The 230,686-nt window shown below is 42.4% G+C and carries 195 protein-coding genes, 1 tRNA gene and 1 pseudogene (2 of these 197 running past the window's edge); 94 read left to right on the top strand and 103 right to left on the bottom strand.

The annotated features are described in order from the left end of the window. On the top strand, positions 1-1,184 hold the 3' portion of the coding sequence (locus QM738_RS09000; RefSeq protein ID WP_462276357.1) for a lytic transglycosylase domain-containing protein. 16 nt of this gene lie to the left of the window's left edge; 1,184 of the gene's 1,200 nt are visible here — the last part of the coding sequence; its start codon lies beyond the left edge, outside the window; the stop codon is at positions 1,182-1,184. Here QM738_RS09000 and QM738_RS08995 read toward each other — a convergent pair whose 3' ends face one another. From QM738_RS08995 to QM738_RS08960, 8 genes are all read right to left on the bottom strand, one after another. Further along, positions 1,185-2,468, bottom strand: coding sequence for an anthranilate synthase component I family protein (locus tag QM738_RS08995; protein ID WP_462276356.1), 1,284 nt, complete (start codon positions 2,466-2,468; stop codon positions 1,185-1,187). A 17-nt stretch (positions 2,469-2,485) separates the two neighbouring features. Beyond that, on the bottom strand, positions 2,486-2,917 hold the full coding sequence (locus QM738_RS08990; protein WP_462276355.1) for a hypothetical protein: 432 nt from the start codon (positions 2,915-2,917) through the stop codon (positions 2,486-2,488). Positions 2,918-2,997: 80 nt separating this feature from the next. Then, positions 2,998-4,260 carry an adenylosuccinate synthase gene (locus tag QM738_RS08985; RefSeq protein WP_462276354.1) on the bottom strand — a complete coding sequence of 421 codons (1,263 nt, stop codon included), beginning with the start codon at positions 4,258-4,260 and terminating at the stop codon, positions 2,998-3,000. A 234-nt stretch (positions 4,261-4,494) separates the two neighbouring features. After that, positions 4,495-5,736: an ATP-dependent Clp protease ATP-binding subunit ClpX gene (clpX, locus tag QM738_RS08980; RefSeq protein ID WP_462276353.1), complete on the bottom strand. Its 1,242-nt coding sequence runs from the start codon at positions 5,734-5,736 to the stop codon at positions 4,495-4,497. A gap of 201 nt (positions 5,737-5,937) precedes the next feature. Then, a complete protein-coding gene (locus QM738_RS08975) occupies positions 5,938-7,026 on the bottom strand; it encodes a hypothetical protein (protein WP_462276352.1) in 1,089 nt (362 codons plus the stop codon). A gap of 91 nt (positions 7,027-7,117) precedes the next feature. Next, positions 7,118-7,741, bottom strand: a complete 624-nt coding sequence (locus QM738_RS08970) for a ClpP family protease (RefSeq protein WP_462276351.1) — start codon at positions 7,739-7,741, stop codon at positions 7,118-7,120. 109 nt (positions 7,742-7,850) lie between these two features. Next, a complete protein-coding gene (locus QM738_RS08965; RefSeq protein WP_462276350.1) occupies positions 7,851-8,546 on the bottom strand; it encodes a ClpP family protease in 696 nt (231 codons plus the stop codon). A 172-nt stretch (positions 8,547-8,718) separates the two neighbouring features. Next, positions 8,719-15,684 (bottom strand): M36 family metallopeptidase, encoded by a 6,966-nt coding sequence (locus tag QM738_RS08960; RefSeq protein ID WP_462276349.1) that lies wholly within the window; start codon positions 15,682-15,684, stop codon positions 8,719-8,721. A 439-nt stretch (positions 15,685-16,123) separates the two neighbouring features. Between QM738_RS08960 and atpA the strand changes: the two genes are divergently transcribed. Further along, positions 16,124-17,701: a F0F1 ATP synthase subunit alpha gene (gene atpA, locus QM738_RS08955; RefSeq protein ID WP_462276348.1), complete on the top strand. Its 1,578-nt coding sequence runs from the start codon at positions 16,124-16,126 to the stop codon at positions 17,699-17,701. A 69-nt stretch (positions 17,702-17,770) separates the two neighbouring features. Here atpA and QM738_RS08950 read toward each other — a convergent pair whose 3' ends face one another. From QM738_RS08950 to QM738_RS08910, 9 genes are all read right to left on the bottom strand, one after another. After that, positions 17,771-20,392, bottom strand: a complete 2,622-nt coding sequence (locus QM738_RS08950) for a T9SS type A sorting domain-containing protein (protein ID WP_462276347.1) — start codon at positions 20,390-20,392, stop codon at positions 17,771-17,773. 205 nt (positions 20,393-20,597) lie between these two features. Then, a complete protein-coding gene (locus tag QM738_RS08945) occupies positions 20,598-21,014 on the bottom strand; it encodes a hypothetical protein (RefSeq protein WP_462276346.1) in 417 nt (138 codons plus the stop codon). A gap of 7 nt (positions 21,015-21,021) precedes the next feature. After that, a complete protein-coding gene (locus QM738_RS08940) occupies positions 21,022-22,020 on the bottom strand; it encodes a hypothetical protein (RefSeq protein WP_462276345.1) in 999 nt (332 codons plus the stop codon). A gap of 54 nt (positions 22,021-22,074) precedes the next feature. After that, positions 22,075-22,626, bottom strand: a complete 552-nt coding sequence (locus tag QM738_RS08935) for an RNA polymerase sigma factor (protein WP_462276344.1) — start codon at positions 22,624-22,626, stop codon at positions 22,075-22,077. Between the two features lie 70 nt (positions 22,627-22,696). Then, positions 22,697-23,650 carry a transketolase family protein gene (locus tag QM738_RS08930; protein ID WP_462276343.1) on the bottom strand — a complete coding sequence of 318 codons (954 nt, stop codon included), beginning with the start codon at positions 23,648-23,650 and terminating at the stop codon, positions 22,697-22,699. Between the two features lie 117 nt (positions 23,651-23,767). Beyond that, positions 23,768-24,526: a polysaccharide deacetylase family protein gene (locus QM738_RS08925; protein ID WP_462276342.1), complete on the bottom strand. Its 759-nt coding sequence runs from the start codon at positions 24,524-24,526 to the stop codon at positions 23,768-23,770. Positions 24,527-24,644: 118 nt separating this feature from the next. Continuing rightward, positions 24,645-25,670 carry a UDP-glucose 4-epimerase GalE gene (galE, locus tag QM738_RS08920; protein ID WP_462276341.1) on the bottom strand — a complete coding sequence of 342 codons (1,026 nt, stop codon included), beginning with the start codon at positions 25,668-25,670 and terminating at the stop codon, positions 24,645-24,647. 66 nt (positions 25,671-25,736) lie between these two features. Then, positions 25,737-26,888, bottom strand: a complete 1,152-nt coding sequence (locus QM738_RS08915; RefSeq protein WP_462276340.1) for an anion permease — start codon at positions 26,886-26,888, stop codon at positions 25,737-25,739. 35 nt (positions 26,889-26,923) lie between these two features. After that, a complete protein-coding gene (locus QM738_RS08910; RefSeq protein WP_462276339.1) occupies positions 26,924-27,574 on the bottom strand; it encodes a DUF47 domain-containing protein in 651 nt (216 codons plus the stop codon). Positions 27,575-27,701: 127 nt separating this feature from the next. Between QM738_RS08910 and QM738_RS08905 the strand changes: the two genes are divergently transcribed. The 6 genes from QM738_RS08905 to cydB all read left to right on the top strand — a co-directional run bounded on the left by QM738_RS08905 (position 27,702) and on the right by cydB (position 32,809). Then, entirely contained in the window at positions 27,702-29,009 is a 1,308-nt protein-coding gene (locus QM738_RS08905) for a porin (RefSeq protein WP_462276338.1), read from the top strand. A 330-nt stretch (positions 29,010-29,339) separates the two neighbouring features. After that, positions 29,340-29,600: a hypothetical protein gene (locus QM738_RS08900; protein ID WP_462276337.1), complete on the top strand. Its 261-nt coding sequence runs from the start codon at positions 29,340-29,342 to the stop codon at positions 29,598-29,600. Then, the gene (locus tag QM738_RS08895; protein WP_462276336.1) at positions 29,601-30,245 is read left to right on the top strand and encodes a zeta toxin family protein; all 645 of its coding nucleotides are present in this window, start codon (positions 29,601-29,603) and stop codon (positions 30,243-30,245) included. Positions 30,246-30,372: 127 nt separating this feature from the next. Continuing rightward, positions 30,373-30,921, top strand: a complete 549-nt coding sequence (locus QM738_RS08890) for a cytochrome ubiquinol oxidase subunit I (RefSeq protein ID WP_462276335.1) — start codon at positions 30,373-30,375, stop codon at positions 30,919-30,921. Next, a complete protein-coding gene (locus tag QM738_RS08885) occupies positions 30,803-31,756 on the top strand; it encodes a cytochrome ubiquinol oxidase subunit I (protein ID WP_462276709.1) in 954 nt (317 codons plus the stop codon). Before QM738_RS08890 ends, QM738_RS08885 begins: the two co-directional genes overlap by 119 nt. Positions 31,757-31,762: 6 nt before the next feature. After that, the gene (gene cydB, locus QM738_RS08880) at positions 31,763-32,809 is read left to right on the top strand and encodes a cytochrome d ubiquinol oxidase subunit II (RefSeq protein WP_462276334.1); all 1,047 of its coding nucleotides are present in this window, start codon (positions 31,763-31,765) and stop codon (positions 32,807-32,809) included. Between the two features lie 88 nt (positions 32,810-32,897). On the opposite strand, the gene QM738_RS08875 is transcribed toward cydB, so the two are convergent. Then, entirely contained in the window at positions 32,898-33,218 is a 321-nt protein-coding gene (locus tag QM738_RS08875) for a cupin domain-containing protein (protein WP_462276333.1), read from the bottom strand. Positions 33,219-33,354: 136 nt separating this feature from the next. On the opposite strand from QM738_RS08875, the gene QM738_RS08870 reads away from it, so the two are divergent. The 5 genes from QM738_RS08870 to QM738_RS08850 all read left to right on the top strand — a co-directional run bounded on the left by QM738_RS08870 (position 33,355) and on the right by QM738_RS08850 (position 40,202). Beyond that, positions 33,355-36,141, top strand: coding sequence for a TonB-dependent receptor (locus tag QM738_RS08870; protein ID WP_462276332.1), 2,787 nt, complete (start codon positions 33,355-33,357; stop codon positions 36,139-36,141). Positions 36,142-36,170: 29 nt separating this feature from the next. Beyond that, positions 36,171-37,640, top strand: coding sequence for a hypothetical protein (locus QM738_RS08865; protein ID WP_462276331.1), 1,470 nt, complete (start codon positions 36,171-36,173; stop codon positions 37,638-37,640). Positions 37,641-37,716: 76 nt separating this feature from the next. Further along, entirely contained in the window at positions 37,717-38,220 is a 504-nt protein-coding gene (locus QM738_RS08860; RefSeq protein WP_462276330.1) for a toxin-antitoxin system YwqK family antitoxin, read from the top strand. Between the two features lie 335 nt (positions 38,221-38,555). Then, on the top strand, positions 38,556-39,047 hold the full coding sequence (locus QM738_RS08855; protein ID WP_462276329.1) for a hypothetical protein: 492 nt from the start codon (positions 38,556-38,558) through the stop codon (positions 39,045-39,047). A gap of 246 nt (positions 39,048-39,293) precedes the next feature. Next, positions 39,294-40,202, top strand: coding sequence for a hypothetical protein (locus QM738_RS08850; RefSeq protein ID WP_462276328.1), 909 nt, complete (start codon positions 39,294-39,296; stop codon positions 40,200-40,202). Between the two features lie 14 nt (positions 40,203-40,216). Here the strand turns inward: QM738_RS08850 and QM738_RS08845 are convergent, their stop codons facing one another. Continuing rightward, the gene (locus QM738_RS08845) at positions 40,217-40,387 is read right to left on the bottom strand and encodes a hypothetical protein (RefSeq protein ID WP_462276327.1); all 171 of its coding nucleotides are present in this window, start codon (positions 40,385-40,387) and stop codon (positions 40,217-40,219) included. A 156-nt stretch (positions 40,388-40,543) separates the two neighbouring features. Here QM738_RS08845 and QM738_RS08840 point away from each other — a divergent pair, with 156 nt between their 5' ends. The 3 genes from QM738_RS08840 to QM738_RS08830 are packed head-to-tail and all read left to right on the top strand — an operon-like array spanning position 40,544 to position 43,181. After that, on the top strand, positions 40,544-41,239 hold the full coding sequence (locus tag QM738_RS08840) for a phosphatase PAP2 family protein (RefSeq protein ID WP_462276326.1): 696 nt from the start codon (positions 40,544-40,546) through the stop codon (positions 41,237-41,239). Beyond that, a complete protein-coding gene (locus QM738_RS08835; protein WP_462276325.1) occupies positions 41,236-41,619 on the top strand; it encodes a GtrA family protein in 384 nt (127 codons plus the stop codon). Before QM738_RS08840 ends, QM738_RS08835 begins: the two co-directional genes overlap by 4 nt. Before the next feature lie 5 nt (positions 41,620-41,624). Beyond that, positions 41,625-43,181, top strand: a complete 1,557-nt coding sequence (locus QM738_RS08830; RefSeq protein ID WP_462276324.1) for an ArnT family glycosyltransferase — start codon at positions 41,625-41,627, stop codon at positions 43,179-43,181. Between the two features lie 105 nt (positions 43,182-43,286). Here the strand turns inward: QM738_RS08830 and QM738_RS08825 are convergent, their stop codons facing one another. From QM738_RS08825 to QM738_RS08815, 3 genes are read right to left on the bottom strand one after another with little or no spacing between them, the layout of a single operon-like run. Continuing rightward, positions 43,287-44,678, bottom strand: coding sequence for a GH1 family beta-glucosidase (locus QM738_RS08825; protein ID WP_462276323.1), 1,392 nt, complete (start codon positions 44,676-44,678; stop codon positions 43,287-43,289). A gap of 3 nt (positions 44,679-44,681) precedes the next feature. Next, on the bottom strand, positions 44,682-45,770 hold the full coding sequence (locus QM738_RS08820; protein WP_462276322.1) for a glycosyltransferase family protein: 1,089 nt from the start codon (positions 45,768-45,770) through the stop codon (positions 44,682-44,684). Between the two features lie 42 nt (positions 45,771-45,812). Next, the gene (locus QM738_RS08815) at positions 45,813-46,664 is read right to left on the bottom strand and encodes a UDP-2,3-diacylglucosamine diphosphatase (RefSeq protein WP_462276321.1); all 852 of its coding nucleotides are present in this window, start codon (positions 46,662-46,664) and stop codon (positions 45,813-45,815) included. Between the two features lie 329 nt (positions 46,665-46,993). On the opposite strand from QM738_RS08815, the gene QM738_RS08810 reads away from it, so the two are divergent. From QM738_RS08810 to QM738_RS08795, 4 genes are all read left to right on the top strand, one after another. Continuing rightward, positions 46,994-49,843 (top strand): TonB-dependent receptor, encoded by a 2,850-nt coding sequence (locus tag QM738_RS08810; protein ID WP_462276320.1) that lies wholly within the window; start codon positions 46,994-46,996, stop codon positions 49,841-49,843. Positions 49,844-49,863: 20 nt separating this feature from the next. Then, a complete protein-coding gene (locus tag QM738_RS08805) occupies positions 49,864-51,291 on the top strand; it encodes a hypothetical protein (protein ID WP_462276319.1) in 1,428 nt (475 codons plus the stop codon). Between the two features lie 29 nt (positions 51,292-51,320). Continuing rightward, positions 51,321-52,631, top strand: a complete 1,311-nt coding sequence (locus QM738_RS08800; RefSeq protein ID WP_462276318.1) for a histidine-type phosphatase — start codon at positions 51,321-51,323, stop codon at positions 52,629-52,631. 159 nt (positions 52,632-52,790) lie between these two features. Next, complete coding sequence (locus QM738_RS08795) at positions 52,791-54,071, top strand: T9SS type A sorting domain-containing protein (RefSeq protein ID WP_462276317.1); 1,281 nt, start codon at positions 52,791-52,793, stop codon at positions 54,069-54,071. Here QM738_RS08795 and QM738_RS08790 read toward each other — a convergent pair. Both QM738_RS08790 and QM738_RS08785 read right to left on the bottom strand, forming a co-directional pair. Then, complete coding sequence (locus QM738_RS08790) at positions 54,068-55,144, bottom strand: sensor histidine kinase (RefSeq protein WP_462276316.1); 1,077 nt, start codon at positions 55,142-55,144, stop codon at positions 54,068-54,070. The genes QM738_RS08795 and QM738_RS08790 overlap by 4 nt on opposite strands. Before the next feature lie 92 nt (positions 55,145-55,236). Further along, positions 55,237-55,911 carry a response regulator transcription factor gene (locus QM738_RS08785; RefSeq protein WP_462276315.1) on the bottom strand — a complete coding sequence of 225 codons (675 nt, stop codon included), beginning with the start codon at positions 55,909-55,911 and terminating at the stop codon, positions 55,237-55,239. 142 nt (positions 55,912-56,053) lie between these two features. On the opposite strand from QM738_RS08785, the gene QM738_RS08780 reads away from it, so the two are divergent. The 8 genes from QM738_RS08780 to QM738_RS08745 all read left to right on the top strand — a co-directional run bounded on the left by QM738_RS08780 (position 56,054) and on the right by QM738_RS08745 (position 64,243). Next, positions 56,054-58,267 carry a hypothetical protein gene (locus tag QM738_RS08780; RefSeq protein ID WP_462276314.1) on the top strand — a complete coding sequence of 738 codons (2,214 nt, stop codon included), beginning with the start codon at positions 56,054-56,056 and terminating at the stop codon, positions 58,265-58,267. A gap of 58 nt (positions 58,268-58,325) precedes the next feature. Continuing rightward, complete coding sequence (locus QM738_RS08775; protein WP_462276313.1) at positions 58,326-60,134, top strand: ABC transporter ATP-binding protein; 1,809 nt, start codon at positions 58,326-58,328, stop codon at positions 60,132-60,134. 205 nt (positions 60,135-60,339) lie between these two features. After that, a complete protein-coding gene (gene atpB, locus QM738_RS08770) occupies positions 60,340-61,521 on the top strand; it encodes a F0F1 ATP synthase subunit A (RefSeq protein ID WP_462276312.1) in 1,182 nt (393 codons plus the stop codon). A gap of 33 nt (positions 61,522-61,554) precedes the next feature. Further along, on the top strand, positions 61,555-61,797 hold the full coding sequence (gene atpE / locus QM738_RS08765) for an ATP synthase F0 subunit C (RefSeq protein ID WP_462276311.1): 243 nt from the start codon (positions 61,555-61,557) through the stop codon (positions 61,795-61,797). A gap of 205 nt (positions 61,798-62,002) precedes the next feature. Then, positions 62,003-62,497: a F0F1 ATP synthase subunit B gene (gene atpF, locus QM738_RS08760; RefSeq protein WP_462276310.1), complete on the top strand. Its 495-nt coding sequence runs from the start codon at positions 62,003-62,005 to the stop codon at positions 62,495-62,497. A 114-nt stretch (positions 62,498-62,611) separates the two neighbouring features. Beyond that, the gene (gene atpH / locus QM738_RS08755) at positions 62,612-63,175 is read left to right on the top strand and encodes an ATP synthase F1 subunit delta (RefSeq protein WP_462276309.1); all 564 of its coding nucleotides are present in this window, start codon (positions 62,612-62,614) and stop codon (positions 63,173-63,175) included. Between the two features lie 140 nt (positions 63,176-63,315). After that, a complete protein-coding gene (locus QM738_RS08750) occupies positions 63,316-63,582 on the top strand; it encodes an autorepressor SdpR family transcription factor (RefSeq protein ID WP_462276308.1) in 267 nt (88 codons plus the stop codon). A gap of 4 nt (positions 63,583-63,586) precedes the next feature. Next, positions 63,587-64,243, top strand: a complete 657-nt coding sequence (locus tag QM738_RS08745; RefSeq protein WP_462276307.1) for an SdpI family protein — start codon at positions 63,587-63,589, stop codon at positions 64,241-64,243. Positions 64,244-64,248: 5 nt separating this feature from the next. Here the strand turns inward: QM738_RS08745 and QM738_RS08740 are convergent, their stop codons facing one another. From QM738_RS08740 to purD, 7 genes are all read right to left on the bottom strand, one after another. After that, entirely contained in the window at positions 64,249-64,992 is a 744-nt protein-coding gene (locus QM738_RS08740) for an MBL fold metallo-hydrolase (protein WP_462276306.1), read from the bottom strand. A 90-nt stretch (positions 64,993-65,082) separates the two neighbouring features. Further along, the gene (gene rodA, locus QM738_RS08735; RefSeq protein ID WP_462276305.1) at positions 65,083-66,507 is read right to left on the bottom strand and encodes a rod shape-determining protein RodA; all 1,425 of its coding nucleotides are present in this window, start codon (positions 66,505-66,507) and stop codon (positions 65,083-65,085) included. A 15-nt stretch (positions 66,508-66,522) separates the two neighbouring features. Further along, the gene (locus QM738_RS08730) at positions 66,523-68,622 is read right to left on the bottom strand and encodes a peptidoglycan D,D-transpeptidase FtsI family protein (RefSeq protein WP_462276304.1); all 2,100 of its coding nucleotides are present in this window, start codon (positions 68,620-68,622) and stop codon (positions 66,523-66,525) included. Between the two features lie 135 nt (positions 68,623-68,757). Further along, positions 68,758-69,291 carry a rod shape-determining protein MreD gene (gene mreD / locus QM738_RS08725; protein WP_462276303.1) on the bottom strand — a complete coding sequence of 178 codons (534 nt, stop codon included), beginning with the start codon at positions 69,289-69,291 and terminating at the stop codon, positions 68,758-68,760. A gap of 17 nt (positions 69,292-69,308) precedes the next feature. Further along, positions 69,309-70,166 (bottom strand): rod shape-determining protein MreC, encoded by an 858-nt coding sequence (gene mreC / locus QM738_RS08720; protein WP_462276302.1) that lies wholly within the window; start codon positions 70,164-70,166, stop codon positions 69,309-69,311. 124 nt (positions 70,167-70,290) lie between these two features. Continuing rightward, positions 70,291-71,316 (bottom strand): rod shape-determining protein, encoded by a 1,026-nt coding sequence (locus QM738_RS08715; RefSeq protein ID WP_462276301.1) that lies wholly within the window; start codon positions 71,314-71,316, stop codon positions 70,291-70,293. A gap of 222 nt (positions 71,317-71,538) precedes the next feature. Next, a complete protein-coding gene (gene purD / locus QM738_RS08710) occupies positions 71,539-72,819 on the bottom strand; it encodes a phosphoribosylamine--glycine ligase (protein WP_462276300.1) in 1,281 nt (426 codons plus the stop codon). Between the two features lie 240 nt (positions 72,820-73,059). Between purD and QM738_RS08705 the strand changes: the two genes are divergently transcribed. Further along, a complete protein-coding gene (locus tag QM738_RS08705; RefSeq protein WP_462276299.1) occupies positions 73,060-74,952 on the top strand; it encodes a peptide MFS transporter in 1,893 nt (630 codons plus the stop codon). A 75-nt stretch (positions 74,953-75,027) separates the two neighbouring features. Here the strand turns inward: QM738_RS08705 and QM738_RS08700 are convergent, their stop codons facing one another. The 4 genes from QM738_RS08700 to serS all read right to left on the bottom strand — a co-directional run bounded on the left by QM738_RS08700 (position 75,028) and on the right by serS (position 79,674). After that, positions 75,028-76,221 (bottom strand): DUF1501 domain-containing protein, encoded by a 1,194-nt coding sequence (locus tag QM738_RS08700; protein ID WP_462276298.1) that lies wholly within the window; start codon positions 76,219-76,221, stop codon positions 75,028-75,030. An 87-nt stretch (positions 76,222-76,308) separates the two neighbouring features. Further along, on the bottom strand, positions 76,309-77,760 hold the full coding sequence (locus QM738_RS08695) for a DUF1800 domain-containing protein (RefSeq protein WP_462276297.1): 1,452 nt from the start codon (positions 77,758-77,760) through the stop codon (positions 76,309-76,311). Between the two features lie 147 nt (positions 77,761-77,907). Then, the gene (locus QM738_RS08690) at positions 77,908-78,336 is read right to left on the bottom strand and encodes a hypothetical protein (RefSeq protein ID WP_462276296.1); all 429 of its coding nucleotides are present in this window, start codon (positions 78,334-78,336) and stop codon (positions 77,908-77,910) included. A gap of 69 nt (positions 78,337-78,405) precedes the next feature. Then, complete coding sequence (gene serS / locus QM738_RS08685) at positions 78,406-79,674, bottom strand: serine--tRNA ligase (RefSeq protein ID WP_462276295.1); 1,269 nt, start codon at positions 79,672-79,674, stop codon at positions 78,406-78,408. A 320-nt stretch (positions 79,675-79,994) separates the two neighbouring features. Here serS and QM738_RS08680 point away from each other — a divergent pair, with 320 nt between their 5' ends. From QM738_RS08680 to QM738_RS08575, 22 genes and pseudogenes are all read left to right on the top strand, one after another. Beyond that, positions 79,995-80,348 carry a hypothetical protein gene (locus tag QM738_RS08680; protein WP_462276294.1) on the top strand — a complete coding sequence of 118 codons (354 nt, stop codon included), beginning with the start codon at positions 79,995-79,997 and terminating at the stop codon, positions 80,346-80,348. A 6-nt stretch (positions 80,349-80,354) separates the two neighbouring features. Beyond that, the gene (locus tag QM738_RS08675) at positions 80,355-81,062 is read left to right on the top strand and encodes a peptidylprolyl isomerase (RefSeq protein ID WP_462276293.1); all 708 of its coding nucleotides are present in this window, start codon (positions 80,355-80,357) and stop codon (positions 81,060-81,062) included. 249 nt (positions 81,063-81,311) lie between these two features. Beyond that, positions 81,312-81,452, top strand: a pseudogene (locus QM738_RS08670) (glycine cleavage system protein H); the annotation flags it as partial. A gap of 58 nt (positions 81,453-81,510) precedes the next feature. Beyond that, positions 81,511-81,690 (top strand): glycine cleavage system protein H, encoded by a 180-nt coding sequence (locus QM738_RS08665; RefSeq protein WP_462276708.1) that lies wholly within the window; start codon positions 81,511-81,513, stop codon positions 81,688-81,690. 9 nt (positions 81,691-81,699) lie between these two features. Further along, entirely contained in the window at positions 81,700-82,128 is a 429-nt protein-coding gene (locus tag QM738_RS08660) for a VanZ family protein (protein WP_462276292.1), read from the top strand. Positions 82,129-82,191: 63 nt separating this feature from the next. After that, positions 82,192-82,908 carry a DUF4290 domain-containing protein gene (locus QM738_RS08655; RefSeq protein ID WP_462276291.1) on the top strand — a complete coding sequence of 239 codons (717 nt, stop codon included), beginning with the start codon at positions 82,192-82,194 and terminating at the stop codon, positions 82,906-82,908. 131 nt (positions 82,909-83,039) lie between these two features. Beyond that, positions 83,040-84,344: a UDP-N-acetylglucosamine 1-carboxyvinyltransferase gene (murA, locus tag QM738_RS08650; protein WP_462276290.1), complete on the top strand. Its 1,305-nt coding sequence runs from the start codon at positions 83,040-83,042 to the stop codon at positions 84,342-84,344. 6 nt (positions 84,345-84,350) lie between these two features. Then, on the top strand, positions 84,351-84,773 hold the full coding sequence (locus QM738_RS08645; RefSeq protein ID WP_462276289.1) for a DUF5004 domain-containing protein: 423 nt from the start codon (positions 84,351-84,353) through the stop codon (positions 84,771-84,773). A gap of 22 nt (positions 84,774-84,795) precedes the next feature. Next, positions 84,796-85,374, top strand: a complete 579-nt coding sequence (gene gmk / locus QM738_RS08640) for a guanylate kinase (RefSeq protein ID WP_462276288.1) — start codon at positions 84,796-84,798, stop codon at positions 85,372-85,374. 85 nt (positions 85,375-85,459) lie between these two features. Further along, a complete protein-coding gene (locus tag QM738_RS08635) occupies positions 85,460-86,746 on the top strand; it encodes a hemolysin family protein (RefSeq protein ID WP_462276287.1) in 1,287 nt (428 codons plus the stop codon). Between the two features lie 46 nt (positions 86,747-86,792). Then, complete coding sequence (locus QM738_RS08630; protein ID WP_462276286.1) at positions 86,793-87,911, top strand: glycosyltransferase family 4 protein; 1,119 nt, start codon at positions 86,793-86,795, stop codon at positions 87,909-87,911. 65 nt (positions 87,912-87,976) lie between these two features. After that, complete coding sequence (locus tag QM738_RS08625; protein ID WP_462276285.1) at positions 87,977-88,831, top strand: hypothetical protein; 855 nt, start codon at positions 87,977-87,979, stop codon at positions 88,829-88,831. Between the two features lie 131 nt (positions 88,832-88,962). Next, positions 88,963-89,307, top strand: coding sequence for a gliding motility protein GldC (gene gldC / locus QM738_RS08620; RefSeq protein ID WP_462276284.1), 345 nt, complete (start codon positions 88,963-88,965; stop codon positions 89,305-89,307). A gap of 274 nt (positions 89,308-89,581) precedes the next feature. Further along, positions 89,582-90,034, top strand: a complete 453-nt coding sequence (locus tag QM738_RS08615; RefSeq protein ID WP_462276283.1) for a GatB/YqeY domain-containing protein — start codon at positions 89,582-89,584, stop codon at positions 90,032-90,034. A gap of 95 nt (positions 90,035-90,129) precedes the next feature. Then, a complete protein-coding gene (locus QM738_RS08610; protein ID WP_462276282.1) occupies positions 90,130-90,666 on the top strand; it encodes a CvpA family protein in 537 nt (178 codons plus the stop codon). Between the two features lie 78 nt (positions 90,667-90,744). Next, complete coding sequence (locus QM738_RS08605) at positions 90,745-91,521, top strand: alpha/beta fold hydrolase (protein ID WP_462276281.1); 777 nt, start codon at positions 90,745-90,747, stop codon at positions 91,519-91,521. An 85-nt stretch (positions 91,522-91,606) separates the two neighbouring features. Next, positions 91,607-92,269 (top strand): CBS domain-containing protein, encoded by a 663-nt coding sequence (locus tag QM738_RS08600; RefSeq protein ID WP_462276280.1) that lies wholly within the window; start codon positions 91,607-91,609, stop codon positions 92,267-92,269. 69 nt (positions 92,270-92,338) lie between these two features. Next, positions 92,339-93,757 (top strand): POTRA domain-containing protein, encoded by a 1,419-nt coding sequence (locus QM738_RS08595; protein ID WP_462276279.1) that lies wholly within the window; start codon positions 92,339-92,341, stop codon positions 93,755-93,757. 67 nt (positions 93,758-93,824) lie between these two features. Next, entirely contained in the window at positions 93,825-94,703 is an 879-nt protein-coding gene (locus QM738_RS08590) for an NAD kinase (RefSeq protein ID WP_462276278.1), read from the top strand. 44 nt (positions 94,704-94,747) lie between these two features. Then, positions 94,748-95,734: a sensor histidine kinase gene (locus QM738_RS08585; RefSeq protein ID WP_462276277.1), complete on the top strand. Its 987-nt coding sequence runs from the start codon at positions 94,748-94,750 to the stop codon at positions 95,732-95,734. Between the two features lie 4 nt (positions 95,735-95,738). Beyond that, the gene (locus QM738_RS08580) at positions 95,739-96,440 is read left to right on the top strand and encodes a response regulator transcription factor (protein WP_462276276.1); all 702 of its coding nucleotides are present in this window, start codon (positions 95,739-95,741) and stop codon (positions 96,438-96,440) included. Positions 96,441-96,549: 109 nt separating this feature from the next. Then, the gene (locus QM738_RS08575) at positions 96,550-99,009 is read left to right on the top strand and encodes a T9SS type A sorting domain-containing protein (protein WP_462276275.1); all 2,460 of its coding nucleotides are present in this window, start codon (positions 96,550-96,552) and stop codon (positions 99,007-99,009) included. 38 nt (positions 99,010-99,047) lie between these two features. On the opposite strand, the gene QM738_RS08570 is transcribed toward QM738_RS08575, so the two are convergent. Next, positions 99,048-100,958 carry a BatD family protein gene (locus QM738_RS08570; RefSeq protein ID WP_462276274.1) on the bottom strand — a complete coding sequence of 637 codons (1,911 nt, stop codon included), beginning with the start codon at positions 100,956-100,958 and terminating at the stop codon, positions 99,048-99,050. 425 nt (positions 100,959-101,383) lie between these two features. Further along, complete coding sequence (locus tag QM738_RS08565) at positions 101,384-102,085, bottom strand: SDR family NAD(P)-dependent oxidoreductase (protein WP_462276273.1); 702 nt, start codon at positions 102,083-102,085, stop codon at positions 101,384-101,386. Positions 102,086-102,141: 56 nt separating this feature from the next. On the opposite strand from QM738_RS08565, the gene QM738_RS08560 reads away from it, so the two are divergent. After that, positions 102,142-102,837: a YjjG family noncanonical pyrimidine nucleotidase gene (locus tag QM738_RS08560; RefSeq protein ID WP_462276272.1), complete on the top strand. Its 696-nt coding sequence runs from the start codon at positions 102,142-102,144 to the stop codon at positions 102,835-102,837. Between the two features lie 51 nt (positions 102,838-102,888). On the opposite strand, the gene QM738_RS08555 is transcribed toward QM738_RS08560, so the two are convergent. The 4 genes from QM738_RS08555 to QM738_RS08540 all read right to left on the bottom strand — a co-directional run bounded on the left by QM738_RS08555 (position 102,889) and on the right by QM738_RS08540 (position 105,740). Next, positions 102,889-103,062 (bottom strand): hypothetical protein, encoded by a 174-nt coding sequence (locus QM738_RS08555; protein ID WP_462276271.1) that lies wholly within the window; start codon positions 103,060-103,062, stop codon positions 102,889-102,891. 71 nt (positions 103,063-103,133) lie between these two features. Then, complete coding sequence (locus QM738_RS08550) at positions 103,134-103,790, bottom strand: phosphatidylserine decarboxylase family protein (protein ID WP_462276270.1); 657 nt, start codon at positions 103,788-103,790, stop codon at positions 103,134-103,136. 36 nt (positions 103,791-103,826) lie between these two features. Next, a complete protein-coding gene (locus tag QM738_RS08545; RefSeq protein ID WP_462276707.1) occupies positions 103,827-104,666 on the bottom strand; it encodes a phosphatidate cytidylyltransferase in 840 nt (279 codons plus the stop codon). Positions 104,667-104,732: 66 nt separating this feature from the next. After that, a complete protein-coding gene (locus QM738_RS08540) occupies positions 104,733-105,740 on the bottom strand; it encodes a lysostaphin resistance A-like protein (RefSeq protein ID WP_462276269.1) in 1,008 nt (335 codons plus the stop codon). A 101-nt stretch (positions 105,741-105,841) separates the two neighbouring features. Between QM738_RS08540 and dusB the strand changes: the two genes are divergently transcribed. After that, positions 105,842-106,882, top strand: coding sequence for a tRNA dihydrouridine synthase DusB (gene dusB, locus QM738_RS08535; protein ID WP_462276268.1), 1,041 nt, complete (start codon positions 105,842-105,844; stop codon positions 106,880-106,882). A gap of 300 nt (positions 106,883-107,182) precedes the next feature. Further along, positions 107,183-107,785 carry a transposase gene (locus QM738_RS08530; protein WP_462276267.1) on the top strand — a complete coding sequence of 201 codons (603 nt, stop codon included), beginning with the start codon at positions 107,183-107,185 and terminating at the stop codon, positions 107,783-107,785. A 66-nt stretch (positions 107,786-107,851) separates the two neighbouring features. Here QM738_RS08530 and QM738_RS08525 read toward each other — a convergent pair whose 3' ends face one another. The 5 genes from QM738_RS08525 to QM738_RS08505 all read right to left on the bottom strand — a co-directional run bounded on the left by QM738_RS08525 (position 107,852) and on the right by QM738_RS08505 (position 111,446). After that, positions 107,852-108,085 carry a CBU_0592 family membrane protein gene (locus tag QM738_RS08525; protein ID WP_462276266.1) on the bottom strand — a complete coding sequence of 78 codons (234 nt, stop codon included), beginning with the start codon at positions 108,083-108,085 and terminating at the stop codon, positions 107,852-107,854. Beyond that, complete coding sequence (locus tag QM738_RS08520; RefSeq protein WP_462276265.1) at positions 108,085-108,603, bottom strand: hypothetical protein; 519 nt, start codon at positions 108,601-108,603, stop codon at positions 108,085-108,087. Before QM738_RS08520 ends, QM738_RS08525 begins: the two co-directional genes overlap by 1 nt. Positions 108,604-108,613: 10 nt before the next feature. Beyond that, complete coding sequence (locus QM738_RS08515) at positions 108,614-109,213, bottom strand: glutathione peroxidase (protein WP_462276264.1); 600 nt, start codon at positions 109,211-109,213, stop codon at positions 108,614-108,616. A gap of 88 nt (positions 109,214-109,301) precedes the next feature. Then, on the bottom strand, positions 109,302-110,045 hold the full coding sequence (locus QM738_RS08510) for a hypothetical protein (protein ID WP_462276263.1): 744 nt from the start codon (positions 110,043-110,045) through the stop codon (positions 109,302-109,304). 27 nt (positions 110,046-110,072) lie between these two features. Continuing rightward, positions 110,073-111,446, bottom strand: coding sequence for an aldehyde dehydrogenase (locus QM738_RS08505; protein ID WP_462276262.1), 1,374 nt, complete (start codon positions 111,444-111,446; stop codon positions 110,073-110,075). A gap of 38 nt (positions 111,447-111,484) precedes the next feature. Between QM738_RS08505 and QM738_RS08500 the strand changes: the two genes are divergently transcribed. Next, positions 111,485-111,922: a nucleoside deaminase gene (locus tag QM738_RS08500; RefSeq protein ID WP_462276261.1), complete on the top strand. Its 438-nt coding sequence runs from the start codon at positions 111,485-111,487 to the stop codon at positions 111,920-111,922. On the opposite strand, the gene QM738_RS08495 is transcribed toward QM738_RS08500, so the two are convergent. After that, positions 111,923-112,312: a T9SS type A sorting domain-containing protein gene (locus tag QM738_RS08495; RefSeq protein WP_462276260.1), complete on the bottom strand. Its 390-nt coding sequence runs from the start codon at positions 112,310-112,312 to the stop codon at positions 111,923-111,925. Between the two features lie 79 nt (positions 112,313-112,391). Here QM738_RS08495 and QM738_RS08490 point away from each other — a divergent pair, with 79 nt between their 5' ends. Further along, on the top strand, positions 112,392-112,994 hold the full coding sequence (locus QM738_RS08490) for a superoxide dismutase (protein ID WP_462276259.1): 603 nt from the start codon (positions 112,392-112,394) through the stop codon (positions 112,992-112,994). 84 nt (positions 112,995-113,078) lie between these two features. Further along, a complete protein-coding gene (locus tag QM738_RS08485; protein WP_462276258.1) occupies positions 113,079-113,657 on the top strand; it encodes an LPXTG cell wall anchor domain-containing protein in 579 nt (192 codons plus the stop codon). On the opposite strand, the gene yidD is transcribed toward QM738_RS08485, so the two are convergent. The 15 genes from yidD to QM738_RS08410 all read right to left on the bottom strand — a co-directional run bounded on the left by yidD (position 113,639) and on the right by QM738_RS08410 (position 127,028). Beyond that, the gene (gene yidD, locus QM738_RS08480) at positions 113,639-113,869 is read right to left on the bottom strand and encodes a membrane protein insertion efficiency factor YidD (RefSeq protein ID WP_462276257.1); all 231 of its coding nucleotides are present in this window, start codon (positions 113,867-113,869) and stop codon (positions 113,639-113,641) included. The two genes, QM738_RS08485 and yidD, sit on opposite strands and share 19 nt — an antisense overlap. Further along, on the bottom strand, positions 113,844-114,278 hold the full coding sequence (rnpA, locus tag QM738_RS08475) for a ribonuclease P protein component (RefSeq protein ID WP_462276256.1): 435 nt from the start codon (positions 114,276-114,278) through the stop codon (positions 113,844-113,846). The genes yidD and rnpA overlap by 26 nt, the downstream gene beginning before the upstream one ends. Before the next feature lie 81 nt (positions 114,279-114,359). Then, positions 114,360-114,527, bottom strand: a complete 168-nt coding sequence (rpmH, locus tag QM738_RS08470) for a 50S ribosomal protein L34 (protein ID WP_462276255.1) — start codon at positions 114,525-114,527, stop codon at positions 114,360-114,362. A 133-nt stretch (positions 114,528-114,660) separates the two neighbouring features. Next, on the bottom strand, positions 114,661-115,482 hold the full coding sequence (gene murI / locus QM738_RS08465; RefSeq protein ID WP_462276254.1) for a glutamate racemase: 822 nt from the start codon (positions 115,480-115,482) through the stop codon (positions 114,661-114,663). A 36-nt stretch (positions 115,483-115,518) separates the two neighbouring features. Next, positions 115,519-116,055 carry an OmpH/Skp family outer membrane protein gene (locus tag QM738_RS08460; protein WP_462276253.1) on the bottom strand — a complete coding sequence of 179 codons (537 nt, stop codon included), beginning with the start codon at positions 116,053-116,055 and terminating at the stop codon, positions 115,519-115,521. 76 nt (positions 116,056-116,131) lie between these two features. Beyond that, entirely contained in the window at positions 116,132-116,407 is a 276-nt protein-coding gene (locus QM738_RS08455; RefSeq protein ID WP_462276706.1) for an OmpH/Skp family outer membrane protein, read from the bottom strand. A gap of 4 nt (positions 116,408-116,411) precedes the next feature. Further along, on the bottom strand, positions 116,412-116,684 hold the full coding sequence (locus tag QM738_RS08450; RefSeq protein WP_462276252.1) for an OmpH/Skp family outer membrane protein: 273 nt from the start codon (positions 116,682-116,684) through the stop codon (positions 116,412-116,414). A 74-nt stretch (positions 116,685-116,758) separates the two neighbouring features. After that, on the bottom strand, positions 116,759-117,271 hold the full coding sequence (locus QM738_RS08445; RefSeq protein WP_462276251.1) for an OmpH/Skp family outer membrane protein: 513 nt from the start codon (positions 117,269-117,271) through the stop codon (positions 116,759-116,761). Positions 117,272-117,345: 74 nt separating this feature from the next. After that, on the bottom strand, positions 117,346-120,069 hold the full coding sequence (locus tag QM738_RS08440; protein WP_462276250.1) for a BamA/OMP85 family outer membrane protein: 2,724 nt from the start codon (positions 120,067-120,069) through the stop codon (positions 117,346-117,348). Positions 120,070-120,178: 109 nt separating this feature from the next. Further along, complete coding sequence (locus tag QM738_RS08435; RefSeq protein ID WP_462276249.1) at positions 120,179-120,940, bottom strand: isoprenyl transferase; 762 nt, start codon at positions 120,938-120,940, stop codon at positions 120,179-120,181. Between the two features lie 123 nt (positions 120,941-121,063). Beyond that, entirely contained in the window at positions 121,064-123,937 is a 2,874-nt protein-coding gene (locus QM738_RS08430; protein WP_462276248.1) for a T9SS type A sorting domain-containing protein, read from the bottom strand. 237 nt (positions 123,938-124,174) lie between these two features. Further along, on the bottom strand, positions 124,175-125,029 hold the full coding sequence (gene porG, locus QM738_RS08425; protein ID WP_462276247.1) for a type IX secretion system protein PorG: 855 nt from the start codon (positions 125,027-125,029) through the stop codon (positions 124,175-124,177). 79 nt (positions 125,030-125,108) lie between these two features. Then, positions 125,109-125,582 carry a gliding motility lipoprotein GldH gene (locus QM738_RS08420; protein ID WP_462276246.1) on the bottom strand — a complete coding sequence of 158 codons (474 nt, stop codon included), beginning with the start codon at positions 125,580-125,582 and terminating at the stop codon, positions 125,109-125,111. A gap of 57 nt (positions 125,583-125,639) precedes the next feature. Beyond that, positions 125,640-126,515, bottom strand: coding sequence for a YicC/YloC family endoribonuclease (locus QM738_RS08415; protein WP_462276245.1), 876 nt, complete (start codon positions 126,513-126,515; stop codon positions 125,640-125,642). A gap of 51 nt (positions 126,516-126,566) precedes the next feature. Next, entirely contained in the window at positions 126,567-127,028 is a 462-nt protein-coding gene (locus QM738_RS08410) for a GNAT family N-acetyltransferase (RefSeq protein ID WP_462276244.1), read from the bottom strand. Between the two features lie 548 nt (positions 127,029-127,576). Between QM738_RS08410 and QM738_RS08405 the strand changes: the two genes are divergently transcribed. Then, entirely contained in the window at positions 127,577-128,533 is a 957-nt protein-coding gene (locus QM738_RS08405; RefSeq protein ID WP_462276243.1) for a UDP-3-O-(3-hydroxymyristoyl)glucosamine N-acyltransferase, read from the top strand. Here QM738_RS08405 and QM738_RS08400 read toward each other — a convergent pair. The 11 genes from QM738_RS08400 to QM738_RS08350 all read right to left on the bottom strand — a co-directional run bounded on the left by QM738_RS08400 (position 128,526) and on the right by QM738_RS08350 (position 149,178). Further along, positions 128,526-129,275, bottom strand: coding sequence for a LytR/AlgR family response regulator transcription factor (locus QM738_RS08400; protein WP_462276242.1), 750 nt, complete (start codon positions 129,273-129,275; stop codon positions 128,526-128,528). The two genes, QM738_RS08405 and QM738_RS08400, sit on opposite strands and share 8 nt — an antisense overlap. 2 nt (positions 129,276-129,277) lie before the next feature. Then, entirely contained in the window at positions 129,278-132,100 is a 2,823-nt protein-coding gene (locus QM738_RS08395; protein WP_462276241.1) for a sensor histidine kinase, read from the bottom strand. 292 nt (positions 132,101-132,392) lie between these two features. Beyond that, entirely contained in the window at positions 132,393-133,490 is a 1,098-nt protein-coding gene (locus tag QM738_RS08390) for a carboxypeptidase-like regulatory domain-containing protein (RefSeq protein WP_462276240.1), read from the bottom strand. A gap of 65 nt (positions 133,491-133,555) precedes the next feature. Then, the gene (locus tag QM738_RS08385) at positions 133,556-134,530 is read right to left on the bottom strand and encodes an NAD-dependent epimerase/dehydratase family protein (RefSeq protein ID WP_462276239.1); all 975 of its coding nucleotides are present in this window, start codon (positions 134,528-134,530) and stop codon (positions 133,556-133,558) included. A 51-nt stretch (positions 134,531-134,581) separates the two neighbouring features. Further along, the gene (locus QM738_RS08380) at positions 134,582-135,430 is read right to left on the bottom strand and encodes a 3-hydroxyacyl-CoA dehydrogenase family protein (protein WP_462276238.1); all 849 of its coding nucleotides are present in this window, start codon (positions 135,428-135,430) and stop codon (positions 134,582-134,584) included. A 97-nt stretch (positions 135,431-135,527) separates the two neighbouring features. After that, entirely contained in the window at positions 135,528-136,022 is a 495-nt protein-coding gene (locus QM738_RS08375) for a hypothetical protein (RefSeq protein ID WP_462276237.1), read from the bottom strand. 220 nt (positions 136,023-136,242) lie between these two features. Continuing rightward, on the bottom strand, positions 136,243-137,976 hold the full coding sequence (locus QM738_RS08370) for a hypothetical protein (protein WP_462276236.1): 1,734 nt from the start codon (positions 137,974-137,976) through the stop codon (positions 136,243-136,245). Between the two features lie 28 nt (positions 137,977-138,004). Continuing rightward, the gene (gene pheS / locus QM738_RS08365) at positions 138,005-139,027 is read right to left on the bottom strand and encodes a phenylalanine--tRNA ligase subunit alpha (protein ID WP_462276235.1); all 1,023 of its coding nucleotides are present in this window, start codon (positions 139,025-139,027) and stop codon (positions 138,005-138,007) included. Positions 139,028-139,195: 168 nt separating this feature from the next. Further along, on the bottom strand, positions 139,196-141,238 hold the full coding sequence (locus tag QM738_RS08360) for a RagB/SusD family nutrient uptake outer membrane protein (RefSeq protein WP_462276234.1): 2,043 nt from the start codon (positions 141,236-141,238) through the stop codon (positions 139,196-139,198). Between the two features lie 22 nt (positions 141,239-141,260). After that, complete coding sequence (locus tag QM738_RS08355) at positions 141,261-144,434, bottom strand: SusC/RagA family TonB-linked outer membrane protein (RefSeq protein WP_462276233.1); 3,174 nt, start codon at positions 144,432-144,434, stop codon at positions 141,261-141,263. 325 nt (positions 144,435-144,759) lie between these two features. Continuing rightward, complete coding sequence (locus QM738_RS08350; protein WP_462276232.1) at positions 144,760-149,178, bottom strand: hybrid sensor histidine kinase/response regulator transcription factor; 4,419 nt, start codon at positions 149,176-149,178, stop codon at positions 144,760-144,762. A 373-nt stretch (positions 149,179-149,551) separates the two neighbouring features. On the opposite strand from QM738_RS08350, the gene QM738_RS08345 reads away from it, so the two are divergent. The 3 genes from QM738_RS08345 (at position 149,552) to QM738_RS08335 (ending at position 154,670) form a co-directional block, all read left to right on the top strand. Beyond that, positions 149,552-150,607 carry a T9SS type A sorting domain-containing protein gene (locus tag QM738_RS08345; RefSeq protein WP_462276231.1) on the top strand — a complete coding sequence of 352 codons (1,056 nt, stop codon included), beginning with the start codon at positions 149,552-149,554 and terminating at the stop codon, positions 150,605-150,607. 697 nt (positions 150,608-151,304) lie between these two features. After that, on the top strand, positions 151,305-152,771 hold the full coding sequence (locus QM738_RS08340) for a hypothetical protein (protein ID WP_462276230.1): 1,467 nt from the start codon (positions 151,305-151,307) through the stop codon (positions 152,769-152,771). Between the two features lie 3 nt (positions 152,772-152,774). Continuing rightward, positions 152,775-154,670, top strand: a complete 1,896-nt coding sequence (locus tag QM738_RS08335; protein WP_462276229.1) for a hypothetical protein — start codon at positions 152,775-152,777, stop codon at positions 154,668-154,670. Positions 154,671-155,026: 356 nt separating this feature from the next. Here the strand turns inward: QM738_RS08335 and QM738_RS08330 are convergent, their stop codons facing one another. The 5 genes from QM738_RS08330 to QM738_RS08310 form a co-directional block, all read right to left on the bottom strand. Next, positions 155,027-157,513, bottom strand: coding sequence for an ABC transporter permease (locus QM738_RS08330; protein WP_462276228.1), 2,487 nt, complete (start codon positions 157,511-157,513; stop codon positions 155,027-155,029). Between the two features lie 161 nt (positions 157,514-157,674). Next, entirely contained in the window at positions 157,675-158,490 is an 816-nt protein-coding gene (locus tag QM738_RS08325; RefSeq protein ID WP_462276227.1) for a helix-turn-helix domain-containing protein, read from the bottom strand. A 39-nt stretch (positions 158,491-158,529) separates the two neighbouring features. Then, positions 158,530-159,501: an aldo/keto reductase gene (locus QM738_RS08320; RefSeq protein WP_462276226.1), complete on the bottom strand. Its 972-nt coding sequence runs from the start codon at positions 159,499-159,501 to the stop codon at positions 158,530-158,532. A 165-nt stretch (positions 159,502-159,666) separates the two neighbouring features. Next, positions 159,667-160,962 (bottom strand): WG repeat-containing protein, encoded by a 1,296-nt coding sequence (locus tag QM738_RS08315; RefSeq protein ID WP_462276225.1) that lies wholly within the window; start codon positions 160,960-160,962, stop codon positions 159,667-159,669. A 227-nt stretch (positions 160,963-161,189) separates the two neighbouring features. Beyond that, positions 161,190-162,128: a hypothetical protein gene (locus QM738_RS08310; RefSeq protein WP_462276224.1), complete on the bottom strand. Its 939-nt coding sequence runs from the start codon at positions 162,126-162,128 to the stop codon at positions 161,190-161,192. 217 nt (positions 162,129-162,345) lie between these two features. Between QM738_RS08310 and QM738_RS08305 the strand changes: the two genes are divergently transcribed. From QM738_RS08305 to QM738_RS08295, 3 genes are all read left to right on the top strand, one after another. Next, positions 162,346-164,394 (top strand): alkaline phosphatase D family protein, encoded by a 2,049-nt coding sequence (locus QM738_RS08305; protein ID WP_462276223.1) that lies wholly within the window; start codon positions 162,346-162,348, stop codon positions 164,392-164,394. 277 nt (positions 164,395-164,671) lie between these two features. Continuing rightward, the gene (locus QM738_RS08300) at positions 164,672-166,042 is read left to right on the top strand and encodes a hypothetical protein (protein WP_462276222.1); all 1,371 of its coding nucleotides are present in this window, start codon (positions 164,672-164,674) and stop codon (positions 166,040-166,042) included. Between the two features lie 29 nt (positions 166,043-166,071). Continuing rightward, positions 166,072-167,394 (top strand): tudor domain-containing protein, encoded by a 1,323-nt coding sequence (locus QM738_RS08295; RefSeq protein ID WP_462276221.1) that lies wholly within the window; start codon positions 166,072-166,074, stop codon positions 167,392-167,394. Positions 167,395-167,396: 2 nt separating this feature from the next. On the opposite strand, the gene QM738_RS08290 is transcribed toward QM738_RS08295, so the two are convergent. The 4 genes from QM738_RS08290 to QM738_RS08275 form a co-directional block, all read right to left on the bottom strand. Beyond that, complete coding sequence (locus QM738_RS08290; protein ID WP_462276220.1) at positions 167,397-168,128, bottom strand: LytR/AlgR family response regulator transcription factor; 732 nt, start codon at positions 168,126-168,128, stop codon at positions 167,397-167,399. Beyond that, positions 168,125-170,119 carry a sensor histidine kinase gene (locus QM738_RS08285; protein WP_462276219.1) on the bottom strand — a complete coding sequence of 665 codons (1,995 nt, stop codon included), beginning with the start codon at positions 170,117-170,119 and terminating at the stop codon, positions 168,125-168,127. Before QM738_RS08285 ends, QM738_RS08290 begins: the two co-directional genes overlap by 4 nt. 184 nt (positions 170,120-170,303) lie before the next feature. Then, the gene (locus QM738_RS08280; protein ID WP_462276218.1) at positions 170,304-175,004 is read right to left on the bottom strand and encodes an Ig-like domain-containing protein; all 4,701 of its coding nucleotides are present in this window, start codon (positions 175,002-175,004) and stop codon (positions 170,304-170,306) included. Between the two features lie 424 nt (positions 175,005-175,428). Continuing rightward, on the bottom strand, positions 175,429-176,244 hold the full coding sequence (locus QM738_RS08275; RefSeq protein WP_462276217.1) for a DUF6597 domain-containing transcriptional factor: 816 nt from the start codon (positions 176,242-176,244) through the stop codon (positions 175,429-175,431). 173 nt (positions 176,245-176,417) lie between these two features. On the opposite strand from QM738_RS08275, the gene QM738_RS08270 reads away from it, so the two are divergent. Then, complete coding sequence (locus QM738_RS08270; RefSeq protein ID WP_462276216.1) at positions 176,418-177,185, top strand: isocitrate lyase/PEP mutase family protein; 768 nt, start codon at positions 176,418-176,420, stop codon at positions 177,183-177,185. 37 nt (positions 177,186-177,222) lie between these two features. Then, positions 177,223-177,603 (top strand): YybH family protein, encoded by a 381-nt coding sequence (locus QM738_RS08265; protein ID WP_462276215.1) that lies wholly within the window; start codon positions 177,223-177,225, stop codon positions 177,601-177,603. A 147-nt stretch (positions 177,604-177,750) separates the two neighbouring features. On the opposite strand, the gene QM738_RS08260 is transcribed toward QM738_RS08265, so the two are convergent. Both QM738_RS08260 and QM738_RS08255 read right to left on the bottom strand, forming a co-directional pair. Then, entirely contained in the window at positions 177,751-178,512 is a 762-nt protein-coding gene (locus QM738_RS08260; RefSeq protein WP_462276214.1) for a T9SS type A sorting domain-containing protein, read from the bottom strand. A gap of 21 nt (positions 178,513-178,533) precedes the next feature. Next, the gene (locus QM738_RS08255) at positions 178,534-179,970 is read right to left on the bottom strand and encodes a C1q-like domain-containing protein (protein ID WP_462276213.1); all 1,437 of its coding nucleotides are present in this window, start codon (positions 179,968-179,970) and stop codon (positions 178,534-178,536) included. A 358-nt stretch (positions 179,971-180,328) separates the two neighbouring features. On the opposite strand from QM738_RS08255, the gene QM738_RS08250 reads away from it, so the two are divergent. The 4 genes from QM738_RS08250 (at position 180,329) to QM738_RS08235 (ending at position 185,042) form a co-directional block, all read left to right on the top strand. Beyond that, positions 180,329-180,658: a hypothetical protein gene (locus QM738_RS08250; RefSeq protein ID WP_462276212.1), complete on the top strand. Its 330-nt coding sequence runs from the start codon at positions 180,329-180,331 to the stop codon at positions 180,656-180,658. A 162-nt stretch (positions 180,659-180,820) separates the two neighbouring features. Further along, positions 180,821-183,844, top strand: a complete 3,024-nt coding sequence (locus tag QM738_RS08245; protein WP_462276211.1) for a ligand-binding sensor domain-containing protein — start codon at positions 180,821-180,823, stop codon at positions 183,842-183,844. Beyond that, on the top strand, positions 183,841-184,611 hold the full coding sequence (locus QM738_RS08240; RefSeq protein WP_462276210.1) for a LytR/AlgR family response regulator transcription factor: 771 nt from the start codon (positions 183,841-183,843) through the stop codon (positions 184,609-184,611). The genes QM738_RS08245 and QM738_RS08240 overlap by 4 nt, the downstream gene beginning before the upstream one ends. A gap of 95 nt (positions 184,612-184,706) precedes the next feature. After that, complete coding sequence (locus tag QM738_RS08235; RefSeq protein WP_462276209.1) at positions 184,707-185,042, top strand: globin domain-containing protein; 336 nt, start codon at positions 184,707-184,709, stop codon at positions 185,040-185,042. Positions 185,043-185,173: 131 nt separating this feature from the next. On the opposite strand, the gene QM738_RS08230 is transcribed toward QM738_RS08235, so the two are convergent. Further along, positions 185,174-185,245 (bottom strand) — tRNA-Arg (locus QM738_RS08230). Positions 185,246-185,352: 107 nt separating this feature from the next. Here QM738_RS08230 and QM738_RS08225 point away from each other — a divergent pair. Together QM738_RS08225 and QM738_RS08220 are read left to right on the top strand one after the other, a co-directional pair. Further along, positions 185,353-185,805 carry a VOC family protein gene (locus QM738_RS08225; protein ID WP_462276208.1) on the top strand — a complete coding sequence of 151 codons (453 nt, stop codon included), beginning with the start codon at positions 185,353-185,355 and terminating at the stop codon, positions 185,803-185,805. 51 nt (positions 185,806-185,856) lie between these two features. Further along, positions 185,857-186,510 (top strand): tetratricopeptide repeat protein, encoded by a 654-nt coding sequence (locus QM738_RS08220; RefSeq protein WP_462276207.1) that lies wholly within the window; start codon positions 185,857-185,859, stop codon positions 186,508-186,510. Positions 186,511-186,519: 9 nt separating this feature from the next. Here QM738_RS08220 and QM738_RS08215 read toward each other — a convergent pair whose 3' ends face one another. Both QM738_RS08215 and QM738_RS08210 read right to left on the bottom strand, forming a co-directional pair. Continuing rightward, the gene (locus tag QM738_RS08215; protein WP_462276206.1) at positions 186,520-187,422 is read right to left on the bottom strand and encodes an OmpA family protein; all 903 of its coding nucleotides are present in this window, start codon (positions 187,420-187,422) and stop codon (positions 186,520-186,522) included. Between the two features lie 98 nt (positions 187,423-187,520). Further along, positions 187,521-187,982, bottom strand: a complete 462-nt coding sequence (locus QM738_RS08210) for an SRPBCC family protein (protein ID WP_462276205.1) — start codon at positions 187,980-187,982, stop codon at positions 187,521-187,523. A 53-nt stretch (positions 187,983-188,035) separates the two neighbouring features. Here QM738_RS08210 and QM738_RS08205 point away from each other — a divergent pair, with 53 nt between their 5' ends. The 9 genes from QM738_RS08205 (at position 188,036) to metH (ending at position 199,692) form a co-directional block, all read left to right on the top strand. After that, entirely contained in the window at positions 188,036-191,185 is a 3,150-nt protein-coding gene (locus QM738_RS08205; RefSeq protein ID WP_462276204.1) for an ATP-dependent helicase, read from the top strand. A 38-nt stretch (positions 191,186-191,223) separates the two neighbouring features. Continuing rightward, positions 191,224-191,466 carry a hypothetical protein gene (locus tag QM738_RS08200; protein ID WP_462276203.1) on the top strand — a complete coding sequence of 81 codons (243 nt, stop codon included), beginning with the start codon at positions 191,224-191,226 and terminating at the stop codon, positions 191,464-191,466. A 354-nt stretch (positions 191,467-191,820) separates the two neighbouring features. Continuing rightward, positions 191,821-193,227: an Ig-like domain-containing domain gene (locus QM738_RS08195; protein WP_462276202.1), complete on the top strand. Its 1,407-nt coding sequence runs from the start codon at positions 191,821-191,823 to the stop codon at positions 193,225-193,227. 102 nt (positions 193,228-193,329) lie between these two features. Next, positions 193,330-193,953, top strand: a complete 624-nt coding sequence (gene recR / locus QM738_RS08190; protein WP_462276201.1) for a recombination mediator RecR — start codon at positions 193,330-193,332, stop codon at positions 193,951-193,953. Positions 193,954-194,032: 79 nt separating this feature from the next. After that, positions 194,033-194,488, top strand: a complete 456-nt coding sequence (locus QM738_RS08185; protein ID WP_462276200.1) for an OB-fold protein — start codon at positions 194,033-194,035, stop codon at positions 194,486-194,488. Between the two features lie 17 nt (positions 194,489-194,505). Next, positions 194,506-195,054, top strand: coding sequence for a YceI family protein (locus QM738_RS08180; protein ID WP_462276199.1), 549 nt, complete (start codon positions 194,506-194,508; stop codon positions 195,052-195,054). Between the two features lie 276 nt (positions 195,055-195,330). Then, on the top strand, positions 195,331-196,329 hold the full coding sequence (locus QM738_RS08175) for a homocysteine S-methyltransferase family protein (protein ID WP_462276198.1): 999 nt from the start codon (positions 195,331-195,333) through the stop codon (positions 196,327-196,329). 94 nt (positions 196,330-196,423) lie between these two features. Beyond that, positions 196,424-196,969, top strand: a complete 546-nt coding sequence (locus QM738_RS08170) for an ORF6N domain-containing protein (RefSeq protein WP_462276197.1) — start codon at positions 196,424-196,426, stop codon at positions 196,967-196,969. A 2-nt stretch (positions 196,970-196,971) separates the two neighbouring features. Continuing rightward, positions 196,972-199,692 carry a methionine synthase gene (metH, locus tag QM738_RS08165; protein WP_462276196.1) on the top strand — a complete coding sequence of 907 codons (2,721 nt, stop codon included), beginning with the start codon at positions 196,972-196,974 and terminating at the stop codon, positions 199,690-199,692. Between the two features lies 1 nt (position 199,693). On the opposite strand, the gene QM738_RS08160 is transcribed toward metH, so the two are convergent. Together QM738_RS08160 and QM738_RS08155 are read right to left on the bottom strand one after the other, a co-directional pair. After that, positions 199,694-200,635: a DUF3137 domain-containing protein gene (locus QM738_RS08160; protein WP_462276195.1), complete on the bottom strand. Its 942-nt coding sequence runs from the start codon at positions 200,633-200,635 to the stop codon at positions 199,694-199,696. Between the two features lie 2 nt (positions 200,636-200,637). Beyond that, on the bottom strand, positions 200,638-201,678 hold the full coding sequence (locus QM738_RS08155) for a class I SAM-dependent methyltransferase (protein WP_462276194.1): 1,041 nt from the start codon (positions 201,676-201,678) through the stop codon (positions 200,638-200,640). A gap of 40 nt (positions 201,679-201,718) precedes the next feature. On the opposite strand from QM738_RS08155, the gene QM738_RS08150 reads away from it, so the two are divergent. The 6 genes from QM738_RS08150 (at position 201,719) to QM738_RS08125 (ending at position 207,420) form a co-directional block, all read left to right on the top strand. Further along, positions 201,719-202,495 carry an exodeoxyribonuclease III gene (locus tag QM738_RS08150; RefSeq protein WP_462276193.1) on the top strand — a complete coding sequence of 259 codons (777 nt, stop codon included), beginning with the start codon at positions 201,719-201,721 and terminating at the stop codon, positions 202,493-202,495. Positions 202,496-202,641: 146 nt separating this feature from the next. Further along, entirely contained in the window at positions 202,642-205,098 is a 2,457-nt protein-coding gene (locus QM738_RS08145; protein WP_462276192.1) for a DUF2339 domain-containing protein, read from the top strand. Positions 205,099-205,342: 244 nt separating this feature from the next. Continuing rightward, complete coding sequence (locus tag QM738_RS08140) at positions 205,343-206,335, top strand: hypothetical protein (protein WP_462276191.1); 993 nt, start codon at positions 205,343-205,345, stop codon at positions 206,333-206,335. Beyond that, entirely contained in the window at positions 206,322-206,627 is a 306-nt protein-coding gene (locus QM738_RS08135) for a DUF4286 family protein (RefSeq protein WP_462276190.1), read from the top strand. Before QM738_RS08140 ends, QM738_RS08135 begins: the two co-directional genes overlap by 14 nt. A 302-nt stretch (positions 206,628-206,929) precedes the next feature. Next, entirely contained in the window at positions 206,930-207,199 is a 270-nt protein-coding gene (locus QM738_RS08130) for an HU family DNA-binding protein (RefSeq protein WP_462276189.1), read from the top strand. A gap of 107 nt (positions 207,200-207,306) precedes the next feature. After that, positions 207,307-207,420, top strand: a complete 114-nt coding sequence (locus QM738_RS08125) for a 30S ribosomal protein THX (protein WP_462276188.1) — start codon at positions 207,307-207,309, stop codon at positions 207,418-207,420. Positions 207,421-207,505: 85 nt separating this feature from the next. Here QM738_RS08125 and pdxH read toward each other — a convergent pair whose 3' ends face one another. The 3 genes from pdxH to QM738_RS08110 form a co-directional block, all read right to left on the bottom strand. Continuing rightward, entirely contained in the window at positions 207,506-208,144 is a 639-nt protein-coding gene (gene pdxH, locus QM738_RS08120) for a pyridoxamine 5'-phosphate oxidase (RefSeq protein ID WP_462276187.1), read from the bottom strand. An 86-nt stretch (positions 208,145-208,230) separates the two neighbouring features. Further along, complete coding sequence (locus QM738_RS08115) at positions 208,231-208,707, bottom strand: hypothetical protein (protein WP_462276186.1); 477 nt, start codon at positions 208,705-208,707, stop codon at positions 208,231-208,233. A 122-nt stretch (positions 208,708-208,829) separates the two neighbouring features. Continuing rightward, entirely contained in the window at positions 208,830-209,327 is a 498-nt protein-coding gene (locus QM738_RS08110; protein ID WP_462276185.1) for a hypothetical protein, read from the bottom strand. A 149-nt stretch (positions 209,328-209,476) separates the two neighbouring features. Between QM738_RS08110 and QM738_RS08105 the strand changes: the two genes are divergently transcribed. The 3 genes from QM738_RS08105 to QM738_RS08095 are packed head-to-tail and all read left to right on the top strand — an operon-like array spanning position 209,477 to position 212,583. After that, complete coding sequence (locus QM738_RS08105; protein ID WP_462276184.1) at positions 209,477-210,019, top strand: RNA polymerase sigma factor; 543 nt, start codon at positions 209,477-209,479, stop codon at positions 210,017-210,019. Continuing rightward, complete coding sequence (locus QM738_RS08100; protein ID WP_462276183.1) at positions 210,016-211,536, top strand: hypothetical protein; 1,521 nt, start codon at positions 210,016-210,018, stop codon at positions 211,534-211,536. The genes QM738_RS08105 and QM738_RS08100 overlap by 4 nt, the downstream gene beginning before the upstream one ends. A 60-nt stretch (positions 211,537-211,596) precedes the next feature. Next, a complete protein-coding gene (locus QM738_RS08095) occupies positions 211,597-212,583 on the top strand; it encodes a hypothetical protein (protein WP_462276182.1) in 987 nt (328 codons plus the stop codon). An 83-nt stretch (positions 212,584-212,666) separates the two neighbouring features. On the opposite strand, the gene pyrH is transcribed toward QM738_RS08095, so the two are convergent. Both pyrH and QM738_RS08085 read right to left on the bottom strand, forming a co-directional pair. Further along, entirely contained in the window at positions 212,667-213,386 is a 720-nt protein-coding gene (gene pyrH / locus QM738_RS08090) for a UMP kinase (protein WP_462276181.1), read from the bottom strand. 94 nt (positions 213,387-213,480) lie between these two features. Continuing rightward, positions 213,481-214,101 carry a hypothetical protein gene (locus QM738_RS08085; RefSeq protein ID WP_462276180.1) on the bottom strand — a complete coding sequence of 207 codons (621 nt, stop codon included), beginning with the start codon at positions 214,099-214,101 and terminating at the stop codon, positions 213,481-213,483. 89 nt (positions 214,102-214,190) lie between these two features. Between QM738_RS08085 and QM738_RS08080 the strand changes: the two genes are divergently transcribed. Continuing rightward, positions 214,191-217,127, top strand: a complete 2,937-nt coding sequence (locus QM738_RS08080) for an FAD-binding and (Fe-S)-binding domain-containing protein (protein ID WP_462276179.1) — start codon at positions 214,191-214,193, stop codon at positions 217,125-217,127. Here the strand turns inward: QM738_RS08080 and QM738_RS08075 are convergent. The 4 genes from QM738_RS08075 to QM738_RS08060 form a co-directional block, all read right to left on the bottom strand. Further along, positions 217,119-218,252, bottom strand: a complete 1,134-nt coding sequence (locus QM738_RS08075; RefSeq protein WP_462276178.1) for a DnaJ-like cysteine-rich domain-containing protein — start codon at positions 218,250-218,252, stop codon at positions 217,119-217,121. The two genes, QM738_RS08080 and QM738_RS08075, sit on opposite strands and share 9 nt — an antisense overlap. A gap of 19 nt (positions 218,253-218,271) precedes the next feature. Continuing rightward, positions 218,272-220,812: a LamG-like jellyroll fold domain-containing protein gene (locus tag QM738_RS08070; protein ID WP_462276177.1), complete on the bottom strand. Its 2,541-nt coding sequence runs from the start codon at positions 220,810-220,812 to the stop codon at positions 218,272-218,274. 102 nt (positions 220,813-220,914) lie between these two features. Beyond that, the gene (locus QM738_RS08065; RefSeq protein WP_462276176.1) at positions 220,915-221,580 is read right to left on the bottom strand and encodes a response regulator transcription factor; all 666 of its coding nucleotides are present in this window, start codon (positions 221,578-221,580) and stop codon (positions 220,915-220,917) included. A gap of 59 nt (positions 221,581-221,639) precedes the next feature. Next, positions 221,640-223,472 carry a tetratricopeptide repeat-containing sensor histidine kinase gene (locus tag QM738_RS08060; RefSeq protein WP_462276175.1) on the bottom strand — a complete coding sequence of 611 codons (1,833 nt, stop codon included), beginning with the start codon at positions 223,470-223,472 and terminating at the stop codon, positions 221,640-221,642. A gap of 18 nt (positions 223,473-223,490) precedes the next feature. Between QM738_RS08060 and QM738_RS08055 the strand changes: the two genes are divergently transcribed. Both QM738_RS08055 and QM738_RS08050 read left to right on the top strand, forming a co-directional pair. After that, complete coding sequence (locus QM738_RS08055; protein ID WP_462276174.1) at positions 223,491-224,045, top strand: hypothetical protein; 555 nt, start codon at positions 223,491-223,493, stop codon at positions 224,043-224,045. Between the two features lie 136 nt (positions 224,046-224,181). Continuing rightward, positions 224,182-225,525 (top strand): S41 family peptidase, encoded by a 1,344-nt coding sequence (locus tag QM738_RS08050; protein WP_462276173.1) that lies wholly within the window; start codon positions 224,182-224,184, stop codon positions 225,523-225,525. 68 nt (positions 225,526-225,593) lie between these two features. Here the strand turns inward: QM738_RS08050 and tsf are convergent, their stop codons facing one another. The 4 genes from tsf to rplM all read right to left on the bottom strand — a co-directional run bounded on the left by tsf (position 225,594) and on the right by rplM (position 228,495). Continuing rightward, entirely contained in the window at positions 225,594-226,418 is an 825-nt protein-coding gene (tsf, locus tag QM738_RS08045; protein ID WP_462276172.1) for a translation elongation factor Ts, read from the bottom strand. Between the two features lie 149 nt (positions 226,419-226,567). After that, a complete protein-coding gene (gene rpsB, locus QM738_RS08040) occupies positions 226,568-227,467 on the bottom strand; it encodes a 30S ribosomal protein S2 (protein ID WP_462276171.1) in 900 nt (299 codons plus the stop codon). A 109-nt stretch (positions 227,468-227,576) separates the two neighbouring features. Continuing rightward, positions 227,577-227,966 carry a 30S ribosomal protein S9 gene (gene rpsI, locus QM738_RS08035; protein WP_462276170.1) on the bottom strand — a complete coding sequence of 130 codons (390 nt, stop codon included), beginning with the start codon at positions 227,964-227,966 and terminating at the stop codon, positions 227,577-227,579. A gap of 85 nt (positions 227,967-228,051) precedes the next feature. Beyond that, positions 228,052-228,495 (bottom strand): 50S ribosomal protein L13, encoded by a 444-nt coding sequence (rplM, locus tag QM738_RS08030; protein ID WP_462276169.1) that lies wholly within the window; start codon positions 228,493-228,495, stop codon positions 228,052-228,054. A gap of 438 nt (positions 228,496-228,933) precedes the next feature. On the opposite strand from rplM, the gene QM738_RS08025 reads away from it, so the two are divergent. Then, positions 228,934-229,794 (top strand): COG4315 family predicted lipoprotein, encoded by an 861-nt coding sequence (locus QM738_RS08025; protein ID WP_462276168.1) that lies wholly within the window; start codon positions 228,934-228,936, stop codon positions 229,792-229,794. Between the two features lie 84 nt (positions 229,795-229,878). Here QM738_RS08025 and QM738_RS08020 read toward each other — a convergent pair whose 3' ends face one another. Then, on the bottom strand, positions 229,879-230,686 hold the final stretch of the coding sequence (locus QM738_RS08020) for a M13 family metallopeptidase (RefSeq protein ID WP_462276167.1). 1,229 nt of this gene lie beyond the right edge of the window; the window shows 808 of its 2,037 coding nt (coding positions 1,230-2,037); its start codon lies beyond the right edge, outside the window; its stop codon occupies positions 229,879-229,881.

Here is a 230,686-nt window from a genome sequence, read left to right as displayed (position 1 = left end):
AAATACTGTTGATCTTATTGCTTGCTTTACCAAAAGTAAAAGCGGGCAATATTGATTTTTATCAACAGCAGGATCCGGCTTTAAACGATACCACCACCGAAGATAAAAAGAAGGAAGACGAGCTGATAGATGAAGTGATAAAGACTAAGGCTGCGCCTACAAAAGAAAAGGTGGAATACTTCAGCCAGGTTACCAAGTACGGTTTTAAGAACCTGTTCTCCAAATACAGTTACAATCCAACGCTTTCTTATTCATCGCAGGTAAACCCCAGCGCCAATCTTTTTATACAGGATTATATGAAGGCGCATGGTACTTATCTCACCAAAATGAAGGGATGGGGCCAGCCTTATTTCAACCTGATCGAAAATATCCTGGTACAATACGGCCTGCCCAGGGAATTGAAATACATTGCTGTAATTGAATCTAATTTAAGCACCGGCGCCACCAGCTATAAAGGCGCAGGCGGCCCCTGGCAGTTTATGCCTTATACTGCACGGGATTACGGCCTGGTGGTAAATGGTTACTACGATGAGCGGAGGGATTATTTTAAAAGTACGCATGCGGCATCCAGGTATTTGTTGACCTTATACCGCCAGTTACACGATTGGTTATTGGTAATGGCAGCCTATAACGGTGGCCCCGGCAGGGTGTACAGCGCTATTAAAAAAAGCGGCAGCAGGAATTTCTGGGAGCTGCAGTATTATTTGCCTGAAGAGTCCCGCACGTATGTAAAACGTTTTATTGCTACCCATTTTATCATGGAAGGCGGTGGAGGTGTTACTACTTCGGTTAACCCTAACAGTGGTAACGGCCTTGTTGATATCAACGGCGGCGCCAACCCTTTTGATAACAAACCACAGCTTACCGCTGAAGAGCTGGAAACAACTTCCACACAAACCATTTCGGGTAAATACAATTCATTGATCATTGCCAAGAACCTGGCAATGGATATCATACAGTTCAACCGCTTTAATCCTGAGTTTGATAATATGATGGTGAACAATGGTAACTACGACCTGCGTTTGCCACAGGATAAGATGCAGCTTTTTCTTACCAATAAATACAGCATTTTAAATGAATGTGTGCAGGTATTACTGGGCGATGCGGATATACAGAACAACCAGACCTTTTACCCCGAAGTAAAAAAAGAAAAAGCGCCTGCTCCCAAAAAGAAAAAGGGATAATTATTCCAGCACTTTCATCATTGCCGCTGCTTTAAGCAAACTTTCTTCGTATTCTTTTTCCGGCTCGCTGTAAAAGGTAATGCCACCACCCGCCTGGAAGGAAAGATATTTTGTGCCGGCGTTATAAAAAATACTGCGTATCACTACATTAAAATCAAAATCGCCCTGTGGGTTGATATAACCGATAGAACCGGCAAACAATCCTCTTTTAGTTTGCTCGTATTGTTCTATCAGCTCCATCACTCTTTTTTTAGGAGCACCTGTCATAGAACCCATCGGGAAAGTTGCTTTGATGATATCGATCCAGTGTACCTCCTCTTTTAATTCGCCGCTGATGGTGCTGATCATCTGGTGTACCTGCGGAAAGCTGTATACGCCAAACAGTTCATCTACTTTTACAGTACCTTCTTTACATACTTTGCTCAGGTCATTTCTTACAAGGTCCACCACCATTACGTTCTCACTTTTTTCCTTCTGGTTGCTGGTCAAATAATTTTTATTTGCAGCGTCTGCCTTTTCATCCTGCAGGTTTCTTTTGCTGGTACCTTTAATGGGCTGCGAAATGATCCTGCTACCTTCTTTCTTCAGGTATCTTTCGGGGCTGGCGCAAATACAATAGCGGTCGTTTACTTTATACAATGCCGCAAAGGGATTGGGAGAAAGGGTGGTGAGTTTATGATACAATGCTACAGCGTCAAGCGATATTGCTTCGGCATAAAATTCCTGGCAAAAATTGATCTCGTAGCAATCGCCCCTGAGTATATGACGGCGCAATTGTTCAATGATGTCAATATAAGTTTCTTTATTGATCCTGCTGTCGATAGCAGTGTGCAGGTTTTTATTTTCGTGTATATATGACTGTTGGTTTTCTATTTCGTTGAACACCTGCTGTGCATTCCCTTCACTACTGATCATTACTTTGTTCTCTGAAAGCTGTACAACTATTTCCGGTTCAAAAAAATGCAGGTCGTCAAATCCAATGCCGTCAAAATGTTTGGACTCTAATTGTTCTGTCTCGTTTTTAAGATCATAACCAAAGTGGCCAAAGAGCCAGCCTTTATTTTGTGCAGTGAATGCCCGGAGTGTTTCAAATGCATTGCCTGCCTGTGCGCTGATATTCCTCCTGCATCCCGCAGCCAGCAGGCATTCAAATGCAGGAGCAGAGAAGTTATAGTGCTGGTTATCCAGCAAACAAAAAATGTTGAACCGGTTGGCCCAGTTCAACATTTTTATTCTGAATTCGGTAAAATTACTTATCGAAAAAGTTATTGAATTTGTATTCACTACTTTTTTTGAATATCCTAAAAATCATCATCGTCATCAAAGCCGCCGCCGCCCAGGTCATCCAATCCGAGGTCTTTAAAATCATCATCTAATTTAAAGTCGTCATCATCTTTACCCGGTTTTTTACTACCGCCGCCGCCTTTTTTAGATTTGGATTTAGGAACATCAAACTCATCAAAATCAGGATCCCAGTTATCATCTTCTTCCGGTTTATCCCAATCATCTTCTACTTCCACATCATCATCGTCATCATCATCGTCATCATCGCTTGATTTTTTCTTTGATGCGCCTTTGCCTTTTGCAGGTTTTACATCTTCCTCATCATCAAAATCATCATCGTCATCATCATCTTCGTCTTTTTTCTTAGGAGCAGACTTTTTTGCAGATGTAATTTCTGTTACTGCGTTCTTAGCAGTTGTCTTTTTTTCTTTTTCGGATTTTATTGCCATAAATTGAACAGGTTGTTACTGTAAAATTTCCACGAGTTTTTTAAATTGCCAAAAATATTTACAACTTTTTTTTATTTTTTTTACGCTACAATGATCTGGTCTCTTCCCGGTCCGTTACTGATATATTTCACGGGTACTTTCAGGAATTTATTGAGGTAATCGATGTAGGTTTTCATTTGCTGCGGAAGTTGTTCAAAATCTGTCAGCTGGCTGATATTGGTCTTCCATCCCTCAAAGCTTTTGTACTTTGGTTCTATGTTCACCCTGTTCATCTGGAAAGGAACGAAGCTCTTTTCTTCGCCATTCACATTGTAGGCATTACATACTTTCAATTCGTCCAGGTTGTCCAGGATATCTGCTTTGGTCATGATTATCTGGGTTACACCATTTACCATGCAGGCAAACTGTAATGCCACCAGGTCTATCCATCCGCAACGCCTTGGCCTGCCGGTAGTGGCGCCAAATTCGCTACCCGTTTTGCGTATCAGCTCGCCCGTCTCGTCATTCAGTTCGGTAGGGAAAGGCCCGCTGCCCACCCTGGTACAATAGGCTTTGGATACACCAAAAACCTCCTTGATCTTTTGCGGCGCAATGCCCAAACCAGTACAGACACCAGCGGATATTGTATTGCTGCTTGTTACAAAAGGGAATGTACCAAAATCCACATCCAGCATGCTGCCCTGTGCGCCTTCGGCCAACACTTTCTGCCCTTGTTGTATCTTTTCGTTGATAAAATATTCGCCGTTCACAATTTTAAAATCACGCAGAAAATCGATGGCCTCAAAAAATTCTTCTTCCCATGCGCTGATGTCTTCCTGGAAATTAAAACTGTCCAGCAGCTTCTGGTGCTTTAAACGCAGTTTGATGTATTCTGTTGTAAAACTCTTGTCTAATAAATTACCCACCCTTAAACCGTTACGGCCGGTCTTGTCCATATAAGCCGGGCCAATACCTTTTAAAGTGCTGCCGATCTTTTCATTGCCTTTGCTCAGTTCGCTGGCTTTGTCAATGGCACGGTGCGTGGGCAGTATCAGGTGTGCACGTTCGCTGATGTACAGGTTCTTTTTATAATTCACGCCAAAAGCCGCTACATTATCGCATTCTCTTTTAAGCGTTACTGCATCCAATACCACGCCATTACCGATCAGGTTGGTCTTTTGTTCGTGAAAGATACCGCTGGGTATCTGGTGCAGTACAATTTTTTTACCATCTACATACAATGTATGCCCTGCATTGGGCCCACCCTGGAACCTGGCCACCACATCGTAGTTATGTGCAAAATAATCCACTATTTTTCCCTTGCCTTCGTCGCCCCACTGCAGGCCTAATATTACATCAACCATTATTGATTTGTGATTTTAGATTTATGATTTTAGATTTACCGGAAGTACAAGGCGTAAAAATAAATTGAAAATCAACAACCACCTAAAATGAATTGGTTTTGTTTGAAAGTTGGGGAGAAATGAATAGTTAAATGGTTTATTAGTTTAATTGTTGAATGGTTATGAGCATTAAAAAAACCCGAGGTTATACCCGGGCTTTCAATTATTAATTACTCATTATTAATTATTCATTTCTTATGCTACTTTCAGCATACTCAATTTACTGCTGCTGAATTTGCGTTCTGCATATTCCAGTGTTATCTCGAAAGTTTTTACTTTTTGAGAAGGCAGTTCGTACATAGCATCGGTGAGAATGCTTTCGCAGATGCTTCTTAGGCCACGGGCACCCAGTTTATATTCGAGTGCTTTTTCCACCATAAAGTCATATACAGCAGGCTCAAATTTCAATTCAATACCTTCTATATCAAACAGGCGGGTAAACTGTTTTATTAAAGCATTTTTAGGCTCTGTTAAAATGCTGCGCAGTGTTTTTGCATCCAGTGGATTTAAATAGGTAACCACAGGTAAACGGCCCAGCAATTCGGGTATCAATCCAAAATGCTTCAGGTCTACCGCGTTCACAAAATGCAGCAGGTTATCGTGCTGGTATTCCTGCAATTCTTTATTTACATTAAAACCTATCGCATTGGTATTTACCCTGCGGGCAATTATTTTATCCACCCCATCAAATGCGCCACCGCAAATGAACAGGATGTTCTGTGTATTTACTTTGATCAGTTTTTGTTCGGGATGTTTTCTTCCTCCCTGTGGCGGTACCAGTACTTCGGTACCTTCCAGCAGTTTTAAAAGGCCCTGCTGCACACCTTCGCCACTTACATCTCTTGTAATAGATGGATTATCGCTTTTGCGTGCTATCTTGTCTATTTCATCAATGAAAACAATTCCTTTTTCTGCTGCATTCACATCGTAATTACAGGCCTGTAATAAACGGCTGAGCATGCTTTCCACATCTTCTCCTACATAACCTGCTTCGGTGAACACCGTGGCATCTACAATGGCAAAAGGTACATTCAGCATGCGTGCGATGGATTTTGCCAGTAATGTTTTACCGGTACCGGTCTCTCCCACCATAATGATATTACTCTTTTCTATCTCAACATCATTCTCCACTTTCTGGTTCAGCCTTTTGTAGTGATTATATACTGCTACGGATAATATCTTCTTCGCATCATCCTGTCCTATTACATATTCATCCAGGAAGTTTTTTATTTCGATCGGCTTTTTTACGATCAGTTTATGTGTGGGGCTGTGTGGTTGTTTGCTGTCGTTGCTGCTGCCCAGTTCCTGTTCAATGATCTCTTCTGCATGTTCAACACAGTTTTCGCAAATATGGCCATCCTGGCCGGCAATTAATATCTTGACCTCATCGCGGCTGCGACCACAAAAGGAGCAATGTAATGTTTGTTGTTTTGCCATTATAAGCTGGTATTAGTTGCCCTGTTTATTACACGGTTGTGCAAAGATACAAAGCATTCATGAGAACGTTTATGAGAGGACAATATTATGCTGAAAAATGTTGCTTATGGCTGGTTAAAGCCCTGTTAGTGGCCGGTTTCATTTAGCAGGTGGCGATAACCGGTTGATAAAAAGCAGGTTGCCAAAAATTGCCGCAACCCTTTAAATACCCTGCACCTGTTTAAGATGTTTCTGCAGCATTTGTTTTAACTGCCTTTTTACAATTGCACCCATGGTTTTGCATTTGGAAAAATAGGTGGAATTAAAATGTGCATTCAGTTCTTCCCGCAATATTTTCACTTTATAATTTTCAGAAAGTTCATCCTGCATCATAATATTCAACAATTCCATTAATTGTTTGCGGCTGGCAATTACACGGTAGGCCATAGTGGTCCTTTCTTCGGTTTGATATTGCTCAATCACTTCGGGGCTCAGGCTTTTTAATACCAGGTCCACATACTCAAAATTCTCTTTGTAAAACTGGGGCAGGTACAGGTTCTTTTTTCCTTCGTAGCATTGCTGGTCAAAATCAATAGCTCTAATCCTGTACTGGTAATCTTCTATATCCGGTGTTATGTCCACCACAAAATTGTAACTACGCATATCGCCCAGTAATCGTGCAAAGCAACGTTCGTTGAACTTCACAAATTCTTTTGCTATGCGGATCTTGTTCGTTTCAGGCAGGTGCATATAATCTTGTAAAAAAAGATCGCCGGGTATACCGGGTATATGTTCTTCCACCAATGTGTTCTTGTGATGCAGGAATGTAATGCGGTTGGGCGACAATAGATGTTCCAACTCCAATCCATAAATGCGGGAAGCGTCTGCTGCCTTTACATAGTAGTGATCGTAGTTATCATTTACCTTATTTCTTATTCTTATACGGAAGGGAACGCTGTTGCCGAATTCGCAGAAATCTATTCTTTCTACATCCAGATGCTTAATGAAATTGAGATTGCCTTCTGTTTTAAGAATGGCGTATGTTTTTATCAATCCTTCTTTTAAAAACTCCATTTCCTTCAGGTCGTACACGGCATTTTCCCAATGGGTGAATTTGCCATTCTTATCTTTTAGGGAAGTGGCATAGCGGTAATTTAACAGGTCTTTATATACAATGGGTAGTTTAATATCCCTGCCATAATTGCGCAGGTATTTTTGCAGGCCTTCGCTTACAGGAAAAATATCTTTCTTCATTAAAGGCCGGTCCACTTCCTGGCTTAGTTTTGCATTGATGATATCATTGAACTGCATGCTGTAAAAATACAATTAAGCTGTTACTGTTTTGTAATTAAACGCAAACTGCCCCAATTAAGGAGCAGCCTGCTGTATCAATTTATTACTATTACAATTTGTCTATCGTGCCATCCACGATTCCGTATGCTACTGATTCTTTGGCATCCATCCAGTAATCCCTGTCAAAATCCTGCATGATCTTTTCTACTGTCTGGCCGCAATTCTTTGCCAATAATTCTGCACCCATCAGTTTTGTTTTTCTTATCTGTTCTGCCATTATCTCCAGGTCGGCGCTGGTACCCTGTCCGCCGCCGCTGGGCTGGTGTATCATTACTTCGCCATGCGGAAATATAAAGCGCCTGCCTTTGGCACCACCGCTTAATAAAATGCTTCCCATGCTGGCAGCCATTCCCATACATACGGTACTTACCGGCGAGCTGATCATCTGCATAGTATCATAGATCACCATACCACTGGTTACCACACCGCCCGGGCTGTTGATATAAAAAGTGATCTCTTTGCCCGGGTCAAGCGCTTCGAGGTACAGTAATCTTGCTGTAATGTCTTTTGCGCTTTTATCATCTACAACGCCCCATAAAAATATCTTGCGCTGCTCAATAAATTTCTTGTCAAACTGCCAGCCGCTCATCATCTTTTCCATGGCACTCTCCGGCAGATCCTTTGGGTTTTCTTCTTCGTCTTCGTTCCTGGTTGTTCTGTTGTATAAATTCATTTTAAGAAAGTTTAGATGTTTAGTGTTTATAGGTTTAGGAGTTTAGTGTTTAGAAGTTTAGTCTGTAACACATATAACACAGACTTTGTACTTACCACTTTGTACTGTTTTATTTATCCTTTTTTACTTTTCTTGGATTCATTACCAGTACTTCATCCACCATACCGTATTCTTTGGCTTCGGTACTTGTCATCCAGTAATCCCTGTTACTATCGATCGCTACTTTGTCAACCGGCTGGCCTGTATGAAAAGCAGTTATTTCGTATAGTTCCCTCTTTATTTTTTTTACTTCGTTCACAGTAATTTCTATATCTGTGGCTTGTCCGCCGGCACCGGCGCTGGGTTGGTGCATCATGATGCGGCTATGCTTTAGTGCGGTACGTTTTCCTTTTGCACCGGCACAAAGTAATACCTGGCCCATACTGGCTGCCATTCCTGTGCAGATGGTAGCAATATCCGGGGTGATGAACTGCATGGTGTCATACATTCCAAGGCCTGCATATACACTTCCGCCCGGGCTGTTGATGTACATCTGTATATCACGGGTTCTGTCGGTGCTTTCTAAAAACAGCAATTGCGCCGTTACAATGTTTGCCACTTCATCACTGATGGGATAACCCAGGAAAATGATCCTGTCCATCATCAGCCTGCTGTACACGTCCATTACCGCCACGTTCATGGGCCGCTCTTCGATGATATTGGGTGTAAGGTTAGTTACGTTGTGTTTGATATATCCATCCAGTGTATTGCTGCTGATGCCCTTGTGCTTAACAGCAAACTTTTCAAATTCTTTTCCAAAATTCATATGCTATAAGATTAATGTTGTTACAAATATAGTTGATAGTGATAAAGATGAAATCAACTTTCTGTTTACGGTAAGTGGCAAAAAGCATTCCTGTTTAAATAACTGCCAAAATTGCAAAAAAAGTCCCCTCCAGGTAATGGAGGGGACTTGCATTTATTGAAATCAATACTATTTATCTCAACACTTCGGTTCTGCCTACGGCTAACCTGTTTCCATTTATATCAACAACTTCCACCCAGTAAACACCCGATCCGTGTCTTCTCAGATCCACATCCATTCTTGCGTATGGTGCAGAGATCGAGTAGGTTTGAGTTTGCACCCTTTTACCCCTGGCATCGTATACATTGATACCGCGAGGCAGGCCGCCGTTGTTAATGATACTGTAGTATCTCACCTGGAATCTTCCGTCGTTAGGAGTAGGATAGATGAATACCTTTCCGCTTGCAGAATCTTTCAGTGATATCAGGTTGGATGTATTGGTACAACCGTTTACATCATTCACCCTGAGTGTGTAATCTCCTAATCCATCTACATCAACCAGCAGCGAGCTTCCGCTTGCATTTGGAACTACCGCACCATTCTTGAACCAGGTGTAGCTGGCTGCAGGAGGAGCAACAGTTGAGAAGATGGTGGTTTTTAATCCAGGGAACAGTTTGGTATAAGGCGATGCCGCAATTACCACTGTTGGTAATGGATTAACTGTTAATTTAACCACGTTAGATGCTTTAGGAGCACAAGGTGTAGTGCTTACAGAATCCCTGTACAGGTATCCGTTCATTGAAACCGGAGGAGCAGATATGGTCAGTGTGCCTGTATTTGCACCTGCATAGATACCGCCGTTGGCTACGTTGGTCCATGTGTTACCATTATTGATACTTACCTGCCAGTTGTGTGTTATTGAAGAACCGGTAGCCACAGCTGTAAAGCTTGCCACTTTGTCTGTACAAACAGCCACATCAGTTGGCTGAGTTGTGAATGCTATTGGTTGGTTAACAGTAACCACTACAGTTTTACCCGGAGAAGTACAAGCTGTTACCGCTGGTACCACACTTACACTTCCTATAAAGTAGTATGGAGTAAATGTAGGAGCGCCTGGTACTGCAGGACCTGCATAACCGATATTGGCACCAGTGATGATGTCCACACCGGCATTGGTTGCTATCAGCTGTGTACCTGCGTTGCTGAATACAAGGTTTGGAGTAGCTCCAAGCAATGCACTCACCAGGATACCATAGGTACCACCCGGAGGTATCACAATGTTCAGGTTAGACAGGAACGGCTGAACGTTAGGGAAACCAATGGATGTAATGGTTGCGTTTCCGGCCAGGGTCCATCCGTTTGCAGTGGTGATTGCACCCGGTAAACCGTTTACAGCACTTGTTTTGTAATAAGCCGCCACATCAGTAGCACCAGTAAGGTTACACATACTGGAGATATTGGTTAATGTAACAGCGTAGTTGTTATTGTTCCTTACATTGAATGTAAGGGTTGTAAAGAATGTAGTTGCTGTATTGGTCATTGTTACAGTAGAAGGTGTAGGCGGCAGACTTTTTACAGTTGCTACATAAGGATATACACCTGATGGCGTAGGCCTTGCCCATACTGAATCTACTGCTGTACCCGCTACATATGCGTTAAGAGCAGCTGCATCAGAGAATAATCCGGCAGCAGGAGTCCACACTGCTGGAGTAGCAGGAACACCCACTACATAGTCAATATCCAGTGACCAGCTATTCAAAGTACCACCGTCCGGAGCACCTGCATCATACATTGCGAGAGTCCATGTACCGTTTGGTACAGAGTACAGACCACCGATGGTTGGAGTGTTTGGAATATATCCAACAGGACCACCAGGGAATGTGAAGCCAAATGCTGCAAAAGTAGCACCGGCACCATCTGCTTTAAATGTTTCGCTGAACGGAGCAGTACCTGCACTCAACAGTTTAGTACCTGCAGAGCTGATGACAGTATTTGTAAAGTTAGCTCCAGGATTGTTGGTGTAAGAAAGCATCGCATCCAGGTTATATACATTACCGTTAGGCGCTTTCAATACCATTACCAGATCACCTACATACGCATGCGTAATGTTTGATTTAACCCTGATGTTAGTGATAGTACCATTGGTTGGGATACCAGATACAGTGATGTTAGAGCTGGTAGCTGGATAAGTTGTTGGAACCGGTGGAATAGTTGGACCATCCGGTATGGTGATATTCACAGCACCTGAGTTAAAGGTAGCAGTGTAAGACTGGGATGTTGAGCTCTTCAGTTTAACTGCAGCATCGCCTAAGCACATCAGCACTGAAGCCGGTGTAATAGTAGGCGCTGGTGGAGTATAATTTACAAGTGCTACTGCAGTACCGATACAACCAGTTGTGCTGTTGGTACCGGATACAGTGTAAGCTGTAAACGCTGTTGGAGCCGCATATACTGTTGCTGTCTGTGTACCTGCGATATATGGTGCAGTTGCAACTGCATCTGTGAACAGACCAGCTACAGGAGACCATGTATAAGTGTTGGCACCACTTGCAGTCAGCAATGTTCCGCTTACACCCTGGATACCACCGCAAGTTGAAGTTGGTGTAACTGTTACGGTTGGTAAACCGGTAATGGTCAGTATCGCTCCGTTTGACACTGCATTTGGAGGACATGTACCACTAACAACGCAACGGTAACGGTAGTTATTCATTGCAGCAGTTGTAGGACTAACTGTTAAAGTAGTTGTGGTTACACCAGTATATGGAGTACCATTGGTTAAGTTGGTCCAGGTAGTTCCACCGTTGGTGCTTACCTGCCATTGATATGAAATACCAGCACCGCTTGCACCTACAGTGAATGTTGCAGGTAAACCAGAACATACATTCAGGTTAGCTGGCTGTGAGGTGATAGCAGGACGAGGATTTACAGTTAATGTAATAGAAGCCTGCCTTACGCAACCTGCACCGTTATCTGCAAATACTGTGTAAGTAGTTGTAGTTGCAGGTGAAGCTGCAACAGGGTTACCTGTTGACTGGTTAAGACCAGTGGTTGGTGTCCAGGTATAAGTTAAACCCGGAACGATACCAGTTGAGCTGAATGTGATGCTGAAACCACCACTTAGTGTACCAACGTCTCCGCCGGCATCATCTACTATGTACAATCCCCAGTTACCATTCGGGTTACCGGTAAATGTAGACAGCGGGAATGAACCTACAGGAGTTGTAGGGCCACCAGGGAATGGATCTGCAACACCACCCAGGTCAGTTGGTTTATAAATACCGGTAGCATTCAGACCTGTGGTCATATTGCCACCAGCTGCGTCATCAAAAGTATAGTTTACACCACTAATAGCGTTACCACCACCTGCGTCAGACATCAGCATTACCACCTGGCCCGTTGGAGAAACCAGTGCAATATCCATATCTGCAGGGAAGGTGTGTGTAAGACCGGTTAAAGTAACCGATTTAACTGTTACACCTGTAGTTGGTAAACCGCTTACAGCAATTGTTGACGGATATGGGTTAGCAGGAGAACCTGTTCCGGCTCCTGTACCTGTACCTGGTATTGTAATGCTGGTGGTTGATGTAAATGAATTGGTAGTAACACCCACAACAGTCAGTAACGCAGGATCTCCTTGGCATAATGTTGTAGCTACATCAGAAATGATGGCCAATGGTGAACTTGCAGTAAATGTTACTGTACCCATTGAAGAATATACTGCTGTACAACCTGAAACCTGTACAAGCGCACGGTATAAAGTTGTAGTTGCAGCATTTGCAAATGTCAAAGTATTGGTTGTGTTGGCAATATTGGTCCATGTGGTACCGCCATCAGTTGATGATTCCCAACGAACGATAGCGCCGTTTTGACCTGATAAAGTGAATGTACCACCATTAGGTAATCCGCACACCGGAATATTAGCCGGAGATATGGTACCGCCAATTGTTGCAGCTGCAACAGTTAAAGTTGCAGAAAGACTGGTAGCCGTCGGGTTACAAGAACCTGTAACCACGCAATGGAACAGGTTACCATTTTGCGCCAGTGCAGCAGTAAATGAATACGTGCTGGCTGTTGCACCTGGTATATCTGTCCAGGTAGTACCGCCATTGGTACTTACCTGCCATTGGTAGGTAACACCGCCTGTAGCTGTTGCAACACAGGTAAAGCTTGCTGTAGAAGCGTTACAAACTGTAGTGCTGGTTGGCTGTGTAACAATATTTGGAGAACACAGGATCAAAGGAGTGATCAAGGTAACAGTATCTTTATAAGACACCCTTACGTTTGATGCATTGAATAAGCTGGTGCGCATGTTAACTGCAGCAGCATAATCAAGCACGATATCATCCACCCACCATCCTGTAGGTGAACCGGTACCGGCTGTATTATCATCAGATGCGAATCTGAATCTTATTTTAACTGACTGACCTGCATAAGCTGCCAGGCTGATCACGGTATTTACAGGTAAACCTGCACCGGTGCTCTGGCCGGTAAATGCTGCTCTTCCTGCAAGGTTGTTACCAACACCTGCGCCTAAGCCACCATTGTATCCACCAGTAGTCATGTTAGGACCAAGATCTGTCCATGATGCACCACCGTTAGTGCTGATCTCTACAACACCACCATCCCATCCGGCTTCAGTATTGTACCTGTGCCAGAAGCTTAATTTTGGATAAGAGTTCAATGGCAATGCAATTGCATTGGTCAGTTCTAATTTCTGATCAGCTGCAATAGTAAGGTTCTCTACAAAGAAAGCATTAGGAGCACTATGGCTTTGTGTTGATACCACCGACCATACGTTACCCGGTGTAGCAGTGGTTGTCCATGTTGATGGAATAGTTGCACCTGCCACCGTTTCGTTCAGTAAAGTAACCGGAGGGAAATAAGAACCGGCATTAACAGTAACACTGAATGGATAGTTAGTAGTACCACCGTTTTGAGAAACAGGGAAGCTAACTACTCTTGTAGCATTATTATAAGTACCTCCACTTGCCCATGTTACGTTGGTAGGCAATGTATCTGTTAAAGTGTAGCCTGTAATTGCAGAGCAGGTAGTTACTTTATTAGAGTAGAAGATAGTTTGACCTTCTGCAACACTTGTCATACCGTTCTGTGTTAAAGACAGGCTGATCGGAGGTGTAAAGTCAGGCGTCTGGTCAGTTACACTGTTGGTAGAACCTTCAGATGCAAATGCACCCATACCCCTTCTTCTGAATGCTTCCCAGATAGAGCAATAGTACTGACCACCGTACAGGTTCTGATCTGCCTGCAGGATCGCATTTCTACCGCTGATGAAACCCGGGCTACACTGCTGCAACCTTAAACCTTCTGTTACCAGCTTCATGGCAATGGTATTACCACCACCACCTGCAAGGTCGTAAAGGTTAGGGTTGATGGTACCTACCTGGTTAATGATATTCCAGGTCATGTCCCATAAGGTAGCACACCATATCTCACCCCTGTCATGTGGCAGGGCCGGGATAGTAGCTGCGTACACTTTATTGTTCACAGTAAAGTCTGTGCAATATTTTTGAGAACGTATACCTAAACCGGTGATTGGCTGGTTCAGTGCATAAGTTCCGATACCTCTTGGAGAGTTGAAACCGGTATTCAGGTTAGAAGTTGACCAGTCCTGTGTGAACATCAGGCAGTAGTAGTCACTCCATCCTTCACCCATTTGTTCAGCATTACCCAAACAGCTGGCGATACCACCACCGGTAAAACGGTTACTGATACCATGCCCATGTTCGTGGGTGATGATACCGTTATCCACGTCACCATCACGCTGAGGGCTTGATAAGGTCCACAGGTACATCTGCATTCTACCGCTACCACCATCTGCCGGTGTAGCAAAGTTGGCATTGTTGGTACCGCTACCATCCTGCGCTTCTGCATTTACGTGGTCATTACCAACACCACCCCTTCCAAGGTTATCATCCTGGAAGTTGGCACTTGGTTCGTTGAAACCATATATATACATAACGTCATGTACGATATTGTTCCAGTAAAACAGGTTGGTGATATTGAACTGCTGGTTCTGCACCGGCGTAGTTTGTGTTGGTGCTACCGTAAAGTTCGGTGCAAAGTTGAAAGTAAGATCCGGTAAAGCAGTGGTTGAGCTTGCTGAAGTTGCAATAGAACCAGCATTGGCATTACCCTGATCCTGGTATGCCCATACGTTGTTACCACGGGTATAGTTGTAATCAGTTGATCCGGCACCGGTATGCCATTTTAATGTAGTAGCGTTACCAGGTGCATTTGTCCATGGACTTGTCCTGGTTGCAGGCGTACCACCCGGGTGGATAGGACTTTCTGCAGGGAAAGGAATTACATTATAGATCGCAGAGTTCACAGCATTAGGGCTGGTCTCGTCGGTCAGTTTATTCAGTTGTTGAAAATCGAAAGGATTGTTGCCCGCAACATTTTTAGCTACCGGGTCTTTGGTGAATTCTGGGTAATTGATATTGGTTTCACCAGGCAATTCTGGTTTACCCCAGTTATCATATACCGTAAGGTTGCTGGAGTTGATGATACTGTTGTCAGTTGCATCCACCCTTACCAGCCAGTAATCGGAATTGGCTTTAGGTATAAAATATACCTGCCAGCCTAATGACATACCAACAACAGAAGTTACATTGTTGGTTGTTTTTTCAATGGGCACCCACATTAAGTTGGCCGTGATGTTCTCACGGGTTACACCCATGTTGCCAAATTCCACTTTATTACCATTGTCTTTTCTGCTGATGGCAATGGCCATTTGTGTTGGCACCAGTTTTTTGTCTGATAAAGCAGACTGTACCGCTGCTTCCGCTGTAACGGAGGGCAAGCCTGTTTTACTGTTGGCCAGTTTTTCCATGCTGTGGTTAAAAGTACCCGCATTGGAAAGCAGCCTGTTGTTTTTAAAAGCAAGAACCAGCATCTGGTTATAAACAGGTATACCCTTGTACGTCTGTTGCAGGTATACCATCCTTATACCGGAGGCATTGTCGAGATAGGTTCTTGAGACCATAACATTGTCCAGTTCTGTTTGCGACAAACCCAGCGTGGCTTTGTTTGCGCTAACCAACTGCAATGCTACGTTGTCGTCTGCATTGTTTGATTGTGCACTTGCGATAAATACACTAAACAATAACGGAAAAATCAAGAGGAGAATTCTTCTCATAAGTAATTGTGTTAGTTTGTAATTAGTGACCGTTTAGTTATAATAGTTATAGTTGTAAAAAAAGCCTGGTTTTGCAAAAAACGGATACTGGAGATTCTATAAAGTCTGTACTGATTGTAGTTAAACAATTGTTATCAAACAGAAATAGAGGTGGAAAATTACATCATTTTGCATATTGAACCAATATTTTTTAAGGGTTTTGAGATAAAAAAGCCCCAAAGCCTTTACAGGCCTGAAAAATATTTTTTTAACCCCAAAATCTTTTGGCTGGCAACCGCTACCGGCGCATTTGGAAAGGCTTTTATCACTGGCTTATAAATTATATAGCATCTTTTTATCAGGCATATATTTATTGTACCATTTTTTTTGACATTCCCAGTCCGTAACCCTACCTTTGCAGCCTGAAAAAATAAGCCTTTATAAAATTAATTGATATTTTATGGTAGAAATTAAACCGGATGAAATTTCGGCGATCCTTCGCCAGCAGTTGAGCAATTTTAATGCTTCTGCAAGCCTGGAAGAAGTAGGTACCGTATTACAGGTGGGTGATGGTATTGCCCGTGTATATGGCCTTAATAATGTACGCAGTGGTGAACTGGTGGAATTTGACAATGGTGTAAAAGCCATCGCTCTGAACCTGGAAGAAGATAATGTGGGTGTGGTATTGATGGGCGACAGCAGCGAGATCAAAGAAGGTGATAAAGTAAAACGTACCGGCCAGATCGCTTCTATTAAAGTGGGTGAAGGTATGAGCGGCAGGGTTATCAATACCCTGGGTGAACCGATCGACGGTAAAGGTCCTATCAAAGGTGAATTATACGAAATGCCGCTGGAGCGTAAAGCACCCGGTGTTATCTTCAGGGAGCCTGTAAAAGAACCCCTGCAAACAGGTATCAAGGCTATTGATGCGATGATCCCTATCGGCCGCGGACAGCGTGAGCTGATTATTGGTGACCGCCAGACCGGTAAAACGGCTATCGCTATTGATACCATCATCAACCAGAAAGAATTTTATGCAGCAGGCAAGCCTGTTTACTGTATATATGTTGCTATCGGGCAAAAAGCTTCTACCATTGCGGGTATCATGAAGACTTTGGAAGAGAACGGCGCTATAGCTTATACTACTATCGTAGCGGCTTCTGCTTCTGATCCTGCTCCTTTACAGTTCTACGCTCCGTTTGCGGGTGCTGCCATTGGTGAGTTCTTCCGTGATACCGGTCGTCCTGCATTGATCATTTATGATGATCTGTCAAAACAGGCGGTGGCTTACCGTGAAGTTTCTTTGTTACTGCGTCGTCCACCGGGCCGTGAGGCTTACCCAGGTGACGTATTCTATCTGCATAGCCGCTTACTGGAAAGGGCTGCAAAAGTTATTGCAAAAGATGATATCGCCAAACAGATGAACGATCTGCCGGAATCTATCAAGCACTTGGTAAAAGGTGGAGGTTCTTTAACAGCATTACCGATCATCGAAACACAGGCAGGTGACGTATCTGCTTATATTCCTACCAACGTTATCTCTATCACCGACGGACAGATCTTCCTGGAAGGTAACCTGTTCAACGCCGGTATACGCCCTGCTATCAACGTAGGTATCTCGGTAAGCCGTGTGGGTGGTAACGCTCAGATCAAATCCATGAAAAAAGTGGCTGGTACACTTAAACTGGACCAGGCGCAATACAGGGAACTGGAAGCCTTCTCTAAATTTGGTGGCGACCTGGATGCTGCTACCAAATACGTGATCGATAAAGGTGCCCGTAACGTGGAGATCCTGAAACAACCACAGTACAGCCCGTTCAGCGTGGAAAAACAGGTAGCGATCATTTACCTGGGTACACAAGGTTTACTGAGGGATGTGGCAGTTAAAAATGTAAAAGCATTTGAAGACCACTTCCTGATGGAAATGGAAAATAAATATCCTGAGATCCTGGCTGAATTTAAGAAAGGCAATCTTGCTGACGAGTCATTGAAGAAAATGACCGAACTGGCAAAAGGATTAACAGCGCAGTATAAATAACCTGCTTTGCAGTTAAAATAAATAAAAAAGCTTCCACTAAGTGGAAGCTTTTTTATTGGCTGTTATCTTTTACTTAACGATGATCTTGTGTGTTGTCTTTGTTCCGTCATTTAATATCTCCAGCAGGTACATACCAGCAGGTTGTTCTTTAACCAGGCCCAGCTGCAGCGATTGCCTGCCCGCACTCAATGTATATTTTTCCTCTGCTATCAATTTACCCGACATGTCCATCAGTTTAAACGATGTAACACCGGCAGCAGTTTTAAAGAAGGTAGCAGTTACCGCGCCAACTGTTGGATTAGGCGATACAATAATATCTGTTGTCTTCAGGTTTTGTTTCAGTATGATGATATTGGAATATTCAACAGCACCTGACCTGTTCACCACTTTAAGCCGGTAATATTTTACTGCAGCAATATCAATATCGTCATAGCTGCCATCCAGCGCGGCAAGATTGCTGTTTATTTTTTGTGTATTCAGTTCTGTAAATACGGTTCCGTCTGCACTGCCTTCTAAAATGATCTTCTCTACAGAAATGATATTCTCCAGGCGCCAGTTGATATAATTCTTTGTCGGGTACGCAGTACCGTTAAAGTTGGTAATTTTTACCGGCAGGGCTGCACCTGTAAATGTCATTGAAAAAAGAGCCCTTGTATTACTGATACCATCTACATGCAATAAATAAGTGGTATTGGCTGCAAGCCCGGTGAATGCAGAGAGCGGGCCGTTACCGTTAAATGTATTGCAGAATATGGGTGCAGGGAATGCCTGTGCTGTTGGGCAGGTGGATACCTGGTATAAAGCCAGCTCCACTCCTGCGCCAGAACAGGCTGCCTGTGCAGTGGGATTTGTTCTGTAGCTTGATATAGTTGCCACTACCGATCCTCCCGAAGCATTTGTTTTAAAAGCATAATAGGCATTATTGGTAATGCCGGCCCCGGTTGCGGTACAATTAATATCGTTGTATTGCGGATCAACTGTTTTATCGCTGGTGGCATGGTCCAGGTCAAATGCCACCGTTGTACCCGAACTGATAGATGTGGTAGGGAATGTGATCGGGCAATTATCTTTCGATTCTGTTGTGGTAGCTAAAGGCGTCATTTCTGCAATGGCACCGCAGGAAGCATAACTGAATGATTTTGGATTGATGCAATACAATGCACCTGTATAGCACGACCAGTCGGGGCTTCGTCTATCCACCCCGTTTACAATGGCGTAATTCATCAGCTTACCCGGGTCTACATTGGGCCATGGGCCAATATAACTATCATTGATATGCCCTAAGCCGAGCGAATGTCCCAGCTCGTGCAGCAATACCGATTCCATATCGTACTCCGCAATGGCAGTAGACGTTTTACAGGGACCGTTATTAAAATTTACAGAGCCGGTTGATACCCCTGCATTTCTTATAAGAATATCGAAACCGGGGCTGGGTGTGGTAAGGTTACCTGCGCAGCTGCTGCCGGTATAATAACAGGATGCCAATACGCCAGTGGGCAATACCGGTACGCCTGTTACTGTATTATCCAGCATGATCACATTAACTGCATTGCCCGGGCTAATGGTTTGCGAAGTAGTGGTACCCGCATAAGTATAATTCAAGCCGCAAACTTCTTTCCAGGTGGTGATGGCTCTTTCAAAAGGATCCTTTTGTGCAGAAGTGGTAAAATCTACACCACCACCATTGGTACCAGTGCTGTATAAATAATTGTATCCGCCGGCGCCGTTGTTGTTGATCAGCGTCAGCATTCTTTCAGTAGGTGAGCTGCCGAAGGTTAAATTTAAAATAGAGTAGTTTACCGTTAATGGTGTTGGAGATACCGCGGCCGTGCTGCCGATATTATCCTGCACGCTGAAATAACCTGTTCCGGCCCTTGATGGTACTCTTACCTGTATTTGTGTATTGGTCCAGCTTACAATAAGATCGCTGGTGGCTGATACAAACCAGGAGGTACCGCCGGTGCCGTTATTGGCATCATCAAAATTGATACCTGCCGGTGACGCCTGTACGCCGAAATCAGTTCCGTTAATGGTTAAAAGATTAGTGGCCGGATCGGCCAGTTTACCTGCATTTACCGAAGCCGGCGAAAAAGAGGTAACGCCTAATACAGAATTGGTGGTGGGTTCTTTAAAAAAGGTAGATACTTTAAACCCGGGTACTTTATTTTTTAATGGCCTGCCGGTTTTCTTTTCCAGTTCGGGATAGATCTCTTTTTCTATATTACCATATCTTACAAATGGTGCACTGGCTGTTTGATGCGGCAGATCATAACTAAAAAAACCCTGGCTGCTGCTGTACACATCAAATAATACGTTCTTGGTTACCGGTGATACAAGGTTAATGCTGTTGGGAAAACAAAAGAATACACCGATATATCCTTTGTCCAGTTCCAGCAGGTCGGTGGCGCCCATGGCCATATCGCCTATCGATCCCCCCTGTGTTAATACTTCAATATAATCCGGACTGGCATCTCCTTTAAAATTCTTATACACTTTTACTTTATTGGAAGTGAAGATCATGGTGTGACCGGGATTCCAGAATGCTGTTTGTTCCACCACTTCTCCTTCTACTATCAGGGAAGAAGCCTGTACTTTTTCATCGATGGAAACAGGATAAAGCGCCTGCGAAAAACATTGGTTGTGAATACAGATAACAGTAGCTAAAAGCAGTAGCCGGATGTTTTTTTTCATGGAGGGGGTTTTAAAACCAAATATAAACAATAATTGATGGAAGCAGCAATAAGTTAACTGCGGAGTTACTACGCTTTATCTCTGTATCTGCCACAGTATAAGTACAGTATAGTGGCAGTATAGTTTTCTGGTACTATTATCAATTATTCACTAATAAAAAAACTCCCGCATGCGAGAGTTCTAAAATTATAATTATAAAAAACTATCAGATACCTCTTCTTAATTTAGGCCTTTGTATATTGGGGTTTTGCTTGCGTATACGTTCGAGCAATTTCTTTTTAAAGTCCCGATCGATTGTATAAAACTGTTCGCAACGGTTTGACCCGAGTATTTTAGTAAAGCCGGCCTGGTATTTCTTTTTGATATTCAGTACCGCCTGTTGTTTATCCAGTTCCGGCTGATCCTGTTTTACAGCTTTCAGTTCGTTGGTGAACTGGGTATGCATTGGCCAGAACTCTTTTGCTTCATCGGGTGTCAGTTGCAGTTGCTGCGTTATATATGCCACATATAAAGCCTGTATCTTTTCCTGCCTTTGCGTTTCTTCGCCCGGCTGTGTATCCTGTGCCCTGGCGGCAAAAAAGCCACCTAAGCAAAGGGTTACTATGAGTATAAATTTTTTCATGATCGGTTTAGTTTTTTAGGTCCTTCAGGTCAATATTATCCAGGTATTTATCCAGTGCTTTATCATCGGTCAGGTAATCTTCCTGCGCTGGTAATTCTTTTTCGTCAACTGTATTAGCTACTTGTGCTACATCCACATCGGTACCGTTTACCTGCAGGTATTTAATGATATCGTCGTCCGAAACTTTTGCCAGTTCCGCATCCACATCTTTTATCTCCTGGTTGATCTTTTTATAATCTGGTATTGGGAGGTCAGCCACCTGAACTCCATCTGTAGTTTTATTACCCGCAAATTTATACACGCCCAATGCCATTGCACCGGTAAATACTGCCGCCACTGCATATTTTAATACTGCAGCAATACGCCTGCTGCCCATGCTTACAACCTTGGCCTGTTGTGGCTGTACTTTGTTGAGTATGGTATCTGCGAGTGATGCAAAGTATCCCTGTGGTACCGTAAATACATTTTCGTTCTGTACGCTGTACAACATAGGCGATAACTGCCTTAATTCTGTTGCCGCATTATCTTGTTCAGCAGCATTGAGCACATTGGTTACAAATGATTCAAAATATCCCTGCGGTACTGTAAACACATTTTGTTTTGATATACCATGCAACAATGGAGAAAGTTCTTTCAACTCTGCTGCTGAATTATCATTTGCTTTAGCCAGTATATTATCCGCCAGCGAGTCAAAATAACCTGCAGGCACTGTAAATGTTTCTTTATGCGCCAGGTTTTGCAATACCACTGGTAATGCTTCTTCCTCTGTATTGCTGCTTTCCTGTGCTTTTATTTTATTAAGGATGTTACCTGCCAGCGAATCGAAATATCCCTGCGGCACTTCCATAGAGGATGCAGGCATGCTTTCAGGAGCTGTACCTGCTTCTTCTTTTACACACATCAAAACCACTGCTGCAATGCTGTTAAAGTATCCATCAGGAACTGTAAAAACATTTGCATTGCCGATGCCTGCCAGCATTGGGCTGATGTCGTTTAATTCATTCAATATGTCGATTCTTTTTTTCCATCCGGCTTTAAGACCTTCTTATTTGTTAAAAGTTTAATTATTCAGTATAAATTCCTCTATTTTCTTTACCGCATGATGATAGCTTGCTTTCAAAGCGCCTTCGCTGGTTTCCAGTATGCGGCTCATTTCTTCGTAAGGCATTTCATCGTAGTATCTTAAATTAAATACAACTTTCTGTTTTTCAGGCAGTTGCTGTATTGCTAGCTGTAATTTCCACTCCAGTTTATTGGCATCAAAATTATCACTGGCCTTCAGTTTATTGCTCAGCCCGTTCTCTACATCGCCCAGCGAAACAGAAGATCTTTTTTTCTGCTGTTCTAAAAAAGTAAGCGATTCGTTGGTGGCTATGCGGTACAGCCAGGTGTACAGCTGGCTGTCTTCGCGGAAGTTTTCCAGCCCCTTCCATACTTTAATGAACATATTCTGCAATACGTCGTTGGCATCTTCGTGCTCCACCACCATACGGCGTATATGCCAGTACAGCTTTTCCTGGTATTTTTTTATAATAGCCGTAAATGCCCGCTCCCTGGTAGCCGGCTCGGCGAACTGCAACAGCAGTTCTTTATCATCTAAATGTGTTGCCATATAAGGTTTGAGGCAGTAAAAATAAAAAAACCAATCGTAAGATTGGTTTTAATTCAAAAAGTTTAATGTTTTACTTGCGTGACATGGCTTTTTCGGCTGCTGCCACTATGTGTGGTGTGTCCAGTCCGTACTTGGTAAGCAGTTCGGTTGGTTTACCGCTTTCGCCAAAAGTATCATTCGTTCCTACGTATTCGATCGGTATTGGCAAATGTTTGGATGCCACCTGTGCAATACTGTCGCCCAGGCCGCCAATGATATTATGTTCTTCGGCTGTTACAGCGCATTTTGTTTTTTGGATAGAGGCCAGCACTGCTTCTGTATCCAGCGGTTTGATAGTATGTATATTGATCACTTCCACACTGATGCCTTTTTCTTCGAGTATTTTACCGGCTTCCACTGCTTTCCACACCAGGTGGCCGCAGGCAAATATGCTCACATCTTTTCCGTCGGATAATTTTTGTGCTTTACCCAGTACAAAATCTTCTTCTTTTGTGAATATGGGCCAAACGGGGCGGCCAAAACGAAGATAAACGGGCCCTTCGTGATCGGCAATGGCTTTGGTGGCGGCCTTGGTTTGATTATAATCTGCTGGCACCACTACGGTCATGCCCGGCAGCATTTTCATCAGGCCGATATCTTCTAAGATCTGGTGTGTAGCGCCATCTTCACCAAGGGTAAGGCCGGCATGCGATGCACAGATCTTTACATTTTTACCGCTGTAAGCCACGCTCTGGCGTATCTGGTCGTACACCCTACCGGTAGAAAAGTTGGCAAAAGTGGTGGTATAAGGAATTTTGCCGCCGATGGTCAAGCCGGCTGCAATACCGATCATATTGGCTTCGGCAATACCGCACTGTACAAAGCGTTCAGGAAATTCTTTTATAAAACCATTCAGCTTCATCGATCCTAACAGATCGGCTGTTAATGCAATGATGTTGGGGTTGGTTCTTGCTGCTTCCAGGATACCATCTCCAAAACCACTGCGGGTATCCTTATTACCTGTTACCTGAATTTGACTGAGCATATAAGTTTGCCTTTTGTTTTTTTAACAATGAAGTGCAAAGTAAAGAAAGATTTGATTGAAAAAATGGGCAACTTAAAAAGTTGCCCACATTAGCTGTTAGTTCTAATAGAATAAATTTTATTCGGAGATCTCTGCGGCAGTGTAATATTTTAAATTATTTTCTTTTACAAATTTGAATATTTCCTGTAAGCGGTGCAGTGTTACACTGTATTTGCTGCCCGAATTGATATCGTGTGCCACAAATACCACGCAGCCGTTATTATTTTTTGCCGATTGCAGTATGCTGATCACATCCTGGTCGCGGCGGTTGCTGCTTTTATCTATACCCAGGCCATACAATACATCGTTGTGCTGGGTGGGTACCACACTTTTCGAAAAATCCTGTGTACCGTTCAACGCCCTTACGCTTTTAAAATAGCGCATCAGTATTTTATCAAACAGGCCATTGTGTGCACCGTAAGGATAAGCAAAGGTGGTGGGATAATACCCATCCTGGTTCATCATCTTTAACCCTGCTTCTATTTCGCAGCGCATCAGGTCGTCGATGGTATGTTTATTTTTATAAACATAGTCCTGCATATTATAATGATTCAGGCTATGGAAAGCAATTTCGTGACCGTGATTTTTGATCTCGTTCAGCTTTCTTTTTTGTTCGGGTGTAAACCGGTTGTATTTGCAGATATAAAAGGTAGCCCGTACGTTGGCGCTATCCAGCAAGGGCAGGTAATTGTACCAGTTATCGATCCTGTCATCGTCGAAGGTGAGTACTATCCCGGGGTCCTGCAAATGACCCACTTTTTCAAATTTTTTACAGCCTGAGAATAGGCAAGCAATAATTACGAGGGCAAATGATGCCACAACAACTTTTTTAGCCATGTTTAAGGTTTTATAGCTGCTCTTTTATAGGATATAGGCTTCTTCCTGGGTTAAGGACTTTGGGAGAGGAGGCGAAGATAAAGCAAAAAAAAGCTGGTTTTTGTAGTATTTTCTACAATTATATTTTTTCTGTTTTTAGTTTCAGTTCCCATTTCCAGGCAGAATCCATCATTTCGTCGAGGGTATAGCGGGGGTCCCAGCCCAGGCCTGTCCTGGCTTTGCTGTTATTGGCATATATGGCCACCACGTCGCCGGGCCTGCGGGGGCCCAGTTGATAGTTGAGTTTTACGCCGCTCACCTTTTCAAAAGAGGCTATTGCTTCCAGCACGGTGTAGCCATTCCCGCTGCCCAGGTTAAATACCTCGCATTTTGCAGTGTTTTTGGCTTCGACCAGGTAATTCAGGGCCAGGGTATGTGCATGGGCAATATCGCATACATGTATATAATCCCTTACGCAGCTGCCATCACGGGTATCGTAGTCGGTACCAAATACATTCATCATGGGGATTTTGCCTATAGCTGTCTGTGTAATGGCAGGCACCAGGTTGGCCGGTTTGCCCAATGGCAGTTCGCCGATATGGATGGAAGGGTGCGCCCCTACCGGGTTAAAATAGCGGAGCAATATGGCGCTGAGTGATATGTTCTTCACGGTTTCGTTCACTATCAGCTCGCCCATTTGTTTGGTGGCGCCGTAAGGTGATTCGGCAGGCTTTTGCGGGGTCTCTTCTGTTACAATTACCGTATCGGGGTTACCATATACCGTACACGAAGAAGAGAAAACAAAATGCGGTACTTTAAATTCTTCGGCGCATTTTAAAATATTAATGAGGGAATCGAGATTGTTCTGAAAATATAGCAGCGGCTTTTCTACCGATTCGCCTACTGCCTTATAAGCTGCAAAATGTATGATGCCTTTGATATCCGGGTTTTCCTGGAAGATGGCATAGGTATCATCATAGATACATAGATCTACTTTATAGTTCTTGATCTTTTTACTGATGATCTTTTCAACGCCGTTCAATATGGCTTCGTTGCTGCGGGAATTATTATCGGCACAGATCACTTCATAGCCGTTCTGTACAAGGTCAACGATGGTATGCGATCCTATATAGCCGCAACCGCCGGTTACTAATATTTTGTCCATGTTACAAAGAAAATAAAAAAATCACTCATTTGCGTGAGTGATTTTTAATATACAATGCTTTAAAAATTATTTAGTAAAGAAGGAGATGCCGTAATACACGATGGCTGCCAGCAGGCCGCTTACAGGTATGGTGAGTATCCATGCCCATATAAGGTTGATGGTGACGCCCCAGCGTACCGCACTGAGCCTTTTGGTTGCACCCACACCAATGATAGAACCGGTGATGGTATGCGTAGTACTAACGGGCGCCCCTAAGTTAGCCGCTGTAAACAAGGTAATGGCGCCGGCTGTTTCGGCACATACACCTTCCAGCGGGGTTACCTTGGTAATCTTGGTGCCCATGGTCTTTACGATCTTCCATCCACCACTCATGGTGCCTAATGCTATGGCAGAATAACATACCAGTGGTACCCAGTTGGGCATTTCTTCAAACTTATGGATGTAACCTGTTGCCACCAGCGCCGCGGTAATGATACCCATTACTTTTTGTGCATCCGATCCGCCATGGCCCAGGCTGAATGCGGCTGATGAAACGAGCTGCAGTTTTTTATACATATTCTGTGTGCGGAAGGCATTTTCCCCTTTGATATAATTGATGGTATAAGCAATGGAGAATACCACGCCCAAGCCGATCAGCATCCATCTTTCTATCTCTCCTTTTGCACCGGAGAACGGTACAAAGATGGCGCAGACTGATACCAGTATCACAATAATGCTCATCTTCATAAAGAAATTGCGCTGCACGGTTACCAGTGTAATGAATATGGCGATCACCATACCTATCAGTGGCGCCAACACGATAAAGAAAACTGTCTTTAATATCATAGCGCTGTCGATGCTGTTAAAGCCGGCATGCGCTATGGCCGCACCGGCAAAACCGCCGATCAATGTATGAGAAGAGGAAGAAGGGATACCGTACCACCAGGTTAAAAGGTTCCAGAAAATAGCTGCAATAAGTCCCGATAAAATGATGATAAGCCCTTTGCTGCCAACAATCACTTCGGGGTGTACTGTTTTAGCTACAGTATTGGCAATGGCATGTTCTTTAAAGATAAAAAAGGCCACAAAGTTGAAGAAGGCTGCCCAAACCACGGCCTGGTAGGGCGTTAATACTTTTGTGGAAACTATTGTAGCGATTGAATTGGCGGCGTCATGAAAGCCGTTAATAAAATCAAATACTATAGCAAGAAATATAATGGCTATAAGTAAAGTTGTCATAAATTAGTTTTGATAGATCACTGCTGCTGCCCGGCTTAGGCGTACTTCACAATGATTGATTCTATTACATTCGCAGCATCTTCGCATTTATCTGTTACGATCTCCATTACCTGGTAGATCTCTCTTTTCTTGATCACTTCTTTGGCGTCGTTTTCTTCGGCAAACAGTTTTTCAATGCTCATGTCGAATATATCATCACCCTGATTCTCGATACTGTTGATGGCCACCAGTGCATCCGTGATCTGGCGCATATTCTTCATATTGCGCAATTCTTTTACGGCATCATGTACTGCCACACAACCCTGTGCTATGATCTCGGACATTTTATGTATACCGGTATCATTGGGGTTTACCCTGTAAAAGTTGATCTTTTTGGCAGATGCCTGGATGTAATCCGCAATATCATCGAGTGCAGATGCGAGGTAGTGAATATCTTCCCTGTCGAATGGTGTAATGAAGTTCTTGCCCAGCTCGGTAAATATCTGGTGGGTATAGTCATCATTCACGTGCTCCATATCTTCAATCTGTTTGATCAGTTTTGCCCTTTCATCAAAGTCGGGTTCTTTTACCACTTCCTTTAATTTCTCGCCCATTTTTACCAACACATCCACAACATTTTCAAATAGTTGAAAGAAAACCCTGTCTTTTGGTAAAAAGATCTTTAACACTGAATTTAAGCCTGACATAATTATTTAAATTTTGTGGGCAAAGGTTATTTATTAGCGGAAAAAAATAAAGGGCTTTTCAAATGGTAATGATTTGTTAACACAGGGGTAACATTAAATTGTTATTCCTTTGCGCCAAATTTTGTATATGCTTAAGAAAAAGCTGCCTTTACTGGCTGTGGGAATGCTATTTTGTCAACTGTTGCAGGCCCAGTACCTGATGGACATGGTAGATACCACGAAGGATATGGGTAAGGGCATGCTGGCATTATTTAACCGGCTGGATAAAATAAGATTGAGCGGCTATATTCAGCCACAGTTCCAGGCAACACAAACCAAGGGGGCAAAGAATTTTTCAGGAGGAGATTTTGCTCCCAACAGCACCAATCGCTTTATGCTGCGCCGGGCCAGGGTACGTTTTGACTATGTGCATTATTCCGAAACGCCGCATGGTTTATCGCTGCAGTTTGCTTTTCAATACGATATTACGGAGCGGGGCGCCAATGTAAGGGATGTATGGGGCAGGCTTTTTGAGAATAAGTACGAACTTTTTGCTTTTACCATCGGGTTGTTTGCAAGGCCCATCAGTTACGACCTTAATTTATCCAGCGCCGACCGTGAAAGCCCCGAACGTGGCCGCATGAGCCAGGTATTGATGAAGACTGAAAGGGACCTGGGCGCCATGGTTAGTTTTGAGCCAAGAAAAAAAGACAGCAAGCTGAAATTTTTAAAAGTGGACCTGGGTGTTTTTAATGGCCCGGGACTTTCTTCGCTTACTGATTACGATAGTCATAAGGATCTTATCAGCAGGATCACCATTAAACCACGCCGGCTTACGCCAAAGATCAGTTTAGGGATGGCGGCTTCCATTTTATATGGCGGGCTTTCTCAAAACACCAAATATGTCTATAATATTCAGGATGTGGCCGGTGTTAAAAAATTTGTGGTGGACTCTTCTGTCAATAATATCAACCAGGTTGCTCCCCGGAAATATTATGGTGCTGATGCACAGCTGAAAATAAAAAACAAAGTGGGTTATACCGAACTGAGGGGCGAATTTATGATGGGTAAACAAACGGCTTCGGTTAACAGCAGCGAAACGCCGGGTGCACTGTTTACCGGCACGGAAGGTTATTATACCAGGAAATTCAATGGCGCTTATTTTTATTTTTTACAGCATCTTGGCAGTACGCATCACCAACTGGGTATCAAGTACGACTGGTACGACCCGAATACTTCCGTTAAGAAAGAAGAGATCGGCAAAACAGGCAACAACGATAATGTTGCCGATATTAAATTCAGCACATTGGGTTTTGGTTATATTTATTACATGACCGATAATGTTAAACTCACATTGTGGTACGATAAGATAACCAATGAAAAAACATCATTGACGGGCTATACCAGCGATGTAAAGGATGATGTGTTTACCTGCCGCTTACAGTTCCGCTTTTAATGAGCTGACTGTAATGTTTACTTAACAATTAGTTGCCGATTAGGTAACGCCCCTTTTTTCTTTTATCAGTTTACCCCTTACATCTTTGCAGTACAATATTTGAACATTGCATACCGGCTTTCACTTTCTCTGGCCCGTATTGCAGCAAGGCTTGCATTTGTTTTGGTAGTAGTACATAGCAACTCTTTCTCTTATTGCGTTTGGCAGGGCTTTTTTAAGCCCTGTTTTTTTGAAAAGGCAAAACAAGTGCAGAGTTACCGGCCCGTTTTTATTCGTACATTTTAAAACAGATTATTAGTGGAACCGCCGATTTTTTAGTAAATTTGTTTTATGTCTACCCTCGATATAACAAGTAAAAAAGGTACAGATGCTGTAAAAAAATTGCGTGAGCAAAAACTCAGGAACGGTTTGCCGTTCATGATCAATACCAGCGAATTGTCTACCAATCAATGTTATCTTGAATATCCTGACGGAAGTATCCAGTTGATCACTGTTGTTCGGTCTACAAGAGACCTCAATGTTGTGAGAGAATTAACTTCTGTAGAAGCTGATCGCTTAAGAAGAAGGTTCAATTTTTCATTAATCAAATAAATGCCGGTTTTATACATTGTAACCGGTTCAAATGGAGCAGGTAAATCATCTGTAGGGCCTGACTATATTCCAATCCACTTAAGGAATGTTGTTTTTGATGGTGATAAGTTGTTTATGCAGAAAAGAACAGAACTGTGGCTCAATGGTCTTAAATCTCATAAAGAGTGTAAAAAACTTGCCGGGGAATTTGTTGAAACAGCTTTTGATAATTTAGTAACTACCTCTTTGAGTTCCAATAAGGACTTTGCTTATGAGGGCCATTTTACAACAGACGCAACATGGAATATTCCCAAAAGATTTAAAGATGCAGGTTATAAAACGCACCTGATTTTTTTCGGCTTAACGGATACCGATCTGTCAGAGACACGGGTTGTTGCAAGAGCAAAAGAAGGAGGTCATTATGTAGATCCATTGTCATTGGTTACTAATTTTTATGGTAACCTTGAAAAACTCGATAAATACTTTTCAATTTTCAACTCAATCACAATTGTTGATACATCCGGTATAGAACATGTTGGCCTGGTCGAATTAAAGAATGGTCGATGTCATTCTGCGCTTTCTGTAAAGCAACTGCCTTATTGGTTCACAAACAACCTTCCTCAAATTACCGCGATAATAATGGATGCTGAAAACAAAGATGACTGATCCTGTTAAAAACAATTTCTTCGTTTATTATCGAGTTATTACAATAAAATATTCCTTCCATTCGAATATCTAATTGCAAGATGAACTAATTTTGCGGCGGAAACTACCCTTCAACAGTAGTAGTATCATGGAAACCGAAATATTAGCCCGGATACAATTTGCCTTCACTATCGCATTTCATTATATCTATCCTCCTTTAAGCATTGGCCTTGGTTTGATCCTGGTGATCATGGAAGGTATGTACCTGAAGACCGGCAACAAATTATACGAACAGATGACGCGGTTCTGGATCAAGATCTTTGCACTCATCTTTGGTATTGGTGTGGCTACCGGCATTATCATGGAATTTGAGTTTGGTACCAACTGGGCCACTTATTCTAAGTATGTGGGTGATATTTTTGGCAGTGCCCTTGCTGCCGAAGGCATTTTTGCTTTTGCATTAGAGAGCGGTTTCCTCGGCATTTTATTGTTTGGATGGAACCGTGTGGGCGCCGAAAGTGCATTTCTTTTCCACCATCATGGTTTTTTTAGGTTCGATGTTCAGCGCCGTGTGGATCGTGGTGGCCAACAGCTGGCAGCAAACACCGGCCGGTTATCATATTGTAGGCGAGGGCATGCATGCAAGAGCGGAGATCACGGATTTCTGGGCCATGGTATTCAATCCTTCCAGCGTTGAAAGATTGACGCATGTTTGGATCGGGGCATTTTTAGCCGGTGCATTTTTGGTGATCAGTGTGAATGCTTATTATATTTTAAAGAAGAAACACCTGGAGATCGCAAAGCCTGCTTTTAAAATTGCGTTGGTGGTAGCTACTTTTTTTTCGCTGGCGCAATTATTTACCGGCAGTAAAAGTGCAGATGGTGTTGCAAAAAACCAACCTGCAAAACTGGCTGCAATGGAGGGACATTATGATAGCAGCGCTGCAGCAGATATGTTTTTAGTGGGTTGGGTAAATAATAAAACACAAACGACTAATGGTATTAAAATCCCCGGCGGATTGAGCTTTTTAATTCACCAGGATATTAAAGCGCCAGTTACCGGCTTAAATGCTTTTAAAAAAGAAGACCGCCCTTCGCAGGTGAATACGGTCTTCCAGATGTACCATTTAATGATCGCTATTGGTATGGCTTTAATAGCGCTCACTTTATATTCCTGCTGGCAATGGAAAAAAGGAAAGCTGTTTGAGAAACGTTGGTTGCTCATCGTTTTAGCATGGTCGGTGCTGTTGCCCCAACTTGCCAACCAGGCGGGATGGTTCACTGCCGAAATGGGGCGACAGCCCTGGGTAGTATATGGTTTACTGAGAACTTCGGATGCTTTATCAAGGTCGGTGGCGGCCAACCAAGTGGTGTTTTCATTGATACTTTTTACTTTAGTGTACACGACACTGTTTGTTTTGTTCATTTACCTGATGAATAAAAAAATAAAGCATGGCCCTGTTTACGATGCACCGCAGGAGCTTATTGAAGAAGGCAGCAAAAGGGATAATCCCTTGCTGGATCATAAATGATCTTTTATGGAACATACTGCAGAATTGTTTTTAGGTATTGAATACAATGTATGGTGGTTCCTGATTTTTGGCGCCGTTATTACCGGTTACGCCATACTGGATGGTTTTGACCTGGGCGCCGGTGCCCTGCATTTATTCTTAAAAAAAGAAACCAGCAGAAGGATCGCACTCAATGCCATTGGCCCGGTATGGGATGGTAATGAAGTGTGGCTGGTAATTGGCGGTGGCGCTTTGTTTGCGGGCTTTCCTGTTGCTTATGCGGCAATCTTTTCTGCATTCTATATTCCCTTCATGATATTTATGGTGGGGTTGATATGGCGGGCTGTTGCCATTGAGTTCCGCAGTAAAGAACCCGGTACCACGTGGCGGCTGGTATGGGATTTTGTGTATTCTTTTGCCTGTATTGTTATTGCTTTATCGCTAGGATTGATGCTGGGCAATGTGGCCCTGGGCCTGCCTTTGAATGAGCAGCATGAATTTTCTGGGCACTGGTTATCTTTCTTTAATCCATTTAGTCTAATGGTTGCCGTTACCACGCTGGCTTTGTTCATGCTGCATGGCGCTATTTATTTAGCCATGAAAACAGAGAACAGGCTGTACACCAAATTATCTTTATTGGCTAAAAGTTTTACCGTATTCTTTTTAGTGGCTTTTGGTATCACCACTTTGTATACTTTATTATACATCCCTCACCTGAGTGATAAAATAAGAAGCAGCCCAGCGTATTTTATTTTGCCGCTGATCATGTTCCTGGCCATTGCCAATATTCCGCGTCAATTAAATAAAGGTAAATGGCGCTATGCTTTTATCAGTTCATCCGTTACCATTGCTTCGCTGCTGATAATGGTGGCGGTAGAAGTTTTTCCCAATCTTTTATTTGCCACCAATGATGTCCGCAACAGCATTACGGTCAGCAATGCGGCTTCTTCTGTAAAAACAATGAAGACGCTTTTAATAATCGCCCTCATCGGCACACCGCTGGTGGGTGTTTATACCGGTTTTGTTTTCTGGACGTTTAAGGGAAAGGTGAAACTGGATGAAATGAGCTATTAGAAAGCTGCAAGGGGGAAGTATACACTAAGAAAGGTATTCCATTTCATCATGCTTATCCCTTGCAGCTGCACCCCTGCTCCCCTTGTTACTATTTATAGTCTTCCCGCACTGGTGTAAACACATCAACCAGTTTACAATCGGTAATGGCGGTGGCGCTGTGTACCTGGTTGGGTGCAATGGTAATGACCATGCCTGCTTCCAGGATGAATTCTTTGCCTTCTATTATAAAAAGCAATTTGCCTTCCTGCACATAACTCACCTGTTCGTGTACATGCGAATGTAAGGGTACGGTATGACCGGCCACTGCATCCAGCCAGCCGATACTGATGCCTTCGGCATGGTAATAATGGCCGGTAAATCCTTTTACCACTTCTCTTAATTTAATGTCGTTGATATTAACTGGTTGCATGTTATAAGTTTTTGTATAGCAAGATAGTTTATTTGTGCGGTAACAATTTCGTAACATTAAAGACATAATTCGTTAATGCTGGGATAACATTGCAGTAATCTTAAAAGCATCACTTTGCGGCATGAAAATAACAGTTATGAGACGCTTAGTAGCCCTGATCGCATGTATCATTATATCTCTCTCATCAATAGCTCAAAAAGGAAAAATAGAAGGAAAAATAACCGATGCAAAAACAGGCACACCCATTTCCGGTGTTTCTGTGGTGGTGAAAGAAACCGGCAAAGGTGTTGCTTCTAATGTAGACGGAAACTTTGTACTGAATGCAGAACCCGGAAAAAAATATACACTCATCATCACCTCTACCAACTACGAAAATAAAGAAGTGACCGAAGTGGAAACCGGTGCGGATGGTATTGCCCATATTGATATTGCGTTGAATGCAAGAGCAAAAACAGGTGAAGAGGTGGTCGTTCGTTCCACCAGCACGGCCCGCAAGGAAAGTGTGAATGCGTTGATCAGTTTTCAAAAAAATACCAATACAGTTGCTTCTGTAATTTCTGCTGAAGCCATCCGCAGAAGTCCTGATAAAAATACCGGTGAAGTGTTGAAACGTACACCCGGCGCCAGTATACAGGAAGGTAGGTTTATCGTGATCAGGGGTTTGGCCGACCGTTACAACCAGGCCATGCTGAATGGTATCCTGTTAACCAGCACTGAGCCTGACCGTAAAACTTTTTCGTTTGATATGATCCCTGCTTCGATGATCGATAATATCATCATCAACAAAGCTTTTGTTCCGGAATATCCCGGCGAATGGGCGGGTGGTTTGATACAGGTGAATACCAAAGATATCCCTACAAAAAATTTCTTCAACATACAATTAGGTACCGGCTTTAATGCACAAACCATTGGTAAAGATTTTTACAAAGACGGTCAGGGCGGTAAAACAGATTGGTTAGGCATTGATGATGGCACCAGGGCTTTACCTGCTTCTTATACAAGAAAAGCGGAGTTTGATACTTTATCACCTGCTGCAAAAACAGCGATCGGCAAACAGATGCGTAATTCTTGGGCGCCTGTAAAAAGTTCTGCTCCTTTAAATGTTTCTTTTCAGGCCAATGGCGGTTTTACCACCAAAGTATTTGGTAAGAACCTGGGTGGTATACTGGGTGTAACGTATAGCAGGAGCAGCAAATACCAGCAACTACTGAACAGGTATAACAATATTGACGAGTTCACTTATAAAGTGGATACGATCAATAACTATAATGATGGTAAGTACCTGCAGGAAGTTTCGCTGGGCGCTTTGGGAAGTATTAGCCTGCAGCTGAACCCTCGCAATAAAATCTCTGTAAAAAGTATTGTGAATGTAAACAATTCCAATTCTGTTTTACAAAGGCAGGGTAACGATTTTTCAAGAGATGATAATACCATCAAAGGATCTGAATTTGTTTTTAAACAGAATACCTTCTTTACTGTACAGGCCAATGGCGAGCATAGCATCAGCACACCATTGAAGTTTAAATGGTATGGCGCTTTCAATATCCTGGATGGATTTGTACCTGATCAGCGTCGTTTATTGTATACAAAGAAACCAGCTGAAGTTAATTACCTCGCACTTATTTCTAACTCTTTATCTCAACAAAGCGGCAGCCGTATCTATCAAAGCCTGAGCGATTATATTTATACAGGCGGTGGTGATCTTACTTACAGCTTTAAATGGTTGGGTTTGAACCAGGCTGTTAAAGGTGGTTATATGCTGCAGATAAAGGACCGCTTGTATGATGCACAACTTTTTGCCAACTACCTGCCTTCTACCGGTGACCAGTCTTTAAGATTATTACCTGCCGACCAGATATTTGCTCCTGATAATTTTGGTAATGGCACCGATAATAAATTTGGCTTTGATGCCATCAAAGGAAATACTTTCCGCTACATGGCCAACACTATCCTGAATGCCGGTTATGTACAATTCGACAATCAATTCACCAGCTCATTAAGAGTGGTATGGGGTTTAAGGGTGGAAGATTATGATCAGCTGGTGGGTAGCGTTAAAAAGTGGGACAAACGTCATTTCAATTCAAAGGTTACCGACTTTTTACCTGGCTTGAACGCTACTTATAAACTCGATTCAAAAACCAACCTGCGTTTATCTGCTTCTCAAACGGTTATCCGTCCTGAGCTGCGTGAGTTGTCTTTCCTGAACCTGTACGATTTTGAATTGAATGCTTCTGTACAGGGCGACCCAACATTAAAAAGAACAAAAGTTACCAATGCCGACCTGAGGTATGAGATTTATCCAAGGGCTGGTGAAGTGATCAACGCCGGTATCTTTTATAAAGATTTCGTAAATCCTATCGAACAATATTTTAATGGTAGCGGTACAGGTTCCAGCACTATCAACTATATCAATGCTGCCAAAGCAGAATCGTATGGTATAGAAGTGGAAGCCCGTAAAAAACTGGATTTTGTACATGCGTTAAAGAATTTCACCTTCCAGGCCAACGCTGCGTATATCCATAGCCGTGTGAAAGACAATACTAAAAAGATCGATCGTTCTATGCAGGGTCAGTCGCCTTATATTCTTAACCTGGGTTTATTGTATGATATCGAAAAATATGGTTTGAATGCAACCTTGCTGTTCAACCAGATCGGTGAAAGGATCTACCTGGTGGGTGATATACAGGGTGGCGCTCCGGATATCTATGAAGCCCCAAGACCTGTACTGGATTTTCAGTTAGCTAAAAAATTGCTGGAAAAGAAAGCGGAACTGAGACTGAACATTGCAGACATCCTGAACCAGAAACAATATTTCTACCAGAACACCAGCAGCACCACCAGCTTCCAGAAAGGTTCTGATGCTTACAGGTTCACCAGGAAATACGGCACTACTTACAGCTTAACATTCAATTATTCATTCTAAAATAAAATTCTTAAAATAAAAAACAAGCAATGAAAAAGTACATTTTATACCTGGCTGCACTGGCGGGTTTAGCAATTACCAGCTGTCGTAAAATTGAGACAGACGGGGAAATACAGGTTGTTGTAGTAAATGGTGGCGGCAGTGGCGGTACCACTACAGGTCAAACCATTATCCTGCAGGGACGTATCAATGCAGATACGATGCTGCGTAAAGCAAATACTTATATCCTTAAAGGATTAGTTTATATGGTGGGCAACCACACTATGACCATTGAAGCAGGTACTACTGTTAAAGGTTCTTACAGTGGTTCGGATGTGGCAGCACTGGTTATTACCCGTGGTTCTAAACTGGTGGCTACCGGTACTGCAACCGATCCGATCGTGTTTACTTCTGCTGCTCCTAACCCGCAATCGGGCGACTGGGGTGGTATTGTATTGTGTGGTAAAGCTGGTTACAACCTCAGCTACAATGGTATCAATGGTTTGTACCAGGTAGAAGGTGGTATTGATAACGCCAATGGTGATGGCCTTGCAGGTTCCGGTGATGCAGTTGCTCCTACTCCTGTTGATAACGACAGCTCCGGTGTGTTGCAATACATGCGTATTGAATATGCAGGTTATGCTTACCAACCTGATAAAGAGATCAACAGTCTTACTTTAGCTGCTGTGGGAAGCCGCACTGTTATTGATCATATTGAAGTGACTTATGCAAAAGATGATGCTTATGAATGGTTTGGTGGCAGTGTGAACTGCAAATACCTGATCGCTTATAAAACACAGGATGATGATTTTGATACAGATAATGGTTTCAGTGGTAAAGTACAGTTCGGTTTGATCATGAGGGATTCTTTGATCGCTGATATCTCTACTTCTGAAGCTTTTGAAAGTGATAACAATGCCAGCGGTACTACTGCTACGCCTAAAACAAAAGCTATTTTCAGTAACGTAACTGCCATCGGTCCAAGGGCTACTTTAACCAACGTTGGTAACAGCCTGTTCCGTTGCGCTGCACAGATCAGGAGAAATTCTGCTATCTCTATCTTCAACTCTATCATCATTGGATGGCCACAGGGTTTATTGATCGATGCCAGCACCGGTACACCAACCGATCTTAACATCAACGATAGTTCTTTACGCATCCGCAACGTAACTTTTGCAGGTAACAATGTGAACTTTAAATATTCAGCAAGCGGCAGTGCTCCAACCGGTGCTACTGATGCCAGCATCACTACCTGGTTCACCAATTCTTACTACAACAATGATATATTGACCAATGTAAGCGATGCCAAACTGATACAGCCTTATAACTATGCTGCACCAGATCCTACACCTTTCGGCAGCCCTACAGCGGGTAACGTAAAAATTATTTCCGGTGGTGATTTTTCTGATCCTAAATTCACCGGTGATACTTTCTTTGATAAAACAGCTACTTTCCGTGGTGGTATTGCTCCTGCAGGTGCACTATCTACCTGGTGGAAAGGATGGACAAAATTTAATTAATATCATTATACCCTATCTAAAGGCATCCTGTTTAAAAGCAGGGTGCTTTTTTTTACTTTTGCATTTTACTGATCGTATGAAATTTTTTAGCTTTTTTATTGCAGCCTGTTTTTTTATTGCCGGTTGCACTCAACCCAAACAAACTTATACCAAACTGGATCATGCGTGGCTGGACTCCATTATCAAGCACAGCGACAGCAGTTATACCAAACCTTATTTCCGCACCGATTTTGTAACGGCTGCTTATTATCTCAACAGGAAAGATTCTGCTGTTTGCCAGCTGATGAAAGACTCTGCCGGTACTATTGTACAGGTGATAACCACGAAGAATGATACCCGTACTTTTTACGGACAATATTATACCAATGGCCAGTTAAAAGCGCTGCTGCCGCTGGATAAGGAAGGCAAATTTGATGGCGAGTCCGTTTCTTTTTATAAAGACAGCGTGGTGGAAAGCCGCGGCAAATATGTACACGGCCTGAAAAACGGCAGCTGGAAATATTATGACAGCACCGGTAAATTCCGTTCTGCAGAAGAATTTAATAACAATGGCCAGGTGATAAAAACCAGCACCAACTAATAACATTTAGATAATTATTGAGTAACCTTTAGGTAAGACAGCCTGCCGACCTTGCAGCCAGAATCATAGCATTAAAAAGTTTAGTTTAATTTTTCTTAAGCAATAAGCAAATATTCTCATGCTTGTAACCACCTGTTAGTCTTATCTGGGTGGCTTTTTTTCTACACTGTGTTAAGCCAATGTTACCAAATTGTTACTATGCACATTTAAATCACATTCTTGTTCACAGCTTTAAAATCAGCGATTTAGAAATTATATTCACATCCGTTTTGCCCCTCCCGAAAACAACGGCCTGTTTATTGCAGGCTACAATTAAACCACTTAAACTTAACACAATGAAATGGGTTAGCGTAAACAATGGTACTTCCGGAGAGAATTTTGAATTATGGAAAGATGATGCCACTAAACTGGCAGATATGTCCTTTAGCAAAGGCACCCGTATTGCAAGGTTTGTAAGCAATCTTACCAGGCGTTTGTTCTTTTTTGAAAAGAGAGGGCTTTTTTCCCGCAAGGCGGTGATCAAGAACGAATATGGTATTAAAATGGGTAATCTGGAAGAAGAAAAAGCCGGTGCCAATAAAGGGTTTGTGGAACTGGATGGCAGGAGATATTATTTTGTTTACAACCAGAATAACTCGGGCGAACTGGAATTGTATGATGAATCGATGGAGAAGAGTTTATTACGCTGCAGTTTTGATACGATCGCAAGCGGTTTCAATAAAACAAAATCATTACTGGATTCAAAGTTCCCCAGCCTGCTGATGGTACTTTGCTGGTATGCTTTTCAGCCACACAGCGCCAATACAGCGCCGGAACTGGCGGCCTAATTAATATTGTAATAATACCCCGTTAATATTCAGTTTATACTGCAGGTGTTTCTTTGTAAAACATCTGTAAAATGAAAAATTGTCTTCCTCTTAACCTTTTGTCTCCTTACCGGGCAGGTTTTTGCACAGCAGGACAGCACCCCCAACATTTTTATTATTACTACCGATGGCTTTCGCTGGCAGGAAATTTTTAATGGTGCCGATTCTGCTATTATCAATAATCCCGGTTATGTAAAAGATACCGGCTTGCTGAAACAGATCTACTGGGATACCAACCTGGAAGAGAGACGTAAGATGCTGTTGCCTTTTATCTGGAATACTTTGGCAAAGCAGGGCGCTATTTATGGCAACCGCAATTTTGATAATAAAGTAACTGTTGCCAACGCCTACCGTTTTTCGTATGCGGGGTATAATGAAATATTGACGGGTTATCCCGATCCTTCCGTGATCGCCAACCGCAAGCGGTACAATTACAATGAGAATGTGCTGGAGTTTTTAAATGGTCAACCGGCGTATAAAAATAAAGTGGCAGCTTTTGCAAGCTGGAATTTATTTGAATACATTCTGAACAGGCCTGCCAATAGTTTTTACCTCAACAGCGGTTATCAAAATATTGCACATGATTCGTTGACCGATACTGAATTACTGGCGAATGGTATTCAACAGAACGTAATGAACAATACGGATGCTACAAGAAACGACATGCTCACTTTTGTTGCAGCCAAAGAATATATACGCAATAAACATCCTAAAGTAGTATATATCGGTTTTGGTGAAACGGATGAATATGCACACAGCGGTAATTATGATGGTTACCTGCAAAGCGCTCATTTATTTGATGAATATGTAAAACAACTCTGGTGTCTTGTTAACCAGGATCCTTTTTATAAGAACAATACCAGTTTTATCATCACCACCGATCATGGCCGCGGGCAAAAAAATAATACATGGGTAAGGCACGATATGTTTACCGCAGGCAGCAAGAATACCTGGTTGATGACTTTGGGCAACGCTTTTGAAGCCAAAGGGGAAGTAAAAACAAAAGACGAAATATTCAATGAACAGATAGCGCAGACGGTTGCGCATTTGCTGGGTTTTGATTTTACAGCCGATCACCCGGTAGCGGATGCATTATCGCTTAACCAATTGCATTAATTGTGGTAGAAAGATCAATGTGCAGCGGCATCTCTTCCTTCATCCTTTACATCTTTATTTTCTTTGAGGTAATCGTTCTTGATCTTTTTCTCCAGGTCTTTTTCATCTTTCATATTTTTTTTTACCAGGAAAATAATTAATGCAACAAGCACCACAGCAATACTGATAATAATGGGCCAGTTCATAATGAATAGTTTTTACTAAAGTAAAAATATTTTCAGCCCTTGTATGTTAAGTTTTGTTTACACTGCTGTGCATAATTCATATAGTAACCTTGCCTTAATACTGCCGTAATAATTTGGTAAAACATCCACGGTAATTTGCCGTATAAAAATTTGCTGATGCAAACTAACCCATCTGTATTCCGCCAGAACAGGATCTATTTTTCCGGGCTGTTGTTTATTATTCTTGCTGGTATGTTGTACCTCGCTGTCAATGGAAAATCAGCCGCTTTTATTGCCCTGAATGCTTACCATCCCTTTGCATTAAATGTGTTCTTTATCAATTACACTTTTATGGGTGATGGTATTTTTGCCCTTTGCCTTATTGCTGCAATATTGTTCTATTACAAACGCAAACAACAGGGATTGGCTTTGTTATACTCCTTTTTAATTTCGGGACTTATAGTACAGCTTATAAAGAATCTGGTAAATGCACCAAGGCCTAAACTGTTTTTTGAAGCAGGACAATACCTTCATTTTATTGATGGGGTAAGCCTGGCCAACAATTCCAGTTTTCCATCGGGGCATACGGCGACTGCCTTTGCATTGGCTACTGTAATGGTAATGATGATGAAAGATAAATCATGGCAGCTGCTGATATTGATCGGCGCCATGCTGGTGGGTTATTCAAGAATTTACCTGGCGCAGCATTTTTTACTGGATGTAGTGATCGGTGCTGTTATCGGCAGCGCTTCGGCAGTGGTGGCGGTATATATTGCCACCAATATCAAAGGCATTAAAAGGTCTATCAAAAAAATGCACCGCTTGCCATCGGGCAATCCTGCTGCATCACCTTCAGCCATACAGCCGGTATGAGTAAATTATTCGATGCCCGTTTTTTTAAATTCGGCATTGTGGGCGTAAGCGGTATGCTGCTGGATTTTTCGGTTACCTGGCTTTGTAAAGAAAAACTGAGGCTCAATAAATACCTATCCAATTCACTGGGTGTAGCATGTGCGGTGGTCAGCAATTTTTTACTCAACCGTTACTGGACCTTTGATCAGCATGCCCAACCCTTTGCAGCACAGTTCTCAAAATTTGTATGCATTTCTTTACTGGGTATTGCCATCAACAACTTACTCCTGTACTTTTTAGTGAAAAATTTTAAAGCCAATTTTTATGTATTAAAACTGGTTGTCATCGGCCTTGTTTTTTTCTGGAACTATATACTCAATACGCTCTTTACTTTTAATTGACCCGGTTGAATTATAAAAAGAGAACAATATGGTTGATCATCATTGCTACTTTGATACGCTGCATTACTGCAGGCAGTATTGAACTGGGCAATGATGAAGTGTATTACCGCCTGTATGCCCAGCACCTGCAGTGGAATTATTTTGATCATCCACCCATGGTGGGCTGGCTGATAAGACTGACCACTTTTAATCTTTTTGCAGATAATGAATTCTTCATCCGGCTGGGCGCCATTATTGCTGCAGCCGGCAGCACCTGGTTTTTATTTCTTTCTGGTAAAAAGTTACAGGATGAACGCACCGGTTTTTTAGCGGCCTTTATTTATACCTGCACTATTTACGGCAGCATCATTGCCGGCACATTTATTTTACCCGATTCGCCACAAATGCTCTGCTGGACGGCCGGGCTTTACTTACTCATTGGCATCACTGCGAATAAAACTATTGATAAAACCGCCAAAAACAAGCTGCTGCTTTTTGGACTGGTGGCTGGTATTGGTATGCTGTGCAAGATCCATACGGTGTTTTTATGGCTGGCGTTTTTATTATACATCATCTTTTACAACCGTCAATGGTGGAAGACCTGGGCACTGTATGCAGCAGGTATTATAAGCCTGTTGCTGTTCTATCCTGTGATACAATGGAATATTGACAACCATTTTGTTACTTACCTGTATCACAGTAATCGGGTAACCGTTACTGATAGCGGATTCAATATCAATTCATTTTTAACTTTTGCCACTGGGCAATTCTTTTATTACAACCCGGTGATATTTGTATTGATGATACCCGCTGTAATGGCAGCCTTCAGCAATAAACTTTCTGTTTCCAATGCGCACAAAAGACTATTGTTATTAGGCGCCTTGCCATTGATATTACTGGCAACGGCTATTGCTTTTTTCAGGGATGTGCTACCGCACTGGACAGGACCGGGTTATTGCGGCCTGGTATTGCTAACCGCCTGTTATTTTTCCAGGAAAAATGTTTCTGCTGCAAAAAGCCCTTCTTTACCCAGGCCTTTAATATTCGCCGCTGCATTGATAACAACCATTACCATTGCCGGCATTTTTGTTGTTGATCTTTTACCCGGCAGGCTCGGTAAAAAAGATAAGGAAGTTTATGGAGAGGGTGATTTTACACTTGATATGTATGGATGGAAAGGTTTCAAAAAAATATTCAGTGAAATAGCACAGCAGGATGTAAAAAACGGTGTGATGAAGCGTGATGCAGTGATCGTTTGCAACAAATGGTTTCCCGCAGCGCATATTGACCAGTATATTGCGATGCCTTTAAAAAAAGATGTAGTGGCGATTGGTGACACGAATGATATTCATCAATACGCATGGATCAATTCCGAAAGAAAAAAACTGCAACCCGGCGATGATGCATATTGCATCGTGCCTTCCAATTATCCTGTTGATGTAAAAGCTGTATATAAAGATCATTTTGCCGTGATCGACAACCCGGTTATTATTGAACAGAAAAGAAATGGGAGCACCTGCCGTTACTTCAGTATATGGCGGCTTCATAATTACCTTTTAAAACAAAACCCTCCTGCTTATTGACAGGAGGGTTTTTCTTACTATCCCAATACACCAAAGAGAAAGATTGCGAGTAATAAAAGTAATGCAGTAAAAATAATAGCCTGTTAAGCTGTTATTAAGCAATTGTTATATCAGCCGGGCGGCTTCTTTCTGCCAGTCTTCCATAGAGGCGGCCACCGTATTTTTAAGGAACTGGCAATACCAGCGACCCGAATTCTTGATCACTCTTTTCTGTGTTTTAAAATCCACGTGCACCAGGCCGAACCTTGGATAGAAACCTTCGGCCCATTCAAAATTATCCATCAACGTCCAAACAAAATAGCCGTTCACTTTGGCGCCTTCTTTTTTGGCCAGCAATACCTGTGCAATATGGTCCTGTAAATACTTTACGCGGTGCCCGTCATCCACAATACCTTCTTCGCAATTGTCATCAAATGCGGCACCATTTTCTGTTACAATAATTTCCTTTACCTGTTTATAGCTGCTGTATCTTTTCAGTGCATTGTAAATGGAAGGCGGATGTACTTCCCAATCCATTTGTGTACGTTGTACATTGCGTGCACTGGCCTTTATGATCTTTGCTTTTACAAATGGCATTAAAGGCGCATAACTCACCAGCTCCCTTGTATAATTCTGCAGGCCTACAAAATCCATATCAAAGGCCAGTTTCTTTTCATCGTGTGGATACATAAAACGTTCTATGCGTTCCATGATCCTGATATCATTTACAGGATAACCCAGGCCCAGCAATGGTTCAATAAAAGTGCGGTTCAGCAGTGCATCTACTTTTACTGCAGCTCTTATATCCCGTTCGTCATTGGCACGATAGGGTTCTACATGCGAATAAGAAAAGGTGGTGCCTATTTTACAATCGCCTCTTAAAGAACGTATCAATCTCCCCCCTTCTGCCTGGCACAACGCTGCATGATGCGCCGCTGCCAAAAAACTACTCAGTCCTTTTTTACCGGGCGCATGCACACCCAAAAAATATCCTGCACCGGTAAATACCATTGGCTCGTTCAATACCATCCAGTGTTTTACCCGATCACCAAAATTTTTTATGCAGCAGTCTACAAAATAACTGAACCAGTGTATCACTTCCCGGTTGATCCAGCCACCTTTGCGCTGCAATTCTTCCGGCAGGTCCCAGTGATATAGAGTGATCCAGGGTTGTATACCCAGTTCCAAACAAAAATCAATCACCCTGTTATAAAAATCAATGCCTTTATGATTGATGGCTCCTACGCCATGCGGCAGTATACGGCTCCAGGAAATAGAAAAGCGGTAATGGGGAATATTTAATTTGTAGATGAGCGCAATATCATCGGCATAATGATGATAAAAATCACAGGCTATATTGCCGTTATCGTTGTTGAATATCTTTTTCTTTTTTTGCGAGAAACTATCCCATATTGATGGGCCTTTGCCATCAATATTATGAGCGCCTTCTATCTGGTAAGCTGCAGTAGAAACACCCCAGTTAAAATCATCTCCAAAATCATTCCTCGTAAACAGCATACCCTATCCTGTGATTTGATTTAAAATTTCTCCTAAGCTTTTATCCTTTAGTTTTTTTGCAGAATAAATACCCTCCCCCGGCTCCACTGTTTTTTTAGCAACTGCCGCACCATGTTTTTTTATGATCATGCTGATGATCCTTTCTGTGCTGTTGGGATAATTGACTGTTATTGCCTGCTTACTTTCCACCCATGCCTTTATTTTTTCCAGGTGCTTTTTCTTCAAACTTTTAATTACCGGCACCGACATTGTTTTTAATGCTGCTGCATTACACTGCTGCTCATATTGCCCCTTCATGGGTATGGCCATCAGCTTTTTTTTCATGTACAATGCTTCTGCCGGTGTTTCAAAACCTGCGCCGCACAAAATACCGGTGCAGCTGATAAAGCTTTCTATAAAATCGTCATTATTCACCGGTCTTATATGCACATTCTTTTCGCTGTATTCTTTTTTGGAATGCTTGCTGAATACCTGCCAGTTGATCTCTTTTATCTGCCCTAATATCTTGATGATCTTTTTATCGCTGTATGCCGGCAGATAAACGGTATAATGTTCCAGGCGCTGTTGCTTTGCCTCTCTTACCTGGCTTCTTATTACCGGTGTAAAAATATTTTTATCGTAAGCGCCAAAATGAAAACCATAAGCCGTGGTTACCGGTGCATAGTTGTGCAGTATGGCTTTACCAACAGGATCTTTCTTTTTTGGTTTGGGCGATTTTTTATTGATCACAGCAGCCTGGTGACTCAGCCCGATACATTCTTTATGTTTCATCCTGCAGGCCCAGGCGCTTACCGGTTCAAAATCATTTATCACCAGGTCATATTCTTCCACCGGCAGGCTTTTGATCTCTTTGTACAATTGTTTAAGATTACTTTTCTTATAAGTTGCAATGAGATCGACACCTCCGTTCTTTCCAAAAATAAAACTCAGCCCTTTGAATTTATACTTTACTTCATAAGGCAATTCCACATCAGCCTGTATACCACTCACCAGGATATCCAGTTCGCCTTTTTGCTGCAGCAGGGGAATAATATCCCTTGCCCTGCTTAAATGGCCATTACCTGTTCCCTGTATCGCATAAAGTATTTTCATTGATTCCGGCGGTTAGCCCGGCAACTATTGTTTGCTGGTTGGTTATTGTTTTAGCAGGTTAAATTCTTCCATCATGTTATCGAACAACTGCGAGTTATTCAGTTCTTCTTCTTCATGGTCGTCAATATGTTCCACATCTGCTTCATCAAATCGGTATATCTTCCACTCTTCGTTTACATATTCCAGTGATGTTAAATTTTCGATCCAGTCGCCACTGTTCAGGTACATGATCTTTCCATGCGGATTGCTGATCTCTCTCATTTCGGGCTGGTGAATATGCCCGCAAACCACGTAATCGTAATTATTACTGATGCCTATATCTGCCGCCGTTTGTTCAAAACTGTTGATGAATTTCACCGCACTCTTCACACTGTTCTTTATTTTTTTAGATAGTGACAACTTACCTTTTTTAAATATCCTCTCCGAAATAAAATTGGCCAGCCGGTTGATCAGTATCAGTGTGTCATACCCTACAGCACCGAGTTTTGCCAGCCATTTACTATGTTGCATGGTCACGTCAAACACATCACCGTGAAAGAACCATGCTTTTTTTCCGTTGTCCAGGTCCAGTATCACTTTATTCACTACTTTCAGCGATCCCATTTTAAAACCTACAAACTTCCGCAGCATTTCATCATGGTTACCGGTGATGTAATAGATCTTCACCCCCTTACTCATCCAGCCCATCAGGTGTTTGATCACCTTCATGTGCGCTTTGGGCCAGTAGCGTTTACTGAACTGCCAGATATCGATGATATCTCCATTAAGGATCACTGTTTTAGGCTTAACGGTTTTAAGGTAGCGCAGTAATTCTTTGGCATGGCAGCCATAAGTGCCCAGGTGCACATCCGACAAGACCAGGATATCCAGCTTTCTTCTTTTTATTTTATCCATCAATGGATCTTATAAAATTTTAGTGCCGGGTAAAATGCAGACAGCATTGGAAGAAATATCCTTACAGAAAGTTGCAGAAAAAAATATGGTACATTTTTCATAATGTAAGAAATTGGGATAAGTAATAAACAAAATAACCAAAAGCGTTTAACCAAATGTTTAAGCCAATGTTACCCCACTGTTAAATTATAGTGCATAAGTAGCCGCTGCATTACCAAATTGTTAAGAAAAGATTACCGCAGTTTTATAAAAATGTAAACTCTTTGCGGGCTGCATCCCGATAAAAATTACTGTGCAACATTTGCAGCAAATATCAAAACCTGCTTATTATGCACTATTTCTCTAAACTTATCCTAAGAAGTTTTTCTATTGTTCTATTCCTGTTATTTACGGCTGCGGCATCTGCACAAACCATTCGTGGTAAGGTTACCGACGCAGCAACCGGCGAACCGTTGGTAGGCGCCACCGTAACACTGGAAGACACCAAATTTGCCACGGTGGTAAACCTGGATGGCAGTTATGTTTTTAAAAATGTTCCTGCGGGTAAATACGATATCAAAGTAAAATACGTAGGCTATGAAAAAGAAGAAATAAAAAATGTGGAAGTAAAAGCGGGGCAGGATGTGAAGGGGATGGATGTAAAATTAAAAGCAGCCTCGAAAGAGCTGACCGGTGTTGTAATGACCTCTTCAAAAAATACAGAGTCTGATAAATATGCAAGAAGCCTGGAAAGAAAATCGGATGTGGTGCAAAACCTGCTTTCTGCAAAAGCGATCGAATTATCACCGGATGTAACCGTTGCTAACTCTTTACAAAGGGTAAGTGGTGTTACCGTACAGCGCAGCAGCAGCGGCGAAGGCCGTTATGCCATTATACGTGGTATGGACCAACGCTATAACAGCACCTTGGTAAATGGTATTAAAATACCCAGCCCCGATGATAAATTCAGGTATGTACCACTCGATATTTTTCCGAGTGATATATTAGAGCGCCTGGAAGTAATAAAAGCGCTTACACCCAATATGGAAGCAGATGCTATTGGCGGTGTAATGAACCTGGTAATGAAAAGTGCGCCTGCTAAACAAACATTCACTGTGTTTGCAGCTACTGGAGAAAATATGTTATTCAACGATCGCCCTTTTGCTACATTCGATCACAGTGTGATCAGCAAAAAAGATCCCGCTGAAATCAATGGCAATTCTTATATCGCTACCGACAAAGATTTTCCAAGGGCTAATTTAGATCAACATAAAAAATCAAACCCACTCAATCTTCAAACCGGTATCACTTACAGCAACAGGTTCTTAAAAAAGAAACTGGGCTTTTTGATCGCCGGAAGTTACCAGAACAATTACCGCGGTTCGGATGCGATATTTAATGTGCAGGATGCACAGCCAACTTATCGCCGTAATCTTACCGTAAATGGTGTACCGGGTCAGAACTATGATAACAATGCCAAGTTTGGCGATGCCAATATCCGCCAGTATTCAACACAAAATACAAGGATAGCTATCAATAACAAATGGGATTACGTATTTAACCAGAGCAACAAAATATCATTGTACAACTTGTACGTTAGAATGGATGAGTTCCAGGCAAGGTATACGGTTGATACGAACGTGGCTACCAATCCCGGTCAGATCACTTATAATACCCGCAGCAGGTGGCAGATACAAAGTATTTACAATTCCACTTTACAGGGCGATCATAGTTTAAGATCCAATTTTAAAATTAATTGGAGTGCTGTTTACTCACTGGCAAAGCAGCAGGTACCCGACCAGGCAGATTTTAATACCACCAATGTTGCCGTAAATGGTGTATTGCAACAGCAACAGAATTTAGTAAAAGGTATGAACAGGATATGGTCGCATAATACGGATAAGGATTATGCCGGTTACCTCAATTTTATCTACACTCCAAAAATTCATGAAACCAATGTAGAGTTCAGTGTTGGTGGATTGTACAGGCACAAGAACCGCGATAACTATTACAACTCTTATTCATTATCTGCCGATGGCGCCACACAAAACTATACAGACATCTACCACGCTGCTTATAGCTTTAATCCTTCCAGTGCAGGTGCTCCTAACTTAACTACACCCAATACTTATACTTTAAAGGAAGAAATAACTGCAGGTTATGGCCAGTTTAAATTTATGGCCAGTCCTAAACTGCAGATACTGGGCGGTGCAAGGATAGAATATACCAATGTGCATTATAATACTGCCGCGCCAAAAACCTATAATCTTAAAGACGGAAGGATCTGGTACACGGATGTATTACCCAGTCTGCATTTAAAATATGATATCAACAAAAAGCAAAGCATGCGGCTTTCTTACTTCAATAGTTTGGTAAGGCCGGGTTATTTTGAGATGACACCGTATTACCTGGATGCAACAGAAGATCAGTATGCGGCACAGGGTAATCCAACTTTAAAACACACTACTGCCGATAACTTTGATCTGCGTTACGAATTATTCCCCGGCGGATCTGACCAGGTATTAGCTGGCGTTTTTTATAAAAATATACACAACCCTATTGAGACTGCATTTTACAACAAGCTGATCACCGGTGGTAATTCCGGCACCAGCACGGCTATATTAACACCACAGAATTTTGGCGACGCTACTAACTATGGTTTTGAACTGGTGGCCACCAAATACTTTGGCAAGTTTGGTATCAATGCCAACTACACTTATACACACTCTGCAATCACTACCGATAAGAACTACTTCTACTATGATACTACTTTAGTGCCTGCAAGAGGTAACACCAAGGTATTATCACAAACAAGGCCGATGCAGGGACAGGCCAATCACGTAGCCAATGTATCACTGCTGGTAAAAGATCCTAAAATTGGTTTGGATGTACAGCTGGCATTTGTATACACCGGCGAAAGAATTGCATTGGTGTCCAGCTATTATCAATTGGATACCTGGCAGGCGCCTTACAGCCAGCTGGATTTTTCTTTCGAGAAAAGGATCGTGAAGCACCTTTCATTATATGGTAAAGTAAATAACCTTACCAATTCTAAAACCCGGTTCTTCATTAAGCAACCTTATGTTTTAGAAAACACATTGAACCGTATCCCCGGCCAGGATGACCCGATGAATTCCATTTTTGTACAAAGGGATATTTACAAATTATCATTCTTATTCGGCTTACGCTTTAAACTATAATCATCAAAATATTATTCGTTATGAAAAATTCTATCGTCTTAATAATTATTTGTACCAGCCTGGTGGCAATACTCAATGGCTGTAAAAAAAATCATCTCGATCAGTATGATCTTTACCAGTATGTACCGCCACCAGCAAAACCCATCAGCGATGCCACGCCTCTTTGCGGCAGCATATCAGGCACTATGTTATCTGGTAAAACCTATACCGTTAGTTGTGATGTATACGTAAATCCCGGCGACAGCCTTATAATTGAACCGGGTGTAAGAGTGAACTTTCAAAACCAGGCAGGCATTATTGTGCAGGGTAACCTGTTCTCGTTAGGTACTGCAGAAAAACCAATTTATTTAAGTGTGGATGGTCTTACCAAAACAGATGCACCGTCGGCTAATTACAACGCCGCTAAAGACTCTGCTTTTGCAGGCAGGTGGAAAGGTGTGATAGGAGATAAAACCTGTAAATACCTGGTATTAAAATGGACACATATTGAATACGCAGGTGCATTACTGGGCAACAGTGTAGCACCACTGTTAGGGCTAGCCGCAACTGACAATTCATATGGTGTTTTCTTTTCTAATGCAGATGGTTATTTTGTTTTTGAAGATTCCTGGATATATGGCACCGTGGACGATGCGATCCGTGTTGCAGGTTCAGGTGGTAAGTTTGCGATCTTCAGAAGCACTTTTGAAAAATGTGGTAAAAGCGGTGGTGATGTATTGAATGTAAAAGCAGGTGGTATTGGCGATATGGCTTATAATTTCTTTATGGGCAATGCCACTAACGCTTTAAAAGCATCCAATGCGGGTAGTGGCCCGGGCATTGCAAACTGCGAAGTGCATATTTATAACAATACATTGATCAATGGCGGCTGGAGGCAAACAAAATCCGGTCGTGGGGGTTCTATTAATTTTGAAAAACTTGCTTACGGACAGGCATTCAATAATTTAATGGTCAACTGCAGGTGGGGCTTGCGCTTAAGCAGCGATATCCCTGATACTACTTACATGTACAATAAAAATTACGGTTATAATTTTTACTGGGCAGACAGTTTATCGGTAGCCAACCAGATATTCCCTTATACACCCGGTGCAGTAACCAAACCAGTTTCTACCGATATTCCTAACCCGCTTACTTATTTACCTGCAAATTATCAATATGCCCCTTGCGTGGCTTATAACGGTGCAGCAGCGGTACAGGCAGTTGATCCGCAATTTTATAATTATACCTTGCCAGTTACCGGTGGTTACAGGATGCAGGACATTACTGCTATCGGTAATTTTAAATTCACCCTTAAATCAACATCGCCCTGCATTGGTAAAGGATATACCAATTTCAGCCCGATGAAAGTGGTACCGGTTGATCCTAAATATGGTGTAACCTATTATCCTGCTCCGGGTAAAGACATTGGCTGTTACCAATTTGACGGTTCCGGCAACCTTCATTATTAAATTTCATTGCCAAGTATTATTTTAGCCATATGAAAAGGATTCTTACAGCAAGCTGCTTTATTGTTTTGTCCCCGCTCTTTTCCAAAGCACAGACCTGTAAGGATCCTTTTTTAGGTTCTAAAGCTTTATATCAAAGCCAGCAATCAAAATATGCTCCTCCTCCACCCGGCTATCAACCGGTGTTCATCGATCATGCCGGCCGCCATGGCGCCAGGCATCTTACCAAAGATGTAAGCAGCTACCCCTTGTACACTTTACTTGCAGCAGCCGATAAGGCAAACGCATTAACAAAGGCAGGAAAAGTATTAAAAGAAAAAGTAGATAAGCTGCAGATCGTAGAAGCCCAGTATTTAAAAAGCATCAGCATTGAAGGACAGGATGAACAACATGCGCTGGCCGACCGCACTTTTACCAATTACGGCAATGTGTTTAGAACACCCCAACTGGTATTGCATATTGATTATACCAAAGAAATAAGAACACTGCAAACCTGCAATGCTTTTGTAGATGAACTGAAAGCAAAGATCAATAATAACGATACGCTCATCACCAAAAAGATCAATGATACCACGCTGCGTTTTTATGACCTGTCAGCTGCTTATACAGCATATAAAGACAGTGGTTACTGGCATAAATATTTAACCCAGCTAAAAGGTTTGGTGAATTATACAGCTATCGCCAATAAAATTGCCAACACTATTTTTACAGCTTCATTTTTAAAACCGGGCGATGCGGATAAAGTTGCATCAGACCTGTATGGTTTCATCACCATTTTTTATTCCATACAGGGCGAGATCATTAAGGCGGGTTATACTCCTGCACAGGTAGATATGCAGGAATTTGTGGATTGCAACAGCCTGCACATTTTATCGGTGATAGATGATGCAGAAGGATTTTACGAAAAAGGGCCCGGCGATAATGTGAACGGTATACAGGTAACTATTGCCACACCGTTGCTGGCAGATTTTATTAAAGCAGCAGATGAATATACCAGCACTCAATCAATGAATGCCAAACTGCGTTTTTGCCATGCAGAGACCATTGCACCTTTTGCAGCTTTACTGGGATTGGAAAATGCCAGCAAACCCACCAATAAAGTAAAAGATGTGTACGGTATATGGAGAGATGATAAAATTATTCCCCTCAGCGCCAATATTCAATGGATATTTTATAAAAAACAAGGATCAAACAATTACCTCGTAAAATTTTTACTGAACGAAAAAGAAGTAACCGTAAAAGGTATCCCCACCACAGCATACCGCAATTATTATAACTGGACTGATGTAAGAGCTTTTTATATAAAAAAATTGCAACGCTATACAGCGAATATCCATCCTTGATAGTCTTTCCCCCGTGTTTATCAGCCAGGCCAAATAAAAAACTGCATTACACTTTGTTGCTACACAAATGCTGAAAATTTACTATATTAGTAGATCGCCGGCTTCGTGTGCACAGATCAATTACCAATACAGCACTCATCACAACCAATAACTTAACTTATGAGAACAGTTTTCAGCATCCTGCTATGCTTTGTTATTACAGGCCCTTGTTTTGCTCAAACCGGGTGGAAGGTCTGCAACTCGCCAGCTTTTACAAGAAGGGTGGACGACCTTTTTATGGTGAATACACAGGTGGGTTATGCGGTATGTGGTGATGGCAAGATCGTTAAAACCACTGATGGTGGCGATAACTGGACGCTGGTAGCGGAAAACAAAATGTATTATCGTTCGGTAGAGTTTATCAATCCTTTAAAAGGATTTGTCGGTGGGTTTTCCAATATCAGCGATACCAATGTATTGAAGCGAACAACTGACGGCGGCGCCACCTGGACAGACCTGAGCCCTTTACTGCCCCGCAAAGCAAAACGGGGTATCTGCGGCCTTGCTGTAGCGGATGCCAATACAATTTACGGATGTGGAAATTGGTACCAGGATAGTGGGTATATCATAAAATCGGTGGATGGCGGAGATAGCTGGAGTCTTATTGATATGTCGCTCTACGCCACCTCTATTATTGATCTCTGTTTTATAAATAAAGATGTTGGTTTTGCAACCGGTCGCGGACCATTGCCATTGCGTTCCGGTGTTATACTGTATACCACCGACGGTGGTGCAACCTGGACCTATAAGTTTCAAAACAATGTAGCCAGCGAGTATTGCTGGAAGATACAGCGGCTGACAGACAAATTATATTTTGCATCGCTGGAAGACCTGTCCAGTGTATCGCCCAAGGTATTATCTTCCACCGATGGAGGGATGACGTGGCGTATCCACCAGGTAGCTAATACCACAAATTATGATATTGAAGGCATCGGCTTTATTGATGCAAACAAAGGATGGACCGGTGGAGGTGCCGCTTATTCGTTTCAAACAAATGACGGAGGTGTAACATGGGATACCATTCATGTATGTCCCTATATGAACCGGGTGTTCAAAGTAAATGATACCTTATTACTGGCCAGTGGCGACCGTATCTGGAAATATAAAAGCGGTGGCTACATCCCTGCCATTCCGGCTAATCATTACGCATGGATGAAATGCAACCCCAACCCTGTAAAAGATAAACTGAATATCAATATTGCGGTTTCGGTACCTACCCGTGTAATGCTGATGGTGCTCGATAATTCCGGTAAACAGGTAGCGCTTGTTGAGAATGCAGATAAATCAGCAGGTTCTTATCAATATAAATTTGATACCCGGCAATTGGCGGCAGGCATCTATTACGTGGTATTAAAAACACACGATGATAAAGTAACTGTAAAGGTGATGGTGAACCGTTAATCTTTTTTGCTTTGCAGTGTAAAACCAAATGTAGTGCCTACATCAATTTTACTGCGTACATGAATGGTTTGCCCGTGCGCTTCCACAATATGTTTGCAGATGGATAGGCCTAACCCGCTGCCACCTACTTTACGGCTTCTTGCCAGGTCGGTGCGGTAAAAACGTTCAAATATGCGGTGCAGGTGCTCTTCGGAAATACCGGAACCATCATCGCTTATCTCGATCAAAATGGTTTTACCATCTATCTTGTAAAAACTGCTTTCAATAGTACCATCCTGCTTGCCGTATTTAATACCATTATCCACCAGGTTGATCAACACCTGCCGTATCTTTTCCTTATCTGCGTATACGGTTAAGGGTTGTTCGCAACCTTTTTTAATAAAGCACCTGATCTCTTTCTGTTCGGCTTTAATGGCCAATGATTCGTATACTTCTTTTAACAGGTCCTGTATCACAAAGTTTTGCTGGTACAATAACTGCTCGCCGCTTTCCAGTCTCGATATCTCATCCAGGTCATCTACCAGGTTCACCAGGCGGTCAATATTGCGGGAAGTGCTGCTTAAAAATTTCCTGTTTACGTCAGGGTTTTCCAGCGCCCCGTTCAGTAATGTATCCACATAGCCCTGTATGGCAAAAATGGGGGTCTTTAATTCATGGCTCAGGTTCTGCAAAAATTCTTTGCGGTAGGTCTCATTCTGCTGCAGTACTTCTATCTCTGCTTTTCTTTGCTCTGCCCATTTTTCCACGTCTTCCCTTACTTCGTCAATACTTTTTTGCGGCAGTATATTCTTATAATAAAACTCCTCCCGTTTACTCGCCTTGGTTTGATAAATGAGTTTGTATATGAGTTTTATTTTACGGTAAATGAAAGTTTGAAGTGTATACGATATCAGCGCAAAGCTGCACAAAAAAATAACTGCCAGCCATATCAAAGCCAGCCACCACACAGGGTAGGAAATAAATATGCCCACTGCTATCGGTACCGATAATGCCAGTGCAGTAAGTGCAGATAACTGTTGCGGTGAAAAATTTTTTTGAGAAAGCATGTGAACAGGCCATTGGTCATTTGTCATTGGTCATTAAAGCCTGCTGACTGTAACCGTATTTTATACAAATGTAACAAATGCCTTGATGCCTCCAATGACTAATGACTTAATGACTGGAATTACATTTCAAACTTATACCCCACGCCCTTAACCGTGCTGATGCAGTCCAGGTTAAGCTTCTGGCGTATTTTGCGGATATGCACATCAATGGTGCGGTCGCCTACTATCACTTCGGTGCCCCAGATGGTATTCAGTATTTCGTTGCGTAAAAAAACCTTGCCCGGTTTACCGGCCAGTAATGCCAGTAGTTCAAATTCCTTGCGGGCCAGTACAATATCGCTTCCCTGGTAATTGATCAGGTATTTTTCGCGGTCAATTTCAAAATCACCCACTTTTAACACCTTGGGTTCGTCTTTGGATAAACGCCTGAAGAGTGCATTCACCTTGCTTACCAGCACTTTAGGGCTCACTGGTTTCGTCAAATAATCATCTGCGCCATTCTCTAGTCCTTTTACTTCCGTGGTCTCATCGCTCAGCGCTGTTAAAAATATGATGATGGTGTTTTTAAAGGCCGGTTGCTGCCGCAGCAGGTTGCACACTTCCATCCCTGTTTTGCCCGGCATCATAATATCCAGGATGATCAGGTCGGGCATGCTGCGTTTGGCTTTTTCAATAGCCTCGTTACCATTTTTTGCAGTGATCACCTCAAATCCTTCAGCCTGCAAATTGTATTGGATGATCTCCAGGATGTCTGGTTCATCATCGGCAATTAATATTTTTTTAACAGTGCTCATACGTAAAATGCTGTGCAAAAGTACTCTTAATCAAGTATCAATAAATCAGTTTTATCCTGCCGCTATATTATCAAATTGTTAACGCAAAAAGCATTGGCATACAACCCTAAACAAATTTTCAGCATCTTTGCAGTATAACAATATGATAAAGCACGTTTTTTTAATCCTGATACTGTTTGTTTGCACGGCTGATGCCTTTGCGCAATGCGATTCCGTTAAACCGCCTTTACAGCGGCAGCGTTTTCATGATAAGATAAATGAAGAACAGAAATTACTGGATAAGACCGATGGAAAAGCCGACGGTTTCATTAAAGCTTCGGCTAATGACGATATCAATATCGCGGTAACCGATGCTATGATAAGAAGGATCTACCAGTTGCGCAATTGCATTGAACAAAACGCCAAGCTGCCTACCAATAACGAAAAAGTGCGCTACCTCACCTATGTAGAAAACCTGGTAAGAAGCTTCCGGATAAACTGGAAACTGAATAAAATAAAGCCTGTATTTGCCCCCGTTTTACTGGATAATTTTGAAAAGATAATGGCTGCCACCATCGACAGTGCCAGCATGGTGCCTTATATACAGGCTGCGCCTTACGAAGTAGCCCTGATCAACGCCGATATTTTTGTAAATAATAAAGGATACAACGACAGTAAGAATATTGTTTACTTAAAATACTGCGCCCTTAACCCCGATAAGATACTGGCCACCATTGGCCCTTACGGCAAGGAAAGTTTTGTAGACAGCCTTTTGGGTCTTGCCTGCAAAAATGATCCGGCCCAGATGTACAAGTATGCACAGGATGTATACTCCCCTACCGGTAAGCTTATACATAACAGCGGCAATGCTGCTGTAAGAGCAGTTGCTACCTTGAGCAAAACGCCGGGAGCGCTGCTGTACTTCCCTTTCCTGGATGATATTGTGTCGGGCAGAAAGCAAACCGACAGCCTGAAAAAAATAATCGGCGATGGCGAAATTGGTTATGATAGTGTGGCCTATTACAAATTATTGGTACAAACAGAGATCGAGTACAGCAAAAGAATGAGCAAAGGCGATACTGCCATTGCATTTTTTGGCGCCAATGGTTTAAGGGATATGTTGCAGCGCAAAGCCATTGAACACTTCATTAAACCCATCAACGAGCTGCACGAAAAGCCTGAGAACATTAGGATGAAAGCCATTGATTCCTTAACGCCGAGGGAAATTTATTACATGCTTGTAATGGGTGAGTCGGATATTTTTACCAGCAGCTACAAACACAGTTTTAACCGCATGCTGCAACGCATGGGTAAAAAACCTGCCACCGATTCTTTATTGCTTACGGTAAACTTCGATTACTTTAAGAAGTTCATTAAAATGGCGGCCAACTTTAATAAGCTGGATACATTTTTAAACCTGATGCCCGGCAGCAGTTCCGAATCGCTGATGAAAGCATTCGTGGCAAGGCTGGAAGCTACCTCCACGCTGGAAGATGCGGTGGATGTGGCAGACAGTTACAGCAGCATCAATAATAAGAACCTGCAGGCAAATATTTTAAGCTATGTGAATGAGAATGAAAAACGCTGTATCAATAGCAATAATACAAGGGGCAAGATCATTTACGATCTTTTAAAGACCATTTTTCTTTCGGCCGACAGTACCAATAAGATAAACCTCAGCGAAGCCATTGGCATACCGCCTATTTATACGGTGGATAATAAATCGTTGATGGACGACAGCGGCCGCATTGTGCAGCAGGTTTTCTTTTATGGCGATGAAGATGGTAAAACATATTTTCCGCAATTCATCGGATCCTTTTCGCCAAAGGAATGGAGCATCAACAACAATAATAAAGAATGGGTGGAGATAAAATCCTTAAAGGGTCAAAAGATCTGGATATACGTTAACCGCCCATTGAACAGTGATAAAAATCTTGACGATACCGCACAGGTACACCTGAATAATTATCTTGAAAAGAACGGGCTTCGCCCATCCGTGGTCACCCACCGTGGGCACAGTTACTGGCTGCCCGGCACCATTAAAAGAATGGCGGGTGATGCAAAGATCATTGTACTGGGTAGCTGCGGCGGTTATAAAAACCTGAGCAAGCTCATCGAGATCAATCCTGATGCACATATCATTTCCACCAAAGAAATAGGCACCGGCAGTATCAACCAGGTGATCACCAATAATCTTAACCAGGTGCTGTTATCGGGCAAACAACTGGTATGGAAATCAATGTGGGAAAATATCAGTACCGCATTTGCAAAGCAGCCAAAAGATACCAAGGAAGCCTGGGATGATTATATACCACCCTACAAAAACCTGGGCGCTATTTTCATAAAAGCATACAATAAAAAAACAGAGACCGAGTAGTCCTCACCGCTTAACAAAAACCGGCAGCAAGAAACTTAAAAGCGGTTAACTTTGTTGCATGAGCGATACGGGTGCTAAAAAAAAGCTGTTCAATTTTTCCTTACTGCGCAGGATATTTTACTTTGCCAAACCATACAAGAACAAATTTTATGGTTCATTGTTCCTGTCCGTAGTGCTCGCCATCATGGCACCCATCCGGCCATTTTTGATACAGCTTACCATCAACGACGGTATTAAAGAAAGTACAGCGGGTCATTTTATGAAAGGCCCCGGCGGTTTTATCATAGAAATTACCATTATACAAATTGTATTGCTGTTGATTGAAACCATCTGCCGGTTTTATTTCACATTCAGCACAGCCTCCCTCGGGCAAAGCGTGGTAAAAGACCTGCGGGTAACCACTTACAATAAGATACTGCATTTAAATCTCGGGCAATTTGATAAAACGCCTATCGGTACATTGACCACCCGTACCATTAATGATATCGAATCCATCAACGATGTTTTCAGCGATGGGTTGATACCGATCATTGCCGATCTTTTATCTATCATTTCGGTGTTGGTATATATGTTCACCGTAAGCGTACCGCTCACCCTGGTTTGCCTGGCGCCCTTTCCATTGCTGATGGTGGCCACTTATTTTTTTAAAGAAAGTGTGAACAAGTCTTTTATAAGAGTGCGCAATGCAGTGGCCAGCCTCAATGCCTTTGTACAGGAACATATTACCGGCATGAGCGTGGTACAGGCATTTGCAGCAGAGAAAAGAGAATACGAAAAATTCAATGCCATTAATAAAGAACACCGCAATGCCAACATCAAAGCTATTTTTGCTTACTCGGTGTTTTTCCCGGTGGTGGAGCTGGTGATGGCGGTATCTATAGGGTTGCTGGTATGGTGGGCAGCCAAAGATTCCATTCACCTGGACGAGCAAAGCAGGAGTAAGATCGCAGGTATCATTACTTCGTTTATCATCTGTCTCAATTTATTGTTCCGCCCGTTACGGGTGATCGCCGATAAGTTCAACGTATTGCAGATGGGCATGATAGCCAGCGAAAGGGTATTTAAAGTACTGGATAATGAAGACAGTGCTGTGAATGATGGGAAATATGCACCCGCCGCCATGCAGGGCAAAGTGGAATTTAGCAAAGTATGGTTTGCTTACATTGAGGAGCAATATGTTTTAAAAGATATTTCCTTTACCATCAGCCCGGGGCAAACCCTTGCTATTGTGGGCCATACCGGTAGTGGCAAAACATCTATCATCAGTCTGCTTAATCGTTTATACCATATACAGAAAGGCAGCATAAAGATCGACGATACCAACATAGAAGATTATTCGCTGGACACTTTGCGCAGCAGGATCGGTGTGGTGCTGCAGGATGTTTTTTTATTCAGCGGATCGGTGATGGACAATGTAACACTGCGCAACCCTGCCATATCAAAAGAAGAAGTGATAAAAGCAGCCCAACTGATAGGCATACACGATTTTATTATGCAGCTGCCCGGCAATTACGATTATAATGTGATGGAAAGGGGTGCCACGCTGTCACTAGGTCAGCGCCAGCTATTATCTTTTGTAAGGGCATTATTATACGATCCTTCCATTTTGATACTGGATGAAGCCACTTCATCGGTAGATACTGAAAGTGAGAACCTGATACAGCATGCCATTGATACACTGATCACAGGGCGTACTTCCATCGTGATTGCCCACCGCCTCAGCACCATCCGCAAGGCCGATAAAATAATGGTGCTGGATAAGGGAGAGATCAAAGAGATCGGCAGTCACGACGAACTGCTGGCCAAAGAAGGGTTTTACTACCAGCTGCACAAGATGCAGTTTGAAAAAAAGGTAAAAATGGTGTAAATCCTCAAAAGCAGCCCTCTTCTTGGGTTAAAAGCTGGTAGCGCATAAAATGTACCCTAAAGTACTTTTTGGCTTGTTTTTTAATTGGTTACAGACAATTATTTGTAGTGTGGGCAATTACACCGGGTTTATCGCTAATTTCTCCCTCTTCAATTTTTAATTTCCCCCCTCCCGCCTTATCTTTGCGGCAAAATTAGGGATTTGTATGCTTGAAAAGTGTTTAAAATCGTTACTGGTACTGGCTTTCAGCCTTTTTTTGACTGTTTCTTCCACTTCAGTTTTTGCGCAGCATAAAGAAGAGGTTAAAACCGAAGAACAAGGTAAAGAGCCGAAAGAAGGTTTGAATATGAAGGAAGTGATCTTCGGCCATATCATGGACGGTCACGAATTCCACTTTTTTGGCTATTCCCTGCCTTTACCGGTACTATTATACTCCCCGGAAAGAGGTTTTTCCAGCTTCATGTCTTCTAACTTAAAGCACGGCCATGAAGAATATAATGGTTATTTACTACTGAACGAGCACAATATAAAGGAGTTAGGGCTGGATGCTAAAAAGTTTACTGCCGGTAAGATCGTTGCAGTTAAAGATGGTAAACTGGACGAAGCTACAAAAGTGTACGATTTTTCTTTGACCCGTAACGTAGTGCAGATGTTGCTGGCCCTCATTATTTTAGTATGGATAATGACCAGCATCGCTAAAAAATACAAAAGCGGACAGGGTGTTACTTCAGCCCCTAAAGGCATGCAGAGTTTGATTGAACCGGTGGTTGCATTTGTAAGAGATGAAGTAGCCAATCCCAACCTCGGTTATAAAGCCAATAAATACCTTCCCTACCTGCTTACAATTTTCTTTTTTATCCTGATCAACAACATTTTCGGGTTGATCCCGGGCTCGGCCAATGTAACCGGCAATATTGCCTTTACACTGGTGCTGGGTGTTATTTCATTTATTGTAACTATTGCCAGCAGTAACAAACATTACTGGGGCCATATCTTTAACCCGCCGGGCGTTCCATTGGGTGTAAAATTCATCCTGGTGCCGGTGGAATTTTTAAGTATGTTCTTAAAGCCATTCTCTTTGATCATACGTTTGTTCGCCAACATGGTGGCAGGCCACATCATCATTATCTGCCTGGTAGCATTGATATTTATTTTTGGAGAAAAAATGGGACCAGTTGCTGGTTGGGGCGCTTCTCCTTTGTCATTGGCATTTACCATTTTCATTTATTTTATAGAAGTATTGGTAGCGTTCTTACAGGCTTTCATCTTTACTACTTTAACAGCAGTTCTGGTGGGCAGCGCTATCGAAGGCGATCATCATCACGAAGGGCACAACAGCCACGACAACGAGAATGGTTTGTATGATGATGCAGTGATCGTTTTATAATCCGGAATTATTAATTAACATAAACCAAGTAACATGAACTTAGGAACAATTTTACTGGAAGGTATTGCAAACGCAGGTGGTGCTGTAGGTGCTGGTCTTGCTGCAATGGGTGCTGGTATCGGTATCGGTCAAATTGGTAAAGGCGCTGTTGAGGGTATTGCCCGTCAGCCAGAAGCTACCAACGATATCCGCGCTAACATGATCCTTTCTGCTGCGCTTGTAGAAGGTGCTGCACTGTTTGCGATCATCGTAGGCTTCCTTGCAATGGTTTTATAATCGTTGCCAACTTTTTACTGCATCTGATGCACAGGGCGGAGGATGCAGTATTTTTTCTCTTTGAATTTGAGTAGTTAGTTGCGGGTTACGGGTTAAAATTGTTTTTATCGTTTGCGAAGCAAATCTCCGCTAACAATAAATCAACTCGTAACTTTTCTAACCCGTAACCAATAAATAAGATTTTTAATTATCGAACTTTTATAACATGGAACTTTTATTACCGGAGATCGGTCTATTATTCTGGACGCTTTTAGCTTTCCTCGTAGTATTTTTTATTTTAAGAAAGTATGGCTGGCCTGCTATCATTAAAGGACTGCACGACAGGGAAAAGTCTATTGCTGATGCTTTGTCAACTGCCGAAAAAGTGAAACTGGAAATGGCACAGTTAAAGAATGACAACGAAGCTTTACTGGCCAAAGCCCGTGAAGAAAGAGCTGCATTGCTGAAAGAAGCTAAAGAAACTAAAGACAAGATCATCAACGATGCTAAAGATGAAGCAAAAGTACAGGCTGCAAAGATCATTGCAGATGCACAGGCTTCTATACAGCAACAGAAAATGGCTGCTTTAACGGATCTTAAGAACCAGATCGGTAACCTGGTAATCGAAACCAGCGAAAAAGTATTACGCAAAGAATTAAGCAATAAAGCAGAACAGGAAAATTACATTAAGACCCTGGCTGCAGAAGTAAAATTGAATTAAGACCCCCTAACCCCCTAAAGGGGGAATAGCGGAGATCGAATTAAATAACCATCAGCATTTTGATACCATTTTAAGTGCTGATACAAATCAAGTTCCCCTTTAGGGGACAGGGGTATGAATAATCCACGTTTAGCAGGCAGATACGCCAAAAGTTTACTGGACCTGGCTACCGAACAAAACCAGGTAGAAGCGGTATATGCTGATATGAAATGGTTAAGCGCCATCTGCAAAAGCAATCCTGATTTTGCAGCAGTACTGGGCAGCCCTGTTATTAAGGCTGATAAAAAACAGGTGATCTTAAAAGCAGTGACCGACGGAAAAGTTACACCTACCACTGCCGGCTTCATCGACCTGCTGGTAAAAAAGACCAGGGAAAGCAACCTGAATGAAATTGTGAATGCTTATATCGATCAGTACAATGCGTTGAATCATATTCAAAAGGTAAAGATCACTACTGCAGCGCCGTTAACGGATGACCTGAAAGATGCGATCATGACCAATGTAAAAGCAGCCGTTCCTACACAGAAATTTGAAATAGAAACCTCTGTTAAAGATGAACTGATCGGTGGTTTTATTGTAGAAACCGGTGGCCAACTGGTGGATGCAAGCATTTTAAGAGACCTGAAAGATATCCAGAAACAATTCATGGACAACGAGTTCATTCATAAGATCCGTTAATTTTTTCCAATAAAATATAATTGCAAAAGCTGTTACAGATGTAACAGCTTTTTTATTGCCGGTTTGCCGTTCATAGAAATAAATTTGCAAAGTTGTGCAAGTATTTAGATATTTGCCTAAATATTTAATTACAGGAGCCGGTGGACACTTTATTTAAAGCTTTGAACGACCCTACACGCAGGGCCATACTGGAAATGTTGCGGAAGAAAGATATGACCGCCGGGGAAATTGCCGACCAGTTCAATATCTCCAAGCCCAGCATATCGCATCACCTCGATCTGTTGAAGCAGGCCAAGCTGGTGGTGTCGGTAAAAGAAGGGCAGTTCATCTTTTACTCTATCAATACCACCGTAATGGATGAAATGCTGAAATGGTTAATGCAATTATCTTCTAAAAAGAAAAAATAAGCTCATGAAAAAAAATTGGGTAACCCTTGCTGTGTTTATAATATGGCTGTTACCGGCTCTTTACTTTATTAAAATATACAACAACCTGCCTCCGCAGGTGCCCCTGCATTTTGGATTAAATGGTAAACCCGACCGTTATGGCAGCAAGGATGAATTAATGGGTGTAATGGCATTGCTGAGCGTTATTTCGCTGGGTGTATATTTCCTGGTGAAATACCTTCCTAAAATAGATCCTAAAAAAACGGCCAGCTACTCTTCCAATACATTCAGCAGTATCGCATTGGTGGTGGTGGTATTCCTGGCGGCACTGCAGTTATTGATCATCAATGCATCGGTAAATGGCAGCTTTGCATTAAGCAAATTCCTCTTCCCTTTACTCGGTTTGTTCTTTACATTCCTGGGCAACCTCATGTTCAGCGTAAAGCCCAATTATTTTGTGGGTATCCGTACACCGTGGACGCTGGAAAATGCAAACACCTGGAGGGTTACGCATCAACTGGCAGGTAAAATGTGGTTTGCGGGGGGTATCGCAATTGCGGTGATTTGTTTATTGCTGCCCTTTACTGTGGCAACGATTGTTTTTATCAGCATAACGTTGATCATTACACTAATCCCGGTGATCTATTCTTATACCTATTATAAAAAACACCAGCATCAATAACCGTATCAAAACTCCATCACCGGTGTTTTAATATCGTGATAAAACAGGAAGGTCCATTTTTCCTGCTGACCCTGCTGCCACCATAGTTGCCGCAGTTCCATACATTTACGGCCATCGTAATCGTACTTGGCAACAAATTTATTTTTCATCTGCTGGAGTTGTGGTGCCACATCGCCACCAAAAAATACTTTCTTTCCTTCTTCTTCAATCCAGAACACCTGGTGAAAAGGTGAATGGGCGCCGGTTACTTCGTAACGGATATAATCATCAATAACACCATCGCCTTTTGTAAATATCACCCGGTCGTTGTGACCGAGTATCTCAAATTCATCGGGCGTATAGGATGGTTTGCCCTTTGCCATTGCGGAATCAAATTCATCCCGGTTCACATAATACTGTGCATTGGGAAAACTGATGAATTTCTGCCCGAGTATCTTATCCTCCTTACTTACACCGCCGCTATGATCTTTGTGTAAATGACTCATCAGTACCTTTGTTACATCGAGCGGGTTAATGCCATTATCCAATAGATTTTGATGTATCTGCAAACTGCCATCTTTATTAGTAAAACCAAGGCCGGTATCAATCACTAAAATATCTTTGGAAGTAATGATGGCAAAAGGTTGTACCTCCACCAGTAAGCTGCCTACGGGTCTTTTCTGCAGGTCATCTTTTTCTACATCAAAAGGAATGAATTGCTTGGTGGTATCTATTGTAAAAGCGCCTTCGCTTAAAGGAATTATTTTCAAATTAAAGCTATTATGATAAAAAGAATGGAATGCAAAAATAAATGAAAAGCTCTAAACCCTGCGTTAAGCCACTATAGGGCTTGAAGATTATTAACGCAGTATCATATGCCTGTCTGCATCCAGCTTAATGGAAATGAACAGCAATATGGTAAATGTTATCAGGGAGGAACCTCCATAGCTTAACAACGGCAGCGTGATACCGGGCGATGGGGCAAGCCCCAGCGTCATACAAACATTTAACGCCACATGAAAGAACAATATGCCCACCACGCAATACATGTATACGCGGCTGAAAGTACTTCGTTGCCGCTCCGCTAAAAATACCAGGCGCAGCATTAATCCAAAATAGAATAACATCAGCACGGCGCATCCCCAGAATCCAAAATTCTCTCCTACGGATGAAAAAATAAAATCGGTGTTTTGTGCCGGTACAAATTCACCCCGGGTTTGCGTACCCTGCAAAAAGCCCTTACCCCAGAAGCCACCGCTACCGATAGCTATTTTAGATTGCTTTACATTATAGCTTTCCACTTTTTCGCCTGGCTTCTTTTTGGTGGTACCCAGCTTGGCAAATTCTTTTTGTATCTCTGCTTCCCTTTCCGGGCTTTTAAATTTGTAATCATCAATACCAAAGGTGGAGAATATACGTACCACCTGGTGCGGTTTCAGCACACTGTTAAAGAGCGCCGGTACCACAAATAATTTTACGCCGATACACAGTACCCAGATACCAATGATAAAGAACAGCCGTATAAAATCTCTTTTTATTTTACGCCAGTGAAACAAAATGAACAACACCGCGATAATGGTAATGATGATAAAGAATACTTCCGATGCCAATACGATACTTGCAATAACCAAAATAGCGAATGAGAAGATGATGATGAGATACAATGTAGGTAAGCCTTCCCTGTAAAATGCAATTGCAAATGAAAAATAAACAACCGCTGCACCCGGTTCTTTCTGCAGTACGGATAAAATAGCGGGCGAAAAAGCAATGGCCGCCGCGATCAACTGTGTTTGTGTTTTATGAAAATTGGTTTCCGGCATGGAAAGATACTTAGCCAGCGCCAGCGAGGTAAATATCTTACATACTTCCACCGGTTGTATATTCATAAACCCGAGTGGTATCCAGCTTTTAGATCCTCCCACTTCCTTACCCACCACAAAAGTGGCCAGTATCAACAGTATGCCGCCGGCATAGGAGAGATTGGCAGTAGCTGTAAAGAATTTACTGTCGGTCAACAAAATGAATACGGCTACTATAATACTTGCACCAAAAAAGAACAACTGCTTGCTGTATTCTTTTTTAAAACCCAAAAAGGTTTGCACCACATTATCACCCGCTTTATATTCCACTGAAAAAATACACAGCAGCCCGATGATCACCAACGCGGTGTACAGGAATACTGTAAGCCAGTCGATACCTTTTGATATGGAGGGATTTTTTTGATACATTTTGTGAGTGGTGAGTGGTGAGTGGTGAGTGGTGAGTAGTGAGTAGGAGCTACTCACAATTCACGTCTCACGTTACCTGTTTACAGAGTCTTTTGTTTCCGGTTTCTTTTTTTGCTCGGGCAAAATAGCTTCGGTATTTATTTTAATTTTATTATCGTTGCTGTCTTTTTTTGGCTGCGGATTTTTGGGATCGTCTTTCCCTTTTTTAAGTTCATCCAGTTCTTCATCGTTTCCTTCATCCATACCAATAGTGTCTTTTATCACTTTGATATATCCTTTGGAAATAAGGTAAGCAGAATCTTTGGAATGCCTTAATGAATCCTGCCTTTTCATCTCCACATAGATCCTTGAAGGTATCAGGTTTAAATTGGATAACTGTTCCACTCTTGCTAACCTTGCTTTATCAGTAATAGAATCCTTTAAATATTTTTCTATCATAAACCCTACAATGGGCGCTGCATAAGTACCGCCAAAGCGTCCGCTGTTCTCCACCACGCACATAATAGCGATCTTGGGATCTTCCCTGGGAGCAAAGCCTGCAAAGAAAGCATGGTTGGGTTGTTTTACACCGCGGTAATAGTTTTCTACCGTACCGGTTTTACCGCAGATATTAATGCCTGCAATTTTAGCTGCAATACCCGTACCACGGTCCACCACACCCTGCATGCCATCATGCACCGCTTCAAACACACTGTCAGGAATATCGATGGTGCTGTGCTTTTCTTTAAAAGCCGACAGCATATCAAATTTATCGCCGCCTTCAATCGAGTCAACGAGATGTGGTATTTTATACCAGCCTTTATTGGCAATATAGGCCATTTCATTCGCCACCTGTATGGGTGTAACATCCACTTCACCCTGGCCGATACTCACCGAACGGAAGGAACAGTAATTCCATTTTCCCTTGCCATAAGCTTTATCATAAAATGCGGTGCTGGGTATCAGTCCTCTTTTCTCTGAGGGTACATCCACACCCAGCCTGTGCCCAAGCCCAAACGCCTGCATATACCTGTTCCATACATCCAGGCTGCTGTCAATGTTGGGATATTTAGGGTTGTTGATCACCCTTTGCATTACGGTAGCGAAATAGGTATTGTCCGAAATAGTGATGGCGCTGCGCAGATCGAATGTACCACGGTCCAGGCATTTCATGGGTTTGCCCGTTCCGCAACCGTAGAATGCACCGGAGCAGGAAACACGGAATCTCGTATCGATCACACCTTCGTGTAGCCCTACCAGTGCCTGTAGTGTTTTAAATGTAGAACCGGGTGAGTAGGTTGCGCCAACTGTTCGGTTCAGCAATGGAAGCGCAGGGTCTAACAACAGCTCGGCGATATGTTTTTTTCTTTCCGCACCAGTCAGTAATTTAGGTTTAAATGTAGGGCTGCTCACCATACATAATATACCACCGGTTTTAGGATCGATGGCAACAATTGAACCCAGCTTATTGGCCATTAATTTTTCACCCAGCATCTGTAATTCTATATCAATGGAGCTGTGCATGTTCTGCCCCGCAACAGCCATGGTATCAAAGCGCCCTTTTTCCAGCCTTTCGGTGAGTTTACCTACTTTATCTCTTTTCCAGAATTCAATACCCCGTTGCCCCAGCATCACATTCTCATAAGTTTTTTCCAGGCCCGTTTTACCAATATAATCCCCCATCACATAGCCCGTATATTTGGGGTTCTTCAAAATGCTGGAATCCACCTCACTTAAATAGCCGAGGATATTACCTGCCGCATCATAAGGATAATCCCTTACCGATCTTTCCTGTAAATAATAAGCCGGAGCAAACTTGCGCATATTCTCTGTAAGCTTGGCCATCTTTTCGTTGCTGAGCAAAGCTTCAAAAATAGAAGGGCGCTGGCTCTTGAATTTGAAAACAATATTCTCCATCCTTTTCCTGAACTCCGCTGTATCAATACCAAGAATATTACACAAGGCTGCAGTATCGGTACCCTTTATCTTACTGGGTATTACCATCAGGTCGAAGATGGTGGTGTTCTGTAAAATGGACCTGCCTTTGCGGTCGTATACAATTCCCCTGTCCGGGTAAACCACTTTACGAAAAATACCCTGGTCATCCGCCGCCAGTTTGTACTTGGAAGAGAACAACTGCAGGTTCATCAGCTGTACAATGATAATGAGCAGTACGCCGATAAACATCAGCATAATTACATTTTTCCGGGACTGATTGAAGACAGACAAGGGGATTTATGATTTTAGATTTGTGATTGCAGATTTGAGATTTTTATGAAGGACTGTCTATTAGCTTACATTATCCACTATTCATTATTCAATTATTCATTAAGCAGTATTCGTGCGGTATTTTTGTTTACGTACAAATAACAACTCTGTAATTATTATCAGCAATAAACTGATGGCAGTTGATAAAAGTGTTTTCACCAAAAAATACCAGATATTACCAAACTGCCATGCCTCTAATAAAAACAACCAACTGTGATGAATTATTGTGAGTACCAGCACATAAATAAAATACTGCATCGGGCCGCCCATACTTTTGATCGATGGCTCATCATAGTTGCCATCCGCACCTTCCTGCGGAATTAAAATATTGATCAGAAACGGGCGTACATAAGCGATCAATACGCAGGCTGCTGCGTGAAAACCCGGGTTGTGCCGGAAACTGTCGAGTATAAACCCGTAGGCAAAAGCCGTTAACAAAGCCCAGTTGCGGTTCATATTAAAAGGCAGCCACAATACAAATAAAAAATACAGGTAAGGTGTAACCATCTGGTGCAGGTGTATCTTATCCAGTACAAAAACCTGTATCAGTATAAAAAGCATGATGCGGATGATATTTTTTACAAAATTGCTCATGTTATCCCTGCATAATTTTATTTGTTCTGCTGTTTGGCTTTATCCAGTAATTGCTGAATAGCTTCCTGTTGTTTATTATCAATAGCAAATACATATTGCAGGCTGTAAAAGTCTGCTGCCGACCTGATCTTTATCAAAAAGTTATTGGTGCTTTTTTCAGGTATTACTTCAGTTACATATCCAATTACCATTCCTTTTGGAAAATAAGTACTGTTACCACTGGTAATGATAGTATCACCTTTTTCCACTTTGGCGCTCTTGGGTATCCTCGTCATAGTAAGTATGTTGGGTGTCACACCATCCCAGGCAACTGTACCTGTTTCGCCGCCTTTCAGCAGTTTACCATCTATTTTACTGTCTTTATGTAAAAGACTCATGGCTACAGAATAATCGCTGCTGGCGGCTGTAATTACACCTACCACTGCATTATTGATATCCACGAGGCCCATGTCTTCTTTCAGTTGCTGTGATCTGCCACGGTTCAGCACAATAAAATTGCTTTGTGTATTCACCGAATTCTCAATTACAGCAGCCTGCATATAAGTATACCGGCGGTACTCTGTCAGCGAATCTACTTTAATAGTATCCAGCACGGTTTTACTTACTGTATCTGGTATTTGAAAATCGGCCCTTAATTTATTGTACAATCTTTCGTTGGCCTTTACCAGGGAGTCGTTGGTTCTTTTAAGATGGAAATAGTCCTCTATCTTATTGTACTGTTCATTTACTTTACCCGTAAGCTGGTTGGCGGTATTGGAAAACACCGCATTGTGATAGGTATTGTAATGAACAATCAAATAGATACAAAACCCCTGCAGCAGCAGGAAGAAAATAAAAGTGAAATAACGGCGGACGAAAAGAAAAATATTACGCACCGAAGGGAGTGTTATTATTATTTGAAGTTCCTGAAAGGGCTTCAAGATGCAAGCTACAAGGGATAAGTATTCAATGCCAATTTACTTTGCTTCTCCCTTGCAACTCATGGCTTGTAGCTTATTTTTATCTCATCACAAACGGGTACCTGTCGTAATGCTTTAAGGCAATACCAGTACCACGCACCACGCTCTTCAGCGGATCGTCGGCAACATGCACCGGCAATTTGATCTTGGCCTGCAGCCTTTTATCAAGTCCCCTCAGCAAAGCACCGCCACCAGTAATGTACAGGCCCCTGCGGTAAATATCCGAAGCCAGTTCCGGCGGTGTTGTTTCCAGCGCTTTCAATATTGCTTCTTCAATTTTAAAGATGCTTTTATCCAGCGCTTCGGCTACTTCCTGGAAGCTTACCATTACCTGCTTAGGAATACCAGTCACAAGGTCACGGCCGTTAACAGGAATATCATCCGGTGGATTGTCCAGGTCTTTCATGGCAGCACCCACCTGTATCTTGATCTGCTCTGCAGTACGTTCGCCGATCAGTAAGCTATGATAACGGCGCAGGGCTTCCATGATATCTGCGGTAAATTCATCTCCCGCAATACGGATACTCTGGTCGCACACAATACCCGCCAAAGCAATTACGGTAATACCCGTGGTACCACCGCCTATATCAATGATCATGTTACCAACAGGTTCTTCTACGTCGATACCAATACCCAGCGCAGCAGCCATCGGTTCGTGTATCAGGTAAACTTCTTTGGCGCCTGCCTGCTCCGCACTGTCACGCACCGCCCTTTTTTCCACCTCGGTAATACTGCTCGGTATGCAGATCATCATTCTCCAGCTGGGTGCAAACAATGGTTTTTTGGGATAGATCATTTTGATCATTTCCCTTATCATCAACTCGGCAGCATTAAAGTCTGCTATCACACCATCCTTCAAAGGACGAACAGTGCGTATACTTTCGTGGGTCTTTTCATGCATCATCAATGCTTTTTTACCCACGGCTAAAATGTTCTTCGGATTATTTCGGTCCAGTGCAACAATAGAAGGCTCATTTACCACAACTTCATCGTTGTGAATGATGAGGGTATTGGCAGTACCCAGGTCAATCGCTATTTCCTGTGTAAAAAAATTAAAGAGGCCCATATTTTGTCAAGTGAAAACGTAATGTAAATTAATGCCAGCAAAGTTGAAGTAAATTATTTGAATTAACAACGCTAAATATTTTATTTTTCAAAGATTTATTTAAAAAATGCTTTGACCCCAAACAAGGCAAAATTTAAGCCAGAAAAGGGTTTGCTAAATATTTTAGTTGTTATTTTTTCTCCAAACTGCTTACTTCGTTTATGCGGCAGTGTTAGTTATCACTCAGGGAAATTCGTAACCGATATCACTGCGGCAATACATGCCTTCAAAATACAGTTGCTCCATCATGTAATTGGATTGTTCGGCAGCTTCAGAAATGCTGTCGCCAAATGATGTAACCACCAGCACCCGGCCGCCATTGGTAAATACCTCCCGGCCCTGCTGCTTGGTACCCGCCTGGAACACCAGGCTGTTCTCCAGCACTTCATTTTCCAGGCCCTGTATAGGTATGCCCGTCTTGTGTTCGCCGGGGTAACCGCCGCTTACCGCCACAACGGCTGCAGCACAGCGGTTGTCGGTCTCGATCGTTATTTCGTTCAAAGTTTGCCTGGCAGTAGCAGCCAGCAATTCCACCAGGTCGTTCTTGATACGGGGTATCACCACTTCCGTTTCAGGGTCGCCCATACGGCAATTGTATTCAATCACTTTGGGTTCGCCATCGTCATTCATCAAACCAAAAAAGATGAACCCTTTATAATCCAGCTGATCTTTCTGCAATCCTGCAACAGTTGGTTCAATGATCTTTTCTTTTACTTTCTGTAAAAACTCGTCTGTAACAAACGGCAACGGGCTTACTGCACCCATACCACCGGTGTTGAGCCCGGTATCTCCTTCTCCCACTCTTTTATAATCCTTTGCTTCGGGCAGTAATACATAGTTCTTGCCATCGGTCAAAACAAAAACGCTCAGTTCAATACCTTTTAAAAATTCTTCCACCACTACTTTCTTTCCGGCATCACCAAATTTAGAGCGGTGCAGCATCAATTCAAATTCCGAAAGCGCTTCCAGGCTGTTCTGGCATATCAACACACCTTTACCTGCTGCAAGTCCATCGGCCTTGAGCACTACCGGTAATGAATGTCCCTTGATATATTCCACACCAGCTGCATAGTTATCGGCTGTAAACTCCCCGTAAGCTGCAGTGGGAATATTGTGCCGCTGCATAAAAGCTTTGGCAAATGCCTTGCTGCCTTCCAGCTGTGAAGCAGCTTTTGAAGGGCCTATAACGGTGATATGCTTAGTGGCTGCATTATTTTTAAAATAGTCGTAAATACCTTTCACCAGCGGCTCTTCGGGGCCTACCAGCACCAGGTCCACCTCGTTGGAAACACAGGCCGAAGCCAGCAATTCAAAATCGTTGATGGCCACGGGCAGGTTGCTGCCGCACAAACCAGTACCGGCATTACCGGGCGCAATAAATAATTTGTTACATAATGTACTTTGGGTAAGCTTCCAGGCAAAAGCATGTTCTCTGCCGCCCGAACCAATTAAGAGAATATTCATGGATTTCAATGCAATTATTAAAAGGTTTATACTTTAAGCTTGCGAATTTAAAATTATAAGAGCGCATTTCCAGAATATTTTTACGAACGGGCATTTTATATGAAAATATCTTAATGCCGCGAAAACGGCACAAGCCGCCTTGTTTTAAAAATTGGCCTGTTTAAATTGATGGTTACTAAAAAGAAAATCACTATTTTGAGACACTAAACTAACTATACAAGCATAAAAAAACCACTTACTATGACTGATTCTATCATTAATGAACAAGAGGCGATAAAACAAACCGGCCACCCCAAGGGCCTATGGGTACTATTTGGTACCGAAATGTGGGAGCGCTTTAACTTTTACGGCATGCGGGCCCTGCTTTCGCTTTTTATTGCCCAGGCATTATTGATGGGAGAAACTGATGCCTCTATTATCTATGGTGGCTTTTTGGGTTTATGTTATCTCACGCCCATGCTCGGCGGTTATATATCCGATAAGTTTTTAGGCAACAGGAACTGTATCTTATTGGGCGGTACCATTATGGGTATTGGCCAGTTATTACTTTTCTTCAGTGGCAGCATATTCTCTACTAATTTAGGCCTGGCGCAAAATATTATGTGGCTGGCATTGCTGGCCATTATTTTTGGTAATGGCTTTTTTAAGCCCAATATCTCTTCCATGGTGGGCAGCCTTTATCCACCTGCACAAAAAAACAAACTCGATTCGGCCTTTACATTGTTTTACCTGGGTATCAACGTAGGTGCTACTTTGGGTCAGATACTTTGCCCGATCGTGGGTGATGTTACCAATAATGGTGTAAGAGACCTGAGCGCTTTTAAATGGGGCTTCCTGGTGGCGGCATTGGCCATGTTTACCGGAACGCTTACTTTTTTATTCCTGAAAAATAAATATGTTGTTACTCCCGAAGGAAAAGCGATCGGCGGCAAACCACAAAAATCGGATATTCCCGAAGGTGAATCTGCCAGTGCGCACTTTACCATGACGAGCATCATGATTTCCGTGGTATTGCTGGTAGCTGCTACATTTGGTTTGCACCTTGTATTCGACAGCCCGGGCGCTTCACTTATAAAAACATGGTTGTATCCTTTCATCTTTGCCGCCGGTATCAGCCTTGGCTATCTTATTCTTTCGGATAAGACCATTACCAAAGTAGAGCGTGACAGGATATGGGTACTGTATATTGTATGCTTTTTTGTGATGTTCTTCTGGGGTGCGTTTGAGCAGGCAGGTTCTTCATTAACTTTTATTGCGGATAACCAAACCGACACCAACTTCCTGGGATGGAAAATGCCTTCCAGCATGGTGCAAAGCTTCAATGGTATTTTTGTAATGGCATTTGCAATCCCTTTCAGTATTCTTTGGGTGTGGATGAGCAAACGAAAACTGGAACCTATATCTCCTGTAAAACAGGCCTGGGGTTTATTGCTGATAGCATTGGGCTATCTCATTATTGCCACGCAGGTAAAAGGGCTGGGCATGACCGGAAAGATCGGTATCATCTGGTTCATTGTTTTATACTTACTGCATACCTGGGGCGAATTGTGTTTATCACCGATCGGTTTATCACTGGTGGCAAAGCTGGCGCCAAAAAGATTTGCTTCGCTTTTGATGGGTGTATGGTTCCTGGGTAATGCCGGTGGTTATGTATTGACCGGTGTACTGGGTGCATTATTACCACCTTCGCCTGATAAATATGTAGCGATGGAAAAGGAACATGTAGACCTCAGATCTATTTTAGAAGGGCAGAAAGAAGCATCGGGAAGAGAATTATATATCCTGGGGCATGAAAAGATCGCAGCTGCTGTAGATACTAAAAAAGCGAAGGAAAATGGTATTGACCTGGATAAAGCTTTTGAAAAATCGAATGCCATGATCAAGAAAGCGCATGAATCAAAAGACAGTACTTATGGTTTAAGTAATACACTCGATGAGGTTTTAACACCGGCGCAGTTTGAAACCATCAAATCGCAGAAACTGGTTGCACCGGCCTATCCTTCCTTTGCAGGATTCAAATTAAAGGATGTGTATGATTTCTTTATGCTGTTCGTGGTATTGTGCGGCCTTGCAGGCATAGTGTTGTATGCTCTTTCGCCAATGATGAAGAAGATGATGCATGGTGTGCGGTAAAAGAAAATGATTCTTTTAAAATACAAAGGCTGCCCGTAACGGACAGCCTTTTTTATATAGCGGAATAAATATTACTCAAATAAAATTCAGGTAGTCAAATTTATTACCCAGTACCATTTTATCATCTGCGCCCAGCCATTTATTCAATACAGTGGCATATACATTTTTAAAATCCACTTTGTACTTCAGGTCGCCTTCATTCAGGTCGGCAAGGTCGGGCATGGCATTCAGCACACCCTTCTGTTTTAAACCACCGCCGATGAAGAACATATTATTGGCCGTGCCATGATCGGTACCACCACTTGCATTCTGCGATACCCTGCGGCCAAATTCGCTGAAGGTCATCATCAGCACATCATCAAAGCGGTTGTTCTTTTTAAGATCGCTGGTGAATGCTTTTACTGCGTCATTCAATTCGGTGAACAATCTTTTTTGTTGACCTTCCTGGTTCACATGCGTATCAAAACTGCCCAGCGAAACATAATACACTTTGGTATTGATATCAGAAAAGATCAACGACGCAATGGTTTTAAGGTCCCGGCCCAGTTCGGTGGCAGGATAAGTTTCACTGGTGGGGTGCACTTTGCTTTGCTGGTAAATATAATGAGCGCTGCTGATGGTCTCACTCATGGTCTTATACAGGTAGTCGATCGTTTCTTCTCCCTTCTGGTGATCGGCATTTACTTCTTTAAAATATTTTCCATTACTGGTATTGTATAATTTTCCCGGGTCTTTAAATGCCAGACCTTTACTTTCTTCTCCTTTTAATGCAAGGCTCAGCACATCATCCAGCTCCATGGCCTGTGTAGGTTTATCGCAGCCCTTGCACTGCGCATCCAGGTAGCGGCCTATCCATCCCGTATTTACATATTCGTTACTGGCGCTGGCGCTGTGCCATATATCCATGCTGCGGAAATGGCTCCTGTCCGGGTTCGGGTAGCCTACACTGTTCAATATACTCAAACTGCCATCATCATACAATCCTTTAAATGCTTCCAGCGCAGGGTTCAGGCCCACTTCATCGGTTATCAGCAATGATTTATCTTTTTCAATACCCAGCCTCGGCCTTTCTTTATAATAAATATCATTGCGTACCGGTATCACGGTATTCAGTCCATCATTGCCGCCGCTGAACTGGATGACCACCACCACTTTATTGCCTGCCGGCACCATGGCTGGTTTTTCAAATGCCTTTAAAAATTTAGGCAGCATAAAAGATGCTGTGGCGAGGGAACCTACCTGGAGAAATTCTTTTCTTTTAATAAGCATAGAAAATAAATTGATAATGATAAAATGAATAATGAATAATTTGTCTGGCTGGCGATTATTATTAATTATTCATTATTAAATTTTAAATTAACATAGCTGGTATTCCGGCGTGCTCATCAAATTCACAATGGCGCTTTTAATGAAGTTTTCCCTGCTGGCGCTGTTCAGGTATTTTTCCAGCAGGCTATCATTTACATGGCTTTTTGTTTGCAGCACCGTAGCAGTGATGTTGGGCAATAATTGCTCCCGCGGTACCTGTTCAAAAACCTTTGAAACCAGCGCCCAGTCTATCTTTGCGGTACCACCTTTAGTAACTTCTCTTACTTTTTTGGCGGTCATCTCCATCATGCCGCCCTGCAGATCATCATCTGCTTTGGGCAGAATATCCATGATATCGTTGGCCGTTAATATTTGTGGTATGCGTAAGCGCAGCATCAGGCTGCTGCTGTCTATCCAGCTTCTGCCACCGGGCCAGCCGGCAACGTTAGGCGGGTAAAATAATATCTGCCCCAGTGTTTTTTGAAATAATAATTGCGCCTGGTCATTTTCCATTTCCATGGGCATCAGGCGGCGGATGCCTGCCAGCAGTTCCACCGGCGATTTGATCTTGGTGCCCACATTCTTCTCTTCATAAAACCAATCGCTGGTAAAAATATCTTCCATCAGTTTTTTAATATCATAACCACTTTGATAAAAGCGGCCTGCCAGCCATTCCACTTTGGCATCATCCACCTGGTCGTTCACAAAATACCGGTATATTTTTTTCGTGATGTACTTCGCCGTTTGCTTTTGCTCCAGCAAAATATCCAGCACATCATCCCCATCAAACCTGCCGGTTTTACCCAATACCGTCTTACTATCATCATCATGCTGAAACTTCCTGAACTCAAACTCACCTTTTAAATTAAAGCCCCAGCCGGTAAATGCCCTTGCAGCTTCCTTTACATCTGTTTCCGTATAATTGCCACGGCCCATGGTAAACAGTTCCATCACTTCCCGTGCAAAATTTTCGTTGGGATGCTTTTTCTTATTCTGCTGGTTGTTTAAAAAAGAAAGCATGGCACCGCTTTTACTCACTTCCCGCAACAGGTCTTTAAAATTACCCAATGCGTTTTCCCTCACCACCTGTAACAGCTCCTGCTGAAAATAACTGTTGATGATGCGGCATGCAAAATGTCCGTGCCAGAACAGGCTCATCTTTTCTCTTAACTGCGCTTCGCTGTCGATCATTTCTTCCAGCCAGCGGATGTTCAGGTTCTTGATATCTTCCCGCGACTGTTCCCGCATCTGCTTGCGCTGCTCTTTTACCTGTTCAGGATTTTGCTGCATTTGCGCCACATCCTTGATGCCCTTGTACAAGCCATCCACCAGGCCTTGCGCCACTTCGATCTTCTCAGGCTTTTTTGCAGAGGTTTTTAAAAGCAGGGCCCATAATTCTTTTTGGGAAACCTTGTCGAGTTCGGCTGCATTTTCGGCCATGGGGCCAAAGCCTGCCCGCCATAATAGATGTTGATTTTTTAAACGGTTGGAAGCTGCCATAAAAGAAATGTTAAATACTGACGAATAACGGTGCTCTGACTATCCAAATTATTAAAGGTTTAATCTTTAATAACTATTTAATACGGGCCTTTTGTAAGCATAAAAAAAGGCCGCCCAAGGGCAGCCTTTTATGTAAGAATCGATCAATTATTTTTTAGCATTGGCTTTTACATAAGCCAGTACATTGTCTTTTTCAGTGTCATCCAGGTGTGCTTTTGGTGCCATTACCTGCATAATGCTTACCCAACGGTCGGCAGTATAATCACTTACCACTTTCAGGCCGTGGCATTTGCCGCATTTGGCATTGTAAGTAGACTGGCCCTGCATTTCCGGAGTTTTGGTGGTAGAACCTTCAGCCGGTGTGCGGGTGCCTGCCGGTGTGGAAGGGGTACTGGGTACAGCCGCCGGTGTTGTTGTTGCTGCAGTAGTAGCCGGAGCCGTAGTTGCAGTGGTAGCTGGTGTGCTCACTACGCTGCCATTGTTAGAAGAAGTAGCGCCGGTGGCCGGTGCCGTTATTTTTTTTGCACAGCCAAATACTAATACCGTCAAGGTCAATAAGGTAAACGTTCTTTTCATGATTTATTTTTAGGAATGATAAATATAGGATGTTTCACTAAAAATATGACGGTAATTTTACAGTTTTTGTTAATGAATGGTTGTAGCACCAAAATAACCATGCAATGCTTTCGGCAGGTTGATACCCGTTTCGGTTTGATGGTTTTCCAGGATGGCCGCCATAATGCGCGGCAAAGCCAAAGATGATCCGTTCAAAGAATGCACCAGTTGGGTCTTATTATTCTCATCCCTGAACCGGATCTTCATCCTGTTGGCCTGGAAGGTTTCAAAATTGGTGACAGAACTTACTTCCAGCCATTTTTGCTGCGCCGCACTGTATACTTCAAAATCGTAAGTGAGGGCACCGGTAAAACTCATGTCGCCACCGCACAACCTTAAAATGCGGTAAGGCAGTTCGAGCGATTGCAATAATTTTTCAATGTGCAATACCATCTCTTCATGTACCGCATAGCTTTTTTCGGGATGTACCAGCTGCACCACTTCTACTTTATCAAACTGGTGTACCCGGTTCAATCCCCTTACATCACTTCCAAAACTGCCTGCTTCTCTTCTAAAGCAAGGAGTGTAAGCGGTCATTTTTATAGGCAATTCATTTTCTTTTACAATTTCATCGCGGTAAATATTCGTTACCGGAACTTCGGCCGTAGGTATCAGGTAAAATCCATCTGCAGTTACATGATACATCTGCCCTTCCTTATCCGGCAGTTGTCCTGTACCGTAAGCCGTGGCTTCATTTACCATGTGTGGTGGAAGATATTCCGTATAACCGGCCGCAGTATTGTAATCCAAAAAATATTGTATCAATGCCCTTTGCAGTTTAGCACCCTTGCCTTTGTACAAAGGGAAGCCGCTGCCGGTGATCTTGGCACCGGTCTCAAAATCCACCAGGTCGTATTTCTTTATTAACTCCCAGTGTGGCACTGCGTTGGTCAATGTTGGTTTGGTACCTATTTCCCTCACCACTTCATTTTCTTCGGGCGTTTTGCCTTTGGGCACAGATACATGCGGCAGGTTAGGTAACACGACCAGTGTTTGATACAATAATTCTTCCGCATCCGCTAATTGTTGTGACTGATGCTGATGGGTAGCCTTAAACTTAGTTACCTCTTCTCTTTTAATATCCGCCAGGCTTTTATCACCTTTAGCCATCAGCATACCGATCTCTTTACTATTCGCATTGATGGAGGCCTGCAGGCTTTCGCTTTCCACTTTTAATTTACGTACCTGTTCATCCAGTTCCACCACTTTGTCCACCAGCGACAGGTCACCGAAATTCTTTACCGCCAGTCTTTCTTTAACCAATTCAACATTTTGCCTGATAAAATTTACCTGTAACATCTTATTAAAAAATTTTGAGCAAAGGTAAGAAAGTGGCCCGCAGATTTCGTGGAAGATTCCCGCAGATTTCGCGGATTACGCAGAAAAAAGGGTTTCATCAGTAATATCTGCGTCATCTGCGGGCTTATTAGTAAAGGAATCTGTCAGCGACATCTTCGCAATCTCCAGGTCTACTCGAAAAAGATTCCCGCAGATTTCGCAGAATACGCAGAAAAAAGATTTTCTTTCAGCGACATCCGCGCAATCTGCGGGCTCATTAATAAAAAAGAATCCATCAGCGACATCCGCGTAATCCGCGGGCCCTATGTTATATTTGCATTATGCAGCACGTTAAAGACGACTTACAGGTAAGGTGGCTGAAGCTACGCATTAAAATAAAAGAACGCTTTGGCATCAAGCCGGAAATGGATGGTATATTATTTCTCATTGGCATACAGGAACTGGGCAGCGGCAAACAGGATTTTACCAAAGAACAGAAGCAGGACCTGATGCATATTGCCGTTTGCACCGTACTGGCCCCCAGCGGTTATTACGCTTTATCAGGTTATGATGAAGATAACTGGCCCCACTTTGAACAACTGAAACCCCTGCCTCCTTTTATTATGATGGAGCAGGAAAACTTTTTAAAAGACCATATACTCTTGTATTTTCAAAACCAAAAATTTATTGACTGATCATTTATGAAGACACTTAAACACATGCTGGCCTTTGTGCTGTTATTTACCGTTGTAACCCATACCAACGGGCAGGTTAAAAAATTACCGGTAAAAAAACCTGTGGCTGTTAAAAAAGCTACCCGGGTAAAAGTGACCACCGATATGGGTGTCATTATTATCAGGCTATACGATTCCACTCCATTGCACCGCGATAATTTTGTAAAGCTGGTGAAAGCGCACTTCTTCGACAGTCTTTTATTTCATCGTGTGATACAGGGCTTTATGATACAGGGCGGCGATCCATTAAGTAAAAATGCACAACCCGGCGAAGCCTTGGGTATGGGCGGTGGTGATATGGCAAGAATCCCTGCTGAATTCCGCCCGGGCATATTACATAAAAAAGGTGTGTTGGCAGCCGCAAGAGACGGTAATCCTGAAAAGGCCAGCAGCGCCTGCCAGTTTTACCTGGTACAGGGAAGGATCTCCACCGATGCTGAATTGAACCAGGTGGAATGCAGTATCCGCCAGACCAACCCTGAATTTTATTACACCGACGAACAAAGAAAAATCTATAAGACCATTGGCGGTACACCCATGCTGGATATGAACTACACCGTGTTTGGCGAAATAGAGAAAGGCCTTGATGTGGTGGACAAAATTGCAGCCACACCAACCGCTCCCGGCGACAGGCCGCTTAAAGACGTAAGAATGAAAATGGAATTGCTGCCGTAGGGGTTGCGGGTTGAAAAAAGTTACGGGTTAGAGAAGTTACGGGTTAGAGAAGTTACGGGTTACGGGTTAATTTGTTGCAGCCGTTTTAAATAAACGCAAACAAATTAACCCGTAACTCTTTTAACCCGTAACTTTTCTAACCCGTAACGCTTTAGCTCCTAACTTTTTTAACCCGTAACTCTTTTTTTTAAACCCATAACTTTCTCTATTTTGCACCCGAATTATTTAAAAATCTTTAACTGATACAAAATGACTTTCCCAAGCAACCTGCGCTACACCAAAGACCACGAATGGATATCATTAGAAGGAAATGTTGCCACTATTGGCATTACCGAATTTGCCCAGGGCGAGTTAGGTGATATTGTATACGTGGATATCAGCACAAAAGGTAAAAGCCTTGCAGCAGAAGAGGTTTTTGGCACCGTGGAAGCTGTAAAAACGGTAAGCGATTCTTTTTTTACCGGTAAGCGGCACCATTACAGAAGTAAATCCTGCACTGGAAGCACAACCCGAACTGGTGAATACAGATCCGTATGGCCAGGGCTGGATGATAAAAATGACCGTTGATAACGAAGCCACTGTAGAAGCCCTGCTGGATGCAGCTGCTTACAGCGCATTGGTTTCTTAATTACCATCCATGACCTCTTCGTCTGCCTCATCAAAAGCGATCGGTATAAAAAAATTTATTCCAGGCATTGCCTGGTTTTTTGTGGTGCTCACACTGGTGTGCATACCCGGCGAAGACCTGCCCAAGCCGGATAACTGGATGATCCAGATAGATTATGATAAACTGATACATGTGGGTATATTCGGCTTCCTCGCCTTCCTCTTCATGTTTCCGGTGGGTCAATCCGCTGCTTTTTCCAATAAAGCAAAATGGTATTATTTTATTAAGATAGCCCTCGCTACTATTGTGTGGGGCTACACTACCGAAGTACTGCAGAAATTCTTCATTCCCGGCAGAAGCTACGACCTTACTGACTGGTTAGCAGACAGTATTGGTGGCGTACTGGCGATGATCTTTTGTCGTTTTTATTACTTAAGAAAACGCAAAAGCCAGGCATAATACCACCCGCTTGCTGCTACAGCCTTAACTTTGTATATTTGTATCACGTAAAATGTAGATGAAATGGAATATAATACAGGCCGCAACCATTTAATAATGAAAGAATATGGACGGCACATCCAGAAGATGGTGGAATTTTTGCTCACCATCCAGGATAAAGAAGAGCGCCAGCGCAATGCTTATGCAGTGATAGAACTGATGGGTTTTTTAAACCCTCACTTAAAGAATGTGGAGGATTTCCGTCATAAATTATGGGATCATCTTTTTTTGATCAGTGATTTTACACTGGACGTGGAAAGCCCCTACCCCATACCCACCAGGGAAACCTTAAAAGCAAAACCTGACGTTCTCGCCTACCCGAAAAAATATCCCAAGTTCAATCACCTGGGCAAGAATATAGAAGTGATCATTGATAAGGCGTTGAGAGAAGAGAATCCTGAAAAGAAACAGGGCTTTGCCAATGCCATTGCCTATTACATGAAACTTACTTACAGCAACTGGCATAAAGAACTGGTACATGATGATAATATCCAGAACGAATTATCGGCCATTACCCATGGCGAACTGGAATTCAACAGCCGTCCTTTTGTAAAACACCGCACCGATAACCGCAACGAAGATGATTATGGCGGGGGTGGCCGTAATAATGGCGGACAATACCGTAAAAATTTTGGTGGCCGCAATAACAACTCCGGCGGCGGCAATAACAGGAACAACAATAACCGCGGCGGTGGTAATAACAGGAATAATAATAACCGGAATTTTAAGAAGCGGTATTAATTGATCGCACGAATTAGAGCGAATTACACGAATAAAGAAATATTAACCTGGTGCTTTAAACATCAGGTTTTTTTATTTACGTTTGCTTAATTCGTGTAATTCGTTTTTAATTAGTGTAATAAAAAATAACTATGGGTTCATTTGAAGTTAGAGGCGGCAAAAAATTATCGGGAGAGATCACGCCACAGGGCGCCAAGAATGAGGCGTTGCAGATCATTTCGGCAGTATTATTGACGGCCGAAAAAGTTACCATTAAAAATATTCCCGACATCATTGATGTGAACCTGCTGATAGACCTGTTGGGCGAGATGAATGTAAAGGTGAACCGGGTGAGCAGGGATACCTGCATCTTCCAGGCAGATGAGGTGGATGTGGAATACCTGCACAGCGAGGCCTATCACAAAAAAAGCGGCAAGCTGCGTGGCTCTGTAATGCTGGCGGGCCCTATGTTATCAAGGTTTAAAAAAGCGTATATCCCCAAACCCGGTGGCGATAAGATCGGCCGCAGAAGGCTGGATACCCATATCATTGGTTTTGAAAAACTGGGGGCGCAGTTTGCTTATCATGAAGATGGCTTTTTTCACCTGGAAGCAAAAGAACTGAAAGGCATGCAGATGCAACTGGACGAACCCAGTGTAACCGGTACCGCTAATATTTTAATGGCAGCCGTATTGGCCAAAGGTACCACCACTATTTACAATGCCGCCTGCGAGCCTTACCTGCAGCAGCTATGCCGCATGCTGAACCAGATGGGTGCAAAGATCAGTGGTATTGGCAGCAACTTATTGATCATTGAAGGTGTGGATGTGCTGGGCGGCACCGAGCACAGCATGCTGCCCGACATGATCGAAGTAGGCAGCTTTATCGGCCTTGCAGCTATGACGCAAAGCGAGATCACGATTAAGAATGCAGGCATACAACACCTGGGTATCATTCCCGAAAAATTTCAGCAACTGGGTATACAAATGGAATTCAGGGGCGATGATATTTATATCCCTTCGCAGGAAATGTACGAGATACAGAAATACATGGATGGCGGTGTACTCACCATCTACGATCATCCCTGGCCGGGCTTTACACCCGACCTGTTGAGTATTGTATTGGTAACCGCAATTCAGGCAAAGGGCAGCGTGTTGATTCATCAAAAGATGTTTGAAAGCCGTTTGTTCTTTGTAGATAAACTGATAGATATGGGCGCCCAGATCATTTTGTGCGATCCGCACCGTGCTGTGGTGATCGGTTTAGAGCGGGAACAAAAATTGCGGGGCATTACCATGAGCAGCCCGGATATACGTGCAGGTGTGGCCCTGCTGATAGCTGCTTTGAGCGCACAGGGCAAAAGCACCATTCAGAATATTGAACAGATAGACAGAGGCTATCAGAATATTGATGACCGCTTAATGCGTTTAGGTGCCGATATTAAAAGAGTCAACTAAAACTGAATGAAAAAGTTTTTCTTTTTTGTACTGGTTGTTATTGTATCGCAGGGTTTTGTATCCTGCAGCAAAACAAAAGAATACCTGGTAAAAAAATGGGATTGTGTGCAGGTGGATAACCTGGCACCACTCGATAAACATTTTATCAGCAAAGAAGATTCTGCCATTGCAGTACAAATGGAAGCTGCTTTAAAAACCCTTAGCTGGACCTTTAATAAGGACAATACTTATTTCTGCAGCACCATGGGTAATAAAATAACGGTACAGGGCACTTACGATATATCAGGTGATGAAAAGACCCTTACACTCACTTCCAGCTCGGGTAATGTTACCAATACTTACCTCATTACTTCGATATCTGCCATTGAAATGACACTGACCAGCACAGGCACCACGGTACCCCTGGTGCTACATTTCAGCCCATCCTGATAAAAAAACCTTTTCTTTGCACATGGCTTTATACCTGAATAAACTTATCATCATCACGGCACCATCGGGTGCAGGCAAAACTTCTATCACCCGACATTTGATGCGGCATTTTCCACAACTGGAATTTTCTGTATCTGCTGCCACCCGGCAGGCAAGGGGAACGGAGAAAGATGGCGTGGACTATCACTTCATGAGCACGGAAACTTTTCAGCAAAAGATACAGCAGAATGAATTTGTAGAGTGGGAAATGGTATATGAAGGTAAATATTACGGCACCCTGCGTTCCGAACTGGAAAAGATATGGGCCGAGGACAAGATACCCGTACTGGATATTGATGTAAAGGGCGCCATCCATGTGCAGCAGCAATTTCCGCAAACATCCCTCAGCATTTTTATTGAACCGCCTTCCGTGGACGAATTAAAAAAACGTTTGCAAAGCCGCGGTACCGAAACCGCCGAATCGCTGGCAGCAAGGGTTAACAAAGCTTCTTACGAACTTTCTTTTAAAGATCATTTCAATAAGATAATTGTGAACGACGATCTGCAGAAGGCCTGCATCGAAGCAGAAATGATCATCTTTGGCTTTCTTAATAAACGTTAGCCGTTGGTATACAGGCTGCAACGCAAGGTTTTAAATACAACAGCCTTAAAGGGTGTATTACCCAAATCTTTCCTATTTTTATAACATGGACTGGACGGCGCTCATAGCAATCATAGTATCCCTTTTGCTTATCGGTTTTTTTTCCGGTATTGAAATAGCATTTGTTTCTGCCAATAAATTATCTATTGAGCTCAACCGCAAACAGGGTACATACAGCGGCCGGATATGGGGCGCCTATTCTGATAAGCCCACCCGTTTTATCGGTACCACGCTGGTGGGCATGAACGTGGTTTTGGTGGTGTATGGCCTGCTGATCGGCAATATGCTCTCCCCCGCCTGGAATTTACTGGCCACCAAGCTCCCTCCTTCCGCATCGGAATATGTAAAGTATATCAAGCTCATTTTCGAAACGGTGCTCTCTACCCTCATCCTGCTTTTTATCGAGTTCATGTTCAAAGCATTTTTCCGGGCAAGGAATAATGAGATACTCAGCAACGGCATCATCAGTTATGTGGCCAGTTTTTTTTACTGGTTGCTGTCTTCTTTTGCAAGATTTTTTGTGACGGTGGCCGAATGGATGCTGAAACATTTATTTGACGTAAAACTGAACGAGAAAAAAGAAGTATTCAGCAAGATAGACCTGGAACATTTTGTACAGCAAAGCAAGGGACACGAGGAAGAAGATACGAAAGAGATCAACAAGGAATTATTTGAGAATGCCTTATCACTGAGTGAAGTTAAATTAAGAGAATGCCTGATACCCCGCCGCGAAATTGAAGGGGTTGACAGTACTACTTCTATTGAAATTGTAAAAGAAAAATTCATTCAGACACAGCTGAGCAAACTGGTGGTGTACGAAAACAATATTGATAATATTACCGGTTATATTCACCAGCTGGACCTTTTCAAAAATCCCGCTTCGGTAAAAGATGTTTTGTTGCCCATACCTACTGTACCCGAAAGCATGAGCGCCACCGACCTGATGAACAAATTCAGCAAGGAAAGAAAAAGCATTGCATGGGTGATAGATGAATTTGGCGGTACGGCCGGTATTGTTACTATGGAAGATATACTGGAAGAGATCTTTGGTGATATCAAAGATGAATATGACACTGAGGAGTTTGTAGAAAAACAATTATCGGCCAACGAATTCATCTTCAGCGGCAGGCTGGAACTGGATTATATCACGGAAAAATACAAACTTGAATTTCCCGACCAGGAAAATGCGGAAACCCTCTCCGGCTACATCATACAGAACAACGAAGCTATCCCCAAACAAAAAGAGCGCATCATTTTCGGCCACTACGAATTTGATATCTTAAATGTAAGCGACACCCGCATTGAAACGGTGAAAGTAAAAGTGCTGATATGATATTCGCTTAGTAGCTTTGCAGCTCACTACTTCTTATTTATTTTAAATGGTCATTGCAGTTAATCTCCAGGTTGTACAGGGTTCTATTTTAAACAGTGATAACAGTTTTATTACAGCCTGTTTCAATCAACTGGCAAAACAACATCCAAAGCATTCATTCATTTATATTGTTGATAAAGGTTTTGATGAAAAGAATATCCAGTCTCAAAACATAACCGTTGTTGTAGCAGGTCCGCCCGTTAAAAGCACACTGGCATTGCAATACCGCCTGCAGTATAAAATACCTGCTTTACTGCGTAAGCACAAAGCTGACATTTTTATAAGCGAAATGATATGCAGCCTGCGCACTAAAATACCTCAATGCATTATTATAAACGACCTGTCTTTTTTACAACGATCTTCTTATTTAACTGCAGGCTGGGCAAGGTTTTATAAAAACAACACTGCAAAATATGTAGATAAAGCAGCGGCTGTTATCACTACATCTTTGTTTTTACAGCAGCAGTTAATGACGCATTATAAAACAGCGGCAGAAAAAATCAAGGTTATCCCTGCCGGTATTGATGAAAGATTTGTTGCTGCAGGATGGGAACTAAAAGAATCCATCAAAGAAAAATATGCCGGCGGAAAAGAATACTTTTTATACGCAGGCCTCATTCATCCCGCACAGGAGCTCACTAATTTTTTAAAGGCTTTCTCCTTTTTTAAAAAGCGGCAGAAAAGTAATATGCAGTTAGTGATCGCATCTTCTACGGCAACAACTGATAGCGGTTTTATTAAAAGCCTTGATTCTTTTAAATACCGCGATGAGGTAAAAGTTTTTGAAAATATACCTGTTGATGAACTGGTAGCGCTCACAGCAGGCGCTTATGCGTTGGTATATCCTTCGCAGCATGCACTGTTTGCCACATCTGTAACACAGGCCATGCAGGCAGCCGTGCCGGTAATTGCGGGTAACAGCGCTGCGCTTAGGGAAATTTGCGGCGAAGCAGCAGCAGGTATCAATCCCTCCGATTTTAATGATATCGCCACCAAAATGATGTGGTTGTTCAAGGATGAGGATGAACGCAACAGCCTGATCATTAAAGGCCAGCAAAAAGAGTTGCTTTATTGGGATGCCGTTGCAGGTAAAGTATGGAAAGAGATCACGTTTATTTTACAATAATTTAATAGCCTGCCCTTTTGCCGAAGTTTTATTTACGCTAATTTCATTTTTAGGAGATCCCCTTTATGAAACAGTGTTTACTTATTTTCCTTACCGGCCTTTGTTTATACGCATGTAATAAAACAAAAGATGCAATAGTTGCTCCACATCCTGTATCAGATTCTACAAAACCCCGGATCATTATTACCGAAAACATTGAAGGTTCTTTTTTAGATACTGTTTCCAATACCGAAAGAGGTATTGATACAACTATCGAGGATAACAGCTTTGTTATATACCAGCAACCAGCGAATAATAATTATATTCCTGTTACACTCCAATTTAAGATCAATCTTCCGGCATCGCAATTAGGTGAATTATCGTGGAAGATAGGCAATGATACCACCAGGAGAACAGGGACTCAATTTCATCTTGATTTCTATCACCCAACCAATACGCTTACGGCTACCCTGGTACTAAAATGGCATTATCCAAACCAGTTAACTTTTTATACAGATACTATTTCCAGGGTATTTGAGGTAAGTACAGTAAATAAATTATTTGGCTCTTTTACAGGATCGGACAAAGAAACACCGGCTGACAGGTACAGTATTGCGATCGGTAATTTTATAGATTCTTCTTTTGAATACTCCATCAACCCTATCCATGTATTGGGTATCAAAAATCTATGGAAAGGTTACCCGTATATCATGTATATCGGCGAACCCAAAACAAATGGTTTTACAACATTTGTTACTGGGTACGAAAGACAAAAAATAAATGTAAATGGCATCTATTATTCCAACCCTTATACATTAGCCTACCTGAACAGGAATAAAGACTCCATTTATATCAGGTATTCTTATTACAAATTTGTTGCCGGTTCAAATTCATTGATCGATAAGGTGATATCGAGGACTTTCCAGGGCAAAAAAGATTAAACCCGGGCAACTTCCCATTTGAAAAATGGCGGATCTGATCGGATCCGCCATTTTTTTATTTATGCTATCCATTTTAATAAACCCGCTAACTTCGCACTGGTTTTTAATATCTTAAATTCTTTATTTTAATTATGAATCAATCAAGTATAAAAATTGATGTATTGCTGGATCCTAATAAAGTACCGGAGCAGATAAGCTGGACGGCCAGCGACAGCTCTGCTGATATGGCGCAAAAAGCAAAAGCCATGTGCATTGCTTTTTGGGATAGCGTGGATAAGACCGCCCTGCGTATCGACCTTTGGACAAAAGATATGATGGTGGATGAAATGGCCGACTTTTATTACCAGATGCTGATGAGCATGGCCGATACTTTTAAAAGAGCCACGCAGCAGCAGGAAATGAGCGACGACATGAAAAAATTTGCCAAACTGTTTTTTGAAAAATTCAGGGCAACACAGATCAAGGAAAACAAATAACAGCCTCAAGGGATGAGTGGCAAGGGGAATAGCTTCAAGGGAGAAGCAAAGAGATTTGATACAGCATGCTTATCCCTTGCAACTTGTAGCTTGCAGCTTCCCCTCGCTTGCATTTTAAAAATTAGAAAACAAGTAAAAGCCTTAAGGGAAGAGTGGCAAGGGGAATAGCTTCAAGGGAGAAGCAAAGAGATTTGATACAGCATGCTTATCCCTTGCAACTTGTAGCTTGCAGCTTCCCCTCGCTTGCATTTTAAAAATTTAAACTGATACATATATGGCACTTGAACAACAAATAATGGCCGAAATGAAAGACGCCATGAAAGCAAAGGATGAAGCCACTTTGCGTGGATTGCGGGCAATTAAAGCCGAGATCATCAAAGCAAAAACAGAGCCTGGTGCAAATGGCGAAATTGATGAAGCCACCGAACAAAAGTTCTTACAGAAAATGATGAAGCAGCGCAGGGATTCGCTGGATATTTTTGAAAAGCAGGGCCGTGCCGATCTTGCTGCGAAGGAAAAAGAAGAAATGGCGGTGATAGAAAAATTTCTGCCCAAGCAGTTAGGCGAAGCCGAAATAAAAGCGGCGGTTGAAAAGATCATTGCCGAAACCGGCGCCAGTTCTGCTGCCGATATGGGTAAGGTAATGGGCGTTGCCAGCAAACAACTGGCCGGCCAGGCCGATGGAAAAACCATCAGCGCTATTGTAAAGGAATTATTAGCTAAGTAGGGATTGTAGATTTTAGATTGGCGATTGCAGATTGATAAATACATTGCTGAATAGATCGCTCATAAATCTAAAATCTGCAATCTAAAATCTAAAATATGCTTGATATTGTTTTTGCTATATTGGTCATCATCGCCTGCATCAAGGGTTTTCAACGGGGGTTGATCATTGCTGTATTTTCCATCATTGCTTATATCATCGGGTTGGCGGCAGCGTTAAAACTGTCGTCGGTGGTGGCGGGCTGGCTCAGTAACAGTACCAATGTTTCGGCAAAATGGCTGCCTTTTTTATCTTTTGCCATTGTGTTCTTTGCGGTGGTGGTGCTGGTGCATTTCGGGGCAAAACTGATCGAAAAAACTTTCCAGATGGCATTGCTGGGATGGGTGAACCGGTTGGGTGGTATCATATTTTACCTGGCCATTTATATCCTGATATACAGTGTGTTTTTGTTCTATGCAGAAAAAGTGCACCTGCTAAAACCCGAAACAATTCAATCGTCAAAAACCTATGCTTTTGTACAGCCCTGGGGGCCGGTTGTAATAGATGGCTTTGGAAAAATAATCCCCATTTTTAAAGATATGTTCACCCAGCTGGAAAGTTTTTTTGATGCCGCAGGTAACAAAATGCAGCATTAATTTTAAAGCTTATTTTATTTAACGTATTTTGCAGTTCCTGATTAAAACATAACAATCAGAAAACCATTTAACTAACCAATGAGTTACGAAATAAAGCAGGACGGTAAGTTTAAATTTATTGAAGAGGGCACAGGAGAACCACTGGTATTGCTGCACGGCTTATTTGGGGCACTGAGTAACTTTAATGATCTTATTCAGCATTTCAGTAAAACACATAAGGTGGTGGTACCCTTACTGCCCCTGCTGGAGCTGGATCTTTTACATACATCGGTTGGCGGTTTACAAAAATTTGTACAGCGTTTTATTGAGCACCGCAATTACAGCAATATTCACCTGCTGGGAAATTCGCTGGGCGGGCATGTAGGGCTGGTATACATTTTAAAACACCCCGAAAGGATCAAATCACTCATACTTACCGGTAGCTCCGGCCTTTTTGAAAACGGCATGGGCGATAGCTATCCTAAACGTGGTGATAAAGAATATATTCGAAAAAAAACACAACTGACTTTTTACGACCCGGCACTGGCTACGGAAGAACTGGTGAACGAAGTTTTTGAGATCACCAATAACCGCCTGAAAGTGATCAAGATCATTGCATTGGCAAAAAGCGCCATACGTAATAACCTGGGCGAAGAGCTAAGCCAGATAAAACAACCTACCTGCCTTATCTGGGGAAATAATGATACCATCACACCCCCATTTGTAGGTAAAGAGTTCAACCGCTTAATTCCCAACAGCGAATTGCATTTTGTAGACAAATGCGGCCATGCCCCTATGATGGAAGTTCCGGAAGAGTTCAACAGGATCCTGGATACCTTTCTGAATAAATTACCGGCATCTGCTGCAACAGTTTAACTAAATTTTGTGTCTGTATACTATTAACTTACCGGTGTTCGTTACATCTAAGAGGAGGACACGTTAATAAACCACAAATACAGCAATGTTAACCGTAGAGCTCATCAATAATAATATACCCCGTTTAAAGCTGCAGGACAGTGTAGGTAAAGCGCTGCAACTGGTGAACGATTTCCGCGTTACGCACCTTCCCGTAGTTGCCGATGATAAATTCCTGGGACTGATAAGTGAAGAAGACCTGCTGGATGCAGAAGAAGAGAAAATGCCGATACAGCTGATACAGGAAAATTTTATTTACGCCGCGGTAAAAGACAATGAACATTTTTTGAATGCAGTGAACTGCAGCAATCAATTTGATACTTCGGTAGTGCCTGTTGTGAACGAAGAAAATGAACTGGCAGGCGTTATCACCACCACCGATCTTTTAAAAGCGCTGGGCAATTTTGCAGGCACCAACGAAATTGGCGGCATCATTGTACTGGAAATGGAACGCAGCCAGTTTGCCATTTCCGAGATCAGCCGTATTGTGGAAAGCAATGATGCCACTGTACTGCATCTTAATACTACAGTACATCCCGAAACCGGCATGCTCACTGTAACACTGCATATCAATAAAAAAGAGATCGCGGCCATTGTAGCCACTTTTGAAAGATATGATTATGATGTGATCTATTATTTTGGCAACGAGAATTTTGAGAACGAGATACACACCAATTATCGCCATTTGATGAACTACCTGGATATTTAAGGCGTTCATTCTTTACTTACAACATCTTTATGCACTAACGAAGCAATGCTGAGCTACCCAAAAATATGTATGGGCGTTTTGCTGCTGCTTGCTGTTGTATCCGTTAAAGCCCAGGATCAAACTATCATCCCCACTCCTGTTATCGACTCTGCTGCAAAGTTCAATATAAAGGAGATCATTATCACAGGCAATCATAAAACCAAGGAGTATATCATACTGCGGGAGATGCAGTTCAAAAAAGGCGATTCTATCATCATTGCCAATGCAACCAAGGAACTGGAGCAGGCTAAACACCAGATATACAACACCACTTTGTTCAGCGAAATAAATGTAGGCATGACAGTGTTGAATGCCTTTGACATTATTGTAACGGTAGATGTAAAGGAACGTTGGTATATCTTTCCCGTGCCGCAGTTTAAACTGGTGGACAGGAATTTTAATGAATGGATCAAAACTTATAATGCCAGTTTAAAAAGAGCCAATTACGGATTAAAGTTCGTGCACTATAATTTAAGCGGCCGGAGAGACCAGTTAAGGCTTTATTTACTCACGGGTTTCAGCAGGGATTTTTCTTTCAGTTATAATGCTCCTTACAGCAATTCCAAATTGACAGAAGGTTTTGTAGTGAGTGCAGGTTATTCGCAAAAAAAAGAAGTGCCTTATAAAACCACTTATACCGACAGCCTTTTATTTTATACTTCCGATTCGCTGCGGAGCAAATTTGTGGGCAGCACTTTTTATGTAACGGCCGGCTATGCTATGCGCAAAGGTTTTTTTAACAAGCATATTTTTAATGTGGGTTATTACCGGCTTACAATCAGCGACAGCATCTTATTGCCCAAATACAATCCATACTATTTCAACAACGTAAGATCTGTAGCCAATGTGCTGGACCTTACTTACACCTATCAACATGCCAATGTAAACAATGTGCTGTATGCCACTAAAGGGCGCACTTCTTTTATATCGGTATTAAAAAGAGGCCTGGGCTTTACCGGCGGCATCAATGCGTTAACAGTAGAAGCAGGTTTGAATAAATACTACGATCTCGGCAGCAAATGGTACAGCAGCATACAATTAAATGGCAAGGTAACATTGCCCCTGCGGCAGGCCTACATCAACCAGCGTGGCCTGGGTTATGGCGAAAGTTACCTGCGGGGTATGGAGTACCTCGTTATTGATGGTACAGCGTCTGCCCTCGTACGTTCTACCCTTAAAAAGAAAGTGGTGGAATTTAAACTGCCGGTACCTTTTAAAATAAAATCGCTGACGCATATCCCCTTCACCATTTTTGCAAAAACCTATGCTGACCTGGGCTATGTGTATAATACAAAAGAATTTTCCACCAACCTCAATAATACCCTGTTGTATACCGGCGGGTTTGGCATAGATGTGCTTACCTTTTACGATGTAAATATCCGGTTTGAATACAGTTTTAACCAATTAAACCAAAAGGGGTTATTTTTACATACGCAGGGCGGATTTTAAATCGTTCTGTGTTACCGGCAAAAGCTTAAACTTTAAACAAACCAACAATTCCTTTAAAACCAGGGATATGAAAATAGCAATTTACAGCAGGGGATTAGAAGAGAACCAGCATGGCGAAATCAACCTTTTATTGAAGGAGCTGGTGGCCAATGAAGTGGAACCTGTTTTTTACCAGGATTTTTTTAATAAGTTTTATTCCGCGGTTGATTTTAAAACCAAATACTCCACCTTCAATTCCTCCGACGACCTGGACGAAAGTATTGATTGCCTGATAAGCCTGGGTGGTGATGGCACTTTGCTGGATACGGTTACACTTGTAAGAGATAAAGGCACGCCTGTACTGGGGGTAAATTACGGTCGCTTAGGCTTTTTGGCCAATATTGGTAAAGATGAATTGAAGACGGCTGTGAAAGCCCTGGTGAACGGCACTTACGTGATCGACAAAAGAACGCTGATCCATTTAGATGCGAATGTGCCTTTGTTTGGCGAAGTGCCGTATGCACTGAATGAATTTTCTTTATTGAAAAAAGATTCCACTTCGATGATAAAAATTCACACCTACCTGAATGGTGAATTTTTAAATACCTACTGGGCCGATGGTTTAATCGTTGCCACACCAACAGGCTCTACCGGTTATTCGCTCAGTTGCAATGGCCCCGTAGTATTCCCGGATAGTGGCAGCTTTGTGATCACACCCGTAGCGCCGCATAATCTAAACATCCGTCCCATTGTGGTGCCGGATGATACCATCATCTCTTTTGAAGTGGAAGGAAGAACAGATGGTTTTTTATGCACGCTCGACAGCCGCCGGGAAATTGTTACCAAAGAAATTCAACTGGCGGTACGCAAGGAAGCATTTGGCATCAACCTCATCCGGTTGAATGAAAATAATTTTTTACAAACTTTGAGGAACAAACTGAGCTGGGGGCTGGATGTAAGGAATTGATCCGGCAGCAAATTCAATATTACCCGGCTTGGGGCATTTAAATTATGTTCAGCAAAACAAAAAAGATCCGGTCAATCTTTATTCTCTACTGGTTTTTATTAACCTATATCATCGCCGCATTGATATGGTGGTTCATTGCCCTGAATCAGCAAAATGAACAGGCCACTATTTTTAAATTACAACAATTAAAACCCGATCAGCCGGGATATATAGAACAGGTAGACAGGATACAGGAAGCTGAACACCGCAAAGCTGCGCAGTATATTGGTGAGGGCGCCACTTTCTTTTTACTGATCGCTGCCGGTGCTGTATTTGTTTTCAGGGCAGTAAGGCGGCAGTTAAAATTCAGCCAGGAGCAGCAACATTTTATGATGGCCCTTACACACGAATTAAAAACACCTATTGCGGTTGCCAAACTGAATTTAGAGACTTTGCAGAAAAGAAAGCTGGATGAAACCCAGCAGCAACGTTTGATACAAACGACGCTGCAGGAAGCCAACCGTTTGAATTCTTTATGCAATAATATGCTGCTGTCTTCCCAGATAGAATCGGTGAACTTTAAAATGAGCAGCGAGGAGATCAACTTCAGTGAAATTGTGAGCGAATGTGTGCAGGATTTCAAAATTAGATTTCCGCAACGGAATATTTTGATGCAGGTGCAGGAAGATATTTTTTGTAATGGCGACCGGCTTTTGTTACAGATAGCAACCAACAATCTTATTGATAATGCCATTAAATATTCTCCCAAAGAAGCAACAGTGACCGTAGTATTGGAGGAAGACAAAAACCATATTATTTTACAGGTGAAAGATGAGGGAAAAGGCATTGCAGATGAAGAGAAGAAAAAAGTGTTTGCCAAGTTTTACCGGGTGGGCAATGCGGCCACCAAAGGCGCCAAGGGCACGGGTTTGGGCTTATATCTTACCCGCAGGATACTGGAACAGCATAATGCAAACATTTCTGTGACAGATAATGTTCCATCCGGAAGTATTTTTACAGTTTCATTACAATCAGCTACGCAAAAAAATTAAAGCATTGGATAAAAAATTTTCGATACTGTTGGTGGAAGATGAGGAAAACCTGCAGGAAGCGCTCAAACTGAATCTTGAACTGGAAGGATATGATGTTACCGGTGTGTACGACGGCGCCGAAGCACTGAAGATAGTACAGCAGGAATATTTTAACCTGATCATCCTGGATGTGATGCTGCCCGAAATTGATGGTATCACCGTTTGTGAGACCATACGCCTGCAAAATCCTGATATTCCCATTTTAATATTAAGCGCCAAGAACAGCAGCGCCGACAGGATACTGGGTTTAAAAAAAGGCGCCGATGATTATCTTACCAAACCTTTTAACCTGGAAGAACTGTTATTACGAGTAAGCAAACTCATTAAAAAAAGCGAGCGTTTAAATACCAAGGAGCCATTGCCCGAAGTATACGAGTTCGGCAAAAACAAGATCGACTTTAAAGCACTGGAAGGATTTTCAAAGACCCAGCAAAAGATAACGTTGACCAAAAAAGAAGTGATGTTATTGAAACTGCTGATAGAAAACAAGAATGAAGTGGTGACCAGGGAAAAGATATTACAGGCTGTATGGGGTTATAATGTTTACCCCACCACCCGTACCATTGATAATTTCATTCTCAACTTCCGCAAGTATTTTGAAGACGACAGCCGCAACCCCAAATACTTTCATTCGGTAAGGGGCATTGGCTATAAATTCACCGAATAACCAGTATTGCATCGTTTTGCGCCGCCAGCTTACCAAATCCCGCAATACAATAAGTGCACCTATGCCTGTTCAGTAATAAGCTGCAATTTGGCTGCCTAAACAGGTAATCATGCACAGAACTTTACGTCCTAAGAAAATTTTATTGTTTTCCTTCATTACTATTGTTGCTTCTTTTTATTGCACCGTAAATGCACAATCCCCTGCTATTGAATGGCAAAAAACCATTGGTGGTTCTTCAACTGATGGGGCCTTTTCTTTTAATTCGCCCCCTACCATTATTAAACCTACAGCTGATGGTGGTTATATTGTAGGTGGCAGCTCTCAATCCTCCATATCAGGGTTAAAAACAGAGAACAGCCGCGGCAATTTTGATTACTGGATCGTAAAATTAGACGCAGCAAGAAATATCCTGTGGCAAAAAACATTTGGTGGTGATGTGGGTGATTACCTGGAAGACATGGAACAAACTGCTGATGGTGGTTATATTATTGCAGGCTATTCACAATCAGGTGTTTCGGGAGATAAAACGTCGCCGAGTTTTGACGGCGGTGCATTTGCAGATGCATGGATCATTAAAACGGATGCAACAGGAAATATTGTATGGCAAAAAACCTATGGCGGCAGTATGAGTGATGTACCTAAAAGCATTAAACAAACCAGCGATGGTGGTTATATTTTAGCCTGCTGGTCAGGTTCAGAATCAAATATTATTACCAGTATAGGTAATAAAACATCTTTTCAAAAAGGAGGGAGCGCCGATTACTGGGTGGTAAAATTAGATGCATCGGGCAATGACCAATGGCAGGCAGATTATGGTGGTGCAACAGGATCTGCAGCCACCCTTAACAACATGAAGTTAACAGCCGATGGTGGTTGCATTTTATGCGGTGGTTTTTTCGGTTTTGCTGTTGGTAATGATAAAACAGAAGCTTCAAGAGGCGGCAATGATTTCTGGTTGGTAAAAATCACCAGCGGCGGAATTGTGCAATGGGATAAAACCTTAGGAGGCAGTATGTCTGATATTGGGCAGAACGTTACACCAACTGCAGATGGAGGTTATATTGTAACGGGCGAATCCGAATCCAATATTTCCGGTGATAAAACGGAGAATGCTATTGGCGGCAGTACCAATTTTGATTACTGGGTACTAAAATTAAACAGCACGGGTGGTATTGTATGGCAGAACACTATCGGCAGCTACGAGGATGATCGGCCAAGATGCGTTGAACAGACTGCAGATGGCGGTTATGTGATCGGTGGTTTTTCGCAGTCTCCTAAGTGGGCAGATAAATCTGTTATCTCACAATTCAATGATTACTGGTTTATAAAGATGAATGCCGATGGTACTATTGAATGGAACAAAACGATCAGTGCGGCAGGCGATGATTACAGTATGCAGATGACGTTAGCTACAGATGGCGGCATTCTTATTGCCGGGGGTTCTTCCGGCGGTATACAATATGATAAAACAGAAAACAGTTATGGCGGCCTGGATTACTGGATCGTAAAATTAAGTGGTACCATTACTGCACCATTGATATCTGCGGGTATTGGTAACAGTTGTGAAACCGTGGCGCCGATCAGTATCAATGAATCAAACGGAAATTATTCCAGCTATAATGTATTTACCAATGGCTCGGGCGAAGTGGTGGCAAAAATAAATGCCCATACCAACAATCTTAATAATGTTGACGTGAGTGCGTATGTGAACACGGGTGCAATACGACAAACAACCGGTGGCAGTTATTATTTAAACCGGAATATTACCATTACTCCTGCTGCACAACCTACGTCTCCTGTAAGCATACGCTTGTATATTCTGCAAAGCGAGCTGGATGCTTTGATCGCACAGCCCGGCTCTGGTATTACATCTGTAAACGATCTGCACTTATATAAAAACAGCGATCCCTGCCAGGGTACCGTATCCGCTGTATTTACCGAAGTACCTGTGTTATCAAGAACTGCATTTGCTAATGGATGGCAGCTGGAAGCAACGGTTTCATCTTTCTCCAGTTTCTATTTTGGCAGTTCTTCTTTTGTACTGCCATTACACCTGCTTTCTTTTAATGCTTACAAAACAGCAGGCGTGGTAACGCTGCAATGGAAAACAGATAATGAAATAAACACCGATAATTTTGAAATAGAATACAGCACTACCGGCATTTCATTTGAAAAAATTGTTACGGTAAAAGCAAAGAACAATAATGCATTGAATGAATATACCGCAACTGATAACTGTTCATTAACCGCCGAAAAATTATATTACCGTTTAAAGATGATCGATAAAGATGGCCGCTTCGTTTATTCTCCTATTGCGATCATCAACAACAAAACCAACGATGATATAGTGACCGTTTACCCCAATCCATCTGATGGCCATTTTACAGTTGCTGCATCGGCCGGGTTAAAGGAAATAACTTTAACCGATCTTTCGGGTAAACTGGTATGGAGCAGGCAAACTGCAATGGAGCGGAGTTACCTGGCAACAGCAGATGTACCGGCAGGTATGTATGTTTTAAAGATCACCACGGCAAGGTCGATCACATACCAGAAGATAGTTTTTAAATAAAGAGAGTAGTGATAACACTTTAAACCTGCAGGGAAACACTACACTTTGTAGGTGTCCAGCAATTGAATAATAGCTGCTGTATCATCATACAATTGCTGCATTTTTTCCTGCTCGGCAAAAGGTGTGTACAATTGCAGTTCAATATCAGCCATTAATTGTTGCAGTTGAACAGATGTGCCTACCGCAATATTGCTTTTATCCAGCTCTTCTATGATATTCTTTTTGTTGATGGTCTCAACAGGCAGTTGCAGTTTATGCCCCAAAAAATTCTTTAAAGCAAAATTCAGTTCGTTATAGAATGCAGGGCCATCACCTTGCAGCAAAGCATACGCTTTTTCCAGCCAGTTGGTATTCTTCAGTGCAATAGCTGCCGCCATTTCCTGGTCCGCAGCTATTTTCTCTTCAGCCTTTGCTTTTTCCTGCAGTTCACGCTCTTCTTTTTTCTTGTCTTTCTTTAACCATAAAAGCAACCCTAAAATAATGAGTACTGCTACCGTACTGATGACCAGGCGGCGGTTGGCAATAAATTTATTGAAGATATTTTCATCCGCAGGTTTGTTCAATTCTGCTGCAGGCTTAGCCGGTTTGCCGGTACCCTTGGTTACCGTTAAACTGATAGGTTTGGTAGAATCAGTTTTATAACGTCCCGTTTTCGGATCAAAATAACTGAACCTGATAACAGGTATAGTATAGTTGCCCGGCTCTGCTATCGTGAACGGGTACTCGATCATTTTTTTCCCTCTTACGGGCACCGTCGTTTTTTCAAGATCATCTGTCGCGGTCGGGTCAAAGGCTTCAAAGCCCTGTGGCCATTGTATCTCGGGATTATTCACCAGTTGCAGGTTACCGGCACCGGAAACGATCACCCGCAGTTTACCGGCATCATCGGTTGTAAAATTATTTTTCTCCAGTGCAGCTTCAATAGTAAACTCTCCTACTGCTCCTTTAAAAGCTGCCGGAACGCCTGTTTCGGGCAATGCTTTTACCAACACACTGGCGGGCTTGCTCTGCAAAGTAACTTTATGTGTTTCCAAACCTTCGGCCGGAATATTGGCTTCATCAAACTGCTGGAACATATCTCCGAGCATGTTGTTCTGCCTGCTGGCATACGCTTCTTTAATGAAGGTGACATTGTTTTCCATTTCTACAGGATCCAGCTCCAGGTTGCCGGCCTGCAAGGGGTACAGCTGTGCCCTGCGGATCACATATACATTGTATTCCTTTCCATTGATCTTTTCTCTTCTGTAATTCAGGTTATCCGGTTGTTGCAGGTCGATCACGGAAAAACCATTGAAGGAAGGATTTTTTACAAGATTGCTTTCGCTTTTTAAGCGGGTATACAGTTTATAGGTTGCTATCACGGGATCGCCGATAAAACAGGAAGTTTTATCCAGGTCCAGTTTCAGGAACATATTCTTATTTACTTTATCAGCAGCATGTTCTCCTTTTTTTAAAACATTATCGCCAAATGCTGCCTCCGGGTCTGCATCAGCAAAGGGATTCATACCACCACTAAAGCCCGGCATAAGGCCGCTGGAAGCTGAGTTGTTTGCGTTGTTGGCTGCAAGTGTATTATCCACCTGTACCGGCAACGGATCACTTCTTAACTCCTTGCCATCCACTTTGGCAGTGGCAGCAGCAATACTGAACTTACCCGGTGTTTTGGGTTTCAGCATATAGCTTAAGGAAATATATTGCTTCACATCACCATTGATCATCGACATGCCGCTCTCCTGGTTGGGGCCGCTTATTACTATAAAATTGGCAAGATTGGGAGGTGTGATCTGCTGTACCTGCTTGGCATTCTCTACAGTAAACTTTAGTTCCAGCAGTTCGTTCTTACTTATTTTAGGAGATGATACCGTTGCATAAAATTTTGTTTGCGCCATGGCTGTATAAGCGGCGCAGCAAAAAAGCAGTAAGGTTATTTTTCGTAAAAATGGGTGCATACTACAATACACAAATTTAGCCTATATAAAACGGATGTATTGGAAGAATAAGATGAATGGTTTTAAAAAACTGTTAATAAACAACTTCGTTGTTTATTAAGCCACGGATTGCACGGATTTTCACGGATCAATATTGGGTATTTGATAAAGTTAATCAGTGCAAATTCGTGTAATCCGTGGCTCATTTTTAAGATGACCGAGCTGTAAACGCATTTCAATTTGGCCGCGGATTGCCGTGTTTTCATGAACCAATAATGTCTTATTGGGTAAATCTAATCAGTGCAAATTCGTGTAATCCGTGGCTCATTTTTAAGATGACCGAGCTGTAAACGCATTTCAATTTGGCCGCGGATCGCTGGGTTTTCATGAACCAATAATTTCTTATTGTATAAATCTAATCAGTGCAAATTCGTGTAATCCGTGGCTCAAAGATCGCCGAGGAGGGGACGCATAACAATTTCTTCCACGCAGGCGCCTGCACTAAGTTGCGATGCAGCATAGATCATTTTTGCCACATCTTCTGCTTCCATGATGCGGTGCCGGCTATTATCGAAACCGGCCCAGGAATCCGTTAATACAGCTCCGGGATAAACTGCGGTAACTTTTATGCCGTGGGCCTTCATCTCTTCTCTTAAATTCCTGCTGAAACCATCCAACGCAAATTTGCTGATACTGTAAGCGCCGCCGTTTTTATAGGCCTGCAATGATGCTATAGAACAGATATTGAAGATATGCCTGCCCGTTGTGTTGCTTTTCATCATACCCGGCAATAAAGTCCTGGTAAGATGATAAGCGCTGTACAGGTTAGTGCTCAGCTGGCTTTCCAGTACCCCTTCAGCTTCGTTGTTCACACTGCCGGGTTCAAAAGAACCTGCATTATTTACCAGTACATCCACATCAATACCCAAAGCATTGATCCATTCACCGAATGCGCCGGCATCTTTAGCAAGATCAAACGCTTTTGCTTTTACAGTAATACCGGGAAATCTTGTCTGCAATTCTTCTGTGGCTTTATACAATGCCACTTCATTGCGGCTGCTTAAAAAAAGCTGGTGCCCGTTGGCAGCAAAGATCGCTGCAATGGCTTTTCCGATACCTCTTGATGCGCCTGTGATAACTACATTCATAATTACTGATATTTGCTTTTCTTTGCAAATCTACAATCGTAAAGCTACAACAGCTAATGAAGTACAAGCACGTTTTTTTTGATCTCGATCATACCCTCTGGGATTTTAACTCCAACGCAAGATCTGCCCTTACCGACCTGTATGCTTTTTTTGAACTGGAAAAAAGAATAGCAGTACCCTTTGATGATTTTTACAACAAATATTTATACCACAACGAAATACTGTGGGAAAGGTATCACAACGGGTTGATCACGGCAGATGAACTGAAATGGAAACGCATGTGGCGCACCCTGCTGGATTTTAAGATCGGCGATGAGGAGTTGGCCAGGCAACTGAGCGGAAAATTTTTAGAATTACTGCCTACTAAAAAAATATTGTTCCCTTATACTATTGAACTGCTCGATTATCTGCTTGAAAAAAAATACGTGCTGCACCTCATCACCAATGGTTTTGAAAAAACACAATGGAGCAAACTCAGCAGCAGCGGGCTGGATAAATATTTTACGCATGTCATCACTTCCGAGGCCAGCAACAGTTTGAAACCCAAAAAAGAAATTTTTGATTATGCCATGGAAAAGGCCGGCGCCACGCTGCGGGAAAGTATCATGATCGGCGATAACCTGGAAGCCGATATCCAGGGCGCCATCAATGCCGGTATGGATTCTGTTTTTGTGAATCATATCAATGCTACATCGCATTTACCTGCCACCTATACCATTTATCATTTAAAGGAACTGGAAGCGATTTTATAGGCACAAAAAAACCGCCTCACAGCGGTTTCAATAATTTATACAGCAATCAAATTACATTGATGCGGTCTTTGCTTTGTCTTTGCAGCAAGCTTTAGTTGTTGCAGCAGACTTGGTGCAGCAGGTTTTGCCTTTAGCACATTTCTTGGTTTTCTTTTTACCGTTATCGGCAAAAGTAACGCCTGTAACCAGCAAAGCTGCAGTAGCTAATAAGAAGAATTTTTTCATATTGTTTATTTGATTAATCATTGTAAATATACCCAAGGGCCGCTAAATGGCCAAGGCAGAATTGTTAAAACTTATAAAGTGGCCACTACGGTAACACCGCCCTGCACCACCTGGTTCAGCTCCACGTTTATTTTAGTGCCCACGGGCAGCAGCAGGTCTACCCGGCTGCCGAATTTGATAAAGCCCATCTCATCGGTCTGGTTCACTTTCTGGCCCACCTGCAAGTAATTCACAATGCGTTTGGCCAGTGCGCCGGCAATCTGTTTTACCAGTATCTCGGTACCGTCTTTTTTAATTACAGCACTATGTCTTTCATTTTCAGTGGAAGATTTGGGGTTCCAGGCCACCAGGTATTTGCCCTTGTGGTATTGATTGTAAACCACTTCGCCGCTGATGGGATTGCGGTTCACATGTACATTGGCCGGGCTCATAAAAATAGATACTTGCAGTCTTTTGGCATTAAAATATTCCACATCGATCACTTCTTCAATCACCACTACTTTACCGTCGGCAGGCGCTACCACCAGGTTATCACCGGTGGTGAGTTTACGTGCAGGTATGCGAAAAAATGAAATGAGGAACAGCAATAAAAAAAGTGTTACCAGGAATATAGCCCAGCAAAGCGCCGGCAGCGAAGCGCTGAAAAAGTACAGCACTGCAAAATTGATCGCTCCAAAAATTAAGGTGCCGATAGCTATGGATTTATATCCCTCCCGGTGAATTGTCATGCCCATGAATTGAACCGCAAATATAGGTTGGAAAATTTACATCAGCAGTTTTACATAGATCCATACTGCGGGTGCAGCAAATAATAAACTGTCAAAACGGTCTAAAAAACCACCATGGCCGGGCATGATAGCGCCGCTGTCTTTTACATTGGCCATACGTTTCAGCTTGCTTTCAAAAAGATCCCCGATAGTACCGAAAATGGCGCAGAGGGCGGCGATCACAGCGGCATCTTTTACCGGCAGTACTTTTGAAAAATAAGCAATAGTTGCGATCACTATTACGCAAAGTAATGCGCCGCCAATAGTACCTTCCCATGTTTTTTTGGGAGATATTTTGGAAAAAGGTGTTTTACCTATCAAGGAACCAACTATGTATGCCATGGTATCATTTATCCAGATGGAAAAAATTATGGCACAGGGAAGCAGGTAAGAGTTTACATAACTAACTGAAATCCCGGTTTCGCTCACACCATTAAAATTTTCTATTTCAATTTTAAGTCCAAGATCCAGTAACATTATAATAGGCATAGTGATATAAAAAAAACCACCAAAGCACATTTGTTTTGCTTTTACGGAAAGCTCTTTATTTTGAAGAATAAAGGCTAATAAAAAAATCATCATTAAACCCCACAATAGCAGCTTAAAACTGATTGATACCCCAAAAATGTTTATACCAACATCAAAAGTATATCGGGATATTCCCAGCACAACCATTAATGTAAAACCACAAATGGCAAAAAACCATTTAATAATACTATCAATTGTAACAGCGCAAATTTTTTCAACCAATTTTAAGAATTCCAGCCAGCATCCAAAATGTATAACACTAAACAGTATAAAAAAACTCCAAAAATTCCATAACAATCCAGCCAGCATCACCACTACAAAAACAGCAGCGGTAAGTGAACGGGTCCTGAGTGTTGCAAGGTTCAATGCCATATATTAAGCCTGGTTTTTATTGCCTATTGAATTGAGATCATCTGTAAATGGATCACGGGGATTAGTATAGCCCGGCAACATGATTTCTTCCCCGGGTGTTGCTGCATTCCTGCTTTTATTGAGTTTATAAAAATAATAAGCCAGTAATAAAAGTATAGCTACAGCGCCTGCAGTAAAATAAATATTAAAATGGTCTTCGACATCTTTGGTATCCAGTTTGCCACCAGATCGTAATGAAAGATACAGACCCGTAACCGACAGCCCGTTGAATGCCGCATGCATGCAGATATTCAGCCATAGGTTTCCGGTAAGATAAAATACCCAGCCCAGCACAATGCCTAAAAAGAACCGGCCGATAAAATCAGAATATTCAAAATGAAAAAGGCTGAAGATAAATGCGGATAAAAGGATGGCTGCAGCAGGATTTTTAAACCATCTTGTAAAAAGATTTTGCACAGCGCCCCTGAAAAATAATTCTTCTGCAAAGCCCGGTAATATCGCCACTATGAATAGTGTAAGCAGGTATTCGCCAAAGCTGCGCATTACTGCAATGGCCATGATGGTTTTTGAATATTCTTCTTTGGAAGCTGCTATTTTTTTCCTGATATAATCGCCCAGTGGTAAATGTTGTGTCAGTTCCCTGAAAGCGCCTACCAATGGCAGTGCGGCCAGTATTAAAAAAACAGCGATCACCACCTGCGGTATAAATACATTTTTGGCAAGGCCCAGGTGCACCAGCGGTTTACGATGACAGATACGCCCATATATTATAGCCGGTGCAACAAACATCAGCAGCACAGCTATCAGTTGTGTCAGCCGCAGGATATCCGCATTTTCGGGCACCAGTATTTGATTCATTGTTTTTTCCGGATCTGAAAGAAGAGCGGGAAATTTAGATACCAGTATCAGCAGGTCAATACCCTGCCCCACCAACAGCCCTACTCCCATCAGCAGCATTAAAATACCCAGCTGGCCCCAGTAAGTGAACCGCCTTGTTGCCACATGCGCCATATATGTTGTAAATTTGCAGCAAAAATAAGGGAATTGCCATAGCCATGCACTTCCCGCCTGTTATAGCTTTCAGGTGAATGATTGATAATGAACAATTAACGATGATCAAAATAGGTGAACATATTGAATTGCCCGACTTTCCGCTGTTGCTGGCGCCCATGGAGGACGTAAGCGATCCCCCTTTTCGTGCAGTTTGTAAAGACCATGGTGCCGACCTGATGTATACCGAGTTCATCAGCAGTGAAGGCCTTATAAGGGATGCGATCAAGAGCCGTAAAAAGCTCGACATTTTTGATTACGAAAAACCCATTGGCATCCAGATATTCGGGGGAGATGAGGACAGCTTATCGCTGGCGGCAAAAATTGTGGATGTTACCAATCCCGATCTGTTGGATATTAATTTTGGTTGCCCGGTAAAAAAAGTGGCGTTGAAAGGTGCAGGTGCAGGCGTATTAAAAGATATTGACCTGATGGTGCGTCTAACCGATGCCGTTGTAAAGTCAACTACTTTACCGGTAACCGTTAAAACAAGGCTTGGCTGGGATGACAATACCAAAAATATTGAGGAAGTGGCAGAGCGCCTGCAGGATGTAGGCATCAAAGCCCTGGCCATTCACGGCCGCACCCGCTCGCAAATGTATAAAGGTGAGGCCGACTGGACGTTGATCGCTAAAGTGAAAGAGAATCCCCGTATCAAGATTCCCATTTTTGGTAATGGAGATATTGACAGTCCAGAAAAAGCATTGCAGTATAAAAACAAATACGGTGTGGATGGTATCATGATCGGCCGTGCTGCAATTGGCTATCCCTGGATATTCGATGAAATAAAACATTTTGTAAAGACCGGCGAACATTTACCGCCACCCACCATTGAAGACCGTGTGGCGGTATGTAAAAAACACCTGCATAAATCCTACGAATGGAAAGGCCCTAAAGTAGGCATCTTTGAAATGCGCCGGCATTATACCAATTACTTAAAAGGCATGCCTGGTATAAAAGATTACCGCCTTAAACTGGTAACACTCGATACAGTGGAAGAGATCGATGCCGTACTGGACGAGATCGCTGTAAAATACCAGGGCTTTGAATTTGAAAAAACGCCTATTGAGTTGATCAATTACCACGAAAAGTGCCCGGTGTAAAATTGGCCGGGACGCTTTCAGCGGCCTGAACAATTTTCCCTCCGGTCGGGGCGCTCCAAGCGACCTGAACAATTTACCTGCTGATCGAAACGCCCTAAAAACCTGGGCAATTTTAAACCTTCTCCTGAAATATCACTATCGGTCGGGACGCTTCAAGCGGCCTGAACGATTTTCCCATTGGTCGGGGCGCTACCAGCGACCTGAACAATTTTCTTTTGGTCGGGGCGCTTTATGCGACCTGAACAACTTGCATGCTGATCAAGATGACCTGAACAATATTAAACACTTAAAACAATAATCATGTACCTGATACAAGACGAATTTTATCATGTTTATAACCGGGGCAATCAGCAAAAACCTATTTTCTTTAATCAAAACAATTATCTCTTTTTCATAAAAAAGATACGGGATCAATTACTACCCTGCGCAGATATAATTTGCTATTGTTTAATGCCCAATCATTTTCATTTGCTCATAAAAGCAAATGAAAGAAGCATCAAAGAACGAATATCATTTGGCGGTAAACCAATGCAGGAATTTGCATATCGTACAGGCATATTACTAAGCAGCTATTCGCAAGCGATAAACAAGCAACAAAAAACCACCGGCTCCTTATTTCAACAAAAAACAAAAGCGAAAATATTATCGGAGACAGTCAGAGGAAAAAAGCAGAGCTATTTAGAGAATTGCTTTTTTTATATACATAATAATCCTGTGGCCGCCAGCCTGGTGAAAGAACTTGCTGATTGGTCTTATTCATCCTATCCAGACTATGTAGGGATAAGAAATGGCAGTTTATGTAATAAAGAGATTTTTCTCAATCTTGTGGATCTTGAATTGACAGATATAAAAAGAAGGTTGTTGGAAAATGTATCGGCACAAATTATTGAGCGGTTGTATTAAATAAGAAGCGACCTGCGGAGAGAAGGTTCAGGCCGCTGAAAGCGTCCCGACCCTTGCCGACCCTTTTTATTTTGCCTTTTGCAGCAGGCCGATAACAGACACCAGGAACCAGGTGCCTTCTAAAATTACAAAAGGCCAATAGTTGATCAGCAGCGAGGCATAACAGGCAAGACCTGCACCGATAATATTCAGCAGGAAAAATTGTTTGCTCTTATTGTTGATCCATCCAAAAGTATTGCAAAAATAGGCCAGCAGTATCAGGCCAACACCAATAGTACCTATGATATCGTTGTAGTTCATCAGTGATTTTGTTGTACAAAAGATTCCAGTCCATTTACATAAACCTTGCCGCGTTGTGCTGCAAAATAATCAGCAGTTAATGCCAGCAGGGCCATTATGGCAAGCGTTGACCCTAATCCTTTCCAGAATACTTTGTCTGCAACATCTTTAAAATACCAGTACAAAAATATACCGGCAAGCAGCAATGCTATTTCAATATAGCGGTATACTGTAAAATGCTGCATTACTTTTTGCATACGGGGCAATTCTTTATTTTTCAATTCGCCGGGGTTCATGCCATAGGCATAAACATTTCTTACCCTGTCGCCATCGCTTCTTTTATAAACAGTATAACCAATAACACCCAGCATTACACCGATCAATAGTAAAGGCACAGCAGCGCCTTTGTAAAAACTGGTTTTGCAGGCAAAGAAAAAGATCAACGCTGTAACAATACCTGCAATACCTATGAAAAGGAACAAGAGGCTTTCCTGCTTTTCGCCGTTAAAATATTTTTCAATATCGGAGGTGGTGAACATAGCTTTCGTTTTATTTAATGGCGCTGCTGTCTTCAACAGCAGCTTTTACTGCGTCGCTCAAAGGAGAAACGGAAGGATCGAAATAATGCGTCAGTACACCTTTCTCATTGACCAGGTATTTGGAAAAGTTCCAGGTAGGCGCTTTATCATTCCATCCATTTTTAGATGACTGCGTTAACCATTGAAAGGTTGTATTCTGTGCCGGGGATTTTATCACCACGCTTTTTTGCATCAAAGGAAAAGTTACGCCAAAGTTCAGCCGGCAGAATTCCGCGATCTCAGCATTACTGCCTTTTTCCTGTTCTTTAAAATCATTGGCCGGAAAACCCAGTATCACCAGTTGATCTTTATAGGTTTGGGAAAGTTGCTGCAGATCGTCGTATTGGCGGGTATAGCCACACTCGCTGGCAGTATTTACCAGCAACACTTTTTTCCCTTTCAAACTGCCAAAATCGATCGTATCGCCATTGATAAGCACATCTTTTTGCGTATAGAAAGAAACAGGTGGCTCTTTAGTACCAGCAAGGGCTTCGGTATTTTTGCCCGTAAGTTTCGTCCACCACATCCAGGCCGGGTACACAGCTTTTAAAAATTTCTGTCGGTAGTTCATATTTTTTGAATTTCGGTTTACAACTTCTACATAAGTAAAGAAGGTAGTGATCAATATTGCAAGAACAATTAAAAATCGTTTTGGTTTTTTATTTATAGTCATTATTAATAAAGTTATCCAGATATTTTCTTTTCACTCTTTTTACTTCTCCTATTGGGTTGCCGAGATCGCCAAACATGTCAAAATAGAAATAAATATGGTCTTTATCGAATGAAAAATTGATCTCATTGCCTAAGCTAATAAAATTAAAATCCGGGTTGCCTACCTCGCTGTAAATTATCGATCTTACCAATGCGGAATCATCATGTCCTGATATTTTAAAGTAATCATCAAAAAGAATAAACTTCTTTTTAGCCGTATCATAGTTTACAGAAAAATATTTCCGGAAGGGTCGCATTTGGTGAGGTTCACTGGATTCGCTTAAGAACCCATAACTCACCAATTTTCCCTTAGCGTACATTTGCAACAAGATATTATCTATTTCCACACCCAACACTTCTTCACTTGTGTCAACAGGCTGGGTATCTGTTGAGTCAACATAACAAAGCGCTGCTTTTCTTTCTATCTCATTTTTCAATATCCCATTTACTTTCTTATAAGCCTTTTCGGTTAAATAAGGATATATAAGTCTTTCGGTATAATCAGTTGCTTTATCATATTTTTTCAGTGAGTCTACCGCAAATCCTGCAACGATCGGAATATTATATTCATCATAAAAAAAATCAAATGTATCGTTCTTTGCTATGGGTGTATCTGCAACAGTTTTTTTACTTGCCTGCTTACAAGCAAAAAAACCGCACAATAAAATTAATGCTGCAACAATTTTCCCCATTATCAATTATCCATTTTTAATTATTCATTACCTGATCACCCACTTAAACAATTTCAACTTCCCTTTAAATGGCGGGTATTTTATTGCCGGGTCGAACCAGGTAGGCGTTTTCATCACTGCTTTTTTGTGGCTGAATGTATCAAAGGAATTTTTACCATGGTAATTACCGGTACCACTAAAACCCCTGCCGCCAAAGGGCAAATGATGATTGGTCAAATGCCAGCTGGCATTGTTCACGCAGCCGCCACCAAAAGCTACACTGTTCAGCCAGTCTTTTTCTTTTGCATTGCTGGAAGTAAAAACATAAAAAGCCAGTGGGTTTTTATGCTGCGCAATTATCTTTAACGCTTCTTCTTTGGTATTAAATGCAATCACCGGCAGTATCGGCCCGAATATCTCATCGTTCATTACCGGTGCAGCAAGATCAACATTATCGATAATGGTCGGCTCAATAAATAATTTCTGCCGGTCTGTTCTTCCACCATGCAACATATTCCCTTGCGGTAAATAATTCACCAGCCGGTCAAATTGCCTTTCATTAATGATCTTGCTGTAGTTGTAGCTCTCTTCTGCTTTAGTGCCAAAGAATTTTGTAATGGTGTTTTTTAACGCAGCGATCAGCTCTTCTTTTTTACTTTCATGCACCAGCACATAATCCGGCGCTACACACATTTGCCCGGCATTGCTGTACTTGGTCATAGCAATGCGCTTAGCCGTTACAGTTATATTTGCATCGCTTTCCACCACGCAGGGGCTTTTGCCGCCCAGCTCCAGCGTAACGGGTACCAGTTTTTCGGCCGCCATTTTATAAATTATTTTTCCTACAGCGATGCTGCCGGTATAAAACACATGGTCAAAATCAAAATTGTTCATCATGGCCGGTATCACAGCCGCGCCATCGCCTTCGGTAAACAAAATATATTCTTCGGGAAAAGTTTCTTTGACCAGTCGCTGCATCACTGCTGCTGTTGCCGGCGCAAATTCGGATGCTTTTAATACACAGCAGTTGCCGGCTGCAATGGCGCCCACCAGTGGTGTGAACAGTAATTGCAAGGGGTAATTCCACGGACCAATGATCAGCACCACACCCAATGGTTCTTTCATCACAAAACTTTTGGAAGGTACATTCAGCAGGTTGGTGGATACTTCTTCCCGGTGCATCCATTTTTTAAAATGCTTCAGCGTGGCATTGATCTCGCTTAATAAAAAACCGGTTTCTGTTACCCAGCATTCTTCGGGACTTTTTTTAAGATCGGTATACAAGGCTTCGTAAAAAGCGCTTTCGTATTGCTGCAACGCAGTCCTTAATTTCAATAATTGTTGCCGGCGAAAATCGTAGGGCTTTGTTGCACCGCTTTCAAAATACCGGCGCATGGCCGAAAGTTGATGTATGTTTGCCATTACAACTAAATTTGCAGCAAGGTAATAAATAGGTTGGTATGAATGATGAACAATACATGCAGCAGGCTTTAAAGGAAGCGCAGAAAGCTTTTGATGCAGGCGAAGTGCCCGTAGGCGCCATTGTGGTAATGAGCAATAAGATCATTGCCCGTGCCCACAACCAGGTGGAGCTGTTAAACGACAGTACTGCTCATGCAGAGATACTGGCCCTTACTACAGCTTATAATTTTTTAGGCAGCAAATATTTACCCGAAGCTACTTTGTACGTTACCGTAGAGCCCTGCCTGATGTGCAGCGGTGCTTTGTACTGGAGTAAGATCGGCCGCATAGTATATGGTGCCGATGATGATAAGAACAGTTACCGCAGAAGCACCGGCAACAACAATCCTTTTCATCCTAAAACTGTATTGGAAGGAGGTATTTTAAAAGAAGAATGCGCTACACTGATGAAAGATTTTTTCAAAGCAAGAAGGTGATCACTGTATCACCAGTTTTTTCTTTACCAGCTTATCTTTTTGCCTGATCACGATAAAATAAATACCCGCCTGCAACGAGAACATCAGTGTTATATTTTCATTACCACTTACCAGCAGGCGTTCGTCATCCCGCAGTTTATTACCGCTGATATCGATGATCTGCAGTTTGATGATACCGGGTTCAAAACCTGTAACCTCCAGCTCCGCCTTGTTCTTAGCAGGATTGGGGAACAGTTTCACCTTTGCGGTTTCCTTAACTGCCAAAGAATCCGGCGCCATTTTTTTCACGGTTTTTACCACACTATCGGTTACAATAGCGGCAGCAGGGAGCTGTGTAAAGCCCTCATAAATTCCCAAAAACGCAACCACCAGTATTATAATTTTTTTCATTTTATAACCGAATAGGAAACCAATAACGTAAATTTGTAACCTTATATTTCATAACAGTATCATAAAAAATTTTAAGACTATGGCATTTACACTACCGGCTCTGCCTTACGCACACGAAGCATTAGAGCCACATATCGACACCACCACCATGCAGATACACCACGGCAAGCACCACCAGGCCTATGTAGATAATTTGAATAAAGCGATTGCCGGAACCGAAAACGAAAATAAAAGCCTGGCCGAACTGGTAAAGAATGCCGGCGCTATTTCTCCTGCTGTTCGCAATAACGGTGGCGGGCACTGGAACCACAGCTTTTTCTGGGAAAGCCTTGCACCTAATTCGGGTGGCGCTCCTTCGGGCAAACTGGCCGATGCCATCAACGCAGCTTTCGGCAGCTTTGATGCATTTAAAGAAAAATTTGCCGCAGCTGGTATGACAAGGTTTGGAAGTGGCTGGGCATGGCTGATCGTTAAGGACGGCAAACTGGAAGTATCTTCCACTCCCAACCAGGATAATCCTTTAATGGAAATTGCAGATGTAAAAGGTACGCCTGTACTGGGTTGCGACGTATGGGAACATGCGTATTACCTGAAATACCAGAACCGCCGTGCAGATTATTTAGCTGCCTTCTGGAGCGTGGTAAACTGGAATAAAGTAGCTGAACGTTTTGCTGCTGCATAAGTTTAAACACATACTGATATTAAAAGCTGCAACTAACTGTTGCAGCTTTTTTAGTTTTATAATATCTTGTAGTAAACTATGCTGATGATCAAAAGAAGCCTTGCAGTATGCTCCATCTTACTTTGCAATATTTATGCGTTTGCAGATACGCCCGGTAAAGCCGAAATGCACAGCAGTAAAATAAGTTTCCAGGGCATAAAAGACATGACCGGTTATACTTTTTACTGGAGCGGTAAGAACATGGATAATGCAGAAGCCATTACTGCCGATACTTCTTTGGATATGATGTCCAGCCATGGCGCTCCTTTCAGTTATTGGTTCTGGGCGGTCAACAGCAGTACAAAAAAGTCAACAGACACCGTTTTATTCTCCAATTATTACTCGCCTGATTATGTGATCATCTTACACGCAATAAAAAATGATTCGTTGTATTTTTCAAAGCAGGAATTATCCAACGCCAACAAAATTGTAAGCGAAGGCAATACCGACAGCATTAGCAACAAGCAACTGGTTGCAGATGCCAAAGCTGCAAAGCGGGGGCATTATACCAATATCATTTTATATTCCGTTGCAGGGCTGGCCGGCCTTGCAGGCATTATATGGTTCTTTGTAAGAAGAAGGAAAAAGAAACAGGAGGAGCAAATTCAGGGTACCGGATCGTAACCATGACCGCCCCAGGGATGGCAGCGTGCAATGCGTTTTGCAGTAAGCCAGAAACCTTTGATGGGTCCGTATTTTTTAAATGCTTCAATGCCGTAATGCGAACAGGTGGGTGTATAACGGCATTTGCTGCCCAGCCAGGGCGAAATGATCCATTGATACAGCTTTATCAGCAGTATAAAAGGGAAACTAAGTATTTGCAATAGTAATTTCATGTTGGATCTTTATCAGCCGCCTGATCACTGCGTTTGTTTTTTCAAAAACCAGTTCGTATTGCGGCAGTTCATTACCGGTGTAAATTATAAACACATTCAGCCCTTTATTTGTTGACTGCAATTTTTCCGACAGTTCATTTTTTTGCAGGCGCCATGCTTCCCTCATCAATCTTTTAACACGGTTCCTGTCCACTGCCTTTTTAAAATATTTTTTGCTTACGCTGAAGGCGGTTTGCAGGTACCCGGAAGCTCCAGCTTCCGGAAAAGGGTTGGAAGCTGGAGCTTCCAGGTACAACACTCTGAAGGGAAATAACGAAAAAGACTTTCCTTCTTTGAACAACTGCTCAATGAGTTTTTTGCTTTTCAGCTTATCTCCCTTTTGTAAAGTATATCGTTGCTGTACTGCCAATGTATCAAAATTAAAAAGTCCCCCGATAAATCGGGGGACTAATTTATTTTACCGGGTTTCATTTAAGAAACGGCCGTTATCTTATTTTTTATCACCACGTTCGCTGGAAACAGTCAGTTTATGACGTCCTTTCTTTCTGCGGCTTGCTAATACTTTACGTCCGTTAGCAGTTTCCATACGTTTACGGAAACCGTGTACTGATTTTCTGCGGCGTTTATGAGGCTGGTAGGTTCTTTTTTTACCTGGCATTGTTTTAAAATTTTTCCTTTAAAAAATAATTTTTACACTATACAGCAGGGCACCATCCCCATTGCTTGTGAAAGGACGGCGAAGGTACAGTAAAATTTTAGATTTTAGCTAGCTGATCGCAGATTTTTTGCGCTCAATGCTGTAAATGGCTTGACTTTACGGGCTTTCCGTAGAATGTAGTGGCATGGTTATCAAAATCTTCAGTAGAGTCGGTGGTAAAAAACGTGATCTGCCCGCCGGTACTGCATTTTCCGGCAATTTCCGGGTGTCGGTCCAGGTAATCCTGCAGGCTTTCGGCCACTATCTTTCCCTGCGACAGTAATTGTATATCAGCAGGAATGAACTGCTTTATCTTATCAGCCAGCAAAGGATAATGGGTGCAGGCCAGCAAAATGGTGTCAATGCCCTCCGATTGGGCGAGCAAATGGTCGATATGCTTTCGTACAAAATAATCCGCCCCGGGGCCCTGGTGTTCGTTATTCTCTATAAGGGGCACCCACATAGGGCATGCTTCCTGGTATACTTTTACTTCGGGATAGAATTTAGCGATCTCGATGGGGTAAGAGCCGGACTGCACCGTACCATGGGTGCCTAAAATGCCTACCGTTTTATTTTTCGATAAACTGCCGATCACTTCCGTGGTGGGCCTTATCACGCCCAGGACTCTCTTGCCCGGCGCTATTTTTTCAAGATCGTTTTGCTGAATAGTACGCAATGCTTTGGCCGAGGCGGTATTGCAGGCCAGCACCACCAGCGAACAGCCCTGGCTGAAGAACCATTCCACGCATTGCAAAGTGTACTGGTACACGGTATCAAAACTGCGGGGGCCATAAGGCGCACGGGCATTATCGCCCAGGTACAGGTAATCGTATTGCGGCAACTGCGCTACTATTTCTTTTAAAACAGTTAAACCGCCGTAACCGCTGTCGAATACACCAATGGGGCCTTTAATCATGTATCAAAAATAAGCATTTGAATAGTAGAAGGAAAATCAGCCTTTCTCCCCCGGAGCAACTGTGTTGGTATTGAGTGGTATGCCCAGTACTTTCATCACCAATGGCAGTACATTATCAGCAGGCAGGGCAAATTTTACCGAGTTAATATCCAGTATATAATTGTAATTATTTTCCTGCGCTGCTTTACGGATCGCATCCATAGCTTTTTCTTTTATAGGCTTGAACATGTCTTCCGCTTTTTGCTTTGTAAGGTCCTGCGCAAATTGGTTGAAGTTTTGTATCTGCTGTATTATCCTGATCATGGTCTCCCTACGTAAAGGTTTAGCGCTGTCTGGAACATAACAAAAGTGGCAATTGATCCAGCTTTTAGTTATGCTATCCTGTAAATGTTCCAGCTTACCCAACTCTCCCGTTAATGAATCCTGGAATTTTATCAAAATAAGATTTGCCTGTGCTGTTTCGGGCATTAGGCTTATCAAACTATCTATATCAATAACACCGATCTTGTTCTGAGCGGTCATCGCTTCAAAACTTACCAGCAATAAAATAATAAGGAATAGTTTTTTCAGCATACCGGTTGTTTATAAAATCACAAAAGCCATTTCGTTTTATTGAAATGGCTTTTGAAATATAGTGTTACTGTAAGTATTAGTTACCGCCTGTTTTTGCAGGAGTTTTTGTAGCAGGTGATGTTGCAGCTGGTTTTTCAACAATACCCATTTCTTTTTTAACCAATGGTAAAATATCATCGCCTGGAGGGCCTACTAACACTGAATTGATATCCAGTATATAAGCATAACCGCTTTTTTTAGCTACCGATTTAATGGCTTCCATTGCTTTTTGCTGAATAGGTGCAAATTTTGTTTGTGCAGCCTGTTTAGCTTTATCCTGCGCTTCCTGGTTGTAGTTCTGAACCCTCTGTATTAATTTAATGATCTCCGTCTCTTTTTATTTCTTTCATGCTTGCAGACATGGTAGCAGAATCTTTAATGAACTGTGCACTTTTATCGTTGGCTTCTTTTTCCAGTTCTTCACCCTGTTTAACCAGTGATTCCTGGTATTCCTGCAATTCTTTATTGGCTTTTTCGGTTTCGGGCATAGCAGCAATTACTTCATCCGTGTTCACGTAACCAATTTTTGTTTGGGCTGATGCACCTAAAAACGATAATGCCATTACACCAGCTACGATTAATTTTTTCATTTTTTGTTTAAAGTTTACTTTTTATAGTTTGTTTTTTTATGGTTTTAGCTGCGTGGCAGCCAGTAATTAACAGTTTATTTAACACCCAGATTCCTCAGTACCTCGTCGCTTTTGTCCAGTTTGGGGTCGGCAAAGATAACGGTAATTCCTTCACTTTTATCCAATATAAAATCATATTGTCTGTCTACCGCCATTTTTTGTATGGCGTTGTATACCTTGTCCTGTATGGGTTTTATCAGTTCCTGCCTTTTTTTGAACAAATCTCCCTCAAAACCAAAGCGTTTCTTTTGCAGGTCCCGCAGTTCTTTTTGTTTATTGAATAATTCGTCCTCTCTTTTCTTCTTCAATTCGTCGCTCAGCATAACCTGTTCTGCATCATAGTCTTTTATCATTTTATCCACCATGGCCTGCTTCTGGTCTATTTCCTGCTGCCATTGTTCGCTGTACTGGTCCAGTTTTTTCTGTGCATCTTTATAATCCGTCATTTTTTCCAGTATGTATTTGGAATCGATAACAGCATAGCGTTGCGCCTGCGAAGCGGTAGCCAGTAACAAAGTGCAGGCTGCAAGGAAAAATATCTTCTTCATAATTTTCAATTTTTTAATACGGCTTTAAAAATATGTTTTTTAAATCCAAAATCGCATATCGCAAATCAAAAATCTTATTCCGGTTCCTGGCCCAGCATAAAGGTGAATTTAGCTGCACCTTTTAAGCCACCCGAAGGGGTATACCTGTCAAAGCCGATACCGTAGTCAAATCCTAACAAGCCAAACATAGGCAGGAAGAAACGCATACCTAAACCTGCCGAACGGCGCAGTTTGAACGGATTATAGCTCTTAAAGTCGTACCAGCCATTGGCCGCTTCAAAGAATGCCAATCCATAAATAGTACTGCTTGCACTGGTACTGAATGGATAACGCAATTCCACGGTGTATTTATTAAAAATGGTAAAGTACTGGCTCGGTGTACCACCATCAGGATTCACTTTTGGATCGGATGATGAATAAACCGGGTAACCACGGTGTGCAATAATATCGTACCCCAGCAATGCAAAGTTGTTGCTCAGGCCCGCATCTCCCAACTGGAAGCGCTCGAACGGTGAAATATTCAGCTTGCTGGTATAGCGGCCGATAAAGCCGTATTTGGCAGCAGCCTTTAAGATAAATTGTTTGTTATGCTCAGCGCCCCTGGCCCTGCCGATAGGCACATACCATTCGCCATTGAAACGCCATTTATGGAACTCCGGTAATTTATACTGGTTTTCCGCACCCGAAGTAATACCCAATGCATAATAAGGCAGCGTGAACTGTCCGCTCAGCATAAAGTTAGATCCGCTGGTAGGGAATATCGGGTTAGGGCCCGCTGAGTTACGCACCAATGCGATCTTTAAACTGATGTTGGTGGATGTACCATTACTTAAGCCCGCAAATATGTTGGGATAGTTCTTCAACTTATACTGCTGCACATTCAATGCATAGATCAGGTTAAAATAATCATCCGGCCATTTTAACTGCTTACCCAGCGATATGCTGAAGCTGCTTGTTTTTACATACGAAGTATCACCGCACGATTTACAGTAGGTTCCTGTATACGAATCGTATGCATTGGCATATTTCGTGTTGGAGTAACCGATAGTAAATGAATTACGTTTTTTTCCGCCCAGCCATGGCTCAGTAAACGAGAAGTTATAAGAGCGGAAAGCCTTACCATTGGATTGCACCCTGGCGCTCAGCTTTTGACCGTCACCAGAAGGCAATGGATCCCAGGTAGATTTTTTGGTGATATTTTTTATCGAGAAGTTATTGAACGTAATACCCAATGTACCCGTTAAGCCGATACCGCCACCAAAGCCCGCCGAAAGTTCCAGCTGGTCGGCCGATTTTTCCTCTATCTCCCAGTTAATGTCCACCGTTCCGTTATCAGCATTCGGTACCACTACCGGGTTGATCTTTTCTGCATTGATAAAGCCCAATTGACCCAATTCCCTTTGTGTACGGATGATATCTGAACGGCTGAATTTTTCGCCCGGTATGGTCCTTAATTCACGACGGATAACATAGTCCTTTGTTTTATCGTTACCGGAAATAGTGATATTGCCGTAAGTGGCCTGCGGACCTTCGGTCATGCGTATCTCAAAATCAATGGTATCGTTGTATACTTTTGTTTCTACAGGGTCTATCCGGAAGAACAGGTAACCATCATCCATATAGTAGCTCTGTATATCACCGCCTTCTGCAGATACCTGTTTACCCAGGCGTTTGTTCAGCAGTTCCATATTATATACATCGCCTTTTTTAATACCCAATACCAGGTTCAGTAAAGAATCCGAATACTTGGTATTACCCTTCCACACTATGTCGCCAAAATAATATTTGCTGCCTTCATTCACTTTTACAAAAAGGTTCAGGTTGCCTTTTACATCGTAGATAGAGGTATCGCCTTCTATCACCACATCCCTGTAACCTTGTGAGTTATAAAAGTCCAGCACCCTTTCCTTATCTTCTATATATTTTTTATCGCTGAATTTACCCGAGCTTAATTTGATACGTGCATAAGGGTCCAGCAGTTCTTTTGTTTTGGATAAAGAAAGGTAGCCGTATTGCTTTAAATATTCTTTGAAAGTTAACTTTTGAGAACTGTCGCTGTAAGGATTTTTTACCGTGATGGGATACAGTGTAAGGCGTGGCATTTCCTTGGTACCCTTCATTTGCTTTTTAAGCTTTTGCTCGGTAACTGTTTCGTTGCCGCTGAAGTTTACAGAGTTTACTTTTACTTTATTGCCTTTAATAACGGTAAATGTAAGCGATACCGAGTTGTTCACGTTGGGCAGCATTTCTTCCTTCAATTGCACATCCACGTTGCGGTATCCTTTTTCTGAATAGAATTTTTTGATGGCCTCCACAGCGCTCAGCTTCATATTTTCTGTAACCACCCTTTCTTTTGCCAATGCCACCTTGCTTTGCAGGTCGTCTTTCTCTCCTTTCTTAACACCTATGAATTCAAATTTTGCCAGCCTGGGCCTTTCTGTAATTTCAAAATGCACAAACAGGTTCCTGTCTTCCAGCTTGGTGAAGGAGATCACGATATTGGAGATAAGGCTCTGTTTCCACAGTTTTAAAATGGCTTTGGAAAACACGTCGGTACCGGGTATCATCACCTTGTCGCCAACGGCCAGGCCAGATATAGAAATAATGAGGTTTTCGTCGAAGGCCTTGGTACCACTCACTGTGATACCTGCAATAGTATATTCTTTCGGAGTTTTTGATTCAAATATTCTCTGCAGTTCGGGATCAACAGACACCGGGGTTTCAACCTGCCCAATCACAAACTGGCTGCTGAATAGAATGGTAACAATAAAAAAAATCCTTTTGTAGATCAGGTGCATCAATTGGTATTTTATGGGCGGCAAATTAAGCCCATTAATTAAAACTATTTGTTAAACCTGACTGCAAAAACCGGCAAAATAACAGTACCGGGCGCCGGTATGATAAATATTACTTATTTGCAGCGGTTTCGTTCTTGATCTGTTCCCCGGTTTTTCCAAAACGCCGCTCCCTGCCCTGGTAATCCAGTATCGCCTCGTATAAATTCTCTTTTCTGAAATCGGGCCAGAGGGTGTTGGTAAAATACAATTCGGCATACGCCAGCTGGTACAGTAAAAAATTGCTGATCCGGAATTCACCACTGGTCCTTATCATCAGTTCCGGGTCGGGAAAGTTGGCTGTACAAAGGTATTTTTGTATGGTTTCGGTAGAAATGTCCTGCGGTTGCAGCTTGTTGTCCTTTACATCTTCGGCTATTTTTTTAATAGCCCTGTTTATTTCCCACCTGCTGCTGTAGCTTAAGGCCATAATAAGGTTGAGGCCTGTATTGGCGCCGGTTTCGCGGATGGCTTCATCCAGTTCCTTCCGGGCTTGCGGGGGTAACATATCAATATCGCCGATCACGTGCAGTCGGATATTGTTCTTATTAAGCGTGGGCACTTCCTTGCGGATGGTATCCACCAGCAATTCCATCAGGCCGCTTACTTCGTAAGCAGGGCGGTCCCAGTTTTCGGTGCTAAAGGCATACAGCGTAAGGTATTGAACACCCAGTTCGGCAGCGCCTTCCACCACATCCCGCACACTTTCCACCCCGTTCCAATGGCCAAACAGGCGGTCTTCGCCTTTTTCTTTTGCCCAACGGCCATTTCCATCCATGATAATGGCAATGTGTTTTGGCAGCAGCTGTTTGTTTATTTTATCCTTCAGGCTCATAAAACGCTTAAAACTATTAGTCAGGCACGGGGCCTGACTTTGGGCTGCAAAAGTAATAAAATTTAGTTGCAATAAGCGTTTTGGGGGAAATCTTATGGCCTGCCCGGGCCGGTTTTTGGCCCATTAAAGCTTAACGATCTTACCATCAAATACTTCCTTATCCACCACCATGCGGTACAGGTACATGCCGGCAGCCAGTTTGCTGATGTTGAACTGGGTGGCATCGGTAAAGCTGCCCACCACGTTGCCCTGCGTATTGTAAACCACTACCTGGCTGGCTTTTACCGGGCTGCCGTTCTTGGCACAGTTAAAAATACCGGTGGAAGGATTAGGAAAAACAGCCGCTGTGCCTTTGGGCGCAGTACTTTCTTCCACATGCTGCGATGGCTTACTGGTAAGCACCCGCTGTGCGTACCACAATTGGTTGCTGATGGTAATGAACTGCAGCGTGTACTGGGCCATGTTAGCAGCCTGCCAGAAAGTGCCGCCGGCGCCTTCGGGAATTTCCAGTACCATTAAGGAAGAATCTTTGGGGGTTACAAAACGCAGCTGAACTGATTTGCCGTTATTATCTTTCAGGTCAAAGCTTTTGCTGATGGTTTCTGCACTGGCGTATTTACCACCAGAAAAACTGTTGACATTACAATATACTTTGCTCACGGCTTCCGGAATGTAAAAATAACCGGGCAGGCTGTTAAGATCCGAACGGTAGCTTTCGGTCTTGTTGCCGAGGAAAGCACCATTCTTATAAAAATAATTACCGTTGGTGGTGATAGCCAGCTCTACCGATGATTTGTATTTTGAAACGATGGTCAAAACATAATTACCGGCTTTTGGCAGGTCTACTTTTAATGTACCGGCCTTGCTGTTATTATCTATGGTAAAATCTTTTACCACCTGCAGGCTGGTGCCCGCTACTTCCACTTCAAAATTGATATAGCCCTTGCCCTGCATTTCGAAAGTAGGTGTATATTTTATGCTGAAGCTGCCCGCAGCTGATGCAATGATATTGTACGATGTTTTATTATAGTAATTGATACCATTGGTGTACAGCAGTTTGGTATTGATGGTTGCCAATGGCGCCACTGCAGCTTTTGTAAACTGGCTTTTTACAGCAGTTGCTTCCAGTTGTTTAAACTGGTCGAACTGGTTGGCATACAGGCTTACATCCTGCAAAAAGTACTGGTCAATTTCTGCAGCGGTGATCAAAGGCAGGTTACCGTTCGCATAAGCGGTACCGTTAACCACGTTGTATTTTACATAAAAATCACTGGTGGTGGCGTATTTGCCCACCAGGTTGGCAATAATATAATAACTGTTCACCAGCTGCATTTTGTTGGTCTTGGCCAGGTACATACAAATGGCGGCGTCTTTATCAGCTTTTGTGATCGTTTTGTTTTGATCGTCATTAGCCATATCAAAATACAATACCATGTAGTGCAGGTATGCCTTAAGCTCCCGCAATCTTTCTTTTACCACATCAGGTGCATTGGCAGTTTGCTGTGCAGCAGTGTGCAGCAGCTGCAGGTATATCTGCATAGTATATTTATCTGCACCGGTTTCTTCTCCACCCCATAATTGAAACAATTGATAGATGGTATTGGCAGCGGCGCCAAACATATTATTGCAGAACTCATGCAGGGTACTGTCTACTTCAATATTATCTTTTAAGTAACTGTTGCTGGCCAGTAAAAAGGGCAGGCTACCGAATTTTGCAGGCGATGCTTCCCACATCACACCCTGTGTTTTTTTATCTTTTGCTATCTGCAAAGTGGTCTTCAGGTCATCCCATTTAAAAGAAGGTGTTTCACCACTCCAGCCCGAAAGATTGAGGTACTGGTATTCCGAAACATTTTTAGAACGGTTGTACCAGCGGTTCCTTAAACCATTGGTGCTGCTTTCCATTTGATATACGGTTGGTATCAGCTGTATATCTATATTGTTGTTGATGGCAATGGATGCAGAAGGCACATCGGCATGGCCGGAATAGGCATATAATTGAAAACGTTTGCCCGGGTATTTTGCAGCTATCTTTTGTACGGTAGCATTCGCCAGCGAAAAATGCTGATCACTTTCAGATGGATAATCTACTGCGCTGCACACATCATTATCTTTTGAGTTACCCCATTTAGCGCCATCCGGTACTTCAATACCTATATAATCATTGTTATAACGGTAGTTCCTGTAAATATTCGTGTACAGGTTGGTGTTACCAAAGATGGTGGTTTGATATTGTGTGTATTTCTGTTCCAGCGTGTTGGCCCATAATTCTTTGGCGCTGTTATTAAAAATATCTGGTACCGACTGGCTGCCTGCTACTCTTGAACCATTGTAATTGGCTACATAGCAGGGATTGTTCTGCAAGGTGGTAAGATAGGTGCCGGTCATTACATCATCGCGGTGACCTTTAAAGATAGAGCTGCCCAGCATACCATTGCGGCGCTGGTACAATGCCCAGTTATGGCCATTGTCGCCAAAATAAGTATCCCATCCGTAAGCGGAGTTATTATCCATTATCCAGCGGTTGTGCCCGCCACTGATGAACCATGTTTTGTATTTATAACTGCAGGTATACACAGTATCCATTTTTTTATAGGCCGAGGCAAGCACAGGAGTAACTTCCCAGATGCTGCCGGGCTGGTAAAAACGGAAACCACGCTGGTAGAGATATTGATAAATACCGTAGTGCAGACCATTATCGCCGGCCGCAGTAAACTTAATATAGCTGCTGCCATCGCTCTGTGTTTTACAGGCCTGGTTATCGGTAATGCTGGTATCGTATATTAATATGATGCCACTTAACGGGTTGCTGGTATATGCAGCTGTATTGAACTTGCTGCCCGGTATGGCTTTTTGTAAAAGCATAGCTGCATCTTCTGCAGTTGCTTTAAGCAATTGAGAGGAGCGGTCCGGATAGTATATCGTTTGGGCACTTGTATTTACTGAAATACAAAATACCATTACTGCTGTAAAAAAGCAGTTGCGAATGAACGCCATAGTTAACTTGTTAGTGGTGAGATAAACTATGGTTTCATCACAGAAATAAAAGGATTTGCGGTATTATTCGCAGGATTGGTGCTTGATCTGTATTCTCTGGTTGGGAATATAAACTGATGTTTCAAAACATCAATTATTTATTTGGAGGAGATGTAAATATACTCAATATTATTGAACGGCAAAAGAAAAGCCCCGGAAAATTCCGGGGCCCTGCTTTAAATATATTTAGTTGCGTAATTAATTGGCACTAGGGCATTTATAACTGCTGATATTAAAAGAAATACCAATTTCAGCAAAGATATACTGGTCTCTTTGTTTACTGAAACCACGTTGCCTTCCTTCCACACCCAATACATTATTAGGGTCTAATTCGTAAGAGCGGTCCTGTAATAATGCTGCTGTGGACGGATCGCCATTGGGCAGGGTGGGAAACCTGGAAGCGCCGATATAAGTTGTGCTCACATCATCCAGGTAATCGGTGGTGGTAAAGCGTTGCGATACTTCAAAAGAAAGGTTCATGCGCTCGTTGATATTATACTTGATACCAACGCCTAATGGAATACAGATGGCCATGGTGCTGTATTGCTTACGGCCTTTGTACCCGATCGTCTGGCCTTCGGTACCCAGTGGACGCAAAAATTCTTTTTTACCATTTAAGTAAGCATAAGGATCGTAAGTAAATGCACCTACACCCAATGTTACGTAAGGCGTAAATAAATAATCCGGGTCGCCGGGTATAAATTTAAAGAAATTGAAATCGCCCTGCAGCGCCACTTCCCAGATATTGGTATTGAAGCTCAGGTTCCTGGTTTTTTGATAATCATTCTTACTATATACATCACTGTAGCCGAGCTGTGCATAATGTGCACCCAGGCGCAGCCCTATATAATTACCGAATTGTTTCCTGAAATACAGTCCCAGTGCAGGTTTAGGCCTGTTGAGCGCAGCCCTGGTATTGATATCACCAAAATAGTGGGCGGCACCTGCAGTAATACCAAATTCCCCCTGCTGCACGTATTCGTAACGTTGTGCACGGGTGTTATTGGCCAATATAATAATGAACAGGGTGGTAAGGACTGTTAGTTTCTTCATAATATGCAAAATAAAGAATTGTTTTGTTAAAACGAGCAGGAGGGCCGCTGGGAAGCGGATGTTTTTTAATTTTAGCAGTTTATTGCTTTTCCAGGCGGAAACCGGCGCTCATGATACCGGGCAGCGGGTCGTCCCGCATTATCTGGGTGATAATAAAGTTATAACGCCCCGGTTTTTTAAAGTGTGCGCCTTTAAAATGCAGCTGCCGCAGTTCCCATATATCATTCATACCGGTTCCCAGCCAACCGTTGGCATCGGTGCCCAGCGGCATATCAATTTTTTGATGGTGCATGGTATCGCCGGGCGGCTGTATGGCCAGGTCGAGCCATATATTATTGTATTTATAAGCATCGGTGTGCCGTAACACCAGGTAGCTGTCGTAAGCGGCCGCACTGTCGGTAACATCAAAGCTGCCTTTTACTTCAAAGCTGCTTTTCCACTGGTACTGGGGTATGCTGGTATCTTTTTCAAAAACAGCCAGCTGTGTACAGGAGGTCAATGACAATACTATCATTAATGTGCAGCCGGTTAAAAAACTAAACGTCCATTTCATAATTCAGTTCAAAAATATATTTTATTACCCATAGCATACTATGCGGCCGGTATAATATTATAGTGCATTCAAAACCTGTTCCTTTGCCTTTTCCAGTTCGTCTTTCATTTTTACTACGCATTTTTGTATATCGGCATCATAAGCTTTACTGCCCGTGGTATTTATTTCCCTGCCTATTTCCTGTAAAATAAAGGACAGCTTTTTTCCTTTGCCTTCTTCCGGCTCCTGCAAAATAGATTTAAAATATTCGCAGTGTTGGCGCAGGCGTATCTGCTCTTCATGAATATCTATCTTTTCCATATAGTAGATCAGTTCCTGCTCCATCCGGTTATTATCAATATTTTCCTTGCCCACATTTTTTTCCAGCAGCTGGTTGATCTCTTCCACAATTCTTTTTTTACGGTTGGGTTCCAGTATTAAAATAGCTTCTTCCTGTTCTCTTATATTATCTATTCTTTGTACCAGGTCTTTTTCCAGTCCGGCACCTTCTTCAATACGATGCTGGTTAAGATCGTTCAAAGCAGCTTTCAGTACTTTATTGAATTCGGTAAAATCATTTTCATCCAGTATATCGGTTGCAGGCGTTACCACTTCGGGCAGGCGCAGCAGGGCGCTCAATACAGAATTGGTATCGATGTTCAGTTCGCCGGCCAGTTCTTCAATCTGCCGGTAATAGGCTTTTATAAGATCTGTATTAATAGTAACCGGTTTGGCCGTACCATTTTGTTTGATGGTGATATAGCAATCGATGGTGCCTCGCACCAGGTGCTCCTGTAATGTGTTCCTTATTTCAAACTCGTACGACTTCAGCAATGCCGGAAGTTTCAACTGCAGTTCCAGTTGTTTTCCGTTCAGCGCTTTTATTTCAACCAAAAAGGTTTTATCATTCACTGTTTGCTCTGCCCTTCCAAAGCCTGTCATTGATTTAAGCATGTGATATTTTTATTTTTTGCAAGATAACAATTTCAAATTTGAAATGCCGGGTTATTGCACGGCAGCATTGGTAGCGGTTGTATTCCTGCGCATCAGCCGCTCCGAACTTTGCACCCTGTTAAAACCAAATTGTTCGTACAATCCATGTGCATCCCTGGTGGAAAGCATCCAGCCTTTTAATGTGGCCAGGTCCGGGTGTGTTGTTATTTCCTCCATCAGCCATTTACTTAAACCCCTGCCACGATATGCCGGTAAAATAAAAACATCGGCCAGGTAACCAAAAGTGGCTTTATCAGTGATCACTCGTGCAAATCCAACCTGGCAGAGTTGATCATTATCTTCTTTTTTAAATACTGCAAAACAAAATGATCCTGCAATAGCACGTTGCACCAGCTGCAATGAAATATCTTTTGCCCAATAACTTTCATTGCATAAATAATCGTGCACTGCATTAATATCTATCATGGATGGATCGGTGCTGATGATAAAATCATCTTTAAGTGTTGCGTTCATCTGCATAAAAATTAATTGCAGTAAAAGTAAAAAGAGGAGTTGATAAAAATAATAAAGCCCGACATTTGACAGCCAGGCTTTGTTATATAGATGGGTTAGTAAGTACCGGGAACCAAATTCCCTGCACAATATTAAAAAGAATTTTTGCTAACGTAAAATTATTTCCAAAAAATTTTATTAACATTTTTAATGTTGCTGTGGATAATAGACAGCATTAAATGATGCATTTTAATGATCAAAAATGTTGTTGTTTATTTTTACTGTTATAAATAATTATGCTGCCATAAAAAATCAAATCCTTTGAAAGTATTGATTTTACTATAGTTTCAGCGGATCGCATTTTTATAATTATAAAATCCTGTTTTATTTTTTTACATACTATCATTGCTTCGATCCATTTTTTACAGCCTGCATTTATGGGCTTTTTGGGCGCTTTTTTGTGGTAAAAAAATTTTTTATAAAAATGCCCGTAAAGCCGCATTTTGTAGTTTTTTTACTGCAAGCAGGATAAAACCAAAGCGCATTACCTTTGTAAAAAAATTACAGGTATGCAATTCCCTTCACCGGTTTCTTTAAAATGGATAGCTGAATTTATTGGTGCCGAACTCTCCGGCAATACTACTGCTGATGCAACCGGCATTAACGAGATACATAAAGTAGAACATGGAGATCTTGTGTTTGTTGATCATCCCAAGTACTATGATAAATGCATTAACAGCGCTGCAAGTTTTATCATCATCAATAAACAAACTGCTGTTCCCGATGGTAAGGCATTGCTGGTAGTGGACAATCCTTTTGAAGCGTTCTGTAAAATTGTAAATCATTTCCGGCCTTTTGAACCTGCATCAAAAATGCAGAGTGATTCAGCAGTTATAGGGGCGGGCACTTTTATTTATCCTTCCGCATTCATCGGCAATCATGTAACTATCGGGAAAAACTGTATCATTCATCCGAATGTAAGTATCCTGGATCATTGTGTTATTGGCGATAACGTGATCATTCAAAGCGGCACTGTTATCGGCAGCGATGCATTTTATTACAATACAAAAAAAGACAGGGAGTTTTGGTATAAAAAAATGCCCAGCTGCGGCAGGGTCGTTATAGAAGATAATGTGGAGATCGGTGCTAATTGCACTATCGACCGCGGTGTGAGTCATGATACCAGGATCGGTGCAGGTACCAAATTTGATAACCTGATACATATAGGACACGATACCGTTCTTGGTAAGAACTGTTTGTTTGCAGGCAATGTGGTGGTGGGCGGCTGCAGTACCATAGAAGACGGTGTGGTGGCATGGGGTGGGGTCATCATTAATAAAACGCTTACCATTGGAGCCAATGCCGTATTGCTGGCACGTACCGGTGTTGGCAGCAGCCTGGAAGGTAATAAAACTTACTGGGGCGCTCCTGCAAAAGAAGCGGGCGCTGCACAAAAAGATCTGGTATGGATAAAGCGGATACCGGAACTATGGGACAAGGTGATGAAAAAAAACAATGCTATTTAAAGCGTTCAAAGAAATCTGTTTTACGGCGGGATGATATTTCAAAGCTAGTATCATCCTGCATCTGTACATAACCGCCGCGGCCTTTAAAATACTTCTTCACAAAGTTGATGTTAACTATTGTTGCATGATGGATACGGCAGAACAGTGCAGGTGGTAATATCTCTTCAAACTCTTTCAGGTTTTTTGATACCAGTAATTTGGGCCTGTCTTTGATGTAAAAAAATGTATAGCTGCCTTCAGCCTGTACGTACATGATATTATCCACGTTCTCAAAATGATAACCATCTGCAGTGGGCAATGCAATGCGTTTGGTGGTGCCCTCCCCTGTTTTAAGATTGGTAAGCAGCGAGTTGATGCGCAGGTTGGTGTCTTTTTCTTCCAGCCGCTTTGCTGCACGTTCCACGGCTTCTTTCAGTTCATGGATATTCACCGGTTTTAAAATATAATCCAGTGCTGCATATTTAAATGCTTTTACCGCATAATTATTAAATGCGGTAATAAATATCACTTCAAAAGAAATGGGTTCCAGTTTATCCAGCAGGTCGAATGCATTGCCATAAGGCATTTCAATATCCAGGAATACAAGATCGGGTTCGGTTTCCTCTATCAGGTCGTAACCTTTTAGCGGGTCCGGCGCAGTTCCTTTAATGATCACATTGGGGCAATATTGTTTTATCAGTTCCGAAAGCGTAACAATATTACCTGCTTCATCATCAATTATTACGGCTGAGATTGTCTGCATAATTAAATAGGTATATTTATTTCCACCAATGTACCGGCAGCACTTCCATCATCATTCAGCATATCTGTAACGGCTACATTGATCTTATTATCATTAACGGTGTTCAGTAATTCAATTCTTTTACTGGTAAGGCTCATACCTTTACTTTGGTATTCGATATGCTGCTTGCTTTTATACTCTGCTGCTTTTTCGCGGCCAATGCCATTATCCCTGATAGCGCAATACAGGCAGGTTCCTTTTACAGAAAATAATATATCCACTTTACCGGTGCCTTCTTTTTTATAACGAATACCATGCCTGAGACAATTCTCTACATACGGTTGCAGTAATAATGCAGGCAGTTCTGTTTGATCTGCATTAACAGCAGGGTCGATGGTAATATTATATTCAAAACTATCACCAAAGCGCATGCGTTCCATATCCAGGTATTTTTTAAGATAGGATGCTTCTTCCGAAACAGAGATGGCCTTTTGCGCAGAGATATCAAGCGTTTGCCGGATCAATGCAGCAAAGCCGGTAAGGTATTCGTTGGCCTTTTCTTTTTCGTTGATAAGAATATACTGTTGAATGGAATTAAGGCAGTTGAAAATAAAATGCGGGTTCATTTGTGTCTGCAGCGCCTGTTGTTCCAGCTGTGCAAATTGTTTTTGAAAGCGGTTCTTTTCCTCCAGGCGTTGCCGGGTTATTTTATTGCGCCTGTTGAATATCATAATAGTGCCGCCGATGGTAATAACCGACAACAGGATATAAAACCAGGCCGTTTTCCAAAAAGGTGTTTCCACTACAAAACGGATCGTGATCGTTTTGCTTTTGACACCGTATTTATTTACTGCATACAATTCCAATACATAATCGTTTGGCGGCAGCGATTTATAATCAATATTATCCTGTGTGGTGGTTTGCCAGTTATCATTAAGACCGGTAAGTTTATAATAATAAGTGATCTCCCCGCCCGACCTGAGTGATATGCCGGCATATTGAAAATTGATATTATTGTCTTTGTAGGATAACTGATATACTGAATCCATTGCCAGTTGCCTGCCCGATACATATACACCCAGCATTTTTAAATTGCACATGGAAGAATTGGAGAGACTGTTTTCCTTAAAATAAGTAAGTCCTGCAGGAGTGCCGATCCAGATAGTACTATCTTTTACGTACAGCGCATTGATCACATTGGAAGGCAAGCCATCCGAAGTACTGTATTTAATGATCTCGTAGGTATTATCAGTGATATCAATTTTATTGATCCCTTTATCAGTACCGATCCATAGATTTTTACCTTTTATGAAAAGGGTCTTGCAGATATTACTACTCAACCCGCTGCTATCAGTAATTACAGCAACCACCTTGCCATCCTTAAAAGCAACGATACCATTATCGCTTGTGCCGATCCATAAAACACTGTCCCCGCTGTTTTTGATGCCTGTGATCCTCCTGGTAAGTGCATGATGCAGGTCGCCCAAATAATTGACCTTTTTGTTTTCGCCGATCTCATACAATCCGTGCAAAGTGCCGATATAATACTTATTATTTTGATAAAATACTTTTGTACAGCGCTCCCGCCAGAGCGTATCAGTGATCTGCATATCTTTTATCCGTACTACAAATGCATAAAAAGAAGTGCCCACTATGGCATGATCATCATCAATCTTTTCAATGGATTTGATAGTGTAAATGGGTACTATCGAAGGTAGGTCATTATCCAGCTTCATCATAAAAAGATCGAAGCCCAGTAGTGCAGCCGAATCGGATAAACTGCACATGGAATATAAGCGGTTGGTTTGTGCGTCTTTGTCTTTTTTTAATTGATCTTTGGGATATTCGAGTTCGTGCATTTTAAAGTCAGTATCATCAATAACCAATGCCTTTCCATAATCGCCTCCGGCAATAATGCCCTTGCGGTAGCCTGTAATAGAAAATACTTCATTGGAATTACTTTTTGTTTGCGCCGCAAAAGAAACCGTCTTTACAATTTCTGAAGGCAATTTAAATACCCCTTCGCCCAGGCTGGCAAACCAGATATTTTTCTCGCTGTCTCTCCTGGCATGGCTTATTTTTTTTCCGGGAAGAAAGTGGGATTTAATTTCATGGGTACTATCATCGATCAACCAGCATCCATTGGTACTGTTTACAAACTCGACGACTCCATTTTTATCATCTGCGTGGATAAATCTTCCGGGAAAATATTTTCTTATAGTTATCTGCTTTACACTATCATAACCGGCAGCATAAGAATCCATTATCCCACGTTCATAAGTGTTTTGGTAAACCCCTTCCTTTTGCGGAAGTGCGAATTTTTTTTTCCAGCCAAGTGTGCTGCTCATAAATTGATATTGCCCGTTTCCTGCGGAGCACATTATTTTTTTGTTGGCAGTATATATAGCGGTAAGATTCTCTTCGGCAGCACTATCGATCTTTTTAGGATCGAACAGCAGTACTCTATTATCCGGTGTGACAATTTTTATTACATTTCTAAAATTAAAAGCAATAAAGTTGTCATCATCTTCAACTATACCATCAATATTCCTACCTGACCATAGTTTTTTAACCAGGCTGTCATTGTCCTTATTATGGAACTTGCCATTAAAATAATAACAGATCTCCCTGCTGAAAGCACCGATCCAAACCCTTCCTTTACTATCTGCATTTACTATAAGCACCTCATTATCCGGCAATCCATCTTTTACCGTAAAGTTTTTAAAATGGGTACCGTCAAAGCGGCTCAATCCATTATCTGTAGCAAACCACATAAACCCATCCCTGTCCTGGCACAAACTGTAAACGGTTGAACCGGCCAACCCTTCTTTTGTATCATAATGCACATAATTAAGATCCTGGGCCGCAACACAGCAATAAAGGCAACTAAAAAATATAATTAAAAAGTATTTTTTCAAATCAACAGCAGCTTGTGTGGTGAATTTAATAAAAAAACCCTGATGAAATTATCAGGGCCGTTTGTAGTGTACGGATGTTCAAGCAAAAAAATTTCATGTAAAGAAAAATGTAATTGATAACCTACCTCTCCTTTAAAAGCAAGGTAAAGAAGCACCCTTTATCCCGATTTTCCTAGTTGAACTTGATAACTGTGTCAATTTTGCCAAAAATCGTGTCAAATCAGGGCTTTTTGTAATCGTACGGCAGCATGTCGGCCATCTTTTTCCAGGATAAATACTGGTTCCGGGTGATGTCTGCCTGGTCGTAATAATAGCCGTTCTCTTCAATCACCACCGATTCGCCGGGTGTAAAGCTTAAAATGGTCAACTGGAATTTGGAAGGTTCATCGGGGTTGGCATCGATATAAGCCTGCTCCGGTTTTTCTTTATTGTAAATAAGTACCACGTTATTTTGATTGGGTTGTATCTCCACCGTATTCGTGCTGTCCTCTTTTGTATAGTTTACCGCACCATACTGGTTGGGCAGCGGCACCGCTTCATCCTTGCCATTATTCTTTACCAGGAACTGTAATTCAAATCCTTCTTCTTTCAACCGCTTATTAAAAAGGCTGCGCATAAAATGCAGCATAGAACCATTGTAGGCATTCAGCCGGTTGGTTTGCCACTGGCGCTGCTGTGCAGTATCATCTGTATGCAGTTCTTCAAACAAAGGATAGCCGGTATACAACGTTGTTTCGGTACTGTAGTTATAAGTAAAAGAGTCGATGGTGTATTTGATATTATATCCCAAAGCATTGTTCACGATCTGCAGAGGTTCGGTGGCGGTTATTTTAAGGCGGTTGCGTTTTTTTGAAAAAAAGAATTTCAGCACCTCTTTATTTTTAATACTGCACTGCTTGCTGTTGGCTGTTTCTCCAATAAAATTCTCCAGGAAAAAGCTGCCATATTTTTCCCATCCGTCTTTTACTTCGCTGCTGGATGTGATCACCACATCTTCCAGGGCTTTTTCTTTCAGCTTTAATTCGATCACAATATTCTTATCATTGGCATCAGCGGTGGTAACACGCCTTGTTTCGGTTTGGTAACCGGTAAAAGTTATCACCAGGTCATATCCACCATTCATCAATGCTATTTTAAAATTACCTTCTGCATCTGTAGCAGTACCCTGCGTGGTATTTTGTGCAAATACCGAAGCTGCCTGCAGCGGCGCCTTGGTTACAGCATCCACCACTTTGCCTGATACATAATAAAAATTGTTTTGTGCAATTGCAATACTGCTTAAAGTAATAGAGGCCAGTACAAAAAAAAGTTTTTTCATTATTGATATAGATAAGTGATACAAATGTATACGAACGGGCAGGAACCATTGCCAAATTTGTGCCGTTAACTGTTAAGTTTACGGGAAAAAGCGGCGCAGGTTTCTGTAATGGTTTCTTCAATAGTACGGTAAGAAAAATCCGGCAGGTATTTTTTTAACTTGCTGTTATCAAAATGCACGGTGGCCAGCGCTGTTTTTGCCGTTTCTTTTGTCACCAGCGGGTCATTGCCCGTGAACCTGCTTTTCAACGCTTCCAGCCGCCATACTATCTTTGCAATAAACGGAGTTACACTTTTGTGTGGCGGTTTTTTATGAAATGCTTTTGCCATCAGCGTCAATACATCTTTATAACTCCTGTCGGCAGCGCTGAGTATAAAACGCTGTGCGCTGATATCACTTTCCATTAACTGTATCATCGCTTTTGCCACATCCCTTACATCCACAAATCCTGTAACGCCATTGCTGTACCAGGGAAATTCGTTGTACACATTTTTAAATATCTGCGAGCTGCCTGCATTCCAGTCGCCAGCACCGAGTATGATCACAGGGTTTACCATCACTGCATTCAATCCTTCGCCAATGCCCCTCCACACTTCCAGTTCGGCCATGTATTTACTTTGCCCGTAACTGCTGTTGCTTGTCTCTTCGGTCCAGTTCATCGTTTCATTAATAGGCCCGTCTTCTCTTATCCTGCCCAGTGCGGCCACACTGCTTACGTATACCATTTTTCTAATGCCGGCATCCAGCGCCGCATTCACAATATTGGCCGTACCCTCCACATTTATTTTAAACATGTCGGCCTTGCGCCTGGGATTAAAAGTTACAATGGCGGCACAATGATATACTTCCTCAATGCCCTGCATCGCTTCTTCCAGTCCCATCACATCCAGTATATCGCATTGCTGTTGCTGCAGGTTATTGGAATTAAATGCTGCTAAAGGCGTTTTATTATAGATCGCCCTTACCCGTTTTCCCTGTGCAAGCAATTGTGTTATCAATTCCTTTCCCAATAAACCGGCGCCGCCTGTAACCAATATCATAATGGATGATTGAATAATGGATAATGAAAAATGTAATTAAGCTTTGAAGTTTTAATTTTTATAATCATAAAATCCTTTGCCTGTTTTTTTTCCCAGTTCATTTTTCGCCACTTTATCTATTTGCAGGGGGGATGGTTTAAAGCGTTCTTCTTTATTAAAAGCTTCGTACACACTTTGCGAAACTGCCAGGTTCACATCCATACCGATCAGGTCCATCAGTTTAAAAGGGCCCATCTTAAAACCGCTTGCTTCCATTATCGCATCTACATTTTCAAAACTCGCATTCCCCTGTTCCACCAGTTTCATGGCCTCTAAATAATAATGTCTTGCCACCCGGTTCACAATAAAGCCGGGCGCATCTTTACAAAGCACCGGTGTTTTATGCAGCTGTTTGCACAATGCATAAATGGTTTGTGTTACTTCATCGGATGTTTGATCGCCCTGCACCACTTCCACCAGTTTCATTAAAGGGGCGGGGTTAAAAAAGTGCATGCCCACTACTCTTGCCGGGCAAGGTATACCCGACTGTATAGACGAAATGGAAAGTGAGGAGGTATTGCTGGCAAAAATAGTTGTGTTGTTATTTACTTGCGCCAGTTTATTGAACAGGTCGATCTTCGCTTCCGGCTTTTCTACAATGGCTTCTATTATAACTTCTGCAATACAATCCTTTATATCATTGATAAAACGGATGCGGTTGAAAATGATCTCTTTTTCTGCTGCTGTGATCTTTTGTTTGTCCAGCAAAAATTGCAGGTTCTTTTGGATACCTGCCTTGGCTTTCTGCAGCATATCATCATTGATATCCAGCAATAAGGTATCGAATCCGCCTTGTGCAGCCACCTGTGCAATGCCGCTGCCCATTGTTCCTGCACCAATTACGCCGATAGTAGTGATCATATGCAATGAAATATTTTACCGCTGTAAAGATATTCAATCTGCACTTACTTTAAATAAAACGGCTGTGTTAGTTGAACAGCAGCCTGTTGGAACCAGGTTATTTTTTTACAAAATTGTAAATGATGGCAGCAGGGTGCCCGTCAAAAGTTATTTCCGATCTTAACTTCATAGCGGTCGCATCCAGCTGTACTATTTTCAACCTGAAGGCCTCATTATCGTCCATCGGGTTCTTATTATCATCCAGTCTTGTAAACTCAAATTCTTTCGGCAGTTCTTTCGGTTCATGAACCGACCAGCGGATGAGGCGTTTTATATAAGGACATTCTTTTTTAGTATCCACAATAGTATAGCTGCCCATGCTGTTATTGGCAATAAAATTCCATTCACTGCCTATAAAGCAGCCAAAATCTGCTTCGTTGAATATTTTTGTTTTGGCCACACCGGTAATACCTTCGGTGGTGATGGTTTGCAATACCCAGTTGCCATGGATATTTCTTTTGATGCCCTTCGCATCTTTTGATGCAGCGCAGGAATACAAGAGAGCACCTGTAAAAAATATTATACAGATTTTAAAGAGGAGTTTGCTGTTCATACTGCCAGATTTTGGTTGATATTATACAGCACATTTTCAATTATAATGCCAAAGGGAATAAAGCCATCATTTTAAAAAACAACCGCACTGTTTTACACCATACTAATGCCGGTAAACAATAAGAGATATGTCGAAGTGAGGTTATTTTTACCCATATAAAAAATATACCACTTATGTTTTGCACAAGTGGTATACTATCTATGAAATAAAAATAAAATAATTACTGGATGCTCATTCGGGCGATCGCGATCTTAGTTTTGCCCAGCATACGGTCTTCTTTGCCGATCATGTAAAGGTCTTTACCTAATACGGAACTCAGTCGTGGCATTGCAGTAGGCACGCTCTTATTATTGAACAATACAGCGCGGCTGTATTTACCCGTCATAGTATTCAGGTTCACTGCAAAGCAATCGGATTTTCCATAAGCGCTGATCTTCTTTACTTTTTGACCCAGCTGCAAAACGTTGTCATTTTTCTTATTGTCGTTAAAAATAAGATTGAGTGAACCTGCTGCAGGTAATACACCAAAACCAGCATAGAATGGCCAGTTAAAGCCGCCCTGGAAATAATTAAAACTAAAGCTGATGCCACTCGGGCTGCTGCCGGAACCGGTTTGTATCACTTCCCGCTGCTGTTTAGGCAATACGTTCAGCCACTTGATATTGCCGTCTCCATCTATCTTGCTCATCATAATATCGCCACATTCGTATACCTGGTATGTAGTGCTGGTCCACCTGCCGCCACCGGTAACACCACCTGCCTGGTAAGTAGTGGTCGTGTACGAGTAACTGTTATATTTCTCTGCCAGTATCACCAGGCCTTTATCGGGGGTATAAATAAAATTGCGGAAACGCATGTATCTCGAAAATCCGTCTTCTTCATTCTGTATCTTTTCCAGCTTTTCTCTTTCCTTTCTTTCCTTGCGGCTTTCATCATCATCGTCATCATCACCATTATCATCTTCAATAGTACTGATCATAGAAGTGTTCAGGTCTTTCTGGCTGGTGGTAAGTATATCGCCTGTTTGCGGGTTGATCCTTTGTACCAGCATACCATTGATCTCCTTGCCTCTTTTTTCATCACTGTAAAAGGCCGCCAGTACCAGTTCTTTCGAAGGCAACTGCATTACCTTAGTGCTTACCAGCCATTTGGCATTGATAGTGGTATTGATCTCTTTTACCTGTTTGCCTGTTGCATCATAAATGCGGATGCTGTAATTCTTAAAATCCAGGTATTTTGCTTTTTTCTTTTTGCCCTCCTGGTATTCGTATTCCCTGCCGATCATTACCACGTTGCCATTGGTAGTGTACACCACATCTTCCAGTTGAAATGTTTTGGGATCAAATTCATTGGTAATAGCAATGGGTTTATCCACCGGCTGCAGCTTATCGTTGAACTGTCTTATCTCGTAATTATTCTTATCGCTGCCTTCTATAGTGCTTACCAGCACCATCCGCGAACTGTCGGCATTATAAGCTGCTTTAAAATTAATGTCGTCTTTCTTATCATCTTTTTGCCAGCTGGTGATCTCTGCCCATTCACCTGCCAGTTCACCCGAAGCCTTGTCTATCTCTGCACCAAACAGCGTAAGTGTTTTTTCTTTTTTACTATAATCTGTGGCCAGTAAAAAAAGTTTGCCTTTTAAAAAGAAAAAACTTTCGTACTCTTTCCCTTTTAATTCTTTGTTGAAATTGTTGCTGTATTGTTCCTTCAGGTCCTTATCCAGCTTGGTCAGCGTGGCCGATTCACGGGTGGTGGCGCCGATCACAAAATAACTCTTCAGCGCAAAATGCGATTCCTTTACATATACACCGGTATTATCGGTAAAGATCACTTCCAGGTCGGTACTGCCTTTTTTAAGTTTATATTCATCTCCCCAGGTGATATTGGCTTTTTGTGCATAGATTAGCGGGGACAGCATGATGAGCAATGCTGCAGCAAGAAGAGTTTTCATTATTGATGGTTTTAGTTTAATGGAGTATTTATACAGCGCTGGTGAACTGCTTCAGGAACCGTTGGTCATTCTCACTGAACAAACGCAGGTCCTTTATCTGGTATTTCAACATGGTGATCCTTTCTATACCCATACCAAAAGCAAAGCCGGTGTATTTGTTGCTGTCAATACCGCAATTGTCCAGCACATTGGGGTGTACCATACCACAGCCCAGTATCTCTACCCAGCCGGTATGTTTACACACATTGCAGCCACTGCCGCCACATATCAGGCAACTGATATCCATTTCGGCGCTGGGCTCGGTAAAAGGAAAATAGCTGGGTCGGAAGCGTACCTTCACAGTGGCACCGAACATTTCCTGTACAAAAAAGTATAAAGTTTGTTTAAGGTCGGCAAACGAAACATTTTCGGCAATATACAATCCCTCCACCTGGTGAAAGAAGCAATGCGCCCTTGCACTGATGGTCTCATTCCGGTACACCCTTCCCGGGCAAATGATACGGATGGGCAGTTTGCCTTTTTCCATTTCCCGTACCTGCACGCTGGAAGTATGTGTTCGCAATAACCAGTCGGGATTTTGCGAAATATAAAATGTATCCTGCATGTCCCTTGCCGGGTGATTTTCGGGCAGGTTCAGTGCAGAGAAATTATGAAAATCATCTTCTATCTCCGGTCCTTCGGCCACGGCAAAGCCCAGGCGTTGGAATATGGAAATGATGCGGTTCTTTACCAAACTGATGGGATGACGGCTGCCGAGGGGCAGGGCATCGCCGGGAAGCGTAAGGTCGATTGCATCGTGAGTCGTGAGTGGTGAGTCGTGAGTAGCAGCTTTCAGCTCTTCAAACTTAGCTTCTGTAAATATTTTGAAATCATTGAGCAGTTGGCCGGCTTCTTTTTTGTTTTCGGGAGCCACGTTCTTCATTTCGCCCATAATAGTTTTAACAAGGCCCTTGGTGCCCAGGTATTTGATACGGAAGGTTTCTGCATCGCCGCCATTCCAGGCTGTAATTTCTTCTTTCAGTGCTGTTATTTGCTGTACCAACTGTTCCATGCGGCAAATATACAAAGTTTAGGTCTTTGAAGCCGGTACCTGGCAATAGGTACAACGCTTTTGGCTAATCTTTTACTTTTCAAAACTTTATCCCTTCATAAAAACGAAAAAGACCACGTTTCCATGGCCTTCTTCTTGTTCTGCTATATGATAAAAACTGCTTACAGGTTAATATCCATTGGTTCCGAATTCACTGGCATTATTGATCTGGTTAAGGAACGCAAATGGAATAGGACGGTTATAATGCTTGGCCGGTACAAAATTTACAAAGGCTGTTCTGTTGTAAGTTTGCAGGCGGCTCTCAAATGCTTTTTCACGTTTTAAAATTGCCCAGCGGTTGTATTCGCCGCACAATTCACGGGCATACTCATCAAACACATCATTCATGCTGGCAGTGGTAAGCTGCATACCGGTAGCAGTATTAAAGTCGGCAGCGTTGCGGCAGGCCCGTTTGCGCAATTCGTTCAAATACACTGCAGCATCTGCCCCGCTGCCGCCCGATTTCAAGGTGGCTTCTGCAGCCAGCAGGTACACTTCCGCCATACGCATTACCATAATATTGCCCAGCTTTTGCTGAAAGTTACCGCCCAGCCAGCTGCCATCGAAATTGTGGTTGAATTTGTTCATGGCAGGAAAGAGGTTGGCAAGGCTGTTGGGTGTTAACCCGTTGGTGGTGGTAACTGCTTTATACGTGCTGCCTGTAGGATCGGAAGGATCGAACAGGTCATCAATATTTACCGTAACATATTTCCTTAATTGTTTGTCAGCTGTAGTAAGCGGGTCTTTACTCAGGTAACAAAAGAATCTGTCTTCGTCTACGGCTAAGGGATAGGGATGAATATTTGCATTGGCAAGTGTGCTCAATGCTGTAGCAGTATTGCCGGTATAGTCTCCCTTGTTCCAAATCATCGGTATGTACTGCCAGGTAGCATTGGGGCTGGCATTCTTGGCATTCACATCAGCATATGGATATATCTTCTGGCCCGCAAAAGCTGGATTGATGCCATACTTGGTACACATGGCCGTAGTAAGTGTAACCTGTGCTGCTGCATAAGTAACATTGGCAGGCGCCGGTACACCACTGCCCAGGCTTGCAATAGCCTGCACACCGGAATAATTGGTAAAGGCAGTTGTAAAAGTGTTTTCCCAACGCTTATCATATTTTGCATTAAAGCAGTTGATCAGGTACTTGGTGGGTGCAATGAACTGCTGGTTAAGACGGCCATAATACGCATTGGATGTATTGGCATTCACGCCTCTTTTAAAAATGTCAGCCGTACCAAACGCATCATCCAGTTTGGGATAGTAATGCAGGTAAATATTGGGCTTGCTGTTACCGGTAAATACATCATAAGATGCATTGTAAGGATTCAGCCCGTATGCAGTAAACAATACTTCGCTGTTGGTTCTGTTGTTGGCAGATGCAAATACTTTTGCAAAATCATCATACAAAGCGGCGCCATAAATGGCTCTTTGGTTAATTAAACTATCCGCTACTTCTTTTGCCCTTAACCAATAAGATTTTCCTCCTTCACTTAAACCTTCGCCTGCGCCCTGTGCATACACACGGGCCAGCAAACCAAAGGCGGCTTTTTTAGTGGCCCGCTGCAGGTTGCCTTCGTAAGGTGTTACAGGCAGGTCATTAAAAGCAGCCCGCAGGTCGCTTACGATCTGTGCATACACAACGGATACACTGTCCCGCTTGGGTGTAAGGCTGATAGGATCATCCCCCACCAGCAAAGGCACACTGCCCCATTGCGCAACAATTACCGAGTAGTAATAAGCTCTCAGGAACTTTGCTTCTGCTACCAGTGTTTTAATATCTGCAGCATTGCCATTGGTAAGTTTGGTGGAAAGAGAAATGGTCTTATTACAATCCCTGATAGAGCCCCAGGCAAAGGTCCACACATTATTTACCAGGCCCGAGCTGGTGGTGAATTCTTCGTATGCCATCACATCCTTGTATTGATTGTGATTATTGTAAGAGAAGGTCCACAGATCGGTGCCCACTTCGGAAATGATACCATACTGCAAACCGATCAAAGAACCCCATACACCGGTATAGCAATTGGATTGATAGGCTTTCCATCCGTCGAAGGTGGAAAGCGCCCCTTCTTCCGAAAGAGAAGTAGGGTTGAATTCTTTTAAGCTGCACGATCCGTACAGGATACCGAAAAGAACCAGGCTGTATATATATAATGACTTTTTCATGATGCTGTTTTTAAAACTTTAATTAAAAGGTGAGGTTCACTCCTGCCACGATCTGTTTGGTCAACGGGTAACCCAGCTCGCCATTCATTTCAGGATCATAATCTTTTATCAGGTGGCTTTTGGCCACAATAAGCGGGTTGGTAACAGTAGCGTATATGCGAAACCGTTGAATGGCCGCTTTTTTCACCAGCCTTTCTGGCAGCGTATAGCCAAGGCTGATGTTTTTGATCTTAAAGAAAGAACCATCTACATAGTTAAGCCCTGTAAAACCCGGGAAGTTGGAAGGCCCCAGCTGGTAATTCATTACCGGGAAATCGTTGGATGGATTTTCCGGAGTCCAGTAATTAAAATAGGTGGGGAAGGTCCTGGAAGGGCTTGCATTGGTAGCAAAAGCGCTTGGCTGGTACCAGCCCATCATATTATAACTGATCATCTGTCCCCAACGGAAGAAAGCATAAATGGTCAGGTCAAAATCTTTATACCGGAACCTGTTCTGGAAACCCAAAGTCCAGTTGGGTGTATTGTGCCCCAATATCTGGTAATCCGTAGTGGCATTATAGGTATATTTCGAACTGGCAGCAGTAAGCCCCGGTGCATATTTGATCACATCTGCCAATGCATTATAATAATAGGTAGGCGTTCCATCTGCAGCCGTTCTTACATATACACCCTGTTGCAGGCGGGTCATACCGGGCACATTCACTTTCAGATCGCCGGGGCGTTTGTTGAATACCAGTGCATCCTGTTCTTCACCAATTTGCCATACACCATCCAGTTTATAATTGCGGTAGGAGTTCACGGCCTCACCTAACGTAAGCGTATAGTTGCCGTTGGCTATATTATTTGCCTGGCCGCCAATTAAAGCCAAAATCTTTTCGCTGTTGGTGGAATAAGCAATATTGGTACTCCACTCAAAATCCCTGCGTACGATATTCCTTGTATTCAAGGTAAGTTCAAACCCTTTGTTCTTGGTTTCAGCAATATTCAAAAAGGTTTGGTAAGGCGAACCGGGGCGGTACGTTCCATATATTACAGGAGAAGTAACGCTGTAAATAACACCCGTTGTCTTGGTGATATAATATTCAGCCGTTAAGTCGATACGGTTTTTAAAAAGCGACGCTTCCAAACCAATATTGGTATTGTGCGATTTTTCCCAACCCAGCTCAGGATTGGTAATGTATTGCGAATTGCGGAAGATAGCCTGTGTTACCCCACCCAGCGACATGTTGGAACTTTCCACCACAGCAACAGAACTGTAAGGATCTATCTTGGCCGAACCCGTGATACCCCAGCCGGCACGGAGTTTCAGGCTGCTGAGCCAGTTCTTGGTGCCTGCCATAAAATTCTCTTCAGAAATTCTCCAGCCCGCAGAAGCAGCTGGAAAATTATCCCAGCGGTTCTTCTCGTACAATACCGAAGAACCATCCCTGCGTACCGAACCGGATAAAAGGTATTTACCCTTATAAGAATAATTCAGCCTTGCCAAAAAGCCAAAGGTTTTGGCCATGGTATAAGAGGAAGAAGAAAGCGTGTTGGCATCACCGGTAAATTTGTACCATTTAAAATTATTGGATACAATATTACTCTGGTTCATAGTGGTATTATTGTTCTGCGTATAGAACCAGGAACTTACACCGGTAAATCCAAATTCATGTTCCTTCAGCTTATAATTGTAGTTAAGGATGTTTTCCCATTGGTAACCCCAGGCACGGTTTTGATTGACCTGCGCCTTGGCCACATTAGCATTGGCATAGGTATAACTTACCGAACCTATTCCATCAAAGCGGTAGCTATTTGAAAAACTCATTTGCACGCCTACACGGGATAAGATGCTTAATCCTTTAATGGGTTTGAACTCTACATAAGGATTGAAAAAAAGCTTGAGATTATTATCTACATTTCCATACACACCGGGCTGGTAATCGAGCAACAGGTTATATACATTATTACCCAGGTCGGTCTGCAATGTACCATCTGCTTTATAAGGTTGTATCAGTGGATCGGTGGTGAGCATATTCTCCAGTTTATCCTGCGCCTTGTTCCTGTCTACATACGATCCCTGCAGGCTGCTGCCGATGGTGAGCCATTTCCTCGGGCTATGATCGATACGCATGGTGGTAGCATACAGTTTATACCGGTCGCCGCTGTACTGGCCTACTTCATCTGTATAATTAAAAGAAATGTATCCCTTGGTTTTTTCACTACCGCCCGAAATACCCAGGCTGTAGTTTTGCGTGGCCGCATCATCCCGCAATATAGTGCCGGCCCAGTCTACAAACTGGCCCTGTTTATACAAGTTCCATCTTGCCGTACCAAATATCACCGAATCATCTGCCGGCGATTGCCATAAAGCACCGGTAGTGGTCCATTTATTATTGGTGGCATCGTATACATATTTATAGGCATCCCGCTTTGCCTGCAGGTACGAATCGTAGGACCGCATTTTAGGTGTTATTCCCGAACCATTATGACCATAGTAAGCATTAAAATCAATGGACATCTTTCCGGCTTTTGCAGATTTGGTGGTGATGATGATAACACCGTTGGAACCTGCAGAACCATACACCGCGGTGGAAGACGCATCTTTCAATACTTCGATCGATTCAATATCGTAGGGGTTCAGCGTGGCATAATCGCCGGGCAAACCATTGATGATAAATAAAGGTGTACCGCTGGCAGTAAACGACCTGGTACCACGCAACTGTATATTTACCCCGGTACCCGGCTGGCCGGATGTACGGGTAATATCCAGGCCGGCTACCCGTCCCTGTAAGGATTCCATGGCATTGGGGCCCGGCCTTGCCGTGATCTCTGCCGGTTTCACCGACACAATAGATCCTGTAAGATCCCTTCGTTTAGTGGTACCATAACCAATTACCACCACATCGTTCAGGTTTACACTGGCCGCAGTGCGCAGTACAAACATCGCACTGGTTTTGCCGGACAATTTCAATTCCTGGTTTTCGTACCCTACAAAAGATACCTGCAGTACGGGATTTTTGGTAGATACTTTAATGGAAAAATTACCCTGTGCATCGGTAACCACAGAATTGCTGGTACCTTTTTCCTGCACGGTGGCGCCGGCCAATGGCTCGCCGGAAGCATTTTTGATACTGCCCGTAACCGGCCCTGTTTGGCCAAAAGCGGTGAGCAATGCTAAGCAGCAGCAAAGAAACAGTTGGAGCTTTTTTTTCATATAGCTGATTTAAATGTGAACATGCGGAACGCCGGTTAGCAGCAAAACCCGGTACATGGGCAGGGAAAATTAGCAGTCCTGTTTGGTATTACCTGGTTACAACGCAGCAGTTACGCATCGGAAAATAACAGTACAAACCTATCGGTAAACCGCCCTAAAAAAGTTCACTTTTCGGACAAATAGGTTTAAAGATTGGACAAAAACAGCCTTTTTTGTGTTAACCATTAAGAAGTTAAGAGAGTTAAGGCTTAATGCCCTTAGTTTCTTAATGGTTTACTTCGTGATTGGTCGGGAGACCAACCAGGGAACGAAAAACTTAATTCCCTTAACTTCTTAATGTTTGAACCTGCCGGGACTTAATATACTCCGAAGGTGAGACCTGGTATTTTTCTTTAAAACAGGTGCTGAAATATTTAGGACTGGCAAAGCCCACCATATAAGCCACATCCGACACATTATTGCCCGGCACATCCAGGTACTCTTTGGCTTTTTGTAAACGGATATCCCTTACAAGATCCGCCGGGGTTAAACCGGTAAGACTTTTAAATTTCCTGTAAAAGGTCTTTTGGCTCATGGCCATGGCTTCGGCCACTGTTTCTATCCTGAAGTAAGGGTCGGTCATTTTATCTTCCACTGCCACGATCACATTTTTAATAAAAGTCTCATCCTTGGAAGTGATCATAACAGGTTCCGGCGCTAAAGGTGCAGGCCGTTTGCGCTGCAGTAGCAATTCAAACAGCTTCCGCCGCTGGCGCAGGATATTATCCACCGAAGCCACCAGGAATTCGTTGTTGAAAGGTTTGGTGATATAATAATCGGCACCATACTTCAAACCCTCTATCTGGCTTTCGATGGAGTATTTTGCCGAAAGCAGCACCACGGGAATATGACTGGTATTGATATCATTCTTTACCTTATCCAGTAACTGTATACCATCCATTACCGGCATCATGATATCGCTCAGTATCAGGTCGGGTAATAAGTGCTGCGTTTTTTCCCAGCCTTCTTTGCCATCCGCCGCCACTTCCACCCGGTAAAACTCACTCAGCTGTTTGCTTAAAAACTGGCTGAGATCGGTATTATCTTCCACCAGTAACAACAATGCTTTTTCTGAATGCAATGCAGAATGAGTGGCAGGCGCAACCGGTTCCTCCAACGCCTCGCTCACCGGTATACCGGGTTGCAACTCGTCCACGCTGGTAGTATCAGCAAATGGAATAGCCATGTCATTATACAGCTCCTGCTCTTTTTTCATTCGCACGGTCATGATCAATCCACCCGCTGCGCTGTTGGCTGCACTGATAGTGCCTTTGTGCAGGCTCACAAATTCCTTACACAGTGCCAGCCCAATGCCGATGCTCTTCATAGCATGATCGTTGCCATGATCCCCTTCCTGGAATAATTCAAAGATATTGCTCAGCCTGCCGGCGGGCACGCCCGGCCCATGATCGTGTACAGCAATGGTAAAATCATTATCGTGTACGGATGACTGTATCAATACCCTGATCAGTTTGCCTTCGGGTGTAAACTTAATGGCATTGCTGAGTAGATTATAAATGATCACATCAAACTTTTCTACATCCACCACGGCAAATATTTCTTTTTGCGCCGGAACGATCTCTAGTGTGATGCGTTTGCTCTTGATCGCTTCAGCAAAATGATCCCTGATCTTGCACACAAAACTTACTACCTCCACTCTTGATAAAGTAAGCGTGGCTTTTTCGCTTTGAATCTTACGCAGGTCCAGCAGCTGGTTAATAAAGCGGATCATCCTGTCGGCATTTTTCCTGGCTACATCCACGTAGGCGGCGCCTTCGGCAGAAAGTTTTTCCTTTCTTGCAATGGCTTCCAGCGGGTTAACGATAAGCGTAAGCGGTGTTCTTAATTCGTGCGAAACCCCGGTAAAAAAACTCAGTTTAAGATCGGCCACTTTTTGCTCCACAATAATTTTATGCTTAAGCCGCACCATCTTTAATGCATAATGCCTGATAACGGCCAGCACCAATACCAACACAATAGCATAGCAGGTATAGGCCCACCAGGTTTTCCAGGGCGGTGGCAGAATGGTTATCTCCAGTCTTTTATAAGGCCTGTTGCTGTAAAGGTCGGTATACAGGCTTTGTACTTCCAGCACATAATCGCCGGGTGGCAGGTTGGTATAAGAAACGCCTTTTATTTCCCTGTCGGTATGCCAGGTGGTATCAAAACCAATTAAGCGGTAGGCAAAAGCCTGGCGGTTACCGGCACGGGGGTCGAGTATAGCATAGTCAATGCCGATGATATTTTCATTATACGCCAGCTTGAGTTTTTGCGTGTAATTGATATCAGTGGTGGCCCAGTCATGTTTATTGCCCGGCCAGTTATCTTCATTATTGATCTGCAGGTTGGTAAACACAATATTGGCTGCCACCGGTTTCATACTTACATGCTCGGGATCAAAGCTGATGTAACCACCCGAAGTACCAAACACCAGGTTGCCATTGGCCAGTTCGCTGCAGGCAGCCGCTTCCGAAAAACTGGTCCTGGGCAGGCCATCGTACGAATCGTAATTGCGGAAGATCTGTTTTTCGGGATTGAACCTGGACAAAATATTTTCTGTAGCGATCCAGATATTACCCTGCTTATCACCTGCACAGCTCAGCACATAATCATTGGGCAGCCCGTCCTTTTTATTGTAGATACGAAAACTCAGTTGCTGAAAAGGGTCGCCCGAAGCCAGCGCCAGCCCTGCACCCGAAGTGGCGATCCACATACGGCCCTTCCAGTCGGCATATACAAACTGAATATCACTGCTACCCATACCCGTAATTTTATCGGCCACCCGGTTATAGGTTTTATAAGTATACACAGTAGAATGATTGTCGTTGGCATCAATCACCATCAGCCCGTCGGTGGCCGCCACCCAGATATTGCCCGCCTGGTCCAGCGCCATATGCCGCACCCGGTAAAATCCATCTTTGGGATAATTTTTAAATGCAGCACCATCATGTATAAATTGCACCGAATCACTTTTTTCTTCCGCCAGCATCATACCGGTGGCAAACGTACCGATCCATACCCTGCGTTGCTTATCTTCTATAATGGCATAGATATTATTACTGGTAAGGCTGGTGGTATTCTTTTCATCTACAGTAAAATGCTGCAGCCGGTAGCGGGTAGCCTTACTATCTATCGGGGTTGCACGAAATAATCCATTGCCCTTAGTACCCAGCCAGATATTATCGCGGCTATCCTGGTATATCACGTATACATTGCCCAATCCCTCTTTAGGTTCGTTCACAAAAAAACCTTTTACCCATTGGTCGTTCTGCCGCAGGTACAGCTTACTGCTTTTAGAGGCCAGCCATAAACGGTTTTTATTATCGCATAAAATACCCCGCACTTCATTGTCCACCAGGTCGGCGCCTTTTTCCACCAATAGTTGTTGCTTAAAATTCTCTTCCTGGAAAATGATGCGTACCAGTATGCCACCATGTATACGCAGCCATAATACGCCGGTACTATCATAATAACTGTGGTAATCAGCTTGCGGCAATTCAAAAGCTGGCATATTCACCGCATCCAGTGTATATTTTATGGTAGCCGTTGCAATATCGTAATAGCCAAAGCCACCGCTCTTCATATTCACCCATACCATGCCGTTCATATCTTCAAACACCTTGAAGCGGTTGCCCAGTATATTTTTCGGGTCTTTGATCTTCCTCGAAAAAAAAGAAAAAGTTGCTGCCGCAGGATCAAAGCGCACCACCCCCGAATCGCCGGGTTCAATCCACAAGGCGCCTGTTCTGTCTTCGTACAACGACCCGAGGTTTTCCTTACGGTACTGCGCAACCGAAATTTTACCATCCGCTAAATGTAAGCTGATGACCTTGCCGGTAGCGGTGGTAGCATACAAAGTATTATCCCGGTGCGAACGCAGTATCACATTGATCCTGCCTTCGGTAATTTTTTGAATGCTGAAGGCCAGCAATCTTTTATTGAAACTGATGATATAGCCATCTTCGCTGCTGAAATAAATAGTTGATTCATCCTCCGCAGCGCCGGTGAGTTTTTTATTGAGTATATTATTGGGAATGATATTTACCGGCTTGTAAGTACCCGAAGCAGCAGGCGCCAGGCATATCACCCCATTGGCGGTCGACATCCATACCCGGTGTTGCTGGTCTTCATGAAAAACATATAAATAGTTAGCTGATTCATACGATTTTTCTTCATGATCATTGCCAAACCGCATCACATGATCCTTATCCACTTTATTTTGCTGCAAACAATAAATGCCGTGCACCCTCGACTGCAGCCATACCATACCATTCCGCACCGAAATAATACTGTCAAAATCAACATGCTTTTTTGCTTCGGGCTCTATTACAGCAGAGATAGGTAAGAACTGCTTTGTTTTTTTATCAAAGCGGTACACATGATCGTACCGGGTCCGGATCCATAAATAACCCAGTTGATCTTCCACCAGTTGTGCAATACGGTAATCGCCGCGTTGGGCCATTTCGCCGGTGCTGGATTTAAAGGAGGCAAAATTGCGGCCATCAAAGCGGTTGATGCCATCCCAGGTACCAAACCACATGAACCCTTCCCTGTCTTTCAAAATTTCGCTGATGGTGCCATGCGAAAGCCCCTGTTCGGTACTGAAATACTCCACCTTGCATTTAGGAGGCTGTGCCAAAGTATATACTGCCGGTACAGCAATAATTATAAGCAGGAGATACAACCGTTTTAAAGCAGTGTTCATTAGCAGCAGGTGATCGTTGTAAGTAAAGCAAAATGCCAACTTTAAATTACTCTAATACCCCGCCCCGGCAAATGGCAGATTAAGTTGCAATGATGGATTATTTTGTTGAGGGGAAAAAGCAAATGTTCAATGTACAATGCTCAGGTAAAGTCGGTAGCTATGCTCCGGTTTTCTTCCTTTGCTTATCTTGTTTGTTTACGGGAAATCTTCTCTGCGTCCTCAGCCCCTCTGCGTGCCACCTTTTCTTCTCCCCTCCAAAAAATTCTACCCCAAAAACGTACCCCTCCTACAGCCCAAACCCACAGCAATCCTCAATTTTGCGGCATTAATAAACAATCCATATCCCGGCACCAAAAGCCTTCGTATCCATCCTATGAAAAAAATTTACTTCCTGGTAATCACCGCATTATTTTGTTCTTACAGTGCTTTCTCGCAGCTCTATGCCACATCGGTAGTAAGCTGTGGCGCATCGGGCGTATGCCTGGGCGGCAGCAGTTGCGATAATGCGCAAAACACGGTGGATATGTTAGACCTGGGCAATTTTGGCACTCTTTCCACCGGCATTGGTGTGGCCTGTACCCGTACCATGGTACTGGCCCTACCCGCCACGCAACCCAATGGCAGCTATGCCGGTTTTTATATCAATACAGGCAACGTGGTTACCGTGCTGGGCAATATCGCCATCAGTACGTACAACGATAATACATTGGTGGAAACAGTAAGCGGCGCATCGCTCACCAATATGCTCAATGCAGCAGGCAAAGGCATACTGCAGTTTAAAAGCACGGCCGGCGCCTTTAACCGCATTGCCATACATTTAACGGCCGTACTGGCCATAGCGCAATCGGTAGATGTATATTATGGCTTTACCAATGCCACCTTGTTGCCCCTGCAGTTTGGCAATGTTAATTACCAACGGCGCCAAAGCGATCTGCTGCTGCAATGGACCACGCAAAACGAGATCAATACTACGCAGTTTGCAATAGAAGCCAGTACAGATGGTACTGCATTTACACAGGCAGGCACCACCGCCGCAACCGGCACGGGCCAGTACCAGTACAGCCTGCCGCTCAGCGACCAGGTAATGTATTACAGGATAAAGCAGGTAGATAACAATGGCAAATACACTTACAGCCATATACTGGTGGTAAGGCCGGTAAACAACAGTTTTTCTGCCTGGGTATATCCTAACCCCGTTACCAACAACGGCCTGCAGCTGAATGTATACTCCGCCACCACCCAACCCGTAAGCATACACGTAACCGACCAGGCAGGCAAATTGCTGCAAACCCTGCGGGTAAAATTAAGCGCCGGTAATAATGTGCTGGCAATTGATGCTAAAAATCTTACCCCCGGCATGTACCTGCTGCGCACACTCAATGAAAAGAAAGAAGTATTAGGCAATTGTAAGTTTATGAAAGTAAACTAAGTGCCCCGAAATTCCTTTTCGGCACCCCCGCACCAAAGCCGTGGCATATCCATAGCAATACCGTACTTACCCCGTAGCATACCCGTACTTAAAGCATACCAACCTTATTCCAACCCCGTCCTCACCCTGGTAATCCTTCGGACATTCTTCGGTCTTGCTTCGGATATCCTTCGGTGATATTCCGGTTATCCTTGCCAGCTATTTCGCCTGGCAATGGCTTGTATAGCAAAATAAAATGCAGCAGCAGATCAACAACCCCTCCCCTACTCTACTACCCTATTCGGTTATTCTTTACCGGTAGTATCATCTAATATTTTCTTAGAAAAAAGAGGGCGTTAAAATCAAGTATATATCACTATGTGCTCTATATGCCTATGTGGTAAGCCTTTGCTGCATGGTTCAGGTCGCCCAGAGCGTCCCGACCCACACTCACATTCCCTGGTTCATGCCCCTGTAACGTTCTTCGTCTTAATTAAAACCTCCGAAGCGCACACCCGGGGAATAAGGTTATTGGTAATATTTTTAAGATTAGTAAATCCTGCCTGCTCACGCTTACCCATCTTCATTAAATAGAGATCAAAAAATAGCCGGTTTAGTTGGCTCCATAGTGTTTTCACCTTTTTTAATCAGTTAAACCCTCCTTGTAGGCCTTTAGATGCAAACTTATCTTGTATGAAAACATAACCCATCGCTGCTTATGACGGATATCATTTCAATAGTAACCATGCTTTTCCTATTAAGTATGTTACAGGAACGGATAGCAGAGTTCTTCAAAACATATTTATCCTGTAAAAAGATGTGGGGCCGGGATATTGTGGGTGATACCACTACTAAGTTTTTACCAGGAGATCCCCGTGAACAGCGGCGGCATTACCGTATACTTAAGCTAAATATATGGATAGGCTTTTTAACGGCATTTTTATGCCATGCAAGCCTCTTCGATATTCTTAAAGTAAACACTACTGATAGATCAATAGGCTGGCCTGATCATATCAGCTTTAATTTTTGTTTTACACCGACTTGCATTCTTAATGGACTGTCGTTTATTGTGGGATGTTTGTTAACCGGTATACTTATCAGCCTGGGCTCTAAATTCTGGCATGATGTGCTGGATATACTATTAGAGGTAAAGAACGTAAAAAAAAGTATCAGTCAACAGATTGCTGTAAATACGGGGCAACCATCCGAGTTGGCTTTTACTTCGCTTACAGAAAAACAACAGGTATTGCAGATACAGGCAGCTATAAAACTTAACCGCCAAACCTGGCTGCAAACAATCCCCAACGTTACAGGCGTTGGTATTGGTAATAAAATAAAAGGTGGCGACACGATCGTACGTAAAGTCATCCGGTTTGAAGTAAGTACCAAAGAAGATATGGCAAGTGCAGCCGAATCCATTCCTCCGACGATAACTTTTAATCAATTCCTCATTCCTACCGACGTGGTTCCTGCTGATAAATTCAACACCCAATATGCCCACCCGGGCGATGATGATCCCCGTAAATGTGGAGCAAGTATTTCCCGTGTCAACGACAATTCTACCGGAACGATCTCACTTAAAGTAAGCCGTAAAGAAAATGGTCAGCTAAAACACTTCCTGCTTACCTGTGCACATGTTGTTATGCAGGAACAATTTAAAAACGGGATCACGGAAATAAACAGGGGAGATAATATCTCCAAACCGGGAGTTATATCACCTGGGTTAGACGCCAAAACGGGGGGAAAGCAATTGGGAAAACTGGTGGAAGCAAAACTTACTGAATTTACAGATTCAGCGCTGGTGGAGCTGGATAATGAAAAAGTGCTGGAACCACAGATTTATGATATAGGCGATCCCGGCAATAAAACCAGGGCAATTGACGAAACAGATGTTGATACCACAAAGGTAAAATTCTGTGGTGCTTTTAGTGGGCTTAAGACTGATATTACAATACGGGGTTACGGATTGAGTAAGCAGGGGAACTATCCTGCTGAACTGGGCGAGGTAACCATTAACGAACTTATCTCTATAGATAAATCCTCACACGATGGTGATTCGGGTGCCGCAGTAATAGACGAAAAGGGTATGGTAATAGGTATTATAGTAGGCAGCAGTGAAACATTTACTTATGTTATTCCTATACAAAGTATAAAATCCGCTCACAAACAATTTATAATTATTTAAATCATGCGTACATTACTCATTGCCCTTGGCTGCATAGTTTGCACCATTGCCGGCGCACAGACTTTTTCATTAGACTACAAAGCCGATATTTCAAAAGTAGACAAACCCCCTTTTAAGAAGTCATTTGAGTATGACATGAGTAAAGCAAAGAATGCAAAGCTGGTAATAACCAATACTCCTGCCACTGGCTTATTCTTTTACCTGGATGGTGAATTTGATAACCCAATAGATTCAATATTAAAACCTGGTACGGCTACAGTGGACCTTTCTCAATTTGAGGATAAAAAAGAACATATCATTAGTGTAAAGACAACAGTAACAAAAAAATTGGCCCTGGTTGCAGAAATTACTATTACTCCAAAAAAGGTAACAGAGTCGGAGTCCACCTCCAAACCCAAACCCCAGGATCTTTGGAAAATTGTAAAAGACTGTAAGATCAAATTTAGCCTGAGGCAATTTTATATCGATGAAAGCTGCTGTAACCAATGCCCCGGTTGCGAGGACACTTTACTTTGGACAACAGACCGTATCATTTATGATGCACTTACCGGGAAGACTTATTTTTCAAAAGCTACTGCAGCTAATGATAATTGTGGTAATTGTTTAGGAAAGGATGCAAATAAGAGCCTGGCGCCCCCAACTTGTATACTTGTTAATAATAAACATCTTATAAAACTAAAAGCAAACGACCCTTTCATTTTCCAGGTAAAAAATGTAAACCCGGAGTTGTATGATGTAGAATTAGTGGATTCTTCTTTTTTTATGTTCAATCAATCTAATGATATGCTGGAAAAGCTTTTGCTGGGAAAATCGGAGAATTTTAATACTGAGTCTGGCGGCGATAAGCAAAAAGATACTGTTCTTGTTATTAAGCCTGAGTGTGTAAAGGCCGGGTTGATTTTACTGAATGAAGAAATGATCGCTCTATTGGAAAATTTACGTGTACATAACCGTTTTGCCAATAATTGCCTTGCACAAAAAAGGAAGGAAGCTTTACAGGCAATCAATCGGTTCATTTATGAAGACCTGGGGCAACGTCAATATAGTGAATTGGCACTCCCTGCTTTTGCTGGCATGTTCCTGGAGCCTACTGAAGATTCATCCCTTTTAAGTTCACTTGTGAATAATTATAAACAATTACTGATAGGCAAATACGAGCTCGCTTATCGTTTTGCAAGTGTTCCCGAAAGTGACCAAATAAATTTTACGCTGAAGATATTACGCAAAGCTAATTCACCCTACCCTTCTATGCTCAATCCCAAAACACCCACACAGGTAGCGTATGTAAGAAACTTCTTTAAAGTAGATGTAAGCAGCGGGCTTTATTACAGCAACTTCAGCGATGATAATTATACTGTAAGAGCCGACAGCCTAAGGCGGGTTGGTAATCCCAATGGACCAAAAGATTCATTAGGGAACCGCCTTGTGCCCGAAAAAATGTCAAATGGTGAGATCGGCTTTGCATCATACCTGCATTTCTATTATAAATTCGGAACTACAGTAAATGTTGGTGGTGTAATTGGTGCAGGTGTAAATTTTGCTGATAATCCGCAACCAAGATATTTTGCAGGTTTGAGTTTTATGATTGGAAGAAATAACCGGCTTTGTGTAAATGCAGGGGCTGCATGGGGTTACCGGCAAAAATTAAGCGACCAATATTATAATGGCAAATATCCTATTGTCAACGATTGGTTACCAAGTAGTGAGACAACTGTGAAGTATGTAAAGAAATTCGAATGCAGGAGTTTTGTTTCCATAAGTTATAACCTGCCATTTCTTAAACGTGCGCCATCTAATGTAAGCTCGGACAAAAGCTCTACGCCTGCCAAAAGTGATAATGAAAAATCCACACAAGATACTCCCAAGACCAACACTCAAACAGGTAAAACAACAAATTAAAAAAATGACCCGAAAGAGTAGCAGCTAACAAAAAAACTTTCAAATGTAAATCACTCTTTTAAAAAGAGTGATTTACATTTCATATATTGTCTTTTTGCCCAAACAGTCTGCACACACGATTCTAGGTCGTAAACTTGTCCAGTCCCCGGCGGAAGCGCCCCGACCAACAACAAGCAAACAAAAACGATGGTCGTTAAAATCAATCACACATCACTATATGCCCTATGTGTCTATGTGGTAAATCTTTGCTGCATGGTTCAGGTCCCACCCATCATTCAATACTCACATCACCCACCACATGGTTCAGGTCGCGAACCTGTTCCGACCCATACTCACCACTGACAACTCACTACTCACTATTCCACCCTCAAATTTTTTACCGGGTTGGCCATGGCCGCCTTAATGGTACGCAGGCTTACCGAAAGCAATGCGATCACCATTGCCGCCCCACCCGCCAGCACAAATATCCACCAGGGCATCGATGCACGGTAAGCAAAGTTCTGCAGCCACTGATGCGCCATCCAGCCTGCCAGCGGTGCCGCAATAATGGTGGCAATGGCTACCAGTATCATAAATTCTTTAGAAAGCATGGATATCAGTTGCGGCACACCGGCGCCCAACACTTTGCGGATGCCGATCTCCCGCATGCGTTGGTTGGCAGTAAAAGTAGCCAGGCCAAACAAACCCATACACGAAATAAAAATGGCCATGCCCATGGCAACATTCAGTATCTGCGAGGTCTGGCGCTCCTGTGTATACAATTGCTCTAGCGATTCATCAAAAAAGCGGGACTGGAAGGCCCTGCCGGGATATATTTTTTTAAACACCGATTCCATGCTGGCCAACAGCGTACTTACTTTACCAGCCGAAACACCGGCACTGGAAAGCTTTACACTCAGTTGCATACTGGTGCCTGCATCCATCGAAAAAATAAAGGGGCGGATCTTTTCCCGCATATCATCTAAATGAAAATCTTTCACCACACCAATAACCGGTCCCGTTAGTCCACCCAATCCACTCCATACCTGTTTATTGATGGCATCTGCCGGGTTGGCAAAACCAAGATCTCTTGCGGCTGTTTCATTCAATATATAAGCACGGTAACCCGCCTCTGCCGGGCCTTCTGCCGAAGCAGGCTTTTTTAGTCTTGCCGTATCTGCAGCAGTAAAATTTCTGCCGGCCACTAAAGTCATTCCGTACAGGGAAATATAGGCGGTATCAATATCATCTGCGCCGGGCTGGATCTTTGTTTTCTGCACGCCTGTATATTCAAGCGAAGTGCCGAACATATAATGGTTCCTCGATTCAGGGTCGGCTGTATTCAGGCTTACCTGCTGCACACCCGACAGTTTGCTGATCTCACCCGCCAATACCTCTTTTTGATTGTTGGGCAGGCCCTGTGGAATATCGATGCTAACAATGGCATCTTTCTTAAATCCCAGATCGGTATTCAGCATATAATGTATCTGCCGCCCCACCATCATGGTGCCGATGATGAAGAATGAGCTGACTGTAAACTGGAAAACAATAAGCCCCTTGCGCAGGTAACTTTTTGAATTGAACTGCTGTGCGCCCTGGCCTTTAAGGCTTATCACCGGAATAAAAGAAGAGAGTGCCCGGCCCGGGTACCAGCCGGCAATAAGGCTGGTAACAAAAATGGTGGTGCCGATAAAGACCCAGGTACCGGGATCGCTTATACGAAAATGTACCCCATCAGGAATAAAACCATGCAGCGCTTTAATAACAGGGTCGGTCAGCAGCAATGCAATAGCCATAGCAACCACCACAATGATACCTGTTTCAATAAGAAACTGCCGCACAATACCCCCTGCGCTGCTGCCCATTACTTTGCGTATGCCTACTTCTTTGGAGCGTAATATCGATTGTGCGGTACTGAGGTTGATGAAGTTGATAGCGCCGATGACCAGTATAAAAAGCGCAATGCCTGCCAGTGCAAACAAAGTAGGCTTATGCGCCTTGCGACTATAGCTGTCCTGGTAGGCCCCATTAAAATGTACATCTGCCAATGGCTGCAATGCCAGCGTGGCTTTGGAGCCGGGCATGTGGCGTTTTACAAAAGCAGGCAGTTGTTGTTCTGCTTTAGCTACAGTAGTGCCCGGCGCCAGCTTTACATATACATTGATACCACTCGACACCATGTTCCAGCTATTTCCGCCCGACCTGAGAAAACTGCTTTCGAGTGTACTGTACGAGATCAGGTCTTTAAATCCAAAATCTGTATTTTGATCCCAGTTTTTTACAATACCCGTAACAGCAACTGTCAGCGAGTCTTTATATATTACGGAACGGCCCATCCATTCATCGGGTGTACCCTGCAGAAAATAGCGCTTTGCTTCCGATTCTGTCAACACCACCGAAAAGGGTTGCTGCAAAGCTGTAGCGGGGTTGCCCGCCAGCCACTGGTAATGAAAAAGTTTCAGGTAATCCTGGTCAGCATAAGTGATATGATAAGGCTCGTCGTTGTTTACGCCATTAATAATGCGTGGCTGTTGCCCCGGTATGGGTATCAGCACCCGGCTGTCTTCGGTAAAAAGCGTGGTAACAGCGCTGAAACCGGAAGTTTCATTCCGCAACGCAGCACCGGCAGGCTCCGGCATTCCTGCATCATTTTCCTGTATACCATCATCGCCGCTTTTGGTAACCAGCCTGTAAATCTGGCCGGCTTCGGGATGAAACTTATCATAGCTGAATTCAAAAGCCACATACAGGTAGATCACCACGCAACTCAGTATCCCGAAGCTGAGCCCGAGGATATTGATAGTGGTGGTCAACTTATGACGACCCAGGTGGCGGAGAGCAAAGAGCAGTTGTTTTTTTATCATGGCGCAGAATGATTTGCCAATATACTGCTAAAAAGAGGCCATTTTTAAAACCGGCTGACAACCTGCTGGTTATAGTTGAACCTGCTTCAACTTTGTTCGCTTTCGATACAGTGGGTGTACGGTTATGCAACGCTATTGACTACACTACAGCGGTGCATATTTTAGTTCAACCATTCTGTGGGCGTTTTTCCAAACTTCTTTTTGAATGAGTAGGAGAAATGAGAAAGGCTTTCAAAGCCCAGGTCGAGGTAGATGGCGGATGGCTTTTTGTGTTGTTTTTCTATCAGGTGTTTTGCTTCGGAAAGTCTTTTTTCCTGCAGCCATTGCCGGGGCGGTATGCCGAATGTTTTTTGAAAATCACGTTTAAAACCGGCAAGGCTTCTTCCTGTAAGTACGGCAAATTTTTCAACCGGTAAGTTGTAATGAAAATTACTCAGCATAAAGGCTTCCAGGTCTATTTTATAAGGCTCCGAAAAATCGAATAACAATTCTTTCAGTTGCGGCATTACCTGCAGTAACAGGTTCACAGCTTCTCTTACTTTCAGCATGCCCATATTAGGAGCTATTTTTTCAGCAGGGTTGCGTACATAAGGCACTACCGATTGAAAGTAGCCTTTTAAAAAGTCGCTGGATGGAATTAATACATTGAGCGGCCCGGTATATTTTTGTTTTACTTCAATAGCTTCTTCCAGCGCTATCTGCCGCAGCAGGTCTTCCTGCAATGATATAACAATGGTTTCGTACTGCTCTTCACCGGGTAATGGTGTTTTAGTAATGGTGCCCAATTGATTTTTACCGATCAGTATCATCTGGCCTTTCGTCATCGTGATCTTCTCGTCTGCAGTTTCCAAAGTAAAATGGCCCGACACCTGCAGCACCAATGTATTGTGCCGCAGAAAACCTACTTTATCCTTCCTGGTTTTTGACAGGTAAGCGTAAAACAATACGCCCGGTATAATTTCATTTGGATTTGTCATATTGCAAATTTATGAAACAGTAAGGCTTTCGCCCTACTGTTATCGTTGCAGGTAAGTGCCGCCTAGTATGGCACCGGGTGCAAAGGCGGTGTTTAATGTTTGCAGCTCCGCTGCAGAAAATGTTATTTCCATTGCCTGCATGTTTTCCGGCAGTCGCTGCCTGCGGCTCATACTTACCAATGGCATGATATGATCGCCCTGCACATTTACCCAGGCAATAGCCAATTGTGTGGGGGTATAACCTTTATCTTTTGCAAGCTGTTTTAATACTTCCACTTTGGCCAGGTTCTTTACCAGGTTATCTCCCTGGAAACGGGTAAAATGACTGTGATAAGTGTTAGCAGCAAGCGGTGCTTTCATGTCGCCGGTAAGCAACCCTTCGGCGGTGTTGGCAAAAGCCACCACTCCGATACCCAGCTCTTTTGCTGTTGGTAACAACTCCGCTTCTATCTGGCGGTCGGCTAAAGAATAACCAATTTCCAAAGCGGCTATGGGATGAACACTGTTGGCTTTACGCAATTGATCGGCCGTTATTTCAGACACACCGATATGGCGTACTTTACCATCTTTAATAAGATCGGCAATGGTGCCAATAATATCTTCAATGGGTACACTGCCATCCATGCGGCAGGGCTGATACAGGTCAATGGTATCAATACCCAAGCGCACCAAAGAATAATTGATAAAATTTTTAATAGCTACAGGGCGAAGATCCAATCCTATCCACTGGCTGTTGTAAAAGATACCGCCAAATTTTACGCTGATAAAAGCCTCGTCCCTCCTGCCTTTTATTGCTTTACCCACCAGCATTTCATTATGGCCGGAGCCATAAAAATCGCCGGTATTTAAAAAGTTGATGCCATTATCCAGTGCCTGTTGTATGGTGGCAATACTTTCATGCTCATCGTTGGTGGGGCCGCCCCAAACAGGCGACATACGCATACAGCCCAACCCCAGTTTTGAAACTAACGGGCCATTGTGGCCCAGGTTTATTTTTGTTATCGTTTTCATTGTTGTTGTTTTAATGATTGAACGATACAAAGGTCTGCTGTTTTAAAAACGGTGTATGTCTTTAATGGCTCAAATTAGTTGCGCAGGTGGCTCAGTTTAGGTATATAATTGATGGAACTGTGGTAAGGGACAATCAATGGGAATCCTCTAATCAAGATTGAACTATTACCAATTACTTTCAGCATCAGCTTTTATTATCACAAATACACCTTCGTTATTGATGTAACCTTCCCTGTAAATATTTTTGCCGTTTTTTTCATCATACCTAAGCAGTAAAGCTGCATAAGCAAGGCCTGCCATTTCATCAAAATAACCAATATGGCAAAATACAGGTGGTATAAAACTATGATCCCTGAAATTATACAGCCCTACCCTGTCGCCCTTTTGATTGGTTAGCAGCATCTGGTCATGTTTTATGTTTTCAGTATGCATTACCACTGAATCCGGTAGTGCAAGCAACTTCCTGAATTCATTATCTGTATAAAACTTGCCGGTAGTATCCATATTACGATCATTACCTAAAAAAAGCCATCCATTTTTGAATGGCTCGTTTGAAATATTGTCATTAACCGCAAATTTAAACTTCACTGCACCAGTTTTATCTATAAATGCTGAGCTGAAATCTGTAATTGTTTTGGGTATCACCTTGGCTAAACCGTTAGAGAAAGGACCAGGCTTGTTCGAATACATCAGGGGTATCAACAGTTTTCCTTTTTTGTCGATGAATCCCCATTTCAATTCGTGCATTCCATCATATTTTGCTACTGCAGCCATTCCTTCAGAAAAAGGTTCTGCCGCATCATATGAAAAAGGCACTGCCATCTTGCCCTGTTTATCAAGGTATCCGTAAATAAGTTCATTCTTCGATTTTCTAAGTGGCAACATCCCTTCACTCCACTCCTGTTGCCTTATGCAGGTTACGCTGGTGCGTTTTAAAGATGCTTTTGCGCCATCTGAAAAAATAAATTCATAATCCAGGTAGAGTGTTGGCGCTTCTACAGGGTTATGCGTAAGCGTTACCGGGAAACCTGTTCTTTCGCTAAAAGCATCCTCTCCGCCTACATAGTTTTCTTTACTGTTGCCGGGATAGGTATATAATACATTTCCTTTTGCATTGACCAAAACATAAGTCGCAGCATTGCTATAACTATTAAAAATGCCTGTTTGCGGAAAAATCAAATTACTTTCCAATCCACATCTGTAGCTCAGGTTACTTACTACATTTCTTCCAAGAATGGGGAAATTGAATTTTCCGGGGGCTGTAATAAAATTTCCTTTATTATCCATAAGAGCCGATTGATTGCCAATTTCAATAATGGCCGCCCCCTGGTTAAAGCCGGTCATACCGGTTGCTTTTATTTTTTTTGCATCTGCGCTGATATTCCCAGCCTTCAGGGTTGTATGTTGAGCAAAACAGGGATAAAAAAATAACAGGAAAAGTACTTGCAGCAATAGCTTCATGATAATTAATTTACTTTCAAATGTACAGGGAATTTAATATAATATCACGGCCGCATTGTTTAATTACAGTTTATAATATCAAAAAGAGGGTTATCTTTTTCCAGGATCACCCTTTATATTCTAAATGGAATACAATAAAAAGCCCTCCTTTCCTGGAGGGCTTTTTCGTAACGCCGGTAGTAATCTACCCGCAAAGCTTTTAAGGTTAACAGTTATGAAACTTAATATTATCTGTATTTATAGGTTGCATAATACCTGTTATGATAACTCACGTTATATGGGGTACCGGAAGAGTCAGCAAAATCTTTTTGGATGATGCGATTTTTAGTATCGTAGGTCTCCCCTTCTCCAGACTGAATATGTATATAATTATAGCCCCCTGTAGCGTAATCATTCAACCAATATCTTCTTTGATTATTCTGAAAAACAAAATCTTTAATGATATCACTCTGCCACATATTCCCTTCTACCTTGTACCCTAGCTGCAGGTAAGGGGCGAGGAACAAGGCAGGAAAAATATTCATTTTCGAAAAAGGATTGGGCTGATAATCCACTCCTGTATAATAATTGTCGAACCATTCATAGGTAACAGGAATATTTCCCGACCAGCTTATTTGCTTGGAATAGATCGTGTTGCAGTTGTAGTTTGTGAAAGTTGCAGAATCCTGCAATGTGGATTTCAGGCTGCCTTTATAATAAAGATTTGCTACTGCAAAATGAAAAGCGGAATCATATGTATACCTCCGAACTGCCTGTATCGATGGATCAGTTGTGCTTACCAGCGAATCCCTGTTCTTTGAGCCATTGGCATTGTAAAAGAAGTATACCCGGAAATTGTTATAGGATTGCTGATCCATACTTTCAGGATTATTGTTACTTCCCTGGTAGTTGAATGTCCAGGTACCGCGGTTATATAAGGGCACATTGTAGATATACTCGTAGTATTTTATTTTGGTAACACGGTTCAGGTTGTCGTAAGTAAAAAAATAGCCGTAAATAGTTTCTTTCGTTAGCCGTACACTCACCGTTAAAGTATCTAAGATATAGTTAGGGTCTGTTACTGCAGTAAAAATATTGCTGTTGTCGGGGCTCTGTGGCCTCACAGGGTCTTTTATACATTGCGAAAACCCAATAATAACAAACAGGCACGGAAGGAAGTATTTCATTAAATAATTTTGATGCTGCAAAATAATTGTTTTTATCAATGCATACAAACTTATGCTTTGTTGGTACCACATCTATGCATCCTCGCTCATTCCAAAATGTTCCTGAATAAGTCTGTTTCACCGTTTATCAATTCCGTTTGAAGGCACAGAAAAAATATCGTTCCTTTAATCAGTAGTAGCATATTCAGACAGTAAGCAACGCATAAATAAAGATCTCATGAACATCACACGCCGTAAATTCTTACAAGGGTTTTTCATCGTCTCTGCAATGACAGTGGATAAAAGCTGGGCCAGCAAGACTACACGATTGCTGGCAGAACGCCGCGACCTCTTTCCACAAGGTGTGGCATCAGGCGACCCAACGGCCAACAGCGTGATATTGTGGACGAGGCGCCCGCCGGTAAACGGCAGCAGTAGTAATAAGCTGGTGGTTGAGATCTCAGCCAGCCCGGAATTTAAAAAGGTTCTTGCAAGGGGTACGGCGCATATCAATGCCGGGGCGGATTGGACCTGTCGCTTTCTCGCCAAAGACCTTAAGCCTAACCGGGAGTACTGGTACCGTTTTGTAGATGAACATGGTTTTGCAAGCAGGGTCGGCCGTACCATCACAGCGCCTGCCAACAATTCAGACGCAGCTGTCCGGTTTACTTTTGTATGTTGCCAATGCCCTAACGAGGGTGCACTGAATGCTTACCGTAAAATGATCTTTGAAGATGAGGCACACCCGAAAGATGAGCGGCTCAATTTTGTATTACACCTCGGCGATTTTATTTATGAAGTTACCTGGTATGGCGAAGACAATCCGAAAGGAAACCGCGGCCGCCGCATCAGGGACCTGTACAAATTTCCGCAAGGCAGAAAGGTGAGTAATTTTCATCTGCCTGTTACGCTGGAAGATTACCGTACACTCTATCGTGCCTACCTGCAGGATCCCGACCTACAGGATGCCCGTGCCCGCTGGCCATTTGTGTGCATCTGGGATAACCACGAATTTGCATGGGCAGGATACCAGAGCCAATATGTTGCAGGCGGGGGGTACCATGCCCCGGCACAAAACCAGAAAGTGGCAGCCAACCAGGCCTGGTGGGAATTCATTCCGGCACAGGTGCAGCAACCGGGCAATCCTAAGCTGGAGCAGTTTAAAGCTCCCGCAGTGGTGGATACCGACCTGGGAAATTTTAACGAAGACGGACTTAGCGAAGAGCCCAATAACCTTAAGGCTATCAACAGCCTTAAGATACAGCGGGTACTGCGTTGGGGTAAAAATGTTGACCTGCTGCTCACCGATAACTGGTCGTTCCGCTCTCCTGATATGTCGAGCGACGATTTTGACGCACCCGATTATCCCAGGGTATCCCCGCAACTGCCTTTTGAAATTATGAACTACGGCCGTCATTATAATAACGACAATCCGCCCGATACCATCCGGTTTAACGGTAAGGACTACCCGAATCCTACAAAAAACACGCATGCGCAAACACACCTGGGCAGTGATCAACGGCATTGGTTCCTGCAACAACTGGGCGCTTCTGGTGCACGCTGGAAAATATGGGGACACGGTTTTGGCACCATGCAGGTGCGGAGCGATTATCAAAACCTGCCCGCAGAACTGGGCAGTACCTGGCCCAAAGATGCCGGCTATGCAGTAATAGACAACCGGTTCCTCCGGGATAAAGACGAGATATTTGATTTTATAAAAGAGCAAAAGATCACCGGCTTTTGTGTGGTGGGTGGCGACCGGCATGCGTTTCATGCAGGCCTGGTTTCAAAAGCATTGCCGCCAAAAAAATATGAACCGCTCGGCGTGGAATTCATTACCGGCTCTGTATCGCAGCAAACACTTTTTGAAGTACTGGAAGTAACGATGAAGAAAGATCATCCCAAGCGTGTGCTGCACCTCATTGACCAGCCAGATGGCACTGTGATACCTGCGATGAACGTTACCCCCATGCACGGCGTACTTTCCACTTTAAAATTGAAAGAAACAGGAGATATGCAACAGGCACGTGCAGTGCGTAATGCCGAGGTGGCGCCGCATTTGTCGTTCCTCGATTTTGGCGGACATGGCTATGGTTTGGTAACCGCTACTGTTGATCAGCTTTCCACAGAGTTTGTATGTATACCGCGGCCGCTGGAACGCAGCGAAGGCGCGGATGGCGGCCCTTTGCTGTACCGCGTAGTCCATCGCACACAGTTATGGAAGGCGGGTGAAGCACCCAAGCTGGAGCAGGAGATACTGGAAGGCAACCCGCAGTATTGCATCTGATTGATCGCTGCTATATAAAACAGGCCCGCCCAAACGTACTATTCAGTACGGGCGGGCCTTTATAAAATTCGGGTAACTGAAAATACTCTTAACAGCCCTTTGCCATTCGGCATCAATAATGGCCTGACCGTTTATTACTACCTGTAATCTCTTCCACCCCCCTATTCTATCATTTCAGAACATTTTTAGCGTAGTTGAGAACATTTACAAAACACTGCTGTGCCAAATACATTTATTTGTAGCGCATACTAAACTCAGTTACACTAAACTAAAAAAAATGAAGCGCTCCACTAATTTATTATTTATTGTTTTATTGTTTATAGGCTGCTCCAATGCCGGCGATAATACCGCCAAGGCGCAGGGACAACAAAAAATATCCCAGTTTGAAAGGGCCGGTCTCTGCGATTTTTTAATAGATAAGAATGGTACTTACCATGTGGTGTTCCAGGAAAGCCCTGCTATCGGGAAACCCGTATTTATTTATTATTCCAGTTCTTCCAATAAAGGCGTAAGCTGGAGCAAGCCGGTGACGCTCAGTAATGATAACAGTGGTAACGGCTCCGGGTATGCGAGAATATTGCAGGATGCCACAGGTAATATTTATGCCATCTGGAAGCGCTATGGCAATACCGAAAGCCAGTATCCCGAAGGGGATGCCACGCTCGATGGACCCGGGGGTTATTTATGCGGCACCTTATTTTACAAAGTGCTCAGCGGTGGTACATGGAGCGCACAGGTACAGCTGAATGAAAATCAAAAAATGCAGAACTCCTGGTTTGCTACCCTTACACCACAAGGTACTATAGCTGTTTTCTGGAGCCAGGGCAACCCGGAATCCAATTCCAAAACCAGTAATATCATGTGGTATTATTGCGATTACCTGCGCTATACTATCTTGAGCGGCACTTCGCATACTGCTTATGTCGATCTTAATAAACCGGCACCGCTGGTAGGGGGCATGTTTCCTAATGTACAAAATGGCCTCATGAACCTGGATGGATATGTGGACAGCAAAGGAACGCCGCATATTATTTATGAAGATAAAACCGATAATGTACAGCAGATGAAATACTATGATGGCAAATCACAACGTGTTATTTACAGCTTTGCTAAATATTCCACCAACAATACTTTTAATCACCCGCCTAAATTATTGGTGGATGAAAAAGGCATTGACCATGTCATCTTTTTACCATCGCCCACTACTTTGGAAAGCGAGCAGGTATGGGATATCAACCTGGGCACCAATCAAACCAATGTGCTTACTTCCATACAAAAACCAAGTGTTACTATTTCCGGGTTGCAGGCAAAGCAGGGCCCTAATGGCGCCATGGCTATCACTATTGAAGCGGGTGCTTATGCTTCCAATACGGAAGCCTACGGCTTATTTTATAAAAATGGTACTTGGACAAATATCGGTCTGACCAACAATGCTGCTAAAGAAAAATTCTTTTCCAGAGAGTTTGAAGTATATGGCGGCTACCATACCATACTGGCATCCATCACAAGGTATAATAGTGTGTACAGCAGTGTTGCCTATGATGCACAGGGTAAAAAAAGTATGGTGATGGATATTTCTGCCTACTGGACAAGTGGCGGATATAGTACCAGCAGCCCTTCTATTGTTTTTTCTCCAATAGATAAATAATAACCGGTAAACAATCATCATCCATACCAATGAGCAATACCCGGTATAAAATTCTTGCCTATGCCTTATGGCTGCTGTTGCCTGTAACAGCGGTTGCGCAAACCGTGGGCACAAAGGTTGCTGTATTGGGTGTAGATGGTAAAACATATACAGGTGTAGTGCAGCAGGTAAACGGCAATTGGTATACCATAAAATACGACCGGTATAATTATACTGCACAGCTCACCAAAAACCAATTTACCATAACGGATAATAACCAGGGTGGCCCTCCAACTAACAACCTTGTGGGAGCAAGGGTAAGTATAACGGGTACTAACGGTGTTGTATACACTGGCGTAGTAAAAGAAGTTAATGGCAGCAGGTACAGGGTTAAGTATGATGGGTATGGTAACGAAGAGTGGCTATCTGCAACACAGTTCTCTGTTATTAATAACAGCACTACAGTAAACACCAATACACCCATTACATCAAATACAGGTGCTGCACCGGCCAATGTTAGTGCTGATATGAGCGGGCTGAAAGCTATTTTTGAATTTGGTCATCAAAAAGGCTGGGCGCAACAACCGCATGTAAATAAATTCAATGCCTTTGCCAATAAGCTTAGCGCAGAGGAAGCTAAAAAAGTAGTGACGTTTCTTCAGCAGGCTACTACAGCATCTGCCCGTTTTTTTGCATTAAAATCTCTATTGACAGGTGACAGTTACCCGGTGGTACAAAAATTCATTGAGCAACTCAACCAACACCCCGAAGCCTACCAGCAGGAGAACTGTTTGGCTACCACCCATCGTTCCATCATTCAGCAATGGGAATATAGTTGCTCGGTTACCGCAGTACAAACCTACCTGGCCGATCTTTCTCCCCGATACGCCTGGGAAGTAAAGCAAATTGTAGATTATGATAAGGCGGATAATAATCCACACAACCCTATGGCAGAGCAGCAAAAAGAATTGCTGGAAAAATATGGTGGTGGCGCATCGCCACGGGGTAATTACAGTGGCAAAGCTATCGGCATCACTACTGCACTGAATGAACTGGTAGGCCCGATACTGGGTGTAAGGTATACTGCGGTGCAGGTAACAGAACCATTACCGGTCATTTTTGGAAAAGTGCGCAGCCTGATAGACAGGGGCATTGATGTACCGCTGCTGATTGGTTTTGCAGGCACACAGGTGCGTCATTTTATTTTAACGATGCGTTACAGGCAAACAGCTAATGGTTACCAATACCTTATTTACGATCCCTGGGATGGCGTATGTGATTATGTGAATGAATCCGGCATTTTGCAGGGTTCTTTATCGCCCTTGCTTACCCAGTGGAAGATCACGATTGATTATTATTATCCGGTTCAATAAATTTATCCCAGCCTTAACCGGCTTAATAATTCCTCCTGGTAAGTTTTGCCAATGGGCAGTGCAATCCCGTTTATCAGTACCTCATCAGCGCTGATACTTTGTACATGATCCAGGTTTACCACGTAACTGCGGTGTATGCGAAAGAATTTTTTCTCATCAAAGTTTTCCAGGTATTGCTGCATAGAAGTGCGCACTAAAAATTTTTTATCAGCAGTATATACCTGTACATACACATGTTCACTTTCCAGGTATAAGATATCGGCAAATTTTACTTTGTGAAAATAATGCCCGTCTTTTATGAACAACGCATCATTGATAACGTAGTGAGCCCCCGCTGTTTCAGCCTTTTCTTTTTTATGGGTAGATGAATTGTGCAAACAGATCTCTATAGAGCTGTACAGATCGTCTTTGGTAAAAGGCTTTACCAAATAAGCCGGCGGCGATACCTGCTTGGCCCGCTGCACCGTAGCGGCATCTGCATTGGCCGTAAGAAAAATAAATGGGAGCTGGTAAGTTTCTTTGATCTTCCATGCCAGGTCGATGCCATCCTTTTTTCCTTTCAGCTGAATATCCAATAATAACAGGTCGGGCTTTTCATTATCTATCATCGTAAGGGCTTCGTTATAAGATGCGGCGGGCTCAGCAACATCGTATCCTAAATGGATCAGCGTATTACTTAAATTATCTGCTATGATGGCCTCATCTTCTACAATACCGATTTTTATTGTACTCATGCGTCGTTATTTCTGGTGAATGCGTCTTTAAAATGGATGATGAATTTACAGCCCTCTCCTGCTACATATTGTGCACTGCCACCGATCTGTGAACTTAACCGGTGGATCAACCGCAGGCCCAGTGATCTGCTTTTTTTAAGATCGAAACCTGCGGGCATGCCCGGCCCGTTATCAAAATAAGTAACTGTATAATTACCTGCTTCATCAGTAGCGGCTAAACGAATGTCTATCATACCAGTTGCTGCTGTTGTAAAAGCGTATTTAAAAGAATTAGTGAGCAGTTCGTTCATGATCAACCCCAATGGTACCGCGGTATCAATATCCAGTAATGTGTGCGGCACATTTACATTTGGTGTTATTTTTTGACCCGGTATTTTAAATACGCTGGATACATCCTTTATCATATCGTTTATAAATCCACCCAATTCAATGGCCGCTAAATTTTCGTGCTGGTACAACCGTTGGTGTATCAAAGCAATGGCGTGCACCCGGCTTTGCCCTTCGGTAATAGCAGCTTTGGCTTTTTCATCTTCCATGCCGCTGGATTGCAGTTCGAGCAGACTGCCAATAACCGATAAATTATTTTTTACCCGGTGATGAATTTCTCTTAACAGTATATCTTTTTCCTGCAATGATTGTTCCAGTTCCTGCCGCTGCGTTTGTATAATGCTGTGCTGCAATGCCAGCTTTTTTTTGGAGCGGTTTTGAAATAGATAGGCCATTGCAGCCATCACCAATAAAACCGCTACACCACCAATGATCCACTCCAGTTGTAAACTCCTCTTTTTTTCCTGCACCACCAGTAATTCTTTTTCAGAGGTTTTTAGTTTGGCTTCGTACCCGCTCAATTGATCCTGGTTGCGGTATAAAAAATCTGCAGTGGCCCAATTCAGCGCTTTGGAATACATGGTAGCCGCAGCTTTATAATTTCCCATATCATTATAAAAATCTCCCTTCATCCACCAGATATTTGAGATCAATGAATCCACACCGGCAACCGATCCTGCAAGATCTGCATACACCAATGCAGAATCGTATTGATGCACATTTTCCAAAGTGCCGGCTATCGCAAAATATGAGTGTTGTATATCATAAGGAAAATTTTGTTGCAAAGAAAGTTGCAGCGACCTGCGGTATAATACCAGCGCTTCATTATTATAATTCTGTTTGGCCAACGGAAATCCCAGCCCGCTGTATAAAATACAGGTAACATGTACATTTTTAGTATTGAGCGCTATCGCTACCGCTCTTTTAAAATAAGGCATGCCTGCATCCCATTGCTCGTTTTCAAAATTATCATCGGCTAAAAATATATTGGCGCTGAAAAGGGTGGCACTGTCGCCGCTTTTTTCTGCCATTTCACTGGCCTGCAAATAATAAGGAAATGCCCGGTGTAAGGAAGATGTAAAATTTCTTCTTGCACAAAAAGCCATTTGCAGCAAGGCCTGTCCCTGCAGCCGGTCGTTATTGTCTTTGCGTGAAAGCTGTAATGCAGAATCGGCCCAGGCATACGAGGCCGAAATATTCCTGCGTTTTAATGCGCCGGAAGAAAGGATGAGCAATGCTTTCGTTTCTTCTGCCAGCCAATTGTTTTTTGCAGCCACTTCATTGGCTTGTGTGGCCAGCGCCTGTGCCGAATCGAATGACTGGTGGCTGTTGTAATAATCTGCACGGGCCAGCAGCAGGTGCAGGTTTTCTTTCAGGGATAATTTATTTGCTTTTGCCTGCAGGGCCTGCAGCATTTGCAGGCAGCATTGCCAGTTGCCGGTACTATTATTTTGCAGTGCCTGCTGAATATTTTCTTCTACACTGGCTTTCTCATTGATCGTGCAGGCGGTAGCCGGTGGAATTATATAACCATTCTTTAATTGTTCGTAGGCATCCAGCAATACTTTGGCATGATCGTTTTGAGCGATACAAACGCTACTGATAAATGATAGCAGGCAAAATAAAAGGCAATAGTATTTTTTGCAGAGTATCTTATTACACATCGGGATAAGGTGCACCTGTAGCTTGCTGGTTTACTAAAACGAATGTACTGAAATAGGGAGAGGTAAATAGCTGATGGGGCTGAAACTGTGCATTCTTTTTTTCAACATACTTAATAATGCATAAAAAGAACGTACCCCCGGCTGGTCGGAGGTACGTTCTTTTATAAATAATAATGTCCTTCTTTTACTGTATCACTACTTTACTCTGTGCTAATTGATTTCCTTTAAAATCAAACACCACCACAGTATAAATACCTTTTCCATTCTTTCTCATATCCACATCCATGCTGCTGTACGGAGCCGTGATAGGGATATTTTTATTGAATACAAGAGCGCCTTTGGCATCATATATCAATAATCTGCGTAAGAAACCAAAGCTGGTATTGTTGGTATAATACCTTACTTTAAATACGCCATTGTTTGGATTAGGTGAAATAAACAGTTTGCCTGTTGCAGAATCTTTAATTACCAGCGGCGCAGACAATGCTGATGCACAACCGAAAGGTGATGTTACACTGGCAGTGTAAGAACCTAAGTCGTCCACTGATACAGCAAGTGTAGTACCGGTAGCATTATTTACAACAGTATTGTTCTTGTACCACACTATGGTATTACCTGCCACCACCGGCGAAATGTTTGCAGTAAGGGTGGTGAACATGCCCGGCATTAAACTGGTAAATGGTGCTGCTGTTAATGAAACGGTTGGTATGGGGTTAATTGTTACCGTAACACTCGCACAGGCCGTGCTGTTGCAGGTGCCTTCTGCTCTTACATAATAAGTGGTGGTTGCCGCAACGTTTACTGTTATGGATGCACCCGTACCTACTGCTGTACCACCGCAACTGGTGCTGTACCATTTCCACGAAGCACCCGTACCTAAAGAACCGCCTGTTACATTAAGCGTGGCACTAACCGGTCCGCAGGATGTAGCAACACTTGTTGTTGCGCCTGTTGCTGCAACCGAAAGTGTATTTACAACAATTGGCGACGTAGTGGTAAATACTGCACAACCACCTGCTGCCGCAACTGTATAGGTAACGGTATAAGAACCGGGTGTACTTGCGGCAAGGTTTACATCTCCCGTAGCAGCATTGATACTTAAACCGGTAGTGGATGAATAAGTACCGCCTGTGGTACCCGTACGGGTAACGGTAGCCGTACCAGTTGGACAATATGGCGAACCTGCATAGCTAATGGTTGCATTAGGTGTAGCAGTTATAGTTATAGATGTAGTGGTGGTATAAACGGCACAACCGCCTGCTGCAGCAACCGTATAGGTAACCGTGTAGGTACCTGCTGTACTGCTGGTAGTGGTAACTGCGCCAGTTGAAGCATTAATAGTTAAACCGGTGGTGGATGAATAAGTACCACCCGTGGTACCGGTTTGTGTAACCGTTGCTGTACCTGCATTCTGGCAATAAGGTGAACCTGCATAGCTGATAGTTGCAGCAGGTGCAGCAGTTATTGTTATAGAAGCAGTGGTAGTAAATACTGCACAACCGCCTGCCGCTGCAACTGTATAGGTAACTGTGTAGGTACCCGGTGTACTGCTGGTAGTAGTAACAGCACCAGTTGAAGCATTAATAGTTAAACCGGTAGTAGATGAATAAGTACCACCCGTAGTGCCGGTTTGTGTAACCGTTGCTGTACCTGCATTCTGGCAATAAGGCGAACCTGCATAACTGATAGTTGCGTTAGGCGTTGCCGTTATAGTTACAGATGTAGTGGTGGTATATACTGCACAACCACCTGCTGCAGCAACCGTGTAAGTAACTGTATAAGTACCCGGTGTACTGCTGGTAGTGGTAACTGCGCCGGTGGATGCATTGATGGTTAAGCCGGTAGTGGATGAGTAAGTACCGCCGGTTGTACCCGTTTGTGTAATGGTTGCTGTACCTGCATTCTGGCAGTAAGGCGAACCTGTATAAGAAATGGTTGCGTTAGGCGCTGCGGTGATAGTTACCGTTGTGGTAAAGTTAGCTGCAGGACAGCTGCCGCCCGCAACAAAACCGTAGTTCACTGTATAAGTACCCGGTGTACTGCTGCCTAAAGTAATATCGCCGGTTGTTGCGTTTATAACCAACCCTGTGGTAGAAGAATAAGTACCGCCTGCTGTACCTGTCCTGGTAACAGTAGCCGTACCCGCATTTTGACAATAAGGAGAACCTGTATAGGAGATGGTAGCGCTTGCTGATACACCGATCGATACGACTACCGGTTTAACATCCGAACAACCGATACCATTATCAGACTTAATGTAATAAGTGCCCGATGTGGTGATAGCATTTGGTGTACCATTACCGGCAGGGATAGCAACTGTTGCAGCCGCATCCATCCAATAAGATAATGTACCTGCAGAAGAACCTGCAGTTACTGCCGCAGCCGTAATATCAACTGTGGAAGGCGCACATACAGAAGGCGGATTGGTAATAGTAAGCACGAATGTGTTTACAAATTCATCTGCTCCAATATCCGGTGTGCTGGCATTACGGGTATCGCCATCAAAATCTGTTGTATAAGAGGCAATAGGTGTAGCCTTACCGTCAATAGCGCAATTAGCCAAACCGGTAAGGTGAAGATCGGTTGCAGATACAAAATTAGGCTGCACGCTTATGGATGCAGCATCTGCAGGCGTAACCCTTGCCTGGTAAGCAGCTAATGTCTGATCAAAATTGGTTCCGTCAGCATAAATCAATTTTGCTGCAGAGGGTGTACCACAATAGAAAAGGTTATTATTGGAAGAGCTGCTGTAATTAGCTAAAGCAGTACCCGACCTCCTGAAAGCGGCACTGGTACCTGTACCATTTGCAGTGGAAGTATTTACAATGATATTGTTCCTCATATCCAATGCAGCCGTGGTGGCTGTGGCACTTGCCGCATGATAAATACCCGAAGTGGAAAAATTAGTGCCCACAGATGTTGCATTCAGGCTGATAGTATTGTAATATACATTAATGGCCGATGATGCTGTGTTACTGGTAAGGCTGATACCACGAACGCCGTCGGCTGCAGCATTTGCATTAGCAGCCTGCAGGTTACGGATAAAATTATTATGGATAGTAGTAGTTGCACCTGATGCCACTGTAACACCCGAAGCTGCAGTTGCTGTACCGGTAGTGGATAAACCATTTACCTGGTTTTTATAAATGTTGGCAGTTACAGTATTGGGAGTAGTTTGGTATATGCCAAATACGTTGCCCGCAGATGTGATACCGGAAATATTATTTTGATAAATATTAGCCGTATTACCCGCTGCAAAATAAACCGGCGCTACAGTGGCCCCGCCACTGATGTTAGAGAAGGTATTATCATGAAAATCATAATTCTGCAGGGTAGACGCTACCGTTGGCGCATAATAAATACCATACAAACCGCCTGTGCCTGTTTTAGTAATACCCGAAAAATTATTATTGGCAATAGTAGCTGTACCGGCACCTGCTGCTGCAGCAGGGTTTGCAAGTATACAATAAAGATCGGATGAAGAAGTGTGGGTTACTGTACCGCTGATGATATTGCCGGTAATGGTTTTATTACCGGTTCCGTTACTGGTATATATCAATGCTAAGTAACCAAGTGTACCCGCCGTGGATACATTGGTGTTAAGAAAAATATTGTTCTGAATACTTTCTGATACACCTGTGCCACCGGAAACAATGGAATAAAATTGAGAACTGGTTGCAACAGAAGCAGTTTGCGTTAAGGTATTACTGTTAACTGAAGCAGTACCGGTTGAAGTGATATAAATACCATAAGTAGTACCACTTACTCCCATCGTTTGCTTAACAATATTTCCTGTTATACTGGTATTATTTCCGTTGGGCAGAAAAATAGCGATATCATTAACTGCGCTTGACCCAGTTGTTTCTGTAATATCAACTGAGTTGTTTTGTGCAGTAATATTGGCAAGGGCCGCGTTTCCGTAAATACCATATATGGCATAAGCAGTGGAAATGGACGATTCAACTAATGTGATATTGTTGTTATTGACCGTATAAGTACAGCTGGGTCCATAAGCATAAATGGCCCAGGCAGTAGCTATTGCATTAGTGCCACCATTGCTGGTATTATTAATAGTATTGTAAGAAATATTAGTATTGGTTTGATAAGTACAGGTAATTGCACCCACAGAGCTGTAAAGCGCACCAATAACATTGGTGATCGAGTTTCCTGTTGCTGCGCTGGTACCACCGATATCATTATTGGTATCGTTCATGGAGGTTGCCCCGCCCAGGTAAAAAGCTGTAATTACATTCGATATAGTATTACTGTAAAAACTATTATTGCTATGCAGGTCGCCGGCAATGGCAGGTAGTAAAGCCGTGGTGCTGGCGGCAACCTGGTGCGCCACAAATACTGCCTTACTGGGAGTAGCTATTGTTCTGTTTAATGTAATAGTGCAGTTCTTAATGGTATTATTCTGGCAACCATCCAGTGGCGCAGTACTGTTAAGATTAAACATTGCAATGGCATATTCCATTGCAGTAGTGGCCGTGGTATTTGCGGCGGCTTCTTTAAAAGTAAGGCCATCAAGGGTAACATAATCTGTTCCTTTGATAATAAAGATACCATCCAGTGTGGTGCTGGTTCCTGTTTGTGCGGTTATAATATTGTTGCCTAAACCAACAAATTTAAGCGGGTTGGTGCTGGAGGTAGATGCGTTCAACAAAGTGTTGCCCAATTGAAACCCTCCCGCAGGAGCTGTTTCTGCATAACCTGCAGTAAGGTTAATGGTAGCGCCACCTGCACCAACACCTGTTGTATTGAGCGCTGTGATGGCTGCACTTAAACTGGCATAGTCGCCCGGAATGTTCTTAACACCCGTTACCTGTGCATGGGAGTTAAAACAATAAATAAGCGGCAAAAGTAAAAAGTAGACTTTTTTCATGCGGTTAGTTGTTTTATTTATAGGTAAAAAAATAGACTGAGTTGCAGCAACCTAACCATTTCTAAGTTTTTTGAAATGTTTTGGCTTGCCGGTTTCTTTGACTCAAAAACATTCCTAAACGCTGCCGACAGCAAAAAAATTTTCTTACCGGCATTATTTTCTAATACTTTAATCTCATTTTAATGTGCCGGCAATTATTTGTGGAAAATACGGTAGATAGTTACTTAGAACGTAGGGTTATTAAGTAATTCTTAAATAAAAAGGGGCAAACCTTATTGCCTGCAACGTTTGTATTTGTCGGAGACGTAACAATAAAGGCTACACGCTTACTTTTGGAAGCGCTAAAAGTCCGGTTCAGACAAATATCTGGCCACTAATTGTAGTAAGCCATGTGTTGCATTGGCAGTACTGATTATTCGCTGATTTAATTTCCTGCCAGTACCTGGTTAATAGCTGATGCCTTACTGGCAAAAGCATTGGGGGTGAAGCCGGTAAATTGTTTGAATTCCCTGATAAAATGAGATTGATCGAAATAGCCGGATTCATAAGCTACCCCGGTAAGTTTTTCTTTATTTTTATTGATCCTGCTCAAACTGTTTTGAAACCGGTTGATCTTACAAAATAACTTTGGAGCGAGGCCGGTATATTGCGTGAACAACATGTTGAGGTACCTTGGAGATACATTCGCCTGCATTGATATATCCATGACCTTATTGGTGTCAATATTCTTTCCCAGGCCGTTTACAATCTGGCCAATAAACCGGATCTTATCATGTCTTTTTTCAGTCAGCTGCAATCTTTTAAGCAAATAGGTTTCTATAAGGTTCACCCGATCGTTAAGGTCATCGGTATTCAGTAGTTGTTGATACAGGTTTTTTAATGAAGACCCAAACAGGTCTGCTGCATCCTGTACCTGGTTGTTTAATGCTGCAACATTTTCATTAAAAAAATAAGCCGCTGAATAAGTGAAGAACCGCACTCCCATCATGGTGTTTTTACCGGCCGACTTAATCGCAAGCGGCTCTGTGATCTGTCCCCACAATTCAATTTGCGGCGTGGTGACGAAACTGTCACCCTGGTTGCTTAGCCAGTTACCGCTACCGAGATTAAAAACCACTTCCATATTTCCGCTTGGAAATACAACATCATCATAATTCATATCCGAGCTGGCCTCATAAAAATAAAATTCCTTTATATAAGGCCTTAATGCAACCGAAGGAAGTATTTCTTTAAATATCATTTGCTACCATTGATTCAGTATTCAAAATTCCATATAATTTTTCATTTCCCATTGTACAAATCGGAAATAGTAAACCGTTATTTTTTTACAAAAGGTCTTCCTTTCCGATTTGTACTATTCCCCGCTTTTTGTGCAGCATAGTTTTGTGTAATTAAAAACAAAAAAGCAAACAGATGAACTTATTTGAAAAATTCACGCAGCTGCACCAGCAATCATCACCCTTACTACTTGCAAATATCTGGGATGTAAACAGTGCAAAAATATTTGAAGCAGCCAATTACCAGGCCATTGGCATTTCTAGTGCAGCTATTTCCAATGCATTTGGGTATGAGGATGGCGAGCATCTCCCATTTGATCTGCTCTGTCAAATCACAAAAAGCGTAACAAAAGCTGTAACGATACCATTAACAGTGGATATGGAAGGCGGATACAGCAGGAATGTAAATGAGATCATTACTAATATCGAAAAACTGCACGATGCCGGGGCAGTGGGCATTAACCTGGAAGATACCGTAGCAGGCGAAAAGAGAACATTGTTGCCTGCCGATCAATTCACAAAAACACTTTCAGTAATCACCAATTATTTAAGCCGGAAAAATATCAATATGTTTTTAAACATCCGGACTGACGGATTTTTGTTAGCACTGCCTGGTGCGCTGGAAGAGACCACCAGCCGTATCAAAAAATATGAGGAAACTGGCATCCATGGAATTTTTGTACCCTGCATAACAGCGATCAACGATATCAAGCATATTGTTAGTGCTACCAAACTCCCCGTAAATGTTATGTGTATGCCCAACCTGCCCAATTTCGGAACTTTACAATCGCTCGGCGTAAAAAGGATCAGCATGGGGACTTTCTTTTTCAACAAAGTTTACCAGCATGCCGGCAGCCTTGCAGCAACTATCATCCGTGATAACAATTTTTCAGCTGTTATCTGATCAAATATTTTACTCACTATTCAAAAATTCATTCAAAATGAACCTACCAAAAAGAGCAGAAGATGCTCACACAACATTAGCGGCAGCTTTTAACACAGGTGATGTAGCCACAGTGATGAGTATGTATGATGTAAACGGCATTATCGTACCCGAACCGGGCAAACCTGTATCCGGAACGGAACAATTTGCGGCAGCTATCAAAGCTATTTTATCCATTAAAGGAAAGATGGAGATCAAAACTGTTTATTGTCTCCAAACCGGCGACATTGCTGTAGGCAGATCTGAATGGAGCATTACCGACGGCGATGATGTGAAGATCAGCGCAAAAGGAGTAGAGGTAATGAAGCGCCAAACAGATGGCACCTGGAAGATCGTGATCGATCATGCATTTGGTGCCGAAGCGGGGCTGATAGCTTAAGCATTTTGCTACGCTTATAACCAGGCCCGCCACTTTATTGTTGGCGAGGCCTGTTTATTTGCTCAGTTTTATTTTTTATCTTTTTCCTTTGTCCGTGAGACACGAACCAAGGAAAAAGACTTTAAAATGTAATGGCTATACCTTTTATTACTGAATGATGATCTTTTGTACCACGTCCTTATTTTCGGCCAGGCGTAGTATATATGTTCCGGGAGCAAGATTGGTTAATTGTGCCTGTAAATTGTTTTGTATAGCCTGTTGCTTCAGCAGCCTGCCGCTTACATCAAATACCTGCAACATATCCGGTTTTCCTAAACCATTCACCACTACACTTATCGGGCCGGTACTTGGCACTGGCCAAACCTGCATGGTCAATTGTTTGTTTACATCTCCTTTTACCACACTTATAACTGAGTAAGTGTTTCGACCGTCTTTATCTTCCTGTTTTAAGCGGTAGTAAGTATTACCGGAAAAATTATTGGTATCAGTTGTTGTATAACTTAAAGGAAAACTGCTGTTGCCATCAATTGTATTGCTGGCAACAAAACCAATTGCTGCATAATTACTTTCATTCTCTTTTCGTCTTTCTATGTGAAAACCTTTATTGTTTATTTCCTGTATGGTTTTCCAGGTTAGTTTTACTTCGTTTTTGTTTAATCGTGTGGCAGTAAAGTCTAAACCTAAAACAGGCAATGCAGTACCTGCTATTTTGTTTTGCTGAAAGCCCTGGTTAATAGTTAAACCCGGTACACTTAGCTTTTTAGTAATGGCTTCACCTACAGTTGAGCATAGTTTGTATGAGGCATTACTTTGTACCGTTCCTGCACTTCCAATTACACTACGCTGTATTGTTTGTGCATTTGCCTGCAGTGCAATAAAACATAAGGCCGTTATAATATACTTTTTCATTTTGTATTTTATTAAGGTGGATTAATCGGCATATACCAGGTATCCTGAGAATTTCAAGTGAGATATTTCAGCAGCTGCTGAAGCCCAGTTAAACTGCCTAACCTGAAGCTTCACCTTATCTCCTGCATTCAAATGAACAATTTCAGTGAATTCCAGGTTCATCCAATAACCTGGATTTTGATTTGCGTCGTGTTCAAACAGAGTTGTGTTGTTGACAACTAACATACCGTGTACTGAAATGAGGTTATAAACTGAACTATAATAATAATAGATGCCGCTAAATGAGAAAGTATATAAGCCGGATACTGGTGCAATAAAAGTGCTTGGATTAGTTGCAGCAGCACTATTATTAAAACCATTACCTTGATTGTAGGTGTCGGTCATTATTGCATTGGTCCAGGTATTGAATGCTAAATTTTGTCCTGAACTGGATGTTAGCCCGGCAATAAAACCTACCTTATTATTTTTCCAAACCGCATTGCCGCTGGCGTCACTGGTTAATACTGCACCCTGGCTGGGGTTGGTATTACCGCCTGCTATTTTCAATTTGCCATCTACTTCCAAAGCGTTACCCGTAAAGCTATAGGCTTTTACACCGGTACCTGCCAAAGCGCTTCCAAATACGGCTACACTTCCTGCATTATTTCCATATCCTTTTACACCCGTACCGCTTAAAGATTCGCCATAAACACCTGTAGCGGTTGCACCATCCGAATAGCCTGCAACACCTATGCCCGTTGTACCTGTACATTCACCCCGTACAGCCGGTGTACCCGATGTAGTGGGTGCAGCTATTCCGCTTATTGCTATGCCCGTTGTATTTTGTCCGTACACGCCGTAGCCTGTTGACGAAGACGCTTCTCCAAACACGCCTTTCCCATTACTATAGGTTGTTCCCTTTACTGCCGTACTATTTGTGCCGAATGCTTGCCCCTCAATAGCTTTACTATCATTACCTACATTATTAATATAGAATGAAATGCTAGTGGTATCTGTACCTCCATAGGGCAAACTAAAAGTTGAAGTATTAATGGTAGCCGGGGCCCAGTTTGTTCCGTTATATTTTAATACCTGGTTTGCACTTGCACCACTTGTACTGATATTACTTAGGTTAACGATCGCATCGGGTGTAAGCGATGAAGCGCTCTTGGCATTGAGCGCATACGGTACACTTACTAATTGCTGTGTTCCCATATCAGTAAAGGTATTACCACCGGCAGGGTCCATTTCTATTTGTAAATACTTAGCAGCAGCCGACCAGGTTGCACTAGCCAAACTACCAGTTACGGCGCTTGCCCCGGCACTTCCTATTTGAAAATCGAACAGGCCTGTAGCATCTGTTGTTACGGTTCGCACTTCACTATATTGAGTAGTACCATTGGCGGTGCCCGTATGAATAGTAGCCCTGATACTAATCGGTTTATTGGCAATCGGGCTGCCGGCAGCATTAAGAGCCACACCTTGATAGTTGATTAAGTTGGGTGCCTGAGCCATGGTAATACTAACAGAGACGCCTAGAAGAAATGTAAAGAGTAACTTTTTCATAATACAGTTATTTGTTTTGATTTTTTTGTTTGACGCTGTAAAAATGAAAACAAATGGCAGCTGTACATAACTTCAATCAACCACAGTTCTTACTTATTAAATAAACGGGGGTAAATCTCAAACGAACCGTTGGCGCCTGGGTTATTGCAGCAACAGTTGTTTACATCGTCATTCCTTTACCCTTTATCAGCAGTAATGCACGATTCGTTTAAAATATAAAGCAGTACAGCATAATAAAATTTTAAACCAATTATTGGTGGTGCAATTTTGAATGATGAAACTGGCCAGGTATATATCACTGCTTGCATTCTTAACCGTAAGCACAGAAAAAAAAGAGTTGCGGCAACTGTTGCGGCAACAACGCCATGTATTGCATACCGGGCTGGAAGGGCATGCAGAAGTAATACATGCTACCCCCTTTAACCGTTATATTGGCAGGTTACAACAGGTACAACTGTGGTTGAAGTTGAAAAAAACAGATGGCAACTATATGTATACGCACAGTAATACATTGGTTAATGGTGCCTGCATACCGCAATGCGGTCATGTAGTGCGCATTCGTTATGTACCGGGTAAACCTGAAGTAGTAATTATAATGTAATACTGTGTTTTGTTGCAGCTGCACTTTTTACACTGGTAGGTTTTTTAGAAAGAACCAATTTTTAAAAACGGTTCATTTGAAATTTACCACGATTCGTTAGAATTTTCCACCTATTCATTAGTACGGTTTTGTGTGCAGGAGAATTATTTTTATTTTACAGCAATGCAAAGGAGTTGTGTGATAATCTTTTTCCTGTTATGCTGGTTTAAAGCACAAAGCCAGGATAATCCCTATATTTTTTCTCACCTGGATGAAGAAAATGGTTTGAGTAACAATATTGTCAATTGTTTTCTGAAAGACAGTAAAGGAAGGTTCTGGATTGGTACTTATAATGGCCTGAACAGGTTTGATGGTTCAAACTTTTATTCCTATAAAAAAAAGAAAAACAGCAACTCTATATTAAACGAAGTGGTACAGCAGCTTTGCGAAGATAAAAATGGTAATCTCTGGGGCGCTACTGATGCAGGCCTGTTTTGTTACCAGCCAGGTAAAGATAATTTTATCAACTATCCTATCAGGCAGGGCGATTCTGTTACTTATTTTGGAAACATTGCTTGTGATTCGTCGGGTAATATCTGGGCCACCAATCATTATTTTGTTTTCAGGTACGACCCGGTAAAAAACCAGTTTGATAATGTTTTTAAAACAGTAGTCTATTCCAATCAGCGGGAGGGATTTCGTATTACAAAGAACGGGTTGATCGTTGATGCTTCGGGAAAAGGATTATGGCTGGCCACCGAAGGTGGGATCATGTATTATGATATCAGTAAAAATGAGCTGTTGAATTTTGCAACCAGGAATACCGACTCCCTTTTTGCAAAAAGAGCTACATCAGCAATGAGCATGGCACCGGATGGAAACATCTGGTTTTCGGATAATAGCCGAAAAGCACTGGTCTCATTTAACCCCTCAACAAAAAAAATCGTCCGGGAAATAGGCCTCAGTAAAGAATTACCGCCATTAAAGGGCACTGCAACTTTTGAAGACAAGGATCATCGCTTGTGGTATTCCAACTGGGAGCGAAGAGTGCTGGTGGTAGATCTATCAAAGGGAAACAAGATAGAAGAAATAGTACATGATCCCCAGGACAAGGGATCTATTACTGCTCAATTTTTTTGGGCTGTTTACCAGGATGATGATGGTACCATCTGGCTGGGCACCCATTCCGGTATATCCTTATGCAATCCTTATGCAATTATGTATAAAAGATTTCACCTGAAGGATAAAGTGAAAGAACTGAACGGCAGTTCAATTTATATGGCGGAAGAGAATGCTGTTGATAAAAGCATCTGGATAATGACAAGTACAGCAGTTATTATCCATTATTTTCCTGAAACCGGTAAATACACAACTTATGATTTTAAGCAGGCAGCTGCCCGAAGCGATGGAACAAAACCAGGGATAGTTAATATGGTGCGGTTTTTAAAAGATAGAATAATTATTACTACAGAAACAGGTGCCTGGCAGATCTTAAATAACACCAATAAGATAACTCCTTATAATTTCTTACCCGCTTCATTTAGGGATTTTAAATGCTGCGAATTTGCAAATGATGCAGACTCCCTACTTTATTTTAATGATGGCAGGCAGGTGCTTCAGTGGAACTGCATAACCGGAACAACACACTTGTTACAATTTTCACCCGAACCTGATTTGCCCAAAGACGGCACTCTTATATCTGGCATTATGGTTTCGCCTGATCGCACATTGTGGTGTAAAACATTGAATGGAGCAATAGCTTTTAAAAATAACAATTACAGTTTTACAACACGAAAGCTGACCAGTTTCACTCCCAATGAAATAGGCTACTTCACCGGCATGACGGCTGACGTCAATAAAAATGTTTGGGTGATTAAACATGGTATAGGAATTATCCAATATAATGCCGTCAATAATAAAATACAAGTGCTGGATGAAGAAGATGGCTTGCTGGTAAACAGGATGCAGCATATTAATACGGATCGTTACGGCAGGTTATGGAGTGTCTATTTCAACAAGGTATCTGTGTACATCCCCGAAACAAATCGTTTCCTGAATTTTATACTCAAGGCAGAAGATGGAGAGTTAAACTATAACAGCTATTTGTCAAAATTGGCTAATGGCAACCTGCTTGCTGCTGCTGATAAAGAATTATTTGAGCTTATACCTGGCAGGATCAATGTAAGTCCGGTCAGCCGGGCCCCACAGATCAGTCAAATGAAAGTTGGGTCCACTGAAATTAATGTGTTCGCCAGTAATAAAATTGTTTTAAAGCCTGATGAAAATACTATTCGATTTCGTTTTGGCTATAACGTTAGTAAAGAAATATTTCCGTACGATCTATTATATAAACTGGAAGGCGCAGAAACAGCATGGACAACTGCCGGTGAAAATCATGAAGCATTGTATAATAACCTTCCGCCCGGGGATTATAAGTTCATGGTTGAGGTAAGAGGCAGGAATAAAACATGGAAAACAGAAGATGCTGTATTAAGTTTTACAATTGCAACGCCGTATTATAAGTCCAGCTGGTTTTTGATCGGTATACTGCTTTTCTCCGGAGGCCTGTTGTTTTTTATTTACCGCTACCGCGTTGCTCAAAAAGAAAAACTACTATTGCTGGAAAGCAAGACGCAATTACTGGAAAAGGAAAAAGCATTAGTAATGTATGAAAACCTGAAGCAGCACCTGAATCCCCATTTCTTATTTAATTCACTTACTTCTCTCAGCAGCCTTATCAGGCTTGACCAGCGAATGGCAGGCGATTTTTTAGATAAGATGAGTAAAGTATATCGTTATATTTTAAAGAACAGGGATAATGAAGTGGTGCCCATAAGTGAAGAGCTGAAGTTTGTACAAATGTATATCGACCTGCAGCAAACAAGGTTTGAAAAAGGTTTGCAGGTGCACATGCGGATAGACGAAGAGTATCTGCATAGAAAAATTGCACCGGTCACACTTCAAAACCTGGTGGAAAATGCCATTAAACATAACACGGTCAATGCAGATTCGCCATTGATCATTGAATTATTTGTAGAAGATAACTGCCTGGTGGTGCAGAACAACCTGCAAAAGAAAAAATTTGTGGAAACCAGTAACCGGCAGGGATTGGCCAATATGCAATCACTATACAGGTACCTGGGCCCCCGGCCAATGGAGATCCTTGAAACGGATAAATATTTTATTGTTAAAATACCTTTGATATGAATGCTGTAATAATAGAAGATGAAACCCTGATAGCAAAAGAGCTGCAGTATAAAATTGCAACAGTGGCGCCGGATGTAAAAATAGTATATGTATTGCCCAGCATTAAAACCGCTTATAAGTGGTTTATGGAAAATGCCGAACCTGACCTGCTTTTTGCTGATATACAGTTGAGTGACGGAGTGAGTTTTGAAATATTTGAGCGGTATAAATTCAAATGCCCGGTAATTTTTACCACCGCTTATGATGAATATGCCATTAAAGCCTTTAAGGTAAATGGTATTGATTACCTGCTTAAACCTATTGACGAGGAAAACCTGAAAACTGCCATAGACAAGGCAAGGGAAATTGTTAAGAGCAGAGCAGAGTACCCGAAAGATATACAACAGTTACTGACCATGATGACCAATCCGCAGGCTACAGTTAACCGTTATAAAGAAAAATTTATAGTAAAACAGCGCAACAACTGGATCCCGGTATTTACAAAAGACATCGCCTGTTTTTACAGGGAAAACCTCAACTACCTGGTAACATTCGGCGGGGAGAAGTACATTATTGATTTTACTACATTAGAAGAAGTGGAAGAACTGCTGGATCCCCAGCTTTATTACCGGGCAAACAGGCAAAGCCTTGTACACATTGATGCGATCCAAAGCATAAAACCACACGAAAATCAAAAATTAACGCTCACTTTAAAAGCTCCATTAAAGATGGAGCAGGATATAAGCCGCGACAAAGCACCCTCGTTTAAAAAGTGGTTTGAAAGATAGATCACCAATTCCGGATTCTTCTTATGCAACTGACAAAAGAGCAAATACAATTGGTAAAGCAGTCCTGGAAATCGCTTCGCGGAATCAATCCGGATTTGATAGCAGATATTTTTTACACCAAGTTATTCAACGATAGCCCCAGGTTGCGAAAGCTGTTTCCCGACAATATGCAATTGCAGTACAGCAAATTAATGGATATGCTTACTGCTATCATCACCCAACTGGACAGATTTGAAGCAATCAGCGAAGAGATCACCGCCATGGGCAAACGACACGATGGCTATGGTATAAAGCCTCACCATTATGAATTGGTTGGAAATGCCTTACTCTGGACCTTAAAGCAGGTATTAGATGTTTCCTGGACAACAGCAACAAGCGAAGCATGGGCTCAATGTTATAATGACCTTGTACTGATTATGACAAAAAGGTAATGGGTTTTATCACAATTCAGTTTGAGCAGAGCCCTGGTATGTAGCATGAAAAAAACTGATCACCCGGTTAATTAAAGCAGCAGGCCTTTCGGCCAAAAAAAAAGCCGGAAACATTACTGTTTCCGGTTGTGTAGCCCCGACAAGAATCGAACTTGTATCTAAAGTTTAGGAAACTTCTATTCTATCCATTGAACTACAGGGCCAGCATTCTATATTTCAGAATTTTGGAGGGCAAAAGTAATTATTTCTTGCCACCTGTTCATAAAAACCAGCATTTATTTAATTACATTTAGGCTCAAACAGCTTAAATATGAAAAAAATCAGGGTTGCCCCGATAATTGGCCTCTTAATATTGCTCCAGACCGCCTCTTTTGCCCAAAATAAAGCCAGCCTTAACCATATTGCCCATTACGTAGTAAACCTTAAAACCAGTACCGATTTTTATATGCATATTGTGGGGCTCGACAGTATCCCGGAGCCCTTCCATGATGGTAAACATACCTGGCTCAGTGTGGGTTACAAAAGCCATTTACATTTAATACAGGGTGCCGCGGCAGCTTACGATCTGCCGAAGAACAGCCATCTCTGCTTTACCGTTCCTTCTGTTACAGACTTTATCAAAGTACTCGAAAAAAACAAGATCGGGTACGAGAACTGGGCGGGAGAAAAAAATGCGGTTACCCTGCGGGTGGATGGGGTAAAACAGATCTATTTTAAAGACCCCGACGGCTACTGGCTCGAAATAAATGATGCAAAAGAGTAATGGGCATTTTGGCGGCAAACCGTATCTTTGCCCTCCAAAATTTTAGCGATCATGAAGTGGTTGAACCTTTTAATTAAGTACCGCCTTTGGCTGGGACTGGTTTTTTTAGCCCTTGCCATTTATACCAATATGCAGGCCGGTTTCTGGCCCTCTTTTATTTTATATTTAATTGCTGTTATTGCCATCGTGGGTCATTTCCTGGTGGGTCCATTGCGTTTATTGCAGGAGCCTATGGAGAACGGCGATATGGAAACAGCCAAAAAAATACTGGACAGTGTATGGTTTCCCGGCCTTTTATTAAAGCCCGTACGTTCTCAATATTATACACTTAAAGGCAACCTGGCCATGGTAGACCAGGATTATGAAGGCGCCGAAGAGATGATGAAAAAAGGTCTTTCGCTGGGTGGCAGCATGACCAAACAGGCTGAAGGTCCCAACAAGCTGCAGCTGGGCATGCTTTGCATACAGCGTGGCGATATGAAGCAGGGCGAGAGCTATATCCGCCAGGCCATACGGGCAGGGCTACCCGATAATGAAAATAATGCAGCTGCCTATTTACAACTTTGCTCTATCATGATGAATAAAAGGGAATTCAGGGCTGCCAAAGATTATTTCAGGAAGGCAAAAAGCTATAAGCCTACCACTCCGCAAATTGTTGACCAGATAAAACAACTGGAAAAATATATTACCAGGATGCCGGGATAAATGTCGCGGCTACTTTCGTAAAAATAACTGTGCCCTTGCGTTTTGCGCCACTTCCATTGGATTGGTGCCGGCATTAAATGGTCGCCTGTTGCCAAAGCTTTCCACCGATACAATACGCCTTACCGGTATATTACGCGATAAAAAATAATTCTTTACTATTGAAGCCCGGTCCATTGCCAGCTTTTCACATACGGCATTGATCCCTTCTGCAGGATACGCATGGCCTTCGATGGCAACATTCAACGCAGGATTTTCCTTCAACACATTGATCACACTGTCCAGCGCTTTATAAGTATACGCCGCCAGCGATGATACCTGGAATTCGAAAGGAATAATAATGGCATCTTTATCAGGGCAACCTTTATTCTCTTTATAGCCATACGATTCGGGACAGGCATCATCTGCATCTGCAATGCCGTCATTGTCCTTGTCGGATATCACTACAGGTTTGGGCGGCGACGGGTACTGCATGTGCAGCTCTGCCTTACAGTTAAGTATATGCCCGTCTTTATTTACATCGCTGTTCTTGGATTTTAATTTGCCCATGCCACGTACCAGTGTAATGCGGGCAGGGTCTACCCCGCGGCCCAGCATATAATCTTTTACAAACAACGCCCTGTTCAGCGAAAGATATTTGCAAATGGTATCGCTGCCTTCATCCTGGTGGGCATAGCCATCAATGGAAACCTTGATAGCAGTATCTTTCAGCATCAGTTTTACCACGCTGTCAATCACTTCAAAAGTAAACTGGTGATAAAGTGCAGATTGTTTATAATCAAAAGGGATGAGGATGAGCGTGGAATCGCTGCCGGTGGGCCGGTTGTTATTAACCGGTTTCAATGCAGGGTGCGCATTTGCAATAGCAAAACTCATCAAAAACATTATCAATAAAGGATATACAAACTTTCTCATCCGCTAAAATCAATTAAAAGATACGACTATTAAGCAATAATGATACCGATTAGGGTCAACGGGTTGCACGGGCACTGTTATTTTAGAAATATTTACCATTATTTAAATTTTTCTGCAACTGTTTTGTACCGGTAATCAAATATCTTTTTTAATTGTCGTTTTACAAATAAAGCATGTGCAATATCGCCCAAAAACCAAAAGGGTAATTTATAATGCACAATATCGGTCATTTCCACGCCGCCATCCACCACTTTAAAATGGTGCTGGTGATGCCACAGGCTGTAAGGTCCAAAGCGCTGTTCATCCACAAAATAGTTTTTGTCTTCCACATGCGTTATCTCCGTCATCCAATAAAGCGGAATGCCCAGTACCGGGCTCACTTTGTATTCTATCAGCTGGCCGGGGTACATTTTATTGCCATGATGTTTAGAGATGGTCCGGAAGTTCATATCATTCGGTGTTATCTCCTGTAAATTATCAGGACTGCTGAAAAAATCCCAGGCGGTTTGCAGCGAAACGGGGATCAATTGCGTGGTTTTGATACTATACACCTTGCTCATAACGTAGCAACAAACATAAGGTATTTTTGTTCTTTATCAGGTATCTTTGGTACATGCCCGATTACAGAGATCATTTACAGAAAAAATTCAACGAAGAATATCAACGGCTCAACACACAGCAGCAAAAAGCGGTGGATACTATTGATGGGCCCGTGATGGTAATTGCCGGGCCCGGCACCGGTAAAACGCAGATACTCGCTGCACGGATTGGTAAAATATTGCTTGACACTGATGCCCTGCCCGAAAATATTTTATGCCTTACCTATACCGATGCCGGTACCATTGCCATGCGCAAAAGGTTGCTGCAGTTCATTGGTGCCGATGCCTATAAAGTAAACATCTACACCTTTCATGCTTTTTGTAATGATGTGATACAGGATAACCTGTCACTGTTTGAAAAAACATCGCTCGATGCAGTGTCGGAACTGGAAAGCATCCAGCTTTTTAAAACATTGATCGATTCCTTTCCAAAAAATCATGCTTTAAAAAGATACCGGGGCGATGTGTATTACGAGATCAATAATTTAAAAGGCCTGTTCTCTGCCATGAAGAGAGAGGGCTGGACACCGGTTTATATCAACGAAAAGATCGACGAATACATCAACGACCTGCCCTTGCGGGATGAATATATTGCCAAGCGTGCTGTAAAAGATTTTAAGAAAGGCGATGTGCGTACAGATAAGATAGCGGAAGAAAAAGAAAAACTGGAAAAGCTGCGGGCAGCTGTAAATGAGTTTGATAATTATCAAAACCTGATGCGCAAAAGGAACCGCTACGATTTTGATGACATGATCAACTGGGTGATAAAAGTATTTGAAGAAAATGCCGCTGTGCTGCTGAATTACCAGGAAAAATTTCAATACATACTGGTGGATGAATACCAGGATACCAGTGGTATACAGAACAGGCTGGTACAACTGCTCATCAGTTATTGGGATAAACCCAATGTGTTTGTGGTGGGGGATGATGACCAGAGCATCTACCGCTTCCAGGGCGCCAACGTGGAGAACATGCTGAACTTTGCCAGCACCTATACAAAAGACTTACTAACGGTGGTGCTTACCAGCAATTACCGCAGCACACAACCCATACTGGATATTTCAAAAACGCTGATCAATAAGAACGAAGAGCGCCTTGTAAAAAAGATCGATGGATTGAGCAAGGAACTGATCGCATCCAATACAAAGATCAATACACTTACAAACCCTCCGGTCATCAACGAATACAATTCTGTAAAGGAAGAGATGGCGGGTATTACCCTACAGGTTACAGAACTGTTACAGCAAAAAACTGAACCGGGCAGGATAGCCGTGATCTACAAGGAAAATAAATACGGTGAGGAGCTGGCCAGGTATTTTCGTTTAAAAGGTATACCGGTATACAGTAAACGAAGCATCAATATCCTGGAAAATGCCTTTGTAAAAAAATTGATCCAGCTGTTGCGCTACTTAAATGCCGAGCACGATATACCTTATGGTGGTGATGAAATGTTGTTTGAGATATTGCATTTTGATTTTTACAACATCCCTCCTATCGAAATTGCAAAACTTACAGTAGAAGTGAACCAGCGCCGCTACAATAGTGAGCCTACTTCAATCCGCAAATTGTTATACGATAAGGCCAACCAACCGGCACGGGATCTTTTTGATACGGGCATTAATCCTCAGCTAAAAAATGTAAGCGGCATTATTGAGCAACTGATCGTCGACGTATCGAATGTTACACTGCAGCAATTGTTTGCCAATATCATACAGCATGCGGGTATACTCCCTTACATGATGCAGAGCGATGACAGGTTAACATTGATCCAGTTACTGAGCGCCTTGTTTGATTTTATTAAAGAAGAAACCAGCCGTAATCCTTTACTGGGCCTGGAGGGTTTGATCGCCATCATCGACCTGATGGAAAAAGAAAACCTGCCCCTGCCCATGATACAGGTGGCGGGCAACGAAAAAGCCGTGAACCTGCTTACGGCGCATGGCAGTAAGGGGCTGGAGTTTGAGCAGGTATTTTTTGCAGGCGTTAATGCCTCTTCGTGGGAAAAGAAAAGGAAACCCGGCGGTGGTTATAAATTCCCCGATACCATGTTCTCTTCCCAGCCGGTTTCATCTGATGAAGAAGAATTGCGTCGCTTATTTTATGTAGCGCTTACGAGGGCGGAAAAACATTTGCACCTTTCTTATGCAAAATTCAAGAACGATGGCAAGCAAATGGAACCATCCATGTTTGTAGCCGAAATATTGCAGCAACACCAGTTGCCCGTTGAAAAAATTGAGTTGCCGGCAATAACTGTTGCCGATTTTGAAATGCTGCAGTTCAATGCACAGGCGCCCGAAATTGAAAAGGCCGAAGAAGATTTTATCAGCGCTTTGCTGGATAAATTTGTAATGAACGTAACTGCGCTCAATAATTATTTAAAATGCCCGCTGCAGTTCTATTACCAGAATTTGATACGCATACCCACCGGTAAAAGCGAGGCTACTGAATTTGGTAGTGCGATTCATTATGCGCTGGAAAAATTATTCCGCAAGATGCAGGATGGTAAGCAGGAAACCTTTGCTTCCAAAGATGAGATGATGGCCGATTTTAACTGGTACATGCACCGCCACCGCGAAAACTTTACCAAAGAAGCATTTGAAAGAAGAATGGAATACGGAGATGAAGTGTTGCGCAATTATTACGATAAATACATTAACAGCTGGAACAGGGTGGTGGCTGTGGAAAGAAATATAAAAGGTGTGGTGGTGAATGGGGTACCCTTAAAAGGTAAACTGGATAAATTGGAGTTTGATGGTAAGAATGTAAATGTGGTGGATTACAAAAGCGGTGATATTGATAAAGCCCTGCCCAAATTAAAAGCGCCGCACGATAAAGAACCCAATGGCGGCGATTACTGGCGGCAGGCTGTTTTTTATAAGTTACTTGTGGATAATTACCAGCAAAAAGATTGGAAAGTGATCAGCACTGAGTTTGATTTTGTGGAGCCTGATAAAAAGAAAGAATACCGCAAGGAAAAGATCGTGATATCACCTGCCGATACCGAAACAGTAAAACAACAACTCACCGATACCTGGCAAAAGATACAGGCCCGTGAATTTTATACCGGCTGCGGAAAAGAGGATTGCCACTGGTGCAATTTTGTAAAAGATAACCAGCTGGCAGTGGCTTTGCACGACCTGGAGGAGGAAGAAGAGGAAGTATAATTAGCCATACAATTTGTATATTTGAATACAATTTTTATATGTCAGCAATAAGAAAAAAATTAATTGAAGAAATAAACAAAGCCCCTGAAAGTACGGTCAAGGAATTGTATAAACTGCATTCTTTGGTTAAGCAGGAGAAGATGGATAAAACTGCCTGGCAAACTTTAACTGAACCGCAAAAAGTTAAAATATCAACTGGTCTGCGTCAATTGAAAGAAGGGAAAGGTATTACTGCAAAAAAGGCAATGTCTGCATTAACGAAAAAATATGGCCTTGCCTAAACAGGTTATAATTTCCCCCGAGGCTTTAAATGACCTGGATGAAACCTATGCCTGGATCTTATATAAGTTTGGCAAACCGACTTTAATTAACTTTCATGAAAGATGGGCTGCTTTTTTAAACCTGATCTCTTTACATCCAACTATTTTTCCTTACTTAAACAAATGAAAAGGGCTGTGGAAATACACTTTATATAAAAGAAACCTGGTGGTTTATAAAAACAAACGCGATCACATTGAAATTATAGCCATTTTTAACACCTGGCAAAATCCCAAAAAGCTAAATAAATTTTAAATACGGTTTTTACACCTGCTATGCTGATTAAACCCTTTAAGTTTGCAGTTCAATACCAATTAATGAGAGCGACGGGCCTTTTATATTCACTGCTTATTATTGCGCTTTGCGGCATTATCACCATCGGCAGCAATGGCTGCGGGCAGATTGGCGCCATATCGGGCGGTGCAAAAGATACTTTACCACCGGTATTGGTAGATGCAAAACCGGAACCGGCCACCACCAATTTTACAGGCAATAAGATCAGCTTTAGTTTTGATGAATACATTGATGAACTGCAGGATATACAGGCCAACATCATTGTTTCGCCTTATCCAAAACAAACTCCGGAATTCAGGACTAAACTTAAAACTGTTTCCATAAAATTAAAAGACAGTTTGCTGCCTAACACTACTTACTCTATCAATTTTGGCAGTGCTATTAAAGATGTGAATGAAGGCAATGTGTTGAAGAATTTTACCTATGTTTTTTCAACCGGGCCGGTGATCGATTCTATGCGATTATCCGGTAAGGTGGAGTTGGCTGAAACCGGTAAAACAGACAGCACGATGATAGTGATGCTGTACCGCAATGCAGTTGATTCCACCGTTGAAAAAATAAAACCCAACTATATTGCTTTTGTAAAAGGCGATGGCAGTTTTAGTTTTTATAACCTGCCGCCGGGCAATTTTAATATCTATGCATTAAAAGATGGTGATGGCGGCAAGACCTATAATTCCAAATCGGAATTGTTTGCCTTTTTAGATAAGCCTGTTACTTCAGAAAAAGACAGTACCAGCCCGGTAACTTTATATGCTTACGCCGAAGAAAAAGATATCAAGCAGCAACCCCAGGCCAGTACTACCACCAAACCCAAAACCGCTGCACAAAAGAAATTAAAATACACCCTTTCCAATGGTGGTGAGGGGCAGGATCTGCGTAAAGATCTGGTGTTGCAATACACCAGTGCCATTAAAAAATTCGACAGTTCAAAGATCATTTTAACAGACACTAATTATGTTCCCATTTCCGGTGTGCATTATTTGCTGGACAGTAATAAGATCGTTTTGAAGCAGGCCTGGAAGGAAGAAACAGATTACAGGCTCATCATCAATAAAACTGCGGTTACGGACAGTACCGACAGCACTATTGCCAAAACAGATACCATCCGTTTTAAAACAAAGCGGGAAGCTGACTATGGCAACGTGGTATTGCGTTTCAACAATATCGATCTAAAAAAACACCCGGTGATACAGTTTGTACAACAGGGCGATATAAAGGAATCTTTTGCCATCACCAGCCAGGAATGGCGCTACAAATTATTTCCGCCCGGCGAATACGAGATAAGGATATTGTTCGATGATAATAACAATGGCCGCTGGGACCCCGGCAGTTATTCCAAAAAACTGCAACCCGAAAAAGTGATCGCCCTGCCTAAAAAAATATCTATCCGCGAAAGCTGGGATAATGAAAGTGAGATCAACCTGTAATGAATAATTTTTCATATTGCAGTAACTGCATTTCTTGTAAAGAGCAATCATTTTAAGGCATTATCAATTATTCATTATTTCATTATCCATTATCTTTGCCTCATGGTCTTCTCCTCCTCTCTTTTAGAAAATGCGGTGAACGAATTTGCAAAACTGCCCGGCATTGGTAAAAAAACTGCCCTGCGCCTGGTATTGCATCTTATTAAACAGGATGTGAATGATGTGACCGGTTTTAGCAATGCAGTGGCTACTTTAAGACAGCAGATAAAATTCTGCAGCCGCTGCCATAATATTTCTGATAAAGAGTTGTGCAATATCTGCAGCAATAATCTACGCAAGCAGGAAATGATCTGCGTGGTGGAAAATATCCGGGATGTGATCGCTATTGAAAGCACCCAGCAATTCAACGGTGTATATCATGTTTTGGGTGGCATCATCTCTCCGCTGGATGGTATTGGCCCCGAGCAGTTACAGATAGAATCGCTGATAGACCGCGTGAACAAAGAAAACACCACCGAGATCATATTTGCACTTAATCCCAATATCCAAGGCGACACCACTATTTATTATATCGGCAAAAAACTCAAATCCCTGCCGGTAAAGATCACCACCATTGCCCGGGGCATTGCCTTTGGCGGCGAATTGGAATATGCTGATGAAATGACCCTTGCCAAAAGTATCAGCAACCGCATTCCTGTAGAGAATTATATTACTGCCGGTAATTAAACAGCGCATTTTTTTCTTCAAAGCAACCCTTCCGCTTATTTCATCGTTGTAATGATTACACCTGGTTGATGTAATTATTATGACACGCAAAACAAAAAAAACTATCCTCTTAACCATCCTGGTTTTAATACTGGGCGCTGCTGCCGTGGGGTATTATCTCTATAACAAAAAGCATTTTAGCGTACAGGATAGTACACCGGTGGCAGACATTGCAGCTACTGATCTGCACCGATCTTTCATGACTGATTCTGCTGCAGCAAAAAATAAATTCATCGGCGATGAAGTGAATCATAAAGTAATAAAAGTACAAGGTGAGGTAAGTGAAGTAAAAAAAGATCAGCAGGGTACTTTTATTGTTTTGTTAAAAACCTCTACCGGCGGGGCTTTCATCAACTGCAGTATGGAAGGTAAAGTAGAGAACATCAATACCGGCAGCAAAATTGCAGTAAAAGGAATTTGTACAGGATACAATTTTGATGCAGATATGGGCATTCCCGGCGACGTGATATTAACACGTTGTTTTATTGTACAATAAAAAAAATCAATGATAAAATGAAACGTATAATCTTGTTGGTATTGGTTGCAACAACCGCTTACTATGCTGATGCACAAAAATATTTTACCAAGAATGGCAGCATCTCTTTCTTTTCCAAAACAGCATTGGAAGATATCAAGGCAGATAACAACCAGGTAATGGCTGTTATCAATACGCAGAGTGGCGAATTGCAGTTCTCGCTTTTAACCAAGGGCTTTCATTTTAAAAAAGCATTGATGGAAGAACATTTTAATGCCGATTATATGGAAAGCGATAAATTTCCCAAAGCAACATTTAAAGGCAACATCACCGACCTGTCGAAAGTTGATTTTACAAAAGATGGCACTTATCCTGTAACTGTTTCCGGCGACCTTACCATTCACGGAGTAACCAAAAAACAAACGGCCAGCAGTTCTGTTACTGTTAAAAACGGGCAAATAACCGGCACTTCAAAGTTTATGGTTACCGTTGCCGATTATAATATCAGCATCCCCAAAGTATACCAGGATAATATCGCCAAAACTGTAGAGGTAACGGTAGCCTGCAATTTCGACCAGAAGATGTAGTACAGGCGTGCCTTTTAACACGATCTTACAAAAGCCATAACATTTTGTGTTATGGCTTTTCTATTGTATTTTTGCAGCAGAATAACAGGCAGATTTGTTTATTGTTCAGCCTTTAAAAGAACTAATAAACGTCCAAGAAACTCCAACTGAGCTTTTCCAGCGTTTAATAGTTCAAACTTATTTTATTGTGAACTGGGCTTTTACAACTATGGTCATCATCGTTGTGTCACTCACTTGTACTGTATACCAGTGATGAGCCTCTAAATTTGTAATAGTATGCAAACGATCAAAGAAGCATTAAAAGAAAGGATATTAATTATTGATGGCGCCATGGGCACCATGATACAGCGCCATAAATTACAGGAAGCCGATTACCGTGGTGAAAGGTTTAAAGACTGGCATACCGATGTAAAGGGTAATAATGACTTACTGAGCATTACCCAGCCAGAGATCATCATTGGTATTCATAAACAATACCTCGATGCCGGTGCCGACATTATTGAAACCAATACTTTCAGCAGCACCGTTATTGCACAGGCTGATTATGACATGCAGTCGGTGGCTTATGAAATGAATGTGGCCAGTGCACAATGCGCCAGGGAAGCCATTAAGCGTTCAGGTAAAACAGCCTGGGTGGCGGGTGCTATCGGGCCCTTGAATAAAACCCTGAGTTTATCGCCTGATGTGAACAACCCTGGTTTTCGTGCAGTAACTTTTGATGAAGTGGCTGCCGCCTATACCGAACAGATAAAAGGTTTGGTGGAAGGGGGCGTGGATATTCTTTTAATTGAAACCATTTTTGATACGCTGAATGCAAAAGCCGCTATTTACGCTGCCAAGCATTTTTTCAGGAAAAACAATTTGCCCGAACTGCCCATCATGATCAGCGGTACTATTACCGATGCCAGCGGAAGAACACTGAGCGGACAAACACTGGAAGCATTTTACACCTCCGTGGCACATGCCAACCCATTAAGTGTAGGATTGAATTGTGCGCTGGGCGCTTCGGAAATGCGGCCGCATATTGAAGAGTTATCGCAGATAGCCGGTTGTTATGTATCGGCTTATCCCAATGCCGGTTTGCCCAATGCATTTGGCGAATACGATGAACAGCCGCACGAAACTGCTCATATCATTGAAGAATGGGCTGCCAATGGCTGGCTGAATATTGTGGGTGGCTGCTGCGGCACCACGCCTGATCATATCAAACATATAGCAGATGAAGTAAGGGAATTTAAGCCAAGGCAATTACCGGTATTAGAGGAAGCATTATAAACGGATTTTTTGAAGTCACAAATTGTGACTTCAAGTTGAAGATAAACCTGGTCCTTAGAAAAGTCAATAATTAATCATTTAAAAAATTAATTGTATGACGAAAGCTAAGTCAGCCGTAACTAAAGTAACGGAAGAAAAAATTGTAGAGAAAGTGTATTGGATCCGTGGGATGAAAGTGATGCTGGATAAGGATTTGGCGGAAATGTATGGAGTGGAAGTAAAAGTATTGAACCAGGCTGTTAAGCGTAGAATTCAACGCTTCCCGGATGATTTTATGTTTCAACTAACTGAAGAAGAATGGAATTCTTTGAGGTCACAATTTGTGACCTCAAAGAAAGGGCGAGGCGGAACAAGGTATTTCCCCTTTGCTTTTACAGAACAGGGTGTTGCCATGCTTTCATCCGTGCTTAATTCTGATACGGCAATTGAGGTAAATATCCAGATCATAAGGGTGTTTACCAAAATGAAAGCCCTGCTGTTTGACAATAAAGAACTTTGGCATAAAATAGAAAAGATAGAGCGGCACCTGGTACAGCATGACGAAGAAATAAAAACAATTTTTGAATACCTTAAGAAATTATTGATACAAGAGAATAAACCAAGAAAAGCGATCGGGTTTCCGTACCCCAACAAAAAATAATTATGAGCGAGACGATACATATAAAACCATTCTTACGCCTTAGCGGCCTGGAGCCTTTGGTGATACGCCCCGAAACCAATTTTGTGAATGTGGGTGAACGTACCAATGTAACCGGTAGTAAAAAATTTGCACGCCTTATCAGGGAGGGGCAATATGAAGAAGCATTATCTGTTGCAAGGCAGCAGGTGGAAAGCGGTGCGCAGGTAATTGACGTGAACATGGATGACGCCCTGTTGGATGGCGTACAGGCCATGACCACTTTTTTAAACCTGGTGCAGGCTGAGCCGGATATCGCCAAGATACCCATCATGATCGACTCTTCTAAATTTGAAATTATAGAAGCCGGTTTAAAATGTGTGCAGGGTAAGTGTATTGTAAACTCCATTTCGATGAAGGAAGGAGAAGCCAAATTTATTGAGCAGGCCTTTGTTTGTAAAAGCTATGGTGCTGCAGTAATTGTAATGGCTTTTGATGAAGTAGGCCAGGCTGATACCAAGGCACGAAAAGTAGAAATATGTCACAGGGCTTACAAGATACTTACAGAACAGGTGGGTTATCATCCGCAGGATATCATTTTCGATCCCAACATTTTTGCGGTGGCTACCGGTATTGAAGAGCACAATAACTATGCAGTAGATTTTATTGAAGCCACCAGGGAAATAAAACAACTGATGCCTTTAACAAAGGTGAGCGGTGGTGTAAGTAATGTATCTTTTTCATTCCGTGGTAACGACCATGTAAGGGAAGCGATACACAGTGTATTCCTGTACTATGCCATTAAAGCCGGTATGGATATGGGCATTGTAAATGCCGGGCAATTGGTGGTGTATGATGAAATTGAGCCAACATTAAGAAATCTTTGCGAGGATGTATTACTGAACAGGAATAATGATGATAACGGCGCTACTGAAAAGCTGATCGCTTTTGCTGAAACAGTAAAAGCAAAAGGCAAGGTTGAAGTAAAGGATGAAAAATGGCGTGCAGATGAAGTGGAAAAAAGATTAACGCATTCTCTTGTGAATGGCATCACCGATTATATTGATTCCGATACGGAAGAAGCCCGTTTAAAATATCCCAAACCTTTGGATGTGATCGAAGGACCATTGATGGACGGAATGAATGTGGTGGGTGACCTGTTTGGTGCAGGTAAAATGTTTTTACCGCAGGTGGTTAAAAGCGCCCGTGTAATGAAAAAAGCAGTAGCCGTGCTTACGCCATTTATTGAGTTGGAAAAAGAAGAACGCAAAAAAGCAAATTTGGCGAACGGTAATGATACCGAAGAAGCAGCGGGTGCTGCAAAAATTTTGCTGGCTACCGTAAAAGGTGATGTACATGATATTGGTAAAAATATTGTAGGCGTGGTACTCGGATGTAACGGATACGATATTATCGACCTGGGTGTAATGGTGCCCACTGATAAAATTTTAGATACCGCCGTAAAAGAAAAAGTAGATATTATTGGCCTCAGCGGATTGATCACTCCTTCGCTGGATGAAATGGTGCATGTGGCACACGAAATGAAACGTAAAGGGCTGAAGCTGCCGTTGCTGATCGGCGGAGCTACTACCAGTCGTATGCATACTGCTGTTAAGATTGCCCCGCAATACGATGAAGGTGTAGTGCATGTGTTGGATGCCAGTCGTAGTGTAACCGTTGCCGGTAGTTTATTAAGCAAAGAACAAAAGCCGGATTTTTTACAGGGTATTAAAAAAGAATACGAAAAACTGGCCGAAGATTTTGGAAATAAAAAGTCTGTAAAATCATTTTTAACTTTTGCTGAAGCGCAGAAAAACCCTGCTGCTGTTAACTGGGATAAATTTGTGCCTGTAAAACCCAGTTTTATTGGTACCAAAACCTTTAATAACTACAGCCTGGAAGAAGTGGCTAAATACATTGACTGGCAACCCTTCTTTATTGCCTGGGAAATGCATGGTAAATTTCCCGCAATATTAACCGATAGTGTTATTGGTGTTGCTGCCACCAACCTGTACAATGATGCTAAAAAATTATTGCAAAAGATCATTGATGAAAAATGGCTGAACGCAAGAGGAGCGATTGGTTTTTGGCCCGCCAATAAAACTGCCCCGGATTCAGTTGATGTATTAAGCGATAGCGGAACTGTGCAGCTGGAATTTTTAAGACAGCAGATAAAAAAAGCAGAAGGTCAACCTAATTTATCACTGGCTGATTTTATTGCACCTGGAGAAAAAAACTACCAGGATCATATGGGTGCATTTGCTGTAACTATCGAAGGTATCGAGCCACATATCAAAAAATTTGAAGTTGCACTGGATGATTATAACAAGATCATTCTGCAGGCACTGGCCGACAGGCTGGCAGAAGCTTTTGCAGAATTGCTGCATGAAAAAACCCGTAAAGAATTCTGGGGTTATGCAACAGATGAGCATCTTAGCAATGAGCAATTGATCAAAGAAGAATACTTAGGCATCCGCCCGGCGCCGGGTTACCCTGCATGTCCTGATCATACAGAAAAGTATAAACTGTTTGACCTGTTAGGGGGCAAAGAAGCTACCGGTATTGAATTAACTGAATCTTTAGCCATGTATCCTGCATCATCTGTATCAGGCTGGTATTTTGCCAATCCTGAAAGTAAATATTTTGGTGTGGGTAAGATCAGCGAAGACCAACTGCATGATTATGCTGCAAGAAAAAATATGAGTATAGAAGAAGCCACTAAATGGTTAAGGCCAATATTGGAATAGTTTATTGAAGCCCTTCCAGGTTCAATTGATTGATGATATTCAGTATGAGCAGAATGGTGTAAAAATATTTTTTTACTTCTTCCCGGTCGCCTGCTGGTGTGTTGGGTTCCAGCAGGTCTTCACTGATAGGAATGGCCACGTAGCATTTTCCTGCTACAACCGAAAACACAACCTTTCGTTTGATCTGTTGCCTGAATTGTAACAGTTTACCGGGTATCCCGTTGTCAATTATTTTTTTGGCATCAGGTGGCATAGTAGTGCACATTGAATAATACTGATCAAACAATGGATCGCCAATCGCTACTCCGCTCACCTGTGGTAAGGGCAATAACCTGTAACGTTCATCAGCAATACTGCTCGCTAATTGTTCATCATCCTTACTCCATATATAAGTACCTCCCCTAAAACCTGCATTAACTGCAGCAGCAAAAAAAAGCCCTTTAAAGATCGTGATATCACTGGTAGAAGAGCGGCCGCCTGTTTTATAGGTATGCAGCTCCGAACAATGAAAATGAACATTTTTGTAGGTTCCTTCAATAAAATCATCTCCATCAATGTAATCGTAGCGCTTGCGAAAAAGCCCGCTGGAAACATATTCTCTCGAAGGCACCATATTGCCCGGCTTATATGCAAATTCCGGGTCAATATATTTTATGATGGTTGCAATTACATTGTCTTTAAAATTGTCGGTATAGTTATCGTCTTTTTGTGTGTATTTATAAATACTGAAAACTGCAAATGCGCCCAGTAAAAAAGTGATCAGGCCCCCGTTCCACGATGCCTCAACAGCAAACATCAGTATGAAAGAAGCCGCCGCCGCCAATATTGCAAATATCATGATGGTACCCCAATGGTCAGCATCTTTATCCTGTCTGTTCAGCTCTTCCAGCTGCGGCTCAATATAAGTGCTGTAAAAATTATCAAAGGTTTTTGCTCTTTCCATAATTAATCGCCGTTTTTATTTTTACTTGCTGTTCCCACCAGGATAATAAAGGGGGCTAGTTTTTTGCCGAATAATTTAATGGCTGTATTTGCTATATTCATCAGCAATGCTTTAGCACCTGGTGCATAGGAATTATAAAATCCATTGTATACAGTCAGCTTATAACCTGCTCCATTATAAATTGTTTTATATTCTTCAACCGTCAGTAAATGTTCGGTCCAACTGCCGGTCAGTGGATCGCAGGTATTGGTTGGATGGCTGATCAATGCAGGTAGTTTTTTATCGGTTGTGTATTTTGTAACTGCATTTATTATACTTTCTTTATTTAAACCCCGTGTATGTGTTGCAAGTTCTTCTATTTCTGTTTCACTCAATAGCGGAAAATATTCCTTAATAATTCTTTTCCTCATGATAAAGAAAGGCGCTAAAGGTGCTGAACCAAATAGTGTATAATCGCCCGGTTGTCCTCCTTCGTACTCATCCTTCAGCTGCAATTTTTTTATATGCCTTGTTTTAAACCAGTTGGCAGTATTGGCTGCCGTTGTAAAAACAGTTACCAGCTGCGGGTTCAGCACCTGTAGTTTTTTAAAAAAATTATCCAGGTCATAAATATGTTCTATAACATCGGTACCAACAACGGCCTGTGGCGGCTGTTGCGATAGTTCATGTGCCACTGCTTCAATATCACCCGCTATAAATCCATCTACAGGTATTTGCAGTAAAGCTGATAAATTCTCCGCAGCTTTCAAGAAATTCTGTTCAATATCATTGATATAAACCCGGCCAAAACCACAGTGTTTGGCAAACAAGCCCAGCAACCCATTACCGGCTCCGTAATCAACCAATGTTACCGCAGCCGGCGCCAGGGAAATTTTTTTAATTGTAAGTTGTAGTACTTCCGCATATATATGCAGGTAATAGCGCAGGTTTTGCTGCAGGTGTACAAAATAATCCCGGCCGTATGTATGATTTGTTACTTCCCCTGCCTTTACAGCCAATACCTTTTTTTCGAAAGAGAAAATAAACTGATCAATGTTTTGCATATTGTTTATAAGTAAATTGCAGCAACAAAATAAAACAAAAATGGCTACGCTCCGCATTATTTCCTACAACGTTAATGGCATACGTGCCGCTTTAAAAAAAGGTTTTATCGATTGGCTTAAAACCAACCCTGCCGATATCATTTGTTTACAGGAAACCAAGGCAACCAAGGATGATGTAGATGTGAAACAACTGGAAGCACTGGGTTTTCATCACCACTGGTTCAGTGCACAAAAAAAAGGCTACAGCGGCGTTGCCATATTCACTAAAATAAAGCCCGATAATATTTGCATTGGCTGCGGCATTGAAAGCAGCGATAATGAAGGACGTGTGATACAGCTGGATTTTGGAGATATACGTCTCATCAATGCTTATTTTCCCAGCGGCACCAGCGGCGATGAGCGGCAGGCTTTTAAATATGTATGGCTGGATGAATTTCACGACTATCTTACCAAACTAAAAAAGAAATTTCCCAAAATTGTTTTGGTGGGAGATTATAATATTGCCCACAACGAAATTGATATACACGATCCCAAAGGAAATAAAAATTCATCCGGATTTTTACCTGAAGAAAGGGCATGGATGACCAAATTTTTAGCCAGCGGCTGGATCGATACTTTCCGCGAATTTCATAAAGAACCGCACCGCTACAGCTGGTGGAGCCAGCGTTTTCCTTCGGTAAGGCTGAATAATAAGGGCTGGCGTATTGATTATATCACTGTAACCGAGCCATTAAAAAAACAATTGAAAGACGCCGATATTTTTCCTGATGTTAAACACAGCGATCACTGCCCTATTTATGTCGAACTGAAGGTTTAACAACTTTCATTTGTTAAAATCGCAGTCATTTGCCCAGTAATAATTGTTAAACGAAGGTTTTCCTAAATATTCCTTTAACAAATTATTCGGGAAAGCTATGCAATAGCATTGTATCTTGGTTTGCAGTAACTAAACTTTATACTGCTATGGAGTTTTTAATTTTTCTCGGGCTTGTTGTGATCTTCATTATTGTATTGAATATTCAAAGCAGGCAGCAGAGTAACAGCGACGACCTTCGCAAAAACATTAATTCCCTCAAAAATCAAATACAGGAACTTAAGCATGAACTATCTAACCTGCAGCCGCCTGCTCCTAAACCAGCTATAACCGAACAACAGCAAAAAGAAAAAGAAGCGGCCGAATTAAAAGCGCAGGAAGAATACAAACAGAAACTGGCTGCACTGGAAGCTTCGCGGCAGGAGCGGGAAGCTAAGAGAAAGGAAGTCATCGAACAACAAAAAGAGGAACTGCAGCGTCCTGCTGTAACAGTTGAGGTAAAAGAAACGATCGATGCCCCACAAAAGCAACAACAGCTCATCCGCCCGGCTATACTTGAAAAAGAAAGCGGCATTGCCAAATGGTCGAAAAATAATCCAGATCTTGAAAAGTTCATTGGTGAGAATCTTATCAGTAAGATCGGTATTGCCATTTTAGTATTGGCCATTGGATTTTTCGTGAACTATGCTATCGAACAAAACTGGATCGGCCCGGTTGGCCGTGTGGCCATTGGTATTTTGTGTGGTGCTATATTGATCGGGCTGGCCCACAGGTTGCGGAGTAGTTATAAAAATTTCAGTTCGGTATTGGCAGGCGGCGGGCTGGCTGTTTTCTATTTTACTATTACACTCGCTTTCCAGAAATTTAATTTATTCGGGCAAACAACGGCATTTATAATTATGCTGGTGATCACTGCTTTTGCCGTTGTGCTTTCATTGCTGTATAATAAACAGGAGCTGGCCATTATTGCATTAGTAGGTGGTTTTGTAGCACCTTTTTTAGTAAGCACTGGTAATGGCAATTATAAAGTGCTGTTCACTTATCTTATTATTTTAAACAGTGGCCTTTTAGTAATTGCGTACAACAAAGCCTGGCGCATTTTAAATTTACTCAGTTTTATTTTTACGGTCATACTATTCGGCTCCTGGATATTTTTATTGCCTTTGGAAGAAAGCGTCACGACGTATAAAAATGCCTTTTTATTTGCAGGCATATTTTACCTGCTATTTTTCATCATCAATATTGCACACAACGTTAAAGAGAAAAAGAAATTCATTGCTTCCGATTTTGGTATCCTGCTGATCAATACCTGCCTGTTCTTTGGCACGGGTATTTATTGTTTAAGCAAGATGAATGCGGACGACTTCAGGGGATTATTCAGCGCATCGATGGGTATATTTAATTTAGCAGTTTCTTATTTTCTTTTCCGTAAACAAAAAGTGGATACCAACATACTGTACCTGCTCATCGGCATCACACTTAGTTTTGTTTCAATTACTGCACCTATACAGCTGCACGGCAATTATATCACTTTGTTCTGGGCCAGCGAAGCAGTGTTGCTGTACTGGTTGTTTATGAAATCGGGCATTCGTCTTATACAATATGCTTCCATGCTGGTGTGGTTGCTGATGCTGGTAAGCCTTGCCATGGACTGTATGCAGTTGTATACCAATTATGAAAAAGCGTTTGCTATTATTACCAATAAAGGATTTGTAACCACGGTATTTGCAGCGCTTGCCACCGGTCTGTTGTTCCTATTGCGCCGCAAAGAAGATAGTAGCAGTAGTGCAACAGCGAATGGTCTTGTACCGGGTAAATATCTTTTTTATACTGCCTCGGTGGTATTATTATTTGCCGCTGGTGCTTTAGAGATCAATTACCAGTTCCATCATTATTATCCCAGTACCGGTTTACATACGCTTTACCTGCTTTTATATACCATTGGTTTTATCAGCCTGTTGGCCTTTATTGCGCAAAAGATCAAAGCGCTGCAATTGCAATGGCAGGTTATTGCAACAGTACTCGCCGTATGTATTGTTATTTATTTTGCTTGCCTGCCCAAGATCATGGAGATACAACAAACCATGCTGGAAACACAAAAAAATAACGCTCACTTCCTGGCCCATTGGTTAAGCGCTTTGCTGACTGCGGTCATTTTCTATTGGCTGATAAAATTATTACGCAATGCGAGGGAGGATTTAAAAGAGGGCCTGGGTTCTGTAACATGGTTATTATGTATTGCCCTGGTCACTTATTTAAGCTTTGAAATAGTCTTTATCAGCAACCATATTTTTTATGCAGCCGACAATTCACTGGCTAATATCCAGCGCATTTATATTAAGACCGGCTTGCCCATTTTGTGGGGATTGTGTTCTTTTGTATTTATGTGGCTGGGCATGCACCATAAATACCGCACGCTGCGCATTATTTCGCTCAGCCTGTTTGCGCTTACCCTCTTAAAATTATTTATATTCGATATCAGGGATATATCCGCAGGCGGCAAGATCGCTGCTTTCTTTTGCCTGGGTGTGTTATTGCTGGTGGTTTCCTTTATGTACCAGCGCCTGAAAAAAATAATTATTGATGATGAGAAAAAAGATCAGTAGTTTTTTATGTGCTCTTATACTTACTGTTTGCTGCAATGCACAAACAACAGGGTATAAATTTTATGCACCGTTGGATAGTGTAAAAATATCCGGCTTCTATAATATCGAGATCACTCCGGAATTATCGGCTCATTTAAAAACGGATTACAGCGACCTGAGGATCGTGAATGATTCGGGGAAATGGGTGCCGCATGTACTTCACTATCCCGCAAACGAAATCACCAATGATGCGATATCCATAGATATGAATTTTACAAAAACTGAAAATTCAAAAACAAGCACGGTATTGATCATTGAAAATGGAAAGGTTGCAACCTCAAACATTTATCTTACCTTAAGAAATACTGCTGCTGAAAGATTTTGTACATTAAGCGGTAGTGATGACAAGAAAAACTGGTACTTGATAAATGACAGCATTTTATTAAGTCCGGCTGCAGACGAAGGTTCTGCAACAGCCCATTTTAGCATTCGTTTTCCTGCAAGTAATTATAGTTTTTTTAAACTCACTATTTATAACAACAACAAAGACCCCTTTGATATACAAGGAATTCGAAAAATAAGCACCGCTACCATTGGTCTACCAGCACATCTTCAGCCTAAAATAATTGAAAACCCCAAGCCACTTGTTGAACAAAAAGATAGTGGTTCAATTTCTTACATAAAGATCACCCAGCAACAGCCTTTCCAATTCGATATGCTTAGCTTACAGTTAAGTGGCGTAAAGTATTTTTCCCGTAGTGTTGATCTGTACATTCCTAACTCATCAAACTATTCTTTTTCCGATCCCGGAAAATTGTTGCAGCACTTTACCATTTCCAACAACAGCTCTCTGCAATTTTATATCCCTCTTATTAATGCTACTGAATTTTACCTGTTTATACATAATGAAGATAATTTACCATTAAAGGTTTCGTCCGTTAATACTTCCCTCGGTTACCGTTATATCACTTCCTACCTGGAAAAACACAATAATTACAAATTGATACTGGACAATGCGTCTGCTATTAACCCCAACTATGATTTGTCGAAGATTTATACAAAAATATTTGACAGCACTCCCTTTTTGTCTTTCCAAAAAATAGCTGCATTTGATATTCCATCACCTAAGATAACTGTCAAAAAAAATTACAACTGGATATTATGGGTTTCCATCGCCGCTGCATTATTTATTTTACTTTTGTTTACCAGAAAAATGATCGCAGAAGTAGATAAAAGAAAAAATAATGATAGTATATAACGTTACCACCAAAGTTACAGAAGCCATACACAACGAATGGTTGCAATGGATGCAGCAGGAACATATACCGGAAATAATTGCCACCGGTTGTTTTACACATGCTACTTTATTACGTTTGCTGGAAGTGGATGATACTGATGGGCCCACTTACGCTGTGCAGTTTTTTGCAGAAAGTAAATCGCTGTACAATCATTACATCGAAAAATTTGCGACGGCCCTGCGCCAAAAGGTTTTTGACAAATGGGGCAACCAGTTCATTTCGTTCCGGTCGCTGATGCAGGTTATCAACTGATGTGCATTATTTTGTTGAATAGTTTTTTAATTTTTCCACAACAATTTCTTAATACTGCCGTTCCGCCGCAAGCTGCTTTGGCAAAGGATTTTATCAACCATTTACCCAAACCCTTACTGGCAGGCCGTTTCAGCGAATTCAACCATATCTGCAACCTGAAATCTAAAATGTCAAATCCCGCCAAATCCTTATTCCTTGCGGTTTACAGCTGTTTTTACGGAAAAAATATTTCAATAAAAAATTTTCCTGCAATTGCAAAACCGTCTATATTTGTCGCTCAATAAAATTCAAAAAAAATTATCATGAACAAAGCTGAATTAATTACAAAAATTGCTGACGATGCTGGTGTTACAAAAACTCAGGCTAATGCAGCTTTAGATTCTTTTGTGGAAGCAGTAACTGTTACCTTGAAAAAAGGTGGTAAAGTTACTTTAGTTGGTTTTGGTACTTTCTCTGTATCAAAAAGAGCTGCACGTAATGGCCGTAACCCTCAAACAGGTGCTGTTATTAAAATAAAAGCCAAGAAGGTTGCTAAATTTAAAGCAGGTAAAGAATTGTCTGCTAAAATGTAATTTATTAAATGTACGCACCTGCCTGCGGCAGGCAGGTTCAAAAGCAAGGGGCCTTTGCACCTTGCTTTTTTTATAAAGCTTATTAAAAAAACAAAACACTTTCAATTATGGGACGTGGTGATATCAAAACAAAAAAAGGAAAAACATTTGCAGGTTCATTTGGTAAATCAAGGCCAGCAAAACCTGCTAAGAAAAATGTTGCGCCAAAGAAAAAAGCGTAAGCCTTTTCTTAATGAATAATGAGATAATGAATAATTAATAGCGTTTAAAATAATTATTCATTATCCATTAAACAATTATTCATTACTACGGTGCAAGGCGTTCAATAAGCCATGTACCATCTGTTTGTAGTGTGTATCGTATCCTGTCGTGCAGGCGGCTGGGGCGTCCCTGCCAGAATTCTATCTCCGTAGGTTTTACAATATAACCTCCCCAATGCGGCGGGCGGGGAATATTTCCATCACTGAATTTTTGTGTTAATTCTTTCGAACGTTCTTCGATCACTTCTCTTTTTTCAATCACAGTACTTTGTGGCGATGCCCATGCGCCGATGCGGCTGCCCGGCGGGCGGGAATTAAAATAAGCATCACTGTCTGCTGCGCTTACTTTTGCAACAGTGCCTGTTATCCTTACCTGGCGCTCCAGTTCTTTCCAGAAAAATACCAGGCAGGCATGTGCATTTTGTTCCATTTCTTTTCCCTTATGGCTTTCATAATTGGTAAAGAACACAAACCCATTTTCATCATAGCCTTTCAGTAATACAATTCTTGCAGCAGGTAAACTGGTAGCAGTAACTGTGGCCAGTGTCATGGCATTGACTTCATCAATTTCGCTTTTAACGGCATCGTCCCACCATTTGTCAAACTGGGCGATGGCCCCGGTTGCAACATCTTTTTCGGAAAGTGTCTGCAGTTTATAATCCTTACGTATATCGGCAATATTCATACTCAAAATTAAATACAAAATGCTTCTGTTGCCACAAATAAAAATACCCGGTTCAATAAACCGGGTACTTTGTAAAAAATACTTTTTTATGATTGTGGAGGTGTTGGCGGATTGTTACTTTTTGTTTTTTCTTCTATATCATTCTTTAAACTGTCGAAGCCACTTTTGATACTATCGGTTGGGCTGCGGAACAGGTAGGCCGATGCCAGCACTGCTATTGAAGCAGCCACAGCCAGGTAAAATCCAACACTTAAGAAAGACATACCTGCACCTGAAGCATCTATAAAATTCCATACCATGATCAATGAAGCCAGCGCTCCGCATGCAAGTGCTACAAACCAAAAGGTCTTATCAAGATTCTTTGTCTGATCTCCCAAGTAGGAAACAACCCCTGCACCAACAAAACAAAAGAAAACCAATATACCACTGCCGTGCATACCATTAACGCTGCTGGACATGCCAAAGATGGAAATGGATACCCAGGGTAAAAACATTGAGATTACCCCAACAACTGCTGCGATCAAAACAAACTTTCTTTGTTTGTTCATTGTCTGAAAATTCATAAGTTTTAAGTTTTAGATATGTAATGTAAAAAATTGATAGCAGCTTTACAATTATTGCAGCTGTTATTTATGAACAGGAATTAAACAATTTAGTATTTCGTAACAGGGTCAACAGCTTTTATTTAGCTTTCATGCAACCTTTCAAGTTCGGCTACCCGTGCTTTTAATTCATCTCTCTCAAGGGTAATGATCTCCATATTGCTTTCCATTTCGCCGATCTTTACGGCTATCTGTTGCAGCATGGCATTGCGTTTTTTTAGTTTCGCAATTTCCTGTTGCAGGTCTTCCAGCTGGGTACTGGCATAAGTGTATTGTTGAAAAAGTTCGCTGTATTGCTGCTGAAACCGGGCGGCTTCCGTTAACTCCTGTTGCAGCTCCAGTTCCCTTTCCTCTGCCCCTGCGGCCTGGCGCTGCTGCTTGCCGATGCGGTTCTGCATCAGCTGCAGTTCTTCCAGGTGTATATCCAGCAGGCTGCGCAGCTCGGTGTCTTCGGCTTTGTTTTTTTTAAATTCCGCAATTTCCTGCTCCCTTTCGGCCAGTATATAATTCAGCTCCTGCAATTGTATCTGCAGGCGCTCATTTTCTATTACCAGTACCTGTATCTCTTCGTTGGGCAGCATATACCCTTCAAATTATACGATTTGGGCGCCAAAAACAAAAAATAGTCCCTTTTTTTGTATCTTAAGAACAATAAATGCCCCCGGGCAGCGTAATCTCCCCCGGGGGTATCTTTATCACTAAACACCCCGTGTAAACCTATTGTAAAATTTTGACGGAAGAGGAACTCATACGAGGATGCATCAGGGAGGAAGCCACCTGCCAGCGGGAGGTTTTTAACCGTTACGCCAGCCGTATGCTGGGTGTTTGCAACCGCTATGCCCGTAATGCAGCAGATGCGGAGGATATACTACAGGACGCATTTATTAAAGTTTTTGATAAGATACACCAGTTTAAGTTTGAAGGGTCTTTTGAAGGTTGGATCAGGAAAATAATGGTAAACACGGCCTTGAAAAAATATTCACTGCGCCGGTACGAGAAAGAAGTGGTTGGCTATGAGATAAAGGATAAGGATGAGAGTGCACTGGAGCCTTCGGCCTACGCCCATCTTACCCAAAAAGATATCCTGGACCTGGTAAACAACCTGCCGGATGGCTACCGGCTGATATTCAACCTTTACGTAATTGAAGGTTACCAGCACGATGAAATAGCCGAAATGCTGCATATACAACCTGGTACCAGCCGCAGCCAGCTGGTAAAAGCCCGGATGATGCTGCAGAAACAAATTTTAGAACAACAAAAAGTTGCGGTATGAGCGACAACCAGCGATTTGATGAACATATAAAAGACCAGTTCCGGGATTACAGTCCGGATGTGCACCCGCGCATTTGGGACAATATCATGAAGGAGCGTGAAAAACGCAGGCCTGCCGGTTTCTGGTATAATATTTTAAACGGGCGTAATATACTGATCGCCGCGGCCCTGCTGCTGGCTGGCGGCAGCGGCGCATTCTTCCTTTCGCAAAAGCATGAAGCTGGTGATGAAAAAATTGCAACAATAAACGGCAACAGCAATCAACAGAATGGTCAACAGAATGCTGCAGCAACTGATGGTAATAACAACAATAACACCGGCACTGATAAAAATGATACTAATCCAGTTGCCGGCGCAGCCAATAACAATAAAGAGGCAACAACAAATACCAGCACTTCACAGCAGCAAGCATCCATCCCTACCCAGCAGGGTAATGACAATACCAACTCCGGCATATTAACCAATGATAACAATGGTAATGACGGCAATGTCAATACCAAAAACAGCAGCCGCCTAGATAATAGAGGCAAAAATAAATTCAATATATATAGCCCGTTTGCCACAGCAGATAACGAAGGAAATGGAAATAGTAATAGCAAAACTAAAAAAAGCAAATTGACAGGTGTTGAAGATGGATACGATATGACAGATGCCGCTATTACCTATGATGATCCTGCAGCAAAGGATTATTACTTAAAGCGTCTACTCTTTGCCGGTATGCAAAGGATAGAGATAAGCAAAGGCCCTGCATCTTCTTTACAAAAAAGAAACGTGCCTAATGTGAATTTACCGGGCTGCCCTACCATCGAAAAAAATGCAGCAGGTAACAAAACCTATATTGAAGTATATGCAGGTCCGGATATGGCTTTCCGCAATTTTACAGATACCGGCAATTCTGCTTACCTGCAAAAAAGAAAAGAAAGTACCAAGATCACTTCTGCATACAGCGCCGGCATACGATATACCAAGGTATTCAGTAATGGTGTAAGCCTGCGCACGGGCATCAATTACAGCCAGGTGAATGAAAAATTCACTTATGTGCAGGGTAACCTGGTGCAGATCACTTATATCATCAATGCCAATGGCGATACCACGGGCAGCTACATTACCACCGGTACCCGTTATAAAACCACGTACAATAAATACCGCACTATTGATGTGCCTTTGCTGATAGGTTACGAAATGGGCAATGGAAAGTTTCATGCCAACATCAATGCCGGTGTAATTGTAAATGCCTACAGCTGGCAAAAAGGCGAAGTGCTGGATACCGCATTCAAGCCCGTAAGCATTACTACCGGTAAGGGTAACTCGCCGTACCAGTATAAAACCAATATTGGTGTAGGTTTTATGGTAGGTTCCTCATTCTATTATAAGCTGAATGATAAACTGCATATACTGGCAGAGCCTTATTTCCGCTATAGCCTGCAATCGATGAGCAATGAAAAATTAACTTTTAAACAAAAGAATAATACCGCCGGTATACGTATCGGCTTAAGGCTGGATCTTGGAAAAGAATAATTTTTTCCAGGCAGCACAAAAAAAACTTACAGCATCTTACCCTTGCTAACTATATTAAAAATGAACAAGAAGATAGCAACCATATTATTGATCTGCACAGCATTTTACTTCAGTGCCTGTCAAAAGAATATCGACGTTTTTGTTCCTGATGCAGGATCATCTAACGGGCTCGATACTACCTGGACGGCAAGTATTGCTGCAACAGCTCCCGTACTTTCATTGCAAAGCAACCTGGTATTACTGAACGAATCTGCTGCTAAAGACAGTTTTGAAACAAACACCAATACTGCGATAGTAACTGCATCCAATGGTTTACAGGTAACCATACCACCCCATTCCTGCGTAAACAGCAACGGCCAGTTTGTTACAGGAAAGATATTTATTGAAACACGTTTGATCAGGTCAAAGGGCGATATGGTGCAATTGAATAAACCAACATCCTCCAATGGCAGGTTGCTGGTAAGCGGCGGCGAATTATTCATCAGCCTTAGAAAAGATACCCAACTCATTTCCATTGCACCGGGTGCAAAAATTTATGTAAAGTATGCTGATGCCGCAACCAACCAGGCTATGAAATTATTTTTTGGAGATGAATCTGATCCAGCCCAGTTCAATTGGGTCCCTAATACTTCCACTGATACATTGTCGGTAGGTTCGCAGAATTACGAAATGGCTATCAGTCACCTGCGCTGGATCAACTGCGATTATTTTTATGATACGGCCAATATCACCCGCACTGCCGTAGCGGCTGTATTGCCCAACAATTATACCAATGCCAACACATCTTCGTTCGTGGTGTTCAAAGAGATCCGTTCGGTAATGGGTATGTATGCTGATGTGCCTGAAAGAAGGTTCCTGAGCAGTAAATTGCCGAATGGTAAAACGGCTACCGTTGTAGTGCTTTCCAAACAGGGCAATGATTATTTTTCTGGAAAAGAATCGATCACCATTGGTTTAAATACAACTCCCGGTGTTATACAAAAAGTAAATATCACCCCGATCAAAAAATCTTTAGCTGATATAAAAGCCTACCTGGCCACATTATAAACTTTATGGAAACAGCTATATAAAAAATTGTCCCGGTGCACAAAGCCCGGGACAATTTGTATGTAATAAGTTGTATTACCATTCTAGCTTACCAGCGTACCCACTTTTTCTCCATTCACTACTTTTAAAAGATTACCCTGTTGATTCATATCAAAAACAATGATGGGTAATTTATTTTCCATGCAAAGTGTGAAAGCCGTCATATCCATTACTTTCAGGTTCTTCTGTATACAATCGGCAAAAGAAATGGTTTCGTATTTGGTGGCAGCAGGATCTTTTTCAGGATCTGCAGTGTAGATACCATCCACCCTGGTGCCTTTTAAAATTACGTCGGCTTTAATTTCAATAGCTCTTAAAGAACCGGCAGTATCTGTAGTAAAATAAGGGTTACCGGTACCGGCGCCGAATATCACCACCCTTCCTTTTTCCAGGTGGCGGATGGCCCTGCGGCGGATATAAGGTTCAGCGATCTGTTCCATTTTTATAGCGCTTTGCAGGCGGGTATATACACCGGCTTTTTCCAGCCCGGCCTGCAATGCCATACCATTGATAACGGTGGCCAGCATACCCATATAATCCCCGTGCGCCCTTTCAATACCTGTTTCGGCTTCGTTCATACCGCGGTAAATATTACCACCGCCAATCACTATTGCCACTTCGGCCCCTGCTGCAATCAGTTCTTTTACATCTTTAGCATACTGTGCAATGATGCTGATATCAAGCGGTTCGTAACCATCATTGCTTTTCCCCATCAATGCCTCTCCCGAAAGTTTTAACAGAATTCTTTTATACTTTAAAGCCATTACGCAAAAATTTATGCGAAGATATATTTTTATACCTTTTCAGCCATTCTTATTTAAATTAATAGCAATGCTTTGATCCAATAGCGTATTGCTGCTAGTATTCCACTGTTTTTAAAGTGATCGACCAGCCCAGGTCCATCTTTATGATCACGGGGTTTTGCTGGTTATTCAGTATCCATAACTGCCTGCTGCCATCCGCATTTTTTACATGCAGTGTGGTAACTGTTTTTTCAACTCCTTTCACTTTGATCGCGTCTTTAAAAGATTCTTTTTCCGCTTCGCCTTCTTTATCGGTAACAACGGTAAATTCTTCAGCACCGTTACCTACATCCATCGTGGCCTTGCCTTTTTTAGCAAGATCGGTATATACCTGCTGGCTTACCCATACCGTGGTTTTATCGGTGAGCGTGGCATTTTTTAAACGGGGGCCAAAATAATTGTTTTGCGCCATAGCTGTTGCCATAGCAGCTTTGGTAAGTTTAATATGGCCATTCATATCAGTGCCGGTGGTCATGGCCCAGTCAAATTCAAAATCGGTGGTGGTGCTGCCTTTGGGATTGCTTACTATAAAATCATACACATCTCCATTGTTATTTACCTGCCAGGTGGCTTTTTTAAAATCGGCAATAGCAAATGGCTTTGCGGTTTGCGAAAAAGCGGTACTGCTTACCAACAGCAGCAGTACAGCGGTTATAGACTGTAACAGTTTTTGCATAAAGTTTAATTTTAGTACTGTAAATATGCATATTTAAAACAAAAGCTGCACTACCCAAAGCAAGGTATTTATTACTGCTTAAAGTATATTTGCAATCCTTAAACTTTAATAATGACGGAGGCGCTGCAGCAACTGGGCAAACAACTGGAAGGAGATCTTTTTTTGATACCACCATGCGTACTTTATACGCTACAGATGCCAGCGCTTACCGGGAGCTGCCCCTGGCAGTTGCCATCCCTAAAAGCAGCCAGGATCTTAAAAAGCTGATCGCATTTGCACTGCAGCATAAAACCTCGCTGATACCCCGCACTGCCGGTACTTCGCTGGCAGGCCAGGTGGTGGGCAATGGTATTGTGGTGGATGTTTCCAAATATTTTACGGGTATCATTGAACTGAATGCTGCCGAAAAATGGGTACGGGTACAGCCCGGCGTGATACGGGACGAACTGAATATGTTTTTAAAACCGCATGGCCTGTTCTTTGGGCCCGAAACCTCCACAGCTAACCGTGCGATGATCGGTGGTATGGTGGGTAATAATAGTTGTGGCAGTAATTCGGTGGTGTACCGCAGTACGCGGGAGCACCTGCTGGAAGTAACAGCATTATTAAGCGATGGCAGCGAAGCGGAGTTTAAAACACTCAGCCTGGATGAATTTCATGCAAAATGTGAGGGTGATGGGTTGGAAGCTGCGATCTATAAAAAAACAAGAAACCTGTTAAGCAATTACGATAACCAGGTTGAGATAAAAAAAGAATTTCCTAAAAGATCTGTTGAAAGAAGGAATACGGGTTATGCAGTAGATATCCTGGTTGATGCGGCACCTTTTACTGCCGGTGGAGAAGATTTTAATTTCTGCAAACTGGTGGCAGGTTCCGAAGGTACCCTGGCTTTTATTACCGAAATAAAACTGAACGTGGTGCCACTGCCGCCCAAAGAAGTGGGATTGCTTTGTGTACATTTCAATTCGATTGATGAAAGTTTAAGAGCCAATTTAATTGCATTAAAATATAAGCCCAGCGCCAGCGAGTTGATCGATCATTATATTTTGGAATGTACCAAGGATAATATTGAGCAAAGCAAGAACCGTTTTTTTGTACAGGGCGATCCCGGTGCCATACTGGTAATTGAATTCTGCCGCGAAACCCGGGAAGAGATCACGGCCATTGCACAACAGGTGGAAGCGGATATGCGGGCTGCTAATTTAGGGTATCACTTCCCGTTATTATTTGGCGCCGACAGTAAAAAGATATGGACCTTGCGCAAAGCTGGTCTTGGCCTGTTAAGTAACTTACCTGGTGATGAAAAAGCGGTGCCGGTGATTGAAGATACAGCAGTGGATGTGAATGACCTGCCGGATTTTATCCGTGATTTTAACGAGATACTGAAAAAGCACGACCTGTATTCTGTACACTATGCACATGCAGGCAGCGGTGAGATACATTTGCGCCCGATCATTAATTTAAAGACGGTGGAAGGCAACCAGCTGTTCAGGACCATTGCTGAAGAAATTGCCACGCTGGTGAAAAAATACAATGGTTCCTTGAGTGGCGAACATGGTGATGGCAGGCTGCGGGGCGAGTTCATTAAACAAATGGTGGGTGAAAAAAATTATGCGCTTTTAAAAGAGATCAAAAAAGCCTGGGATCCCAATAATATTTTCAATCCCAATAAAATTGTGGATACACCGAGCATGAACACCATGTTGCGCTATGTGCCCGGTCAGCAAACACCAGACTTTCCAACCCATTTCCGTTTCAACAATCAAAATGTATTGCAGCATGCCGAGCAATGCAATGGCAGCGGCGATTGCAGGAAGACGGCTTTAAGTGGTGGCACGATGTGTCCTTCTTTCATGGCAACAAAAAATGAAAAGGATACCACCCGTGCAAGAGCAAATATTCTGAGAGAGTTTTTAACCAACAGCGATAAGCTCAACCGATTTGATCATAAAGAAATTTATGAGGTGATGGATCTGTGTTTGAGTTGTAAAGGTTGTAAAAGCGAATGTCCCAGCAATGTGGATGTTGCTAAATTAAAAGCAGAATTCTTACAGCATTATTACGATGCTAATGGAGTGCCGTTCCGCAGTAAACTGATCGCCAATTTTACAGCCTCAGCAAAGTTGGGCGCTATGGCTCCGTCGCTGTATAATTTTGCTGTTGGTAATAAACTGATCGGTGGCGCTATTAAAAGTTTATCGGGTTTTGCCGCCAAACGCAGCATGCCAACCATGTACAAAACAACTTTACATAGCTGGTTTGCAAAACACCAAAAAGTAAATCCATTCACATCCGGTAAAAAGATATTTTTATTCTGTGATGAATTCACGAACTATAACGATACGGAGATCGGTATCAAAGCAATACAGTTATTAGAGAAATCTGGTTACGAAGTAACTATTCCCACTCATTTGGAAAGCAGCCGTACCTGGCTCAGCAAAGGTTTGGTGCGTAAGGCAAAAGAGATCATCAATAAAAATATCGATCTGTTGTATCCTGTAATAAATGAAAACAATCCGTTGATCGGTATTGAGCCTTCTGCAATACTTACGTTAAGAGACGAATATATTGACCTGGCAACGGATGATAATTTATCCAAAGCAAAAGAGCTGGCTAGGCATGTATACACCATCGAAGAATTTATAGCCAAAGAATTTGCTGCAGGAAACATTGATGCTGCTTTATTCTCCACCGCAACTAAAAAAATAAAACTGCACGGGCATTGCCAGCAAAAAGCATTAAGTGGTACTGCTGCTACTGTAAGCATGTTATCCATTCCCGCTAACTACAGTGTCGAAACCATCCCCAGCGGCTGTTGCGGCATGGCTGGTTCTTTCGGTTACGAAAAAGAACATTACGATCTGAGTATGCAGATCGGTGAACTGGTTTTATTTCCTGCGGTGCGCAATGCTGCTGCAGATACTATCATTGCTGCGCCGGGCACCAGTTGCCGGCATCAAATAAAGGATGGTACGGGTGCAAAAGCAAAACACCCGGTGGAGATTTTATACGAAGCTTTATTGTGATACCAGTTTAGTGATACTACCCGAACCACTGCAACGGTAGCAGGTTTCAGTATAAAACCCTTCACTGACACCAAACTCATTGTATAATTTTTTTCCGCTGCTGTAATCCACTACTTTAATGTAACCGGTATGCCTTCCAAACTTTTCTATTTTTCCACTGCCGCCACACTTGGGACAGGTAACGGTTATTAATTGGTTGGGTGAATTCTTAATAATTTTATTTGCCGCATTGTTTTCAGTTTGTATTTGTTGTACCGCAGCCCGTTCATCATTGGTAAGTGGTTGCTTATCTGCATAGGGCCGCCACTCGCTTATATTTTGATTGGCCTGGTATCGTAATGCTGCACTTTGTTGTGCTACCAGCTCCATATCTTTTACCGCAAGCCGGTACATTCCAAAATGCTGGTAAATTCTTCCTCTCAAAAAAATACCGTTGGCTAAATTGGGATGAAGGCGGATGGCAGCATTGCAATAAACTAATGAAGCTTCATAGTGTCCCAAATTGGCTTCTTTGTTAGCAGAATCGCAAAGATCGCTGTACAATGCAGTTTGCTTTGTCCAGTCTGTAACCGTTGCATCGGGCGTGGTGGCTGCGGCACGCTCTGTAATATTTTTATTGGTTGAAGCAACAGTATTTACAGCAGGCTGTTCATCTTTTTTAACCGGTATGTTTTCAATGGACAGACTGTTTAAAAAATCACTTTGTTGTGGTGCAGTTGCAGGGCGGTTTTTCTCTTTTATATAATCGGGTATAGCCAACCCTGTTAAAAACTCATCCGTTTTCCATTCCTCGATAGTTTTGGAAATAAATGGTGGCGGATCGCCGGGTACCTTTTGCAGTTGCGCTTTATATAAATACACCTGTTGCCCAGCTTTCATTTCAGCAATACCACTGTATAAACCTTTTGCAGGCATTTGTAGAAATTCGCTGATCACTACCACCGTTTTTCCTTTGATGTCTTTAAAAACATGGTCATCGGTTTTATCGGCAAAGGAGAGCACTTTTACATAGCTTCCTTTAAAAACTGAGTCGGTAATTATAGCAGCTTTTACTTTCAGCTGCTGTGCTGTTACCACAGCTGCAATACCTGTTATTAAGCCCGTTAAAATAAATTTTACTTGCATTGTGCTCAATGTTATATCATTATTGAATAACGATCTTTTCAGTTTGCAATATGTTTTCATTCATCAGCCTTAACAGGTAAACACCACTACTTATTCCTGTTATATTGTATTGCTGATCAATTGCAGGTTTCCATGTTCTTACCAGTTGCCCATTCATATTTACCAATTGTAATTCTTTTATCGCTCCGGATGTATGGATCACCACTTTGTCTTTTGCCGGGTTGGGTGTAATGCTGACATCTATACTTTTGCTGAAGTTCACTTTTACTGTACTGCTGTATTTATAAGCGCCGTTGTTATCTACCTGTTTAATACGGTAGTACCATATTTTTTGATCGGGCAGCAGGTTATTCAAAAAATCCGTAAATGTGTAATTATTTTGTGCCTGGTTTTTTGCATTTACTATTGCAAATGATCTGAAAGTGGCGCCATCCGCACTTTTTTCCAATTCAAAATGTTGTACATCTATTTCATTGGCGGTGTTCCAGTTTATTTCAACCGCATTTGTTTTTTTAGTTGCGGATATATTGATGAACTGCAATGGCAAAGCTCCAAAACCCGTGTGTATCCAAAATTCGCTGAAGCCGTTTACATCAAACTCCAGGTAATTATTAGCATACAAGCTACCCGTGGTTACCTGGGATGCAGGAATGAATGTAACCGTTCCACCAGAAGGATCATACACGCCATCTTCGTTGCTGCCGCTGTATTTTGTTACCACCAACTGGCCCGCCGATATTAATGAAGGTATATAAGTTTGCAGGTCGGCAAAATCTGCATTAGTATAATACAACCTTACCCGTTTTGTGCCGGCAGGGTTAAGGGATGGTTTTATTACATAATGCCTGCGCATGTATCGCTGCCCGTTGTACAGGCCCGCAGTTGCATCTTCATACACCACATCATTCCTTGTACCCAGGTTCAGGCAATAATCTTTTACCGATGCGATCACTTTGGAATTGTCTGCACTATTGTAACTATGTTTCCATAAACCATCATCCAGCAAACTATTGCTGCTGGTTTGCACTGCGGGTAATGCTGTAAATGGTGCAGATGAGCCGGTGTTATATTTGTTCTTTAAATAACCCTCCACCTGTGCAATTTCAATGCCTGTAAGTGTTCGGTTGTATACGATCACTTCATAGATCCATCCGCTCCAGTCAAGATCGGGTTGGTCTTCTCGGTCGCCAACAGTAAAACCGGTTACGCCCGTTTCTGTTGTAACCGAACCGCTGCCCTGGTTAACGGTTTGTGCAATACTGTTGATATTGCATTGCAGCTGGCTGCCTGCTGCCGGAATTTTATACGTTACTACCACGGGATTCAGTACGGTATCAATTGTATTGCTGCCGATCGTTGCGTTATTATTGCCTACGCCATTATTATCCGAATAAATATATACTGGAGTGCCATAGCTGTTAGCACCATAAATAAGATTATTGATAAGACCACTTCGCCTGAAAGTGAATAATGTTCCACCCACAACGCCACCGGCATGTATATTGCAATCTCTCCGTGCCGCAATAAAAACTGTGCGTGCAGCACCTGCCGTTACCAGGTTACTGGTTGTATTATTTAAAAAATTCTTTCCATTCACGCCATCAAAATATAATGCAGGCTGGCCGGTAGCATCGGGTAATTTAAAAGTGGGTTTATTAGCTGCAGTGGTTTGCGTAACGTGGTTTCCGTTACTGCTCTGGTCGTTCCATTGCTGCACCGTTTGCCCATTGCCGGCTGATGTAACACCTGCATCGGTATACACACCGGCATCTGCCTTTAACCACAGCACGGGATCGCAGGGAACAAAATAACCCTGTGGCTGTGCCGTATTATAAGCAGGCTCTGTGGCAGTACCCTGGCTGGTTCCATTAAGAACAGCACCTGTGTTGGTGCAGTTGTTAATTATCGTCTGCCCAGTACCGTTACTGGAAGTATTAAAATTATAATAAGCTATTAGCGATGTTTCATTTCCTGCAAGTTCGCCGTCTTTTTGTGTAATGATCTCGGTTACGGTTTTAGCCTTGCTCCACACCCTTACTTCATCCATATCGCCGTAATAATTACAAACAGAACCACATATGGTTCTGCGGCCTATCCAGTTGTTGGAGTTTATAGTAGATAATGATGTAGTGCTATTATCCAATACCTGCGCCTGCAATACACCATCAGTATAAATGTACAGGCTGTCTGTTACCGTATTTCTTACTGCTGCAATATGGTGCCATTTGTTATCTGCCACCGAACAGGATGAAGTTGCATAAGTAAGGTTACAATAAAACCAGGCTTTGCCGCCGGATATATAGAGCATGGTACCGGGAGAGCCGGATGCGGGACAGTCCTGGTGGGCAAATACCATCATACAATTCACGTTATCGCCGGTTTTTACCCATGCTTCTACCGTAAGGCTTTGCGATACACCGAAAGTAAGTGCACTATTATAAGGAATGGCAATACCCTCATCTGCAGCATTGGTTAAATGCAGCACTTTGTTGGCGTTGGTAAACTGGGCTGTAGCAGCGGCGCCGGTTAAAAGAAATAAAAGGGAAAATAATTGTTTCATTGCACCTGGTTTAAATGATTGCGGTCAGGATGCAAAAATGTTCTCAAATATTTCCGTAATCAATACCCCCTGTGCGGCATTTGATAGATGAGTGGCAGGGATCTATATCCATTTATTTTTCAGGCTTATCTGCAGCGCCTCTATTTTACTGCTTACATGCAGTTTGCTGTAAATATTTTTCATGTGCTGGCGCACTGTATGTTTGCTCAGGAACAGTTCAGCAGCTATTTGCGTGTACTCCTTTCCTTCCATGCTGCATTTCAATATCTCTTTTTCTCTTTCAGAAAGTGGTTCCAGTTGGTCTTTTGCAGATTGATTTTGAACTGCGGGTGTTGCCGGTAGTGCTGTAAGCCATTTCCATGCTTTACGGGCTATGCCGGGGCTCATCGGTGCACCTTCATCCTGGTGAACCTGGTAAATGGCATCAATAATATTCTGTGCAGTTTCTTCTTTTAAAAGATAACCGTGTGCCCCCGCTTTAATGGCGTTGAATATCCTGTCGTCATCATCAAAAACTGTCAGCATGATAAATTTTACAGATGGGTAGACCGGTGCAGCTCTTTGCACCGTTTCAATTCCATTCAGCTCGTGCATCTCGATATCCATCAATACCACATCAGGTTGAGGAGAAGTGGTTTTTATAAGTTTGAGGAATTCAGTACCGTCGCTTGCTTCTATCACAACTTTAATATCATTCTCAACAGAAGCCAGCTTTTCCTTCAGTGAATTCCTTAAATACAATTTATCATCTACAATACCTATAAGCATGATACAAAAATAAAATTACATCATAGATCAGCAATACCCCCTGTGCGGCATTTGTGATCTTATATGGTTATGGTTATTGAAACGCCTTTATCTTTTTCAGCAGCAATTTTTATTGCAGCATGTATGGACGCTGCCCGCTGCTGCATATTTTTTAAACCGTAATGAACACCAGTGTCAATGGCCGTGTTGTCAAAGCCTTTTCCTGTATCAGCGATCTTTACCGTAAAAATTTCAGCGGTACTATCTGCCTGCAGCAGCAGGATTTCACTGCCCGAATATTTACAGGCATTGGTGATAGCTTCCTGGCATATCCGGAACAACTGCAATGCTTCGTTCGAATTAAGCAGTTTATCCCCCCTGCATTCTCCTGCAGTTTTTAATTTCATCAAGGGATAAGACAGCATATAACGTTGTGCATAATCGATCAGTTTGTCGAAAAATTCCTGTGCAGTCACCTGTTCTTTATTCAGTATCCAGATGGTCTCTCTTAATGTTTGCAGTAATTGCTTGGCAGTATTTTTTACTTTTTCAATATGGGTATCAACATCCTGTTGCTTTTTAAAATTTATATCCAACGTTTCAATATTGTTGGAAAGCAACGCCATTTGAGAACCAAGGTTATCATGCAGGTCGCGGCTTAGTCTTTCTTTTTCTTCCTGCAATTGTAGTTGCAGTTGCGCCTTTTGCTTTGCATTACGCTTTTGAGTAAAATTATACAACAATAAAGCGCTTATTGCGAATAAGCCCACCAGGCCCAGTATATATAGTTGTTGCTGCTTTTTGGCTGCAATTACAGCAAGCGCTTTTTCATGCTCTGCTTCGGCCGTTTTAAATTTTGCTTCTGCTTCAGATATTTTATTACTCAGGTCTCCTTTATACCTTGTCGCGATCAAAGCATTCAGGGTATCCTGGTATTCGTATGCTGCTTTATAATTTCCGGCGGCATATAAATTCCTCGAGTAAAATTCCAGCGCCGTCTGCACCATATCAAGCTTATTCACCATTCTTGAGATATGCAATGCTTCTTCATTCAGTTCCAGTGCCTCTTTATATTTTTTTTGCTTTACCAATACGTTCGAGCAAAACATCAATGCTTCTGAAAGATTGGCCGAATCATGTGCAATTCGGCTTTGCGTGATGACGGTATCGTACAGTTGTGCCGCTTTTATAAGCTGGTCAGTTCTTTCATACAACGTTGCCAGCAGGCGGTAATGCAACCTGCCTAATACAGTTGCAGCAGTGTTGCCTGCAATACTCAGGCCGATCGCTTTCAGTAGATACGTTTCCGCAATATCCATCCTGTAGTTCCTTTCAATATATACCGACGCAATATTATGGTAACTGTGCTCCAGCAAAACATTAAAACGGTTTGGCTCACTTAAAGCGATACATTTTTCCCAATACGTGATCGCTTTGTCCTTATCAGGAATATGATAATAAGTATTGCCGATGAGTTTGTAAAAACTGGCTTCTGCCAAAGTATTGTTTTGCAGGTGTGCCGCTGCAACCTGTTGCTGGCAGTATTCAAGACAGGTATCCCATTGCTGCAGTTCCTGGTATTTATGCACCAGCGATGTTTGTATGGCCAGCTTATCTTCTGTTGATGGCGTTGCTTTTTTTAAAATAACATTGATCTCGGCAATAACGGCTTTACTGTCATTATTTTTTTCCAGTCTTGCCACCAACCGGGCAACACTATCGCTTTGCGCTTTTACAAAAAAGCAGCGCAATAGCAACATACCTATTAAAATAATTTTCCGCATCGATCCTGTTATTACCGAAAGATAATTGTTTCGGTGAATAAGCAAAAGCAGATCGGTGGTTGTTTTATAAAATACCCAGTGGCGGGTATTACCCTGGTGCACATCGCACATTACTTTTACTACATACAATCACCCTAAACTTATTTTATGAACAATGTTTCAAAATGGATGAGCTGGGAAGGCGGTATTGACCTGGTGGCAGTAACTTCCCCCGACCTGCAAATGCCCAATGTAATTGTACATCTTGGCCGAATGGTAAATACGCCTGTGGGCAATGCCGCCAGCGGTATGATACTCTGGCAGCCCGACCCCAATGCAATGCCCGCAGTAATGGGTTTTGTAAGCACCGATGAAACTGTTGGAAAATACTTTGGCCCCAATATTTTTGCAGGCACACCTTTTGAACAGGCGCCCGTATTAAATGCCAACTTTGAAATTACTATTACAGCAGATAAGGCTTACAGCAAATGCGTTGTAGCCGGCCATACATTTGAAGTGGAGATGAGCGACTTTACTGCGCCCTACTTAATTAACCGCGAGCCTTCGGCCATGCCACCATTTTACCAGCAGGGTGTTGAGATACATGCCCGCAAAGTTGTTTTAAAAGTAAATGGCGAATCTATCAATATCATTGTACCGCCTGTAGGCATTACCGGCGGACCAGCAAGCGTGGTAAGCCCCAATGGCGTATACGCCCGTTAAGTTTTTTTGTGCTTTGAACCTTGATAAAGCCGTTGCAGTCAAGTGCAGCGGTTTTTTATTTATCGCATATTAGATTAACTTACACAGGCGCGACAGTTGCAATATCATTCACAAACCACTTTATTGTTACTTATCCATGCAGTTATTCAAACGGTTATTTTTTCTTCTTTTTCTATTATGCTGCTTTACCTGTTTCAGCCAGCAAACCAGTTTTGATCCTGCACAAAAATTTTCCGTTGAACAATTACGAAAAGACTTTAACTTCCTGAGAACAAAACTCGAAAAGAAACATCCCGCACTTTACCTCTATACTCCAAAAGCAAGGCTGGATACGGTTTTCGACAGTCTTTATAAAAACATTACAAGCCCCTTGACTGCCGAAGCATTTTACTACCATATCAGCTTCCTGCATTCCATCATAAAAGACGGGCATACCATGTTGCTGCCCGGCGAAGAGCTGACCAATTATTATAACCAGCACGAAAAATTTCTCCCTTATTTCTTTTTATTAACAGGCGATAAGCTGTATATCCGTATGAATTGTGCTGCCGACAGTATTATAAAAGAAGGAACTGAGATAATAAGTATTAATGGAATAAAGACAACGGATCTTTTAGCACAACTTACTGCTAGGCAGATAAGGGATGGTTACAGCAATACTTATCCCGCCTGGATATTGACCAATTATTTTAAAGAGTATTATGGTTTCTCCTTCGGCCACCCGGAAGTATATACCATCCGTTATAAAAATAAGGGCGCCGAACAAAAAGCGATCATCAATGCACTCAGTAAGGACAGTATTGCTTTTTATAAAAAACTGCGTTATCCTGCACAGGCTGCACTTACAAAACAAGGAAAAGGAATTGTACTGGATATCAGCAAGCCGCAACATACAGCAGTACTTACCATCAAAAGCTTTGACAATGATATTTTAAAAGATGTGTACCAGCAGGATTTCAATAACAGCATCAGCAAGGCTTTTACAGAAATACGCAACAACAATATCGACAACCTTATTCTTGATCTGCGGGACAACCAGGGCGGTGATTTTAAACCGGGCGTTACCCTGTTGTCGCATTTGTTAAAACAACCCATTCATTTCCTGCCGGGCAGCACTCAATCCCGGGTGATCAATCCTGTTAAAAGTGCTTATAACGGTAATGTATACGTGCTGATCAATGGTGGCAGTTTTTCCAATTCGGGTATAATATGTTCGTACCTGGAATTTACCAAGAGGGCCGTGTTCATTGGTGAAGAAAGCGCCGGCGGGCATATACTTATCAATGGCGAGCCAAGGGATTTTATTTTGCCAGGCACAAAGATCATTGCAGAGATATCCACTCAACCATTCCGCATCCGGCAGCAGGAAAATGATGGGCGGGGCATTATTCCTGCGTACACTATCATGCCTTCCATAGAAGATATTATCAATGGCAAGGATCCGGTAAAGGAATTTGCATTCAGTCTTATAGCAAAGTAAAGCAACAGCAAATAAAAAAGCGAAGCAATAATTGCTTCGCTCTCTATAATGTGATAGTTAAAACAATATTAACCTAAGGCCACCCTTATAAATGCTGAAACTTTCAATTCAGGATCAACACTCTTTAAGAATTCAGCAACAGATTTGCTGTTATCTTTTACGTAAGGCTGTGCCAGTAAAGTATTTTCTTTAAAGAATTTATTTACTTTACCGATAGCGATCTTTTCAGCCATTTCAGCTGGTTTGCCTTCAGCTTTGATCTGTTCGATGGCGATCTCTTTTTCCCTTGCGATAGTTTCAGGAGCAATAGATGTTTCATCAACAGCCAGCGGGTTCATAGCGGCGATCTGCATTGCCACATCTTTACCAGCTTCGTATTCGTGTTTGTTCATAGCTACCAGTACACCCATACGGTTTGCACCGTGAATGTAAGAAGCTACGTAATCTGCGTTCAGTCTTTCAAAACGGGTGATACCGATCTTTTCACCGATAGCAGCCAGTTTATCATTGATCAGTTCAGATACTTTTTCGTTACCGATCATCACTTCACTCAATTCTTCAACAGTCTGTGCATTGCGGTCGATCGCTGCGTTGGCGATGCTTTGTACAAAAGCCACAAACTCAGGGTTACGGCTTACAAAATCAGTTTCGGCGCTGATGCATAATACGATACCGCTTTTATGATCGGCAGTAGTTTGTGCAATGATCACACCTTCTTTGGCTTCACGGTCGCTGCGTTTAGCCGCTACCTTCTGGCCCTGTTTACGCAACCAGTCGATGGCTGCTTCAAAATCGCCATTGCTTTCAGTTAAAGCTTTACGGCAATCCAGCATTCCTGCACCGGTTGCCTGGCGTAATTTATTGATATCTGCTGCTGTTATAGTAACACTCATTGTAATTAGTAATTAAAAATTAATAATGGATAATGTTTCAAATTATAAACTGCCTTAGTAATAGCATCATTTACAATATTATCAAAACATCATCTTCGCTTCAATCTCCTCCATTTCCCTCCCCTTCAGGGGAGGATAGGTGGGGTCTCTTATCTTGCTCCACCCGCTGGCTTCCTGCCACCCTGGCCTGGTCCTGCAACACGGCGCTTAGGTTGACCGCCTGGTCCGCCCTGGCCTCTGCCACCACCACGTTTGTTCCTGTCATCACCACCATCCGCTTTCTGCTCAAACCTTGCAGCTTTTGCTTCTGCAGATTCTTCCACATCGCCGTGATCATCTTCGCTGTCCTTATCTGCCTGGCGCTCCTGTAAACCTTCTACAATAGCAGCAGTTAAATAGTTTACGATGATAGAGATCGATTTGGTAGCATCATCATTTGCAGGAATAGCAAAGTCAACTTTATTAGGATCGCAGTTGGTATCAACCATACCAAAAGTGCTGATGCCTAATTTTTTTGCTTCTGCCATTGCAATATGTTCGTGGCCAATATCCACCAGGAATAAAGCAGCTGGTACACGGCTGATCTGTGCGATACCGCCCAATACTTTTTCCAGTTTTTCTTTATCACGTGCCAGTGTTAAACGTTCTTTTTTAGTAAGGCTTTCAGCACTGCCGTCATTCAGCATTTTTTCGATGCTCTGCATCTTTTTAACGCTTTTACGTACGGTGTTGAAGTTGGTTAACATACCACCCAACCAGCGTTCAGTAACGTAAGGCATGTTCACCCTTCTTGCGCATTCGCTTACGATCTCTTTAGCTTGTTTTTTAGTAGCTACAAACATTATTTTTTTACCGCTGCGGGCAATAGCTTTTAAAGCTGCAGCCGACTCCTGTAAACCTTCAACAGTTTTGTTAAGGTCGATAATGTGAATACCTTTTTTTTCTGCGAAGATGTAAGGCAGCATTTTTGGATTCCATTTCTTTTTTAAATGGCCAAAGTGAACGCCTGCTTCCAGAAGTTGCTGTTGTAATGATGTTGTATTTTCCATCTTGTATTATTAAAGTAGTTATTATTATTGTTAAGCTGTAAGCTTCAAGCCGCAAGGGAAATAGTACATAAATACTGCACCCTTGTTTCTTGCAGCTTGTGGCTGTTGATTAACGTTTGCTGAACTGGTAGCTCCTTCTTGCTTTTTTGCGACCTGGTTTTTTACGCTCAACAGAACGTGGATCACGTTTCAGCAAGCCGGCTGCTTTTAAAGCAGGACGATAGTCAAGGCTCACTTCCAGCAATGCACGGGAAATACCCAGCTTTGCAGCTTCTGCCTGACCTTTAACACCACCACCGGTAGCATTAATAACCACATCATATTTATCAGCAGCCTCAATAGTTTTTAAAGGCGCTTCTACCTGGTTTTGTAAGTATACCAACGGGAAATAGGCTTTATAGTCTTTACCGTTCACTGTAATTTTTCCCTCTCCTTTGCTCAGGAAAACACGGGTTACAGCTTCTTTTCTGCGGCCGACTGCGTTTTTTTGCTTTTCCATTTATTATTTTTTTTAGACTCAAGTTTCAAGCTTCAAGGGGCAGTGTTTTTGCTTGCGGCTTGTAGCTGATGGCTTGAAGCTGTTTTTAGAATTTAAGTTCTTTTGGTTGTTGTGCTCCATGAGGATGTGCTGCACCCTGGTACACAAATAATTTTTTATACAACTGGCGGCCTAAGCGGTTTTTAGGTAACATACCTTTTACTGCTCTTTCGATGATCACTTCAGGCCTGCGTTTTAAAAGGTCTTTAGCGATTTCTTCTTTACGTCCACCAGGATAACCGGTAAAGCTGTCGTAAATTTTTTCTTCCATTTTATTACCGGTCAGTTTAACCTTATCACAGTTAATAACGATAATAAAATCACCACAGTCAACGTGTGGAGTGTAATAGGCTTTGTTCTTACCACGAAGAACAGCCGCAATCTTTGCGCACATACGTCCAACGGTTTGATTAGTACCATCAACAACATACCAGTTGTGTTTTACGGTAGCCGCGTTAGCATGCTTGGTTGTGAAATGTAATTTGCTCATTGTTATTTTTTTTACCTCCCGCTTTGTTTTTAGCAGGGAAGTGGTTTATACTATCAGGCCTTTCGCCATCCCGACCGGCCCGCCCTTCCACTGCAGGAATTTGCCCGCAGCTTTTTTGGGACCGCGAAGGTACGCCCCTTTCATCCTATTTTCCAAGGAAATCGGGAACAATTTTGCAACACACCTTTATAATTAATTGATTTTCAGTAAAATTTTTGAATTAAAATTTTAATAGCCGGTAAACCCCTGCCTTAAAAATGAAGAAAAACTGGCCCAACGCCGGGCTTGTGGAATAAAATACCCATTATAAAAAAATCTATTTTATTGGCAACTCCTGGCAGCATCAGCCCGATAGTATAATTATAATTCAATTGATCACCTGGAATATTGCTTTATAAAAGCAACCAGCTTAAGGCAATATTCCATAAACTTTTGTATATGAAAAATATTCGTTTATTCCTTACCGTTATTATCATTTCTGTGACCCTTTATTATTCCTGCAATAAAAATGATTCCGGTGCCGCAGCCCGTACCGATATTCACCTGGATTCCAATGCCACCGTGGGCAAACATATTGTAGATAAAGATGGCAGGTCGCTCTATTATTTCTCCAACGATGCCAATGGCAAATCCAACTGCACCGGTGGTTGCCTTACCAACTGGACCGTTTACCTGGCCGATAGCACCAACACCACTTTCAGCGATGGCCTTTTATCAACCGATTTCAAGATCATCACCAATACCAGCGGCGCTAAACAAACCACTTACAAAGGCTGGCCCTTATATTATTATACTCCAAGCGGTGTGGCCGAAACATCGGGACAGGTAACAGGTGAAGCTGTGGGCGGTATCTGGTTTGTAGCAAAAACAAATTATTCCATTACCGTAGCTAACTTTCAACTTACCGGGCAAAATGGTACAAATTATCTAAGCAACTATACTCCGGGCAACGGGCTTACTGCTTATTTATGTGATGAAAAAGGCAACGCATTGTATTTCTTTACCAAAGACAGTGCGTATAAAAACAAATTCACCAAGCCCGATTTTTCTAACAATGCCACCTTCCCTATTTACGAAACAGATAATATCACAGTGCCTTCCACATTCGATAAAACATTGTTTGTGGTAACTACTTTCAATGGCAGAAAACAACTGACGTATAAAGGCTGGCCGCTGTATTATTTTGGTGCAGATAGTTTGGTACGAGGTTCTAATAAAGGCGTGAGTTTTCCTGCAGCACAACCTGCAGGTTCTATATGGCCTGTTGCAACAAAAGATGCAGCTCTTGCACCGAGATAACTATACCAGTATGGATCCTGATCAAAAAAATCGTGGTGACGCCTGTAAGCGTCACCACGATTTTAATATTTACAATGCAATTGTTTACCAGATATGTATCCTGTCTTTTTGCGGTATAAACAGTTTGTCGCCTTCCTTTATACCGAAGGCTGTATAAAACGGATCGAAATTCGTTAACGGGCCACGTATACGGTACATGGCCGGCGAATGCGGATCGGTATTGATCTGTTGGCGCATGGCTTCGTCTTTTATTTTTTTGCGCCAGCTTTGTGCAAAGGCTAAAAAGAAACGCTGGTCGGGTGTAAGGCCCTGTATCTTCACGGTATCTTTTCCCTGTTGGGTCATTTTAAATGCATCGTATGCAATGGCCACACCACCAATATCGGCCGTATTCTCTCCCTGTGTAAGGCTGCCGTTTACATGCACCGAATCCAGCACCACAAAACTGTTGTAGAGTTTTACCACTTGTTCGCCTTTGGCTTTGAATTTTGCAAAATCTTCGGGCGCCCACCAGTTCTTTAAATTACCATCCTTATCAAATTGTGCACCCTGGTCATCAAAACCATGTGTCATTTCGTGACCTATCACTACGCCAATGCCTCCATAATTCATTGCATCATCGGAGTTGATATCAAACATCGGGTATAGTAATATGCCCGCAGGAAAAACAATTTCGTTGAAACCGGGATTGTAATATGCATTGTTGGTGGGTGGCGTCATGCCCCACTCTGTTTTGTCAACCGGCTGGCCGATCTTGCTGATATCATGCTCGTAAGCATTCTTGCTGCTGGATACAATGTTGCCAAAATAATCATTGCGCTGTATAGTTACTTTGCTGTAATCCCTCCACTTATCCGGGAAAGCAATTTTCTTGATGAACGTATGCAGTTTT

The sequence above is a fragment of the Ferruginibacter sp. genome, from assembly GCF_049840995.1.
In the GTDB taxonomy this organism is placed as follows: Bacteria; Bacteroidota; Bacteroidia; order Chitinophagales; family Chitinophagaceae; genus Ferruginibacter.
The sequence above is the reverse complement of the archived record's forward strand: the minus strand, read 5'-3'. Positions and strand labels throughout refer to the sequence as shown.

Bases quoted from the DNA above. Each gene is read 5' to 3' on its own strand.
- QM738_RS08675 (WP_462276293.1), top strand. From the start codon at position 80,355: ATGAAGACACTTAAACACATGCTGGCCTTTGTGCTGTTATTTACCGTT.
- QM738_RS08825 (WP_462276323.1), bottom strand. From the start codon at position 44,678: ATGCTGTTTACGAGGAATGATTTTGGAGATGATTTTAACTGGGGTGTT.
- QM738_RS08645 (WP_462276289.1), top strand. From the start codon at position 84,351: ATGAAAAAGTTTTTCTTTTTTGTACTGGTTGTTATTGTATCGCAGGGT.
- QM738_RS08435 (WP_462276249.1), bottom strand. From the start codon at position 120,940: ATGAGCCTGAAGGATAAAATAAACAAACAGCTGCTGCCAAAACACATT.
- QM738_RS08245 (WP_462276211.1), top strand. From the start codon at position 180,821: ATGCAAAGGAGTTGTGTGATAATCTTTTTCCTGTTATGCTGGTTTAAA.
- QM738_RS08135 (WP_462276190.1), top strand. From the start codon at position 206,322: ATGATAGTATATAACGTTACCACCAAAGTTACAGAAGCCATACACAAC.
- QM738_RS08715 (WP_462276301.1), bottom strand. From the start codon at position 71,316: ATGGGCCTCTTTAATTTTTTTACACAGGAAATAGCGATTGACCTGGGT.
- QM738_RS08485 (WP_462276258.1), top strand. From the start codon at position 113,079: ATGATCAAAAGAAGCCTTGCAGTATGCTCCATCTTACTTTGCAATATT.
- QM738_RS08890 (WP_462276335.1), top strand. From the start codon at position 30,373: ATGGAAACCGAAATATTAGCCCGGATACAATTTGCCTTCACTATCGCA.
- QM738_RS08860 (WP_462276330.1), top strand. From the start codon at position 37,717: ATGAAATTTTTTAGCTTTTTTATTGCAGCCTGTTTTTTTATTGCCGGT.
- QM738_RS08280 (WP_462276218.1), bottom strand. From the start codon at position 175,004: ATGAAAAAAGTCTACTTTTTACTTTTGCCGCTTATTTATTGTTTTAAC.
- QM738_RS08150 (WP_462276193.1), top strand. From the start codon at position 201,719: ATGGCTACGCTCCGCATTATTTCCTACAACGTTAATGGCATACGTGCC.
- QM738_RS08210 (WP_462276205.1), bottom strand. From the start codon at position 187,982: ATGAGCAAGGTGTATAGTATCAAAACCACGCAATTGATCCCCGTTTCG.
- QM738_RS08360 (WP_462276234.1), bottom strand. From the start codon at position 141,238: ATGAAAAAGTCATTATATATATACAGCCTGGTTCTTTTCGGTATCCTG.
- gmk (WP_462276288.1), top strand. From the start codon at position 84,796: ATGGCTTTATACCTGAATAAACTTATCATCATCACGGCACCATCGGGT.
- QM738_RS08445 (WP_462276251.1), bottom strand. From the start codon at position 117,271: ATGAAGAAGATATTTTTCCTTGCAGCCTGCACTTTGTTACTGGCTACC.
- QM738_RS08820 (WP_462276322.1), bottom strand. From the start codon at position 45,770: ATGAAAATACTTTATGCGATACAGGGAACAGGTAATGGCCATTTAAGC.
- QM738_RS08970 (WP_462276351.1), bottom strand. From the start codon at position 7,741: ATGAATTTATACAACAGAACAACCAGGAACGAAGACGAAGAAGAAAAC.
- QM738_RS08340 (WP_462276230.1), top strand. From the start codon at position 151,305: ATGACGGATATCATTTCAATAGTAACCATGCTTTTCCTATTAAGTATG.
- QM738_RS08930 (WP_462276343.1), bottom strand. From the start codon at position 23,650: ATGCTCAGTCAAATTCAGGTAACAGGTAATAAGGATACCCGCAGTGGT.
- QM738_RS08495 (WP_462276260.1), bottom strand. From the start codon at position 112,312: ATGAAAAAAATTATAATACTGGTGGTTGCGTTTTTGGGAATTTATGAG.
- QM738_RS08295 (WP_462276221.1), top strand. From the start codon at position 166,072: ATGAGCAATACCCGGTATAAAATTCTTGCCTATGCCTTATGGCTGCTG.
- QM738_RS08285 (WP_462276219.1), bottom strand. From the start codon at position 170,119: ATGTGTAATAAGATACTCTGCAAAAAATACTATTGCCTTTTATTTTGC.
- QM738_RS08420 (WP_462276246.1), bottom strand. From the start codon at position 125,582: ATGAAATGGACGTTTAGTTTTTTAACCGGCTGCACATTAATGATAGTA.
- QM738_RS08570 (WP_462276274.1), bottom strand. From the start codon at position 100,958: ATGCACCCATTTTTACGAAAAATAACCTTACTGCTTTTTTGCTGCGCC.
- QM738_RS08505 (WP_462276262.1), bottom strand. From the start codon at position 111,446: ATGGCAAACATACATCAACTTTCGGCCATGCGCCGGTATTTTGAAAGC.
- QM738_RS08325 (WP_462276227.1), bottom strand. From the start codon at position 158,490: ATGACAAATCCAAATGAAATTATACCGGGCGTATTGTTTTACGCTTAC.
- cydB (WP_462276334.1), top strand. From the start codon at position 31,763: ATGGAACATACTGCAGAATTGTTTTTAGGTATTGAATACAATGTATGG.
- mreD (WP_462276303.1), bottom strand. From the start codon at position 69,291: ATGAGCAATTTTGTAAAAAATATCATCCGCATCATGCTTTTTATACTG.
- pheS (WP_462276235.1), bottom strand. From the start codon at position 139,027: ATGGAACAGTTGGTACAGCAAATAACAGCACTGAAAGAAGAAATTACA.
- QM738_RS08155 (WP_462276194.1), bottom strand. From the start codon at position 201,678: ATGCAAAACATTGATCAGTTTATTTTCTCTTTCGAAAAAAAGGTATTG.
- rpsB (WP_462276171.1), bottom strand. From the start codon at position 227,467: ATGGAAAATACAACATCATTACAACAGCAACTTCTGGAAGCAGGCGTT.
- QM738_RS08815 (WP_462276321.1), bottom strand. From the start codon at position 46,664: ATGGATAAAATAAAAAGAAGAAAGCTGGATATCCTGGTCTTGTCGGAT.
- QM738_RS08180 (WP_462276199.1), top strand. From the start codon at position 194,506: ATGAAACGTATAATCTTGTTGGTATTGGTTGCAACAACCGCTTACTAT.
- QM738_RS08625 (WP_462276285.1), top strand. From the start codon at position 87,977: ATGAAACAGTGTTTACTTATTTTCCTTACCGGCCTTTGTTTATACGCA.
- QM738_RS08935 (WP_462276344.1), bottom strand. From the start codon at position 22,626: ATGGCAACACATTTAGATGATAAAGAACTGCTGTTGCAGTTCGCCGAG.
- QM738_RS08050 (WP_462276173.1), top strand. From the start codon at position 224,182: ATGCAGTTATTCAAACGGTTATTTTTTCTTCTTTTTCTATTATGCTGC.
- QM738_RS08870 (WP_462276332.1), top strand. From the start codon at position 33,355: ATGAGACGCTTAGTAGCCCTGATCGCATGTATCATTATATCTCTCTCA.
- QM738_RS08540 (WP_462276269.1), bottom strand. From the start codon at position 105,740: ATGGCGCATGTGGCAACAAGGCGGTTCACTTACTGGGGCCAGCTGGGT.
- QM738_RS08950 (WP_462276347.1), bottom strand. From the start codon at position 20,392: ATGAAAAAAAACATCCGGCTACTGCTTTTAGCTACTGTTATCTGTATT.
- QM738_RS08225 (WP_462276208.1), top strand. From the start codon at position 185,353: ATGAAAAAAATCAGGGTTGCCCCGATAATTGGCCTCTTAATATTGCTC.
- QM738_RS08460 (WP_462276253.1), bottom strand. From the start codon at position 116,055: ATGCTGAAAAAACTATTCCTTATTATTTTATTGCTGGTAAGTTTTGAA.
- rplM (WP_462276169.1), bottom strand. From the start codon at position 228,495: ATGAGCAAATTACATTTCACAACCAAGCATGCTAACGCGGCTACCGTA.
- QM738_RS08690 (WP_462276296.1), bottom strand. From the start codon at position 78,336: ATGAAAAGAACGTTTACCTTATTGACCTTGACGGTATTAGTATTTGGC.
- QM738_RS08975 (WP_462276352.1), bottom strand. From the start codon at position 7,026: ATGCAGTTCAATGATATCATCAATGCAAAACTAAGCCAGGAAGTGGAC.
- QM738_RS08025 (WP_462276168.1), top strand. From the start codon at position 228,934: ATGAAAAATATTCGTTTATTCCTTACCGTTATTATCATTTCTGTGACC.
- QM738_RS08200 (WP_462276203.1), top strand. From the start codon at position 191,224: ATGTCAGCAATAAGAAAAAAATTAATTGAAGAAATAAACAAAGCCCCT.
- QM738_RS08865 (WP_462276331.1), top strand. From the start codon at position 36,171: ATGAAAAAGTACATTTTATACCTGGCTGCACTGGCGGGTTTAGCAATT.
- QM738_RS08375 (WP_462276237.1), bottom strand. From the start codon at position 136,022: ATGAACAGCAAACTCCTCTTTAAAATCTGTATAATATTTTTTACAGGT.
- QM738_RS08795 (WP_462276317.1), top strand. From the start codon at position 52,791: ATGAGAACAGTTTTCAGCATCCTGCTATGCTTTGTTATTACAGGCCCT.
- QM738_RS08310 (WP_462276224.1), bottom strand. From the start codon at position 162,128: ATGAAATACTTCCTTCCGTGCCTGTTTGTTATTATTGGGTTTTCGCAA.
- QM738_RS08170 (WP_462276197.1), top strand. From the start codon at position 196,424: ATGACGAAAGCTAAGTCAGCCGTAACTAAAGTAACGGAAGAAAAAATT.
- QM738_RS08410 (WP_462276244.1), bottom strand. From the start codon at position 127,028: ATGAACGCAACACTTAAAGATGATTTTATCATCAGCACCGATCCATCC.
- QM738_RS08900 (WP_462276337.1), top strand. From the start codon at position 29,340: ATGTCTACCCTCGATATAACAAGTAAAAAAGGTACAGATGCTGTAAAA.
- QM738_RS08130 (WP_462276189.1), top strand. From the start codon at position 206,930: ATGAACAAAGCTGAATTAATTACAAAAATTGCTGACGATGCTGGTGTT.
- QM738_RS08335 (WP_462276229.1), top strand. From the start codon at position 152,775: ATGCGTACATTACTCATTGCCCTTGGCTGCATAGTTTGCACCATTGCC.
- QM738_RS08440 (WP_462276250.1), bottom strand. From the start codon at position 120,069: ATGCACCTGATCTACAAAAGGATTTTTTTTATTGTTACCATTCTATTC.
- QM738_RS08160 (WP_462276195.1), bottom strand. From the start codon at position 200,635: ATGGAAAGAGCAAAAACCTTTGATAATTTTTACAGCACTTATATTGAG.
- QM738_RS08345 (WP_462276231.1), top strand. From the start codon at position 149,552: ATGAAAAAAATTTACTTCCTGGTAATCACCGCATTATTTTGTTCTTAC.
- QM738_RS08730 (WP_462276304.1), bottom strand. From the start codon at position 68,622: ATGCTGATGTTTATCGGCGTACTGCTCATTATCATTGTACAGCTGATG.
- QM738_RS08635 (WP_462276287.1), top strand. From the start codon at position 85,460: ATGGACTGGACGGCGCTCATAGCAATCATAGTATCCCTTTTGCTTATC.
- QM738_RS08605 (WP_462276281.1), top strand. From the start codon at position 90,745: ATGAGTTACGAAATAAAGCAGGACGGTAAGTTTAAATTTATTGAAGAG.
- QM738_RS08810 (WP_462276320.1), top strand. From the start codon at position 46,994: ATGCACTATTTCTCTAAACTTATCCTAAGAAGTTTTTCTATTGTTCTA.
- QM738_RS08110 (WP_462276185.1), bottom strand. From the start codon at position 209,327: ATGCTGCCCAACGAAGAGATACAGGTACTGGTAATAGAAAATGAGCGC.
- QM738_RS08215 (WP_462276206.1), bottom strand. From the start codon at position 187,422: ATGAGAAAGTTTGTATATCCTTTATTGATAATGTTTTTGATGAGTTTT.
- serS (WP_462276295.1), bottom strand. From the start codon at position 79,674: ATGTTACAGGTAAATTTTATCAGGCAAAATGTTGAATTGGTTAAAGAA.
- pyrH (WP_462276181.1), bottom strand. From the start codon at position 213,386: ATGGCTTTAAAGTATAAAAGAATTCTGTTAAAACTTTCGGGAGAGGCA.
- QM738_RS08945 (WP_462276346.1), bottom strand. From the start codon at position 21,014: ATGAAAAAATTTATACTCATAGTAACCCTTTGCTTAGGTGGCTTTTTT.
- QM738_RS08250 (WP_462276212.1), top strand. From the start codon at position 180,329: ATGATGAAACTGGCCAGGTATATATCACTGCTTGCATTCTTAACCGTA.
- QM738_RS08565 (WP_462276273.1), bottom strand. From the start codon at position 102,085: ATGAATGTAGTTATCACAGGCGCATCAAGAGGTATCGGAAAAGCCATT.
- QM738_RS08075 (WP_462276178.1), bottom strand. From the start codon at position 218,252: ATGCAAGTAAAATTTATTTTAACGGGCTTAATAACAGGTATTGCAGCT.
- QM738_RS08630 (WP_462276286.1), top strand. From the start codon at position 86,793: ATGGTCATTGCAGTTAATCTCCAGGTTGTACAGGGTTCTATTTTAAAC.
- QM738_RS08195 (WP_462276202.1), top strand. From the start codon at position 191,821: ATGAGAGCGACGGGCCTTTTATATTCACTGCTTATTATTGCGCTTTGC.
- rpmH (WP_462276255.1), bottom strand. From the start codon at position 114,527: ATGCCAGGTAAAAAAAGAACCTACCAGCCTCATAAACGCCGCAGAAAA.
- QM738_RS08800 (WP_462276318.1), top strand. From the start codon at position 51,321: ATGAAAAGGATTCTTACAGCAAGCTGCTTTATTGTTTTGTCCCCGCTC.
- QM738_RS08875 (WP_462276333.1), bottom strand. From the start codon at position 33,218: ATGCAACCAGTTAATATCAACGACATTAAATTAAGAGAAGTGGTAAAA.
- QM738_RS08855 (WP_462276329.1), top strand. From the start codon at position 38,556: ATGAAATGGGTTAGCGTAAACAATGGTACTTCCGGAGAGAATTTTGAA.
- QM738_RS08515 (WP_462276264.1), bottom strand. From the start codon at position 109,213: ATGAACTACCGACAGAAATTTTTAAAAGCTGTGTACCCGGCCTGGATG.
- galE (WP_462276341.1), bottom strand. From the start codon at position 25,670: ATGGACAAAATATTAGTAACCGGCGGTTGCGGCTATATAGGATCGCAT.
- QM738_RS08305 (WP_462276223.1), top strand. From the start codon at position 162,346: ATGAACATCACACGCCGTAAATTCTTACAAGGGTTTTTCATCGTCTCT.
- QM738_RS08330 (WP_462276228.1), bottom strand. From the start codon at position 157,513: ATGATAAAAAAACAACTGCTCTTTGCTCTCCGCCACCTGGGTCGTCAT.
- pdxH (WP_462276187.1), bottom strand. From the start codon at position 208,144: ATGAATATTGCCGATATACGTAAGGATTATAAACTGCAGACACTTTCC.
- QM738_RS08840 (WP_462276326.1), top strand. From the start codon at position 40,544: ATGCAAACTAACCCATCTGTATTCCGCCAGAACAGGATCTATTTTTCC.
- QM738_RS08615 (WP_462276283.1), top strand. From the start codon at position 89,582: ATGGCACTTGAACAACAAATAATGGCCGAAATGAAAGACGCCATGAAA.
- QM738_RS08370 (WP_462276236.1), bottom strand. From the start codon at position 137,976: ATGAAAACTCTTCTTGCTGCAGCATTGCTCATCATGCTGTCCCCGCTA.
- QM738_RS08610 (WP_462276282.1), top strand. From the start codon at position 90,130: ATGCTTGATATTGTTTTTGCTATATTGGTCATCATCGCCTGCATCAAG.
- QM738_RS08265 (WP_462276215.1), top strand. From the start codon at position 177,223: ATGAACCTACCAAAAAGAGCAGAAGATGCTCACACAACATTAGCGGCA.
- QM738_RS08415 (WP_462276245.1), bottom strand. From the start codon at position 126,515: ATGCTTAAATCAATGACAGGCTTTGGAAGGGCAGAGCAAACAGTGAAT.
- QM738_RS08125 (WP_462276188.1), top strand. From the start codon at position 207,307: ATGGGACGTGGTGATATCAAAACAAAAAAAGGAAAAACATTTGCAGGT.
- atpH (WP_462276309.1), top strand. From the start codon at position 62,612: ATGAATAATCCACGTTTAGCAGGCAGATACGCCAAAAGTTTACTGGAC.
- QM738_RS08320 (WP_462276226.1), bottom strand. From the start codon at position 159,501: ATGAAAACGATAACAAAAATAAACCTGGGCCACAATGGCCCGTTAGTT.
- QM738_RS08430 (WP_462276248.1), bottom strand. From the start codon at position 123,937: ATGGCGTTCATTCGCAACTGCTTTTTTACAGCAGTAATGGTATTTTGT.
- QM738_RS08315 (WP_462276225.1), bottom strand. From the start codon at position 160,962: ATGAAGCTATTGCTGCAAGTACTTTTCCTGTTATTTTTTTATCCCTGT.
- QM738_RS08140 (WP_462276191.1), top strand. From the start codon at position 205,343: ATGAATTTTACAAAAACTGAAAATTCAAAAACAAGCACGGTATTGATC.
- QM738_RS08895 (WP_462276336.1), top strand. From the start codon at position 29,601: ATGCCGGTTTTATACATTGTAACCGGTTCAAATGGAGCAGGTAAATCA.
- QM738_RS08095 (WP_462276182.1), top strand. From the start codon at position 211,597: ATGAACAAGAAGATAGCAACCATATTATTGATCTGCACAGCATTTTAC.
- QM738_RS08510 (WP_462276263.1), bottom strand. From the start codon at position 110,045: ATGGGGAAAATTGTTGCAGCATTAATTTTATTGTGCGGTTTTTTTGCT.
- dusB (WP_462276268.1), top strand. From the start codon at position 105,842: ATGATCAAAATAGGTGAACATATTGAATTGCCCGACTTTCCGCTGTTG.
- QM738_RS08785 (WP_462276315.1), bottom strand. From the start codon at position 55,911: ATGAGCACTGTTAAAAAAATATTAATTGCCGATGATGAACCAGACATC.
- QM738_RS08965 (WP_462276350.1), bottom strand. From the start codon at position 8,546: ATGAATTTTGGAAAAGAATTTGAAAAGTTTGCTGTTAAGCACAAGGGC.
- QM738_RS08450 (WP_462276252.1), bottom strand. From the start codon at position 116,684: ATGAAAAAATTAATCGTAGCTGGTGTAATGGCATTATCGTTTTTAGGT.
- QM738_RS08790 (WP_462276316.1), bottom strand. From the start codon at position 55,144: ATGACAAATGACCAATGGCCTGTTCACATGCTTTCTCAAAAAAATTTT.
- QM738_RS08205 (WP_462276204.1), top strand. From the start codon at position 188,036: ATGCCCGATTACAGAGATCATTTACAGAAAAAATTCAACGAAGAATAT.
- QM738_RS08240 (WP_462276210.1), top strand. From the start codon at position 183,841: ATGAATGCTGTAATAATAGAAGATGAAACCCTGATAGCAAAAGAGCTG.
- QM738_RS08655 (WP_462276291.1), top strand. From the start codon at position 82,192: ATGGAATATAATACAGGCCGCAACCATTTAATAATGAAAGAATATGGA.
- murA (WP_462276290.1), top strand. From the start codon at position 83,040: ATGGGTTCATTTGAAGTTAGAGGCGGCAAAAAATTATCGGGAGAGATC.
- QM738_RS08055 (WP_462276174.1), top strand. From the start codon at position 223,491: ATGAACAATGTTTCAAAATGGATGAGCTGGGAAGGCGGTATTGACCTG.
- QM738_RS08910 (WP_462276339.1), bottom strand. From the start codon at position 27,574: ATGTCAGGCTTAAATTCAGTGTTAAAGATCTTTTTACCAAAAGACAGG.
- QM738_RS08500 (WP_462276261.1), top strand. From the start codon at position 111,485: ATGAATGATGAACAATACATGCAGCAGGCTTTAAAGGAAGCGCAGAAA.
- purD (WP_462276300.1), bottom strand. From the start codon at position 72,819: ATGAATATTCTCTTAATTGGTTCGGGCGGCAGAGAACATGCTTTTGCC.
- QM738_RS08545 (WP_462276707.1), bottom strand. From the start codon at position 104,666: ATGCTGGCTGGATTGTTATGGAATTTTTGGAGTTTTTTTATACTGTTT.
- QM738_RS08185 (WP_462276200.1), top strand. From the start codon at position 194,033: ATGACACGCAAAACAAAAAAAACTATCCTCTTAACCATCCTGGTTTTA.
- QM738_RS08070 (WP_462276177.1), bottom strand. From the start codon at position 220,812: ATGAAACAATTATTTTCCCTTTTATTTCTTTTAACCGGCGCCGCTGCT.
- QM738_RS08525 (WP_462276266.1), bottom strand. From the start codon at position 108,085: ATGAACTACAACGATATCATAGGTACTATTGGTGTTGGCCTGATACTG.
- recR (WP_462276201.1), top strand. From the start codon at position 193,330: ATGGTCTTCTCCTCCTCTCTTTTAGAAAATGCGGTGAACGAATTTGCA.
- QM738_RS08385 (WP_462276239.1), bottom strand. From the start codon at position 134,530: ATGATATTGGTTACAGGCGGCGCCGGTTTATTGGGAAAGGAATTGATA.
- QM738_RS08805 (WP_462276319.1), top strand. From the start codon at position 49,864: ATGAAAAATTCTATCGTCTTAATAATTATTTGTACCAGCCTGGTGGCA.
- rpsI (WP_462276170.1), bottom strand. From the start codon at position 227,966: ATGGAAAAGCAAAAAAACGCAGTCGGCCGCAGAAAAGAAGCTGTAACC.
- QM738_RS08175 (WP_462276198.1), top strand. From the start codon at position 195,331: ATGCAAACGATCAAAGAAGCATTAAAAGAAAGGATATTAATTATTGAT.
- QM738_RS08835 (WP_462276325.1), top strand. From the start codon at position 41,236: ATGAGTAAATTATTCGATGCCCGTTTTTTTAAATTCGGCATTGTGGGC.
- QM738_RS08700 (WP_462276298.1), bottom strand. From the start codon at position 76,221: ATGCTTATTAAAAGAAAAGAATTTCTCCAGGTAGGTTCCCTCGCCACA.
- QM738_RS08260 (WP_462276214.1), bottom strand. From the start codon at position 178,512: ATGAAAAAGTATATTATAACGGCCTTATGTTTTATTGCACTGCAGGCA.
- QM738_RS08065 (WP_462276176.1), bottom strand. From the start codon at position 221,580: ATGCTTATAGGTATTGTAGATGATAAATTGTATTTAAGGAATTCACTG.
- QM738_RS08990 (WP_462276355.1), bottom strand. From the start codon at position 2,917: ATGGCAATAAAATCCGAAAAAGAAAAAAAGACAACTGCTAAGAACGCA.
- QM738_RS08270 (WP_462276216.1), top strand. From the start codon at position 176,418: ATGAACTTATTTGAAAAATTCACGCAGCTGCACCAGCAATCATCACCC.
- QM738_RS08400 (WP_462276242.1), bottom strand. From the start codon at position 129,275: ATGCAGACAATCTCAGCCGTAATAATTGATGATGAAGCAGGTAATATT.
- QM738_RS08560 (WP_462276272.1), top strand. From the start codon at position 102,142: ATGAAGTACAAGCACGTTTTTTTTGATCTCGATCATACCCTCTGGGAT.
- yidD (WP_462276257.1), bottom strand. From the start codon at position 113,869: ATGAAATTACTATTGCAAATACTTAGTTTCCCTTTTATACTGCTGATA.
- QM738_RS08100 (WP_462276183.1), top strand. From the start codon at position 210,016: ATGAGCGACAACCAGCGATTTGATGAACATATAAAAGACCAGTTCCGG.
- QM738_RS08405 (WP_462276243.1), top strand. From the start codon at position 127,577: ATGCAATTCCCTTCACCGGTTTCTTTAAAATGGATAGCTGAATTTATT.
- metH (WP_462276196.1), top strand. From the start codon at position 196,972: ATGAGCGAGACGATACATATAAAACCATTCTTACGCCTTAGCGGCCTG.
- QM738_RS08115 (WP_462276186.1), bottom strand. From the start codon at position 208,707: ATGAATTTTCAGACAATGAACAAACAAAGAAAGTTTGTTTTGATCGCA.
- QM738_RS08550 (WP_462276270.1), bottom strand. From the start codon at position 103,790: ATGACAATTCACCGGGAGGGATATAAATCCATAGCTATCGGCACCTTA.
- clpX (WP_462276353.1), bottom strand. From the start codon at position 5,736: ATGGCAAAACAACAAACATTACATTGCTCCTTTTGTGGTCGCAGCCGC.
- QM738_RS08845 (WP_462276327.1), bottom strand. From the start codon at position 40,387: ATGAACTGGCCCATTATTATCAGTATTGCTGTGGTGCTTGTTGCATTA.
- QM738_RS08380 (WP_462276238.1), bottom strand. From the start codon at position 135,430: ATGATCACTACTATCGGCGTAATTGGTGCAGGAACAATGGGCAGCGGC.
- QM738_RS08925 (WP_462276342.1), bottom strand. From the start codon at position 24,526: ATGGCTAAAAAAGTTGTTGTGGCATCATTTGCCCTCGTAATTATTGCT.
- QM738_RS08530 (WP_462276267.1), top strand. From the start codon at position 107,183: ATGTACCTGATACAAGACGAATTTTATCATGTTTATAACCGGGGCAAT.
- gldC (WP_462276284.1), top strand. From the start codon at position 88,963: ATGAATCAATCAAGTATAAAAATTGATGTATTGCTGGATCCTAATAAA.
- atpF (WP_462276310.1), top strand. From the start codon at position 62,003: ATGGAACTTTTATTACCGGAGATCGGTCTATTATTCTGGACGCTTTTA.
- atpE (WP_462276311.1), top strand. From the start codon at position 61,555: ATGAACTTAGGAACAATTTTACTGGAAGGTATTGCAAACGCAGGTGGT.
- QM738_RS08555 (WP_462276271.1), bottom strand. From the start codon at position 103,062: ATGAAAAAATTCTTCTTATTAGCTACTGCAGCTTTGCTGGTTACAGGC.
- QM738_RS08745 (WP_462276307.1), top strand. From the start codon at position 63,587: ATGAAAAAAAATTGGGTAACCCTTGCTGTGTTTATAATATGGCTGTTA.
- tsf (WP_462276172.1), bottom strand. From the start codon at position 226,418: ATGAGTGTTACTATAACAGCAGCAGATATCAATAAATTACGCCAGGCA.
- QM738_RS08695 (WP_462276297.1), bottom strand. From the start codon at position 77,760: ATGGCAGCTTCCAACCGTTTAAAAAATCAACATCTATTATGGCGGGCA.
- atpA (WP_462276348.1), top strand. From the start codon at position 16,124: ATGGTAGAAATTAAACCGGATGAAATTTCGGCGATCCTTCGCCAGCAG.
- QM738_RS08520 (WP_462276265.1), bottom strand. From the start codon at position 108,603: ATGTTCACCACCTCCGATATTGAAAAATATTTTAACGGCGAAAAGCAG.
- QM738_RS08275 (WP_462276217.1), bottom strand. From the start codon at position 176,244: ATGATATTTAAAGAAATACTTCCTTCGGTTGCATTAAGGCCTTATATA.
- QM738_RS08780 (WP_462276314.1), top strand. From the start codon at position 56,054: ATGATAAAGCACGTTTTTTTAATCCTGATACTGTTTGTTTGCACGGCT.
- QM738_RS08085 (WP_462276180.1), bottom strand. From the start codon at position 214,101: ATGCAAAAACTGTTACAGTCTATAACCGCTGTACTGCTGCTGTTGGTA.
- QM738_RS08905 (WP_462276338.1), top strand. From the start codon at position 27,702: ATGCTTAAGAAAAAGCTGCCTTTACTGGCTGTGGGAATGCTATTTTGT.
- QM738_RS08350 (WP_462276232.1), bottom strand. From the start codon at position 149,178: ATGAACACTGCTTTAAAACGGTTGTATCTCCTGCTTATAATTATTGCT.
- murI (WP_462276254.1), bottom strand. From the start codon at position 115,482: ATGATTAAAGGCCCCATTGGTGTATTCGACAGCGGTTACGGCGGTTTA.
- QM738_RS08390 (WP_462276240.1), bottom strand. From the start codon at position 133,490: ATGAAAAAACTTTTTTTTGTACTGGCCTCTATTACTTTAAGCAGTATT.
- QM738_RS08355 (WP_462276233.1), bottom strand. From the start codon at position 144,434: ATGAAAAAAAAGCTCCAACTGTTTCTTTGCTGCTGCTTAGCATTGCTC.
- QM738_RS08985 (WP_462276354.1), bottom strand. From the start codon at position 4,260: ATGGTTGATGTAATATTAGGCCTGCAGTGGGGCGACGAAGGCAAGGGA.
- QM738_RS08680 (WP_462276294.1), top strand. From the start codon at position 79,995: ATGCAGCACGTTAAAGACGACTTACAGGTAAGGTGGCTGAAGCTACGC.
- QM738_RS08595 (WP_462276279.1), top strand. From the start codon at position 92,339: ATGGGCGTTTTGCTGCTGCTTGCTGTTGTATCCGTTAAAGCCCAGGAT.
- QM738_RS08290 (WP_462276220.1), bottom strand. From the start codon at position 168,128: ATGAGTACAATAAAAATCGGTATTGTAGAAGATGAGGCCATCATAGCA.
- porG (WP_462276247.1), bottom strand. From the start codon at position 125,029: ATGAAGAAACTAACAGTCCTTACCACCCTGTTCATTATTATATTGGCC.
- QM738_RS08705 (WP_462276299.1), top strand. From the start codon at position 73,060: ATGACTGATTCTATCATTAATGAACAAGAGGCGATAAAACAAACCGGC.
- QM738_RS08960 (WP_462276349.1), bottom strand. From the start codon at position 15,684: ATGAGAAGAATTCTCCTCTTGATTTTTCCGTTATTGTTTAGTGTATTT.
- QM738_RS08600 (WP_462276280.1), top strand. From the start codon at position 91,607: ATGTTAACCGTAGAGCTCATCAATAATAATATACCCCGTTTAAAGCTG.
- QM738_RS08585 (WP_462276277.1), top strand. From the start codon at position 94,748: ATGTTCAGCAAAACAAAAAAGATCCGGTCAATCTTTATTCTCTACTGG.
- QM738_RS08660 (WP_462276292.1), top strand. From the start codon at position 81,700: ATGACCTCTTCGTCTGCCTCATCAAAAGCGATCGGTATAAAAAAATTT.
- QM738_RS08145 (WP_462276192.1), top strand. From the start codon at position 202,642: ATGGAGTTTTTAATTTTTCTCGGGCTTGTTGTGATCTTCATTATTGTA.
- QM738_RS08300 (WP_462276222.1), top strand. From the start codon at position 164,672: ATGAAGCGCTCCACTAATTTATTATTTATTGTTTTATTGTTTATAGGC.
- QM738_RS08490 (WP_462276259.1), top strand. From the start codon at position 112,392: ATGGCATTTACACTACCGGCTCTGCCTTACGCACACGAAGCATTAGAG.
- QM738_RS08220 (WP_462276207.1), top strand. From the start codon at position 185,857: ATGAAGTGGTTGAACCTTTTAATTAAGTACCGCCTTTGGCTGGGACTG.
- QM738_RS08575 (WP_462276275.1), top strand. From the start codon at position 96,550: ATGCACAGAACTTTACGTCCTAAGAAAATTTTATTGTTTTCCTTCATT.
- QM738_RS08915 (WP_462276340.1), bottom strand. From the start codon at position 26,888: ATGACAACTTTACTTATAGCCATTATATTTCTTGCTATAGTATTTGAT.
- atpB (WP_462276312.1), top strand. From the start codon at position 60,340: ATGCTTGAAAAGTGTTTAAAATCGTTACTGGTACTGGCTTTCAGCCTT.
- QM738_RS08590 (WP_462276278.1), top strand. From the start codon at position 93,825: ATGAAAATAGCAATTTACAGCAGGGGATTAGAAGAGAACCAGCATGGC.
- QM738_RS08775 (WP_462276313.1), top strand. From the start codon at position 58,326: ATGAGCGATACGGGTGCTAAAAAAAAGCTGTTCAATTTTTCCTTACTG.